Origin of the sequence: Snodgrassella alvi, assembly GCF_002777855.1 — a bacterium.
GTDB classification, from domain to species: domain Bacteria; phylum Pseudomonadota; class Gammaproteobacteria; order Burkholderiales; family Neisseriaceae; genus Snodgrassella; species Snodgrassella alvi_E.
Genome location: NZ_MEIK01000015.1, coordinates 115,343 through 300,195 on the forward strand (window position 1 = coordinate 115,343; position 184,853 = coordinate 300,195).

Annotated in this window: 163 protein-coding genes, 3 tRNA genes and 1 riboswitch; of the genes, 91 read left to right on the forward strand and 75 right to left on the reverse strand. The window is 43.1% G+C overall.

Features of this window, described 5'->3' with window-relative positions; translation table 11 throughout:
• The first annotated feature begins 1,155 nt into the window (after positions 1–1,155).
• The 16 genes from BHC43_RS01265 (at position 1,156) to BHC43_RS01350 (ending at position 23,361) form a co-directional block, all read left to right on the forward strand.
• Positions 1,156–3,885, forward strand: coding sequence for an SdrD B-like domain-containing protein (locus BHC43_RS01265; RefSeq protein ID WP_180297401.1), 2,730 nt, complete (start codon positions 1,156–1,158; stop codon positions 3,883–3,885).
• Positions 3,886–4,510: 625 nt separating this feature from the next.
• Positions 4,511–5,293 carry a L,D-transpeptidase family protein gene (locus BHC43_RS01270; RefSeq protein WP_218966443.1) on the forward strand — a complete coding sequence of 261 codons (783 nt, stop codon included), beginning with the start codon at positions 4,511–4,513 and terminating at the stop codon, positions 5,291–5,293.
• A 1,140-nt stretch (positions 5,294–6,433) separates the two neighbouring features.
• Complete coding sequence (locus tag BHC43_RS01275; RefSeq protein ID WP_100156266.1) at positions 6,434–7,294, forward strand: rhodanese-like domain-containing protein; 861 nt, start codon at positions 6,434–6,436, stop codon at positions 7,292–7,294.
• Between the two features lie 38 nt (positions 7,295–7,332).
• A complete protein-coding gene (locus BHC43_RS01280) occupies positions 7,333–11,127 on the forward strand; it encodes an Ig-like domain-containing protein (protein WP_100156267.1) in 3,795 nt (1,264 codons plus the stop codon).
• Positions 11,128–11,175: 48 nt separating this feature from the next.
• Positions 11,176–15,435, forward strand: a complete 4,260-nt coding sequence (locus tag BHC43_RS01285; RefSeq protein WP_100156268.1) for an RHS repeat-associated core domain-containing protein — start codon at positions 11,176–11,178, stop codon at positions 15,433–15,435.
• A gap of 12 nt (positions 15,436–15,447) precedes the next feature.
• The gene (locus BHC43_RS01290) at positions 15,448–15,963 is read left to right on the forward strand and encodes a hypothetical protein (RefSeq protein WP_100156269.1); all 516 of its coding nucleotides are present in this window, start codon (positions 15,448–15,450) and stop codon (positions 15,961–15,963) included.
• A gap of 100 nt (positions 15,964–16,063) precedes the next feature.
• Complete coding sequence (locus BHC43_RS01295; RefSeq protein ID WP_100156270.1) at positions 16,064–16,597, forward strand: hypothetical protein; 534 nt, start codon at positions 16,064–16,066, stop codon at positions 16,595–16,597.
• An 83-nt stretch (positions 16,598–16,680) separates the two neighbouring features.
• Positions 16,681–18,036, forward strand: a complete 1,356-nt coding sequence (locus BHC43_RS01300) for an RHS repeat domain-containing protein (protein WP_100156271.1) — start codon at positions 16,681–16,683, stop codon at positions 18,034–18,036.
• 5 nt (positions 18,037–18,041) lie between these two features.
• A complete protein-coding gene (locus tag BHC43_RS01305) occupies positions 18,042–18,317 on the forward strand; it encodes a hypothetical protein (protein ID WP_100156272.1) in 276 nt (91 codons plus the stop codon).
• Between the two features lie 124 nt (positions 18,318–18,441).
• Positions 18,442–19,293, forward strand: coding sequence for an RHS repeat domain-containing protein (locus BHC43_RS10800; protein ID WP_257377953.1), 852 nt, complete (start codon positions 18,442–18,444; stop codon positions 19,291–19,293).
• Positions 19,294–19,538: 245 nt separating this feature from the next.
• The gene (locus BHC43_RS01315) at positions 19,539–20,192 is read left to right on the forward strand and encodes a hypothetical protein (RefSeq protein ID WP_100156273.1); all 654 of its coding nucleotides are present in this window, start codon (positions 19,539–19,541) and stop codon (positions 20,190–20,192) included.
• On the forward strand, positions 20,189–20,386 hold the full coding sequence (locus BHC43_RS01320; protein ID WP_100156274.1) for a hypothetical protein: 198 nt from the start codon (positions 20,189–20,191) through the stop codon (positions 20,384–20,386). Before BHC43_RS01315 ends, BHC43_RS01320 begins: the two co-directional genes overlap by 4 nt.
• Positions 20,377–20,658 carry a hypothetical protein gene (locus BHC43_RS01325; protein WP_100156275.1) on the forward strand — a complete coding sequence of 94 codons (282 nt, stop codon included), beginning with the start codon at positions 20,377–20,379 and terminating at the stop codon, positions 20,656–20,658. The genes BHC43_RS01320 and BHC43_RS01325 overlap by 10 nt, the downstream gene beginning before the upstream one ends.
• Before the next feature lie 297 nt (positions 20,659–20,955).
• Positions 20,956–21,663 (forward strand): RHS repeat domain-containing protein, encoded by a 708-nt coding sequence (locus tag BHC43_RS01335; protein ID WP_100156277.1) that lies wholly within the window; start codon positions 20,956–20,958, stop codon positions 21,661–21,663.
• 196 nt (positions 21,664–21,859) lie between these two features.
• Positions 21,860–22,348 (forward strand): hypothetical protein, encoded by a 489-nt coding sequence (locus tag BHC43_RS01345; protein ID WP_100156278.1) that lies wholly within the window; start codon positions 21,860–21,862, stop codon positions 22,346–22,348.
• A 284-nt stretch (positions 22,349–22,632) separates the two neighbouring features.
• Complete coding sequence (locus tag BHC43_RS01350; RefSeq protein ID WP_100156279.1) at positions 22,633–23,361, forward strand: reverse transcriptase domain-containing protein; 729 nt, start codon at positions 22,633–22,635, stop codon at positions 23,359–23,361.
• A gap of 80 nt (positions 23,362–23,441) precedes the next feature.
• Here the strand turns inward: BHC43_RS01350 and BHC43_RS01355 are convergent, their stop codons facing one another.
• Positions 23,442–24,191 carry an amino acid ABC transporter permease gene (locus BHC43_RS01355; RefSeq protein ID WP_100156280.1) on the reverse strand — a complete coding sequence of 250 codons (750 nt, stop codon included), beginning with the start codon at positions 24,189–24,191 and terminating at the stop codon, positions 23,442–23,444.
• Positions 24,192–24,429: 238 nt separating this feature from the next.
• Here BHC43_RS01355 and ribF point away from each other — a divergent pair, with 238 nt between their 5' ends.
• The 6 genes from ribF to BHC43_RS01385 all read left to right on the forward strand — a co-directional run bounded on the left by ribF (position 24,430) and on the right by BHC43_RS01385 (position 31,309).
• A complete protein-coding gene (gene ribF / locus BHC43_RS01360; protein ID WP_100156281.1) occupies positions 24,430–25,359 on the forward strand; it encodes a bifunctional riboflavin kinase/FAD synthetase in 930 nt (309 codons plus the stop codon).
• An 84-nt stretch (positions 25,360–25,443) separates the two neighbouring features.
• The gene (gene ileS / locus BHC43_RS01365) at positions 25,444–28,224 is read left to right on the forward strand and encodes an isoleucine--tRNA ligase (RefSeq protein WP_100156282.1); all 2,781 of its coding nucleotides are present in this window, start codon (positions 25,444–25,446) and stop codon (positions 28,222–28,224) included.
• 98 nt (positions 28,225–28,322) lie between these two features.
• Positions 28,323–28,814: a signal peptidase II gene (gene lspA / locus BHC43_RS01370; RefSeq protein ID WP_100152236.1), complete on the forward strand. Its 492-nt coding sequence runs from the start codon at positions 28,323–28,325 to the stop codon at positions 28,812–28,814.
• Between the two features lie 43 nt (positions 28,815–28,857).
• Positions 28,858–29,799 carry a 4-hydroxy-3-methylbut-2-enyl diphosphate reductase gene (gene ispH / locus BHC43_RS01375; RefSeq protein ID WP_100139731.1) on the forward strand — a complete coding sequence of 314 codons (942 nt, stop codon included), beginning with the start codon at positions 28,858–28,860 and terminating at the stop codon, positions 29,797–29,799.
• A complete protein-coding gene (locus tag BHC43_RS01380) occupies positions 29,796–30,500 on the forward strand; it encodes an ABC transporter ATP-binding protein (protein WP_100139732.1) in 705 nt (234 codons plus the stop codon). The genes ispH and BHC43_RS01380 overlap by 4 nt, the downstream gene beginning before the upstream one ends.
• A complete protein-coding gene (locus BHC43_RS01385; protein WP_100139733.1) occupies positions 30,500–31,309 on the forward strand; it encodes an ABC transporter permease in 810 nt (269 codons plus the stop codon). Before BHC43_RS01380 ends, BHC43_RS01385 begins: the two co-directional genes overlap by 1 nt.
• Positions 31,310–31,442: 133 nt before the next feature.
• On the opposite strand, the gene iscX is transcribed toward BHC43_RS01385, so the two are convergent.
• From iscX to BHC43_RS01440, 11 genes are all read right to left on the reverse strand, one after another.
• Positions 31,443–31,637 carry a Fe-S cluster assembly protein IscX gene (gene iscX / locus BHC43_RS01390; RefSeq protein WP_100152239.1) on the reverse strand — a complete coding sequence of 65 codons (195 nt, stop codon included), beginning with the start codon at positions 31,635–31,637 and terminating at the stop codon, positions 31,443–31,445.
• An 80-nt stretch (positions 31,638–31,717) separates the two neighbouring features.
• Complete coding sequence (fdx, locus tag BHC43_RS01395) at positions 31,718–32,059, reverse strand: ISC system 2Fe-2S type ferredoxin (RefSeq protein ID WP_100139735.1); 342 nt, start codon at positions 32,057–32,059, stop codon at positions 31,718–31,720.
• 75 nt (positions 32,060–32,134) lie between these two features.
• Positions 32,135–32,761, reverse strand: a complete 627-nt coding sequence (locus BHC43_RS01400; RefSeq protein ID WP_100152240.1) for a glutathione S-transferase family protein — start codon at positions 32,759–32,761, stop codon at positions 32,135–32,137.
• A gap of 52 nt (positions 32,762–32,813) precedes the next feature.
• The gene (gene hscA / locus BHC43_RS01405) at positions 32,814–34,682 is read right to left on the reverse strand and encodes a Fe-S protein assembly chaperone HscA (protein WP_100156283.1); all 1,869 of its coding nucleotides are present in this window, start codon (positions 34,680–34,682) and stop codon (positions 32,814–32,816) included.
• Between the two features lie 86 nt (positions 34,683–34,768).
• Complete coding sequence (gene hscB / locus BHC43_RS01410; RefSeq protein ID WP_100156284.1) at positions 34,769–35,272, reverse strand: Fe-S protein assembly co-chaperone HscB; 504 nt, start codon at positions 35,270–35,272, stop codon at positions 34,769–34,771.
• A 159-nt stretch (positions 35,273–35,431) separates the two neighbouring features.
• Positions 35,432–35,752: an iron-sulfur cluster assembly protein IscA gene (iscA, locus tag BHC43_RS01415; RefSeq protein WP_100139739.1), complete on the reverse strand. Its 321-nt coding sequence runs from the start codon at positions 35,750–35,752 to the stop codon at positions 35,432–35,434.
• A 43-nt stretch (positions 35,753–35,795) separates the two neighbouring features.
• Entirely contained in the window at positions 35,796–36,062 is a 267-nt protein-coding gene (locus tag BHC43_RS01420) for a TraR/DksA C4-type zinc finger protein (RefSeq protein ID WP_100139740.1), read from the reverse strand.
• Position 36,063: 1 nt separating this feature from the next.
• Positions 36,064–36,447, reverse strand: a complete 384-nt coding sequence (iscU, locus tag BHC43_RS01425) for a Fe-S cluster assembly scaffold IscU (RefSeq protein WP_025330175.1) — start codon at positions 36,445–36,447, stop codon at positions 36,064–36,066.
• A 135-nt stretch (positions 36,448–36,582) separates the two neighbouring features.
• On the reverse strand, positions 36,583–37,797 hold the full coding sequence (locus BHC43_RS01430) for an IscS subfamily cysteine desulfurase (protein WP_100156285.1): 1,215 nt from the start codon (positions 37,795–37,797) through the stop codon (positions 36,583–36,585).
• Between the two features lie 37 nt (positions 37,798–37,834).
• Positions 37,835–38,305, reverse strand: a complete 471-nt coding sequence (locus BHC43_RS01435) for an Rrf2 family transcriptional regulator (RefSeq protein ID WP_100139742.1) — start codon at positions 38,303–38,305, stop codon at positions 37,835–37,837.
• A 197-nt stretch (positions 38,306–38,502) separates the two neighbouring features.
• A complete protein-coding gene (locus BHC43_RS01440; protein WP_218966444.1) occupies positions 38,503–38,865 on the reverse strand; it encodes a winged helix-turn-helix transcriptional regulator in 363 nt (120 codons plus the stop codon).
• Between the two features lie 104 nt (positions 38,866–38,969).
• On the opposite strand from BHC43_RS01440, the gene BHC43_RS01445 reads away from it, so the two are divergent.
• The gene (locus tag BHC43_RS01445; RefSeq protein WP_100152243.1) at positions 38,970–39,509 is read left to right on the forward strand and encodes an NAD(P)H-dependent oxidoreductase; all 540 of its coding nucleotides are present in this window, start codon (positions 38,970–38,972) and stop codon (positions 39,507–39,509) included.
• An 85-nt stretch (positions 39,510–39,594) separates the two neighbouring features.
• Here the strand turns inward: BHC43_RS01445 and pip are convergent, their stop codons facing one another.
• A complete protein-coding gene (pip, locus tag BHC43_RS01450) occupies positions 39,595–40,536 on the reverse strand; it encodes a prolyl aminopeptidase (RefSeq protein WP_100152244.1) in 942 nt (313 codons plus the stop codon).
• A gap of 98 nt (positions 40,537–40,634) precedes the next feature.
• Positions 40,635–41,477, reverse strand: a complete 843-nt coding sequence (serB, locus tag BHC43_RS01455) for a phosphoserine phosphatase SerB (protein WP_100156286.1) — start codon at positions 41,475–41,477, stop codon at positions 40,635–40,637.
• Positions 41,478–41,785: 308 nt separating this feature from the next.
• On the opposite strand from serB, the gene BHC43_RS01460 reads away from it, so the two are divergent.
• Positions 41,786–43,831 (forward strand): OPT family oligopeptide transporter, encoded by a 2,046-nt coding sequence (locus tag BHC43_RS01460; RefSeq protein ID WP_100156287.1) that lies wholly within the window; start codon positions 41,786–41,788, stop codon positions 43,829–43,831.
• Between the two features lie 235 nt (positions 43,832–44,066).
• Here BHC43_RS01460 and BHC43_RS01465 read toward each other — a convergent pair.
• Positions 44,067–44,142: transfer RNA gene (locus BHC43_RS01465), tRNA-Glu, on the reverse strand.
• 559 nt (positions 44,143–44,701) lie between these two features.
• Between BHC43_RS01465 and BHC43_RS01470 the strand changes: the two genes are divergently transcribed.
• Positions 44,702–44,932: a hypothetical protein gene (locus BHC43_RS01470; RefSeq protein ID WP_100156288.1), complete on the forward strand. Its 231-nt coding sequence runs from the start codon at positions 44,702–44,704 to the stop codon at positions 44,930–44,932.
• A gap of 505 nt (positions 44,933–45,437) precedes the next feature.
• Here BHC43_RS01470 and BHC43_RS01475 read toward each other — a convergent pair.
• The 4 genes from BHC43_RS01475 to BHC43_RS01490 form a co-directional block, all read right to left on the reverse strand.
• Positions 45,438–46,718 carry a hypothetical protein gene (locus BHC43_RS01475; protein ID WP_100156289.1) on the reverse strand — a complete coding sequence of 427 codons (1,281 nt, stop codon included), beginning with the start codon at positions 46,716–46,718 and terminating at the stop codon, positions 45,438–45,440.
• Between the two features lie 227 nt (positions 46,719–46,945).
• Positions 46,946–48,304 (reverse strand): histidine kinase dimerization/phospho-acceptor domain-containing protein, encoded by a 1,359-nt coding sequence (locus tag BHC43_RS01480; RefSeq protein ID WP_100156290.1) that lies wholly within the window; start codon positions 48,302–48,304, stop codon positions 46,946–46,948.
• The gene (locus BHC43_RS01485) at positions 48,301–48,963 is read right to left on the reverse strand and encodes a response regulator (protein ID WP_100156291.1); all 663 of its coding nucleotides are present in this window, start codon (positions 48,961–48,963) and stop codon (positions 48,301–48,303) included. Before BHC43_RS01485 ends, BHC43_RS01480 begins: the two co-directional genes overlap by 4 nt.
• A gap of 5 nt (positions 48,964–48,968) precedes the next feature.
• A complete protein-coding gene (locus tag BHC43_RS01490) occupies positions 48,969–49,667 on the reverse strand; it encodes a VIT1/CCC1 transporter family protein (RefSeq protein WP_100139752.1) in 699 nt (232 codons plus the stop codon).
• Between the two features lie 150 nt (positions 49,668–49,817).
• Between BHC43_RS01490 and BHC43_RS01495 the strand changes: the two genes are divergently transcribed.
• From BHC43_RS01495 to dcd, 3 genes are all read left to right on the forward strand, one after another.
• A complete protein-coding gene (locus BHC43_RS01495) occupies positions 49,818–51,434 on the forward strand; it encodes a phosphoethanolamine transferase (RefSeq protein WP_100156292.1) in 1,617 nt (538 codons plus the stop codon).
• Positions 51,435–51,997: 563 nt separating this feature from the next.
• Complete coding sequence (locus BHC43_RS01500) at positions 51,998–52,900, forward strand: recombination-associated protein RdgC (RefSeq protein ID WP_100156293.1); 903 nt, start codon at positions 51,998–52,000, stop codon at positions 52,898–52,900.
• An 89-nt stretch (positions 52,901–52,989) separates the two neighbouring features.
• Entirely contained in the window at positions 52,990–53,556 is a 567-nt protein-coding gene (gene dcd, locus BHC43_RS01505; RefSeq protein ID WP_100139758.1) for a dCTP deaminase, read from the forward strand.
• A gap of 46 nt (positions 53,557–53,602) precedes the next feature.
• On the opposite strand, the gene BHC43_RS01510 is transcribed toward dcd, so the two are convergent.
• The 6 genes from BHC43_RS01510 to BHC43_RS01535 form a co-directional block, all read right to left on the reverse strand.
• The gene (locus BHC43_RS01510) at positions 53,603–53,947 is read right to left on the reverse strand and encodes a DMT family protein (protein WP_100156294.1); all 345 of its coding nucleotides are present in this window, start codon (positions 53,945–53,947) and stop codon (positions 53,603–53,605) included.
• A 334-nt stretch (positions 53,948–54,281) separates the two neighbouring features.
• The gene (locus tag BHC43_RS01515) at positions 54,282–55,388 is read right to left on the reverse strand and encodes a methyltransferase (protein WP_100156295.1); all 1,107 of its coding nucleotides are present in this window, start codon (positions 55,386–55,388) and stop codon (positions 54,282–54,284) included.
• A gap of 148 nt (positions 55,389–55,536) precedes the next feature.
• The gene (locus BHC43_RS01520; protein ID WP_100139761.1) at positions 55,537–56,229 is read right to left on the reverse strand and encodes a Bax inhibitor-1 family protein; all 693 of its coding nucleotides are present in this window, start codon (positions 56,227–56,229) and stop codon (positions 55,537–55,539) included.
• A 210-nt stretch (positions 56,230–56,439) separates the two neighbouring features.
• The gene (locus BHC43_RS01525; RefSeq protein ID WP_100156296.1) at positions 56,440–57,054 is read right to left on the reverse strand and encodes a 7-carboxy-7-deazaguanine synthase QueE; all 615 of its coding nucleotides are present in this window, start codon (positions 57,052–57,054) and stop codon (positions 56,440–56,442) included.
• 2 nt (positions 57,055–57,056) lie between these two features.
• Positions 57,057–57,479, reverse strand: coding sequence for a 6-carboxytetrahydropterin synthase QueD (queD, locus tag BHC43_RS01530; protein ID WP_100156297.1), 423 nt, complete (start codon positions 57,477–57,479; stop codon positions 57,057–57,059).
• A gap of 86 nt (positions 57,480–57,565) precedes the next feature.
• Positions 57,566–57,611: riboswitch (PreQ1 riboswitch) on the reverse strand.
• 112 nt (positions 57,612–57,723) lie between these two features.
• Entirely contained in the window at positions 57,724–59,388 is a 1,665-nt protein-coding gene (locus BHC43_RS01535; protein ID WP_100156298.1) for an ABC1 kinase family protein, read from the reverse strand.
• A 49-nt stretch (positions 59,389–59,437) separates the two neighbouring features.
• Between BHC43_RS01535 and BHC43_RS01540 the strand changes: the two genes are divergently transcribed.
• Together BHC43_RS01540 and BHC43_RS01545 are read left to right on the forward strand one after the other, a co-directional pair.
• Positions 59,438–60,001, forward strand: a complete 564-nt coding sequence (locus BHC43_RS01540; RefSeq protein WP_257377955.1) for a C40 family peptidase — start codon at positions 59,438–59,440, stop codon at positions 59,999–60,001.
• A complete protein-coding gene (locus BHC43_RS01545) occupies positions 60,001–60,219 on the forward strand; it encodes a hypothetical protein (RefSeq protein WP_100139765.1) in 219 nt (72 codons plus the stop codon). The genes BHC43_RS01540 and BHC43_RS01545 overlap by 1 nt, the downstream gene beginning before the upstream one ends.
• Positions 60,220–60,479: 260 nt before the next feature.
• Here BHC43_RS01545 and BHC43_RS01550 read toward each other — a convergent pair whose 3' ends face one another.
• From BHC43_RS01550 to BHC43_RS01560, 3 genes are all read right to left on the reverse strand, one after another.
• Positions 60,480–61,004 carry a hypothetical protein gene (locus BHC43_RS01550; protein ID WP_100156299.1) on the reverse strand — a complete coding sequence of 175 codons (525 nt, stop codon included), beginning with the start codon at positions 61,002–61,004 and terminating at the stop codon, positions 60,480–60,482.
• Between the two features lie 141 nt (positions 61,005–61,145).
• Positions 61,146–61,772, reverse strand: coding sequence for a BON domain-containing protein (locus tag BHC43_RS01555; protein ID WP_100139767.1), 627 nt, complete (start codon positions 61,770–61,772; stop codon positions 61,146–61,148).
• 31 nt (positions 61,773–61,803) lie between these two features.
• A complete protein-coding gene (locus BHC43_RS01560; protein ID WP_100156300.1) occupies positions 61,804–62,391 on the reverse strand; it encodes a D-sedoheptulose-7-phosphate isomerase in 588 nt (195 codons plus the stop codon).
• Positions 62,392–62,630: 239 nt separating this feature from the next.
• On the opposite strand from BHC43_RS01560, the gene rsmI reads away from it, so the two are divergent.
• Positions 62,631–63,515, forward strand: coding sequence for a 16S rRNA (cytidine(1402)-2'-O)-methyltransferase (gene rsmI, locus BHC43_RS01565; RefSeq protein WP_100156301.1), 885 nt, complete (start codon positions 62,631–62,633; stop codon positions 63,513–63,515).
• A gap of 144 nt (positions 63,516–63,659) precedes the next feature.
• Complete coding sequence (locus BHC43_RS01570; protein ID WP_100156302.1) at positions 63,660–64,589, forward strand: peptidoglycan DD-metalloendopeptidase family protein; 930 nt, start codon at positions 63,660–63,662, stop codon at positions 64,587–64,589.
• Positions 64,590–64,918: 329 nt separating this feature from the next.
• Here the strand turns inward: BHC43_RS01570 and BHC43_RS01575 are convergent, their stop codons facing one another.
• A complete protein-coding gene (locus BHC43_RS01575) occupies positions 64,919–65,476 on the reverse strand; it encodes a cysteine hydrolase family protein (protein WP_100156303.1) in 558 nt (185 codons plus the stop codon).
• Between the two features lie 105 nt (positions 65,477–65,581).
• On the opposite strand from BHC43_RS01575, the gene BHC43_RS01580 reads away from it, so the two are divergent.
• The gene (locus BHC43_RS01580; protein WP_180295864.1) at positions 65,582–65,974 is read left to right on the forward strand and encodes an Lrp/AsnC family transcriptional regulator; all 393 of its coding nucleotides are present in this window, start codon (positions 65,582–65,584) and stop codon (positions 65,972–65,974) included.
• A 9-nt stretch (positions 65,975–65,983) separates the two neighbouring features.
• Here BHC43_RS01580 and BHC43_RS01585 read toward each other — a convergent pair whose 3' ends face one another.
• On the reverse strand, positions 65,984–66,559 hold the full coding sequence (locus BHC43_RS01585; protein ID WP_257377956.1) for a hypothetical protein: 576 nt from the start codon (positions 66,557–66,559) through the stop codon (positions 65,984–65,986).
• A 199-nt stretch (positions 66,560–66,758) separates the two neighbouring features.
• Entirely contained in the window at positions 66,759–67,394 is a 636-nt protein-coding gene (locus BHC43_RS01590) for a flavin prenyltransferase UbiX (RefSeq protein ID WP_100139773.1), read from the reverse strand.
• A 238-nt stretch (positions 67,395–67,632) separates the two neighbouring features.
• On the opposite strand from BHC43_RS01590, the gene BHC43_RS01595 reads away from it, so the two are divergent.
• The gene (locus BHC43_RS01595; RefSeq protein ID WP_100139774.1) at positions 67,633–68,130 is read left to right on the forward strand and encodes a hypothetical protein; all 498 of its coding nucleotides are present in this window, start codon (positions 67,633–67,635) and stop codon (positions 68,128–68,130) included.
• Between the two features lie 87 nt (positions 68,131–68,217).
• Here the strand turns inward: BHC43_RS01595 and BHC43_RS01600 are convergent, their stop codons facing one another.
• Positions 68,218–69,381, reverse strand: coding sequence for a polyamine ABC transporter substrate-binding protein (locus BHC43_RS01600; protein ID WP_100156304.1), 1,164 nt, complete (start codon positions 69,379–69,381; stop codon positions 68,218–68,220).
• A gap of 55 nt (positions 69,382–69,436) precedes the next feature.
• On the reverse strand, positions 69,437–69,706 hold the full coding sequence (locus BHC43_RS01605) for a hypothetical protein (RefSeq protein ID WP_100156305.1): 270 nt from the start codon (positions 69,704–69,706) through the stop codon (positions 69,437–69,439).
• Here BHC43_RS01605 and alaS point away from each other — a divergent pair.
• Both alaS and BHC43_RS01615 read left to right on the forward strand, forming a co-directional pair.
• Positions 69,705–72,332: an alanine--tRNA ligase gene (gene alaS, locus BHC43_RS01610; RefSeq protein ID WP_100156306.1), complete on the forward strand. Its 2,628-nt coding sequence runs from the start codon at positions 69,705–69,707 to the stop codon at positions 72,330–72,332. The two genes, BHC43_RS01605 and alaS, sit on opposite strands and share 2 nt — an antisense overlap.
• Before the next feature lie 87 nt (positions 72,333–72,419).
• Positions 72,420–73,037: an MlaC/ttg2D family ABC transporter substrate-binding protein gene (locus BHC43_RS01615; RefSeq protein WP_100156307.1), complete on the forward strand. Its 618-nt coding sequence runs from the start codon at positions 72,420–72,422 to the stop codon at positions 73,035–73,037.
• Positions 73,038–73,095: 58 nt separating this feature from the next.
• Here the strand turns inward: BHC43_RS01615 and BHC43_RS01620 are convergent, their stop codons facing one another.
• The 5 genes from BHC43_RS01620 to miaA form a co-directional block, all read right to left on the reverse strand.
• Complete coding sequence (locus tag BHC43_RS01620) at positions 73,096–73,347, reverse strand: GlsB/YeaQ/YmgE family stress response membrane protein (RefSeq protein WP_100139779.1); 252 nt, start codon at positions 73,345–73,347, stop codon at positions 73,096–73,098.
• A 292-nt stretch (positions 73,348–73,639) separates the two neighbouring features.
• The gene (locus BHC43_RS01625) at positions 73,640–73,846 is read right to left on the reverse strand and encodes a hypothetical protein (protein WP_100139780.1); all 207 of its coding nucleotides are present in this window, start codon (positions 73,844–73,846) and stop codon (positions 73,640–73,642) included.
• Positions 73,847–74,125: 279 nt separating this feature from the next.
• Positions 74,126–75,376 (reverse strand): serine hydroxymethyltransferase, encoded by a 1,251-nt coding sequence (gene glyA, locus BHC43_RS01630; protein WP_100156308.1) that lies wholly within the window; start codon positions 75,374–75,376, stop codon positions 74,126–74,128.
• A 333-nt stretch (positions 75,377–75,709) separates the two neighbouring features.
• On the reverse strand, positions 75,710–77,227 hold the full coding sequence (locus BHC43_RS01635) for an acetyl-CoA hydrolase/transferase family protein (RefSeq protein ID WP_100156309.1): 1,518 nt from the start codon (positions 77,225–77,227) through the stop codon (positions 75,710–75,712).
• 354 nt (positions 77,228–77,581) lie between these two features.
• Entirely contained in the window at positions 77,582–78,526 is a 945-nt protein-coding gene (gene miaA / locus BHC43_RS01640) for a tRNA (adenosine(37)-N6)-dimethylallyltransferase MiaA (RefSeq protein ID WP_100156310.1), read from the reverse strand.
• A 495-nt stretch (positions 78,527–79,021) separates the two neighbouring features.
• Here miaA and BHC43_RS01645 point away from each other — a divergent pair, with 495 nt between their 5' ends.
• From BHC43_RS01645 to BHC43_RS01665, 5 genes are all read left to right on the forward strand, one after another.
• Positions 79,022–79,912, forward strand: a complete 891-nt coding sequence (locus BHC43_RS01645) for an NAD(+) kinase (protein ID WP_100139784.1) — start codon at positions 79,022–79,024, stop codon at positions 79,910–79,912.
• Positions 79,913–80,147: 235 nt separating this feature from the next.
• The gene (gene recN, locus BHC43_RS01650) at positions 80,148–81,809 is read left to right on the forward strand and encodes a DNA repair protein RecN (RefSeq protein WP_100156311.1); all 1,662 of its coding nucleotides are present in this window, start codon (positions 80,148–80,150) and stop codon (positions 81,807–81,809) included.
• A gap of 754 nt (positions 81,810–82,563) precedes the next feature.
• A complete protein-coding gene (locus BHC43_RS01655; RefSeq protein ID WP_370387156.1) occupies positions 82,564–82,803 on the forward strand; it encodes a sulfurtransferase TusA family protein in 240 nt (79 codons plus the stop codon).
• 138 nt (positions 82,804–82,941) lie between these two features.
• Positions 82,942–83,976 carry a dihydroorotase gene (gene pyrC / locus BHC43_RS01660; RefSeq protein ID WP_100156312.1) on the forward strand — a complete coding sequence of 345 codons (1,035 nt, stop codon included), beginning with the start codon at positions 82,942–82,944 and terminating at the stop codon, positions 83,974–83,976.
• A 6-nt stretch (positions 83,977–83,982) separates the two neighbouring features.
• Complete coding sequence (locus BHC43_RS01665; protein ID WP_100156313.1) at positions 83,983–84,444, forward strand: acyl-CoA thioesterase; 462 nt, start codon at positions 83,983–83,985, stop codon at positions 84,442–84,444.
• 27 nt (positions 84,445–84,471) lie between these two features.
• On the opposite strand, the gene BHC43_RS01670 is transcribed toward BHC43_RS01665, so the two are convergent.
• The gene (locus BHC43_RS01670) at positions 84,472–84,693 is read right to left on the reverse strand and encodes a YdcH family protein (RefSeq protein ID WP_100139789.1); all 222 of its coding nucleotides are present in this window, start codon (positions 84,691–84,693) and stop codon (positions 84,472–84,474) included.
• Positions 84,694–84,837: 144 nt separating this feature from the next.
• Here BHC43_RS01670 and BHC43_RS01675 point away from each other — a divergent pair, with 144 nt between their 5' ends.
• Entirely contained in the window at positions 84,838–85,428 is a 591-nt protein-coding gene (locus BHC43_RS01675) for a LemA family protein (protein WP_180295865.1), read from the forward strand.
• Between the two features lie 216 nt (positions 85,429–85,644).
• On the opposite strand, the gene BHC43_RS01680 is transcribed toward BHC43_RS01675, so the two are convergent.
• Together BHC43_RS01680 and BHC43_RS01685 are read right to left on the reverse strand one after the other, a co-directional pair.
• Positions 85,645–85,851, reverse strand: coding sequence for a hypothetical protein (locus BHC43_RS01680; RefSeq protein ID WP_100156314.1), 207 nt, complete (start codon positions 85,849–85,851; stop codon positions 85,645–85,647).
• Between the two features lie 422 nt (positions 85,852–86,273).
• Positions 86,274–86,867: a glutathione S-transferase family protein gene (locus BHC43_RS01685; protein ID WP_100156315.1), complete on the reverse strand. Its 594-nt coding sequence runs from the start codon at positions 86,865–86,867 to the stop codon at positions 86,274–86,276.
• Between the two features lie 599 nt (positions 86,868–87,466).
• Here BHC43_RS01685 and BHC43_RS01690 point away from each other — a divergent pair.
• The 3 genes from BHC43_RS01690 to BHC43_RS01700 all read left to right on the forward strand — a co-directional run bounded on the left by BHC43_RS01690 (position 87,467) and on the right by BHC43_RS01700 (position 90,350).
• Positions 87,467–88,336: a TPM domain-containing protein gene (locus tag BHC43_RS01690; RefSeq protein WP_100156316.1), complete on the forward strand. Its 870-nt coding sequence runs from the start codon at positions 87,467–87,469 to the stop codon at positions 88,334–88,336.
• Positions 88,337–88,459: 123 nt separating this feature from the next.
• Positions 88,460–89,389, forward strand: coding sequence for a DnaJ domain-containing protein (locus BHC43_RS10945; RefSeq protein ID WP_100156317.1), 930 nt, complete (start codon positions 88,460–88,462; stop codon positions 89,387–89,389).
• Between the two features lie 439 nt (positions 89,390–89,828).
• Positions 89,829–90,350, forward strand: coding sequence for a TPM domain-containing protein (locus tag BHC43_RS01700; RefSeq protein WP_257377957.1), 522 nt, complete (start codon positions 89,829–89,831; stop codon positions 90,348–90,350).
• A 436-nt stretch (positions 90,351–90,786) separates the two neighbouring features.
• Here the strand turns inward: BHC43_RS01700 and BHC43_RS01705 are convergent, their stop codons facing one another.
• The 4 genes from BHC43_RS01705 to modA are packed head-to-tail and all read right to left on the reverse strand — an operon-like array spanning position 90,787 to position 93,819.
• The gene (locus BHC43_RS01705) at positions 90,787–91,617 is read right to left on the reverse strand and encodes a TOBE domain-containing protein (protein ID WP_180297402.1); all 831 of its coding nucleotides are present in this window, start codon (positions 91,615–91,617) and stop codon (positions 90,787–90,789) included.
• Positions 91,574–92,284 carry a sulfate/molybdate ABC transporter ATP-binding protein gene (locus BHC43_RS01710; protein ID WP_257377958.1) on the reverse strand — a complete coding sequence of 237 codons (711 nt, stop codon included), beginning with the start codon at positions 92,282–92,284 and terminating at the stop codon, positions 91,574–91,576. The genes BHC43_RS01705 and BHC43_RS01710 overlap by 44 nt, the downstream gene beginning before the upstream one ends.
• A gap of 35 nt (positions 92,285–92,319) precedes the next feature.
• Positions 92,320–93,000 (reverse strand): molybdate ABC transporter permease subunit, encoded by a 681-nt coding sequence (gene modB / locus BHC43_RS01715; protein WP_100139795.1) that lies wholly within the window; start codon positions 92,998–93,000, stop codon positions 92,320–92,322.
• A 51-nt stretch (positions 93,001–93,051) separates the two neighbouring features.
• Positions 93,052–93,819 carry a molybdate ABC transporter substrate-binding protein gene (modA, locus tag BHC43_RS01720; RefSeq protein ID WP_100156319.1) on the reverse strand — a complete coding sequence of 256 codons (768 nt, stop codon included), beginning with the start codon at positions 93,817–93,819 and terminating at the stop codon, positions 93,052–93,054.
• Positions 93,820–94,291: 472 nt separating this feature from the next.
• On the opposite strand from modA, the gene fdnG reads away from it, so the two are divergent.
• From fdnG to BHC43_RS01755, 7 genes are all read left to right on the forward strand, one after another.
• Positions 94,292–97,399: a formate dehydrogenase-N subunit alpha gene (gene fdnG, locus BHC43_RS01725; RefSeq protein WP_100156320.1), complete on the forward strand. Its 3,108-nt coding sequence runs from the start codon at positions 94,292–94,294 to the stop codon at positions 97,397–97,399.
• Between the two features lie 12 nt (positions 97,400–97,411).
• Positions 97,412–98,326 (forward strand): formate dehydrogenase subunit beta, encoded by a 915-nt coding sequence (fdxH, locus tag BHC43_RS01730; RefSeq protein WP_100139798.1) that lies wholly within the window; start codon positions 97,412–97,414, stop codon positions 98,324–98,326.
• Positions 98,326–98,988, forward strand: coding sequence for a formate dehydrogenase subunit gamma (locus BHC43_RS01735; protein ID WP_100139799.1), 663 nt, complete (start codon positions 98,326–98,328; stop codon positions 98,986–98,988). Before fdxH ends, BHC43_RS01735 begins: the two co-directional genes overlap by 1 nt.
• A 134-nt stretch (positions 98,989–99,122) precedes the next feature.
• Positions 99,123–99,935: a formate dehydrogenase accessory sulfurtransferase FdhD gene (fdhD, locus tag BHC43_RS01740; protein WP_100156321.1), complete on the forward strand. Its 813-nt coding sequence runs from the start codon at positions 99,123–99,125 to the stop codon at positions 99,933–99,935.
• Positions 99,936–100,024: 89 nt separating this feature from the next.
• On the forward strand, positions 100,025–101,350 hold the full coding sequence (locus BHC43_RS01745) for a cation:dicarboxylate symporter family transporter (protein ID WP_100139801.1): 1,326 nt from the start codon (positions 100,025–100,027) through the stop codon (positions 101,348–101,350).
• Between the two features lie 253 nt (positions 101,351–101,603).
• Positions 101,604–102,533: a formate dehydrogenase accessory protein FdhE gene (locus tag BHC43_RS01750; protein ID WP_100156322.1), complete on the forward strand. Its 930-nt coding sequence runs from the start codon at positions 101,604–101,606 to the stop codon at positions 102,531–102,533.
• A 141-nt stretch (positions 102,534–102,674) separates the two neighbouring features.
• Entirely contained in the window at positions 102,675–103,235 is a 561-nt protein-coding gene (locus BHC43_RS01755) for a hypothetical protein (protein ID WP_100156323.1), read from the forward strand.
• Positions 103,236–103,728: 493 nt separating this feature from the next.
• Here the strand turns inward: BHC43_RS01755 and BHC43_RS01760 are convergent, their stop codons facing one another.
• The 4 genes from BHC43_RS01760 to BHC43_RS01775 are packed head-to-tail and all read right to left on the reverse strand — an operon-like array spanning position 103,729 to position 106,229.
• A complete protein-coding gene (locus tag BHC43_RS01760; RefSeq protein WP_100156324.1) occupies positions 103,729–104,919 on the reverse strand; it encodes a molybdopterin molybdotransferase MoeA in 1,191 nt (396 codons plus the stop codon).
• Between the two features lie 23 nt (positions 104,920–104,942).
• Positions 104,943–105,527 (reverse strand): molybdenum cofactor guanylyltransferase, encoded by a 585-nt coding sequence (mobA, locus tag BHC43_RS01765; protein WP_100156325.1) that lies wholly within the window; start codon positions 105,525–105,527, stop codon positions 104,943–104,945.
• Positions 105,518–105,979 (reverse strand): molybdenum cofactor biosynthesis protein MoaE, encoded by a 462-nt coding sequence (locus BHC43_RS01770; RefSeq protein WP_100156326.1) that lies wholly within the window; start codon positions 105,977–105,979, stop codon positions 105,518–105,520. The genes mobA and BHC43_RS01770 overlap by 10 nt, the downstream gene beginning before the upstream one ends.
• A 1-nt stretch (position 105,980) precedes the next feature.
• A complete protein-coding gene (locus tag BHC43_RS01775; protein ID WP_100152289.1) occupies positions 105,981–106,229 on the reverse strand; it encodes a MoaD/ThiS family protein in 249 nt (82 codons plus the stop codon).
• A 185-nt stretch (positions 106,230–106,414) separates the two neighbouring features.
• On the opposite strand from BHC43_RS01775, the gene moaA reads away from it, so the two are divergent.
• A complete protein-coding gene (gene moaA / locus BHC43_RS01780; RefSeq protein ID WP_100156327.1) occupies positions 106,415–107,389 on the forward strand; it encodes a GTP 3',8-cyclase MoaA in 975 nt (324 codons plus the stop codon).
• Positions 107,390–107,444: 55 nt separating this feature from the next.
• Here moaA and BHC43_RS01785 read toward each other — a convergent pair whose 3' ends face one another.
• Entirely contained in the window at positions 107,445–109,088 is a 1,644-nt protein-coding gene (locus tag BHC43_RS01785; RefSeq protein ID WP_100156328.1) for a lactate permease LctP family transporter, read from the reverse strand.
• Positions 109,089–109,737: 649 nt separating this feature from the next.
• Here BHC43_RS01785 and BHC43_RS01790 point away from each other — a divergent pair.
• From BHC43_RS01790 to BHC43_RS01810, 5 genes are all read left to right on the forward strand, one after another.
• Positions 109,738–111,315, forward strand: a complete 1,578-nt coding sequence (locus BHC43_RS01790; protein WP_100156329.1) for an inorganic phosphate transporter — start codon at positions 109,738–109,740, stop codon at positions 111,313–111,315.
• A gap of 176 nt (positions 111,316–111,491) precedes the next feature.
• Positions 111,492–112,628, forward strand: coding sequence for a polyamine ABC transporter substrate-binding protein (locus tag BHC43_RS01795; RefSeq protein WP_100139811.1), 1,137 nt, complete (start codon positions 111,492–111,494; stop codon positions 112,626–112,628).
• Positions 112,629–113,046: 418 nt separating this feature from the next.
• Positions 113,047–113,799, forward strand: coding sequence for a 5'/3'-nucleotidase SurE (gene surE, locus BHC43_RS01800; RefSeq protein ID WP_100156330.1), 753 nt, complete (start codon positions 113,047–113,049; stop codon positions 113,797–113,799).
• Positions 113,793–114,470: a protein-L-isoaspartate(D-aspartate) O-methyltransferase gene (locus BHC43_RS01805; protein ID WP_306807650.1), complete on the forward strand. Its 678-nt coding sequence runs from the start codon at positions 113,793–113,795 to the stop codon at positions 114,468–114,470. The genes surE and BHC43_RS01805 overlap by 7 nt, the downstream gene beginning before the upstream one ends.
• Positions 114,471–115,154: 684 nt before the next feature.
• Positions 115,155–116,195: a zinc-dependent alcohol dehydrogenase family protein gene (locus BHC43_RS01810; RefSeq protein ID WP_100156331.1), complete on the forward strand. Its 1,041-nt coding sequence runs from the start codon at positions 115,155–115,157 to the stop codon at positions 116,193–116,195.
• Positions 116,196–116,282: 87 nt separating this feature from the next.
• Here BHC43_RS01810 and BHC43_RS01815 read toward each other — a convergent pair whose 3' ends face one another.
• The 10 genes from BHC43_RS01815 to tsaB form a co-directional block, all read right to left on the reverse strand.
• Positions 116,283–117,290 carry an aldo/keto reductase gene (locus BHC43_RS01815; protein ID WP_100152294.1) on the reverse strand — a complete coding sequence of 336 codons (1,008 nt, stop codon included), beginning with the start codon at positions 117,288–117,290 and terminating at the stop codon, positions 116,283–116,285.
• Between the two features lie 194 nt (positions 117,291–117,484).
• Positions 117,485–118,456 (reverse strand): LysR family transcriptional regulator, encoded by a 972-nt coding sequence (locus BHC43_RS01820; RefSeq protein WP_100152295.1) that lies wholly within the window; start codon positions 118,454–118,456, stop codon positions 117,485–117,487.
• A 396-nt stretch (positions 118,457–118,852) separates the two neighbouring features.
• Complete coding sequence (locus BHC43_RS01825) at positions 118,853–119,659, reverse strand: ABC transporter permease subunit (protein WP_100156332.1); 807 nt, start codon at positions 119,657–119,659, stop codon at positions 118,853–118,855.
• Positions 119,659–120,609: an ABC transporter ATP-binding protein gene (locus BHC43_RS01830; protein WP_100156333.1), complete on the reverse strand. Its 951-nt coding sequence runs from the start codon at positions 120,607–120,609 to the stop codon at positions 119,659–119,661. Before BHC43_RS01830 ends, BHC43_RS01825 begins: the two co-directional genes overlap by 1 nt.
• Positions 120,610–121,463: 854 nt before the next feature.
• A tRNA-Asp gene (locus tag BHC43_RS01835) sits at positions 121,464–121,540 on the reverse strand.
• A 34-nt stretch (positions 121,541–121,574) separates the two neighbouring features.
• Positions 121,575–121,650: transfer RNA gene (locus BHC43_RS01840), tRNA-Val, on the reverse strand.
• 65 nt (positions 121,651–121,715) lie between these two features.
• Positions 121,716–123,689 (reverse strand): cation:proton antiporter domain-containing protein, encoded by a 1,974-nt coding sequence (locus BHC43_RS01845; protein ID WP_180296726.1) that lies wholly within the window; start codon positions 123,687–123,689, stop codon positions 121,716–121,718.
• 90 nt (positions 123,690–123,779) lie between these two features.
• Positions 123,780–124,631, reverse strand: a complete 852-nt coding sequence (locus BHC43_RS01850; RefSeq protein WP_100156334.1) for a uracil-DNA glycosylase — start codon at positions 124,629–124,631, stop codon at positions 123,780–123,782.
• Positions 124,625–125,056, reverse strand: a complete 432-nt coding sequence (rimI, locus tag BHC43_RS01855; RefSeq protein ID WP_100156335.1) for a ribosomal protein S18-alanine N-acetyltransferase — start codon at positions 125,054–125,056, stop codon at positions 124,625–124,627. Before rimI ends, BHC43_RS01850 begins: the two co-directional genes overlap by 7 nt.
• Entirely contained in the window at positions 125,053–125,736 is a 684-nt protein-coding gene (tsaB, locus tag BHC43_RS01860) for a tRNA (adenosine(37)-N6)-threonylcarbamoyltransferase complex dimerization subunit type 1 TsaB (RefSeq protein ID WP_100156336.1), read from the reverse strand. Before tsaB ends, rimI begins: the two co-directional genes overlap by 4 nt.
• Before the next feature lie 247 nt (positions 125,737–125,983).
• Here tsaB and gluQRS point away from each other — a divergent pair, with 247 nt between their 5' ends.
• From gluQRS to BHC43_RS01905, 9 genes are all read left to right on the forward strand, one after another.
• A complete protein-coding gene (gene gluQRS / locus BHC43_RS01865; RefSeq protein ID WP_100156337.1) occupies positions 125,984–126,877 on the forward strand; it encodes a tRNA glutamyl-Q(34) synthetase GluQRS in 894 nt (297 codons plus the stop codon).
• A gap of 38 nt (positions 126,878–126,915) precedes the next feature.
• Positions 126,916–128,619: a thiol reductant ABC exporter subunit CydD gene (gene cydD, locus BHC43_RS01870; protein ID WP_100156338.1), complete on the forward strand. Its 1,704-nt coding sequence runs from the start codon at positions 126,916–126,918 to the stop codon at positions 128,617–128,619.
• Positions 128,616–130,274, forward strand: a complete 1,659-nt coding sequence (locus tag BHC43_RS01875) for an amino acid ABC transporter ATP-binding/permease protein (protein ID WP_100156339.1) — start codon at positions 128,616–128,618, stop codon at positions 130,272–130,274. Before cydD ends, BHC43_RS01875 begins: the two co-directional genes overlap by 4 nt.
• A gap of 399 nt (positions 130,275–130,673) precedes the next feature.
• Positions 130,674–132,218, forward strand: a complete 1,545-nt coding sequence (locus BHC43_RS01880; RefSeq protein ID WP_100152305.1) for a cytochrome ubiquinol oxidase subunit I — start codon at positions 130,674–130,676, stop codon at positions 132,216–132,218.
• 9 nt (positions 132,219–132,227) lie between these two features.
• Complete coding sequence (cydB, locus tag BHC43_RS01885; protein WP_100152306.1) at positions 132,228–133,376, forward strand: cytochrome d ubiquinol oxidase subunit II; 1,149 nt, start codon at positions 132,228–132,230, stop codon at positions 133,374–133,376.
• A gap of 58 nt (positions 133,377–133,434) precedes the next feature.
• Positions 133,435–133,557 carry a cytochrome bd-I oxidase subunit CydX gene (cydX, locus tag BHC43_RS01890; RefSeq protein WP_100139827.1) on the forward strand — a complete coding sequence of 41 codons (123 nt, stop codon included), beginning with the start codon at positions 133,435–133,437 and terminating at the stop codon, positions 133,555–133,557.
• Between the two features lie 250 nt (positions 133,558–133,807).
• A complete protein-coding gene (locus tag BHC43_RS01895) occupies positions 133,808–134,089 on the forward strand; it encodes a hypothetical protein (protein WP_100139828.1) in 282 nt (93 codons plus the stop codon).
• Between the two features lie 265 nt (positions 134,090–134,354).
• The gene (locus tag BHC43_RS01900) at positions 134,355–134,717 is read left to right on the forward strand and encodes a DUF423 domain-containing protein (protein ID WP_100156340.1); all 363 of its coding nucleotides are present in this window, start codon (positions 134,355–134,357) and stop codon (positions 134,715–134,717) included.
• Between the two features lie 29 nt (positions 134,718–134,746).
• Entirely contained in the window at positions 134,747–135,229 is a 483-nt protein-coding gene (locus tag BHC43_RS01905) for a hypothetical protein (protein ID WP_100156341.1), read from the forward strand.
• 100 nt (positions 135,230–135,329) lie between these two features.
• Here BHC43_RS01905 and BHC43_RS01910 read toward each other — a convergent pair whose 3' ends face one another.
• From BHC43_RS01910 to BHC43_RS01920, 3 genes are all read right to left on the reverse strand, one after another.
• Positions 135,330–136,700, reverse strand: a complete 1,371-nt coding sequence (locus BHC43_RS01910; RefSeq protein ID WP_100156342.1) for an NAD-dependent succinate-semialdehyde dehydrogenase — start codon at positions 136,698–136,700, stop codon at positions 135,330–135,332.
• Positions 136,701–136,878: 178 nt separating this feature from the next.
• Positions 136,879–137,568, reverse strand: coding sequence for an LrgB family protein (locus tag BHC43_RS01915; protein WP_100139832.1), 690 nt, complete (start codon positions 137,566–137,568; stop codon positions 136,879–136,881).
• 37 nt (positions 137,569–137,605) lie between these two features.
• Positions 137,606–138,010, reverse strand: a complete 405-nt coding sequence (locus BHC43_RS01920) for a CidA/LrgA family protein (protein WP_100156343.1) — start codon at positions 138,008–138,010, stop codon at positions 137,606–137,608.
• 102 nt (positions 138,011–138,112) lie between these two features.
• Between BHC43_RS01920 and BHC43_RS01925 the strand changes: the two genes are divergently transcribed.
• Positions 138,113–139,006 (forward strand): LysR substrate-binding domain-containing protein, encoded by an 894-nt coding sequence (locus BHC43_RS01925; protein ID WP_257377959.1) that lies wholly within the window; start codon positions 138,113–138,115, stop codon positions 139,004–139,006.
• A gap of 603 nt (positions 139,007–139,609) precedes the next feature.
• On the forward strand, positions 139,610–139,855 hold the full coding sequence (locus BHC43_RS01930; protein WP_100139834.1) for a hypothetical protein: 246 nt from the start codon (positions 139,610–139,612) through the stop codon (positions 139,853–139,855).
• Between the two features lie 101 nt (positions 139,856–139,956).
• Here the strand turns inward: BHC43_RS01930 and coaD are convergent, their stop codons facing one another.
• Positions 139,957–140,472, reverse strand: a complete 516-nt coding sequence (coaD, locus tag BHC43_RS01935; protein WP_100139835.1) for a pantetheine-phosphate adenylyltransferase — start codon at positions 140,470–140,472, stop codon at positions 139,957–139,959.
• Positions 140,473–140,837: 365 nt separating this feature from the next.
• Here coaD and BHC43_RS01940 point away from each other — a divergent pair, with 365 nt between their 5' ends.
• The 11 genes from BHC43_RS01940 to nagZ all read left to right on the forward strand — a co-directional run bounded on the left by BHC43_RS01940 (position 140,838) and on the right by nagZ (position 153,023).
• Positions 140,838–142,034, forward strand: coding sequence for an efflux RND transporter periplasmic adaptor subunit (locus BHC43_RS01940; RefSeq protein ID WP_373885627.1), 1,197 nt, complete (start codon positions 140,838–140,840; stop codon positions 142,032–142,034).
• 3 nt (positions 142,035–142,037) lie between these two features.
• Positions 142,038–143,975, forward strand: coding sequence for a MacB family efflux pump subunit (locus tag BHC43_RS01945; protein ID WP_100139836.1), 1,938 nt, complete (start codon positions 142,038–142,040; stop codon positions 143,973–143,975).
• A 96-nt stretch (positions 143,976–144,071) separates the two neighbouring features.
• Positions 144,072–145,463 (forward strand): TolC family protein, encoded by a 1,392-nt coding sequence (locus BHC43_RS01950; protein WP_306807690.1) that lies wholly within the window; start codon positions 144,072–144,074, stop codon positions 145,461–145,463.
• A 591-nt stretch (positions 145,464–146,054) separates the two neighbouring features.
• Positions 146,055–146,792, forward strand: coding sequence for a DNA polymerase III subunit epsilon (gene dnaQ / locus BHC43_RS01955; RefSeq protein WP_180297403.1), 738 nt, complete (start codon positions 146,055–146,057; stop codon positions 146,790–146,792).
• On the forward strand, positions 146,789–147,496 hold the full coding sequence (gene ispD, locus BHC43_RS01960) for a 2-C-methyl-D-erythritol 4-phosphate cytidylyltransferase (RefSeq protein ID WP_100156346.1): 708 nt from the start codon (positions 146,789–146,791) through the stop codon (positions 147,494–147,496). Before dnaQ ends, ispD begins: the two co-directional genes overlap by 4 nt.
• On the forward strand, positions 147,493–147,975 hold the full coding sequence (gene ispF / locus BHC43_RS01965) for a 2-C-methyl-D-erythritol 2,4-cyclodiphosphate synthase (protein ID WP_100152311.1): 483 nt from the start codon (positions 147,493–147,495) through the stop codon (positions 147,973–147,975). Before ispD ends, ispF begins: the two co-directional genes overlap by 4 nt.
• Before the next feature lie 81 nt (positions 147,976–148,056).
• Complete coding sequence (gene rpiA / locus BHC43_RS01970; protein ID WP_100152312.1) at positions 148,057–148,725, forward strand: ribose-5-phosphate isomerase RpiA; 669 nt, start codon at positions 148,057–148,059, stop codon at positions 148,723–148,725.
• Positions 148,726–148,887: 162 nt separating this feature from the next.
• A complete protein-coding gene (locus BHC43_RS01975) occupies positions 148,888–149,556 on the forward strand; it encodes a thermonuclease family protein (protein WP_100156347.1) in 669 nt (222 codons plus the stop codon).
• Positions 149,553–150,194, forward strand: coding sequence for an endonuclease III (nth, locus tag BHC43_RS01980; protein WP_100156348.1), 642 nt, complete (start codon positions 149,553–149,555; stop codon positions 150,192–150,194). The genes BHC43_RS01975 and nth overlap by 4 nt, the downstream gene beginning before the upstream one ends.
• An 80-nt stretch (positions 150,195–150,274) precedes the next feature.
• Positions 150,275–151,750, forward strand: a complete 1,476-nt coding sequence (locus BHC43_RS01985) for a DegQ family serine endoprotease (protein ID WP_100156349.1) — start codon at positions 150,275–150,277, stop codon at positions 151,748–151,750.
• 175 nt (positions 151,751–151,925) lie between these two features.
• Complete coding sequence (nagZ, locus tag BHC43_RS01990) at positions 151,926–153,023, forward strand: beta-N-acetylhexosaminidase (RefSeq protein WP_257377960.1); 1,098 nt, start codon at positions 151,926–151,928, stop codon at positions 153,021–153,023.
• A gap of 65 nt (positions 153,024–153,088) precedes the next feature.
• Here the strand turns inward: nagZ and adhP are convergent, their stop codons facing one another.
• Positions 153,089–154,102 (reverse strand): alcohol dehydrogenase AdhP, encoded by a 1,014-nt coding sequence (gene adhP, locus BHC43_RS01995; protein ID WP_100139844.1) that lies wholly within the window; start codon positions 154,100–154,102, stop codon positions 153,089–153,091.
• A gap of 593 nt (positions 154,103–154,695) precedes the next feature.
• Between adhP and truB the strand changes: the two genes are divergently transcribed.
• Positions 154,696–155,619, forward strand: coding sequence for a tRNA pseudouridine(55) synthase TruB (truB, locus tag BHC43_RS02000; protein WP_180297404.1), 924 nt, complete (start codon positions 154,696–154,698; stop codon positions 155,617–155,619).
• An 88-nt stretch (positions 155,620–155,707) separates the two neighbouring features.
• Complete coding sequence (gene rpsO, locus BHC43_RS02005; protein WP_100156350.1) at positions 155,708–155,974, forward strand: 30S ribosomal protein S15; 267 nt, start codon at positions 155,708–155,710, stop codon at positions 155,972–155,974.
• Between the two features lie 228 nt (positions 155,975–156,202).
• On the opposite strand, the gene BHC43_RS02010 is transcribed toward rpsO, so the two are convergent.
• Positions 156,203–156,778, reverse strand: coding sequence for an acyl-CoA thioesterase (locus BHC43_RS02010; RefSeq protein WP_180295869.1), 576 nt, complete (start codon positions 156,776–156,778; stop codon positions 156,203–156,205).
• Between the two features lie 417 nt (positions 156,779–157,195).
• On the opposite strand from BHC43_RS02010, the gene pnp reads away from it, so the two are divergent.
• The 3 genes from pnp to mpl all read left to right on the forward strand — a co-directional run bounded on the left by pnp (position 157,196) and on the right by mpl (position 162,018).
• The gene (gene pnp / locus BHC43_RS02015; protein WP_100156351.1) at positions 157,196–159,319 is read left to right on the forward strand and encodes a polyribonucleotide nucleotidyltransferase; all 2,124 of its coding nucleotides are present in this window, start codon (positions 157,196–157,198) and stop codon (positions 159,317–159,319) included.
• 658 nt (positions 159,320–159,977) lie between these two features.
• Positions 159,978–160,394, forward strand: a complete 417-nt coding sequence (locus tag BHC43_RS02020) for a hypothetical protein (RefSeq protein ID WP_100156352.1) — start codon at positions 159,978–159,980, stop codon at positions 160,392–160,394.
• Positions 160,395–160,623: 229 nt separating this feature from the next.
• A complete protein-coding gene (gene mpl / locus BHC43_RS02025) occupies positions 160,624–162,018 on the forward strand; it encodes a UDP-N-acetylmuramate:L-alanyl-gamma-D-glutamyl-meso-diaminopimelate ligase (RefSeq protein WP_100156353.1) in 1,395 nt (464 codons plus the stop codon).
• Between the two features lie 197 nt (positions 162,019–162,215).
• On the opposite strand, the gene BHC43_RS02030 is transcribed toward mpl, so the two are convergent.
• The gene (locus BHC43_RS02030) at positions 162,216–162,491 is read right to left on the reverse strand and encodes a hypothetical protein (protein ID WP_100139850.1); all 276 of its coding nucleotides are present in this window, start codon (positions 162,489–162,491) and stop codon (positions 162,216–162,218) included.
• A 183-nt stretch (positions 162,492–162,674) separates the two neighbouring features.
• Between BHC43_RS02030 and BHC43_RS02035 the strand changes: the two genes are divergently transcribed.
• Positions 162,675–163,352 (forward strand): S24 family peptidase, encoded by a 678-nt coding sequence (locus BHC43_RS02035; protein ID WP_100152319.1) that lies wholly within the window; start codon positions 162,675–162,677, stop codon positions 163,350–163,352.
• Positions 163,353–163,602: 250 nt separating this feature from the next.
• Here BHC43_RS02035 and BHC43_RS02040 read toward each other — a convergent pair whose 3' ends face one another.
• Both BHC43_RS02040 and clpX read right to left on the reverse strand, forming a co-directional pair.
• A complete protein-coding gene (locus BHC43_RS02040) occupies positions 163,603–164,406 on the reverse strand; it encodes an XRE family transcriptional regulator (RefSeq protein ID WP_180297405.1) in 804 nt (267 codons plus the stop codon).
• 175 nt (positions 164,407–164,581) lie between these two features.
• Positions 164,582–165,856, reverse strand: coding sequence for an ATP-dependent Clp protease ATP-binding subunit ClpX (gene clpX, locus BHC43_RS02045; protein WP_100156355.1), 1,275 nt, complete (start codon positions 165,854–165,856; stop codon positions 164,582–164,584).
• A 410-nt stretch (positions 165,857–166,266) separates the two neighbouring features.
• On the opposite strand from clpX, the gene BHC43_RS02050 reads away from it, so the two are divergent.
• The 3 genes from BHC43_RS02050 to BHC43_RS02060 all read left to right on the forward strand — a co-directional run bounded on the left by BHC43_RS02050 (position 166,267) and on the right by BHC43_RS02060 (position 168,644).
• Positions 166,267–167,217, forward strand: coding sequence for a D-alanyl-D-alanine carboxypeptidase family protein (locus BHC43_RS02050; protein ID WP_100139853.1), 951 nt, complete (start codon positions 166,267–166,269; stop codon positions 167,215–167,217).
• Positions 167,218–167,379: 162 nt separating this feature from the next.
• Positions 167,380–168,132: an SDR family oxidoreductase gene (locus BHC43_RS02055; protein ID WP_100152321.1), complete on the forward strand. Its 753-nt coding sequence runs from the start codon at positions 167,380–167,382 to the stop codon at positions 168,130–168,132.
• Positions 168,133–168,143: 11 nt separating this feature from the next.
• Positions 168,144–168,644, forward strand: a complete 501-nt coding sequence (locus BHC43_RS02060; RefSeq protein WP_100156356.1) for a Fur family transcriptional regulator — start codon at positions 168,144–168,146, stop codon at positions 168,642–168,644.
• A 161-nt stretch (positions 168,645–168,805) separates the two neighbouring features.
• Here the strand turns inward: BHC43_RS02060 and BHC43_RS02065 are convergent, their stop codons facing one another.
• Together BHC43_RS02065 and BHC43_RS02070 are read right to left on the reverse strand one after the other, a co-directional pair.
• Positions 168,806–171,055: a UvrD-helicase domain-containing protein gene (locus tag BHC43_RS02065; RefSeq protein ID WP_100156357.1), complete on the reverse strand. Its 2,250-nt coding sequence runs from the start codon at positions 171,053–171,055 to the stop codon at positions 168,806–168,808.
• A 9-nt stretch (positions 171,056–171,064) separates the two neighbouring features.
• Positions 171,065–173,266, reverse strand: coding sequence for an ATP-dependent nuclease (locus tag BHC43_RS02070; RefSeq protein WP_100156358.1), 2,202 nt, complete (start codon positions 173,264–173,266; stop codon positions 171,065–171,067).
• Positions 173,267–173,700: 434 nt separating this feature from the next.
• Here BHC43_RS02070 and BHC43_RS02075 point away from each other — a divergent pair, with 434 nt between their 5' ends.
• Both BHC43_RS02075 and BHC43_RS02080 read left to right on the forward strand, forming a co-directional pair.
• Positions 173,701–174,504: a carbon-nitrogen hydrolase family protein gene (locus BHC43_RS02075; RefSeq protein ID WP_100156359.1), complete on the forward strand. Its 804-nt coding sequence runs from the start codon at positions 173,701–173,703 to the stop codon at positions 174,502–174,504.
• A 227-nt stretch (positions 174,505–174,731) separates the two neighbouring features.
• Complete coding sequence (locus tag BHC43_RS02080) at positions 174,732–176,093, forward strand: sodium-dependent transporter (RefSeq protein ID WP_100156360.1); 1,362 nt, start codon at positions 174,732–174,734, stop codon at positions 176,091–176,093.
• Between the two features lie 711 nt (positions 176,094–176,804).
• Here BHC43_RS02080 and BHC43_RS02085 read toward each other — a convergent pair.
• The 4 genes from BHC43_RS02085 to BHC43_RS02100 all read right to left on the reverse strand — a co-directional run bounded on the left by BHC43_RS02085 (position 176,805) and on the right by BHC43_RS02100 (position 184,760).
• Positions 176,805–177,647, reverse strand: a complete 843-nt coding sequence (locus BHC43_RS02085; protein WP_100152327.1) for a class II glutamine amidotransferase — start codon at positions 177,645–177,647, stop codon at positions 176,805–176,807.
• 169 nt (positions 177,648–177,816) lie between these two features.
• Positions 177,817–182,658, reverse strand: a complete 4,842-nt coding sequence (locus BHC43_RS10950) for a calcium-binding protein (protein WP_100156361.1) — start codon at positions 182,656–182,658, stop codon at positions 177,817–177,819.
• 59 nt (positions 182,659–182,717) lie between these two features.
• Positions 182,718–183,596: a hypothetical protein gene (locus BHC43_RS02095; protein WP_100156362.1), complete on the reverse strand. Its 879-nt coding sequence runs from the start codon at positions 183,594–183,596 to the stop codon at positions 182,718–182,720.
• Between the two features lie 288 nt (positions 183,597–183,884).
• Complete coding sequence (locus BHC43_RS02100) at positions 183,885–184,760, reverse strand: hypothetical protein (protein WP_100156183.1); 876 nt, start codon at positions 184,758–184,760, stop codon at positions 183,885–183,887.
• Between the last annotated feature and the right edge of the window lie 93 nt (positions 184,761–184,853).

The following is a 184,853-nucleotide window of genomic DNA, read 5'->3' on the forward strand; positions in this document are numbered from 1 at the left end:
TTTATAAATAAAATAGCCTCAGTAGTGTTCTAAACTAATTCATGATATTTAGTTTGTTTATATATTTATGCTTTTGGGATTTATTTGTACTAAATTTGGCTTGCAAATGATAATTGAAAAAGGGTATAGTTAAAAAAATTTTATAAATAGGATTTTGCTGCACTGATTCATGTATAAAAACGGTGTAAAGATATTCGCTGTAATATTTATTATATTTGGCAGGATAGTTTATAAAAAGAGTAATAATGGGAATTAGAGGTTTAACATTTTGCAATAAATTATAGTGGGTCTGAATTCTATGATGATTAAATATTTAATTTATAGAAAGAATTTTGATATCTTTTGCCGATAAAAAATTCAACTTCGTTTGTTTAATCTTAATATAGGTTAGGTTAAATATTGATTTTGCTTGTGTAGCTATTATATTTCTCTAGAATACTGTGTGTACTATTTATAGATTTTTCTCTGTGAACTTTGCTTCCAATTTAATGCAAATTTAAATTTTATTCATTGCATACTTATGCTTTACAATAAAAAATCGTGCATTCTAGAACAAATATTAGGAAATTATTTCACTTGAAGAAATATAAGCCGGATGCTTGGATACTTTATTTTTGTGTCAGCATTAATTTTGAGTGCTGTACTTTTAATTCTTTCAACTAACGCGCCACATACAAAGCTTTAGTTGTAGTTTTTTGAAAAAATATAATTGATTTTTGTGCCGGCGGCATTTTGCTTTGCTGGCTTTTATGGTCAGATAATATTCCACTTATATAGCTCAAAATATAAGTATTGTCTTGATTATATTTATGTCCATAGGTTTGGGTTTGAAATCTCTTCAGCTGATTTTGATATTTTATTTACGCTGTTTAAATTATAACTAGATGGGACATAATTTATCTGATAATTTAAAAAAAAATCATTATATTTTAATTAAAATAATTTCATATGCATATTAAAATGGAGAATATAAGAATCTGAATAAAAATTAGAACTATCTATAAATAATATTTTTAAGGAGAGTAAACAGATAGATATTGAGTAGATGAGTAAGTGTGACTAGATTTATCTGTAAATTCAATAAAATGAATAATAATATATAAAGGTTAAATGATGAAGGGTACCCTGTTGAAATATGGTAAGGGGTTTTGCCATATGCTGACTCTTCTGGCATTTTTGTTCTGTAGCATTTTGCCGGTCAGATCGGCATTTGCGCAGGATGTGGAGTGTGCGGAAGTTAAAATTGTGATTGAGCAAAAGCTGTCTTTTGAGCGGCAAGCTTTTGATGCTCGGATGTTAATTAAAAATGGTCTGGATGCAAATCTGAAAAATATTCGTGTGGAGCTGGTTTTTACGGATAAGGATAATCAGCCAGTAGAAGTTACGCAAAAAACTGAGGATAGCCAGGCCAAATTCTTTTATCGTACTGATTCTTTGTCCGGTGTTGATGATATTAATGGGACGGGGCAGATTGCGGCCAAATCCAATGCTGATATCCATTGGATGATTATTCCTGCATTTGGCGCAGCTCAGGATAAGGACACGCTTTACAATATAGGCGCAAAACTCACCTATGAGCTAAATGGTCAGGAAACGACAGTAGATGTGGTGCCAGATTATGTGGTAGTGAAACCTCAGCCATTGCTGACGCTCGATTATTTTTTACCGGGAGAAGTTTATGGTGACGATCCGTTTACGGCTGAGGAAGAAACACCTGAGCCTTTTACTCTTGGTGTTCGTATTCGTAATGATGGTAAGGGCATTTCTTATCACACGGTGATTGATTCAGCTCAGCCAAAGATTGTGGAAAATAAGAAAAATCTTTTGGTGGATTTTTCTATTCTGGGCAGCTATATCAATAATCAGCCTGCAGATAAAAGTCTATTGCTGAATTTTGGAGATATTGCTGGCGGTGCTTCTACAGTTGGCCGCTGGAATATGATTGCCAGTCTGTCGGGGACATTTACGGATTTTAAGGCCACGTTTACACATGCGGATACACTGGGTGGGGCAGTGACCAGTCTGTTGAAAGCCACGAATACCCACTCCTTAATTCATGATGTAAAAGCTGATTTACCGGATAGCGATGATGTCACAGATTTTCTGGCTCGTGATGGTGATGTAGTACGTCTGTATGAATCTAGTGGCCTGAACTCAGATGTGTCTGAGCAGAGCAGTCAAGCTTTATTGCAAGCAGGTGATAAAGGCTATCAGCTTTCTTTTCCTGCTACAAAAGGATTTGTTTATGCCAAGGTGGCGGATCCTTTTCAGGGCAGCAGACAGCCAGACGATGTGGTACGTTCGGATGGTAAACACTTGCTAAGTGATAATGTCTGGTTATCCAAATCGCGTAATAAGGATATGTCTTGGTCTTATTATGTGAATGTGTTCGATTCTGATTCTACCGGTCAGTATAGTTTATTTAAGCATAATGCTACGTATGCTCAGGGGCTGATAGCCGGTACAGTCTACAATGATGTGAATGCTGATGGCCTGCTAAATCATGATGAAAAGGGTTTAAGCCATATCAAGGTTGTTTTATCAGGGCAGAATGTGGCCGGTAAGCGCATTGAACAAGTTGCCTACACTGACGAATCAGGCAGGTTTAGTTTTGATAAGTTAGCGGCCGGTGATTATTCTATCTGGGTTGACGATGTTGCAGATATGATTGACGGACCAGCTGTGGCAGGTAGTGCCGGTGGTCAGGCTCTGGCAGGTAAAATCGAGCATATTGTTCTGCAAGACAATATGCATGCTGAGAATTATCTGTTTGCTAAGCAAGCTGCAGTTCAGCCGCCTGTGGCTGGTGATGCAGATATTGCTGTGAATATTGAGACAGTAGAGTGGAATGATAAACTGCCTGCGGATACGGCACAATTTTTACTGACTGTGTCGAACCAAGGGCCGGAAACTGCACGAAATATTCATGTGCAGCCTGAATTGTCATCTGATTTGGAAATTACTGAGCAAAAAGTTTTGTCTGGCAATTTCAATTCTGTGAAGCAGCGTATCGATGCGCTTGGCGCAAATGAAACAGTTACGATGCTATATACTGTGCGAATGAAAAATGCTGATGGTAAGGGTGAATTTACTGCACATATCAACAGTGATTCAGCTGACCCTGATATGAGTAATAATGTTGCATCTGCTGCTGTGGCTCCAGGTAAGACAGATGTTGCAATCAGTGCTGAAGCCGTTGAATGGAATAATTCTTTAGATCAAGATACCGCTCAGTTACTCGTCACAATCAGTAATAATGGACCATTAAGTGCACGTAATGTTTATCTCCAACCTGAGTTACCAGATAATCTTGAAATTACAGCTCAGCAAGTATTGGCAGGAAATTACAATACTCAGGAAGAGCGTATCGATGATCTAGCCGCTGGAGAAAGCACCAAGTTGTTATTAACGGTTAAGGTGAACGGAACCGATAAGGTAAGCCAGTTTGCAGCTCGGATTAAAAGCCAGACGGAGGATGCTAATTTAAATAATAATGAGGTTAGTATTCCTGTTATGCCTGGAGCAGCTGATATTGCTTTGGAGGTTGAAAAAGTAGAGCTTACACCGGCATTACCGGCTGACTGTGTTCAATTGTTGTTGACTATCACCAACAACGGTCCTGCGGATGCGCGCAATATTTCTCTGCAATCGCTATCCGATGATGTACAAATCACGAAACAGAAAGTAGTGATGGGCAATTATAATGAGTCTGCAAACCGGATTGATAAACTGCCTATAGGCGAAGAGACGATTATTCTGCTGACAGTCAAAATTACCAGCGCAAGCGGTAAGGCTGATTTTAAAGCACGTGTTCAGGGGTTGTTAGCTGATCCGAATAACACTAATAATTTAGTTACCTTTCCGGTTTCTTTAGAAAAAAAGTAAGAGACAAACGATAACATCCTTATTAGTAGGTTTCTGGACAGCGCATCACGTTATGTGTCAGCTGAACAGGAAGTAACAAACAAAAGCATTACCAATGGCTTATAGGCTGCGGGTAATGCTTTTTTATTTCTTAATGCTAATAATTTTTATGTGTGAAATTATCAAGAAACAACAGATGTTTGTTCAGTAGTTTTTAAATAGCAAATTGAAGCTGAAGTTGCATAAAATATTAGCTAATCTGTTTTAAAAAACAAATTAGTTGTCGAATGTTAAGTTTTTCTGTTTGATTAAATACAAGTTAAGCATCAAGTTATTATGGATTGCCAAAAATCAGCAAGCAAGTAAATTATTGATTAGTCAATTTAAATTCTGAATATAATGCTAAATAAATTGATTTATTTTTACATACTATAGTAATATCAGTTGAATAAGATACTTTTAATCTTAAAGCGCTGACGAAATCATATAAATCAGTTGTTTAATAACCAGCCATCAGTTTAAACAGCCAGATTTCTGTTGAGAAAATCAAAGATAATATATGTCAAAATTAATCGGAAACCTGCTTTGCCTCTCCAGCCTGATATTTTTGGTTGCTGTAGGGTTTGTTTTATTGGTTTCGGCTGTAGTGAGAAAACGCAAAAACAATTTTAAATTCATGAATAATAAAATCTTTGGTTTTTTTGTGGGTGGCTGTTTAATTGCTTTTATTACTGGGGTTGTGCTGGTGTTGAAGAATAATCCGCTATACATTGATTCTTTATCAGCAATTAATCAGGCATTAAATCGATACCAACATGCACAAGCGGTAGAATATCCACTTCAAACGAATCCGGCCAATTATCCAGTACGCGGGGATAATATTTATTTGCGTCTTTTTAAGCAGGAAGGGATTCTAGAAGTTTGGACACAGAGTGAGAACCAGCCATACAAGCTATATAAAACATGGAAAATTTGTACTTTTTCTGGTGGACTGGGACCCAAAAAAGCAGAAGGTGATGGCAAAAGTCCAGAAGGCTTTTATGCAACCCAGAAAAATCTGCTCAATCCGCATAGCCGTTATCATCTGTCTTTTAATATTGGTTTTCCAAATACTTACGATCAAGCAAATGGTTTTAGCGGTAGTTATATAATGATACATGGTAAATGTGTTTCTGCAGGTTGTTATGCCATGACAGACGCAAGTATAGAAGAAATATATACTCTCGTCAGCTTGGCATTAGACGGGGGGCAGAAGCAGATTCCGATACATATTTTTCCATTTATGATGAGTCCATCTAATATGAAAAAAAATCAGGATTCAGAATATTTTCCTTTCTGGCAACAATTGAAACCTGCATATGATATTTTTGAGACTCAGCGACGAGTACCAGATATCAGCGTTGAAAGAAGGCATTACGTTGTCCAATAATTTTATTTTGTTGGTACTTAAATTCGCCTGTTTAGGAAAACCTTTTCATTAGATAACTTAATTATTATCCAGATATATTTTGGAAATTAATAACATGATTAAATTTAGCTAGTTGAAGAAGATAAAGATATAAACATCTCTAGATGTGCAAATAATGGCACTTGAAGCAGAAATATTTACAGATAGCTTCCTAAATTGTTGGATGGAAAAGTAAGTATCATCTAATTATTTGTAGTAAAATAAGGCTGTCTTAGCATGATTAATCAACTTATACAAATTATTTGCCTAAAAATATTAGGGTATGCTAATATTAAATGTATGCAAAAGAAAGTTATTATCTAATTTGCAAAATTATTAACTGTTTATAAAATCTTTTGGCTATATACAGCCGTATGAAATCCGGGGTTCAGATTTTAAAACAAGATAGAGCGCAATCACAAAGCTCTGAAACCTTTTAATCTGAAATCCGAAAACCTTAGTTTGGTTATACATAGAGTATCTATACAATTGCTTTATCTTGATTCGCCTTTGAGGCTCATTAATGCGAGCAGGAGAATTGATTGTTGCGAATAATGGAGTTACGCAATTAAATTAATATTTCATTGCTCTATATAGCTAATATAGAGGAACTACTAAAAATAGAAAAATTTTGAATTTAATAATTAGATTAAAAATACCTGTATTTTAACGGCAACCATAAAATAGAGGTTGAAAGTTTTTAATGACAATTAATCTTATCTGGATTGTGTTAATAGTTAATTAATGCTTTTAGAATAAATATTATTTGTTTATTTTATGAAATATAGCTAATTAATAATGCTATTCAAAAATATTTAAAATTTTTCTAGGTGGTTGCTAACGTGCAATCGTTCTAATACTGGCCACCAGTGTAGAAATTTTACGCGATTCAGAAATAAAAGCGCTTGTATATTGAATTCAAATGATAATTATTAGTTGAATAATGATTACATATTAGCAATAAACCATTTTAACCATTGTCAAATCAAGCTAATTGGTAAGTATTAATATTTCAATTAGATGAGAAATACTATCTAGCTTGATTATTCAGCTACAACACCACGATATATCGTTGTGGCTATAAATTTTGAATGATAAATAAATAAAAATACAGATATTGCGATGCTGAAGTTATCACAGATTATTTATATTGCTGGAATTTTATTTTTTTTCAGTGTACGGATATTGGCACAGGAGCTATCTGCCTGTCTCAATGATAAACCAGATTTGGCGCGACAGCCTGTAGCCGTAAACTGGCCGCAAAACCAAATTAAACAACCACTTGATCATAAATACTGGCTTAGCATAAAAGCGTTAAGTCAGCCGCAATGGCATGATGCGGTGTGGGTGGATATCAGAACTGGGGCAGTGCGACAAGAAACAGGGCTGAAAATGCTGGCTGTACCGCTTAGTCGATTGTCTAGTGCTGATTTTTTAGCTGATAAAACCGTGATTTTGGTTGGAACTGGATTTGATGAATTACAGATAAACCAAACTATTAAAAATTTAAGAAAAAAAGGTTTTAACCACGTATATGCTTTAAGAGGAGGATTTTTTGTCTGGGAAAAAGTACAAAATCATAATAAGCCCAATCTGCAGGAAATCTCTGCACTGGAGTTTTTATCCGGTGGTCAATCCATACAATGGCAGGTGATTAGTATAGGTTTGAATTCATCACAACTGAATACTTTACCAGAACAACCTGCTAAACAATTTAGTCTTGCCCAGATATCTAGTCCAGAACTAAAGCAATACATCAGCCAAGGAGATAATCGTAATGATGCCTTTATACGCTATGTACTGGTTAGCCCAGATGAACACACGCTTAGGCTATTGCAACGGCAAATGAGTTTTGCAGAAAACGACCATATTGTCTGGTTGCAAGGCGGATTAGCGGCTTATCAGCAATATATACAACAACAAAATAATTTAATGAATCATGCTGGACAAAGTTTATCCAGACCATGCCGCATAACTATTTAATTTATTTAAGGAGTATTCGAACTCATGAGGGGTACACAATGAATATTTATCAATACTGGAAAAACCGGTTTCTCGGTTTCAACAGAAAAAAAAGACCAATAATTAAAGGTAAACAGAAAAAAGCGTATGCAATGATTTTCTGTGCATTATGCTCCATTGCCAGTGCAACAAGCTATGCTGGTACAGACACAAAACTAAAAGGTGATGATAAAGTCAGTGGCGCTTTACCGATTGGTTTTGAGTTTAATTATTATGGCAAAAAATATAATAAATTTTATGTGAGTACAAATGGATTGCTGCAATTTTCGAATCCAAGCAGCAGTTACAATAACTCTTGCCTACCTGCAATCAATAATACACTGTTTGTTTTCTGGGATGATTTAAGAACTGATGTATATGGCCAGCCTGCGGGTACCATCAAGTACGAAACACAGGGGGAAGCGCCAAATAGAAAGCTCATTGTGCAATGGACGAATCAGTATTTTTATAGTTCAAATCTGCCTATGGGTACCTTTGAAGCGATTCTTTATGAAGGCACAAATCAGATTAAATATCAGTATCGTACTTTAAATATTGGTCTGAGCAAAGGCGAGAGTGCAACAATCGGTATTCAGGGAATCACGCCAAAGAACGTTCAAGTAGGTTGTAATAAAGCCAATATCATTAAACCAGAACAGGCTATTTTATTTACGCCTAATAATGATTTAAGTGAATATACCAAGAATGAGAATGCTGAGTACAATTTTATCGATATTTCTGATCTAACGCCGGCTGCACCACAACCTGCTGCCCGTTATACAAATCAGGCACCAAGCTGGACATGGCAGAATATCAATACACTTGATACATGGGAAGTTGAAATTCAGGATGCTTCCGGAAATACCGTCTATAAAAAAATACTGAATAAAGTAAATCAAATTACTTATGATGCAGGATTACAAAATGGACAGTCTTATCGCGCCCGTGTACGCGGAAGTATTAATCGAGGTGCTACCTGGGAAATGTGGTCTTCACCCTCTGAGCTCATTACCGTAGATACGACCAAACCGGTTGTGGAACTGAACCAATTCAGTCGATTTAATGACAAAGCGGTGAGAATTGGGTACAGCAGCAGTGATAATCTGAGTGGTATAGCCTCTATACATCTGCAAATTGCCAATAATCCAGATTTCAATAAACCCATTATCGATCAGGATATTAATCTGCAAAGCAATAATGTGCAGATAGATAATGTGCCTGCTGGTGGCATCTTATATGCTCGTCTGAATGCTTTGGATAAAGCAGGCAACAGCTCAGGCTATACTCAAGCATCTGCTATTACGGTTACACCTCCAGTACTTATTAGCCCCGTCACTCAGACAAAGGTTAAGAACGCAGCATTAAAAGTTCAGGGTACTGCTGAGTCTGGTGCAAAAGTACAGTTGTATCTGAATGATAAACCAGTGGGTGAAAAGGTTACCGCTGATGCACAAGGCTATTTCACTCAGGATGTTCTCTTGCCGAAAGAAGGTAGTTACCGCTTATATGCTGTAGCTCAGAATGATGCTGGCAGCAGTGAGCCCAGTTCGCCGGTGCAGTTTGATTTTGCTTTACCGACACCCACAGCAATCATTACTACACCCAGTGATAATCAAACACTTGCTGCTCCGGTTGATATTCAGGTAGATGCTGCAGATGAACTTGGTATCGAAAAAGTAGATTTATTGATAGATAACAAACAGTTTGCTACTCTGACAGAACGCCCCTATCAGGCACACTGGCCTCTGACTATGGAGAATAACGGCAGCCACAAAATCAGTGCAAAAGTGACCAATACCAGCGGCAAAACAGTGACCAGCACCCGTACGGTCAATGTCAAAATTGAACCACCGGCTCCGCCTCCCACACCTTATACCGGTAAAATTACCGCAATCAGCCCTGCGGTTAGTTATGGCCCGCAGCCAGTAACCATTAGCGGGCAGGCTGTTTATCGTGCTGAAAATACGATAGCTGCAAACGTACCGCTAAAACTGGTTTTGAATGTAAAAGGGTTTGAGCGCAGAATAGCTGTTGCCACTGATGAAAACGGCCATTTCACCTATACCTTTACCCCGCAGGAATCTGACTCGGGTACATATCAGGTTGGCATTATTCATCCGGATGAAAAAACTGTTACCAGTCAGGGTAGTTTTGATATCAACCGCATCGCATTTAATATACAAGGCTATCAGCTCAAAGCGCCGCGAACCATCACCACACCCATACAGGTTAATGCTACAGCCAGTACCGGTGCTAAAAACCTGCGCTGGGTATTGGCTGCTGAAAATCAGCCAGATGGCGTATTGCCTCAGGGCGTGAATATTGAATCTGAAGCTGTTGATATTGCCCCCGGACAGAGTCGCACGACAACAATTAAATTCACCGCAGACGATCATGCAGCCGAAAAGGGCAGCCTGTATCTGCTTGCCTATGCCGATGATTCAGGAGATCTGGTACGCGGTAAATTACAGATTAAATATGAGCTTGGTCAGCCAATGCCTGAATTGTATGCATCGCCTACCTATATACAGACTGGCTTACAGCAAAATACCAGCTCCACAACCAAAGTCAGCGTTGGCAATAAGGGATTGGCAGCGGCAAAAAATGTTCAGGTAGAGCTGGTAGATGAGCAGGGTAATCCCGCTCCGAGCTGGGTATTTATTGCCAGCGATAAAAATATTAATGAAATTGCGGTTGATGAAAAAGTACCGGTACAAATCATGGCTCAGCCGGACAACAGCATCCCCGACGGCATTTACAACTTCATTATCAGAGTATCCAGCAGCGGCAAAGTAGCAGGCACCATTCCGGTAAGAATTTCCGTTACCCAGAGCGGACAGGGCGTAGCTCACTTTGATGTGGCTGATATCTATACCGCCACCCTAGATGCAAACGGACAGCCCATCAAAGGCGTAAAAGGAGCAACCATCAAGTTGCAGAATGATAGTGTATTAACGGAACAATATACTTTCAATACAGACAAAGATGGTATCGCAACCTTAAACAAGCTGCCGGCAGGCATCTATCGCTATCGCGTCAGCGCACCTAATCATATGGATGCCAGCGGCCGTATAGTGATTCAGCCTGATAGCACAACTAATCAGCATGTATTTCTGGAGTATCAGACAATCAATGTAGAGTTTGGCGTGACTGAAACCTCCATTAAAGATGTGTATGACATTAATGTTAATGCCACCTTTAATACGCAAGTACCGGCACCTGTCATTATGCTGGAACCATTATCTATTAATCTTGGTGCAATGCAGGTTGGAGAAGAAAAAACGGGCCAGATTACAGTCAGCAATTATGGTCTGGTACAGGCTGACCATGTGGTACTGAATTTGCCGAAAACTGATGCCCACTTCAAGTATGAATTTTTTGGTGAAGTGCCCAGTGTGCTCAAACCAAAAGAAAAAGTAGTGATTTCCTATAAAGTGACTGCTCTTGATCCGAAACAGCAGGCGCCGGCAGAAACCAGAATTGCTTCGCTATCAGACTTGCTACGTGCTGCACCAGATGAAGACGACTGCACATCCTACGAAGCTAGCTATGAGGAATCACATCAGAGTGAGTGTCCCAGTGGTGACATTTCCAAAGGCAGCAGCAGTGGGCGTTTCTATCAATACACCGGTAAAAAATGCTCAACCAAGGGCAATGGTATTGGCTGGGGAGGCGGCGGTTCACTTGGAGGAGTGGGCGGTGGCACTTTCGGAAATGGGGCTGGAGCGGGTTCGCCGGAGGCGATGCCGATAACGCCTGGCTGTACCCCGGATGCGCCCTGTGCTTCAGGTGGTTCGAAAGATGGTTCGCGCTAATGCCAACAAATAAAACAAAATAAATAAATTAAACACAAGGGTCAAAAAATGAAAACAAACAACCGACCCGGGAACAGCCTGAAGGAGCGGCTGTTCCGGGTAATCAGCTACATACTTATGCTGGTAATGGCAGTGCCGCAGATGGCTTATGCCCGCATCAGCGGCAATGACGAAAAAATATCTGGCATCAGTCATGCCAGCGTCAGACTACCGAATACCGAATATACCGAAAACACCGTAGATATGCGGGTAAAAGTATTAGGTGGAGAAGTTAAACTCAACCGTACCTGGGAGAACGGGCGCTGGTATCTGAATCCGGCCTGGGCCGAACTACGCTTCGTACTGGATCCGCTCGACAGCACTGTCAAAACCATTGACCGAGCCGGTACCCTGTATCAGCGCAGCGGCGAAGCCGACTTATATACCTACAAACAAGTATCCATCAGCAAAACCGAAACCGGCTGGCGCTGGACGGATCCAGAGGGTAACTGGATAAACTATGACAGCAAAGGCCGGCCACTGGCCTATGGCAATGCCAACAACGTACAAGTTAGCTTTGAGCTAAATAAAGACGGACAGCGCAAAGCCATAAAAGATAACAACGGCGAACTCGTATACAGCCTAGACTATGACAATCAGGATCACCTAATCAAAGCCACCGACCGCAGTGGCCGCAGCGTCAGCTACAACTGGTCCGGAGACCGCCTGACCCAAGTAACCGACGTCATGGGCAACGTCTGGAAATATGGTTACGACAACAACGGACAGATAAACCGCCGCACCGATCCCGATGGTGGCGTCATCAAAATTGATTACATCGTGTCCGTACCCTCATCACAGTTTGCCATGGGCAGCGGCCGCAATGGTGGCGTAATATCACAAAGTGCCGTAGTGAGCACCGGTGCAGCCGATCATGAAAACAAACTGGCACGCGTAGGCAAAATCACCAGCAAAACCGGCGCCGTAACCGTTTATAATACCGAATACAATCGCGTCAACAAACAGTACACCATCACCGTCAACGATCCGGCCGGCCAAAAAACCGTGACCGTATTTGACAGCAACGGGCACGTACTGACCGAAAGCATAAACGGCCATCTTACCGCCCGCTATGATCGAGACAGTGCCAACAACATCGTCAAATACACCGACGAACGCGGGCAGATTACCACTACCCAGTACAACCAAGCTGACTATCCAGTTAAAATCACCTATCCGAATGGCGCAGTAGAAGAATATCAATACAATCAGGCCAACAAACCGGTCAAACAAATCAACGCCAAAGGCGACAGCATCACCTTTGAATACAATGCAGCTAACCAGCCGACCAAAATCACCTATGCTGCCGGCAAACCCGAGCAACGCATCGTCAACTTCGAGTATGACAACCTAGGTCAGCAAACCAAAGCCACCATAAGCAATAATCAAAAGAGCATCAGCCTGCAGCAAAGCTTTGACCGCTACGGCAACATAGCCAGCTATACCGATGGCAAAGGGCAACAGTATCAGTACAGCTATAACATACAAGGTCAGCCAACCGAATTACAGAACCCTTTACAGCAGAAATGGCTATTGGGTTACAACGCTGCCGGTTACACAACACAAGTAACCGACCCACTCAAGCACACCTTTACCATGAAAACCGATGCACTCGGCCGAATAGTAGAGATGACCGATGCGCAAGGCAACAGCACCCTTTACAGCTATCAAAATACAGCAACAGGGCGCGAAGTAAAAACCACCGACGCATTGAATCAAGTCACCACCGAGCAGTATGACCAGCTCAACCGCCTGATTAAAACCATCACCCCATCCGGACTGGTTAGTGAACAGAGCTACGACAGCAACAGCAGAATCAGCCAGTATAAAGACTACAACGGCAATCAGCTTAGCTACGAATATGGCGCACCCGGCACCAGTCAGGCTGGACTCCTGACCAAAATAAACTACCCGACCTACAGCGAAAGCTACGATTATGACAACATGGGTAACACCATCAGCGTCAACCAGCAGCTGGATAGCAATACCCAGATAAGCAGCCACAGCAGCTATGACCAACTAGGCCAACAAATCAGCCGTACCGATGCTGCCAACCGCACCAGCCAAAGCCAATACAACGCACTGGGACAAATCACAGCCGACATAGATGCACTGTCAGGTAAAACCCAGTACCAGTACGACCTGTCTGACAACCTCAGCACACTGACTGATGCCAAAGGCAACCAGTACCACTTTGAATATGATCAAAATAATAACCTGCTCAAAGAAACCAAAACACTGGGCAACGACGTCGAATACAGCTACAACGCTGCCAACCAGCTGACCGAACAGAAGCAGGTCAACGGCAACCGCATACAGTATCAGTATGATGCAGCGGGAAACATCAGCCAGCAACACTACATCGCAGCCGGTACCGACACCGCCGAACAGACAGTCAACTACCAGTACGATGCCAACAACCAACTGACAGATGTACAGCAAAGCGGCAGCACCAACAGCCATTACACCTATCAGCGCGATGCCCTGGGACGAATCGTTGAAGAAAACATCAGCTATGGCCGCATCAGCAAAACCTTAAAATACAGCTATGATACAGATGGCAACCTAGCCAGCATCACCTATCCCGATAACAGCACAGTAAACTATCGTTATGCCAACGGCCAGTTACAGCAAGCCATACTGCCAAACGGAGAAGAAATCAACTGGCGTGATTACCAATGGAATCAGCCTAAACGTATCACCTATCCGCAAGCAGAACAAACCAACAGCTATGATGCCTTACAGCGACCAACACAAATCAAACTGGTTAGCAAAGGACAAACCCTACTCGAACGCCACTACAGCTATGACAAAGTCAGCAACATCAGCAGTATCCAGACAGAAAAAGGCAGCAGCAACTACCAGTATGACCAACTGGATCGCTTAACCCAAGTCAAACCGGAACAAGAAAACCAAGCGCAACGAGCAGAATCCTACAGTTACGATGCCATCGGCAACCGCACCGGTAGCGCCCAACAACCAGGTGAGTGGCAGTACAACGACCTCAACCAACTCATCAAATGGGGAGAAGGCAAACAACAGACCAGCCTCAGTTACACCATCAACGGGCAGCTAGCGACAGAAGAAAACGCCAATAAAAAACTCAGCTATAGCTACAACGCTGCAGATAGACTAAGTAAAGTCAGCAACGACAGCAGAGAAATAGCCAGCTACCAATACGACCCATTTGGCCGGCGTATCAGCAAAACCGTAAATGGCAAAACCACCTACTACATCTACAGCAGCGAAGGGCTGATAGCAGAACTGGATCAGACAGGACGGATGCAAGTAGCGTACGGCTGGATACCGGACAGCGATTGGGGCACCAGCCCCTTATGGCAGGCCAATCTAAATGAAGGCCAAACCCTAAAAAATGCCAGCTATCACTACCTGATAACAGACCATCTGGGCACCCCACAACTAGCAATAAACAGTGCAGGAGAACAGAGCTGGAAGATTACCAGTGATGCATTTGGCAACAGCGAACTGGATGCAAATAACCAAATCACCATGAACCTGAGGTTTCCGGGACAGTATTACGACGAAGAAACCGGACTAACGTATAACTACTTCAGGGATTACGACGCGAAGACGGGGAGATATATCCAGAGTGACCCGATAGGGTTAGCAGGAGGAGTAAACACGTATGGATATGTAGGTGGGAATCCGCTGGTATACAGTGACCCGACTGGGGAGTATGCTCAAGTAATAATGCCTGTATTAATAGGAGCCGCTATTTTAAGTGCATGTGTAGTGTTACCAGTATGTAAAAAAATTGTCACTGATTCTTGGTCTGGTTTATATCAAAATATACGTGAAAGAATTAAAGGCACAGATGTTTTGCCTACATTAACGGAGCACAGAGAAGATGATAAAAATAATACAAAATCATGCGATAGTAATACAGTTAATATAAACGACCTTAATAATATAAGTACTAATGGAGCAGCTCCTCCTCCAGATCCTGATAATGAGAATGAACAAGATAAAGTTCTAGAGGATATTATCAATGATTCTACTCCTGGGCCAAAAACAAAAGGATCCAGTAAACAGTATATACGTAATAAATCAGGATGGGAGCAAACACAAAAAGATTTTAATAATTTAAATCCGAGTAATGTTAAGAATGTAGGAAGAGAAAATGTTGTTTTACATGGTCAGCTTAAGGATGGCAGAATAGTAGTAATACGTCCTAATAGCTCTAGTGGCAGACCCACAATGGAAATAAGACCTATTAAAGGTAAACGAGTAACAAAAATTAGATATTAACAAGGATATGTAATGAACATTTGTGATCAAAATACATCTTTGTATAGAGATAAAATTGAATTTATACAAAGTATTTTAAATACTCACTGCGTCATTTCAAAAGATTTTATTTATAAAAATAATTGGGTAGCAATGATTATTCCTGAAAATCTTGAAATTATTGAGTCTGAATGGTTGTCTGATGCCATTCATAGATTTGGATTTACTACATATGAACAATATATTATCGAAAATAATGATAAAATAGAATATTTAGAAATTATTAATAATCAAGAAAATATTTATGATAGCGAATACGGTTTTTTGGATAAACGAGTTATTCTAACTAATAAAAATATTGATTTTATGTATTATAAAAATTTAGATAATTTATATCATATATTTGCTGGAACTTATGATTTTGTTTATAGCTGCATTCAATGTAGTGAGCAAAATTGTAAAGAAATTTATAACGAGTACTATCATCAATTTATGAAAGATTCCAAAGAATTTCGAGAATGCAAATATATATGGGATTTATATCAATAAATTAATTTAGCTTTATTTAGTATTTAATCCTTGCCTTTTGGCAAGGATTTATATATATAATTTTTAATTAAGCGTAAGTAAATAAATAATGGGGCTAATAATGAGTAATTTAATTTCAAGAAAAGCATTATTTGAGAATAAAGCTAATTTTTCTGAATACTTACTAAATTCAGATAAAGGAATTTCTAAGCAATTTATAAATGATAAAGGATGGGTAGCTATGCCTTGTGCAGGCTATCTATATTCAATAGAGGCTGAGTGGCTTTCTGATGCAATTCATAGGTTAGGGTCTAATAGTTATTATCAATACTTATTCTATGACGATGGATTGGAAGAAATATTACAATTTAATAATAATAGTAGTAATATTAATTCTAGTGATTTAAATTATTCATATTGTCATACAATTATAACTAATGAAAATGTTGATTTTGTATATTACAGGCATGAATGGGGTTTATATCATATGTTTGCTGGTACACCTGATTTTGTTTATAGTTGTATTCGTTGTAGTAGAAGAATTAGTAAAAAAATGTTTTTAGAATATTGTTTTAATGATGCGGAAAGTCCAGCTGATTATGAAAAATGTAAACGAGCTTGGTTTTTATATCAAGGTGATGATTTGGAAAATTAATTTATATTGATCTGATATAATTAATTTATTTTAAATGTTTAATCCAATTATTAATTCTCAATCTTAAATAATTAATAATTGATTTGTTAATCCAAGTCAAACCGAAACAAGAAAGCCAAGCGCAACGAGCAGAATCGTACAGCTACGATGCCATCGGCAACCGCACCGGTAGCGCCCAACAACCAGGTGAGTGGCAGTACAACGACCTCAACCAACTCATCAAATGGGGAGAAGGCAAACAACAGACCAGCCTCAGCTATACCATCAACGGGCAGCTAGCGACAGAAGAAAACGCCAATAAAAAACTCAGCTATAGCTACAACGCTGCAGATAGACTAAGTAAAGTCAGCAACGACAGCGGAGAAATAGCCAGCTACCAATACGACCCATTTGGCCGGCGTATCAGCAAAACCGTAAATGGTGAGACCACCTACTACATCTACAGCAGCGAAGGGTTGATAGCCGAACTGGATCAGACAGGACGGATGCAAGTAGCGTACGGTTGGGTACCAGACAGTGATTGGGGCACCAGCCCACTGTGGCAGGCGAATCTAAACGAAGGCCAAACCCTAAAAAATGCCAGCTATCACTACCTGATAACAGACCATCTGGGCACCCCACAACTAGCAATAAACAATGCAGGAGAACAGAGCTGGAAAATTAACAGCGATGCATTTGGCAACAGCGAACTGGATGCCAATAACCAAATCACCATGAACCTGAGGTTTCCGGGACAGTATTACGACGAAGAGACCGGACTAACGTATAACTACTTCAGGGATTACGACGCCAAGACGGGGAGATATATTCAGAATGACCCGATAGGGTTAGCTGGGGGGATAAACACGTATGGATATGTAGGTGGAAATCCACTGGTCTACAGTGACCCGACTGGGGAGTTTATTCCAGCACTTCTGGTTGCAGGTGAAATTGCAGTAACGGGAATAAGACTCTGTGCCATTACTCCTTCTTGCAGATATTATGCAGGGGCACTGATAAGTTTGGGTATTCGAGCATTACTTTATCCAACACCCACATTACCAATGCTTAATGATAATAAAAGTCAGGATAAAAAGGACTGTGAGACTAAAAATGTTGAAATAAGTGATACAAACAGTCAAAATACAGTAGGAGGTTCACCTGATCCTGATGATGGTAAAAACAAATCTAAAGAATCAAAAAAATACACAAAACATGGTGAAATGAGAAGAAAACAGGCACGTACAGATAAGCATCGACAAGTTGGCGATGTAAATAGAGTTAAAAGAGACGGAAAACCCTATTATGACACTGAAACAGGAAATAATGTTTATATCTTAGGAGATAGAGTGGTAATAGAAACATCTGAAGGGGCACATGTGACACAAATGATTAATACACGTGCTAATACACGTGCTAGAATAGATCGAGGAAAATGGATAAGAAAAGAATCGGAATAATAAATATGTTTAAACAATATACTATTTTAGTAAATTACAATAAAAAATTGTGCCGTCTAAATTGTTTAGAGAAAATGAATAATAATTCATTTGCTGTAGTCTCTTTAGATTCATTACATAAATACTCTTTAGAAAAAGTAATTAATCCACAAAAAAATATTCAACATCAACAAATAAATATTTTTTTAGAACTAGTTGAAGAGGAAATTGAAAATTCTTTTTTAGAATGGTTTCCTTCTTTAGAAGAGGCTATAGATAATTTTTTAAGTAATGAATGGTGAAATATCATATTTTAATTAAATTGATTATATTAAATCCCAGTGTAATAACTGGGATTAATGTCTATATATTTATAACTGAAGTGGTTTTAACTATTTACAAAACAGCAATTGGGGTACGATCCCATTGTGGCAGGCTAACCTGAGTGAAGGCCAAACCCTAAAAAATGCCAGCTATCACTACCTGATAACAGACCATCTAGGCACCCCACAACTAGCAATAAACAGTGCAGGGGAACAAAGCTGGAAAATTAACAGCGATGCGTTTGGCAACAGCGAACTGGATGCCAATAACCAAATCACCATGAACCTGAGGTTTCCGGGACAGTATTACGACGAAGAGACCGGACTAACGTATAACTACTTCAGGGATTACGACGCGAAGACGGGGAGATATATCCAGAGTGACCCGATAGGGTTAGCTGGGGGGATAAACACGTATGGATATGTAGGTGCGAATCCACTTCTATATATAGATATATTCGGATTATCTTATTGGGATTGCATTCTGAATAAATCTAAAAAAGCTTACGATAGAGGCCATGAATTTGGTACTAAGACAGGAACTGCGTTAGGTGCTGCTGCCGGTGGTGCAATAGGCATGGTAGTAGGAGGTGGATTAAGCGGAACTGGTTGTACCATGGTACTACCGGTAGTAGGAACAGTTGGTTGTGGAGCTTCAGGTGCTGCAATGGGAGGAGCAGCAGGAGCCACGGCAGGAGCCATTGTAGGTGGAACTATGGGACCGGCAGCAATTGGAGGGTTTAATGGTATCGCTGGTGGATTAGCAGGAATTGTTTCATGTTCTAGTTCAGATGATGGCGCTGAAAAAGATTGCGAAGAAACTGAAGAACAACGATGTCGCAAATTGAAAAATGAATGTATAGAGGATTGTTCAGATGAAGCTATGCCAACTGGAGATCATGGATTTAAATTTTGGAATTGTGTTAATTCTTGTATGGAAAGAAGAGGGTGTTAAAATATCTGTATCTGATAAAAATTATCTTGTTGTTTAAGTAATTTTATAGAAAATTCCGTATCTTTAAATATAAATCTCATAAAATGAAAATGTATCATTTTATGAGATTTTGTACTTTAAAAGCAGATAATCAATTATCACCGATTAATCAATTTGAAAATAGAATCATCTAAATATACAAACATGTGCTATAAAACTTAAAACTATGTAAAATAATTACATAGTTTTTCATATAGGAGATGTTTATGATTAATAACTTAATAAACCAAGATTACTTTAAATTACTTGGAGTATGTCCTGCAAAAAATAATTATTTTAAATCATTTATAGTTAATGTTGAAGAGAGTAATAAAAAAAACTTCAAGAATATAACTATTGTATTTTACAGATTGGATACTTTTGAAGTTTATTCGTATCTAAAAATATATGATATAGATCATGAATATAAAGAAGAATCGTTCATTAAAATTCGGCAATATCTTATGCAGTTAGAAAAACCTATTGACTGGAAAAAACCGCATCGCTATTGCATTGCTCAACATGTTTTTAGAATTTTAAGAAATGAAAAATTTAGGATATGTTTAGAAAAAAACAAACTAAGTAACGAAAATATTTATCAATATACTTTAAAGTCTCAGTTGAAAGAGGCCGCAATAATTAAAAAATTGAATAAATTGTCTGATGAAGAAAAGATTCAATTATTCACTCTAAAAAATTGGGAAATAAAGCTAAAGGACTATGAACAAAATAATTACACTACAAAAGAGATTTTATTTAAGGTATATAAAAGAACGTATCTTTTTAAACGATTACTTGATAAAGAAAAATTTGAACATTTTTATAATGAGTATACAAAAAAAATTGATCAAATTTATGGGTTAAATGTAAACAATAAATGAATATTAGCTTTATAAATAATTATAAAAAAGGTAAAAAATATAAAGATAGTGAGACAGGTTATGCTGTTCATGTTTCAGGAGATAGAGTTGTAATAACAAAATCAAATGCAGAAATACATACTAGTTTCAAAAATTCCAGAGCTAATACCAATATGAGAGTAAAGAAGGGAAAAAGGGTTCAAAAATGGAACTAAATTTATATAAAGAAAGCAGTATATTAATAAATCAATGTAATAATGATTGTAATAATATATGTAAAGCTAACTTGTTAGAAAGATTGAAAGATAATAAGTTTGCTGTAATATCAATAGATTATTTATACGATGATACTGATTTCGAGAAGGATTGTGTAAGCCAAAAAAAAAATTATTACGAATTAGTTAGAGAAGAATTTAGCTTTTCATATTTAAAATGGTTTAATACTGAACAAGAAGCATTAGACAATTTTTTTTATGATATGGTTTAATAAAAATGTACTTTATTTTATTTGCAATTAACTATAAAGCTATGGATAAGTATAATAGCGGTAAAATATATTTGGGCTTTAACTAAGATTAAATAGTTAAAGCTTTTTTTAATATATTATTATTTGCAGATGTATAAATTCTGAACTATATAAATTAAAACGAATATTTAAGGAGAAATAGCCAGCTACCAATACGACCCATTTGGCCGGCGTATCAGCAAAACCGTAAATGGCAAAACCACCTACTACATCTACAGCAGCGAAGGGCTGATAGCAGAACTGGATCAGACAGGACGGATGCAAGTAGCGTACGGCTGGATACCGGACAGCGATTGGGGCACCAGCCCCTTATGGCAGGCCAATCTAAATGAAGGCCAAACCCTAAAAAATGCCAGCTATCACTACCTGATAACAGACCATCTGGGCACCCCACAACTAGCAATAAACAGTGCAGGAGAACAGAGCTGGAAGATTACCAGTGATGCATTTGGCAACAGCGAACTGGATGCAAATAACCAAATCACCATGAACCTGAGGTTTCCGGGACAGTATTACGACGAAGAAACCGGACTAACGTATAACTACTTCAGGGATTACGACGCGAAGACGGGGAGATATATCCAGAGTGACCCGATAGGGTTGGCTGGGGGGATAAACACGTATGGATATGTAGGTGGAAATCCGCTGGTATACAGTGATCCGAGTGGGGAGATTGCTCCTGTAGCTGTTCCATTAATTGTTGCTGGAATAAGGGTTGCAATAAATGGGATACGATTTTGTGTGTTAAATCCCACTTGCAACAGATTGGCAAGCGAAGCGTTGAAATGGGGGATGGTAGGTTGGCTTACAGGATTACCCACAATACCAATGCTTAATGATAATAAAAGTAAGGATAAAAAGGACTGTGAAACTAAAGATATTGAAATAATTGATGAAAATAGTAAGAATACGGTAGGAGTTTACCTGATTCTGATGATCAAAATAATAATTACAAAAAGAAATTAAAAAAGGGAGATCAAGTTGACTTAAGCCGATTTAATAAAAGACTTAAGAATGGAGATTATCAAGATCCTAAAACTGGCTGGAAAATTTCTAAAGACAGAGCAGGAGTAAGATGACATGGAGGTAGTTACTGGAAGTTATTTAACAAAAAAGGTGATAGAATAGGTACATTAAGTAAAGAAGGAAAATATATAAGAGAATGAGAAATTTAATATACAAATTGATTAAATTAGATTTAAGTAATTTAAATTTATTAGAAAAAGAATATTATATTTTTTGTATTTCTATTTTTGATCATTTTTTAACAGAAAATGAATACATTAATGCTGATCTAGTTTCTTATAATGATGCAAAAAAAAGTGTAAGAAAAAAAATGTTATTTAATAAAATTGAAAATAAATTTATATTTATATATACATATTTGTTTAAAATTTCAAAAGCAAATGTTATTGCTATTATTGATAATAAACCAATAAGAATTAAATCGTTTAATAATTATATGTATTTATTGGATAATGTTCTTAAAGAAAAAAGATTGTATATATTTATCTATCCATTATTAGGTTGTTTTACAATCACTAGATATGATTTAACACATCAATTTTTTGTTAAAAAAAACAAATTTATTCTTAAAAAAAAAATTGAAATTTTAGCAAATAAAACTAAATTAAACATAATAAAAATATAAAATGAAATCTTACTTCAAAAAAACAGCGTCAGAAAACGCTGTTTTTTATATCTAATAAAGTTCCAAAAAATTTTGTTTATGCCTTGATATAAAAAATTTTTTGATAATCTTAATCATGAAATTTTAAAGAAAGCATGGCTAGATATATTAAAAACGAATGATGGTAATTTTTCTAAAGATTGGTATAAAGTTTATAAAAGTCTTACACGTTATACATATGTAAAATATGATGAAGCCTTACAAGCGTTGGGTATCTCTAAGACCATGGCGCGGTCGAAAAAAAGGTGGGCATTAGAACTAAAAAGAGGGGAAATTCTAATAATAGATTGTTTTCATTGTGCAGAGATGGAGCAGAATTCAAAAATCGGATAGGTCGTGCGAATCTGATTCGAGTTAATTATCATAAGGGTATTCCTCAAGATTCTCCTTTGAGTGGCTTACTTGCTAACATTTATATGCTGGATTTTGATATAAATCTAAAAAAATATTTGGAGCTTTCTCATTCAAGATACTTTAGATATTGTGATGATATTCTTATTATTATCCCAGGTCATGATATTCAATTACTGAAAAACATACAAACAAATGTTTCTGAACTTGTTGAAAAACAAAAATTGCAAATTCAAGAAACGAAAACTGAAATTGTTTTTTTTGAAAAAGTTGATAACTGTATGAAAGCGATCTTACCTGACTTGAAGCAAAATCAATTGTTTGGTAATTGCATTAGTAAAAAAGGTTATCTTCAATATCTCGGTATGATATTTGATGGTGAACGCGCACTTATTCGTCCTGGTTCTATATCACGTTATTATAAAAAGCTGCATAAAGCCAAAAAATTAGCTATTAAATCGCGTGATAAAAATCATTGTGAAATTTTATTTAAACGTAAACTTTATAGGAAATATTCTCATCTGGGGCGTAAAACTTTTGTGGCTTATGCTAGACGTGCTGCTCAATGTTTTGATGATTGCAGAATCAAACGACAAGTTAGGAAGCATTTTAAAAAAATTTGATTTTTTTGTGCTAATAAAAAACAGAGCTATTTTTTTAAGTAACTCTGTTTTTGTAGACAATTGGCTATAAATTAGAAAACCTAATGCTGATAACCTTTATTGTATCTTTTTTCAAGCCATGAAAAGAACCAACTCAAGGCTATGGTCATGATCAAATAGATTATGGCGATGGTGTAGAGTGGGGTTTCATAGTTAAGGTAACGTCCGGCTGCGGCGCGGGCGGCAAAGGCTAGTTCGGCCACAGCAATGGCTGAAAGCAGTGAGCTGTCTTTAAGAAGAGTAATGAATTCGTTCCCAATGGGTGGCAGCATACGCCGGATGGCCTGTGGCAGGATAACGTAGCGCATGGCTTGTGTATAGCTGAGTCCTAGTGAGCGGGAGGCTTCAAATTGGCCGCGATCGATAGACTGAATGCCAGCGCGGAAAATTTCGGTGATGTAGGCGCCGGAGTTGACTGACAAGGCCAGTGTGCCGGCAATCAGTGCGCCATAACTGCGCCGGAGTTCTACGGCAAGATCTCCGCTGATAATCAGGCCATCAGTTGGGTTGATGAGCAGTGGAAACCAGACGAAATACCAGATGAAAATTTGAACAAATAGCGGTGTACCGCGAAAGATGGTGACATACAGCAGCGAAATTTGCCGCAGTGTCCATACCAGTGCGCGTATGGGCAGGCCGCCCTTTTCGAGGCGGATGATACGCGTGAGGGCGAATATCAGGCCGAGTAAGGTGCCCATAAATGTAGAAATCAGGGTGACGCCTAATGTGGTGAGCGCACCGTAATAAAACATTTCACGGTATTCGTAGATGATGTCGAAACGAAAGGCCATTGTGTTACCTAATGGTGGTTTTTGGGGTATTGCTGCCGGCTGGGCTAAGCCTTGGCGTTATGTGGGCGCTATTTTAGCAAGAAATGCTGTTGTAACTGTATCAAATTTTGTTTGCCGTTGAGTATAAAGCGGATTTGTTGGTTGCAGAGGGTGGAAAATGCTGTTTAATTACGCTGGCTAAGGTGAGCTGAAGTGTTTACAATGATGTGTTTTATTATTTGATTCGTTCAAGAATTGTATGCAAGTTTGGTTGGGGAGCGGGCTGCGGCCGGATTGGTCTGGTGGTACGGCAGTAACAATCGGTAATTTTGATGGTGTGCACTGTGGACATCGCCATATTTTGCTGCGCTTGCGTCAGGAAGCTGATAAACGCGGGCTTGCTTCGGTGGTGATGATATTTGAACCGCAACCTCAGGAGTTTTTTGCGCAGCAGACAGGTAAGTCTTTGCCTTACCGGTTGTCGCCGCTGCGGGATAAGCTGAATTTGCTTGCTGAAAGTGGTTGTGTGGATGCGGTGTATGTGCTGAGGTTTAATCAGCAGTTTGCATTGATGCAGCCGATGGATTTTATCCGGCAGATGCTGATTGAAAAGTTATCAGCACGCTATTTGCTGGTGGGCGATGATTTTCGTTTTGGAGCCCATCGCAGCGGTGATTTTGCTTTATTGCAGGCTCAGGAGGCTTTTGTCACAGAGAGAACGCCTTCTGTTGTAGTTGAGGATGTGCGTGCCTCAAGTACGGCAGTTCGTATGGCGCTGGCTGCTGGTAACCTGGCTTATGCGCAGTTGCTGCTGGGACATGAGTATGTGCTCAGTGGTCGAGTGAAGCATGGCGCCAAGCTGGGTCGCGAATTGGGCTGCCCAACGGCAAATGTGCATCTGCCGGCTTTGCATTATGCGCTTAATGGGGTTTTTGTGGTGGATGTGTCAGGCGCATTCGGGCGCAAGCGTGGTGTGGCCAGTTTTGGTAAAAATCCGACGGTTTCTGCAGGTAGCCAGCAGAAACTTGAAGTACATATTTTTGATTGTGCTGCCAATTTGTATGGTCAGCGCTTAGGAATACATTTTCTGCATAAGTTGCGTGATGAGCTGAAGTTTGATTCTTTGGCAGCGTTGCAGGCTCAGATTTTTGCTGATATGGATGCGGCACGAATATGGCAGGCTGCCTGAATTGCTAAGTAGCGTTCGGGTGGCCGTAAAATAATACTGATTTTTAGATTATTGAATTAACGGATATATTTTAAAGAGAAAGTCATGACTGACTATAGTAAAACTGTAAATTTGTTGGACACGCCGTTTCCAATGCGCGGTAATCTAGCCAAGCGTGAAGGTGGCTGGCTGAAATCATGGTATGAACAGAAACGTTATCAGAAGCTGCGTAAGCTGGCTGCTGGACGACCGAAATTTATTCTGCATGATGGCCCACCGTATGCGAACGGTGATATTCATATCGGCCATGCAGTGAATAAGGTATTGAAGGATATTATTATCCGCAGTAAGACGCTGGCTGGTTTTGATGCGCCATATGTGCCGGGCTGGGATTGTCATGGTTTGCCGATTGAGCTGATGGTAGAAAAGAAGCACGGTAAGAATATTCCGGCTGCTAAATTCCGTGAGCTGTGCCGTGAATATGCGCGGGAGCAGATTGCACGCCAGAAACAGGATTTTATGCGTCTGGGGGTGCTGGGCGATTGGGAGCATCCGTATCTGACGATGGATTATCAGACTGAGGCGGATATTGTCCGTACACTGGGAAAGATTCAGCAAGGCGGCTATTTGTATCGGGGTGAGAAACCGGTGCAGTTCTGTTTGGATTGTGGTTCTTCGCTGGCAGAAGCTGAAGTTGAATATAAAGATAAGGTTTCTTTTGCGATTGACGTGGCGTATCAGTTTAAGGATAACGCGGCGCTGGCTACTGTGTTTGGTCTGAATGAGATTTTAGGCGAAGCCTATGCAGTGATCTGGACAACTACGCCGTGGACTTTGCCGGCCAGTCAGGCAATTTGTGTGGGGCCGGACGTTGTTTATCAGTTGTTTGATACGCCAAAAGGTAAGCTGGTGTTGGCTAAAGAGCTAGCTGGAGCAGCTTTGGAACGTTTTGGTTTCGATGTGGATGATACTGCGGTACTGGCTGAAGTTGTAGGACGACAACTGGAGAATCTGCATTTGAATCATCCATTTCTGGATCGAGATATTCCGGTTTTACTGGGTGAGCATGTGACTACTGAGGCCGGTACAGGTCTGGTACATACGGCACCGGCTCATGGTCTGGACGATTATTTTGCCTGCTTGCGGTATGGGATTCAGTTATATAACCCAGTGAATGCTGAGGGACGATATATCAGTGATGTGCCTAGATTGGCAGGGATGACAGTCTGGGAAGGTAATCCGGTGGTGATTGATTGGGTAGCCGAAGAGGGCAGATTACTGTCGAATGGAAAAATTACTCATAGTTACGCGCATTGCTGGCGCCATAAAACGCCTTTGATTTACCGTGCTACTGGCCAGTGGTTTATTGGTATGGATAAAGAAGGTACGGATGGCAAGACTTTGCGTAATAAGGCGATGGACGCGGTAGAGGTGACTGAGTTTTTTCCGGCATGGGGACGCGCGCGTCTGGAGGCAATGATTGAAGGTCGTCCAGACTGGGTGGTATCTCGCCAGCGTTACTGGGGCACGCCAATGGCCTTTTTTGCCCATAAGGAAACTGGTCAGCTCCATCCACGTTCGGCTGAATTGCTGGAAGAGGTGGCCAAGCGGATTGAGCAGCATGGTATTGAGGCGTGGTTTGCGCTGGATAAGCATGAGCTTTTGGGCGCAGATGCGGATGAGTATGATAAATTGCCAGATACGCTGGATGTTTGGTTTGATTCGGGCAGTACGCATTACGCAGTACTACGTCAGCGCCCTGAGCTGGCATGGCCTGCAGATTTGTATCTCGAGGGCTCTGATCAGCATCGCGGCTGGTTTCAGTCTTCGCTGCTAACTGCCTGTGCTACGGTTGGCAGTGCGCCGTATAAACAGTTGCTGACACATGGTTTTGTGGTGGATGGCAACGGGCAGAAAATGTCTAAATCTGTGGGTAATGTGGTAGCACCACAGAAGGTAAATGATAGTCTGGGTGCAGATATTCTGCGCTTGTGGGTGGCTTCTACTGATTATTCCGGTGAGCTGGCAATTTCAGATGAAATTTTAAAACGAGTGTCAGAAAGCTACCGGCGTCTGCGGAATACGCTACGTTTCCTTTTAGCGAATTTGAGTGATTTCAATCCGGCTAAAGATGCGGTGCCAGTGGATGAGATGCTGGAGCTAGACCGTTATGCACTGGTTTTGGCACAGCAATTGCAGCAGCGTGTGGCTGATGATTATTTTGCCCGTTATGCGTTCCATTTTGCGGTACAGGATATTGTCCATTTCTGTTCAGAAGATATGGGTGCGTTTTATCTGGATATTCTGAAAGACCGTTTATATACAATGCAGTCTGGCAGCCATGGCCGACGTAGTGCGCAAACTGCTCTGTATCATATTACGCGTAATCTGGTGCTTTTATTGAGCCCAATTCTTTGCTTTACTGCTGAGGAGGCTTGGGCAGTACTGAGTGGTGATGAAGAAGATAGTATACTGTACCATACGGGGCATGAATTCCCGCCTGTGGCTGATGTAGATAGCTTAACACTGAAATGGCAGGCGATCCGAGCAGTGCGTGATACGGTAAATGTGGCTATTGAATCGTTGCGTGCGGATAAGAGTGTAGGGTCTTCTTTACAGGCTGATGTGGCGATTAAGGTGCCAACAGATATGCTGCCTTATGTGGCAGCGCTGGGTGATGAATTACGTTTTGTATTGATGGTAGCGAAAGTTACCGTAGAAGCTGGAGAAGAGTTATCTGCCACTGTATCGGTGGATCAGGGTACAAAATGTGAGCGTTGCTGGCATTATACTGATGATGTGGGCTCCGACCCTCAGCACCCGACTATTTGTGGTCGCTGTGTGCAAAATGTAGATGGTGCCGGTGAAAAGCGTTTGTATGCCTGAAACTAGGTAACGGCTGTAATGTTGTCGTTTTTTTAGGCTTGATTTGAATGATTCAGGTGTGGCAGATTCAGTCGGTCACGCCTGTTCTGGTTTTAAGGATGGTTATGCAACGTAAAAAACTGTTTTTATATGGTGCCATTATCGTACTGGGTCTTTTGGCAGACCAGTTAACGAAATATCTGATATTGCAGAATGTTCATTATCTGGAACGAATTGCGGTAATTCCGGGTTTTTTTGATTTGACGCTGGCTTATAATCCAGGCGCGGCATTTAGTTTCCTTGCCGATGCGGGTGGATGGCAGAAGTTTTTCTTTATGGGACTGGCGCTGGTAATTTGTATTTACCTCCTGCGTGGGATTATCCGCGATGAATTCGGAACAATAGGTAAAGTGGCTGCCGCGTTGATTATTGGTGGTGCGGCTGGTAATGTTGCTGATCGATTGGTTCATGGTCATGTGGTTGATTTTCTGTTGTTTTACTACCATAATTGGTTTTATCCGGCGTTTAATGTTGCGGATAGCCTGATTTGTGTCGGTGCGGTTTTGCTGGTGCTGGAAAGTATTTTTCATCAGAAGAAAAAGACAGCTTGATTGGTTTAATTTTGGTGAAATCAGCCAGCTAACGGGAAGTTGAATGAGCGACAAAAAGATTTTACTGGCTAATCCGCGTGGATTTTGTGCTGGTGTTGACCGAGCCATCAGTATTGTAGAACGGGCTTTGGAAGAATATGGTGCACCGATTTATGTGCGCCATGAAGTGGTACATAATAAGTTTGTTGTTGATAATCTGCGCAACAAGGGCGCAGTGTTTATTGAGAGTCTGGATGATGTGCCACCTGATGCCACATTGATTTATTCGGCACATGGGGTATCTCAGGCGGTGCAGCAAGAAGCGGTGGCGCGTGGTTTCCGTATTTTTGATGCTACTTGCCCTTTGGTAACGAAAGTCCACAGACAGGTATCTCGTCTTGATGAGCAGGGATATCAGATTGTGATGATCGGGCATAAGGGTCATCCGGAAGTAGAAGGTACGATGGGGCAACTGCCGCCGGGGGCAATGCTGCTGGTGGAAACAGTTGCTGATGTGGCAGGTTTACAGGTCCGCAATGAAGAAAAGCTGGCGCATGTGAGCCAGACAACGCTATCGGTAGATGAAACCAGCGGTATTATTGCTGCGTTGAAACAGCGTTTTCCTCACATTAAAAGTCCGCATAAAGAGGATATTTGTTATGCAACCACCAATCGTCAGGAGGCGGTAAAGAAGTTAGCCGCTACTTGTGATGTGGTAATTGTGGTAGGGTCTCCTAACAGTTCGAATAGTAATCGTTTACGCGAAGTGGCAGCTTTGCTGGGTGTTGATGCTTATATGGTAGATAATGCCAGCTGTCTGCAGACTGAGTGGTTTTCCGGCAAGAGCCGTGTTGGCGTTACTGCCGGTGCGTCAGCACCGGAGGTACTGGTTAATGATGTTGTACAGACGATTGTTTCCTGGGGATATCCAACAGTTACCGAAGGTGAGGGTGTGGAGGAAAATATTATGTTTGTGCTGCCGAAAGAACTGCGTGGTTCGTCATGAATACGCCAATTTTATCTGGTGAGGGTGTGTGTCAGCGCGCTCATGATGATGGCAGAATGTTATTACAGGATATCGATTTTCAGCTCAGAGCTGGTGCACGTGTGGCAATCAGCGGTGCATCTGGAGCAGGAAAATCGGTTTTTTTACGTACAATTTCTTTGCTAGATTTACCTGCTGCTGGTACGTTGTATTGTCAGAATCAGCCTGTGAATTTGAATGCACATAGTATTGCACGGCACCGTAGCCAGATTGCTTATGTGCGTCAGCAGGCGGTATTGATTCCGGGTACGGTGCGTGATAATTTGCAGTTACCTTATACTTTGCATCATTATCAGCATTTGATGTTTCAGCCGGAACATGTGCTTCAGGTTTTGCAGAATTTGGGTAAGGATGAGCATTTTCTGGAGCGTGACGGTACCGATTTATCGGGTGGTGAAGCGCAATTGGTTTGTCTGTTGCGTATTTTACAGTTGAATCCTCCGGTATTGTTGCTGGATGAACCCACAGCTTCTCTGGATGAGGATTCTGCACGCACGGTACAGAAACTGGTTAATCAGTGGCAACAGGCAAATCCGCAGGCTGCCTATATGTGGGTTTCGCATAGTGAGCAACAAGTTAGCGAAGTGGGTGATGAAATCTGGTATTTTGATGCCGGACGAATAACGCACATCAAGCATTCGGTAAAGAATGGGAGGCAATAATGCAAGGAACTAATTATATTAGTGTTGCTGAGCTGGCTCTGGCTTCTTTGCTGATTTTGGTGAGTGCCGGTGTATCATTATGGCTAAAGCTAGGGTTAACGAAACGGATTTTGATATCTGCTGTGCGTGCTGTGGTGCAGTTATCCATTGTAGGCTTGTTGCTGAAATGGATTTTTGCGGCTAATCAATGGTATTGGGTACTGTTGATTATTGCTGTGATGACCTTAATAGCCGGATTTTCGGCGCGCTCTCGTGGTAGCTATGTTTATCGTGGTCTGACTCGTGATGCACTGTCTTCGGTGTGGTTGGCTTCTTGGTTAAGTGCTGCAGTAGGACTGTATGCGGTTCTTCATATCCATCCATGGTATTCGCCGCAGTATGTCATTCCGATTTTGGGTATGGTGCTTGGTAATTGTTTAACTGCTGTGGCTTTATGTCTGGACCGGTTAACACAGGACTTACGCCAGCAGCAGGCTAGGGTAGAAGTTTTATTGTCCATGGGCGCCAGTGGCTGGGAAGCTTATCGGGATACGGCACGATCTGCCGTTGTCGCTGGGATGTTGCCGACGATTAATCAGTTGAGTGTGGTAGGGCTGGTGAGTCTGCCGGGAATGATTACCGGACAAATTCTGGCCGGTGCTTCACCTGATCAGGCCATTCGTTTTCAGTTGCTGACCATGTTTCTGATTTGTGCTGGTTCTGCCGGTGGCTGCCTGCTGTGTGCGATTTTTGTGTATCGCCATGTGTTCAACCGCTGCTGGCAGTTTTGTAGCTGGCGTTTGCAACGGCGTAATACAGAAAAAGCTTAGATATTTGGATAATTTATTTTTAGCCAGAACATTTGCCCTTAAGGGTGGCTATAGTGTTCTGGCTGTTATCAGCTGAGTTTGTTGCTTAAAATGTCATGATAGATATGGTTTGATTGCTGGTATGCTTTTCTGCTCAGTCAGTTTCATCTATCCATGCTTGCTGAATGGCTTCAAGTACGCGCTCACCGCAATGCTCTGGCTGGTCATCAAAGTCTGGTAAGGCCAATACTAGTTCACGCAATCGGGTAAAGCGGATGGTGGTAGGATCGATGTCTTCGTGACGGTCTGCCAGTTCTTCGGCAATCTGATGTATATCAGTCCATTTCATGATGTGATTCTGTATTAATTGTTAAGAATTAGTGAAAAAAATAGTGATAGCAAGCGTTAATTTTGAGCTGTGTTCTGATATCAGTGTTCTTCACGTGCATGGTTAATAGTGTATTTGGGGATTTCAATGGTTACATCGCTATCTGCCAAACGTGCCTGACAGCTCAGACGTGAATCAGCTTCGAGCCCCCATGCTTGATCGAGTAAATCTTCTTCCTGTTCGCTTGGCTCAGGTAGGCTGTCGTAGCCTTGACGCACGAGCACGTGGCAGGTGGTACAGGCGCAGGATTGCTCGCAGGCGTGTTCAATTTCAATATCATGCTCAAGTAATGCATCACAAATTGAGGTGCCGGACGGAATATTGTCTAATATTTTTCCTTCAGGACAAAGTTGTGGGTGAGGCAGTACAGTGATTTTGGGCATGGTAGTTCCGTCATTCTAAATAATGCAAGGCGTGGCTGGTGTCTATTCTTGCTACCAGCCACGCCGGAGTGAGTATTATATCAAGCCTTGTGCTTTCAGCACTGTGTTGACACCATTGTCAGCGCTTACCCGCTGAGCAAAAGAAGTCAAATACTGATATTTGCTTAGATCAATTTTACATCTCTGAGCCCATTGCATTTCAATGAAAATGTAAACATCGGCAATACTGATGCTATTACCTGTTAAATAATCTTGCTGAGCCAGCATTTTATCTAACGATGCAAATGTGTTTTCAACATCACTACTAGCATAAGCAATAAGATTGTTCTGAGCAGCTTCACCATCTACCATTCTGGCTGCCCCGAATAGAGGTTTGAATTTTGTATGCAGGTCACTATTGGCAAAAGCCAGCCATTGCCGAGCCTTGGCACGTATTTTAGGGTCAGTAGCTGATGCAGCGCCATAGATACCTTTATCGGGTGCTAAATCATTAATATAATCAATAATAGCTATATTCTGACTTAGTGCCCAGTTTCCATCTACAAGTAAAGGTACCTGACCTTGCGGATTCAGAGCCCGATATTCTGCAGATTTTATTTTATCGCGACTTACTTCTTCTGCTACATAATCCAGTCCACTCCATTGTAGAGCTACGTGGGGGACAAATGAACATGCACCTGGTAGGTAATATAGTTTTAACATTGTTTTATCTCCTGTGTAAGTACAGATAGTTTTAGCTGTCTGTGGTTGAATTCTATATATCGCTAACGTTTTTACCTTGTAAGGCACGCTGTATATTACGGTTCATGCGTCTGGCAGCAAACTCATCTGTGGCATGGCTAAGCCTTTGTATGGCATCGCGGATGTCCTGTGCATTGCCAATTTCCATCTGGTGTTTGATTTGTGCCAAGGCTGTGTCGATGATTTGCTGTTCGGCAGTACTGAGTAAATCAGCATCAAGATTTAGTGCGCTGCTGACTGCGCCAATAATGCTTTCAGCTTCTACCATTGCTTCCGCACGGGCGCGTTGCTGCGCATCAGTCTGTGCATGGGTAAAGCTGTCTTTTAGCATCTGAGTAATAACGGTATCATCCAATCCGTATGAGGGCTTAACTTCAATATGTGCCTGTACGCCGGTAGTTTGTTCTCTTGCGGAAACAGATAACAGGCCATCGGCATCTACCTGAAAGGTCACCCGAATGCGTGCAGCACCGGCAGCCATTGGCGGGATACCGCGCAGAGTAAATTGGGCGAGACTGCGGCAATCCGAAACCAATTCACGTTCTCCCTGTACTACATGAATCATCATTGCGGTCTGGCCGTCTTTAAATGTAGTGAAATCTTGGGCGCGAGCGGTGGGCAAGGTGCTGTTGCGCGGAATGATTTTTTCAACCAAACCGCCATATGTTTCCAGCCCCAATGAGAGGGGAGTAACGTCCAGAAGCAGCCATTCATCATCGTTTTTATTTCCGGCCAGTACATTGGCCTGCATGGCAGCACCGAGTGCAACTACTTCATCGGGATTGAGATTATTCAGTGGAGTTTGGCCAAAAAAGGTAGCCACAGCCTGCTGTACATGCAGCATTCGAGTGGCACCGCCAACCATAATAACGCCTTTTATATCGTTTTTGCTGATATTCGCATCACGCATAGCCTGTTTAACCGGCTCCAGTGTTTTGGCTACCAGTGGTTGTGTAAGCTGATGGAACGTATCTCGGCTAATATCAGTGACTATTTGTTGACCATTGGAAAGCGTAGCAGCTATAGTGGTGGATTGTTCAGTGGTTAAAGATTCTTTAGCTGCGCGCGAAAGTGATTGCAGTAGGGCGCTGTCCTGTGCATTAAGCTGAGACAATTTGTTTTGTTCTAATAACCAACAAAAAAGGCGCTGGTCAAAGTCATCCCCACCTAAAGCACTGTTGCCATTGGTGGCTTTTACTTCAAATAAGCCACGGCTTAATGTTAGAACGGAAACATCAAATGTACCTCCGCCAAGGTCGTAAACAATAAACGTTCCTTCGGCGGCATTATCCAGCCCATAGGCAATGGCAGCGGCAGTAGGTTCATTAAGTAAACGTAGGACGTGCAAGCCGGCTAGGCGCGCTGCGTCCTTGGTAGCCTGCCGCTGGGCATCATCGAAATATGCTGGTACGGTAATTACAGCGCCAGCCAGTTCGCCACCCAAACTATTTTCTGCCCGTGTTTTCAGCACGCGCAAAATGTCCGCAGAAACTTCTATCGGTGTTTTATTACCGGCGCGAGTCTGAATACTGATAATGCGTTCTTCATCGGTGAAACGATAGGGCAGGTATTGAGTTTCAGGCTGATTTTTAATGTCGTCCAGACTTCGGCCAATAAGGCGTTTGGCCGAACTAATGGTATTGGAAGGATCAATGCGCTGGGCTTTTAATGCGTCTGTACCTACTTCTGGAGCACAATTCTGCTGGTAACGGACTACTGAAGGCAGGGTAATTCGCCCTTGTTCGTCGGCTAAACATTCTGCATGGCCGCTGCGTACAGTGGCCACCAGACTGTTGGTGGTGCCTAAATCGATTCCCACGGCACGTCGGTGTTCATGCGGGGCGGCAGAAAGGCCGGGTTCGGCAATTTGCAATAAAGCCATAATTTGAACTAAGTCCTGATTTTAGATATTACTTTTATGATTTAAATTTATTTAAAATCATATTTCTGACGCTGAAGTTAACGGTGTCAGAGCAATGCTGCCTGTATTTCGGCATTTAATTTGTATAAAAAACGCCCTTGACGCACCAGTTCAGCTGCCTTATCAACCTGATTCTGCGCAAAAGCGGCATCAAGATTTTGATATAAATGGTTTTGTTCCTGCTGAATGGTTGTCGCCAATTCATGTAGAGTAGCTGTATCCGCCTCAGCACGTACATCTTCCAATGTTTCGCGCCACTGCATTTGCTGTATCAGAAATTCGGCTGGAAAATGAGTATGCTCCGGTGCATCTGCATCTATGCCTTTCTTTTGTAACAGATAGGCCGCACGGTCTAAGGGATTGCATAGAATACGATAAGCTTCATTTACCGTGGCTGCCATCATCATAGCCTGCTTCTGCTCAAAGCTGCTGCTGGCTGCAAATTTGTCAGGATGACACTGTGCAGCCAGTAAATGATAATTCTGTTCGAGCTGTTTAATATCAATGTTAAATTGTTCGGGTAGCTGAAACAAAGCAAAGTATTGGTTCATGTATTTCACCTTGTGGTGATAACAGGATAGAAGCAGAAGTCACATCAGGGTAATAAAACAAATTTTGTGATTGTTAATCTGCTTTTTCTGCAGTCAATGTCTCGTTGTGATGCGATACAAGGTAGTAGGTGTATTGCTATTGGTAGCAATATTTCGTGCTTATACGTGAAAACTTTCGCCACAACCACACTCATCTTTTGCATTGGGATTGGCAAACTTAAATCCTTCCTGCAAACCTTCTTTAACAAAATCAAGCTCGGTACCATCCAGATAGACATGGCTTTTGGGGTCAACAAAGACTTTGACACCATGTTGCTCAAAAATTAAATCTTCCGGCTGGATTTGGTCGACAAATTCCAGTGTATAGGCCATGCCTGAACAACCGCTATTCTTGACTCCTAGGCGAATACCTTCGCCTTTACCACGTTTAGTCAAATAATTACTGATGTGCTGAGCGGCTTTTTCAGTCAGAGAAATCATATTCTCTCCTGTCAGAACTGAGGCCTGAATGAGTGTTAGTCATTCAGGTTTGATTACGGTTACGGTTAAAACGGCGTTTATAGGAAGAGAGAAAAGAGCGTTTAACGGCGATTTTTTCCTCACAATTAATACAAAAACGCGTGCCAGGATATTGAAACTGGCGTTCGGGTGAAATGGGTTCGTTACATTCAAGACAAAACTGATTGGAACACATTCTGATATTGTTTAGGCGTACTGCATTAACCTGCTGATTATCATTTTTTTCCGTAGTGGATTCATCATTGTTTGCGGTACTGCTTAACATTGTCATATCACTCGTTATGTTTTTTTCGATAATCTGCTACAGCAGCCTTGATGGCATCTTCGGCCAAAATTGAGCAGTGGATTTTCACCGGTGGCAATGCCAGTTCTTCTGCGATGGCACTGTTTTTAATGGCCAGCGCCTCATCCAAACTTTTGCCCTTTACCCATTCAGTAATTAGGCTGGAAGAGGCGATAGCCGAGCCACAACCATAAGTTTTAAATTTAGCGTCTTCGATGATACCGTTATCGCTTACCTTGATTTGCAACTTCATTACATCGCCACAGGCCGGTGCACCCACCATGCCAGTGCCCACGCTCTGGTCACCCTTTTCAAACGAACCAACATTGCGTGGATTTTCATAATGATCAATGACTTTATCGCTGTAGGCCATGATATGTTCCTTTAACAATTATTATGCTGAGAGGCAAAATACTATTCTGCACATCAAATAGCCCTCGGTTTAGAGGGAATGTTGCCTTGTACGGGATTACTAAAGCAGAAACCGAAGGTTACTATTGCACGCAGATTAATGAGCTGCCCACTCTACACTACTTAAATCAATACCTTCTTGATGCATTTCCCACAACGGTGATAACTCGCGTAATTTACCGATTTTGGATTTTATCAGTTCGGCAGCGTAATCCACTTCTTCTTCAGTAGTAAAGCGCCCAAAAGTAATACGCAGCGAACTATGCGCCAATTCATCATTACGGCCAAGAGCGCGCAGCACGTAGCTCGGTTCCAGACTTGCTGAAGTACAAGCTGAGCCGCTGGATACCGCGATATCCTTCACCGCCATAATCAGGCTTTCACCTTCCACAAAGTTAAAGCTGATATTCAGATTCTGGTAAACGCGATGTTCAAGGTCGCCATTAATATATACTTCCTCAACATCTTTGATGGCATTGAGAAAACGGTCACGCAGAGCTTTAGCATGCGCATTATCTTTATCCATTTCCAAACGTGCCAGACGGAATGCTTCACCCATACCAACAATCTGATGAGTAGCCAGCGTGCCAGAGCGGAAACCACGCTCATGACCACCACCATGCATCTGTGCATTCAGACGTACACGCGGTTTGCGCCGTACATATAAAGCACCAATCCCTTTAGGACCATAGGTTTTGTGAGCCGACATACTGAGCAAGCCAATTTGATTGGCCTTTACATCAATATGTACTTTGCCGGTAGCCTGCGCGGCGTCAACATGAAAAATTATGCCTTTTTCGTTGCAGATTGCTCCGATAGCGGCAATATCCTGAATCACGCCGATTTCATTGTTCACCCACATTACACTTACAACAGTTGTATCTGGACGGATTGCTGCTTTCAGTTCATCCAAATCAATTAGACCGTTTTCTTTTACGCCAAGATAAGTGACCTCAAAACCTTCGCGTTCCAGCTCACGCATCGTATCCAGTACAGCTTTATGTTCAGTTCTGACCGTAATCAGATGTTTGCCTTTACTGGCATTGAACTGAGCGGCTCCTTTCAGCGCCAGATTATCCGATTCAGTGGCACCAGACGTAAAAATAATTTCTTTAGAATCAGCACCAATTAATGCAGCAATTTCATTCCGGGCATTTTCTACTGCTTCTTCTGCCTGCCAGCCGAAACTGTGGCTGTTTGAAGCGGGGTTGCCGAAGAATTCAGTCAGATAGGGAATCATTTTCTCTGCTACACGCGGGTCTACTGGCGTGGTTGCTGAATAATCCAGATAAATAGGAAGTTTTACGGTCATTGTCGTGTTCTCTTTAATATCTATCACAGCGCTGGTTTTAGTGCAGATTAATCAAAGTAATCGGCTGCTCAAGGCTGCTTTTTTGTTCATTACTGATATTTCGGTAAGATTGTTGATTCAGGATACATTGCAAAGTAATTCCGCGCAGATAATCGTCTATGGTTTTATTTAGGTTGACCCATAAATCGTGAGTCAGACAAGGCGTACCATCCTGACAGTCTGCATGGCCGCCGCACAATGTTGCATCCATCGTGTCTTCTGCAGCTGCGATGATATCGGCAATATTGATATGGTCGGCTGCATGGCTTAAAACATAGCCGCCACCCGGTCCGCGGATACTTTCTACTAGCCCTGCACGGCGTAATTTGCCAAAAAGCTGTTCCAGATAAGATAAGGAAATACGCTGGCGCTCACTAATCGCAGTCAGGTTTACCGCACCAGATTGCGCATGCATGGCTAAATCCAGCATGGCAATAACAGCAAAACGCCCCTTGGTGGTTAAACGCATGACAAAACCCGAAATAGATTGACAATGGATGAATTATCTAATACCCGACAATTTTAGTCAACTTTATTCATGGCTAAATCAAGTAATTATGCTAGAGCCGAAACCAGCCAAAATAAAAGAATCAAATTGAAACCAACCCATTCAGATCGTATAAATTGGCCAGAAATCATAATTGAAAATTATTTATCTGATTAAACCTAAAGCATTTTTTGATTTTCATCATTAATCACTTCGGCCCAGTTACATAGAGACATTAAAATCGGGCTAAGTAAATGACCTTTGTTGGTAAGTGCATAGCTCACTTGTACGGGAGGTTTATCACCTTTCACCGTTCGAGTAATTAACTCATCCTTCTCTAGCTGTTTAAGCTGAAGGCTTAGCGTCATTTCAGTAATATCTGGCATATTTTTTCTGAGTTCACTGAATCTTTTTGGTTGATTACGTAAATAATAAAGAATCACACCTTTCCATTTACCGCCAATTAGATTCATAGCTAAACTAATATTGCAATGATAGCGTTTACCACGATGGGTAATCGCACAGGAATCATCTGTATGCATGATTTTTTTCCTAACTCTCATATTTGATAGCTATAGTATTTTTTCTAAATTCTACTAAAATTATTTGAGTACATAAAATTTTTATAGTTTATTGAGGAAAAATCATGACCCTAATGATACTGGCGCACCCAGATTTTAAAAACTCTATTGCAAACAAAACAATCTCAGAATCTTTAGCTGCAAGACTACCGGATATAGAGATTAGAAATATTTACAACTTATATCCTGATTATCAGATTGATGTTGATGCCGAGCAACAAGCTTTGCTTCGTCATAAGCTTATTATTCTTCAATACCCAATGTATTGGTTTAATATGCCCGCTATATTAAAAATTTGGTTTGATCAAGTGTTCACTTATCAATTTGCCTATGGTTCACTAGGAAACAAATTGAAAGATAAAAAATTACTCGTCTCTATGACGGTTGGCCAACCAGAGATTAATTTTCAAAAAGAAAATCATTTCCTCATCGATGATTTTTTACAATCAGTAAAACAATCTGCGGAATATACGCAAATGAATTACCTTGGGTATACTGCCTTATATGGCATTTCTCCAGTATCGGGGATAGCAAAAAATGCCATAGCAGCAAAAGCTGAACAACACAGTGGCAGTTTATACAGTCTGATTCAGAAATTTTGCTAAGCAAGATAAAGGTAATTTTGATCAACATAAAAGGCCTGATTCGAATCAGGCCTTTTTAATTAAAACTTAATCTTGTATAGGTTAACTATTGATTAGCAAAAGCGTCTGTAGCAGCCACCAATGCCGCTTGATTGGCTGGTTCAAATCCAGAATGTCCCGCTATGGTGACCACCAGCTTGGCATGAGGCAAAGCCTGTTTTAACTCCCAAGCACTTTCAAACGGTGTGCACATATCATAGCGCCCTTGAACAATCACCATCGGTATATCAGCCAACACTTGAATATTTTCTAATAAAGCAAATTCACTTGCTAGCCAGCAGCGATGAACAAAATAATGATTTTCAATGCGAGCGATTGCTAATGCTTTATAAGAATCGTCATATTCATCCACACCGGCTTGATCTGGTTCCAAATGAACAATATTGCTTTCCCACTGTGCCCATGCTCGAGCTGCATTAAGCTGGGAGGCTTCGTCGGTATAGGGATGGCAAAGCAACTCATGATAGGCATCAATCAGATTGTGTTGTTTATCCACAGCAATCGGAGCAAGGTAATTTTTCCATGCTTCAGGAAAAAAACGATTGGCACCCTGCTGATTGATCCAATCCATTTCATGTGGACGGCATAAAAATATTCCTCGAAGTACTAGCTCGGTTACTCGATGCGGATAAGTTTTAGCATAGGCTAATGCCAACGAACTGCCCCATGAACCGCCAAAGACTTGCCATCGCTCAATCTGAAGCATTCGGCGTACTTTTTCTATATCTTCTACCAGATCCCAAGTGGTATTGTCATCAATACAAGCATAAGGTAGGGAGCGGCCGCAGCCACGCTGGTCTATTATAATGATGCGGTATTTTTCTGGATTAAAAAAACCTCGGCAAGCTGGTGAAGCTCCTGCACCCGGTCCGCCATGCAAAAAAATTACCGGCTTACCGGCCGGATTACCGCTTTCTTCCCAGTAAATCTGATGAATTGCAGAAACTTGCAATAGGCCAGACTGATATGGCTCAGCTATCGGGTACATAAGTGTATTCCTAAAAATATTTATGTAACTATGTGATTATTAATTCTAAATTGATTGCAAACAGTTTTTAGTATAAGCCTGTAAGATAAAACTAAATATCAGCGGAACCATTTGCGCACCGCATCCAAACCACCAAAGCGTACACTGATGGTAGTAGCAGCCTGAGTTTTTGGTTTGGCATGATAAGCTACACCAAAACCGGCAGCCTGTAACATCGGAATATCATTGGCACCGTCCCCCATAGCGACAATCTGAGATTTAGCCAATCCTAACTTTGCTGAATACTCTACCAGTAAATCAGCTTTAGCCTGTGCATCGATAATACGGCCGGTTAGCTCGCCAGTTAACCTATCGTTTTGCACTACTAATTGGTTGGCATATGTGTAATCAAGCCCGTATTGCTGTTTGAGACGATCAGTAAAGTAAGTAAAGCCACCTGAAACCAGCATAAACTTTACCCCATATTCTCGACATTGCTGTAACAGCCATTCGGCTCCCGGTGATAATTTTAAAACTTCGTCATATACTCGGTTAAGTTCAGTAACCGGTAACCCTTTTAACAATGCTACCCGAGCACGTAATGATTGCTCAAAGTCAATTTCTCCGCGCATTGAGCGTTCAGTAATCGTTGTAACTTCTGCCTGTAGACCCACGCCGGCCGCAATTTCATCTACACATTCAATCGTAATCAGGGTTGAATCCATATCGCTGACAATCAGTCCCAAGTCAGCAAAACACTTATCCGGTAGAATAGCAAAATCAATATGCTGTGCCAGTAGCTTAGCTTGTACTGCCTCTTCAAGCTTGAATTCTTTCGGTACTGGTAAGCGTAATACTGATTTATTAAAACTGAATTTTGGTGAAGAAGGCATAATCGCATCTAATGCAGATAAATCACAGGAAAGCAAATCAGCATGCTGTAAAACCAGTACGAAACTCATGACAAATACACAGCTTGATAAAAATGCCCAGTATAGACATCAGTATCAGGCTTGACAACAAACAGCTGGAAAAGAAACGAATTCAGTAAATAGTGAAATATCACCAGCTGATTTAAACCCAATTAACCTAATAAAAAATAAAATAAATATTATTTACATTAGATTCTTAAAATCTAATGAAAAAACACAGACCAGTTTGTACAATGCAGCTTTTTGTCCAAAATGTCGGCGGTAAAAGAATAAATTAATATCCAGAAATTTCAGAATTATTGCTATTATTCCAGTCCGCATCTTTATGGAGTTATTACATGCAACACCCCTCAACCACCTCATCGGCGGTCGATCAATACCGGGAATTAACCATTCGCGGCATGATCTTAGGTGCACTCATCACTGTTATCTTTACAGCATCTAATGTATATCTGGGGCTAAAAGTCGGCCTGACATTTGCATCATCCATACCAGCAGCCGTGATATCCATGGCTGTACTCAAATGCTTTCAAGGCTCAAATATTCTTGAAAACAATATGGTACAAACACAGGCTTCAGCCGCCGGAACATTGTCTTCAATAATTTTCGTCTTACCCGGCCTGCTGATGATTGGCTACTGGCAAGGCTTTCCCTTCTGGCAGACCACTTTAATATGTGTGGCTGGTGGTATTTTGGGTGTTATTTTTACCGTACCCCTGCGCCATGTACTGGTTGTTAAAAGTGATTTACCTTATCCTGAAGGCTTGGCTGCTGCCGAAATACTCAAAGCCGGAGATCACAATCAGCCGCAGAACGATGCTGATGCTCAGGAACCACAAAGTGGAGTAAAACAAATTGTTACCGGCGGTATACTCTCAGGTATATTCAGCTTTTTGGTCAGTGGATTGCGCATCATTAGCGAAAGCGCTAGCGCTTGGTTTAAAGTAGGGGGCGCAGTTTTTCAGGTACCCATGGGATTCTCACTTGCTCTACTGGGTGCCGGCTGGCTGGTAGGAATTACGGGTGGTATAGCCGTCTTATTGGGTATGTTTTTCTCATGGGGCATAGCAGTACCGTATTTTACCAGCACCACACCCATGCCTGAACATGCAAGCATGATTGATTTTGCCATCAATTTGTGGGTTACCAAAGTTCGTTATATTGGCGCTGGGGCAATCGCCGTGGCAGCAATCTGGACTTTAATCACCCTGTTCAAACCAATGCTTGAGGGCATGAAGCTATCTTTTCAGGCTTTTAGTTCCAGCTCAGATAGCGCACAGACACAGGAACGGGTGAATCAGGATTTATCTCCCAAAACCATGCTACTTATTGTGCTTGCTACATTGATTATTCTGGCAGCCACCTTTTATAGTTTTATTTCCTCTGTGCATATATCCGTTGGACTTGCCTGTGCGCTGGTAGCTTGTGCCACTATTATGGCATTTATTATTGGTTTTCTTGTGGCTGCGGCCAGTGGCTACATGGCCGGCCTGATTGGTTCTTCTTCAAGCCCAATATCCAGTATCGGAATCGTTTCAATTGTTATTATATCTTTAGTATTCATGGTAATTGGCCAGTCAAGTGGCATCTTTGCTATGGCAGGTGGCAACCAGTTTATGACCGCACTGGCGCTGTTTACGGCATCTGTAGTCATGGCTATTTCTACTATTTCTAATGACAATTTGCAGGATTTAAAAACCGGCCATCTCGTGCATGCCACTCCATGGCGTCAACAGGTTGCATTGATTATCGGCTGTATTGTTGGTGCCATTGTTATTTCGCCAGTACTGGAATTGCTATATAACGCTTATGGCTTTACTGGCGCGTTGCCAAGAGCAAATATGGATGCAGCACAGGCATTGTCTGCGCCGCAGGCTACGCTGATGACTACTATAGCCAAAGGTATTTTCTCCCATAATCTGGAATGGACCTATATTAAAATAGGTGTCTTCCTAGGTATATTTCTTATCCTTCTGGATTTAGTAGTCAAAAAACTGCGCCCGGGCTGGAGTGTGCCTCCATTGGCAGTAGGTATGGGCATTTACCTGCCTGCTTCTGTAAATATGCCCATTTTTATTGGCACCGTACTTTCATACTTCTGTATGCGTCACATTAGAAATCGATACAGCGACCCTAAAACACAGCAGCGTGAGCTAAAAGCCACTGACCGCCGTGGAACTTTACTGGCAGCTGGCTTGATTGTTGGTGAAAGTATTGTTGGCGTGGTCATGGCCATGGTAATTGTGGTTTCCATTGCGTTAGGTGAAGGAGAAGCGCCGCTGGCTCTGAATTTGCATAACTGGGATAAAATGAGTGAGCTCTTGGGACTAATATTCTTTGCTTGCGCTATCATTTTCTTGATAAGACGCATTATTAGAAAATAGAAATTAGAGAAGTAACAAAAAAAAACAGCGTGTTAAAACGCTGTTTTTTTTGTTACGGTAGCTTAATTAGACTGCCTCTGACCAAGATATAATCCTAGTCAACAACATAGAGAAAATAGTTAAGGAATGCAGTAATTAAAAATAAATAGATTTGGACTGATAAAAATTTGACCAATACTTAAAAAAATTGAATAATCAGATTTATAATCTGAGCAATTAATTTAGCTTCGCAATTTGGCACGCCTACAGGGATTCGAACCCCGGTTGCCGCCGTGAAAGGGCAGTGTCCTCGGCCACTAGACGATAGGCGCGTGCATAATAAGCGTGCGAATTATCCCTAAGTAGGCATAGATGTGTCAAATTGTGTGAGTAAGTTGATTTTTGCTAAAATATCAACATACCAGTATATTTATTAAATAAAAATGTATTAAACTTTATTCAATTTACTTTAAATTTATCTCTGCTTTTATTCAAAATTGGATATGAATAAAAATAGTATTTTATAAGCAATGTCAAAATTAATTTGAATAAAAATATTCTTTATTTCTAAATCTAATCAATACAGACTTAATTTACCGGTATTAAATTATATTTATAAATTAAATAATTTAAAAGGGCAAAATAAAAATTTCACTTTGAAACAAGAAAATTAATTTATATCCAATTTATCTGTTGGTAATGGAAATTACTTAATTATTGATGGTAATATCATATTAAGGTAATGGATTCAGGTTTCATTTATATCGTTATATAAGGGACTTAAACAAATTAAAAAGCAAAGGTAATGATTTTGTCTGTTATTTGAATCACAGCAAAACACAAATTCAATTAACAGGTTAAATATTATCTGGTGACAAAGGATTAATGTTAATGAAAAACGGTTTTGCCTCTATTGTTCTGGCTATATTGTTATCTTGCTCTTTAAGCAATGTTTTTGCTTATAAACCTTCGCAGTTTGATAAAATAAGGCTTAAAGAGAATTGCAAAAATGAGCAGGAGTCACCTTTTAAAGATTTTGCCGGTACGCCCAGTTGTGACAAGCTGAAAAAAATTGAAATAGAGGAAAATCAGCCTACCTATCGGGTAAAGCAAGAACTGTAGGATTTGTTTATCTGCAAAACTGTATGTTTTGGTTGGTCTGAGGGAGAAATATAAATACTATTGACTCTGATTTTCATGAGGGTAGTGTTTTTTGCTGCAAATTACTGCGGCTGTGACCATTATTTGCAGTAATTCATTTAGCTCTGAACAGAAAAAAATATCAGCCATGAGGTAATTAATTTTCCGCTCGGTTGTTGTAGTGAAGAAGCACATGTTCTGAATGAAATAGCGTATACGCAGAGTAAGCTGTTGGCCGAATGCAATACTTTAGGTTGTATGGCGTTGGTGGATGCTAAGAAAATGCTTTAGTTCAGTGGCTATCTCAGTGCGCTGGTTGGTGGTTTGGGGCAGTGTATTGCCGAGATTAAGGGCAATGTGCTGGCATTGAAGCAGAATTAAAGTTTAGTTGAATAAAAACGCACCTTGGGGTGCGTTTTTAATACCTGTATTTGAATTATTAGCTACAAGCAAAAAATAAATTTACATTTTATTTTAGGATATATTTTCATTCCTTCGTTTCCTTTGATTTATTTTTGTTTTTTAAATTTTTAATTATTGGGATAATTTCGTTACAACTTTTTATAAAATGTTCAACAGGTGTATTTGCTGTAGCTTCATGTTTTACTAATCGTAAAGGTTCATCGTTAATTATTTTTAATAATGATTTTATTAAATCTTGCTGAAGCTGTGGAGAAATATCTGAAATTTCTTTTTTATAACCTTCATAGCTTTGGCTAACAGAAGATTTAAAACCATAATCTTCTGCAAGTTTGAATAATTTATTAATTTGGGTGGTAGATAGCCAAGCAAACCATAATGGTGCTGATATACTTAGTATTGCGGTTAAAGTTTGAAGTAATATTGCTATTGATGAAATATTTGATTTGACAAATAAATCTTTAAGTTCGTGTACTTGTTTACCCCCTATCCACCATAAAGAAAATAGAGAAAGTATTAAACCTAAAATCCAACCATAGCTTGTATAATTTAAAAACTTAGCACGTTCTTGGAAAGAACCGGCAAGGCCATTGGCTGTGATTATTCTGTAATATTCAATTGATTTATTTTTGGAATCCTCACATTCTTTAAGAAGTTTGTTGGCCTCATTTTCTTTTTGCTGTAGTGTATCTAAATATTTTTGAGCTTCATCATTAATATTTTCTAATTCATTTTGAAGAGCACCTATTGAACGAATTATATTAGTTTTTGAATCTTCTTCAACATTAGTAAGTTTAGTTTTTAAATCTTCAATTTTTTTCTCATATGATGAAATCGAATTTTTAAATTCTTTATAATCCTTAGTATTAATAATTGATTTAAATGATTCTGTTGATCTTTCTATTTTTGAATTTACATAAGATAATCTAGTTTCAAAATTAGATGTAATTGAAAAAGATAAGGCATTTTCAATCCAAAAAATGGTCATAAGAAAAGTGTTAAACTTTTGACTATTTGGTTTATTATTTAAACCAGATAATAAATATTTATGTAAAAAATATAATTTTTTTTGAATATTTTTAACTTGATACTCGTTTATATTTAATTCGAATATATTATGTTTTTTTATGGATTTAATTTTACTTATTAATCTATCAATTAAATCAACTAGGTCATTAATATTCAGCGCAGGAAGTGATTCTAAATCTGGATAATCGCAAAGATTTCGATTTTTATCGTCAATCCCGAGTATATTAGGAAGTTTATTATTAAGGTAATTTCTAATATAATTGAATTCGAGTTCAATTTCTTTCAATAAATCATGACCTTCCGATGAATAAACAGCCATTTTTTCCCTTTATTAAGTTTTTAATTTAAAATTTGTATCCAAAAATATTTTAAGTAGTTGACTTCGAATAATATAAAATCAAAATTGTGCTATTGTAAACGAAATTACTAAAATTGATTAATATATGTTCAATAAAGTTTTTTCTTGTTGTTTATTTGAAACTACCTATTCATTATAATAAATAATTATATTTAATAATTATATTTAATAATATAATTCTATGATTTTTATAGATATATAAGAACTACTTGAAATTTAGCTGGAAAAGTTTGATTTTTTTTCAGATGCTTCAGTTCTAACGCCAGCCCATGCAGTTGCGCTACACCATCTACAATCGATAACCCTAGCCCGCTGCCGCTGCTTTCCTGTCCGGCCGGCCGGAAAAACCGTTCGCGCAGGCGTTGCATGTTTTCGGGGGCGATGGCGTTGCAGGGGTTTGTGATGGTGATACTGTCGGCTGCTAGAGTGAGGTTGATGGTGCTGTGTTCTGGGCTGTAGCGGATGGCATTATCCAGTAGGTTGCGGATAAGTATGGTCAGGAGGGTCGGGTCGCCGGTCAGGGGGAGTATGTCTGCTGTTTCGGCCTGATACTGGCGCTGGATGCGACAATGGCGTTCGCGTGCTTGAAGGCTGACGCTTTCAATGGCTTCGTTGGTGATTTCTGTCCAGTTTACTGCGGTGGTATAAAGCGGGGCTGTGAGTGGGTCGAGGCGGGAAAGAGTGAGGAGCTGGTCGACGAGATGAGTGGTGCGGTCGATGCTGTGTTCGATGGTACGTACGCGCTGCTGTTGAGTATCGCTAAGTGGGGTTAAGGCCAATACTTCTGTTTGTACTTTGAGAGCGGCCAGCGGGCTGCGCAGTTCGTGTGCGGCATCGGCAGTAAAACGCAGCTCACGGGCTCGGGTTTGTTCAATACGCTGGAGTAAGTCGTTCAGCGCGTTAATCATGGGTTGTATTTCGCTGGGAACGGCGCTGGTAATGGGCGTGACGCTATGCGGATCTCGCTGGTACAGGGTCTGGGTTAATTTTTGCAGAGGTTTGGTGCCTCGACGGACGCCCCATACAATGAGCCATAGCAGCAAGGGGATGGCAAGAATAGACACGGCTAATTGTGACCATACGGCGCGTAAGACGGTTTGCAGGCGTTCATGCATGCTGAAGGATACGGCTACTTGAAGTTGCTGCTGAGGGTTATTCAGGTAAAAGAGGCGCCATGCGTGGCTTTGCCACCAGTGCCCTTGATTGATGAAGCCTTGGTAGTTGTTGCGGTATGGGATGCTGTGGCCAGTCTGGTCTGCGTTGATAAGCTGTCCTTTGTACCAAATGGCATAGCCGGATTCTTTGCTGTCGATGAGCCCACGTTGTTTGTGTGGTATTTCCGGCAGAGTTGGGTAATGAGTGGTATCAAGGTTGATGGGGGTATGCATCAGCCGCTGTGCGAGCTGGCTCATTTGAGTATCGCCGGCTTCGTCTATTTCGTGCATGACTGCTGCTGCGCTAATAAAGGCAGTGACTAGCCACAAAATGGGCAGGGTGAGACCAAGATAGATAATCAATCGCCGGCTGATGGCGGTGGAGGGCTTCATGGTGCCTCTCCGAGCTGATAGCCAAGACCGCGGCGGGTGCGGATGATGCTGGCACCGATTTTTTTGCGTAAATGATGTACGTGGACTTCTACTGCGTTGCTCTCTACTTCTTGCTCCCAGCTATAAAGTTTGTCTTCGATCTGAGCACGTGTAAATACGCGCTGGGGGTGAGTAACGAGTAATTGCAGAAGCAACCATTCGCGTTGGGTGAGATTTAGTGGCTGTCCATATAGGCTGGCGCTACAGCTGTTGAGGCTAAGGATAAGCTGGCCAAAGCTGATTTGGGTCTGGCTGATGCCCTGACTGCGACGTATTAAGGCGTGTAGGCGGGCAATGACCTCATCTAAGGCAAAGGGTTTGCATAGGTAATCATCTGCTCCGGCATTGAGGCCAGCTAGCCGGTCTGGCAAGGCATCCCGTGCAGTAAGAATGAGTACGGGGGTATTTATTTCCTGTTTGCGCCAGTGTCTGAGTACGTCCATACCGTCTGTTTCGGCTAGATTTAAATCGAGAATAACGGCGTCGTAGGGAGCAGCGCTCAGCGCTTGTTCTCCCAGACGTCCGGAAGCAAAGATGTCACAGGCCATGCCATGCTGGTGCAGGCCTGCATGCAGGCCATCTGCAATATCGCTGTCGTCTTCGAGTATCAGTATGCGCATGCTTTTTATATTGTTATGCCGATTATTCTACCGATCAAGCTGGTAAAAGCGAGTGCCAGAGCACCGAGGATGATGATGCGGATGACGGCCGGTCGTTTGGGTGCCCCACCTAGATGGGCTGAGATGCAACCGAGGATGCCGAGACCGAGTACGGTGGTGACAGCCAGTGTGCTCATTAGCCAAACGGTTGAGCTTAGTAGTGATAGTAATACGGGGAGTAAGGCGCCGCAAGCAAAAGAAAAGGCAGAAGCCATCGCTGCTTGCAAAGGGTTGGCTTTACTAACTTCGGTGATGCCGATTTCTTCGCGGGCGTGGGCTTCGAGGGCGTTGTGTTTGGTTAATGCTTCTGCTACTTGCTGTGCCAGTGTCTGATTTAAGCCGCGCTGCCTGTATATATCAGTAAGTTCTGCCAGCTCTATTTCGGGATAGCGGGTGAGGGAGTCGAGTTCTTTGCGTAAATCGGCAGCTTCAGTATCGCGCTGGCTGGATACGGAAACATATTCCCCGGCGGCCATGGATACAGCACCGGATACAAGGGCAGCAATACCGGTAATAAGCAGGGTTTGGTGGTTTGGTTCAGCAGCGGCCAGACCCATCAACAGGCTGGCTGTAGAAATGAGGCCATCATTGGCACCGAGTACGCTGGCTCGCAGCCAGTTATTACGGTTGGAAAAATGTTTTTCTTCATGCCAGGATTGATTCATTTGTGGCTCCTGATATGTACTGGTTGATTTTTTTTGTTTATATGCTGTTACCGTATCACATTGCTATGGGGTGTGGGTGAGGTTTACCTTAAGCTTCACTTAAGGCTGTTTTTTTACACTTGCCTCTGTTTTGTTAACAGGGGCTAGCAAATGCAGTCTAAATGGGTTTTGAGCAGTAATCGGACGGTGTTATTGCTGAGTGTTTATATTTCTGTAGTTTTGAATTTCGGCTTCTGGAAATATCTGGTGCAGCATGTTAGTTTTAATCACAACATCATATTATGGTTAACTATACCCTTTTTTCTGCTGGCGGCGATGAATTTCTGTATGCAGTTGCTATTCTGGCCTTATTTGCATCGGGTGATGGTGCCTTTGTTGCTGCTACTAGGTTCGGCGGTAAGCTATGCGGTAATGATGCAGAATATTTATTTTGATGCGAATATGCTGCAAAATATTATTCAGACTAATGTGGGGGAGGCTGGGGCTTGGTTGACCCCACAGTTTTGGATGTGGCTGGGGATAACAGGTTTGTTACCGGCACAATGGTATTGCTGGGGGATAAAGATTGGCTTTGCTCGTCCTTGGTATCGTGAGCTAGGTGGGCGTTTGTTGGTGATCGGTGGTTCTCTGGCTATGGTGGCGGCGATTATTTTTCTGGCATATGGTAGCTATATTTCTTTTTTTCGTAATAATAAGGCTGTAAATCATCTGATTGTGCCAACAAATATTGTGGGTGCCGCACTGAAAACTGCTTATAACGCTTATGATGCGCACCAGCCGTTACAAAAAATTGGGCTGGATGCACGTCATCAGCAGCAGGTGCCGAAGCGGTTGCTTGTGGTGGTGATGGGAGAAACCACGCGTGCACAAAGCTGGGGGCTGAATGGTTATCTGCGCCAGACTACGCCGGAGCTGGCGGCGATGGGAGAGCAAGTAATTAATTTTCCGCAAGTCACTTCTTGTGGTACGGCAACGGCGATATCTTTACCATGCCTGTTTTCCAATATGCCACGTCAGCACTATAAAGCCAATTTGGCTAAACATCAGGAAGGTTTATTGGATGTTTTGCAGCGTGCGGGTGTGGATGTGCTGTGGCGTGATAATGATGGCGGTTGTAAAGGGGTGTGTGAGCGCGTACGCCATGTAGATGTACGAGATTGGGCACCGAATCTGGAATGCAACAGTGATGGGTGTTTGGATGAGAGCCTGTTGCTTAATTTACAGGCTGCGATTGCTGATTTACCGGATGATGCCGTGCTCGTACTGCATACCATGGGTAGCCACGGACCAGCTTATTATCAGCGTTATCCAGATACGTTTCGGCGGTTTACGCCTACCTGCGATACCAATCAGATTCAGCAGTGCAGTAATGAGGAATTACGCAATACTTATGATAATACTGTGCTGTATACGGATCATGTGCTGGCTGAATTGATTAAGCTGTTGCAGCAGGAAAAGGGACTGGCCAGTGCCATGTGGTATTTTTCTGACCACGGTGAATCTTTGGGCGAAAATGGAATGTATCTGCATGCCACACCATACGCAATCGCGCCGGCAGAACAGACCCACGTGCCGATGGTGTTTTGGGCTAATCAGGATTTTGCCCGCGCCAGCCATTTGAATATGGACTGTCTGCGCCGGCATGCTCAGCAGCAGGCCTACTCACACGATAATATTTTTCACTCGGTACTAGGGTTGATGGATGTCCACACCAATGAATATCAGGCACAGCTTGATTTATTTGCAGAGTGCCGGTCGAAAGAGTAAATGATTCGGTTGAGTTGGTAATAAATGTTTAGGTTTGGTCGGTTTCGGGCTGGGTGGGGATAAGTTGCTGTAGCCATTGGTGCGTTGCAGTGGTATCAACGGCCTGATTGGCATAGGTCATTAATAAGAGATTATCCGGCAGGTACGCATCATATTTTTCCAGTTTTCTTTCCGGTACCTGCTCGGCCAGTATCCACGCTTCATCCTGCTGGGCTGGTGCAAGTTGTTTCAGGACGGTTTTTGCTTGCTGAATGAATGTAATGAGTGAAAGGAAATAGTGGTGGATGATTGTTTCGTCGTTAATGTCTAAAATCTAGTTATTTAAGGGGTTTAGGGCGTAAGTGTTGCATCTACACAAAACTTTAATTAAACATGAAAAATGTAAATTTATAAATGAAGCGCTTCAGAATAATATTCGAACATTATTGACTGATATTTGCATCGCTTTGCTCTGGTTCTCACCTTAAAAATTAATTACCTTATCAGCGTCCAGCTTCAGGACGCTGTGGTGCAAGCTGCCGTATAATCTCCTCTTTCTCAGTTGAATGTGAAAGACATAACGCATGTGGTTTAAGCAATTAACTATTTATCCGCTTAATAAAGAGAATCTACCGGCTCTGGAAACTTTGGCCGACAAACTCGCTGAAGCTGAATTCAAGCCGTGTATGGGGCTGGACTGGGATAGCATCGGATTTGCCTGCCCAGTATCATTTAGCCCGGAAATGGTGTTTCCGGCACAGAACACTTTGCGTATAGCTTTAAAAAAAGAAGAAAAAGTATTACCGGCTGCAGTGGTACGCGATATTTTGGAAGAAAAAATCAGCGAAATCCGGGAAGCAGAAGGGCGAAATGTTGGCCGCAAGGAAAAGATGGAACTAAAAGATACCATCACGGATGATTTACTGCCGCGTGCCTTTACCAAAAGCAGCAAAACAGAAGCGTTAATTGATACGCAGCGTGGTCTGCTGCTGATTAATCAGGCCAACACCAATCGCGCAGAAATGCTGCTTACCAAATTGCGTGATGCATTGGGCGGTTTGGAAGCTAGGCTACCGCGAACCCAGCAATCGCCGGGCAGCCTGATGACAGAGTGGCTGCTAAATGGTGCTGCAGCCGGCCATTTTGAGCTCGACAGTGATTGTGAACTGAAAGGTCTGGGTGATGCTGCACCGGTGGTGCGCATCAGCCATCAGGATTTGACTGCAGAAGAAGTGGTTAATCTGGTGAAAAACGGTAAAGTCGTTACTCAGCTGGGGCTAAGCTGGCAGGATAGAGTGCGCTTTGTGCTCACACAGGATTTTACTCTGAAGCGCATCCAGTTTCTGGACGTGATTCAAGAAGAAGCAGCCGGTCAGGGTGATGATATACAGAGCATAACTTTTGCTTCACAAATTCTGATGGCTGAAGCTTTGGGCGATCTGCTGGCTGAGCTGGTTCATCATCTTGGTGGCTGGATGGCCGATTAAATGTATATGCAGGCGTAAATTGCCGCAATAGGCCTGCAACAGCAGCAAAGGCTTCGGTATAATGCGCTAAATTTATCAAGGGTATCGTCATGAGTATTAAATCAGACAAGTGGATCTGCCGCATGAGCGAAGAGCATGGCATGATTGAACCATTTGAACCGAACCAGATTAAACAGGTAAACGGTGAAAAAATCATATCCTATGGCACTTCAAGCTATGGCTACGATATCCGCTGTGCCCGTGAATTCAAGATTTTTACCAACATTAATAGCACCATTGTTGACCCGAAAAATTTTGATACGCGCAATTTTGTTACCGTTGAGGATGATTTCTGCATTATTCCGCCCAATTCATTTGCGCTGGCTCGTACAGTGGAATACTTCCGTATTCCGCGCAATGTGCTCACTGTGTGTCTGGGTAAATCCACTTATGCGCGTTGTGGCATCATCGTCAACGTTACGCCGTTTGAACCAGAGTGGGAAGGCTATGTCACTCTGGAGTTTTCCAATACCACGCCGCTGCCAGCTAAAATTTATGCCAACGAAGGTGTAGCGCAGGTGTTGTTTTTTGAAAGTGACGAAGAGTGCGCTACTTCTTATAAAGACCGTGCCGGCAAATATATGGGACAAACCGGCGTGACTTTGCCGAAGGCCTGATAGGCGAATTTAAAAAAAGGACGCTGGTGCGTCCTTTTTTATTGAATTAGCGTTTAAAAGCAAAATAAACTGCGCCAAGAATGAATGCAAAGCTGATCAGGTAATTTAGGCGGAATTCATCTTTTAGATACAGTATTGCAAACAGTGTAAATACTACTAGTGTAACAACCTCTTGGATAATCTTTAGCTGAAAAGGTTTAATACCCCATTGTGCGCCAAGATGATTTGCGGGCACTGCTAGACAATATTCAAACAGTGCAATACCCCAACTGATTAGAATAATTTGCCACAGCGGAAAAAAGTTATTGCTTGGCTTAATGTGCCAGTACCATGCGGTAGTCATCACTAGATTGGAAGCAGTCAGCAGACCGATAACGATTAAATAATGCATAGTAGTGTAGGTGGATCATCCAAAACGATTTAAGACATTAGCTGTAATATAATATGAATCTAGCTGATTTGCAGAGAAGAATTGCAATTTCACTCAGAGTAATCTCGATTGGAATAATGGATTAGTAACTTTTTTGTTGTTGACTAAAAAAGTAGCAGCTACCCAATTGCTGAGTTATCGGAATAGGTTTTATTCTGATTTAATGTGCAATTGGGTTTTTGCTAAGGGATTGGTATAAATAAAGCGGGTTATAAAAATAGATTAAAAACGAGAAATTAAAAACACTAATCTTTATGCTATTTGGTTAAATTTGTTTCTCGTTTTTGTTACGGAGTTATTGTGCTGATAGCTGCCATAGGGAAGTAATTTCGCGGTTGCGTGCATTGGCTAGTGGGTGATGGTGCTGGTGAGCTTTTGGATGTGTTGGTTGAATATCGGTTTTGTGTATCACTTTTAAGCCGGCTGATTGTATCCACTGCGGTAAAGCTTCCGACGATCGTAAACCCAGATGTTCGGCAATATCGGACATGATCAGCCATACCTGTCCATTCGAATTCAAGTGGTTGAGTGCCTGACTGAGAAAGGATTGCAGCATTTGGTGTGCTGGGTCGTAGAGGGAGGTTTCGATATCGCTGCTAGGTTTGGCCGGTAGCCATGGCGGGTTGCAAATAATGAGGTCGACGCGGCCATCTGGAAATAGGCTGGTGTGTTGGATTTGAATCTGTCCAGTTAATCCGAGGCGTTGAATGTTGGCTTGTGCGCATGCAATGGCGCGTGGGTTGTTATCGGTGGCAGTTATATGAGCTATACCGCGCTGTGCCAGTATGGCAGCCAGTACGCCACTGCCAGTGCCAATATCCCATGCGCTGTGGCAGGGTTCGGGCAGTTGGGCTTCGGCTACTAGTTGCAGATATTCACCACGTACAGGTGAAAATACGCCATAGGGAACATGGATTTTCTGCCCGTTAAGTGCGGGTATGCGGACACCTGTTTTATGCCATTCATGTGCGCCAATGTAGCCGAGTAGCAAATGAAGGGGGAGAAGCAAGTTGGTGTGGTTGGGGCTGCCATATACATCGGTGATCGCGCCTGCAACGTTGGGTGCACGATTATTGGATATTTGTCCGTCTGGTTGAATTTCTATAAGTAGCTGCTGAAACAGGCGGCTGTGTTGTGCCTGTTGCAGGCGGTGTTTGTGAAAATCGTTGTGCGTGCGTGCTTTGCTATGTACACGTTTTTTGATTGCTGCCAGTAGCTGTTTGCCTTGGTGGTAATCACCCCGCCAAAGCAGAGCGATATTCTGGCGCATCTGCTGCAAAGCTTGTTCTGCACTGATTTGGCTGATTGTCTGAATTTGGGTGGGTGCCGGATGGCGGCTGTCACCGCCCCACATGGCTTGCATGCTCTGACCGTGTTCTGTCCAATGTATGGTTTGGTTCATGGTGGTTCTGTGCTTAAAAGTCTATTATAAGAAAATGCTAGGTTAAATGGTGTGTTCTGAGAGGTTTAAACTTTGCTTTGCTGGGTAAAACAAAACTGCCTGAATCGATATGGGATTCAGGCAGTTTTTTCATGCTATGTAGGGGATATCAGCGATTGTCCATTACGGCCAACAAAATTTGGATTAGGCTGGTAAAAATGTTGTAAATGGAAATAAACAATGTTAGGGCTGCACTGGTGGGGCTATCTTCACCGCCGGCAATGACGGCACGGATTTGCCACATAATAACTAGTGAGCTGAAGATAACAAAACCAGCTGCTATGGTTAATCCAAGTGCAGGTATGTTCATAAACATATTGACAATCATGCCGATGATAAGGACAACTGCACCTACAGTCAGAAACTGGGCAATGCCATTCATGCTTGATTTAGAACGGTGTGCGATGGCGGCCATAGTGAAAAATACCCCTGCGGTCATCAGTGCAGCCATGCCAACAATTTGTCCGCCGATTCTGGAGGCTAGAGCAAATTGTAAGATGGGGCTAAGGAAAAATCCGAAGCCGAAGGTGAATACCATCAGTAAACCAATACCTAAGTTGTTGTAACGGTTTTTTTCTATGGCGAACATGAGGCCGTAGGCAAAGATGAAAAAGGCGACGACAGATAGCCAAGAATTGCTAAACAATGCATAGAAATTGACATATGTTCCAGCGTAAGCACCAGCTGCGCAAGGCAGGAATGAGAGGCCAAGTAGAGCATAGGCTTTGCGCAGCACTACGGTTTGTGGGTTTTCACTAGCTTGTCCAAGCTGAGTGAAATCATAGCTGTTGCGTGGTTGCATGTGTGTAATTCTCCGTGATTTTGTGGGTAAATAATTTCTCAGGTTGATTATATTGTAACAATTGTTGGCATATATGCACAATGTGGTTGCATTGTAAGTAGTAAAGTTGAATTTTTTAATTTTGAAGTAAATTATCTTGCTTATGATATTGTGTTGATTTGCTGAATTTCAATGGTTTTTGGGATATTTGATAAAAAATGCGTTGAAGATTTAGGCTATATCGGCCAGTTTGTGTGTTTGCAAGCTGAGCAGCCATTTATTGTCGTGACGATGTTGGTTGAGCTGGCCTAATGCTTGCAAAGTGGTGAGCATGTTGAAGCGACCGTTCTGTTCGCAGGGTGAGAGGAAGTAATGTCTGGCCTGTATGTGTTGTTCGATTTTCAGGCAGAATGCTAGAAATTCGGGATGGTCTTCTACGACGATGCGAACTTCATCAGCCTGATTTTGAGCTGGAAACGGATAGTGCTGGCGGTAGTGAAATTTAGGACTTAGTGAAATGTAGTCTATTTGAGAATCTATCTTTCCCAGTCCGTTGCTTTCTATGGCAAGGTAATAGCCTAATTGTTTGAGCTGCTGTAAGAGCAGGGGTAGTTTTTTGTTGATAGTGGGTTCTCCGCCGGTGATGATAATGTTTTTGCTCTGATACTGTTGGACGGTGTTGAGGATTTGTTGTAGAGACATGCTTTGATAATGCATGTAGTCTGTATCGCACCATGGGCATCTGAGGTTGCATGCGGCCAGACGGATGAAAATGGCGGGCATGCCAGTGTTGTAGCCTTCGCCTTGTAGTGATTCGAAAATTTCTACAATGTTGAATTGTGTCATGTCTAGCTTTGCTGATATTCGCAATAGGATGTGGGCGTTTCCCACAGGGTGATTTTAGATACGGGTAGTTTGTCGCAGAGCTGATTAAAGATGAAGCGGCTCATGCCTTCGGCAGTGGTTCGGCAGGGAAAGGCGAATACTTTGCGCTGCATCTGTTGTAGCAGGGCGGCAATTTTGCATTCGTTGCTATTGCTGGCGTCATACAGGTAGGCGTGATCTAGCTGGCTGATGATGCTTTGGTTGATGATGGTTTTAATGTCGGCAAAGTCCATCACCATTTCTTTGCTGGAGCCGTGTGGCCGGAGCTCGTCACTGATTTCGACTATCAGCCGGTAGGTGTGTCCATGGAGGTTGTGACATTTGCCTTTATGTCCATCTAGCATATGACAGGCATCGAATCGGAATTCTTTGGCGATTTTGTACATATTGCTTCTGCTTCAGCGGCTGTTTGAAAGATTAATACCGTAATGAGCAGAAAATATGGCTGGATTCAGCTGAGACATGTGAATTGAAGCTCCTAGTTTTTTTGCGTGGGATGGATTGCGAACCACGTGGTTATTCTGTTGTTAATAACACTATATGCAGATTGATGATGCTTTGCTTCTAGAAATATATATTTTAATGGAAGTGGGTGGGGTTTAACAAGGGTAGCTTTGGGTGAGATGGGTGTCAGTGCCGGCCTGAGCGCCAGATAGACCAGATGACCCACAGGCTGTTACTGAATGCGAGCAGATAGCCAATTAGGCCGAAAAAAGACAAACCGAAGATTTTTGGACCGGCATTGATGTTCATGACGATGGAAGAACCGATAATCAGCGCCGCGGTAACGATACCCATGGTTAGCCGGTTGGCTACTTTGTCTAGCTGGTTGTTGAATTTGTCGATATGCTGAATGTTGATACTGACGGGAAGTTGGCCATGCTGAATGCGCTTATTTAGTTGCAACAGGTTTTGAGGCAGGCTGTTTATGAGTTGTGAGAGTAGATGCAGCTGCATTTTGCTGTGACGCCAGAATGTGCGGGTGTTGAAACGCTGGCGTAATACGTTGTGAATGGAGTTCTGGGCATGGCTGAGAAGTTCGAACTCGCCGTCTATCTGTTTGATGACGCCATCAAGCGTAATTAAGCATTTAAATAAAATGACCAGGTCGGCCGGCAATGTGAGGCCGTGTTCGCGGATGATGTAGGTGATATCATTGATAATCTGGCTAATGCTGATTTCGCCGCTGCTGAGCTGTTCATAGTTGAGCAGCATTTCGAATACGTCGCTGCCGAGCTGATTTTCGTTAAGAGGTTCGCCCTGTGCCCAGTTGGAGAGAATATATTGTAAAGCAAACTGGTCGCGTTCCAGCAGGGCTTGAATAAGGGAGATGATTTCCTGATGGCGCTGCTGGCTTAGGCGGCCGATAAGGCCAAAGTCTATTAGGGTGATACGGCCATCGTTTCGTACTAAGATGTTACCGGGGTGGGGGTCTGCATGAAACAGGCCGTGCTGTAATATCATGTCGAGTAGAATATCAACCAGTGCGGCAGCAAGCTTGCGTCGCTGTTCTCCACTCCAGCTACTGAGAGCAAGATTTTTAAGTAAAGTATCGTCAATATATTCTTGTACCAGTATTTGACGGTTAGAATACGCCGCATAAGTTTGCGGTATATGGATTTGCTGTTGGTGGTTGTAAAGACGGGCAAAATGTTGCATATTGCGACGTTCAGCAGTGAGATCTGTTTCTTTTTCAAGTGAGCGGGTAAAGTATTGCACCATTTGTACCGGATAGTAGCGTCTGGACTCGGGTATTTCTGATTCCAGTAGCTGAGCTATGTGGTTAAGTATACGCAGATCGGCTGCTACGGTGGATTCTATTCCCGGTCGTTTCACTTTAATGGCGACCTGCTCGCCGCTGCTGAGTGTGGCACGGTGAACCTGTGCGATGGATGCGCTGCCGATGGGCTGAGCTGCTATGTGGCTGAAGATGTTTTCTAGTGGCTGATTGAGCTGAGCCTGAATGATGTTTTTGATTTCTGTGATGGGAAGAGGATGGGTATTGTTTTGGAGTTGAGCAAATTCCTCCGTCCATTCTTCTCCGAAAACATCTGTACGGGTGGCGAGTATTTGTCCGAGTTTGATAAATGTGGGCCCCAGCTCTTCAAAGGCAAGGCGCACGCGCCGCGGTGTACTGAGATAGCCCTGCTGAGCCGATGGGTCGGTATGTTTGTACCGGCGTATCGGCAGTTTGATACGAACAAGAAATTCACCCAGACCGTGTTTGGCCAAAATGGTAAGAATTTCACGCATACGAGTCCAGTCGCTAATGCGGGATGAGCTGGGTGAAAACATATGATTATGTCCCGAACAAAGTCTGCTTACAGGATAGCAGAATTGTTTGATGAACAGATGGAATAATGTTGGCATGAAGTGGATAAAAAAATTAATGAAAATGGCAACGGTATGCCTATGCGCCGGTTTCATTCTGGTGCCGCCGGTGATGGCGGCGCCTGACGAGGGACTGGATAATGCTGCACTGGAGCGTCTTATTCGTGACAGAACAGCAGCACCAGCCGTACGTACGGGTGATGATGCCAGTGACCTGATTATGAATGCGATGGGGTTGCTTGGGGTGGCCTATCACTTTGGTGGTAATTCACCCACCAGTGGGCTGGATTGCAGTGGATTTATGCAATATATTTTCCGCCGCAGTATGGGGGTGACGCTGCCGCGTAGCTCGCGCCAGATGGCTACGGTGGGTGAGGTGGTAAGCCGTTCCGCACTGCAACCGGGTGATCTGGTTTTTTTCAGCCCTGGCGGTGGTGGGATTTCGCACGTGGGTATGTATATTGGTAACGGTAGAATGATTCACGCGCCTCGTACGGGTAAGAATATCGAAATTACCAGTATTGAGCAGGGGTACTGGTCTAAAGCTTTTGTAACGGCGCGCAGGGTGAAACATTGATGAAACCTTTACCTCCTATGCCCAGATGGGTGGATGATGCTGGTAATGTGGTCTCTTGCACGGAAAAAATTAAGGTGATGCAGCAGAATATGCAAGAAATTTATGAGCTGGCACAGGAAGCCTTTGAAGATGGATTGCTGATGGGTTGTCAGGAAAAACAGCTGCGTGCTTATCTGGCTGAATTGATGGCTACATTGGATAATCCCTATCAGAAATAAGTTTAGCTGTATTTAAACTTTGCTGGCAGCTAAATAAGGGATTACGATTTATACCGTTATAGCAGCGTGTTGTGTGCGGTTTCAGTGTGCGGAAATAACATGGTAATGGACAATGTAATGTGCCATTACATGTGTATGCTCTTGCCGATATTTTGCGTTAGTTGCTTAGGCAGGTGGCTGGATTGCATGTTTTGAATGTAAGCTGACAAAAAAACAATGCCCGTCTTAAGGACGGGCATTGTTTTTATACCGGAGTATTTTCAGAACAGGTTGTCTAATGGTTTGCCATTGGCGCTATTGTTGGATGATTTGGGTTTGGGTGCAGGAGCTGGTGCGGCTGGGGTTTCCGGATTGTTGTCTCTGTTGGTAGCAGCAGGTGTATTGGTTGGTACAAGTGGCTGTAATTCTTCGTTGTCCGCATTGGCTTTTGGCTTAGTGCTATTTTTTATAGGTGTGGCCGGAGTCTGCGGAGCTGAGGCACTGTCATTGTTGTCACTGTCAGAAGCAGTGGTGACGGTAGCATTGGGAATGAATACCGGTGATTGCGTGGTATTGTTGTTTCCGGGAGCACCATTGGGTGTAAGAATTTCAAAACTAGCCTGTGAGGCATAGCCGGCAGTATCCGGTGCGTTATTCAGCACCTGCCAAGCGTGAAATACAAACCAGACAACAAAAATGGCTAGAATCAGAAACAGGCTGAGAAGGACTTTAGTAAAGGTGCTTAGACCAGCTTTAACCGCGTTTTTTTTGTTTTTGTTTTCGGGTGCGGTGGGTTTTGTGCTCATGATGTGGTAATCCTTTAAGGGATATCGTCGGGTGTAAGGCAGTTATTATACGCAAATTTGTGTTTACGCTAATCAGATACTTTACCCTGGTTGCTGCAACCGGCCGTTTGTGAGCATTTGATTGCAGCAGCTGGGCGCTTATCAGGAACTGGCTGCTGTGGTAGTGGGGGTGTTTTCAAAGGTCTGATATAGAGTAACTACTTTTTGCACGCCGGAGGTGGTGCTGATGGCTGTGGTGACAGCCTGCTGTTCTGCTGGTGTCAGAATACCCATGACGTAGGTAACACCGTTAAAGGTAACAACCTTGACATGATTTGGTGAGACGCCTTTGGTGTTGAGCAGGTTGGAACGGACTTTTGATGTAATCCATGTGTCGTCCGTCACATGGCTCAATTTACGGTTCTGACTGGCGATGTCTATGTAGTTGTAAACTTTCTGTGCAGCAGGCTGAGCACGGGCTACGCGTTCCACGAGATTTTTGTCATTTTCGTTGGCTACTAGTCCGAGTAGCAGGATTTGCCGATTGTAGCTGATAACGGATAAGGTTGGCTGGAATTTGCTTTCCTGTGCTTGGCTGTTGAGATAGGAAATGGCGCCATCGTGAATGCGTACTTCCATTATTTTGTCATCGGTCTGAGCGCCGGTAGTGCGCCGATCGGTGACAGACAGGGTGCCAACGGCAGCTCCGCCTACCAGAACAGCCGGACAACCGGTAAGGGTGGTAGTCAGACACAGCCCCAATGCCAGGGCAGACAAGTATTTTTTCATGAGATACACCTGTAATTTGTATTGATGCTGTTTATAAACCACCAAGCAATAATTGGTCAATCTGTGCACACAGGGCATGAATGGTAACCTGATGTGCTTCAAGTACGCGCAGGGGATGGTCTCCAGGGACGTTTAGCCACAGGTCATCATCGCGTAGCAAGGCGGCTACTTCGCCACCACTGCCGCCGGTAATGGCCAGTATACGCATATCGCGTTCATGGGCAGTTTTGATTGCACTGACGAGATTTAGGCTCTGGCCATCGGCTGAGAGTATGCATAGCATATCGTGCTGTTTGCCGAGTGCATGAATCTGTTTAGCAAAGACATCTTTGGGTTCGCTATCTGTTAGCGTGCTGATTACAGAAGGATTGGTACAGAGAGATAAGGCAGCCAATGCCATGCGATCCTGTTGCAGGCGGGTAACCATATAAGCGGCCAGTGTGTTGGCCAGAGAAGCATAGGCGCCATTGCCGGCTATCAGCAGTTTGCCATCGCTCATCAGAGCCATGAGGATGCCCTGAGCCACTTCGGCAATGGGTTCTGCCAATAAATCAGCGCATTCGTTTAGTAGCTGGGCGCTATCGACAAAGTGTTGATGGGCGGAAATGGGTTCTGTCATATAAGTTTATGTGTCAATTAATATGAATTTGCGCTTTGTGCTTTGGGCAGATAAGGCAGCCGGATAAAGTGCCCGTTGTTGGGCTAAATAGTATTTCTAGTGGTGGTCAGGTATTTCTGGTTGGTGCTTGAATACGAATGCAATGTGACATCGTGGTATAGTATTCACTTGAGGCTGAGTGCTGCCGGTATTTTGCCTTGACACTTAAATGATCACTTAACCAGATTACGGATTGATAAATGCAAGTCCATTACCAGAAAGCTGTTGCTAGCATTGTACCGCAAACCCTTTATGTAGTGGCTACTCCAATTGGTAATCTGGCTGATCTAAGCTTTCATGCTCTGGCTGTGTTGTCGCGAGCTGATTTGATTTGTGCCGAAGATACGCGGGTAACTCAGCAGTTGCTGCGGGCTTATGGTATTTCGGGCAGGCTGATTAGTGTGCGTGAGCAGAATGAGCAAAGTATGGCGCAGCGGGTGATTGATGCACTGGCAGCAGGGAAAGTTGTGGCACAGGTTTCGGATGCCGGTACACCAGCGATTTGTGACCCCGGTGCCCGTTTAGTTACGCGGGTGCGAGAAGCTGGATTTACGGTATCACCTGTAGCTGGTCCTAGCGCGGTGATGGCTGCTTTAAGCGTGGCTGGAGTGACGGAATCTGATTTTTATTTTGCAGGATTTGTGCCGGCCAAAAGTGGCGAACGTCAGCAGCGTTTAAAGGAGTGGCAAAAAGCAGTTTGTCCGGTGGTGATGTTTGAAACTCCGCACCGGATTATGGAAACGCTGGCACAGATGGCTGTGTTGTATCCTCTGCGTAGTATGCTTTTGGCGCGTGAAATTAGTAAAACGCATGAAACTTATATAACGGGTACGGTAGCGCATATCCAGACGGTTTTACAGACGGATGCTAATCAGAAACGTGGCGAGATGGTATTGGTGCTGCATCCGGCCGAAGTTGAAAAGCAGGCGGATTTGTCTGCTGAGGCAATCCGTGTGATGCAGATTTTGGTGCAGGAACTGCCTACCAAGCAAGCCGCCGCTTTGGCTGCGGAAATCAGTGGTGAGAGTAAAAAAGCACTGTATGACTGGGCAATTGCTGAGAAAAACAGCCTGAATAATACATAATTATTAGGACATGTTAAAATAGTTTAACCTTGATGCTATTTTACACAATGCTGGGCATTGTTTATGATAATGTCTGAATTGGCTGTTGCCGCCGCTATCGCGCTGGCACCCCCTGAACATTGCAATGATTTAAGGTAAACCGTTATGTTGAAAAAAAACGTAATTCGTTCCAGCTGGTGTTTGCTGGTGCTGGCATTAGGTGCCTGTACTATTTTCAAACAACCGGCAGCACCGACAGAAACGGGCAGCAGTAACGCCGGTACTGCTGCTACCACTGCCGACAATCCTTATGGTGCCCCGCCTTATACACCACCGACAGACACGCCTCCGGCTTATACGCCCAGTGCTGGCGCCACAGCCACTGGTTATGTAGGCAATTATTCACCGGTTGATATCAATGCTGCTACGCATACGGTACAGCGTGGTGACACGGTATACAATATTTCAAAACGTTATCAGATTACGCAGGATAATTTGCGTGCCTGGAATAATCTGGCTGATAACAATATTCGTCTGGGGCAGGTGCTGCGGGTGAAACCGGCTGGGTATGTTGCACCGGCCGGAAGCAAAAATACCACCACTACAGTAACGACGCCGGTAAGCACAGCGAATGTGACAACGACCACCAGTACGACCACGACGACTACGCCATCTAGCTCTACTACTGTCTCAACAAGTAAAACCGTAAGCACTGGTGGTGTGCGCAGTGTAAGCGGTATTGAATGGCAGCGTCCGACTGCCGGTAATATCCTGCAAAGCTTCGGCGGCAGCAGTAAGGGAATCGATTATGGTGGCAATGCTGGCCAGCCAATTATGGCTGCCGCTTCAGGTAAGGTGGTGTATGCCGGTAATGGTTTACGCGGCTATGGTAATCTGATTATTGTGCAGCATAATCAAACCTATCTGACTGCCTATGGCAATAACCAGAGTATTATGGTGAAAGAAGGCCAGCAGGTGAAACGTGGTCAGCAGATTGCCACAATGGGTAGCACTGATGCTAAGCGGACCCAACTGCATTTTGAATTACGTGAGAATGGTCAGCCGCAGGACCCGAGCCGCTATATCCCAATGTAAGCAATTAAATCCAATCAGCAGATTGGCACTGAAAAGCATCTGTTTTCTGAATTTGAAAAACAGATGCTTTTTTATCTTTGTTAATTTGAAATTTTACATCTACTTTTTTGCGAATAACTAATGGTATCCGCGGCTATTTGTGTATATTACAGTACCGGTATCTTTGTTTTTAAAATTTCAGAATAATCACAATATATATTGAAATTTTTAATATAAAAACAATAGGTTGAAGGCTGATAACTGCCTTGTTGTCTGAAAATTATGTGCCAAACAGACGGACAGTTCTTTCTTTTTATTTGTGATGGCTGATAAAAAGCAAAAGAAATGATTTAGGCATTGGATGGATTTAAGAACTGGCTGGCGAACTGGATGTCAGCAAAAGAACTCAAAGCCGCGATAAAGCTATGCTGTACATTTTTTGCCGGTATAGTCTCGCCATTCAGTTCGAGATCACGTGTGGCACAGGCGTCGGCAATTAGAATAGGTTGAAAATTAAGTTCTGCTGCTTGGCGGGTAGTGGAATCTATGCACATATGGGTCATCATTCCGCAGATAACCAATTGTTCTACTGCCTGCTTTTGTAGCTGCGTTAGTAGATCGGTTTGTACAAAGCTGTTGGGGAAATTTTTGCGGATAATCCATTCTGTCTGGGTGGCGATGGGCAGTAGCTGTGGATGAAGCTTTACTCCATGGCTATCCGGCAGGAAAAAAGTTGCATTCTTACGAATATTGATATGTTGAATATAGAATATTGGTAGCTGCCGCCGGCGAAACTGTTGGCGCAATCTGAGTATATTTTCCAATGCCATTTGTGGCTGATGCAATGCCATTTTTCCTTGGGGGAAATAATCATTTTGCACATCGATGATAAGGAGTGCTTGTTTCATATATGCTTTCGTGTTTGTTGTGAGGCTTCTATTATCTGTAATTAGCATGCAATACTGAACGGGTATATGAAAGCAGTAGGCAGGATTTATTTTCAGGATGAAAATATGGATAAAAAAGACCGGGCAATTGTGGATTTGTTGAAAATCAATAGCCGAATGTCATGGAAAGAAGTTGGGGAAAAAGTATTTCTGAGTGGTCAGGCAGTGGGGCTAAGGGTACAGAGCCTGCTTGATAGAGGAGTGATTGAGCGGTTCACGGTGTCAGAATATTATGAGTCAGAACAGTTTATTACAATTTATATGAACGGCAGCCGGTTTGAGGAATTTGAAAATATGGTCAGTCGCTTTGCTGCGGTAGAGGCTCTGCACAAAATTACAGGGGACGGCTGTTATTTTATCCATACTCGTTTTGCTGCTGCAGAACTGGAGCAGTTTTTGCAGCAGGTGGCGTTGTATGCCCGATATAAAGTTAGTCACAATCTACGCAGAATTAAATGAGTGCTGGTTTTAAATCTGGTGGCAGGCAACCAGTATGCTGCTTTCGCTCAGACAATGCATACGGGCAAAATCGATGCTGTTTTGTAGCAGTCCTTTATCTTCTTCACATTGTGCTTCTGTTTCGATAATCAACATCTGTTGCGGCCGGCCGGCATGCAAACTCATGCGCATTTGTGCCTGAGTAAAGGGAAGGTTGTGCTTTTGTGCAAACATACGGGCGCGGCTATTAGCCGTTTTCAGCATGGGGATTAAGGTAATATCCAGGTGAAAAATGCGCACGCCCATTACCAGGATACGGGCAGCAAACCAGTCTGCTTCTTCACTGATAATGTCTGGTGTAGGTTGATCAGAACTGAGCCGCTGTGCGGCTATTAACATGGCTACCATCCGCAGCTGTGGAATCAGTGCTTCACTAAGCATGTACGGGCTTTGAAATTGTGGCTGAAGCTGTAACAGGTCGCTTCGGTGCTGATTGCCATCTACAATCATATACCAGCGCTGAAGTTGTGGTACAGGTGCTTCAGTGTGCTGCATTCGTTTCTGCGGTAATACCGGCATTTTATTCTCCAATAGTTGTTGATTCATTGTTATTGCCTTAGTGTACGAGGCGTTTATGGTATAAAAAAACCGCCTCGGATTGGCCGGGCGGTTCACTTTGTTTTTGCTTATGTTTTTTTAAATAAACGCAAAAAGGCACCGCACCGAGGTGTGGTACCAATAATAAGCAAAAGAGAAAGTGTGTTTGGTTTTCATTTTTATACAGTAAAACATTCAATGAGTGGTGTCAATAATTATTTTCTTCGCCCCAACGCGCTATCAGCCGGTGCGGAATCTGCAACTGATCCAAAATTCGTGCTACCACAAAATCTACCATATCTGCTACGCTTTGCGGATGCTGATAGAAAGCCGATACCGGTGGTAGGATACAGACGCCTAGGCGTGCGAGTTTAAGCATATTTTCCAGATGAATGGCTGAAAGCGGAGTTTCTCGCGGTACGATAATCAGTGGTCGCTGTTCTTTGATGCAAACATCGGCTGCGCGTTCGAGCAAATGATCTGAGGTACCGGCAGCAATGGCGGCAACACAGCCCATGCTTGCCGGACAGATGATCATGGCATCTGCGGGATTAGAACCAGAGGCGGGTGGAGCAAACCATTCATCACGGCCAAATGCGGTGAGTTGAGATGGGTCGACCCCGAATTCACTACATAAAGCTGCGGTACATTGCTTGGCGTTGGTAGGTAGATGCCAATTGATTTCCTGCTGTGCCACTATCTGTGCAGCTTGTGAGTACAATAACCAGACTTTGATATTTGCTTGCAAAAGGCAGGCCAGTAGTCTTTTGGCATAAGGCATGCCTGAAGCGCCGGTTAAGGCGAGGGTGACGGTTTTTATGGGTCGGGCTGCTGAAAAAATCATGATAAGACTGGTGTGTGGCAAGATATGGCTGTTATTATAGCCACTTTGCTTTCGATATTACATTTGTTATGCGGGTGTTTTATGCATTGGCAAAGATTAATCAATTAATCATTATGTTATGCCCATGAAGTTAATAAAACTGGGCAGATTCAGTAAACCTGCTGCCTGTTGGCGGGGAAAAATTATGTCTGGGTTCAGTTTGGCATAGAACCTCTAGGCATCCAGTGGAAAATCAAACATGTTGTGGAAGAATTTATTATGGTGGCCTTGTCTATGTGCCAGCATGTTGGTGGGGTGTGCTCAGGTCACACCTTATGCGCAAGAAGAGCGCGAATGTGATTCAGAGGCTATGGCCAAAGCTTTATTGCAGGCTGACCAGCCCATAGGCAGTAAAGGTTTTCGTTGTGCGGTAGTTACAAAAGATGTCACGGTGCTGAAACCGGAACGTAGTACTCCGCCGGAAGTAAGCCTGAATATCGACCGGCCTGCTATTGAAGTCAGCAAGTGTTTGCATGATAAGTTGCAGTCTCGTTTTAATTTGCCTCGTGAATTTTACAGAATAAGCAGTTATCCGAATGGTAGTCAGACGCTGGCGCTCGTTAATCCATTTACCGGAAAAGAAGGGTTGCAGATAGATGTGGTTAAAGCGGGTATGTCGCAGAGTACAGTTAATTTGTATGCAAATGGTATGACGCTGTCGCAGGCATGGCGGAAATTTCCTGAGCTGTGTCGCTAGCCGTGTAAAATTTCTGTCTCGGCGGCCGGCAAAACAAAACCCCTCATTACTGAGGGGTTTTGTTTTAAGCAAATATAGGCTAATGTTTTATTTGCCTGCTTTGAGATTTTGCCATAAGCGCAATTCGTATTTCAGAGTATCGGATTTGGCCGGTAAAACGAGATAGCTGTTGGCCAGCACTTCATCTGATGGGAAGATGCTGCTGTCTTCGCGATATTCTTTTTTCATCAGTTGTTTTGCTGGCAGGCTGGCGGGTGCATAGGTAACATGGTTGCCATTGCGGGCAGCAATCTGGGGTTCGAGAACCCAGTTTAGATAGCGGTAAGCATTTTTCAAGTTGGCGGCATCTTTGGGAATGGCCAGAGTATCCACCCATAGAGATACGCCTTGTTCAGGAACTAAAACTTGAATATCTTTTTTACCGGTGGCTTCTAGCCGACGACGTTTGGCGATATTTAAATCGCCACCAAAGCCGATAGCCACGCAGACATCTCCTCGAGCCAGATCGTCGATGTAGCCTGAAGAAGAGTAGCGCAGCACGTTGCTGCGGTTGGCTTTGATGAGATTGGCAGCCATGTCTATATCGTCTTTGCTTTGGCTGTTGGGATCTTTACCTGCATAGTGCAGTGCCAGCGGAATCATTTCTACAGGGCTGTCCATGTAGCTGATGCCGCAGCTTTTTAGTTTGTCTGTATATTTCGGATTGAAAACCAGATCCCAGCTATTTTCTGGCATTGGGGTGTCACCCAGTGCGGCATTGACTTTCTCAATGTTGATGGCGATGGTATTCATACCCCAGTAATTGGGGACAGCATATTGGTTGCCCGGATCGACATCTTTTAATAAATCAAGTAATTTCGGGTTAATGTTTTTCCAGTTGGGTATCTGGCTCTTGTCTAGGGGCTGATAAGCCCCAGCTTTAATCTGTCGGCTCACAAAAGAGTTGGATGGCCCAACGATGTCATAGCCAGACTGTCCGGTTAGGATTTTGCTTTCTAGTGTTTCGTCGCTGTCATAATAGTTGTAGGTAACTTTTATGCCGTATTTCTTTTCAAATTCACTGATGGTTTTTGGGTCCACATAATCAGACCAATTGTAGATTTTCAGTGTTTTAGTTTCGTTCAATGTGCCGGTGCTGCTGGCCGCTACGGCAGAAGCCGGTTTGGTGCTGCTATTTTCATGCGAACCGCTGCATGCGGCCAGTATGCATAAAATCAAACTGGATAAACTCAGGCAGGCTGTGTTTTTCATGTTTGTCCTTTTCAAATATGCGCCTGTTTTAGGCTGGCATGGTGATGGGTTATGATCACCTTGTAACTTTATATTCTGTGTGCTTAGGGCTAACTATACCGTAATCGGGTAGGGATGTTGTCGGATTTGTCATTTTGGCATGGTTTTTAGCCAGTTCTGGTATGCTTATGCGTAAAACTGCGGTAAGATAAGCATATGATTTTAACAAGGGCGGTAGTTGGGATAGTTTATCCAGTGTCCTGTTTTTAATATCCATATTCAGGCAGTCTGTGTGTTTACAGACTGCCTGAATACGATTAATCGTCCGTTCAACTGAAACTACCATGAAAACAGCAGATTTACGTTCTAATTTTCTTAAATTTTTTGCCAGTAAGGGGCATCAGGTGGTGCCGTCTTCTTCGCTGGTTCCACCTCAGGATGATAAAACCCTGTTGTTTACCAACGCAGGCATGAATCAGTTTAAAGATGTGTTTCTGGGTTTTGACAAGCGTCCGTACAGCCGCGCAACCACGGCACAGAAATGTGTACGCGCCGGTGGTAAGCACAACGATTTGGAAAATGTAGGCTACACTGCGCGTCACCATACGTTTTTTGAAATGCTAGGCAATTTCAGCTTTGGTGATTATTTCAAACATGATGCGCTACATTTTGCTTGGGAATTCCTGACGAGTAAGGACTGGCTCAATCTGCCAAAGGAAAAGCTGCTGGCTACCGTTTATGCAGATGATGATGAAGCCTATGATATTTGGTTGAATGAAATCGGCCTACCGGCAGAAAAAATTATTCGCATTGGTGACAATAAAGGTGCGCGCTATGCTTCGGATAATTTCTGGCAGATGGGTGATACTGGCCCTTGTGGTCCATGCTCAGAAATTTTTTACGACCATGGTGAACATATTTGGGGAGGCCCTCCGGGTAGCCCTGAGGAAGATGGTGACCGTTTTATCGAAATCTGGAACTGTGTGTTTATGCAGTACAACCGCGATGAAAACGGCAATATGAATCCGCTGCCAAAACCTTCGGTCGATACCGGTATGGGGCTAGAGCGCGTGTCTGCGGTATTGCAGCAAGTGCACAGTAATTATGAAATCGATTTGTTTGTGCATTTACTGCATGCTGTGGCTCGTGTGGTTGGCGTGCCTTACAGTCAGGAAGTACCCAGCCTGAAGGTGATTGCTGACCATATCCGCTCTTGTGCCTTTTTGATTGCTGATGGTGTACTGCCGAGCAATGAAGGACGTGGCTATGTATTGCGGCGCATTATTCGCCGCGCGGTACGCCATGGCTACAAACTGGGCTGTAAACAGGCGTTTTTCCATTTGCTGGTAGCTGATCTGGTGCAGGAAATGGGCGCGTCCTATCCAGAACTAGTAGAAAAACAGGCACAAATCAGCGAGGTGCTGAAACAAGAAGAAAGCCGTTTTGCGCAGACGCTAGAAACGGGTATGGCCTTATTGGAAAATGCCTTGCAGGATGGCGGTAATACGCTCGCCGGTGAAGTGATTTTCAAGCTGTATGATACTTATGGATTCCCTTATGATTTAACTGCAGATATTGCCCGTGAACGCAATATTAGTCTGGACGAAGCAGGGTTTGAGCGCGAAATGGCTGCTCAGCGTGCACGTGCGCGTGCGGCGCAAAATTTCAAAGCCAATACCCAGTTGGCTTATGATGGAGCAGATACGGAATTCACTGGTTATCATGAGCGTCAGAATGAAAGCACGATTTTGGCTTTGTATAAGGACGGTGAGGCAGTTGAACAGTTGCGCGCGGGCGAAACTGGTGCCGTGGTGATTGATTTCACGCCATTTTATGCCGAATCTGGTGGTCAGACAGGTGATATGGGCTATATTTTTGCTGGTGAAAACCGTTTTCAAGTAGATGACACACAGAAAATTAAGGCAAAAGTGTTTTGTCAGTTTGGAGAAATGGTGTCTGGCAGCCTGAAAGTTGGCGATGCGGTTACTGCTCAGGTAGATAGTACTTTGCGTGAAGCGAGTATGCGTAACCACAGTGCGACTCATCTGATGCATCGTGCCCTGCGTGAAGTGTTGGGTACGCATGTTGAGCAGAAAGGCTCGCTAGTGAATGCAGAGCGTACACGCTTTGATTTTTCACATACGCAGCCAGTAACCAGCGCCCAATTGGCAGAAGTGGAACGCCGTGTAAATCAGGCTATTGTGGCCAATGTGCCGGTGTGTGCTCAGAATATGAGTTTTGATGATGCCATTGCCGCTGGTGCCATGGCGCTATTTGGTGAGAAATACGGCGATGAAGTGCGTGTATTGAGCATGGGTGAATTTTCCACCGAGCTGTGTGGTGGTACTCATGTGGCACGTACCGGTGATATCGGCCTGTTTAAGATAGTATCTGAGAGTGGTATTGCCGCTGGTGTACGTCGGATTGAGGCGGTAACCGGCTTGAATGCGCTACAGTATGTACAACAGCAGGAAGATTTGCTGAAAGCCGCAGTAGTGGAGGTGAAGGCTCAGACTGCTGAAGACCTATTGCCTAAACTGCAAAGCATGCACAGCCAAATGAAACAGCTGGAAAAAGCACTGAGTGAAGCCAGAACAGAGCTAGCCAAACACGCGGGCAGTGCGCTGCTGGCACAGGCTCAGGATGTGGGCACTGCGCGGCTAATACTGAACCAGATTGATGCAGACAGTAGTGCGTTGCGCGATATCGCTGCTGATTTGGTTTCACAGGGTGAGAATATTGTGGTGGTATTGGCTGCTGTAAATGATGGTAAAATTGCCGTTACTGCAGGTGTATCGAAAGCCCTGAGTAAAACAGTTAAAGCAGGAGAGCTGGTTAATTATGTGGCTGCGCAGGTTGGTGGAAAGGGCGGTGGCCGTTCTGATTTGGCACAGGCAGGCGGCCATGATGTGGCAGCGTTGCCGAAGGCACTGGCCAGTGTAACTGACTGGTTAGCTGCTAAAGCAGTGTAGAGATATTTCGCAGATGAAAACAGCAAACGGTTTATGGAAGATAATTACATAAGCCGTTTTTTTTGCTTACCAATAGGAGAATGAAAAATGCAGAGGTATGTTAAAGCTTGTCTGGCTGCGTGGATGTTGATGGTATCGGTGTGTACGTTTGCCGCTACGCAAGAACAGCTAGCGCAACAGCAATTGCAGCAGAATGTGGATGCGGTGTTGTCGGTTGCACGTGACAAAAGTCTGAACGAGCAGCAGCGAATCAGTCAGATTGAGCGCTATGCGGATCAGTATTTGGATTACGAGCGTATATCAGCTTTGGCAGTAGGATTGCCGTGGCGGCAATTTACTGCGCAGCAGCGGCAGGATTTCAGCGCGGCTTTCAAGAATATGATTGTACGAATTTACGCACATTCTGCTTTAATGGGTGCCAGCAATGCAACGGTAAAAGTCCTGCCCAAAGTGGTGAATCAGGGTAATAACAAACTGGAAACCTTCACTGAGATTGTCAGTGCCAGTGATAAACATTATACCGTGGGTTATCAGATGTATTATTCTAATGGGGTATTTAAGATTTATAATTTCCGTGTGAACGGCACTAGTTTAGTGACGGTCTACCGTAATCAGTTTGATCAGTTAATTCAGCAGCAGGGTATTGATACAACGATTGCTCAACTTCGGGAAAAGGGGCTGGGTAAGGTGCAGATGAAGAAGTAAAGATATATTTGTTGAAAAAACGGTGGCGAATAATGTATTCGTCACCGTTTTTTTTATTCTATAATGGCCGGTTTTTAATTTTGCCGTAAATAAACAAAATAATACAGGCGAAGATAATCGAAGCGATTAAACCGGCTTTTTCTCCTGCATGATACCAGCCAAAAGCCTGACCAACATATCCAGCGAGTAAGGAACCACCTATACCCAGTAGGGTGGTAACAATCCAGCCAATTTGTTGTTTGCCTGGATAAATCAATTTGGCAATTACGCCAATAATGAAACCTACTACAATTGTCCAGATTAAGCCCATGTTGTACTCCCTGAAAATAAGGAAACTTTATCTTAATCCTTGAAACTTATGAGATGTTCGTTACTGATGTAAAATCACTAATTGAAATGCTTATTTTAAATAAATATGTGTTATCAGTATGTTATGTTTTGGGTGGTAAGGCGGTTTTTTGGTATGAGAATGATATTTTAATTTATGTTTGATAATGTATCGAAATAAGAAACGTGAGTGAATATCAAATAGCAAATATTGATGAGATGGACGAAAAAAAAGCATAACTAAAAAGTTATGCTTTTTGATTATTACTCACTATTTAGTGATTACCAGCATAGGTATTAACAGTGCGGTATGGAGTGTTTTCGGGAGTTGAATCAGAAACATGAGTATTCTGGCCATTTTGAGCAGTGGATTCTGCAAAATTGCGCACATCGGTAGTGTCATTCTGAGAATTAGCCAAAGCAAAACCAGCAGTCATTGTTAAAGATGCAGCCAATAAAGCAGTAGAAACTAATTTTTTCATTTTGTTTCCTTTCAAATTTTATTATCAAGATACCTTAAATCTTAAAAGCAAAGTGTAAACTTTGCTTTTTCAATGAGGCTATATTAATACTTTATTGGTATTTTGATAATATCTGATTAGTTAAAGCTGGTTTTCCTGTAAGGAAATCCATGTTGATGTTTATATCATTAGAAAACAGATTAAAACATCATTTTATCGATATTAAAGTAGCCTTATTTGAGTATAAATATTCTATAGTATCTAAGCAATAACTAGATATTAAGAATTTAATAATGTTGTTTATTTTCCATAAACGGGTAATCTATTGCAAATTTTCTGTACTTTTTCAGTAACCTCTGAAATTACCTTCTGATTATCTGCGTTGTCCAGTACGTCGGCAATCAAATGTCCTAGCTCGCGGGTATCGGCTTCGGTGAAGCCGCGGGTGGTAATAGCGGCGGTGCCTAGACGAATACCTGAGGTGACAAATGGTTTTTCGGGGTCATTGGGAATGGCATTTTTGTTCACAGTGATGTGAGCCTGTCCTAACACCGCTTCCGCAGTTTTTCCGGTCAGTTTTTTCGGCTGTAAGTCCACCAGAAATACATGGCTTTCGGTGCGGCCGGATACGATGCGCAAACCGCGTTCAATCAGCGTTTCTGCCAGTACCTTGGCATTGGCTTTAATCTGACGGGCATACTGTTTGAATTCTGGCTGCAAAGCTTCTTTGAATGCCACGGCTTTAGCGGCAATTACATGCATTAATGGGCCGCCTTGCAGGCATGGGAAAATAGCAGAATTAAGCGCTTTGGCATGTTCTTCGCTGCGGCACATAATCACACCACCGCGTGGGCCGCGCAGGGTTTTATGGGTAGTGGTAGTGACAAAATCGGCAAACGGTACTGGATTTGGGTATTCTCCGCCGGCTACCAGACCAGCGTAGTGTGCCATATCTACAAACAGATAGGCGCCAACTTTATCGGCAATGGCACGGAAACGTGCCCAGTCGATTTCCAGTGCATAGGCAGAAGCACCAGCGACAATCATTTTTGGTTTGTGCTCAAGAGCCAGTTGTTCTACTTGTGCGTAATCGAGGATTTCGTTTTCATCTAGGCCATAGGTAATGGCATTATATAAGCGTCCGGAAATGTTGACGCTGGCGCCATGGGTGAGGTGGCCGCCATGAGCCAGCGACATGCCCAAAATAGTGTCACCAGGTTGTAGCACACTGGCGTACACTGCCTGATTGGCTTGTGAACCGGAGTGTGGTTGCACATTAACATAAGTAGCGCCAAATAGTTGTTTGAGGCGGTCTATGGCCAGCTGTTCCACTTCGTCTACGTATTCACAACCGCCATAGTAGCGTTTGCCTGGATAGCCTTCGGCATATTTGTTGGTTAGCTGGCTGCCCTGAGCTTCCATTACAGCGCAGCTAACATAGTTTTCTGAGGCAATTAATTCCACATGATCTTGTTGGCGCTGGTCTTCACGGGCAATGGCTGCGGCTAGCTGTGGGTCGAATTTTTCGATGGTTAACGCTTTGGAAAACATGGCGGTCTTTCCTTTTATGAAAGTAGAGAAATAAAGAGAGTGCTGTTTGCAGCGAATGAGATTGAGTCGCGCTTATTTTAACTGATAGTGATGGCTGTGTGGCTGAATTTGATACCTTGCCATGATGAAGGGAATTCATACAATGCGAATGTATTTGAATTCAGGGTCAGACTGTGGGGATAATTATTGTACAACTGCTTGTGCTAATGTAGTACTTAATACTGCCGGGTATGGGATACGAAATTATTAGTTGGCTGATGGTGGGGTGTGTTGATTAAATAAACAAAAAGCCCTGAATGATTTCAGGGCTGTTTGGATACGGTATACGATGAATTACATTTTCATGGAACCGGTTTTTAGGAAGTGTTCGTGCCAGCTTAAGGCTTCCGTCAGGATGTGTGGCGTATGAATACCTTTTGCGGTCTGCAATGCACGATCATAATAATCTTGCAACTGGTCGCGATAATCAGGATGTGCACATTTTTCGATAACCACTTTTGCACGCTGCCGTGGAGCCAGTCCGCGTAGATCGGCCAGACCTTGTTCGGTAACAATAATCTGTGTATCGTGCTCAGTGTGGTCAACATGCGATACCATCGGCACGATGCATGAGATTTTGTCATCCTTAGCAGTAGATGGGGTAACGAAGAAGTTTAGGAAGCTGTTGCGAGCAAAGTCGCCGGAGCCGCCAATACCATTCATCATGCTGGTACCCATTACGTGCGTAGAGTTGATATTGCCGTAAATGTCCGCTTCAATCATGGAATTCATGGCAATAATGCCTAAGCGGCGCACCAGTTCAGGATGGTTAGAAATTTCCTGCGGACGCAGAATAATGCGTTCACGGTAAAAATCAATATTGTCGGCAAAGTCTTTGAATGCTTTGGCAGACAGAGAGATGGCTGTAGCAGAGGCGGTGGCCATTTTACCTGCGCGCAGCAGGTCGAGCATGCCATCCTGTAATACTTCAGTATAGCCGAAGAGATTTTCAAACGGACCGGTTAACAGACCAGCCAATACAGCATTGGCCACATTACCTACGCCGGACTGAATCGGCAGCATTTCTTTCGGTAAGCGTCCCATTTTGATTTCCTGAGACAGGAAGTCTACGATGTAGGCGGCAATCTGTTTGGATTTGTCATCGGGTTCGCTGAATACATTGTCGCGGTCTGGAGCATTGGATTCTACAATGGCTACCACTTTGTTTAAATCGACTTTCATGTATTTTTCACCGATGCGGTCGTCTGCACGGGTCATGTTGATTGGAGTGCGATGCGGCGGAATGGTATTGCTCAGCGGGATGTCATGCATACCTTCCATCTGTACCGGCAGACCAGTATTCACTTCCAGAATCACTTTATCGGCCATATCCAGCCAAGTCTGGTTGTTACCAATGGCAGTAGATGGAATCAACAAACCATCTTCGGTGATGCCCAGCACTTCGATAATAGCCACGTGCATGTGACCCAGAAAGCCAAACCAAGCTTGCTGCGCAACATGTGATAAATGCATGTCGATGAAGTTGACATCGCCATTATTGATTTCCTGCCGCATGTGGCGGTCGGTATTGAAGGGCAGGCGCTGATTAATAGCATGTGCATCAGCCAGAACGCCATCACACTCAGGTGCTGTAGACGCACCAGTCCAGACATTGATTTTGTACGGCCGGCCGGCAGCGTGTTCTGCACGGGCAAAATCGGCAATTGCCTGCGGTAATACTTTAGGGTAGCTGGCTCCGGTAAATCCGCTCATGCCAACATTGGCATCATTTTGAATCAGGGTTGCAGCCTGAGCAGCAGACATCAGACGGGAATGAAGTGAGGTATAACGGATGCGATCCTGTACGGACATCGTGTTTTCTCCTTATTAAATCAAAAATGCCTGACCCTTGCCTGGCTAGAGTGAGGCGTGAAGGATAAATGTTGTCTTTGCCGTTTGTCTCATTCGGAATGAATGAGAAGACGTAATGACGCTATCAACGGTGTGCATTTTACTGTAAATAATTGTCTTATGCTGTTTTGTCTGTGTATGGGTAAGGAGCAGTGCTGTACCCATAGATAAATAATTATAGATTAATAATCGGTAAGATTAATTAATTCAGCATGTTGTGAATATGTCTATTGAGGAAGCATGCAGATGTTTACATAAATTTTTACTATTATTGCTTAAATATTCATAGCTAGAATTTTTCTGAAATGGATGATTTCAGGAAAAGAATTGCTGCATCAGATGAGCTGTCTGCTCAAAGAGTCCGGCTGGATTAAATGGGTCAAGCATATGCTGCGGATTAAGCTTGCGTAGCCAGGTGAGCTGGCGTTTGGCTAGCTGGCGAGTAGCCACGATACTGCGTTCTACGAAGGTGTCGTAATCACTGATACCATTCAGATAATCAAATGCTTGCCGGTAGCCAACACAACGCATGGAGGGTAGGTCTGAGTGCAGGTCTGGGTATTGCAAACGCAATGCTTGCACTTCTTCTACAAAACCCTGTGCCAGCATGGTATGGAAACGGGTGGCAATCTGAATGCGAAGGTGAGCACGGTCGGCTGGCAGCAGTGCCAGTGTGCATACGTCTACAGATGGCTGCTGGTTTTGCTGATTTGCCAGATGGGTACTCATCGGGATACCGGTAATATGATAGATTTCCAGTGCCCGTTCTATGCGCTGGCTATCGCCGGCAGGCAGGCGTGCAGCCGTGATTGGGTCTACTTTCTGCAATAAAGTATATAAATAATCCATGCCATGCTGTTGTTTTAGTTTTTCCAGCTCAGCACGAATATGTGGATTGGCTTCAGGCAGGCTGCTGAGCCCCTGCGTAAGGGCGTGGTAATACATCATAGTGCCACCCACCAGTAAGGGAAGGTGGCCGCGGCTGTGTATCTCTTCAGCTAGGCGTACACAGTCGCTCACAAATTGGGCAGCGCTATAGCTTTCCAATGGTGAAATGATATCAATCAAATGATGTGGTACTGCATGCTGTTCTGCGTCTGTGGGTTTGGCGGTGCCGATGTTCATGTCCCGATAAATCAAAGCCGAATCCAGACTGATGATTTCTACCGGAAATTGAGCAGCCAGATTCAGAGCTAAACTGGTTTTACCGGAAGCTGTGGGCCCCAGAAGCGCAAATACTTTAGGCAAAGATGTAACCATCGCAGTAACTCTGTTTTTAAACGATTATTGTAGCTTGAACTAGCTAAATCAGCGAATGATAGTTAAATGGCAGTAGATAACTGCTATTTATGTAGCAATATCTGAAGTTGGTGGATATTCGAAGAAAATTGTATGTTTTTAGTCCAAAGCTATGCTGTAAATTAAGCTATATTTACAAAATCAATTCTTTTTTTTCAACAGTTTGCAAATAAAAATAAGCATTTTATAGTTTGTAACTGAAAACAAATGGTAGTCAGCACTCAGATCAGATTTGTGTACACGCAGTTGCTAAGGTAATAATCATTTATTTTAAAATTATCAGGATTTACAGCTGATTAGCCCTTGAGTGTGATGTTGCGCCTAGTTCATAAAAATTTTGCTGAAATTGAAGGATTACAATAAGGAAGTATATTAATGTATTACCCTTTATAATAAGCCATAAAAACCAAGGCAGTTGAATTCTGGGTGAGCTACTTTGTTAGGAATATGCGATTCATGAATAGCCAGTTTAACCATATCGGGATTGTGACCCGGCCGCAAACACCGATGATGAGTGAAGTACTGAATGAACTTATTGCTTTTTTATGTGAAGCAGGGTTATCGGTGTATCTGGACGGTGAGGCGCAAGCAGATAATCATATCAGTGCGGCTAATTTGCAGTGCTGCCAGATCATTACCAAATGTGAAATGGGAAGACGCTGTGATTTAGTAATGGTGCTGGGCGGTGATGGCACACTGCTCTCAGTGGCTCGCAAACTGGCTCCCTATCGTGTGCCGCTGATTGGTATTCATCAGGGGCACTTAGGATTTCTAACACAAGTACCGCGTGCCCAAATGGTAAGCGAACTAACCGGCATGCTGACGGGTAAATATCTGCCAGAAGAGCGTATTCTTCTGGAAACGACGGTAGTTCGAGAAGGCAGAGACGTTTACCATTCACTGGCACTAAACGATGTGGTACTTAGCCGCGGTGCGCTGGGGCAGATGATTGAATTTGAAGTATTCATTAATAAAGAATTTGTTTACACCCAGCGTTCGGATGGTTTGATTGTGTCCACACCAACGGGTTCTACAGCGTATGCACTTGCGGCCGGCGGGCCAATTCTACAGCCCACGTTGCGTGCATTCAGTTTGGTGCCTATCTGCCCGCAATCGATGTCAAACCGCCCGATTGCTGTAAGTGATACCAGTGAAATCGAAGTGTTGATTACCAAAGGCGGGGATGCGCGGGCGCATTTTGATGGGCAGGCATTTTTTGATTTGCAGACAATGGATAAAATCCGTATTAGTCGCTACCGCAATTCACTACGTATCTTACATCCAGTGAATTATCAGTATTACCGTACTCTACGCCAGAAACTGCACTGGGGTGATCAGCTGGTATGAAATGTGGCTGATAGTTTCTAATACATCCTTATTTAATTATGTTAATTTTTGGCTTAAGCTAATGTGGCATGACAGATGGTAATGCTGTAAAAGTGTAAGGCATGTAGTAAAAATTAATAAAATCGAAATTTTTATAATTAATTTTTAGTTTTTTCTAAAAAATACCTTGCACTTTTTTTAAAAAATACTAAAATCAGCCTTGAATCATGGATGCTTTCTTGAAGAAAGGCTGTTTATGCTGCTGGCGTTGTCTTTACGTGACTTTGTGATTGTGGATGAACTAAACCTGAGTTTTCAGAGTGGATTTACCGTTCTGACAGGGGAAACTGGTGCCGGCAAATCAATCACACTGGATGCGCTGGGGTTGTTACTGGGTGATAAAGCAGATTACGGCCAAATACGGCATGGTGCTAAAGAAGCGCAGTTATCAGCCCTGTTTGATGTAAGTGATGTCCCGCAGGCGCAGTCCTTACTACAGGAACAAGGCTTATTGGATGCACAGGAAACGCAGCTGAGTATCCGCCGTACCATTGATGTGAAAGGCAAAAGCCGCAGTTTTATCAATAATCAGGCTGTGACACTGGGACAATTGCGCCAAATTGGTGAATTACTTATTGATATCCATGGCCAGAATGCTCATCATTCGTTAAACAGTGAAGCTGCGCAGCGTGTTTTACTGGATGCCTTTGCTGGGGCGGATAAGGAAGTTGCACGTGTGCGCGAAGCCTACCAGCGCTGGCAGGAAGCCGAACGCGAGCTGGAAAAAGCACAGACTCAAGCTGACAGCCTGAATATTGAACGCGAACGCCTACAATGGCGCTTGGATGAGCTCAGTGCTTTAAATGTGCAGGAAAATGAATGGGAAACGCTGAGTCAGAGCCATGATGCGCTGGTACATGCAGCCGATATTCTGCACACAGCTGCCAGCGTAGAAGAGATTCTCAATGGTGATGATGGCTTGCAAAGCCGTTTGTTTCACTGCCGCCAGCAACTGGCTGCATTGATTAAGGCTGCACCTGCTTTTGCCGATAGTGTGACTCTGCTGGAATCGGTAGAAGCCGAGCTGGGTGAAGTCAGTGCTTATCTGCGCGAAGCCAGTGCCAGTGTAGAAACTGACGAAAATCTGCTGGTACAGCAGGGACAGCGGATGCAGGAATTAATGAGCATGGCACGCAAATATCGGCTGGAGCCCCCTCAATTGCCGGAAGAATTAGCCAGAGTGGAATCTGCATTAAATGATCTGGAAGCAGCGGCTGATATTGAGGCTTTGCGAGCGCGAGTAGCAGAGCGTGAGAACGAATATATGCAGGTAGCCCAGCAATTATCTGCCCGCAGGCATCAGGCAGCAGCGAAATTGGCTAAACAAACTACAGCTCATATGCAGAATCTGGCCATGCAGGGTGCACGTTTTCATATTGAACTACTCAGTGCTTCTCCCTCTCTGCATGGTTTAGAACAGGTGCAATATCAGGTAGCCGCCAATCAGGGCACACCTTTACGTGCCATGAGTAAAGTGGCATCCGGTGGTGAGCTGGCGCGCATCAGTTTGGCACTGCAAATGGTAACCAGCCAGTACAATGAAGTTCCTACACTGATTTTCGATGAAGTGGACACTGGTATCGGTGGAGCAGTGGCAGACGTTGTTGGCCATGCTTTGCGCAGTCTCGGGCAAAACCGTCAGATTCTGGCAGTTACCCATTTACCTCAGGTAGCTGCTTGCGGCCAGCAGCACTGGCAGGTGCGCAAGCACAGCAGTAAAGGGCAGACTGTAAGTGAAATAAAGGTTCTGACTGCAGATAGCCGGATAGATGAGATTGCCAGAATGCTAGGCGGTGAAACCATTACTGATACCACGCGCAATCATGCTCGCGAGATGTTGGCGCTGGCACAAAAGTAATTTGGTTTGACTATATACAGAATCTGGCACCAAGAAAGTGGTGGCTATCGTACTTTGGTTTGGGAAGTTTTTTTGCTGATTTTGCCGCCTGTATAAATAATTTTATCTATTCAGAAGTATTTGCAACTGAATATGACGTACTGAATCAACAATTAACGATGTGAATCAGCTAACACGCAAAAGAATTAGGAATCGATGTGTCCCCAACCCCAATCAGTCAGCTGGATTGTACAGATACAATGCTAGAAGAGAGTTTGTATTATCTACGGTGGTAGGAGCTGCAGCACCGTAAAATACCTATAGGCAGGGTTGGTTTAGGCAGAAGTATTGTATAAGAAAGTATGTTTGCTAACGGCACAATATAAAATTATACAATTATCCAGTAGGTTGATTTTTTATCTCTAGTAATTTTCAGCTTAATCCAGCAATCTGATACTGTAAAAAACTGACAGATATCATTTATCAAATAACAGCCAAAATATGATAGTGAGCTTCAGATATGATTCAACGAAATAGTGCTGTATTTAAGTATTAGATCTGATTTAATAAATAAAAAAGAATATTTTTGAAAGTAAGTAGTTATTTGTTTTCAGCCTGTACATGTCAGGCCGAGGGGGCCATAAAAAATAATATCCAGATGATAAATAGCTGTACTTTGTCCTAATTAATATGTTGGGCTTCTGCCCAGAGACTATTGGGCAAATGCATGCACGTTGTATAATCATATTTTTCAATTATCTGTGATGAGCTGATGATGAGCGAACCACATAGTGATGAGACATTGGATGTTATCGGCCTGAATTGCCCGATGCCGATTCTGCGTGCCAAAAAAGCCTTGGCCGCGATGGAGGCTGGAAAGATATTAAAAGTGCTAGCAACCGATAAAAATGCGCCAGACGATTTTGCCGCTTTTTGCCGCCAGACAGGCCATCAGCTTCTGCAAGTGCATAATGGCGAAGATGGTGTGATGCAGATGTGGGTGAAACACCGTTAGTTTTCGCGCTGCTGCGGATAAATGGCGGCATGAATACGATGTTTAGCCGTTCCATGCTGGCTACGGTGGTTCTACAATCTAAATAAGCCTAGCTGTATTATTGAGCTGTAAAACAGTTTGTTAACGAAACGGATGCAGATGCAGACTCTTACTCTAACCAGACCAGACGATTGGCACCTTCATGTGCGTGATGGTGCAGCTTTAAAAGCAGTGGTGCCTTTTAGTGCACGTCAAATGGGGCGAGCGGTGATTATGCCTAATCTGAAGCCGCCGGTAACTACTGTTGCTGCTGCGCTGGCTTACCGTGAACGGATACTAGCCGCAGTACCGGCCGGCAACGGTTTTCAGCCACTGATGACTTTATATCTGACCGACCAGAGCACGCCAGCGCTGATTCGTGAGGCCAAAGCCGCCGGTATCATAGCGTGTAAATTATATCCAGCTGGTGCTACGACCAATTCCGCTGCCGGTGTCAGTGATTTATGGGCTCTGCTGCCTGTACTGGAAACCATGGCCGAAGTAGGTATGCCTTTACTGGTGCATGGCGAGGTAACCCATAGTGAAGTTGATATTTTTGACCGTGAAGCGGTGTTTATTGATGAGTTGTTGCAGCCATTACTACAATGTCTGCCTGAGCTGAAACTAGTATTTGAGCATATCACAACCGCCCAAGCTGCTCAGCTGGTGGCGGCAGCAGGTAAGAATGTGGCTGCTACGGTAACGCCACAGCATCTGTTGTATAACCGTAATGCTTTGCTGGTAGGAGGCATGCAACCGCATCATTATTGTTTACCGGTACTTAAGCGTGAAAATCATCGACAGGCATTGATACAGGCAGTATGTGGCCCACAATCTCATAAATTTTTTCTTGGCACAGACAGTGCGCCGCATGCGCAGACGCATAAAGAATGTGCCTGTGGCTGTGCCGGAATATTTAGTGCTTTTGCCGCTATTGAGTTGTATGCTGAAGCATTTGAGCAGGCCGGCGCACTGGATAAATTACAAGCTTTTGCATCGGAAAACGGACCAGCATTTTATGGTCTGCCACGCAATACGGATACCATTACACTGGTAAAAACCAATCGCTCGGTACCGGCATATTACCCATATGGCCATGAGCGTTTGGTGCCACTACGTGCAAATAGCACAATTAGCTGGACACTGGTGGAATAGGCGCTTATGCAGAAATTAGAGCAGACACTGTCCGCTACAGTGCATCAGACTCAAATACGAGTACGCGGTTTTCATGTGGATGTATACCGGCATGTTAATAATGCACGATATCTGGAGTTTTTAGAGGAAGCGCGCTGGGAATATTTTGATACGGCTGGGCTGACGCCATTATTGGCTGAAGCGGGCTGCGGGATGGCAGTGATTAATATCAATATCAGCTATCGACATAGTGCTGTGTTTGGCGATGATTTGCTGATTGATACTGCTTTCAGTAGGGTGCATTCGCGCAAGGTCGAAATAAGCCAGACTATCTTTTTGAAAGATACTGGCCAGACTGTTGTTCAGGCATTGGTAACGTTTGTTGCATTCGATCAGCAAAATAATAAGGCAGTTTCTTTTCCTGCTGCTATTTTGCAACGTTTCAAAACGCTAATGCTACATGATTGCATCCAAAAAAACCCTGCTTAAAGCAGGGTTTTTTTCTGGACTGAATTATCAGGCTTTGCCGTCTGCTTCGCGCAGCATGGCATAAATTTCATCTTTAAGACGTAATTTTTCCCGTTTTAGTTCATCCAGATTTTCCAGCCCGCTGGTTACCGGATTGTTGGTCAGGCCGGTGATTTTATCATCAAGACGGTTGTGTTCTTCAAATACATTAGCAAAATGAGTGTTTTCCGCCTTTAATTTGCTAATTAGGTCACGATATTCAGGAAACATATAACATCCTTTACAGTTTGGTAAAAATGATTTTTATTATTTTGCATTCATTATAGCTTAAGGTATATAAGATTTCGCTAGTAATGGCAAAAAAAGTAACGATGGCATGTTAAACTGACACAATAACACATACGGGAGTTTACAATGTATAAACGCTTAATGGGATGTTTAAGCGCATTTATTCTGGCTCTGAGCCTGAGTGGCTGTGGTTATAACACCATGCAGTCTCAGGATGAGGCCGCCAATGCTGCATGGTCTGAAGTGCTGAACCAATATCAGCGGCGTGCCGATCTGGTGCCTAATTTGGTGAATACAGTTAAAGGCTATGCTAAGCATGAGCAGCAGGTGTTAACTGAGGTAACCAATGCGCGGTCGCGGGTGGGCAGTTTGAATATGACGAGCAGCGATGCCGATGATCCTGCAAAAATGCAGCAGTTTTCGCAAGCACAGGGTAATCTGAGTAATGCGCTTAGCCGCTTACTGGTTGTGACTGAAAACTATCCAAACCTGAAAGCAGATCAGAGCTTCCGTGATTTGCAGGCACAGCTGGAAGGTACTGAAAACCGCATCGCTCTGGCTCGAAACCGTTATATCCAAACGGTGCAGGTGTATAACACGACCTTGCGTTCTTTCCCGAATAATGTGACGGCGAAAATTTTCGGAATGCATGTGCGGCCAAATTTTGTGCCGGAAAACGAAGCTGCTGTAAAACAGGCGCCTCAGGTGGAGTTTTAAAGCCCGAATAGTGGGGCAAATTGTTTTACAAAGTGACAGCCGGTTCATGAGAACTGGCTGTTTGCTTTTGCTAGGAAGATGTAGATTAGGAATTTTATGTGTAGCATTATTAAATATTAATTTTTTTTATTCTTGTACCAATGGTTACTTCTCGCCGTATAACCATTATCTGCCCTTCACTATAAGTTTTGGGACTATCAAGCGGAACACTATAAATCAAATCATTTTAACCACTAAGTTTGGATTTTTATTATTGTCCTCTTCCTTATTGATGCCTAGTTTAAAAATATAACTTTCTTTTTTAATTAATTCATTAATGTTTTCATCATTAGAATTGTTAGTTTTAACAATAAGTACTTTTAAATGTAGATGATGACTTTCATGTATCCCTTTATATATCTTTTGACCATCACTCTGAATCATGAAATAGTCGGGCGTATCAAACGGCGAATTATCTCTGGCATAATTACTAATAATGGAAGTATTGAAACATATAGACCCAATATTCCGTTCAAAACTTGAGGATTCTATTAAAGGACTTAATGGTAAAATGCGATTTTAGAAATATTTAAATGGCATAAATAATGGTTTTCTGAAGTGGATTATAATGGTTGCTTATTCATAAGAGCAGTGGAGGAAATGCGTGAAAACTTGCCTTGCATATCAGACATACTTAGGGCGCATAAAGAATTTGTTAGAAGCCTAATTTATTTAAAACTTGAAGAGGATTCCTATAAAGCTTCTTTTAACTTGATCACGGCTTAACCAATCCAATTCAGTAAAGAGGTTTCAGTCAAAAAAAACCGCCATGAAGCGGTTAATCAAAAACGTAAAATAAATGAGAATTAATTATCATTTATTTTTTGAGCTTTCAAAAATGCCGGTCTACTCGTCGCTTTTTGAAGATAGTTTTCAAGTTTTTTGTCCAGCGTAATACCAAATGCTTTTGCAAACATTAATCGATGAGATAAAAAGATATCTGCTAACGTAAAGGTATCACCAATGAGCCATGCATTTGTTTCTTTTAGTTCTATCCTAGACAAAACATCAATGGTTTGTTTTTTAAAGTAATTGATAAATTCTGGCCATTGCTGATCTTCAGGAGTAAAAAGTATCTGTTTAGCAAGGCAAGAAAGTGGCGTTTCTAAGTCAGTAATCGAAAAACTGATTAAAGAATTGATGATAGCTTTTTCTTGTAAATTCGCAGGGTATAACGTATTTTGTTTTTTTTCACAAATATAAAGGCAAATGGCCAACGTTTCACTTAATGAAAAACTCCCTTCCGTTAAAAATGGCACTTTACCAAAAGGATGAGGTGATTTGACGACCGCATTATCTGTGTGTATTTCAACCCGGATTGCTTCATAAGGAAGACCTAATTCTTCCAAAGCCCAGATTACAGCCAAAGATCGTGCTCCAGGTGCAGTGTATATTTTCAAGCTTAGTCTCCTTTTAAGAAATCAAATAATCGGTATTGCGTAAAAGTAAGCATTCATTTTTGGTTTAAGTGATCATTTTCTATTGCAGCTCTAGATGATCACCTTAATTGATGACAGATTGTAAAGTAGTTGCTGGATAAAACAAAATCTTTATCTTCTAAGATTTCTTGCAATTTGAATTTACTAATTTAATGCTAATAAATAAAAGGTAGTATTCGGGTAGCAAGATATTAATATAATTCATTAAGGTTTTATCCTTCCCCAAGACGATGCCTCGCAGTAGTGCTAAAAGAACGATTTTGGTGGTTTAGCGATTTGGCGAAATGTAGTTGTATAGATGCGGCATCAGCCGGCTATTTCATCTGCTCTCGGTTTGTGCTTGCTGCTAAGTGTTAAATCCCTACAGATTTTAATTAAATCGTGCTAGCAGAGCCGAATTGATCCTTTGTCTGAAGCCTCTTAGCAAGTGCTGCATTGATGGCGGAAACGGCTTGCTATCGGTTATGATTCAGATACATGGTCTAGATACAATTAGATTCTGATTCCGGTTTTACAGTCAGCGGAGACACTCTGCAGTACTGCTTCTAGGTAATGATGATATGAACACTATCCGCTTATCCATCCATAAACTGTTAGTATTTTTTCTAAGCTGCGTGCTTTGTATTATGGCTGCGCAAGCGGAAAATTTGGCGCCGATACCTGCTTTAACTGCGCCGGTGATGGACACTGCAAATATGTTGCAGCAGGATACGCGAGAGGATTTAAATGGACAGTTGCTGGATTTCAGTCGCCAGCATGGCAGTCAAATTGTGATTTTAACTGTCCCTACCATTGCACCGGAAACGCCGTTTGATTACGCCACCAGAGTGATGAATAACTGGCGGCCGGGGCGCATGGGTGTTGATGATGGTGTATTACTGTTGCTGGTGCGTGATGAACATAAAACCTTTTTGGCCACTGGCCGTGGACTGGAAGGTGCTATTCCAGATGTGTATGCCAAGCGTATTCTGGATGATGTGCTGCGTCCGCAACTGCGTGCAGATAATACCGATGGTGGGGTACGACAAACGGTAGACATTCTGGAAAAACTGATTGATGGTGAGAAACTGCCGGCGGTATCACAGCAGCCTCCGCAAAAGCAAAGTTTCTCTGCCATGTTTATAGAAGCAATGATGTTGGTCTTTTTTGGGGGAGCATTTTTAAAGAATATTTTCGGCACTCGGCTAGGCAGTTTCATTTTAGCTTTACTGGTGTTGGCTCTGGGCTGGTATATTGGCTGGAACCTGATTCTGGCCGTTATTATTGCGCTTTTTTCCTATATCGTAACTTATGTTTTTGCCGGAAATGTATTTGTCAGTGACTATTACAATCCACATGATGATAATTTTTGGGGCGGTGGCGGGTCAGGCGGAGGCTTCAGCGGTGGAGGCGGTGGATATGGTGGAGGCGGTGCTTCTGGTAGCTGGTGAAAGCGGCACAGGGTGATGCTGAACAGATCAAAATTCTGAAAAATTATCAGACTCCGCGTAAATTCATGTATAGTTATTTGTCTTACCTTACTATTTACTGATTTTATCAATCGGCTGGTCTACATGTCTAATCTCGGTGCAGGTATCTGTTTATTGCTGTTGTGGTTTTTACCTTTGCTCTTCGGTGCTGGTGGTGTGTTGCTGGATATTATACTGATTATCCTGATTTTGTTTTATTTATTTGCTGCCCACATTGTAGATGATGGTACTGAAGATTCCATTGCAACCGATAAAAATCTCTATGTAGCGGTAATGTTTGAAGTCGCAGGCCAGATATGTGCGGCTAAGGGACATGTCACAGATGAAGACCGTTCATCTGTTTATGCCTTGATTAAAAAGTTGCAGCTTAATGATGAATTGGCCGTTCTGGCGCGCTATGGCTTTAACATGGGGCAACTGAAAAACTATCCGCTTAGAGCTCGGCTGGGGCAGTTGTACCGTATCTACCGAAATGAAAAACGCGCGTTGATGTTGTTTTGTAAACACATGCTTGAGCTGGCGCTGATTGATGGCAGACTGCACAATAATGAACGGCGTATTTTAAATATCATTGCTGATGAGTTTCATATCCCTTACTCGCAGATGCTGATTTTTGCCAGCCAAACTGTGCATGGGCAAGAAAGTGAATATAAGCATTACTGGCAAACTAATGAGCAATGGAAGCAGCAGCGTCAGAGTAAGCGCCAAAAGGAACGACAGCAGCAATCGCGGCAGCAGCAAGAGCAGTACCGGCAACAGCAGCAGAGCAGTCGTCAACAGTATCAGACTGTTGAAGAACCGCTGGGTGGCGATCCGTATCAGGTGCTGGGTATCAATCCCCAAGCCAGTGTGCATGAAATCAAACAGGCTTACCGCCGCCTGATGAATAAATATCATCCGGATAAATTAGTAAAACAAAAATTGTCTGCAAGAGAAATGCAGCGGGCTACCGAGCATACTCAACGTATACAAGCTGCTTATGCTTACGTGAAACAGTTGCGTGGTTTTGTTTAGCTCAAATGATATTCTGCTTTTGTGTATTGATGTTGAATAGCTAATCTATAATTTGGAAATCCGAGATACAGTGTAAATAGGTTATTGGAAGCAAGAAATTTCTGATTCTGAAGTGGTTTTTTTCTAAGGTGGCAACACATATGAAAATCCATTTCTCAGCAGTGTAGTCCTGCCTGATCTTTACTTTGAAGATACTGTGGATATTTTTTAAAAATATTTTGTATGCGCTGGTACCTGATTTTTAACGTGCTGAAAGAGGTAATAAGCTTGATTATATATAAGCATTCAGCCGGTGCAGGGTAGACAGTTGAGCGTATTTATCTGTCTACGGTGTAGAAATAAATATTTCTCAGAATTTGATTTTCCCTGTCTCTGCGTCCACGAAATCAGTTTGAAGTGCTACCATACTGATTCTGAAACTGCGAAAAGAGCGGACAGAATGCGCACGGATAAACTGAGTATGCGAATGTTGCCCCGATTATGGCGTCACTGGACACATCCGCGTCAGCGGGTGAGTAAGTATTTTCCTGAAGCAGTGCTGCACCAATTGACCACACACATTGCCAATTCTGAACAGCGCCATACCGGACAATTACGCTTTGTGATTGAATCGCGTATCAATACGGCCAGTTTGTGTCACCATACAACGCCTCGACAGCGTGCTCAGTATTGGTTCAACAATTTGGGTATTTGGGATACTTCTGCACGTTGTGGCGTTCTGGTGTACGTGCTGTTTGCTGACCGCGCTGTAGAAATTATCGCCGATCGTGGAATAGATGCCTGTGTTAGTGCTGCGCAATGGCAGGAAATATGCACGCACATACTTACGGCTTTTCATCAGCAGAATTATGTGGATGGTTTAAGCCGCGGACTGGAAGAACTAACAGATTTGCTGGTACAGTATTTCCCGCGCACTCAGGCTGGAAGAAACGAACTGGCCGATGATGTGATTTTGCGTTGATATTTTTGGAATAACATGGGGTTAAGTATCTGTGAGTATCCGCAGAATGTATGCTTTCCAGCTAGCTAGTTCTGTACGAAAAGTAATTTCATCTCCGAAGTGATCAGCGACATTCGAAACGATATTTTTACCCAGTGCTGCCACAATAGAAAGAACGCAATAATGGTAATTATTGATATTTATTATCAATAAACTTCTCTGAATTGATATAAATAATTTTTTTTGAATAAAACTTCAATGAAAATATAATTTACAGATTGGTTGGGTTTACAATAAGTTGCGGCTTTAAATGACAGATTGAAACAAAGAGCGCATGTGTGGCCGCTGATAGCCTGTCTATCAGGCGTCACAACAGCCAGAATAAACTCATTGCTAAAATGGTTATTCTGGCTTCATTTTATTTATGATTACTTTGTGGTTTGTACCTAAAAAATTTTTAGCGTAAGCGTCCGAGAATAATGCTTGGCGCTTTAATTAGCAGCATGATTTCATCGCCGTTTTCCAATTGCATCGTTTCAGCGCTGTGCCGAGTAATACTGGCAGACAAGCTCAGCTCAGCACCTAAATCTACTGTCACAACACTATTCACAGCACCGGTGTCTATCCGGCGTATGCGACCGCGAATTTGATTGCGAGCAGAAAGATTAAAATTGGGAGTAGGGCGAGCCAGTATGATGGCAGAGGCTTGAATCAGTGCCAGCGCATCTACACCCTCTGTGAGCTCCATTTGTTCACAGCTGTGGCGTGTGAGTATGGCCACTAGTTCCTGTCCGCTGCTCAAGCGTAAATGAACTTCATGATTCACTTTGCCTTCTATAACTCGGCTTACTGTTCCAGCTAGCTGATTGTCGGCACTTAAGTCCAAATTCATTCTTTGCCACAGGCCATAATGGCTATGGTCAGACTCGTTGTGCAGTTGCTGCATCAACTGTTGATGGCGTTGCTGCATGGTGTGGTAATACTGAAGGAAAGCTGCACCATAGGTAGTTAAAGCGCTTTTACCACCGCCCTGTCCACCAGTTTGGCGTACTACCAACGGCTGCGGTGCCAGATTATTTAGCGCGTCAATCGCGTCCCAAGCAGCCTTATAACTCATTGGTACTGCTTTGGCTGCCTGAGTAATGGAACCGAAACGCTGAATGTTTTCGAGCAAGATTATACGTTTGCTGTTTCCCATTCGTTGGCCGTTTATAGTGGGAATCAGCTCGGTATCCAGATTGAATTCATGCATGTCTATGGTTATTGGGAGCAGAATGTAGGCTACCATTATCCATGTGCCAAATAGCAGCGTCAAAAGCAGCGGCATCTGCCGGATCATGGGTAATCAGGAGCATGGGTAAATTTAGCTTCTGCTGCCATGCCGCCAGTTCAGTGCGCATTTGTGCGCGCAATTGGGTATCTAAGGCGGAAAATGGTTCATCCAGCAAAATAGCATGCGGCCGCGCAATCAGTGCACGTGCCAGCGCAACACGCTGACGCTGGCCGCCTGATAAATGTGCCGGATACTGTTCTGCAACCATATCAAGCTGCATGGCGTTGAGCCAGTGTTCAACATCTGCCTGCCGGCTGCGTTTGCGCGGATTGAACAAACCATGCCGGATGCCGCAGGCGATGTTTTGGCGCACATTCAGATGAGGAAAAAGTGCATAATCCTGAAAAACATAAGCTAATCTGCGTTCTTGCGGACTCAGATTGAGTTGCTGCTCACTTTGATAAAGCGTTTTTCCGTTAACAATAATGCACCCCTGTTCAGGCGTCAGCAAGCCGGCAATGGCTTTGAGCATCAGGCTTTTGCCACTACCAGAAGCCCCCATTATTATGGTACGTGGTGCCTGAGTATGTAAGTTGATATTTAGAGTAAACTGGCTGCCATCGGCACGGTGAATGCTTTTCTGGAAATTGATATCTAACATAGTGTCATTGGAGTGAATCATAAATGACCAAGGCGACTTCCGATATGAACATAGCTTTATCTGAGATTTGCTACTGGCACTTTGCCAGACAGCAGTCTGCTGGTTAACAACAATATCAGAATACATACCACCGAAATGATCAGCACCAGCGTATTAGCGAGTTGGTCATCACCGGCCTGTACTGCTTCATAAACCGCAATCGACAAGGTTTGTGTCTGTCCAGGAATGCTGCCTGCTACCATCAGCGTAGCGCCAAATTCTCCCATACTGCGTGCAAAAGCAAGTAATACGCCGGCCAGAATACCGCGCCAAGCCAGTGGGAGAGTAATGCGCAGAAAAACGCCGACATTACTGATGCCTAATACACGACCCGCTTGCTCCAGCTGCGGGTCCAGACTATCGAATGCAGCACGTGCCGGTTTAAAAACCAGTGGAAACGAAACCACCGTTGCAGCCACTACTGCGCCTTGCCACGTAAAAATCAGATTGATGTCCAAATATTGCTGTAAGAATTGGCCGATAAAACCATTTTTACCCAGTACGACCAATAAATAATAGCCGAGCACCGTTGGCGGCATCACCATTGGCAAAGTGAGAAGGGTATCCAGCAATTCCCGTCCCCACACCGCTTTGCGCGCAAACAGATAGCCGATACCTACACCAAGAATCAGATTGAAAACTGTAGCCCACAGAGCAATTTTAAGCGACAGGGCAAGAGCAATCCACGCCGCAGCCATTCTCTCTCCTTGCAGGAAGATTTATCGAACTATGATAAAATCATTATTTATTTAGCGCACACTCTGGAAACCATAGCGTTTAAGAATCTGTTGCCCTTTGGCAGAGCGAACAAATCCAATAAAACGGTTGGCTGCAGCCGGCTCTTTAGTATTTATTGTGCGGGCAATCGGATAGCTGATTGCTTTAGTGGTGGGAATAGTAGCTGCTACTTGTACTTTATCCGGCATGATAGCTGCATCTGTGCCGAAAACAAAACCGGCCTCCGTTGACTGATTGGCTACATAGTCCAGTGCCTGCCGCACATTATTCACATTAACAATTTTCGGCTGTACCTTACTCCAGACTTTTGCCTGTTCCATCGCAGCCTGTGCATAACGGCCAGCTGGCGTATAAGCCGGATTGCCCAGTGCAATATGGTGGATACTAGCCTGTTGCAAATCTTTTATATTGCGTATGTTTAAAGTACTGTTTTTAGGGGTAATCAGTACCAGAGTATTATTTACAAAATTAACTCGGTCTGCTGCTCGTACCAGATTTTTGGCCTGTGCCTGATCCATAGTCTGCTGGTCTGCCGATGCAAATACATCTACCGGTGCACCATTCTGAATTTGTTGCAGCAATGAACCTGACGCGCCAAAATTCAGTCGCACCTTATCTTGTGGATATTGTTGTTGGTACGCTTTGGCAATGTCATTAAATGCATTGGTCAGACTGGCGGCAGCGGAAACGGTGAGGTCGGCAGCCAAAGCAGTGGTGCTCAGTACGCACATACCAGCAGTAGTTATCAAAGTGCTAAGACGGGCAGAAAGAGAGCGCATAAATTATCCTTAATCTAAAGAGAACTAATATTCCAGCAGGGTTAAAAATTATCTGATTATAAAGTAAAACTGTTTCGAAATATACCTGACTATATAACGAATACTAAATTGCAGGCTGGCTATGCTTCACAGCTTGAATACGAAAAAATTAGATGATTAATGAGTTCAAAGACAAAATATTAATAATTAAGAGAAATAATTAATTAGCGTAATAATCTTGCAATATTTTTTCAATTAATATTTGTATTGTTTAAATTAAAACAATCTTAGCAATACGTAAATAAATAATTTAAATGAAAATTATAATTATTTATTCAAATTAAAAAAAACAGATAAAACCACATAATAGTTTAAATAAGGTATTATAATGGCGTTAAATGTTAGAAATTATAAATTTCTCTCTTATCACAAGCAGGACAGCATTCAGTTTCACTGCAAGATATAAAAAAAATTTAATTAGGAACCAACACACATGAACCTGACAAGACGCCAGTTTTTCAAGGTTACCGCAGCTGGTGCCGGCGCGACAGGATTAGCGGTAATGGGTATGGCACCGGCCACAGCCTTTGCCGAAGTCCGTCAATATAAACTTTTACGCGCAACCGAAACACGCAATAACTGTACTTATTGCTCCGTAGGCTGTGGTACGCTGTTGTACAGTCTGGGGGACGGAGCAAAAAACGCTAAAAAGAAAATATTTCATATAGAGGGCGATCCGGATCATCCAGTCAGCCGCGGTAGTCTTTGTCCTAAAGGCGCTTCCCTGATAGATTTTGTTAACAGTCCCAATCGGGTTTTGCATCCGCAAGTGCGTGAAGCAGGAACCAACGAATGGAGAGACATTAGCTGGGATGAAGCACTGGACCGCATCGCCCGCCTGATTAAAGACGAGCGTGATGCCAACCTGATTGCAAAAAATGCTGACGGCGTCACTGTAAACCGGCTAGAAACAATTGGCATGCTGTGTGCTTCAGCCAGCTCTAATGAAACCGGTATTCTGACACAGAAATTCATGCGCTCGCTCGGGCTAGTAGGCACAGATTCTCAGGCACGTGTTTGTCATGGTCCTACTGTATCCGCACTGGCTGCTACATTTGGCCGTGGTGCGATGACCAATACTTGGACCGATATCCAGAATGCAGATTTTATTCTGGTAATGGGTGGCAATGCTGCCGAAGCGCATCCTGTTGGTTTTAAATGGGTAATCGAAGCTAAAAAACAAAAAGGTACCAAGCTTATCGTTTGTGACCCGCGCTTCAACCGTACCGCATCCGTAGCCGACCATTATCTGCCGATACGCTCCGGTACGGATATTGCTTTCTTGGGCGCAGTAATCAACTGGCTGATTAAGAATGATAAAGTGCAATGGGAATACGTTAAAAACTATACCAATGCTGCTTTTATTCTTGCTGATGATTATGGTTTTAACGAAGGACTATTTTCCGGCCATGCTGATTACACCAGTGCAGATGGACGTCCGACACCCGAAGCAGCGCCGAAAGGAGCCAAGGGCGGCGCTGTCTACAATAATGCTAGCTGGACTTATGAGCTGGACGAAAACGGCTTTGCCAAAACCGACCCAACCTTAGAAAACCCGCGTTGTGTGTGGCAGGTCATGAAGCGCCATTATGCCCAATACACACCGGAAATGATGCACAAAATTACTGGCACACCAATAGAAGACTTTTTGCTGGTTTGTCAGGCTCTGGGTGCCACTTCAGCTAAAAATAAAGCTGGTACGATTTTATATGCATTAGGCTGGACGCAGCATACCTATGGTTCGCAGAATATCCGTACCATGGCCATGATTCAGCTCATTCTTGGCAATATCGGTATGCCCGGCGGTGGAGTGAATGCTCTGCGCGGCCACTCCAATATTCAAGGATTGTCAGACCTTGGCTTGCTTTCCACCAGCTTGCCGGGCTATCTTAGTCTGCCAAATGAAAAGAAAAATCCTACTTTTGAAGACTACCTGAGCGTACAGACACCGAAAGCAATGCGCCCGGGGCAGCTCAATTACTGGAGCAATACGCCCAAATTCATGGTTAGCCTGCTCAAATGGTTTTTCGGTGACAAAGCCACCAAAGAAAACAATTGGGGCTACGATTGGCTACCAAAGTGGGACAAAATGTACGATGTCCTCCAAATGGCGGAAATGATGTATCAGGGGCAGATGCATGGTTTGCTGGTGCAAGGGTTCAACGCCATGGGTTCTTTCCCAGATTCCAATCGTATCGTCGAAGCCTTCTCCCGCCTCAAATGGATGGTGGTGATGGATCCACTGAACACGGAAACAGCCACATTCTGGGAAAATCACGGCGATGCGCATAATGTAGATTCCTCTTCCATTCTCACCACAGTATTCCGTCTGCCGGTACCGTGTTTTGCCGAAGAAAACGGCTCTATTGTTAATTCTTCACGCTGGTTGCAATGGCACTACGCCGGCGCAGAAGCACCGGAAGATGCTAGAGCTGATTTGGAGATTTTGGCCGAGTTACATCTGCGTATCAAAGCCTTGTATGAAAAAGAAGGCGGAAAAGTTCCCGAACCGATTATCAATCTGAGCTGGCCGTACAAAGTAGCGCATTCGCCCACACCGGAAGAAATGGCACAGGAATCCAATGGCTGGGCATTGGCCGATATCAAAGACGAACAAGGCAATATTATTGTGCCCAAAGGTGGGCAGCTAGATAGTTTTGCTCAATTACGCGATGATGGCAGCACCGCCTGTGCATGCTGGATTTTTGCCGGTTCATGGACCAAAAACGGAAACCAGATGGCTCGGCGAGACAATAGTAATGCCGGTTTGGGCAATACCCCCGGCTGGGCATGGGCGTGGCCGGCCAACCGCCGCATCCTGTATAACCGTGCTTCCTGCGATCCATCTGGCCAAGCGTGGGATCCCGAACGTAAACTGATTCACTGGGATGGCAGCAAATGGGTTGGTGCTGATGTAGCCGACTACAAAGCTGATCAGGCGCCGGATACGGATATGAATCCGTTTATCATGAATGAAGAAGGTGTAGGCCGTCTGTTTTGTACTAAAAAATTGGTGGATGGTCCATTCCCGACATTCTACGAACCCACGGAATCGCCAGTAGGTAAAAATTTACTGTATCCCAAAGTTCTCAATACTCCCGCTGTACGCCTGTTTGACAGCGTAAAAGAACGCATCGGAAACAAAGACGAATTCCCTTGTGTTGGTACCACCTATCGCCTTACTGAGCATTTCCAGTTTTGGACCAAGTCTGTGAAATTGCTGATGATTGCTCAGCCAGAACAGTTTGTGGAAATCAGCGAAGAACTGGCAGCACAAAAGAAAATTGCCAAAGGTGATACCGTTAAAATCAGTACCAAACGCGGCTGGGTAGAAGCCAAAGCCGTGGTAACCAAACGTTTGCGCCCTCTGGACATCAACGGCCAGACCGTGCATCAGATTGGTATTCCCCTGCATGGTGGCTGGGTGAATGTTGGTGAGAAAAAACAATTTCTCATCAATACACTCACACCATTTGTCGGTGACTGCAACACTCAGACACCGGAATACAAAACCTTTTTGTGCAATATCGAAAAAGCGTGAGGGGAATAAATCATGGCTTTACAATCATTAGATATTAAACGGCGTTCGGCCACTAATCAGCTCACGCCGCTACCGCAGGCTCGTAAGCCCATAGAAATTGCCAAACTTATAGATGTTTCTACTTGCATCGGCTGCAAGGCTTGTCAGGCAGCTTGTTCCGAATGGAATGACATTCGCGACGAAATTGGTACTAATCATGGCGTTTACGATAATCCAATCGACCTAAGCGCTGATAGTTGGACCGTTATGCGCTTTTCAGAAACCGAAGAAAACGGCAAGCTGGAATGGTTAATTCGTAAAGATGGTTGCATGCACTGTGCCGATCCTGGCTGTCTGAAAGCCTGTCCTTCTCCAGGTGCCATCATTCAATATGAAAATGGTATTGTAGATTTTCATCAGGAAAACTGTATTGGCTGTGGCTACTGTATTTCCGGCTGTCCTTTCAATATCCCGCGTATCTCCAAAAAAGACAACCGTGCCTACAAATGTACATTGTGCTCCGACCGTGTGGCTGTGGGACAGGAACCGGCTTGCGTGAAAACTTGTCCTACTGGTGCCATACATTTTGGTAGCAAGGAAGACATGAAGTTTTTGGCTAGTGAACGCATCAAGGATTTAAAACAGCGTGGCTTTGAAAAGGCCGGACTTTACGACCCGCAGGGAGTAGGCGGTACCCATGTAATGTATGTTTTGCATCATGCCGATAAACCCAGCCTGTATCACGGTTTGCCTGATAATCCGCATATCAGTACCACAGTTAAGCTATGGAAAAGTATGCTTAAACCAATAGCCGCCTTTGGTATTGCCGCCGCCGCTTTTGCTGGCTGGCTACATTACATTACCATTGGTCCTAATCGTCCTGATGATGATGAACAGGAAGTTCTGAATCGTGATGGTGAAATCCTCGAAGACAAAGGCGACGCATAATGACAAAAAAATTATTAATTCAGCGCTATAAAAAATCCGAGCGTTTTAACCACTGGGTTGTGGCCGGCTGTTTCGTACTGCTGGCCGTATCCGGTCTTGGCTTTTTCTATCCCTCTTTTTTCTGGCTCACTGAAGTATTTGGCTCTCCGCAGCTGGCGCGCATCTTGCATCCGTTTATCGGCGTCATTATGTTTTTAGGATTTTTTATCCAGTTTTTCCGCTATGTAAAACATAATTTTTTCGAGCGTGACGATATCAAATGGATGCTGGGTATTAAGCACATCCTGCTGGGTAAGGAAATCGGCGATACCGGCAAATACAACGCCGGACAGAAATGCATGTTTTGGCTGATGACGATCAGCATGGCGCTGCTGTTTATCAGTGGCCTGATTGCGTGGCGGCAGTTTTTCTCCGGCTATTTTCCTATTTGGGTAGTGCGGATTGCCTTGCTGGTGCATTCGGCTTCTGCCATTTTGTTGATAGTTGGTATCATCATCCATGTGTATGCGGCTCTGTGGATAAAAGGCACCATTCCCGCTATGGTTGAAGGTGTAGTGACGCAGGAATGGGCGAAAAAACATCATCCGCGCTGGTATCGTGAAATGATGGCCAAAAAAGCCGCCAAAGCGCAGCAAACATCTACCACGCAAAGTAGCGAATAAAACGCGTGCCTTTATGCAGCTAGCCTGTCTGGTGACATTATTAAGACAGGTAAATATTGATTCTCTAATCTGTCCTGAAGAATATTCAGGACAGCTTCTTAGCACTACTTCCTGCATGTAGGGACCTAAATCCCATGATTCACACTCCAGCCGAAAGCCGTACTGTCTGGGTAGCTCAGGACGGAAAATGCAGCAGCATCTGTGACGATATCAGTGCCGAAATCCCAGTAGCACTGGTTTATAACGGTATATCCCACGTGGTACTGATGGCTACGCCGGCTAACATTGCCGAGCTAGCTCTCGGATTCAGCTTTAGTGAAGGTATCATTGAAAGCAAGGAACAGATCTACGCCATTGAAATTAGCGAACAACAGCATGGTTTGGTAGCAGACATTGAGCTGGCCAGTGCAGCTTTTGCCCGCCTGAAAAACCGGCGCCGGCAGATGAGTGGACGCAGCGGCTGTGGCTTATGTGGTCTCGACAGCCTCGCTGCCGTACAGCCGGCAATTACCCCTATAATACGTTCAGTGAATCTCGAATTTAGCAAAATAGGCGCTGCTTTGACCGATTTTAACCATCACCAACGCCTGCGCGCGCAAACTGGTTCCGTTCATGGTGTGGCGTGGGCTGATGGTGATGGCACAATTGTAACCGCGCGTGAAGACATTGGCCGACACAATGCTTTGGACAAACTAATTGGCTGGGGTTTGCAAGCAAAAGTGGATTGGAAGCAGGGTTTTGTGGTATTGTCCAGTCGCGCTAGTTTTGAAATGGTAATGAAATCAGCAATTACCGGTATCGGGTGTATCGTGGCTGTATCTGCGCCCACCACCTATGCCATTGATTTAGCTCACAAGGCTAATATCACGCTGGTGGGTTTTGCGCGTCATCATCGCCAAGTAATTTATACCCACCCTCAATTTTTTTCATCCTTAACGCATACATAAAACTAAAAATAATAGGGTATACTCTATTGTTTTTGTTTCGCTTGTAAGACTGAATAAGAACTATATTACCAATTACTGTAAGGACGACTATGTTATCGATTATTAAACGATATAGCCGTAATTTGGCCTGGCAAATTCTCTTTGCCCTGATTATGGGGGTAGCAGTGGGATTGTATCTGCATACCTTTTCAGATCCGTCTCACCCATACTACAAAACCTATCAATCTTGGGTAGTCAACGTATTACAGCCTATGGGCGATATTTTTATCCGCCTAATTAAAATGATTGTTTTGCCGATTATTCTTAGTACCCTCACACTTGGTATTGCCGGACTGGGTAATTCCAAAAGTCTGGGTAGACTAGGTGGCAAAACCATTCTCTATTTCGAAATCATTACCACCATTGCCATTGGCGTGGGTCTGCTGTTTGGTAATTTGTTTCATCCAGGCAGTGGTATCGATATATCTAATCTGCAGCACAGCAACGTTACCCAGTATGTGCAGAAAAGTGAAGCGCTGGCCGAAAAGCCGCATGGCCTTGTTGTCATGATTCTGGATATGATTCCGCATAATATCTTTGATTCACTTAGCACCGGCGAAATCTTACCTGTAATCTTTTTCTGTGTATTCTTTGGTTTGGGATTGACCAAACTGCCGGATAATCAGCGTTTGTTTTTCTCTGATTTTCTGAAAGTCATTTCAGACGTGATGTTTAAAATCACGAATATGATTATGCGCTATGCGCCAATTGGTGTGTTTGGCCTCATGACAGTAACCATCAGCAAATTCGGTTTCGGCTCCCTGATACCGCTGATGAAGCTGATTCTGATTGTATATTTGGCTATGATTGTGTTTACGCTGGTGATACTGGGTGGTGTAGCCTATTTCTGCCGCTTTAACATTTTCACCATCATCAAAATTCTTAAAGATGAATTGATTGTGGCGTTCTCAACCTCCAGCTCTGAAACAGCGCTGCCCAAAATGATTGAGAAAATGGAAGCCTATGGTGCGCCTAAATCCATTACCAGCTTCGTTATCCCGACCGGCTATTCGTTTAATCTGGATGGCTCTACCCTGTATCAGAGTATTGCGGTAATTTTTCTGGCTCAGCTATACGGCATTTCCCTGTCTGTGACCGACCAGATTATGATTGTCATTACCCTGATGGTGGCCTCTAAAGGTATTGCTGGTGTACCGGGCGTATCCTTTCTGGTATTGTCTGCCACGCTGGCCACTACTTCCATACCATTGGAAGGTTTAGGCTTTATCCTTGGTATAGACCGTATTCTGGACATGGGTCGCACCGTTGTAAACGTAATCGGTAATGCACTGGCTTCACTGGTTATTTCGCGCTGGGAGCATGATTTCGATGATGAAAAAGCGCGTGCCTATGAAAAAACATTGGGCATCAAATAATTCATTTTGAGGCACTAAAAAGGTTCAGAGACATCTGAACCTTTTTTTATATACGACAGAGATTCAGACGAAACAGGTATATGCTGTACTGCAATATTTCTACTGGCGTTGTTTGGCCGATTAGATTCTAGACACAGCGGTAAAACCAGACAAAAAGCATGTTTTTAGTTAAACTTGGTTATTTTGATTCTTAATACTAGCTGTTTAACGTTAGCAATGGTTACGCAGCTATCATTCACATAAACAAAGATACATGAAAACACAAGCAACACCGGAAGCCATACAGGCTCAGCCATTCTTCCATATCCCGTTTTGGCAGCAGCCCGCTGCTGATATTTTCAGCCAGCGTGCCTTGCGCCTAAACGAACTGGCCGCTGAAGACAGTAGCGATTGGCAGCCATATTTGCTGTTGCTGGCAGAGATATGTACAGCTCAGCAAAGTTTACTAGAGCGTTATACAGGGGCAGACTGGGTATTGCCTGCCACTGTTGAGGAAGATTTACCACTCACACCGGCTTTGCTGAGTGAGAATCGTGGCTTAGCCGACCAGCTGTTTACTGATTTATATGCTTTGCTCCACGAGCAGTTGTCACCTACGGCGGTACAAGTATGGCAGGAAATATTGCATCTTAGCAGCGAGGAGCGTATCCGGTTGTGCCAGCTGGCAATCAATCAGCAGCTAGGTCTAGCACAGCAGGATTATCAAATATGGTTGAACGCTGTTGTACAGATTCTCTACACATTGGTGGCAAGAAGACTAGCAGCAGACACAGTAAAACCATGCCCAGAACCTGGATTTTGTCCTTGCTGTGGTACCGATGCCGTTGGTGCTGTGATAATCGGCCATGGTGAACTTGAAGGTTTGCGCTATCTATGTTGTGGCCTGTGCAATAGCCGCTGGCACAGTGTGCGCGCTCGCTGTAGCTTCTGTGATAATAGTCGTGATTTAGGTATACAGCGTATAGAGCAGGCTACAGAAGGTGTTCTGGCTGCAACTGAAGCAGAATGTTGCCCCAGCTGTAATGCTTACCGTAAACGTTATCGTCTGGCTAAACAGCAGTATGCTGATCCAATAGCAGATGATCTGGCTTCTTTGATATTGGATATGCTTCTGAGTGATGAAGGCTGGCAACGTGGTGGAGCCAATCCATTTTTACTGATGGGAAAGATACCTAAACATTAAAATTAATGATAAGCTCTTTAATTATTTACCTTTATTGAAAATAATAGATTTAAACAGTCAATTTGGACGATCAATTTCAATAAGACATTTATTAGCCGGAACCGTACGTGAACATTTATCTGTATATAGAAATTAGATTAAATGACCAAATTTGAGAAATTTTTTTTTATGGCCATTGGGCCATTTATAATCATGCTGGGGATGTCTTGTTTAGTACATTCCATAGTTGATAAGCAAAAATTTTATATTTCACTACAAAATAAAGCTAAATATCTATTGAGTCTGAATTGTAAGCTTAAGAAATGTGTCACTGAAGGACAAATAATATATAGTTATTCAGAATATTCAACAAATAATAATAGTAAATCTCTTAGGGCACCTATTTATCATTATCGTTATTACTTTGAAGTAAATGGTAAAACTTATATTAATGATAATCTACGGGTATTTAGCGAGGGCTATGCGCTCACTAGAGGCAGAATGCGATATATCCCTTCAAGTGAATGGGATTCGAATCAATATTCTGCAGAAAAAATCATTTATGATCCTTATAATCCGAACATAAATTTACCTTTGGAGTATGCGAAAGTATTGCCGGATATACCTAATCCTTATGTTATATATGAAGATTTATTGTGTATTTTGCTTGGAATATATTTTACCGTAATTTGTTATAAGGATAAAGGAATATTAAAACGATAGTGAAATTTAATCAGTTTTTTAAATTGATTAAGTAACCATATTTTATTATTTTTTAAAGTATTTCAATAATATGTAATCTGATATATTAGATCTTTATTTTATTGGATACATTAATACAAATATATATAGATGTGCTATGTTTTCAGCAAACGATAAGAAGCATTTTTAATACTCTGCTATAAATGTAAAAATTGGACTAAAAGACTTTTAATTTTAGTAGTGCCAAATTCTAATTGTTTAGAAAGCTTTAATGCTTTTCATAACTTATGTATTGTTTGCTTTTAAAAAAGGGTCTAATCAACCTAAAGATAGAGAATTTATTTTTTTATCATTCATAGGTCAGGCAAGAATAAAATTTCAAGCTATAGAAATAAATGTTTGAATTTTGGTAGGCTAAATTCAATTTCAATCTGAATATAATTCAATTGCTCGAAATTAAATTAAAAGCCTGTATTTTCCACAGGCTTTTGAAGTTTTCAGTAGAGTAAATAATTTATATGGGATGTACTGTCAGCCATTGCCCTTGATGAATATCAGTTTGCGGTGGAATATCGATTAAAACTTGAGCATTTACGCAACTAGATAGCATATGTGAGCCTTGTTTATCCAGAAGCTGAACTTCAGGACCATTTTTGGTAAAGCATAGGGTACCACGTAGAAACTCTCGTCTTTTCTGATGATTTGGAGCGATGCTGAAGGCTGCTTTAGCCTGATAGCATGCGGGTAGGGATTGCTGAATAGGGCGGCCGGCGGCGGTTTGTAGTGCTGGTAGTCCCATTAGTTTGAAGGTAACGAAGCTGGCCACTGGATTGCCGGGCAGGAGCATGACACGGCATAGGTCGATTGTGCCCCATCCAAAAGGTTTACCGGGTTTTATTGCGAGTTTCCAGTGCTCGATGGTGCCCAGCTGCTGTAAAGCTGGTTTAACCAGATCGCGGTCGCCAACTGAGGCGCCTCCGGAAATGATAATACTGTCGCTGTCGGCTGCTGCGCGGGCGAGGGTATCGGTAATGATGTCGAGCTTATCCGGCAAAATGCCGCCATCAATAACCTCGATAAATGCATACTGGCGCAAACAGGCTAGCAGCATTGGCCGGTTGCTGTCGTATATCTGATGCTGCTCGAGCTTGTAATTGCCGCTTACCAGTTCATCGCCGGTGGTGAATACGCTGACGCGCAGTTTGCGGTACACTGGCAGTTCACTGGCACCTTGTGAAGCTGCTAGCCCGATGGCCTGAGGGGTAAGCAAAGCACCTTCCGGTAGTAAAACAGTGCCCTGTTTTAGTTCTTCGCCTTTACGGCGTATGTTTTCACCAGTATTAACTGTATGGGTGCTGGTAAGAATGTTGCCATTGACGCTGGTTTTTTCTTGCATGATAACGGCGTCAGTTTGAAGCGGAATGCCGGCGCCGGTGTAGATGCGCATAGCCTGTCCGTGTTGCAAGGTCTGTTGCCGGCTGTCTCCAGCCGCAGCTGTGCCAATAAGCTGCCATTCTGTGCAGTCCAGTCCGCACACGGCGTAGCCGTCCATGGCACTGTTGTCGAAAGCTGGCGCATCGGCCGTGGCAATAAGCGTCTGTGCCAAAATGCGACCGGCAGCCTGATTCAGTGTTACAGTCTCGCTATCTACTACGCGGACGGTCTGTTGTAGCAGGGTTTCCTGTCCCTGATAAAAATCCATCATGATGTTGTTACTCCGCAGCGTAGTCAGATAAACATGGCGCTGCTGTTGTAGTTGGTAAAAGGGTGGCTGTTGGCAAAGGTAACGATAGCATGGCGGTAGGGTTGAATAATAGAGCGCATGCTGTGTGAGCCGTTGCTGTGCAGTTGTTGTTGAATAGCTGTTAAATGATGCCGGCGCATCTGGCAGACAATGGGATGCAGATTGCTATTGTCTGCGGCACAAACGATATCCAGCTCTGGCTGTTGATACAGTGTCTGAGACAGGCCGTTAATAATCTCAGCGCTTAGAAAGGGCAGGTCGCAAGGTACTATCTGCACATATTCGATGTGTGATGGTAAGGTTTGCGCAGCGCTGACTATACCGGCCAGTGGTCCCATTTGCTGATAGTCAGGTAGATCGGTACAGACGGGATATCCGTAGCGGCTCAACTTGTCGATATCGCGATTGGCACTAATAATGATGTGCTCGCTACAATGGTGCATCTGTTGTAGAACAAGCGTGAGCAGAGGTTGTCCGTTAAGTGGCAGTAGTGCTTTGTTGGCTCCGCCAACACGAGTACCGAGTCCGCCGGCCAGTATAATCAGGCCAAGCTGAGCATTTATTGCCATGATTGCTTACGCTGTTGGTCGCTGTGTTTCATTTCTACCCAATGCTGTTTACCATTGGCAAAACATTCTTTTTTCCAAAATGGTGCTTCGGTTTTAAGATAATCCATGATGAAGTGATTGGCCTGATAAGCATGTTCGCGATGGCCACTGGCGGTAAGGACAAGTACGATTTGAGCGCCTACGGGCAAGTCGCCGATGCGATGAATCACGCAAACATAAGGCAATGTCCAGCGTTGTGCCGCCTGTGTGATGATATTGCTGATTTCATTCTCTGTAACTTCGGGCATGTGGGTGAGAAAAAGGTGGCTGAGAGGCTGCTGCGGATTGTCATTACCTCGCACTTTGCCAATGAAGCTGACGACAGCTCCGCAATCTGGTGCACTGGCTTCTGCCAGTGCCAGTTCGTGGCTGAGATTGAAATCTTCTGTCTGTATTAGAATCCTTGTCTGCATATCAGCCTCCGGTTACTGGTGGCAGCAGTGCGATGCTGTCTCCGTCCTGTAGGCTGGTATTGCCATGCCGGATAACGTTATTGACGGCAATTTTGTAAACATTCCCCTCAGCCAGTACCTGTTGCCAAGGTTTGCCGCGCTGACGTAGGTGGGAGAGAAGGGTATTAGTGTCGGTAAAGTTTAGAGGAAGCTGTTCCTGTGCCAGACCAAGCTCTTCGGCAAAGCGTGCCAGATAAATCACGGTAATCATGAAGCAAACATATAACAATCAATAATGGTTTATTATGCCGTTTTTTTTCCTGCTGTGGCAGATGGCTGCTGTTGATGCAATTGTATTTATGCAGAAAAATAATATAAAATAGCTGTTTTTTCTTAAGTTTTCTAGAAATTTGCCATTGCGGGAATAATATTCTGTATCAGGCACTTACTTTACTCATGCTGATTGACCGCTTCAACAGACGTATTGATTATCTGCGCATTTCGGTAACGGATAAATGCGATTTACGCTGTACTTATTGTATACCGCAAGGATTTACAGAATTTGAAAAGCCAGCAAACTGGTTGTCGTTTGCGGAGATTGAGCGGGTGGCCGGAGCTTTTGCGCGCATGGGGGTGTCGCGGTTTCGGTTAACCGGAGGTGAGCCGTTGCTGCGAAAAAATTTGCCTGAACTGGTGGCGCGGCTGGCAGCATTGCCAGGGGTAGAGGATTTGTCTTTAACCACCAATGGCACGCAGCTAAAGAAATATGCTTCTGATTTGCGCCAGGCAGGGCTCAATCGGCTGAATGTTAGTCTTGATTCCTTGCGACGAGAATGTGTGCAGGAGATATCCGGCAAAGATAGTTTTGATAAAGTAATAGACAGTTTGCAGGCGGCACGCGATGCTGGTTTTGAACGGATTAAAATCAATATGGTGCCGCTGCCCGGCGTTAATATTGCTGATATTGACGATATGGTGGCGTTCTGTATTGAAAACGGCTTTATTTTGCGCCTGATTGAGGTTATGCCAATGGGTATGAGCGGACGTAAACTGGAGTATTTCAATCTGCTCGAACTAATTGAAAATCTGCGGCCAAAATATCAATTGCATGAGAGCCAGCGTGTTTATGGTGGCGGACCAGCTAAATATTGGGAAAGTGTTGATGGTCGTTTTACGCTAGGGTTAATTACACCGCGCTCGCAGCATTTCTGTGCTACCTGCAATCGGGTGCGGATGTCGGTTGATGGTACGTTGTATCTGTGTCTGGGTCAGGATCAAAGTATGGCTCTGAAGCCTTTGCTGGCTGCAAGCTGTAGCGATGAGCAATTAGAAGCAGCCATCCGGCATGCAGTGGATTTAAAACCGGAAAAGCATGAATTTAATGAGCAGCCGGATAAGATTGTGCGCATTATGGCCAAAACAGGTGGCTGATACTGAAGTTACGCCCTAAAAAAACCCGCTGGTTTAGCGGGATTTTTTGTGTCAATCAAAACAGAGTCAGTGTCCATGGAAGTAGATAGGTTTGCACCAATGTAAATATACCGGCAATCAGACAGAAAAACAGACTGTGACGCACAGTAAAGCGGAATAAGTCAGATTCCTTGCCCGCCAGCCCCACTGCAGCACAGGCAATGGCAATAGACTGCGGGGATATCATTTTGCCAGTTACCCCACCAACAGAATTGGCTGCCACAGCCAATATAGGATCCATGCCTACCTGCAAGGCTGTATTGGCCTGTAGTGCACCAAACAGGGCATTTGCAGAAGTGTCGGAGCCGGTTAGGAATACGCCTACCCAGCCGAGAAATGGTGAGAAAAATGGAAATGCTTTGCCGGTGTCAGCCAGTGCCAGAGCCAGTGTTGAGGATAGGCCTGAGTAGTTAACCACATAGGCAAAGGCCAATACCAGCCCGATTGAAAGCACTGGAAAACGCAGGTCGTACAGAGTGCTTTTGAATGTATCAATGGCAAGATGTGGTTTGATTTTCAGGATAAGCACGGAAATAATGGCGGCCAGCAGAATGGAGGTGCCAACAGCGCCAAGAATATTCAGCTTGAATTCAGCCGCTATCGGAGCGTTTTCAGCAACGATAGGAGCTGTTTTGATAACCAAATTATCCAGCATTGGCCAATGAATCTTAATCTGACTGAATGAATTCAACCATGATTGCAACGGTTTGATCGTCCATACGGCCACACACACAGTCAGGATAACAAACGGTGACCATGCCAGAATAATTTGTTTTTTACTATATTCTGTGGTTTTGCGCTCAGTACTGGACTGCTGCATGCCGTTAAAAGTGAATATTTGTTTGGGCTGCCATTTCTGTAAAAACAGAGTCAGGCACACCATACTAACAAGGGCTGAAGTTACATCAGGTAATTCGGGGCCAATGAAATTGGCGGTAATAAACTGTGTGCCGGCAAAAGATACGCCAGACACCAGCAGTGCCGGCCAAGTTTGGCGGATACCCCGCATGCCATCCATGATAAATATCAGATAAAACGGTATAACAACAGACATCATGGGCAGTTGGCGGCCGGCCAGCTGGCCAATATGAAAGGGATCGATACCAGAAACCTGTCCACCGACCAGAATCGGAATACCCAGTGCCCCAAATGCTACCGGAGCAGTATCGGCAATCAGGCATAAGCCAGCTGCAAATAAGGGTCTGAAACCCAAACCTACCAGCAGTGCCGCACTAATAGCAACCGGTGCGCCGAATCCAGCCGCACCTTCTAGAAAAGAGCCGAAGCAAAAGCCGATGAGCAGCAGTTGTAGACGCTGATCTTCGGTAATAGAGAGAATCGAAGCGCGGATGATGTCAAAATGGCCGGTTTTAACGGTCAGGTTATACAGAAATACGGCTGTAATGATAATCCACGCTATTGGCCACAGGCCATAGAAGAAACCATATAATGCGGAAGATAATGCAAGTACCGGCGGCATTTTATAGGCTGCTACGGCCACGATAATTGCCAGAACCAAGGTAATGGCTCCGGCGATATGGCCTTTCATGCGCAAGACAGTAAGTGCCACGAAGAAAAATATTATGGGTAACAGGGCAGCCAGTAGAGTCAGGTAGACACTGTTGCCTAATGCTGAGTAGTTTTGTACCCATGTTTGCATGTGGTTTCTCCTCAATGTGTGAGTATGTTGGCTTAAAATTGATTGGTATATTCGGAATATTTGTGATTGGTGGTGATTTTTATGAATTAAATTAATGGTATTGCGGCCGTAATGCTGCTGTGACTGTTACTTTAAGAAATAAAAATGTTATCGTCAATGTTTGTGGTTTTATTTCAATAAATGTAATGATAAACGACTGACTAAATATGGCTATTGCAGCTAACAAATGTTTATCTGCATGAGCTAAGTGTGTGATTGAGAGAGCCGGCTAGATTAGCTTGTGGCAGTAGCACAAGTATGTACGTACCTGAGTATTGGCTGACCCTGTATCTGGTAGTAAACAGATAGACTCCGGTAAATCGTGGCAGATTGTACAGACTGTCTGTATACTCAATGTAACAAAATAGCGCATGAAGCCATATGGTTGAGGCTAAGCAAAGCTGTGTCTTGCTGAGATAAGTATGTGATTAGTCGCAGCTTGAACAGCGAAAAAAAATAGGCTTTTAAGGAGAAAAACCAACAGCCGGCAAAATTATTGTGTCTGTCACAAAGTTGTCATGTTGGTCTTTTACAATAAGTCAGGATAGCACCTGCTAATAGGGAGAAAACTGTGTCTGCTTCGTCTACGACTTCGTCGTCTGGGGCAATTATGTCTGTATCTGGGAAAACGGGTAAAGTAAGTATTGTTTTGTTTCTGCTGATATTGCTTAGCGGATTAGCTTATGCTGCGGTGTGTATTTATCATGATCTGCAGGGTATTCCCCGGTCTTCATTGCTGGTCTATGCCTTATTAACTGTTGCTTTGCTGATTGCACTGGCATTTGAGTTTGTGAATGGGTTTCATGATACGGCCAATGCCGTAGCCAGCGTGATTTACACGCGCTCGCTCAGTCCTAATACTGCTGTAATCTGGTCTGGTGTGTTTAATTTTCTTGGGGTAATGCTATCGACCGGTGCTGTTGCTTATGGTGTGATTTCACTGCTGCCGGTTGAACTGATTCTACATATGGGCAGTGGCGTGGGCTATGCGATGATATTTGCATTACTGTCCGCAGCTATTATCTGGAATTTAAGTACCTGGTGGCTGGGTTTGCCTGCATCCAGTTCGCATACGTTGATTGGTTCGATTATCGGTGTCGGAGTAGCCAATCAACTAATGTCTGCACATCTGGGTACCAGTGGCGTGAGCTGGAAACAGGTGATCAATGTGGGCGAATCCCTGCTTTTTTCTCCGTTGATTGGTTTTGTGCTGGCTGGTCTGCTGCTGATTTTATCGAAAAAATTGCTGCGAATACCAGCTTTGTACCGTGCACCGGAAAATGACGCGCCGCCACCATGGCCGATTCGCCTATTGCTGATTTTTACCTGTACCACGGTAAGTTTTGCACATGGTTCGAACGATGGTCAGAAAGGCATGGGACTAATTATGCTGATTCTGATTGGTACTGTCCCGATGGCCTATGCATTGAATCATGCTGTGCCCAGAGAAGAATGGGTAAAGTTTTCGGTTAATTCACTGGCTGCCCAGCAAACTATACAAGGATTGCTGCCAGCGGGCTTGGTACTGCCGCAAAATGCAGATGCACGTGCTGAGGTCACTGCTTTGGTAGAAGACAAGCAGGGTACGCCGCAGCAGCTGGCAGCGCTCGCGCAGCTGGTGCATATTGTGGCGCATGATGTTAGTAAAAGCGACAGCCTGCGCAATCTGCCACCGGAGCAGGTAGGCAATATCCGCAATGATATGTATCTGGTGTCAGAATCGCTAACCTTGCTGCAAAAAAATAGCTTGCATCGCCAATATAATCTTAATTCGGCACAAATAGCGAGTTTGAAGGCTTATCATACGTCTATAGACCATGCTACCAAGTATATACCGGTGTGGGTGAAGGTACTGGTGGCACTGGCGCTGGGACTAGGTACACTGGTGGGTTGGAAGAGAATTGTGGTAACAGTGGGCGAAAAAATCGGTAAAACCCATCTATCGTATGCACAGGGTGCTTCTGCCGAGCTGGTGACTGCTTCGCTGATTTTTGCTGCCGACCGTTTTGGCTTACCGGTCAGCACCACACATGTACTGACTTCGGGTATTGCCGGTACCATGGCTGCCAATAAAAGTGGATTGCAAAAGTCTACCATCCGCAATCTTGTTATGGCGTGGGTATTGACACTACCCGTTTCCATACTGCTGGCAGGTGTATTATTTTGGTTTTTCCGTACGATTTTTTAGCATATCGGGCAAGTTTGTGTCCTTGCTGGCTGCATACACTGTAATAATTTGCCAAATACTCTTGCGTGGTGCTGTATTTCACAGTTTAATGTCGGTTTAGAGGTGGCTGTGCTGGTGCACGTCATATAGATACTTGCTTCCCCCATTACTGTGGGCATACAAATTGGAAATCGTGTATGAAAAAATCACTGGTATTGTCAGCCATCGTCAGTGTGCTGATTGCTGCCTGCTCGGATGCCGGTACAGCAAACAAAAATGCGGCCTCCACTAACGGAGTCATGAATCCAACAGATCAGCTCAATATCTACAACTGGTCGGATTATGTAGACCCTGATACCGTAAAAACTTTTGAAAAAGAAAATAAAATTAAAGTTCGTTACGACTATTATGACAGTAACGAAACACTAGAAGCAAAAATCCTGATTGGCCGTTCCGGCTATGATTTGGTGGTACCGTCTATAGCCAATGTCGGCCGCGAAATCAAGGCGGGCGCCTATCAGCCGGTTAACAAAAGCCAGCTGTCTTACTACAATAATATCGACCCTAATCTGCTGAAAATGATGGATAAGGTGGATCCAGGTAATAAATACGCAGTACCTTATTTCTGGGGTATGAATACCATTGGCATTAATAAGGTTTTAGTTGATAAAGCTCTGGACGGCAAGCTGCCAGATAATCTGTGGGACTTGGTATTCAATCCTGCCTATACGCATAAACTCAAAAGCTGTGGCATTTCGCTGTTTGACAGCCCTACCGAGCTGTATCCTCTGGCTCTGCATTATCTGGGTAAAGACCCGAACAGTAGTGCGCCGGAGGATATCCGTGCGGCAACCAATTTGATTAAATCTGTGCGTAATGATATCAAGCGCTTTAGTTCTTCAGGCTATATAGATGATATGGCGCGCGGCGACCTGTGTGTAGCCACAGGCTATGGCGGCGACCTGAATATAGCCAAAAAACGTGCTGAGGATGCCAAAAGCGGCGTTCATTTAGAGGTACTGGCACCGAAAGAGGGAGTGGGTATTTGGATTGATTCATTTATGATTCCCAAAGATGCTCAGAATGTTGCCAATGCGCTTAAATACATCAATTACACTCTGGATCCTAAAGTGGCTGCCAAAAATGGTAATTATGTAACGTTTGCTCCGGCCAGCAAACCGGCACGGGCTCTGATGAATAGCGAAATCAGTAGTGATCCAAGTATATTCCCGACACAGGCAGTGCTGGATAAAAGTTTTGTGGTATCACCCAAATCTCAGGATGCAGTGCGTCTGGCGGTACGCCTGTTTCAGCAGGTAAAAGCAGGTCAATAGCGGTTGATTGCTGAAATGCAAATGCTCAATTCTTTCAGTACCTACATCTAACTTAGTAGTCTAAAAAAACGAACCGTTTCGGTTCGTTTTTATTATGTTATTACTTTTACACAGTTTCCATTGATAACAGTTAATCAATACATCCTGTCTGTTCATTTTTACAATGAATATCTGCATTGCATGCTTGTTTGTTGGCACAAAATCAGCATATATAGCTGTCAGAACAGGTGTAAACCCTTATAATTAGTGGCTGAGCTTAAAGCAGATAGGTTTCAGCAGAGATTCTGGCAGTTGCCTGCAGACGGCTTTCATGTGTCTCCAGCCTTTTATTTCAATAATTGAAACAGGCTACCAGCAATTTCTATGGGCTTAAAGTAGCCCAGTTGTAGCAAGACAAAGATTTTTAACTGGGATAGGTATGAGAATTTTAATTTGTAATGATGATGGATATTTATCCGCAGGATTAGCTCTACTAGCGAAGGTGGCGGCAGAGTTTGCCGAAGTCAGAGTCGTGGCACCGGAAAGCGACCAAAGTGGTGTAAGTAACTCATTTACCCTCAATCGTCCTCTTTCGATAAAAAAAGCTGCTAATGGCTTTTTTTATGTTAACGGCACGCCAACTGACTGTATCCACGTTGCGCTGCATACCATGTCCGATTTCAAACCAGATTTAGTGCTTTCTGGCATCAATCATGGCGCCAATATGGGCGATGATGTCTTGTATTCCGGTACCGTAGCCGCTGCTACTGAGGCTTTTCTGATGGGTATACCGGCACTGGCCTTTTCGATTAATGACCGCAGTGGCCGCTACTGGGAGACAGCTGAAAAAGCGGTAGCTACTGTTTTATCCAAAATATGCGCACAGCAGCCAGCCGAACCGTTGTTATGGAATATCAATATTCCGGCTGTTACTCCAGAGAGTGTTCAGGGCTATCGTGTGGCCAGACTCGGCCGCCGGCATCACGAACAGTGTATTGTGCCGTTAGATAGTCCACGCGGCGAAACCATGTACTGGATTGGTGGTGTAGGGCCTGCCGATACCAGCTGGAAGGATACGGATTTCAGCGACAATGAAGCCGGTTTCGTAACCATTACACCGCTTACCCTTGATTTAACTGATTATCAGCAAATGGGTGCAGTCAGCACTTTTTTGCAAGATGTTCAGTGGTGACAGAAGTGGGACAGGGCGTGAGCTGGACAGGCTATGAATTCCGGCGGGCACGGATGGTAGAAAGACTGCGCCAAATGGGAATTACCCGCACGGAAGTGTTATCCGCTATGTCTGCTGTGCCGCGTCACGTTTTTGTTGAAGAAGCACTGCGTTCGCATGCATATGATGATATGTCGCTGCCATTAGGGTTGGGACAGACTATTTCCCAGCCGTATACCGTGGCAGTGATGACGCAGTTGTTGTTCGCCAGACGTGCAATCAACCCGAATCTGCGTATTCTGGAAATCGGGACCGGCTGTGGATATCAGACGGCTGTTCTACAAGCACTGGGTTTACGCGAAATTTATTCTATTGAGCGGCTGCGTCCGCTACATGAGCGCGCCAAACAGAACCTGCGTGCAGTTCGTTTACTTGCCCATGCAAGGCTGGTATGTGGCGATGGCTATCTGGGCTTGCCTCAGGAAGCACCTTTTGATTGCATTATTCTAACCGCTGCACCGAAGGAAGTCCCCTTGCCGCTGTTGCAGCAACTTTCTATTGGCGGGCGCATGGTGTTGCCACTGGATGAGGGAGGCGTGCAGTTTTTGTGGGTAATTGATAAAACAGCCGAAGGCTATCAGGAAACCTGTGTCCAACAGACTTTATTTGTGCCATTGGTGAATGATAAATAAATCTACCCTTGGAAAAATTAAGCTTGATGTTAACAACTCTTCCGTGAGCCAAAGGCTGCTTACTGATATCAGGATTACATTTTTCGCAGATAGCAAAATGTCATCTTTGTAAATTAACAGAAAATCAGCAAAACTACTGCCATCAAGATCAAAATTTGCGGTGCTATCTCCATTTGGTTTTCAGCTTTTTGGCAAATAATGTCCTCATGTCCATAGGCATAGCAGCCGAAAACAATCATATTTCTTATGCAGGCTGTATTGTCTAACCACGATGAAATGGCCGCAAATATCTATTGTATCAACTGTGCCATCAGTAAACGAAGCGCCGAAATAATTTTTCTTTCTTCGTAGCTGATATACAGCTTAGGCTTGAAATACTTGTAATGATAGCTTTTGCTAAATTTAACGTACTTATATTTTTGGTCATATTTTCATCACTGATTAAACTACTATGCTGACGCAAACATTCACACTGTTGCTGTGCTCATCTTTCAGGTACTACTTATAAATGGAAGGTACAACAGCCTGACCGCGGCAAATTGGTTTGTTGGTTAGGGCAGAGTTTGTATCAACTTTACCAGTGCCGAAGGGAGAAGTAAGATAATCAAAGCAGATGAATTATCCGCTATAAGCAATATACTGAATCAGGAATCAATCGATTCAATAAGATAGGGATAGATAAAGATGAAAGTTGCCGTTTTTGTGGAACCCGGTAAAGTAGCCATACGAGAAATGGACAAACCAGTTATTCAGCAACCCACTGATGCCATTATTCGTATTGTTCGTGCCTGTGTTTGTGGTTCAGACTTATGGTGGTTTCGCGGTATCAGTCAGCGCGAGTCTGGTAGTACAGTTGGTCACGAAGCCATTGGTGTGGTAGATGAGGTTGGCGATGCCGTAACTCATATTCGAAAAGGTGATTTTGTTATCGTCCCTTTCACCCATGGCTGTGGCCATTGCGCTGCATGTGAGGCCGGTTTTGATGGTAACTGCCTGAACAAACAAGATGGTGGTAATGGCGGCTATCAAGGAGAATATCTGCGTTTCAGTAACGCTGACTGGGCTCTGGTAAAAATTCCTGGTCAGCCACAGGATTATTCAGACGCAGTGCTCAATTCGTTGCTAACACTGGCTGATGTGATGGCTACCGGCTATCATGCGGCTTCTAGTGCTGAAGTTAAAGCGGGGGATACTGTGGTGGTGATGGGAGATGGTGCCGTCGGCTTATGTGGTGTAATAGCAGCCAAACTACGTGGAGCAAAACGCATTATTGCCATGAGCCGCCACCCAGACAGGGCAGCGCTGGCACAGGAATTTGGTGCCACAGATATTGTGCCCGAACGCGGCGAAGCAGCTGTTGCAAAAGTTTTGTCCATGACGGCTGGAGCAGGCGTGGACGCAGTGCTGGAATGTGTAGGCAGTGAACAATCTTTACAAACTGCTATCGCCGTTGCTCGGCCGGGAGCTATTGTGGGTTGTGTTGGTGTCCCGCATCAAAACGAAATCAAAACTGGTGATATTTTCTGGCGCAATATTGGGCTGCGTGGCGGTATCGCCAGCGTAACCACTTACGATAAGAATTTATTGCTTCAAGCGGTATTGGATGAAAAAATTCAGCCGGGAAAAGTATTTACCCAGCGTTTTTCTTTAAATGATATTCAGACTGCATATGAAGCCATGGATCAGCGTAAGGCGATTAAGTCTTTGTTAGTTATTGATAATTAAGTGATTATAAAAAATCCCTGCCAGTAATTAACTATCTGGCAGGGAATATATTTTTTCAATAATGTTTTACATTACTATGCTTTAAAATTAAAAGATACCTTTCATGCCTTCAGGGGTATAACGTTCGCCCTGAATGTTGATAGTATTTTTTAAATCATTTAAAGTCTGAACATCAGCTGCGTCCAGTTTTAACAGACTTGCCTGATTGTTTTCGTGCAGGTATTTAGGGTTTTTGGTACCTGGAATCGGTACGATATGTTCCCATTGAGCCAGCAACCACGCCAGTGCAATTTGTCCCATAGTACAATTGTATTTAACTGTCATTGGTTCGAGTGCCTGTAGAAGCCGTTTATTATGTTCCAGATTCTCATCCTGAAAGCGTGGGTTAGTGCGGCGGAAATCATTTTCAGACAATTCGTCTTTGTTTTGAATTTTACCAGTCAGGAAACCACGACCCAGTGGAGAGTAGGGCACCAAACCAATATTTGATTTTTTCAAAACTGGAAGGATGTCATCTTCAATTTCGCGTGTCCATAAAGAATATTCGGTTTGTACTACATCCACCGGATAAACAGCACAGGCACGCTGCAATACAGGCACAGATACTTCGCATAAACCAACATTGGCAATTTTGCCTTCTTTTACCAGATCAGCCAAAGTTTGCATGGTTTCTTCTATTACCGCATTCGGGTCAATACGGTGGATATAATAGAGGTCTATCTGTTCAATACCTAGTCGTGCCAAAGATTCATCACAGCATTTTCTAATATAGTCTGGATGGTTATTAATATTGCGGTTATATCCGGAAGTACTGTTTCTGTCTATACCGCACTTAGAAGCGATTGTCAGCCCAGCGCGGGTTGAAGCCGGCAGGGTTTTTAATACTGAACCAATCAGCTTTTCATTAGCACCGCGGCCATACATATCGGCTGTGTCAATTAGCGTAACGCCGCTGTCGATTACCTCATGCAACATTGAGCTTGCTTTAGCTGTATCAATGTCGCCATAAAATTCACTCAGCCCCATGGCACCATAGCCAATAGCTGAAACGGTTAAATGCTGGCCAAGTTTTCTTTGTGGTAGAGATTGAGTCATTATTGATTTTCCCTTCAGTGAAATAATGCCAGAACTGTGTCTTTCAGGAATTTATCTCTTCGGCGCAGCTCTGAACAATGCTTAATTGCTGACACTGATAGTAATTAATCAAATCTGTTTAGAGAAATACAAAATTATTGATATAAAAAACATATCAATATGGTTGTAAATTTTTCCTTATTACAAACATAAGTTTATGCTGATTCTTTAGGTAAATCTTGTTGTGTAAAGTATTCCGTGATGGCCTGAATAGTAGGATTATCCATAGCTGAAGTATGCCACAGAAGATACATATCCATCGAAAGCATTTGTTCATATTTTGCAGTCAGTTTTTTATATACCACACCTGCTACTTGAGCCTGTGCCATTGAATCAGGTAGTAGCAACATGGCTCTGCCCATAGCTATTTCCATAAGCATAGTCAAAAAATTTGGTAACTTTTCTTTTAGCAACAGTGGCTTGCTAAGTAGGCTATTTACCTTTTGTAATTTATCGTACAAATTGGGATGCTGGTAACGCTTACACCAATACAGCGGTAAATCCTGCACCATATTTAAATCAATTTCTTTTTCTACACTGGCCGGATGCTGCTCGGGCAAAGCCAACACCAGTTTTTCCTGATGAACTAATAAACTTTTGGCTTGAAGGCTGGTGTTTTCATATTCAGAAATAATCACCATATCTATATTGCTTTTATTAAATTCAGCCATAAGTTCTTTGCAAGTATAATCTTGCTGTAATAAGTCGATATGTTGATTAAAGCGGCGGATAAATTCACTAAACAGTGGAATAAAATTAAAACCAAGAATCTTGGTAATACCCATTGTTACCTTACCAGCAGGCAAATTATGCACATAGTTGACTGCCTGTGATAAACCTTCCAGCCAGCTTTTCGCTTTTTCCCTGAATTCTCTGCCTTGTTCAGTCAGCAACACATAACGGGTATTGCGCAGCAGCAAAGTAGTTTGCAGTTTTTGTTCCAATTCCTTGATTTGCATAGATAGCGGCGGCTGACTAATGCCCAGACGGCTGGCAGCTTTCCGGAAATTACCTTCTTCACACACTGCCAGAAAATATTGCAGCTGCTTTATAGTCGGCAGATGCCGGCTGTAAAGAACTGAATTGTCTGGATGTAATTGTTCCTGAGGCGGTGGTGAATAAAGCATATTTTCCCCTGTTTAAAGTAATGAAAAAACAGCAATAGAGATAGTATAAATCAATTTAATTTCAAAAAAATATATGTATTCTGGTTACGATATGTTAATTTATTTATTTCCTTCATTTTGCCGGTGTTTGCACTCTGTTGGGAAAAAATTCATTATGAGCAACTGGTGATACAGTATCTAAAAAAATGAAGCCAGTTACAAAGACCTAGACAGTGAAATTTTTACACTGAAGAATGGGTGTAATAAAACAGGTATAAGAGAAGTGGATACTGGCTTAATCTAATGGCCTATACCAACAGCACAGATGATTATCAAGAGCAGGGTGTGAGTAAGTTTAGCTGAATTGGCAGGTTTGCAATGCCAATTCAGCTCGTGAACTTCTTTATTAGATTAAGTTTAATTGGCTAAAGATATATCCCGCCGTCTAAATATCATTACTGCTATAAGAAATAAGATGCAGGTATAGACAATATTGGCCGTAAAGGTAATATATAAATCTTTATCTACATCTAAAGATTGAAAGTATGTGTTTTTGATTAATTCAATCAAATAATTATTTGCGTTTAGAGGGGATAATTTATAGATTAAACTATCTGGTGATAAATCGAAATAGCGTAAGTTTATAATTTTCCACAGACTATCTGCAAAGAAATAATAAATAAAACAGAAGGCAGTTATAAAGGCGGTACTGCTGGTGAGGGTTGAAAGTAGTAGAGCTAGTGAGGAGTAAAATATCGTTACCACTAAAGAAAGTGCAATAAATAGCACGACCGTTTTCAATATCGCGTTGAACTCGGGCAGATGAGCTGTGGCCAATAGCTGTAATAATAAAACACCGATTGCACTTAATATCTGTAATACCGGCATAAACAGAATAATGGAGCCTATTTTTGCTAGTAGTATTTTATAACGTTGGTAGGGGCGGGTAAGAATAAATTTGATTGTACCACTGGATATTTCTGTGCTCAGTGTATTGGACGCCATTAATATGGCAATATAATTAGAATAATAATAGCATATCGTCATCCCCCAGATAAATATCTTATCTGATTCTTCAGGTGTAATGCTTGTATCTGATTTGCTGACGGCCAGATATATTCCTCCATAATAAAAGATATATACAAACAATAATATCAATGGCATAACAATTGTGTAGGTGGATTTACTCAGGTATTTACGCCATTCATTGAAAATTAACTTCATTATTTGATTCCTTTTTGATACTTTTGATTATCGTTATGAATGATGCTGAGGAAGGATTCTTCCAGTGAGCTTTGGGTTAGTTTTATGCTCAGCAGGGGTATATTGTGTTCAATGAGTAGTTTGGCTATTTGTGCTCTTGGGTCTTCTTCTGATTGGTTAATCAAGATTTCGAGACTGTTAAGCTGATTGTTTACCTGATAACCATGTTGCTGAAGTATTTCTTCAGCCTGTAATATGTTTCCTCCGACTTCTAGGTGAATGATATTATTGGATTTCCATAGAAAATCATGTATGGAGCCTGCATATATTTGTTTTCCTCGATTGATAATGAAAATATCGTTAACAATTTCCTGTAATTCGGAAAGGAGATGGCTGGAAATAATAATGCTGTTGCCGTCGCGGACAAAGTCTTTCATTAGGCTACGAAAATCTTTTATTCCCTCTGGATCAAGCCCATTCATGGGTTCGTCCAGAATAAGAACTTTAGGCTGATGAATGGTGGCATTGGCAACACCTAATCTTTGCCGCATGCCTAGGGAAAAGCCTTTTACTTTTTTCTTTTCTGCACCTTTAAGTCCAGTATGTGCCAATGTTTGCATGATCTCTTCATTGGTGATGGCCCGGCGGCTCATATTGGCAAAAATTTGCAGATTTCTGAAACCAGACATGTAATTATAGAATTCCGGGTTTTCGATTATTGTGCCTAAATTAAATGCCGCTTTTTCAAAATCTTTCTGGATATCATAACCACAGATTTTGATTTCTCCGCTATTGGGAAACATTAGGCCGGTAAGCATTTTCAGCATGGTGGTTTTACCAGCGCCATTTGGGCCTATAAATCCCATGATGCGTCCGGGGGCAATTTTAAAGCTGATGTTTTCCAAAATCTGCCGGCCTGAAATTTTTTTGGAAACTTGGTTTACTTCTATCAGATAATCAGTATTGCTCACGATAAGCCTTTCTTATTGTTTGTTTTGTTGTGAATCGATTTGATGCAAGAGTTTCAAATTTTGCATATTTGTCTCCGATGAAAGATGTATGAATAATGATTTCAAAATATTTATAAATAATAATGTATTATACAAAAATTAACAATTATACCTAATAAATATGCAGAGTCACTTTTATGTTTGTGCGCATTAGTTGATATGTATGAGTTTTTAGATTTTTTGTAGTTTTTTTGGGTATGATATTGCGGCCGCATTTTTTAGAAATGAAGGCATGTCTACTAATATGTCAATGTTTTTTTTAGTTCGTTGAAATCTTTTTTAAACCAATTGATTGGTTACATTAGTATAAAAGTTGTTTTTAAATATTTTTGAATATTTTAATATTAATAAATACATATGATATATATTTTATTGATTTTATACTAAGTATTTTAGGTAGCTATTTAAATTTTTGATATCGTTTATTTCTCAATAATGATTTAAAAACATTTTTTTAGGGCAACAAGGTTTATTTAAGGCTTATTAATAGATTAGCAATTTTGTCTTTGTTGATTATAAAGTTCTTGGTTTATTCGGATTCTGAAAAATTTGGATTATATTGTTTTTTTACTAATTAGAATGAATACTGGAATGTAGTTCCAATTTGTGTTGAAGCTTGGCAAGCAGGAAAGTGCTTGAGTGCTGGCTTGTTTGGATGATGCTGAAGTAGAAATTTTAGCTCTAGAGAAGAATGCAAGTTGATCTCTACTGGGAGTATATTTGCTGAATTCTTAATAAGATCGGCTAGTGTGAAAATTCTTGGGTAAGGCTGATAATAAAAAAGCACAGCAAAAGCTGTGCTTTTTTATATTATTTGGCGCGGCGGACGGGGCTCGAACCCGCGACCCCCGGCGTGACAGGCCGGTACTCTAACCAACTGAGCTACCACCGCGCAAGTTTTACGCTATTGCATAAAACAAAAAAACTGGTGGGTGATGACGGAGTCGAACCGCCGACATTCTGCTTGTAAGGCAGACGCTCTACCAACTGAGCTAATCACCCGTACTTGGGAAAGACGCTATTAAACCAGATATGCTGTCGGCTGGCAAGTGTTGGATGTGAAAAAATTAGCTCGTACCTTGTAATGACCAGTTTTCAAAGAGTATTACTTTGTCTCTGGGACCAAGTACGACAAGTGTATCTTCGGCCTTAAACTGAAAATCAGGACTGAATGTGCGTAGCTGATGTGCATTGCGGCGTACAGAAAGTAGTTTGATTTTTAGTTTCTCAAGTGGGAGTTCATTGATGCTTTTGCCGACGAGAAAAGCATCAGGTGGTAGGGTGAAGGCTTGACGATAATAATGTATGTTTTCTTCGGACAGTTCATCATCGCTGCCAGCAAACAGGCCTTCGAGCGCTTGGTAGCGGTTTTGGCGGATGCGTTGCATGATTTGATACACTTCATCAAATGGTTTGCCGGAACTGAGCAATGCTTGGCTGGCCAATGTCAGGCTTGATTCTTTTTCGTCGGAGACGATGTCATCTGCACCCATATTGGTAAACACAGGAATGTTGTCGTCGTTGGTTACGCGCACGATTACAGGCATGGTGGGTGCAATAAGCATGATGTTGTTGAGGATGTGTTTGGCCTCGGTCATGTTGTTGATGGTAATGAGTACGGTATTGGCTCGTTTCAAGCCTGCTGCCTGCAGAACTTCCTGTCGTTTGGCATCACCAAAGGTGACTGGTTCACCAGCCGCTTTGGCTGTGGCAACTCGCTCGGCATCCAAATCAATGGCGTAGTAGGGTGTGTCTTCTTGTTGCAATATGCGGGCGATGCTCTGGCCGCAACGTCCAAAGCCGATGATAAGGATGTGGTCGGACTTACTCATGGTTTCAACGAGTATGGTTTGCAAGTCTGCAGCCTGTTCGTCCCAGCTGCGTTTTACCAATAATCCTGAGAGTTTATCTGCACTTTTCATGATAAAGGGTGCCAGTATCATGGAGAGTAGGATGGCGGCGATGGCAGCCTGTTGCAAATTGAGTGAGATAAGTCCAAGCGCACCGCTGATGGCAAGCATAACAAAACCAAATTCGCCTCCTTGTGCCAGATACAAGGCTGTTTTTGTGCTGTCGCTGCTGTTTTCTTTCATGTAGCGGCCAATGCCGTAGAGAACGCCTGCTTTGAGGACAATGAGAAGAGCGCATAGAACCAGTATCATGAGCCAGCTGGATTGTAATACTTGTATGTTTAGCTTCATGCCAATGGTGATAAAGAAGAAGCCGAGAAGGATGTCGCGAAAGGGGCGAATGTCGTCTTCTACTTGATAACGGTATTCGGTTTCGGAAATCAGCATGCCTGCAACGAATGCACCAAGTGCCAGTGACAGGCCGGCCAATTGGGTGAGATAGGCCACGCCAAGGGTCACCAGCAATACGTTTATCATGAAAAGTTCACTGGACTTGGTACGTGCAATTAAGCGAAACCATACGGGCATGATTCTGCTGCCGACTATCAGCAACAAACCAAGTGCCAGTGCCATAGTTAGAAGTGCTTTGCCCATTTGCAGTATTAGGCCGTCACTACTGTGTGCTAGTGCTGGAAACAGAATCATTAAGGGTACGACGGCTATGTCCTGCATCAGCAGTACGCCCATAATCATGTGGCCGTAATGTTGGCTGAGTTCGTTTTTTTCAACCATAATGCGGCTGACGATGGCGGTAGACGACATCGTCATGGCGGCAGCAAGGGTAAAAGCCCATGTAAGCTGAATCCCCATCAGCCCAAAAATGATAAACAGGGCTAGGAGCGTAAGGATAACTTGTAGCCCTCCTAGTCCAAGTACCAGCCGGCGCATGGCTTTGAGTTTGCCAATGGAAAATTCAAGTCCGATGCTGAACATGAGGAAGGTGATGCCGATTTCACCGATGAATTCAGTGGCATGGCTTTGGTTAATCAGATGCAGCCAGCCCGGACCGGCCATAAAACCGACGACGAGATAGCCAAGCATAGCGGGAATGTGCAGACGTCGGCAGATGATGGCGGCCAAAACGGCTACCAAAAGAATCATCACGACAGGGCCAAGAGAAATATGCATAATTCTTTGATTTTATTTAATTAAAATTTTATTATCATATTTTAACATAGATGTTTTGGCTTGTGCGGATAATCCTAAGTATTGCTGATTTTTTCAGGTGAGTTTATGTAAATATTTGCGCAATTGTTTTAATGCGGTCCATGCTGTGGCTTTTAAATGGCTTTGACGCAATAATCTTGCCGGATGAGGAGAGATGACATAGGGAATGTTGTGCAGATTCTGAGCCAGCACTGATTGATCAAGGCGGCTGAATGTTTGTCCTAAAAGTAATATTGCCTGAGGCTGAATGTGTTTGATTTGTGCACTCAGATAAGGCAAACATGCTTGTAGCTGTTCGCTGGTTACTTTAAGACTAACATTAGGCGCACATTTTACTTGACTGGTATAGAAAACTTCCTCGGAGCTAATGTTGATGGCGGCGAGCATATTGCTGAGCAGTTGGCCGACTTCGCCGCTGAATAGTTGCTGGTTGCTGTCGTCAGGTGGTGCCGGATTGGTGCTGATAACCAGTAGACGAGCATTTGCCGAACCATAGCCAGATAGGGGCGTGCAGCGCTCCTGATGCAGGTTGCAGCGGGTGCAGGCAGCTAATGCTGCGGGTATGGCTTCGTAGCTGAGTTTTAAATTATCTGTTGTGCTCTGGCTGCAGAAGTTTTGCCGTTCTTCAGTTTGAGTGGTGGTCGTGGTTTCACTAGCTGCTTGAGGTGGCTGCCTGATGATGTGTTGAAGGGCAGCGCGGTGTGAATGATGGATAGTTTCTTTTGTTGTTGGATTCTGTATGGCACTGGTACTGGAATGTACGGATTCTCTAGGTGGTGCAGGTTGCTTAGCTGTGACAGTTTGTGCCGGAGCTGGCTGTACGGGGAGCAGAGAGGCAGTCTGTGCCAACCACATCGGTCCCAGCCCGAGTGCCTCGTGTAAATACAGATAACGGCTGTCTAACATCGTTTTTCCATGATTATGGCATCTTCACCATTTTGGTAATAACTTTTGCGCAAGCCACAGTTTTCGAAACCATTGCGCTTGTACAGCTTGATGGCGCCCATGTTGCTGGAGCGTACTTCGAGCAATATACGGTCGATAGTCTCTGCTTGTACACTTTGAAAGAGATGATTTAGTAATTGCTGGGCATAGCCTTGGCGTCTGTGTGCCGGATGGGTGTCAAGCAGGTGAATTTCTGCTTCATTCGGTATTTTTTGCCATACTAGCATGGCTACGATGCCATGTTCGGGTAGGTCGACAACCCAGATGGGCTGAGCTGCAGAGATGCTGTTGGTTAGCTGGGTGGTAGACCAAGGTGCGGGATTGCAAAGCTGTTCCAATTTCACTAAAACAGGAATGTCGGTTAGCTGAGCGGTACGAATGGTCATGCTGGCTGTCCTGTTGAGCGTCTGGCCGCTTGTTCGGTGGCGGTTAAGGCAATTTTGTTACGCACATAATGTAGGCTTGCTTCTGCTGCGGTGGTTGCGGGATAGTGCCCGGTTAAAGCCAGTTGAGCATATACGTCTGCTTGCGGCATTTGGTTTTGCCCTGTGACGGGTAACTCAATATCCAATGCATACGCGTTGCCGACACCGGTCCCATGGAGATGGCCGTCTGGCAGGTGGATGTTGCTGGCACTGTCTACGCGATATTCAGTGAGGCGGCTCAGATTACGGGTGTCATACCAGGCATAAAAAAGTTCATTCATGCGGGCATCGGTAGCCGCCAGTACGCATGGTTGATCTGGTATCTGTGCAGCCACAGCGTCCAGACAAGGTATACCAATCAGAGGTAGGTTGTTCGGCAAAGCTAAACCGGTTGCTACTCCCAGTCCGATGCGAAGACCGGTAAATGCCCCCGGCCCTTGTGCATAGACTATGCCATTCAGGTCGGCTAGCATTAGGTTTGCTGTTTCCAGCAGTTGCCGGATACGCGGTAATATCAGTTCAGACTGTTTTGTGCCCACTGCTTCGTAAATGCTGTGGGTATGTCCGTTGTGATGAAGGCCTAATGATAGGTAGCCGGTGCTGGTATCGATTACCAGCAGACGAGAATTGATACTGATCATGGTGTGTCAGAATGTTTAGATGGGTGGATTATACCTTTTTATAGCTTTTTAAATGACCCTGATGTCTGAGTTTGCTGTATCCATTATGACCGGGGCAGGGCTAATAAATGCTATTATGGGGTAAATTTTAATAATTAATTGTTTATCTTGCAGAGCTTGCTGCTATGTGAATTGGGTGGTTTGTTCTTTTGCAAATGGAATGTCAAGTTGCAGGTGATGTTCAGGATGGAAGCGGTTTGTGGCTGAGATGTATGTGGGGCGGTTTGCGCCCAGTCCGACTGGTTTATTGCATATTGGTTCACTGCTGACGGCTGTGGCTTCGTATCTGGATGCACGCAGCCGGCAGGGGCGTTGGCTGGTGCGTATGGAAGATTTGGATCCGCCGCGGGAAATGCCCGGTGCGGCTGCTTCTATTTTATCGACACTGGAGGCATTTTCGCTGCACTGGGATGGTGAGGTGGTGTATCAGAGCCGCCGCCATCATTTGTATGCGGCGGCATTGGATGCATTGCGTGCACAGAATAAAGTCTATCCTTGTTTTTGTAGTCGTAAGACGGTGCAGGCTGAAGCACGGGGTATGGGTGTGGATGGCGTAATTTATGGTGGTAAATGTGCATTAAATTATGCAGCGATATCTGCAGTTGCGCATAAGCCTCCGGCATGGCGTTTACGCACAGATACAGCCATTATCGGTTTTCAGGATGCGGTACAGGGGTGGCAGCAGCAATGTCTGGCTAGTGATACGGGCGATTTTATTTTGCTGCGTGCGGATGGCTGCTGGGCTTATCAGCTGGCGGTGGTGGTCGATGATGCAGCACAGGGTGTAAATCATGTGGTGCGTGGTCAGGATTTGCTGGTGTCGACGCCACGGCAGATTTATGTACAGCAGTTGTTAGGTCTTGCTCAGCCTGAGTATGCTCATTTGCCGTTGTTAACAAATGCGCAGGGGCAGAAGTGGTCGAAGCAGACGCGGGCACCGGCACTGGATTTGCATCGACGTGAGGATTTGTTACGGCAGGTTTTGCTTTATCTGGGGCTGCCGCTGGCGCCGCAAGTGGATAGTTTGGCGGATTTGCTGGAATGGGCGGTATTGCATTGGCGGCTAGAGCGTGTTCGGCCACACGCTATTATGACTGAATAGTTTTAGGTAAGGGATTTTAGATTAAAGGGAGAAGCAGGTTGGCTACACCAAATGTTCAAGCATTTTCTGCGCGTTTTTATCTGCGTATGTGGCAAAAGCGCCAGCGTCGGTCTTTCCGGCTGGCATGGGTGCTGATGCTGACGGCAGCGGTATTAATTATTGTGCAAAGTGCTTTATTGGCCAATCTGTTTGCATTGTGGCTGGGTGGTGAGAATGTGATGGCGGCTCTCCGCCAGTTTCTGCCTTATTTGCTAGTGTGTTGGTTGCTGCGACCGTTGCTGAATTATTTTAAAGATCGGTTGGTGGCGCAAGCCAGTGCGTCTATCCGCATGCAGCTACGCAGCCAGTTGTTAAGCGCTTTGGCTTTTCTGGGGCCGGAACGCAGCCAATATGGCAGTGATGGCGCGCTGTCTTCCTTGGTGTTGGAGCAGGTGGATGCGCTAGATGGTTATTTTAGCCATTATGTGCTGCAACAGCAGTTGGCAGCACTAATGCCATTGCTGATTGCAGCGGCAACCTGTTTTTACAGTCCGTTTGCAGCGGCTTTGTTATTGCTGACAGCACCATTGGTGCCGGTGTTTATGATTCTGCTAGGGCAGGCTGCTGCGCGAAAAAATCGGGCGCAATTATCAGCGCTTGCAGCATTGAGCGGTCGGTTTCTGGATTTATTGCGTGGTTTGCCGACGTTACGTCGGCTGGGGGCACAGCAGATTGCGCAGCAGGCAATTGATTCGGCTGCTTATTCTTACCGTAAGCGTACTATGGCGGTGCTGCGTCTAGCATTTCTGTCTACGGCGGTGTTGGAGTTGTTTGCTTCCTTGGCGATTGCACTGGTGGCGGTGTATCTGGGATTGGGGCTACTGGGTGTGTTGCCGTGGGCAAATGGTCAGGTGCCGGTACCTTATCAGGGGGCGTTGTTTATTTTGCTGCTGGCTCCTGAATTTTATGCGCCGCTGCGCCAGTTAGGTGCGAATTATCATGATAAGGCCAAAGCGGAAGCGGCAACAGAAGCATTAATCCCTTTGTTTGAAGTTACTGAAACGGTGACAGCGTCCACTGCAGAGGTGGATTTTGTATTGCAGAGTCCGCCTGAGCTGCGAGGTGAATATTTGGTGGTTTACGGGCGAGATAAGCGAGTGAGGTTGCCTCAATTTAGTTTCAGTGTACAGGCTGGCGAGCGGGTGCTGCTGCGGGGCGCCAGTGGTAGTGGTAAGTCGAGTCTGTTGCAGGCTTTGCTTGGATTTGCACCTTACTCCGGTATTTTACGGATTAATCAATATGATTATGTCGATTTGAATCTGCCACTACTCAGACAATCGGTGGCTTATCTGGCGCAGACGCCGCCGATTTTGGCGTTGTCGATTGCTGATAATTTGCGGCTGGCTAATGCCAGTGCTTCAGATGAGCAGTTGCGTGAAGTGTTGCAGCAGGTGGGTTTGTGGGTGCTGGTACAGAGGTTGCCGGCTCAGTTAAATACGCTATTGGGTGAGCGAGGCAAGGGATTGTCAGGTGGACAGTTGCAACGTCTCGCGCTGGCACAGATGCTGCTGCGCAATTCCCCTTTGTGGCTGTTGGATGAGCCGACTGCACATTTGGATGCGCAAACAGCAGAAGAAATTATGCGCTTACTGGACAGACTCAGCTACGGCAAGACGGTGTTGCTAGTGAGCCATGATGTGAGTTATGCAGGTTGGACAGACCGAGAAATAATGCTGTCTTCTGAGCAGGAGCGGGTGCGATGAAACGTTATGATTTGTTGTGGTCGGGGCAGGAGCTAAAGTTATCGGGTCTTTTACGCAGCCGGCAGGGTGCGTGGATTCTGGCGTGGGTTTTGGGGCAGGCTACGGCAATTGCTGGTATTGCGCTGCTGGCTTTATCTGGCTGGTTTATTACGGCGGCAGGGCTAGCAGGAATGGTGAGTCTGGCTACGGCTTATATCTTTAATTATTTTACGCCAGCAGGAGTTATCCGTTTGCTGGCTATTTTACGTACGGCTGGACGCTATGGCGAGCGTCTGGGTTCGCACGATGCGGTATTGGGACTGCTGGCTGATTTGCGTAGTGGTCTGTTTGCGCGGTTGGCCGTTGCCAGACAGCAGCAAGTGAGCTCGCTTCAGCAGATGCATCGGTTATTAAGTGATATTGAACTCTTGAATAATTGGCCGCTGAATGTGGTGTTGCCATGGTTGTGGGCGTTTATGTTGTTGCTGGGTATTCTTGGCTTAACTCTGATTGTAGCCGGTGGCGGGCTAACGCTAGCTCTGAGTATTCCTTTGCTGCTGGCAACACTGGTAATTCCGGCATTGGCTGCTTGCTACGGGCAGAACTGGGGTCGTCGGCAAGCGATGCAGGCAGAAATTCGACGAACTGCTTTACTGCAACCACTGGAGGCGCTAACCGCATTATTGCAATGGCAGCAATGGCCACGTTTTGCGACTGCATTTTTTGCTAAGGATGGGAATTATGTTGGCGCGCAGCTAAGTCAGCAGCGGCTGGCGGGTAGAGTGGTGCTGTTACAGCAGTTGTGTCTCGCAGCAGCGGCTGCGTTGCTGCTGTGGCATGGGAGCGCTTTATTGAGTGTAGGGAAGCTGTCTGTGGCGATGTTGCTTGCTTTGCTGCTGGCAATATTCGGCTTTTCTGAGCTGGTATTGGTGTTGGGAATGAATGTGATGACTTTTGGTTTGTGCCGCGCCGCCTGTACCCGTCTCAATGCGATTGTGCCCAACGGTGTGCCGGTGTCTGAACCAAAAAATGCTTTACCTCTGCAACTGCATTTACAGGCAAGAAATTTGTGTGCGTGCTGGCCGCAGGCACTAAATGGTGCTGAACATATTAATTTCGATGTGAAAAACGGGGATATTTTATTGTTGCAAGGTGCCTCCGGTGCCGGTAAGTCCACTTTACTGGCGGTGCTGGCCGGAGAATTGGAGGCAAATGATGGTGAGCTAAGCTGTAATGGTAGGCCGTTTGCGTATTGGCAATGGACAAGGCAGGTGGGATATCTGGCACAGCAGTTAGATATTTTCGATTTAACGCTGGCAGAGAATCTGCGGCTGGGCAAGGCGGATGCGACTGATGAAGAGCTATGGGCGGTGCTGGCCAATGTGGGGCTGATGGTCTGGGCTGAGCATCAGCCTAAGCAACTTGATACTCCTTTGGGAGAATACGGTGCTGCGGTTTCGGGCGGGCAGGCGCGACGGATTGCACTGGCTCGATTGTTGCTGCGCCCTTATGAGCTGCTGATTCTGGATGAGCCTTTTGCAGGTATGGATGAAGAAACACAGACCGCGCTAGCAGTAATGCTTCAGCAACATCAGCAGCGTGGAATTTTGGTTGTGGCCAGCCATCAAGCTAATCCATGGCCACAAGCACAGGTTTTGCAAGTGGGCACGAGTTGAGCGGTATGTCTTTGTTGCAGTATGCGTATTGATACAGCCACGTTGTGGCTGTTTTTATTTTGAAAAGAAACACGGTATTTGATTTAAATCAAGTTAATGCTGTGCAGATAATAAATATTGATAAATCCATTGTTTTATAATTTATACTTATATGTGTATGAATTTTTTAAGTCGTAGAGTAAGTATTTTTTAATTATATGTGATATACCTTCGGTAATTTATAATCAAACTTTACAATTTTAAATTTATTCTAATTATAAGTATTTGAAAAATTTTATGTTCAGTTTCATATTCTCAATTTGAATAGTATTATTTTATATATGTAATCTGGATATTTGTACTATTCGGGCTGTGTTTTTGCTGAATAAAATTTAATTAATTAAAACAAGGAACAAGGCTATGGATTTGGTGGAGCTGTCTCGGCTGCAGTTTGCTCTAGTCGCGCTTTATCATTTTTTGTTTGTGCCGCTCACACTTGGGATGACATGGATTCTGGTCATTATGGAATCAGTATATGTCCTGACCGGCAAGCAAATTTATAAGGATATGACGCGTTTCTGGGGTAAATTATTTGGTATCAATTTCGCACTTGGGGTGACTACCGGTATTACCATGGAATTCCAGTTTGGTACCAACTGGTCTTATTACTCACATTATGTGGGTGATATTTTTGGTGCCCCTTTGGCGATTGAAGGTCTTATGGCTTTCTTTCTTGAGTCTACGTTTGTAGGTTTGTTCTTTTTTGCTTGGGATCGCTTGAGTCGTCCCGGCCATCTGTTAGTTACAGTGCTGATGGCGCTGGGTACTAATCTGTCTGCTTTATGGATTTTGGTGGCCAATGGTTGGATGCAAGATCCGGTGGGTGCGCATTTCAATTTTGAATCTATGCGCATGGAAATGACTAGCTTTTCGGAAATCTTTCTGAACGAGGTGGCGCAAAATAAATTCGTGCATACCGTTTCTGCCGGTTATGTGACTGGTGCAATTTTCGTGATGGCGATTTCTGCCTGGTATATGTTGAAGCGTCAGGATGTGGAATTTGCTAAGAAAAGTTTCCGTATCGCGGTGGGTTTTGGTGTGGCTTCAATTTTGTCGGTGATTGTGCTTGGTGATGAATCCGGTTATACGGTTGGTAAATCACAGCAAACCAAAATGGCTGCGCTAGAAGCCATGTGGGAAACAGAACCGGCACCAGCTTCTTTTAATTTGATTGCTCTGCCCAATGAAGATGCGATGAAAAATGATTTTACAGTCCGGATTCCATGGGCAATGGGCTTGATTGGTACGCGCTCGTTGGATAAGCAAATTCCGGGAATTAAGGAAATCATTGTTGACAACATTGAGCGTATCCGTAACGGACGTGAAGCAGTAATCGCACTGGAAGCATTGCGTAAAAATCGTTCTGATGAGCTGGCTAAAGAAAACCTGAAAAAATATGGTAATGATTTAGGCTTTGGTTTATTGCTGAAATCATATGTACCAGATGTGCGGCAGGCTACTGAAGCTGATATTGCACATGCGGCGCGGGAAACCATTCCGCGTGTGGCTCCGATGTTCTGGAGTTTCCGAATTATGGTGCTGTGCGGATTTCTAATGCTATTGTTAATGGCAGTGGCATTTTACGCTTCGGTTAAAAATAATTTTGCAGAAAAGCGCTGGTTGCTGAAATGGACGTTCTGGAGTCTGCCTCTGCCATGGCTGGCTTGTGAAGCCGGATGGTTTGTGGCCGAATATGGCCGCCAGCCGTGGACGGTATACGGTGTGCTGCCCACTAATCTGTCTGTATCTTCATTAACTGCCGCCAACATCTGGGGTTCTATTTTCGGCTTTGTGACTTTGTACACGATATTGCTGATTGTGGAAGTTTATCTGATGGTACGGTTTTCGCGTCAGGGACCGGGCTCGCTGGGCACGGGTCGCTATGCCAATGAAGCAGAGCATTAGGAGTTGAGCATGGAATTCTTGGATTATCCGGTATTGAAATTCATCTGGTGGTTATTGCTGGGCGTGCTGCTGATCGGCTTTGCCATAATGGATGGACAAGACATGGGGGTTGGCGCTTTGCTGCCGTTTGTGGGCAGAAACGATAATGAGCGCCGTGTGATTATTAATACGGTAGGCCCGCATTGGGATGGCAATCAAGTATGGTTTATTACTGGAGGTGGCGCGATTTTTGCTGCTTGGCCATATGCATATGCTACTGCTTTTTCCGGTTTTTACTGGGCGATGATGGCCGTATTGTGGGCGCTGTTTTTCCGGCCGGTGGGGTTTGATTACCGCAGTAAAATTAATAATCCGCTATGGCGCTCCAGCTGGGACTGGTTATTGTTTGTTGGCAGTTTTGTGCCGCCGCTGATTTTTGGTGTTGCATTCGGCAATCTGCTTTTAGGGGTGCCATTTCATTTTGATGATGATTTGCGTTCTTTCTACACCGGTAGTTTTTGGGGATTGCTAAATCCATTTAGTCTGTTGTGCGGTGTGGTATCAGCAGCAATGATTATTTTCCACGGTGCCATTTATCTGGCTTTACGTACGGAAGATGTGGTGAAAAAACGTGCGCTGCAAGCAAGTACCATCGCGCTAATAGTGGTAGTGGTGACCTTTTCGTTGGCTGGTCTGTGGATTAATTTGGGTATCAAGGGCTACAGCATGGTAGCCGGTAGCTATCTACCAGCCGCCGCACCCGACCCACTCCATAAACAGGTGGTTACCGCCACTGGTGCGTGGATGCAAAACTATCAGCAATATCCGCTGTTGCTGGTGATTCCGGTGCTGGCTTATCTGGGCTTTATTCTGGCTTGGCTGCTGGCCAAAAATGGTAAAGCATTTGCAGCGTTTTGGTCGTCTGCACTGGGTCTAGCTGGAGTGATTGCTACTGCTGGTGTGGCTATGTTTCCATTTATCATGCCATCCAATACCGATTTGCGTTCGAGTTTAACAGTATGGGATGCTAGCTCCAGTGAATTTACTTTGAAAGTAATGCTGGTGGCTGCAGTTATCTTTGTGCCGATTGTGCTGTTTTATACCAGCTGGTGCTACCGTGTGATGCGCGGTAAGGTAACCAGTGAGCATATCCGCCGCAACGATCACAGCGCATATTGATAACGTAGTACCTGCCGGTGCGCACCGGCAGGTATGGCTAAACAGACGGGAGTATATTATGTGGTATTTTGCTTGGTGTTTGGGCATTGGTTTTGCCATATTGCTGGGTGTAGTAAATGCATTATGGGGCGAATATCAGCAGGATAGAGATTCTTTAGAGCAGAACTCATCAGAGTCATAAGAAAATTTATGCAGAATCAGGCTGAGCGGAATAAGCTCAGGTAATCTGAACAGTTCCTTTGGTTTGCTGTATACCTATGTAACGGGTATACAGCTTTTTTTGCTTACGGCGTATATTCATTGAGTGGTGAAAGTGTCTAGATGGTTGCTCCTTTTGCGGTAAATGTGGGTTGAAGAGATTAATTTTTCTGGAAATTTTTGCATTTTTATATTATTATGTTTGATGGATATTCTCTTCGGAAAGGACTCCGATGAATAAATTGATACGTAATGGCTTGATGTTTTCTGTTTCTATGCTGCTGGCTATGAGCGCTGGCGCTAAGGATATTAAAATTGACGGCAACAATACTTCCTATGCACCGGAAGAAGTGCAAAAGCTGGCCAGCACTGCTGTAAAAATGGGTGTGAAAGAGCCTCTGAATATGAATTTGGCCGCTGGAAATCTGACAGTATCTGGCGCCAGCAGTACTAAATGTGTAATTAAAGTAGGCACAGGACAGACACCGCAGATTGCTGGTATCAGTTGCAAATAAGCTGCTGATTCAAGCTTTTCCTGTAAAGAATGAAAAACAGGCCAATCGTTGGGATTGGCCTGTTTTTTACTGGCAATTTGGCTCAGGGCGAGATGGTATAAGCGATTGATGCTCGATCGGTGGTGGGTCACCTAGTAGTAATGTGGTTTGTTATCCACACGGGTGGAAGATATACTGTGATTATCTGGCAGAAACAGAGTATATAGGTGTCTGATATATGATCAGTCAAACAGATTTTATGATTGAATAAATTAAGGGGAATGATATGTGGTTAGGTACGGCAGCAATAAATCTAGCTCTAGCGGTAATGCTCGGTGCATTTGGTGCACATGGTTTAAAGCAGATGGCCAGTGTACAGCAGCTTGAATGGTGGCATACAGCCACACAGTATTTTTTTTGGCATGCACTGGGATTGCTGATGCTCGGTGTGCTGGCCAGAACTGTACCGGCTTTTGCCGTTAAAACTCCATTCTGGCTGTTGCAGCTGGGGCTGATTATTTTTTGTGGTTCATTGTATCTGATGGCTTTAGGTTTACCACGCTGGTTGGGTGCTATAACACCAATAGGTGGGGTAACAATGATTATTGGCTGGTTAACGCTAGCTTGGATGGCGTTTAAGCAGTCTTAGCGGCAATTTTGCCAGACAGGAGGTGTGGTATGCGCAGTACGGTTTGCGTCATCATGTTGGCTTGGTTTGTGGCTGCTTTTCTGAGTGCCTGTCATCGAGTTACAGCAAAAGGGGCAAAAGGTTTGGTGCCCCAAGTACAGGCTGTTACTACCGTCCCTTATCAAGAGGCAAGACACTATTTTATTAAAAATACGGTCAACCGGCCGGTACCAAGGCATATCAATACTGCATCCGAGTTTTCACGTTATTTTGCTATGGCTGCAACCATGGGACGTAATGGGCAGCCAACACCGATTGATTTTAACACTCACGATATTCTGGTTTATGATGCTGGAATTGTACAGCGGCAGCTTGATATCACCCCTATGGCACTCAGTCGCACGCAGGATAAACTGATATTAGATATACGTATCCACAACGGTACCGCGCTTGATTATCAGATGCATCCGTTTGTATTATTGATTGTGCCAAAAAATTTGCCTCGGCAGGTAGATTTTAATATCCGAAAATAAATATTTGTTTGAGTTGGGTGTTGATGTGTTCTAGAGATGGCATAGGTGAAGTGCAAAAAAGCAGTCTGAATAACAGACTGCTTTTTTTAATGAAGAAAATTTATTCTTGACCAACTACTACCAGTTTGTGGTTTACGAATTCTTTAATGCCCAGATCGCTCAGTTCGCGGCCGAAACCGGAGCGTTTTACTCCGCCAAATGGCAGCTCAGCCACTGAATCCCCAAAGCGGTTGATAAATACCATACCGGTTTCGATACGGGAAGCCAGTTTTTTAGCGCGTTCGATGTCTTTCGAAAACACAGTTCCGCCCAGCCCAAAATTAGAATCATTGGCCAGAGCGATGGCTTCATCATCATTTTTCACTATATACAGATGTGCTACCGGACCAAAAAATTCCTCAAAATAAGCTGGATTATCGCGGCTGATATCAGTAATCAGGGTAGGGGTAAAGAAGTTACCTTCAGCTGGCTGATTGCCGCATAATACTTTGGCGCCATGGCTGATAGCTGCATCAAGTTGTTTCTGCAAATCCTCTTTGCCCTTGCGAGATGATAGTGGTGCGAGCGTGGTATGTTCATCTAGTGGATCTCCCATTACCACATTGGCAAAATCTTCTTTGACAATTCGGATAAACTCTTCGGCCACTTGTTCATGCACGATAAATCGTTTTGCGGCGATACATACTTGTCCGGCATTGAACAGGCGGCCACCAACGGCCGTATGTGCTGCTGCCGCCACGTCTGCATCTTCAGTCACGACAAAGACATCATTGCCACCCAGCTCCATGGTGGCTTTTTTCAATTTGCTGCCAGCCTGTCCGGCTACTATGCTGCCGGCACCTTCAGAACCGGTGAGCGCCACGCCTTGTACGCGCTTGTCGCTAATAATAGTGGCAATCTGCTGTGTGTTAACAAACAAATTGGTATAGGCACCTGCTGGTGCATTGGCTTCATGCAGCAAATCTTCCATCAATTGTGCACATTGCGGCACATTGCTTGCATGTTTGGCGACCACTGGATTGCCAACAGCCATTGCTGGCGCAATCACACGAATCAATTGATATATTGGAAAATTCCATGGTTCAATCGCCAGAATAATTCCGATGGGATGATGTTCTACCCAGCCTGTACCTAGCTTACTTGGATAAGCGACTGGTTTGAGTAATTCGGCCGCCTGTTCGGCATAATACTGCACGATTTCAATGCAGTTAACCACTTCGTTTCGACTTTCGGCCAGACGTTTACCCATATCCTGAGTAATGATTCGAGCAATTTTTTCTTGATGCAGCGTCATCACATCTGCTAGACGGCGTAAAAGAGCCTGTCTGTCACTTATGTTTTGTGGCTGCGACCACGCAGACTGATACAGCGCATAGGCCTGAGTGAGGATGTTTTCTACTTCAGCGTCTGTGTGATTGTTGAAAGTTTTAGTCAGTTCGTTGGTGAACGGATTGAGAGATTGATATGCCATGTGTAGCTACTCCCTATAGATATACTATTAAGAATGTTTTGTCTGTAAATACGTAAGACAAGAGAAACGTGCCGTATGGTAATTACCAGTGCGGCTTTAATGTGATAAGGAATAGAAATAAGATGCCGAGAATCATTGTACGGCAGCGGTAAATATTTTGTAAAGTGAGGTTTAGTCTTTACAGCCACACAATAAACCGCACCAGCATCGGGCCGACCAGTACCATAAATAAACCAGCTAATATCATGGTGAGACTGGCAACCACCCCTTCATCGGCATTGCGCTGAATGGCGCGTGAGGTACCGAAGCCATGAGCGGCGTTACCAAAAGCGGCACCATTAGCAAGATGCAGACGGCTGCGGCTGAAAGCCAGTGTGATGTCACCAAACAGCATGCCGGCTAACCCAGTAATAATGGTAAATACCGATACCAGTGCGGCAGAGCCATGGATTTTATCTGCCAGCTCAATCGCAAATGGCGTGGAAACAGACCGTGCCATCAGGCTATAAGTAACTTCATGATTAAAATGAAACAAACGAGCCATAAGATAGGCACTGCCGACACCAACAGACATGCCGACAATAATGGCCGCCAAGAGTATTGGTAGCTGTCGCTTCATGACCTCGCGATATTGGTAGATGGGGATGGCAAAAGCCACTGTGGCCGGGCCGAGCAGGCCAGATATATAACGTGTGTATTGATTGTAATCGGCGTAGCTAATGTTTAGCCACTGCATCACCGCAATGGTGATGACACTAAATGTAATAGCAGGGGATAACAGCATAATGGGTTTGGCGCGATAACATTTTTTGGCCAATGCATACAGCACGATGGTCCAGATAAAGCAGCCGGCAGCAATGATATTCATATAGGTTTTCTAAGCAGGAAAAATGATTATTGGTCTTTTAGATATGGCGGCGCTTAATCCAGGCACGTCGCAAGCGGTAACAGTATTTCAGCGTCAGAGCTGTACTGCTCATCACCAGAAAGGTGCCGCTGACGATACTTACAATCAATTGCCAGCCTTCAGCCATAAAAAGTGCTTTATATTGCACCACCGCAATCAGAATAGGCATGAAGTACAGCATCAGCTCTCCGAGTAGCGCCTGTGCTCCACTGGATACCCACGACAGCTTGATTATTTTTAGTTGTAAAAGCACTAACAGCAGAAATAAACCGATTACACCAGCGGATAGAGGAATATGCGTGACTTTTTCAATACCGAGTCCAGCTACCCAGAACAATATAATCACGCCGATCTGACTGCAGATACGCAAGCAGTTAGCCGGACAAAGGTGTAAGATATTCATATTGGCTTTCCTGATGCCATTAATTCAGGCGCTAAATTATAGTAAGCCTTATTAGGCGTAATATGAATTATAAGTTTTTTATTATTCTTTTTCTGAATAATTATGATTGATATAAAAGCACTTCAGTGCTGGGTGGCTTTGGTTCAGAATCATAGCTTTTCCGCCACCGCAGAAAAACTGGCTTTATCGCAGCCCAGCGTAAGCAAAATAATACATACATTAGAAAATGAACTAAATGTAGCATTACTTTATAAAGGTGAAAACGGCCGCAAACGACTGGTACAGCCTACCGAAATTGGTCAGCGTGTCTATGATCGTTCGCAGCAGATACTGAATCAGGTCAATCTCTTGCAACAGGAAGTTGCGGATTATCGCAAATTAAAATCCGGTACCTTGCGCATTGGTATGTCCCTGCTTGGGAGCCGTCTGCTTACGCCGGTTTTCTTCCGTTTTCATCAGCAATGTCCAGATATTGAGCTGGCGTTTATCGAATCCGGTACCCGCGATATCGAAGCTGCTTTGCTGGATAACCGGCTGGATGCCGGTCAGTTGCTGCTACCGGTAAGCGATGATTTTAACCACATTCCCTTGTGCGATTACCCGCTGATGGTATTGTTTCCACGAAAAAGGCTGGCTAATATTCCCGAATCGATATCGCTGCGCAGCTTGCGTGATGAATCTTTTATTCTGTTTAGCCGAGGTTTTGCTCTATATGAGCGCATTGTCAACGCCTGCCGCGATCAGGGCTTTGAACCGAATGTTGTTTGCTGTACCAGCCAGTGGGAGCTATTGCGAGATATGGTAGAGAAAGAAATAGGTATTGCTTTACTGCCACGCTATTACACTGATGATTTTGATAGCAAGGTGTTTGCAGCCGTCCCACTCACAGACCCTACAATCAACTGGCGTTTATCTATGGCCTGGCCGCGCCATAAAAAGCTGACGCCGGCACTTAAAGCGTGGCTAAATGTGGTGCGACAAGAATTCGCACAATAACAATTTCTACAATTAATGTTTATTAATATTAGTCTGATAAGAAAACGTTACAGAAAGACTGCATCCTCTCGTCTTGAGCATAAATAGCGTATTAGTAAAAAGCCAGTAAAAGAAATATATACTGTACGCAGCCATACCGATAAGTGAAAACCTGAGTTATATATAAGGCTAAAAGTTTTGCACTGAGCTGAATATTTACTACCAGAAGCAGTAGCGGTAAGAGTAGTGTGCGTATCATGCTATGATTTAAAAGATGAAGCCGAAATAATAGTAGCTATTCTAAATGCAATCAGTGTAAGAAATGCTGGAAGAGTAGGAATGGCCACTTTTATATGGCCATGCACAGAGCAGGCTGTCAATATCAAATCTTTAACACCTTCATCTACTGAATACATGTATCCTATTAGGGTATGTATCGTATTGTGTACGTTTCTGCTTCGAAAAAACAGATAGATTGATTTTTAAGTTTTTAATTAAAACTTAAGTGCAAATTTAATATAAATATATTTCAGAATATAAATATTAAGTTTAAAATAAATTTGAGGTATAAATTATTAAAACCTCAGAAAATAATATTTAAATTACTTATGGAGATAAAATTATATGTCTGCAAATAAAAAAACGTCTTCAGCAATAGCATCCAATGCAGCTAAGACTTTAAAAAAACCTGATGCTTCCAAAATTCAAAAGGAGCTTGCCGCTTCTGCTTTGGCTCAATCCAATACCAATAAACAAACCGGAAAGAAAATAGAAACCATTGCATCGAAGGCTTTAAAAAGTTCAAAATATAGTGAAGAAACCAAATCTTTAGCCGGCTCGGTATTAAGCCAATCGAATAGCAAAAATTAAAGAAATCCGAGTGGATAGACTAAACCGACAATTACATTAAAACCAGTAAACCTTGGCTGGTTTACTGGTTGCACTGCCGGAATCTAAATGTGCTGTACTGTTTAGTGTTCCTGATACAAATGATCCTGCATAATTTTTTCATACACCGCATCTGGTACATAGCGACGTATCATCGCCTGCCAGTTCTGCGGACCAACCATACCTTTTACCATGGTTGACGAGACTTCGGCATACTCTCGCGGTGGCATCAGAAAAACTGTAGAAATATCCGGCTGTAAATCATGATTGATATGGCGCATCGAACGTTCATATTCATAATCTGAAGCAGTACGGATACCCCGTACGATAAAATCGGCGCCGATACTACGGGCATAATTAACCAAATACTGATTCTGAAAACTGGAAATTTTCACATTAGGAAAATTGGCGGTAATGGCACGCAACATATCCTTACGCTCTTCTATGGTGTAAGTAGTTGCTTTTTCAGGATTCACGCCAATCGCAACCACTAGCTCATCAAACAACGGCTGGGCTTCGCGAATCATCCATAAATGGCCATTTGTCGGCGGATCAAAACTGCCGGCATATACAGCACGGCGGACATTCGAATTAGTCATTAGTGTGTGTTCCAAGCAGCTTTCTGGGTTATTTCATTGAATTAAATGCGACAGATTGCTGGATATTCATGAATTAATTGTAAACTGATGGTGTTTTTTTTCAATGCCGGAAAAAGCAAAGCTGCGCAGCATAATCAGTTAAGTGTGTCTTGTCAAAGCCTGCACCTTGCCAAGGTAACTGCAGCACCGCCACGCTGAAAAGCGTAAATAATGGTTAATGAGTGCATGCAGGTTCAGGTTTGGGAGCAGACTTATATATTTAATCATCAGATATATTGATGAGAATGGTTTTCATCCTTTACAATCTTAATCTTTTGCCGCTGGTATATTAAAAAGGGCAAAAACACTTAAGTGTGATACGGATAATGAAGCAAATGAAAAAAAAATGGGTGAAAAGGGTAGTATGGCTATTGGTTTTGTTGCTGCTAGCGGCAATCCTGTGGAACCTATTTTTCAAACCCAAAAATCAGATGAATTTTGTGACTGATGAAGTACGCCGCAGTGATATTACCCAGACAGTGAATGCGACCGGTGAAATTGCCGCGGCTCAACTGGTGGATGTGGGTGCACAAGCTTCAGGACAGATTAAAAAGTTGTATGTCAAACTGGGACAGCAGGTGAAAAAAGGCGACCTGATTGCCGATATTGATTCCACCACCCAGATGAATACTCTGAATACCAATAAAGCCAAGCTGGATACTTATCGTGCCCAGCTGGTATCGGCGGAAATCGCATTAAAAATGAAGCAGCGTGCATTTGCCCGTGAGCAAGCCTTAATCGGACAAGATGCAACCTCCAAAGCGGATTTTGATAATGCACAGGATAATCTGGCTGCTGCCCGAGCCAATGTGGCAGAGTTGAAATCTCAGATTCGCCAAACTCAGATTGCTATCAATACCTCAGAAGCAGATTTGGGCTATACCCGCATTACCGCGCCGATGGCCGGCACCGTGGTTTCCATTCCGGTGGAAGAAGGACAGACCGTCAACTCTAGCCAGAACACACCAACTATCGTCCAGTTAGCTGACTTAAGCAAAATGCTGAATAAAATGCAGATTGCCGAAGGTGACATGAGCAAGGTGAAGGCAGGAATGAATCTGACATTCACCACGCTGGCCGATAACAGCAAAATGCGTCAGGCTAAATTGGATGCCGTAGACCCTGGTCTGACTACTATGTCACAAGGTAGCTACAACACCAGTACCGATACCACCGATACTGCCATCTATTACTATGCCCGAGCACTGGTACCGAATGATGATGGTGCTCTGCATATTGGCATGACTACACAGAACAATATTTTTGTAAAAGCCGTGAGAAATGTACTCACCGTTTCCAATCAGGCCATTAAGCATCGTCGCGGCAAAAAAATTGTTCAGGTACTCGATGATAACCAGCAAGTACAAGAAAGACAGATTTATACCGGCATCACTGATGGTATGCGAACCGAAGTGAAATCGGGGCTGAAAGAAGGTGAAAAGGTCGTATTATCCTCTTTGAGCAAAGCTGAAGCTAAAGATGGTGTCAGCATCGAACCGAAAAAGCGCGGCCCGAGAATGTAAGCCATGAGTCTATTGGAAATCAAAGGTATCAACCGCTGGTTTGGTCAAGGTGAAAACCGCGTGCAGGTACTTAAGGATATTAACCTGAGTATCGAAAAAGGTGATTTTGTTGCCATTATCGGCCAGTCTGGTTCTGGTAAATCCACACTGATGAACATCATCGGCTGTCTGGATGTGCCTTCCAGCGGTTCCTACAAAATTGACAGTGTGGAAACGGCCACTATGAGTGCAGACGAGCAGGCTGCACTGCGCCGCCGCAGTTTTGGCTTTATTTTTCAGCGTTATAACTTGCTAGGCACCTTAACTGCGCGTGAAAATGTGGCTCTACCGGCCGTATATGCGGGCATGGAACACGATGAACGGCTGCAACGGGCAGATGAATTACTGGCGCAGCTCGGCCTGTCAGGTAAAGAAGCCAACCGTCCTAGTGAGCTATCTGGTGGCCAGCAGCAGCGCGTCAGTATCGCACGCGCTTTGATGAACGGCGGGGAAATTATTCTGGCGGATGAGCCCACCGGTGCACTCGATACCGGCAGCGGACAGAATGTCATGGAAATCCTGCATAAACTCCACGACGCTGGCCATACCATTGTGATGGTGACCCACGATCCAAGCATAGCAGCCAATGCCAACCGCGTAATAGAAATCCGCGATGGACGCATTATTGCCGACCACAGCAAAAATCCGAATATTCCCCCAAGCCGCATCGAAAGTATCGAAGAGCGCAACTCGTGGCTTTTTTACCGTGACCAACTATTTGAATCGTTTCGCATGTCGATTCAGGCGATTATGGCGCATAAGATGCGCTCATTTCTTACAATGCTCGGTATCATTATCGGTATTGCGTCAGTAGTATCGGTTGTGGCACTGGGACGTGGTTCGCAAGAAAAAATTCTTGAAAACATTAATGCCATGGGCACCAATACGGTGTCTGTTTATCCAGGTTATGGCTATGGCGATCGCCGTTCTTCGCGGATTAAAACGTTGACCGTAGGCGATGCCGAAGCATTGAAACAGCAGGACTATGTTGACAGTGTTACCCCTGGTGCCAACACCAGTGGCACACTCACCTATGAAAATCAGTCTCTTTCCGCCCAGCTCTATGGGGTGGGAGATCAGTACTTTGATGTACGCGGTATCAAACTTGCTTTTGGCCGCCTGTTTAACGAAGATGATGTTAGCCAAAACAGTCAGGTAGTGGTGATTGATGACAACACCAAAAATAAACTTTTCGCAGATGGCAGTAATCCGTTGGGTCAGGTAATTTTGTTTAATAAGCGCCCTTTGCGCATCATTGGCGTAGCTGCACCTAATAATAATGGATTTGCTGATACCGACAGTTTACAGCTTTATACACCGTATACTACCTTGATGAACCGTATTTCTGGTTCTAAATACATTACATCTGTTACCGTAAAAATCAAAGACAATGTAAATTCCCAGACTGCGGAAAAGGGCATTATTGAATTACTTAAAACCCGCCACGGTACTGAAGATTTTTTTACCCGTAATAGCGACACCATCAAGCAGACTATTGAAAGTACTACCGGTACCATGACAATGCTGATATCCAGTATTGCTTTGATTTCACTGGTGGTGGGCGGTATCGGCGTGATGAATATCATGCTGGTATCGGTAACAGAACGGGTGAAGGAAATTGGTATCCGTATGGCCATCGGCGCACGTCAGCACAATATTCTGGAGCAGTTTCTGATAGAGGCTGTACTGATTTGTCTGATTGGTGGGCTGGTAGGTGTGTTGTTTTCTTTTGCCATCAGTATGTTGTTTAACATGCTGGCCACCGATTTTGCCATGTCATTCTCAACCATTTCGATTGTGATGGCGGTTTTGTGTTCCAGCGTCATCGGTGTGTTATTCGGGTTTATGCCGGCAAAACGTGCTTCACAGCTAAATCCGATAGATGCCCTGTCGCGAGATTAAATCTATTACCAGTCCAGTATTCTGCAGCGGAAAGATGTAGGCAGCAGCAATTTAATAAATGCATTGATGGCTGCTGCCAAGAAGATAAAATTAATCATGATGAAAAATATTTCTGTGAAAAAAAGCACCGCAGCTCTGATTGTGGGTTTAAGTGTGTTGCTGAATGCCTGCGCTACTCAGACACCTTATCCGAAGCAGAGCCTACATCGGGCCGGTATGCTCAGCAGTGCTGAAATTGCCGCACAGTATCAGGTAAACGGCAACTGGTGGGAAATTTATCAAGATGCTACATTGAATCAGCTGGTTACTACAGCACTGGCAAATAATATTGATTTACGGCAGGCTGCTATAACCGCTGAAAAAGCGCGCTACACTGCAGGGCTGACGGGCACGAATTTATTTCCTAAAGCCAATGGTTCCCTTGGTGCCAATAGCAGTAAAGACCTGAAAGAGGGCGGAGCATCCAGCCGTAGCTTTAGCGGCCAGCTGGGACTGAGCTATGAGCTGGATGTGTGGCAAAAAATCCGTGCTAATACCAATGCCGCTATCTGGCGCTATCAGGCCAGCGAGCAGGATATGGCCGCCAGCCGTTTAGCACTAATAAACAGTGTAGTGGATAATTATTTTCATTTGGCCTATATCGATGGCGCCATCAGCCTGACTAAGGACAGCATCGAGCAATACCGTCAGATTGCTCGCATCTCGCAGGCACAGTATGCGGTGGGTAAAGTGAGCAGTATTAATGCTACTAATGCCAAACAATCTCTACTGAATGCAAAAAACAGCCTGACTTCTCTGCAACAAAATCGTGCCGACGTAGTGCAGACGCTGCACAATTTACTTAATCAACGACCAAATGAAACAACGGATATCCAGCCAACACCTTTGAATCAGATTAAATTCAGTGAAGTGAATCTGGATGTACCTTTATCCGTTCTCGCCAATCGTCCAGATCTACGCGCGGCGGAATATCGCCTACAGTCTGCCTATGCTACCCAGCAAGGCACTCGCCGTAGCTGGTATCCAAGCATCAGCCTCAGTACGGCAGTAAATTCTCGTTCAGATTCGGCAAACTCTGCCTTGCGTTTTCCTGTTGGTACGGCCAGTGTTAACGTCAACCTGCCATTTCTCGACTGGCAGACCTTATATTGGCAAAATAAGCAAGCCAAAGCTGATTTTGACAGCGCTAGACTGACATTTGAGCAGTCACTGACAACGGCGCTAAATGAGGTGGAACGTTATTATCAGCAATACACCCTTAGTCGTCATACCTTAGCCAATTCCGAGCAAAAATATCAGTATGATATAAAAAACAGCCGGTACTACCATGCACGCTATCAGTATGGTACCAATCCGCTCAGTGACTGGTTGGATGCGCTGAATACGCAATATTCTTCTGCACAGAATGTCCTGAACAGCCGCTACAGCGTTTTACAAAATGAAAATCTGATTTATCAAGCCATGGCCGGGCGTTATCAGCCACGATAATGTGAAAAATCTGACGCTGTTGCGGCAGATTTTACATTAGCTAATCTGGGCTAATTTGTTCAGAAGAGCCTGATACTGGCAAAAAAATCGCCCCTAAAAAAGGGGCGCAAAAAGGAACACAAACCACTACCAATAGTTAACTTCCAATATAAATCGTTGCGCAAGCAGCAATTTATATGTAAATCTGTTTGGATATTCAAATAAATCAGTACTTTATTTGGAAAAATTTGTTTTGTTGCGTGAACATAGGGGCATCATAAACAAATTGTTTTACAATTGCAAATGATAATTATTTTTATTTCTAAAAATAATTAGTATATTTTATTAAATATTTGTTTTTATTTAAAATAAAAATAGTCATTTCTTTGTGGTCTATTGTCTAAAAGGGCAAAAAGCTGGTTGAAATCTGATTTTAAGGTCTTGGCAACAGGTTAGAGACCTTTCTGTCTAGGAATCGCTCAGAAATTAAAATCAATCGCTGTACTCAATAGAAAACATACCTTGGCTGCCAATTGCATTGTGCGTGTAATGGGATTTTTTAGTATTATTGTTATTTTAAATCTGCGGTATTCTGCCGCTTAAAGCATTAGCATGCGTCAAATTATTCTCGATACTGAAACTACCGGCCTGTCTGCCAGTAATGGCGATAGATTGATTGAATTTGCCGGAGTAGAAATGATAGACCGGCGGCTTACCGGCAATAATCTGCATCTTTATATTAATCCTGAGCGTGATATACCCGAAGAAGCAGTGGCAGTTCATGGCATCACATTGGAAAAACTGCATGATATGAAAGCTCCAGTCTTTGCCGAAGTTGCCCAGCAAATAGCTGATTATATCAGCGGAGCAGAACTCATTATCCATAATGCGGGCTTTGACGAAAGCTTTCTGGATATGGAATTTAAAAAACTTAATATGCCAGCTACCAGAACCATTACTGAAAAAATCACCGATACTCTGCAAATGGCGCGCGAAAGATACCCGGGACAGAAAAATTCACTCGATGCTCTTTGTACCCGTCTGGAAGTGGATCGCAGCAAGCGCGTACTGCACGGTGCGCTGATAGACTGCGAGCTTCTTGGTGAAGTTTATTTGGCCATGACCCGCAGCCAGTTTAGCTTGGTGGATGAGCTGATGGCAGGTAACACCGATACTAGTATTGCGGGTGGTGGCCAATATCAGATACAACATACAGCTCTTCCTGTCGTCAAACCCAATGCAGAAGATATGGCGGAACACGAAGCATATTTACAAACGCTGGATAAAATTGTCGGTGCCCCATGTGCGTGGCGGCAGTGGCAGCAGCAACAAGAGGATAAATCTGCATGAGCCGGCGTATTGCGCTGATTCCGGCTGCAGGTGTCGGCGCACGCTTTGGTGCAGAGTGCCCAAAGCAATATGTCCGTCTAGTAGGGCGAACGGTGCTCGAACATACTGTCACACGATTAGCCGGAATATCAGCAATTGATTTAGTGTTCATTGTCGTGTCGGCACAAGATGAGTACATCGATACCATATATCCATCCGCTGCTTTACCTCCCAATATCGCTATTCTGCGCTGTGGTGGAGACACGCGAGCGCAAACAGTGCGCAATGGCATCAGACTGGCCCAGCAGCACTATGCCGTTCTGGATACAGACTGGCTGCTGGTACATGATGCCGCCCGCTGCTGTGTTAGTACAGAATCAGTTGAACGCCTAATAAAGGCAGTACAGCATCATCCGGTGGGCGGATTATTAGCACTGCCGGTGGCTGATACATTGAAGCAGGCAGACCCGGCACAGCAGGTCAGCAGGACGGTCAACAGAGCAGGTTTATGGCAGGCTCAGACGCCACAGATGTTTCGTGCAGGTATGCTGGCTGCAGCACTAAATCAGGCAGATTTAGACGTAATAACTGATGAATCTTCCGCTGTAGAGGCCATGGGGCTTGCACCGCTTCTGGTGGCAGGAGATATCCGGAACCTAAAATTAACCAGTGCACAAGATGCTTTACTGGCTACTTATTTTTTACAGCAGGATAACATTGAATGAAATCTATCAGAATTGGGCAGGGCTACGACGTGCATCAGTTGGTAGCCGGCCGGCCGCTGATATTAGGCGGAGTTTGCATCCCTTTTGATAAAGGATTGCTTGGACATTCAGATGCCGATGCTCTGCTACATGCGATTACCGATGCTTTGTTAGGTGCTGCTGCGTTGGGTGATATTGGCAAACTTTATCCAGATACTGCTGCTGTGAATAAAGATGCAGACAGCCGCGAGTTGTTACGCGGGGCTTATGCACAAGTGCAGGCGGCCGGCTGGAAGGTGATCAATGTAGACAGTACTGTGATTGCCCAGCAGCCTAAACTGCGCCCTTACATTGACCAAATGCGGCAAAATATAGCCGCTGCACTGAATTTGCCGGTTGATGCCGTTAATATCAAAGGCAAAACCAATGAAAAACTTGGTTATTTAGGGCGGCAAGAAGCAATTGAGGCGCAGGCAGTTGTTCTGCTTACAGCGGTTTAATCTGATGCAGGCTTGAGCTATAATTTTTTGATACAGACAAACTAATTTGTCATCTATTTAGGATAAACAAGGAGCAGTAGTATGGCAGCACAAGATGAACTCAAGCGTCAGGCCGCAGAAAAAGCGGTTGAATATGTGCAGGAAAACGAATATTTGGGCATCGGCACCGGATCAACTGTACGTTTTTTTATTGAGGCATTGGCGCAAAGCAGAAAAAGAATCAAAGGTGCGGTGTCCACATCTGCCCAGACTAGTGCGGCTCTGAAGAGCTTTGGCATTCCTGAAGTCACATTAAATGAAGTGAACGGCCTACCGTTATACATTGATGGAGCCGATGAAATCAATCATTTATTACAAATGATTAAAGGCGGCGGTGGCGCTTTGTTGAATGAGAAGATTGTCGCCAGTGCAGCAGAAAAATTTATCTGTATTGCCGACGAGAGTAAATATACTAGTCGCCTTGGCCATGTGCCTGTACCAGTGGAAGTGATGCCAAATGCCCGTTCACTGGTGGCACGCCGGCTACTGAAATTCGGCGGTGAACCGGAATTGCGTCTAGGCTTTACAACTGATAACGGCAACCAGATTCTTGATGTTGCCAATTTGAATATCAGCGAACCAATAAAACTGGAAGATGCTATTAACGGCATACCAGGTGTGGTTGAAAACGGTTTGTTTACCCACCATCCTGCTGATTTGCTGCTGCTGGGTTGCCAGAGTGGCGTTCAAGTGTTAACAGCCAGAGTCTGAATCAGCTGCGGCAGAGGTGAACAAACATATTTGCACTTGTTTCTGTGCAGCCAGCTATTATCAATACCAGCAGCTGGCTGCCATTGTTTTAATGGCGATTTTTATGTCTGTCAGTCTGAGATACTTACAGTTGGGTTTTTTGAGGGGTAATTTTAGAGGTAAATGCAGAACAGACAAAAAGCACTAAGCAAATGGCGTAGAATTTTAATCTGGCTGGTGATGGTACTGACGCTGGCTAAAGTTTGGTTGCCAGACAGTATAATTGCGCCATTGCAAAACCAGATACAGAAAGCAGATAGTATTCTGCGTTCCGTACAAGATATTTTCAATGGTCGGCCGCACGTTGCCAAAGGCAGAAAGTATGCACCGGCGAGCAAAGGACGTTACACAGGACAGGTTGACAGCGTACATGATGGGGACACCATCCATGTTAAAGATAATAACGGCTATATGCACAAAATTCGACTGGCCAGTATTGATGCGCCTGAAATCAAACAGGCCTATGGCATTGCCAGTAGAGATGCTTTAAAAACGCGTATTGAAGGTAAATCAGTCGCTGTGAATGTTGTGGCTATCGACCAATATCAGCGCGAAGTAGGGCAGATAATTCTGGGCAATGAAGACATAAATTTATGGATGGTACAGCAAGGCTATGCATGGCATTACGATTCTATTGCAAAAAAACAGCAGGATCGGCTGAGTTTTAGCCGCTATCAGCAAGCCCAGCTTCAGGCACGCCAAAAACGGCTCGGTCTGTGGCACAATGCACGTGCTATTGCACCTTGGCAGTTTCGCCAGCAACAGAAAACCGCTAATAGAACAACTTCATGAATGCACATAAACGCGAAGAAATATTCAGTCGTTTGCAGGCCGCCTGTCCGCATCCGACCACAGAGCTGCAATATCATACCCCATTTGAATTATTAATCGCCGTCATGCTGTCTGCACAGGCCACCGATGTATCTGTTAACAAATGTACCGTGCAGCTTTTTAAGCTGGCACCCACCGCTCAGAGTATGCTGGCGCTGGGGCAAAGTAAACTAATGGACTGCATTCGCACCATAGGCTTATATAAAACCAAAGCCAAACATGTGATGGAAACCTGCGCAATTCTGGTTGAGCAATATGGCGGCGAAGTACCGCAGACACGAGAACAGCTGGAAGCTTTACCTGGTGTAGGTCGTAAAACAGCCAATGTGGTGCTGAATACCGCATTTGGCCAGCCGACCATTGCTGTAGACACGCATATTTTCCGTGTGTGTAACCGGACCGGTTTGGCTTCAGGCAAAACCGTACGCGAAGTAGAAGATAAATTAATGAAAGTGGTGCCGAAACAGTATCGTTTGAATGCCCACCACTGGCTTATTTTACATGGCCGTTACATATGTAAAGCACGTAAACCTGACTGCGAACGCTGTTTGATAAATGATTTATGCGAATATCCGGCGAAGGCAACTTTAACTGTCTGATTAAGTAACTTTACGCCTCTTTTCGTTACAATATTATTGATCACCGCTTGTATAAGAAAACAAACAAGATAGGGAAGTTGATGCGGATAAATCGCAAATATATGTTGACGGCAATTTTGTCAGCGTTGTTGGCGGCAGCTGGGTGTGACCGGCTGGAACACTGGTTTGGCAAAACAGCCAATCAGGGTTTTGTAAAAGAAATACCTGCCGGCACTGATGGTAACAGCAATCAGGTAGCCATGCTGTTGCCTGATTTTACTCGGCTGGTAGACCAGCAGGGTCCCGCCGTGGTAAACATACAGGCCACCCGAGATAACCGCAGCCTTGACGGTGACATTGAAAGCAGCTCCGATACGCTGCCCGATAACGACCCGTTTTACGAATATTTCAAACATCTGTTACCTAATGTGCCTCAGACGCCGCAGACAAATGATGATGAATACAATTTCGGCTCCGGCTTTTTCATAAGCAAGGATGGCTATATTCTCACCAATACACATGTTGTCAATGGCATGAACAACATCAAAGTCCTGCTAAACGACAAACGGGAATTTCAGGCAAAATTAATTGGTGCCGATCCTCAGTCTGACGTGGCGCTATTGAAAATCAACGCGGATAATTTGCCAGTCGTGCAGCCTGGCAATCCGAAAGAATTGAAAGTTGGCGAGTGGGTAGCAGCTATTGGTGCACCATTCGGTTTTGACAACAGTGTCACTGCCGGTATCGTTTCTGCCAAAGGGCGTAGCCTGCCGGAAGAGAACTACACCCCATTTATTCAAACAGATGTAGCCATTAATCCGGGCAATTCAGGTGGTCCCCTATTTAACCTAAAAGGTCAGGTAGTTGGCATCAATTCCCAGATATACAGTCGCAGCGGCGGCTTTATGGGTATCTCTTTTGCCATTCCGATAGATGTGGCCATGAATGTGGCTGAACAGCTAAAAACCACCGGTAAAGTACAGCGCGGACGTCTGGGTGTGGTCATTCAGGAAGTGAACTATAATCTGGCCAAATCTTTTGGGCTTAACAAGGCTAATGGCGCGCTGATTACACAGGTAGTAGCTGGCGGACCAGCAGCCAGATCAGGTTTGCAACCCGGTGACATTGTTGAAAGTGTTAATGGAGAAGAACTGGAAACCTCCAGTGATTTACCGGTCAGAGTCGGACTGCTGCCGCCTGGAAAACAAATTATTCTCGGGATATGGCGTAAAGGCCGAAAACAGGATATTAAGGTAACACTGGATAATATGTCTCCAGCCATCAGTGCCCCAGCTAGTGCAGCCAGCGACATTATGCCTACTGACGGTGATAATTTTTTAGAACAACACCTTGGTCTGGAGCTGCGTGCAAGCAGTAAAGGGCTGGTGATTGTAGATGTTAGCAAATTAGCCGCACAGGTTGATTTACGTCGCGGGGATGTCATTATCGCTGTTGGTCCAAAATTGGTACACAATGAAAAGGATTTCGAGCAGGCAGTACAGGAAAGCGGAAAAAGTGTCCCTTTACTCATCCGGCGAGCCAATAATACTTTGTATATCGCTTTGATATTGCCCTAAAAGTAAACTAAAAATATTTGGCGGGGTAAACCGTCTTGTCCATTCAGTGTGTATACAGGCGTAAAATAATCTATCTACTGACTTTTGTGTTCAGACCGGATTCATTATGTTGCCCCATCATTTTAAATTTTGTCAAAGCCACTAATTCAATTATTAAAGGTTCTGGAATCATTCTATGTTGTCAGCAAAACCTCCGGTAACAGCACGCGGCCCGATTATGGCCGATGTGGAAGCTTTTCATCTGAGCGAAGTAGAACGCAGACGTTTAAGCCATCCCGCCATTGGTGGCGTGATTCTATTCCGACGTAATTATCAGTCTCGTGCACAGCTCACCGCACTTGTAGCTGAAATTAAAGCCCTGCGCACACCCGAGCTCATCGTTGCAGTTGACCACGAAGGGGGGCGGGTACAGCGTTTTATTCCGGAATTTACTCGTTTGCCGGCGATGCGGACACTGGGGCAGTGCTGGGAACAGCATGGCGCGGCCATGGCTGATAAAATGGCTGAAACAGTAGGATGGGTACTGGCCACAGAATTACGCGCTTGTGGTATCGATTTATCATTTACACCGGTATTGGATCTAGACTGGGGCGAATGTGCAGTGATTGGTAACCGCAGCTTTCATCAGCAGCCAGCTGTTGTCAGTTTTCTGGCACTTGCTTTACAGCGTGGCTTAGCCCGTGGCGGCATGGCTACTTGCGGCAAACATTTTCCTGGACACGGTGCCGCCAGCGGAGATAGCCATTTGACTCTTCCTCAGGACAACCGTAACTGGGATGAATTATGGGCTGATGATATTCAGCCGTTTAACGATTTGATTCATCATGGCATGCCAGCACTGATGCCGGCACACGTGGTTTATCCCAAAGTTGACCCTACCGAACCGGCTGGTTTTTCCACACTCTGGCTGCAAGGTGTGCTAAGAGACAAAATGCACTTTAATGGTGTGATTTTTTCAGATGATTTAACCATGGAGGGTGCCAGCATTGCAGGAGATATTCGCCAGCGTGCAGCTCATGCTTTTGCTGCCGGCTGTGATATCGCACTGGTCTGCAACAAACCAGATTGGGTAGATACTTTGTTAAACGATTTTCAGTGGACAGAAAATAGCCGGCTGGCACAGCGCTGGCAAATGATTGCCGGTAAAGGGAAGGTGGCAGATTACAAAGCCATCATGCAGACGCCAGAATTTCAGGCAGCACAACAGCTGGTTGCTAGTCTCGCTTCCGCGCAAGATATCCTAAACGGCGTGCAAGTTGGCGAAGCCTGTTAATTTTGCTCATTCGACAACAAAAAAAGCCATAGTCAAACTATGGCTTTTTTATCACTTTGTCTCAATCAGGCATTTTTGAAATCAATTACCATTCGGCCGGTAAACTTACCTGCAGCCATTTCATCAAAAATATCATTAATGTCTTCCAGCGGACGCATGGTTACTTTTGGTACTACTTTGCCTTCAGCACCAAACTGGAATGCTTCACGCAAGTCTTCACGAGTACCCACCAGTGAGCCCACTACCTCAATACCATCAAGAACAAGACGCGGAATATTCAAGTCCATTGTGTCTACAGGCAGAGCTACTGCCACAATGCGTCCGCCAGCGCGTACAGCAGCCACGGCTGAATTAAACGCAGATTTAGCCACAGCAGTCACCACCGCAGCATATGCACCGCCTACTTTTTCCTGAATGATATCTTCAACTTTTTCCTTAGCCGGATTCAGGGTCATATCCGCACCCATTTCGCGTGCCAATTCAAGTTGTTTTTCATTCACATCAATAGCAATCACTTTGGCATTAAATACATTCTTAGCATATTGCAAAGCCAGATTGCCCAGACCGCCCAAACCATAAATCGCAATCCACTGGCCGGGTTGAATATGAGATACTTTAATAGCCTTGTAAGTGGTCACACCGGCACAGGTAATACTGCTTGCCGCTTCAGAACTCAGACCATCCGGTACCTTAACTGCATAGTCGGCTACCACGATACATTCTTCTGCCATACCACCGTCTACAGTATAGCCGGCGTTCTTAACTTCACGACAGAATGTTTCACGGCCACTATTGCAGTATTCGCAATGTCCACAGCCCTCAAAAAACCAGGCCACACTGGCACGATCGCCTACTTTCAGCGAAGTGACATCTTCACCGACAGCAGTAACCACACCAATGCCTTCATGTCCTAACGTCACACCGGTCACATCACCAAAATCCGCATTTTTTACATGCAAATCAGTGTGACAAACCCCGCAACATTCCATTTTCAGCAATGCTTCATTGGCTTTCAGCGGACGGACAGCTTTGTCCTGAATGGCCACTTTTTTGTCTTTTGTTACTACGGCTGCTTTCATAATGAACCCTTTTCATTCAGTAAAGAAGAAGTGTTTGGCCTGTTAGTTTCTGTTGTCAGAAGTTAGACCGGTAGAACCTAAAAAATCAATCACCAAATAGAATCAATACCAGCGTCAGCATCATCCTGAATGAAAATGACAATCAAATTAATTAACAGTATGAATTTCCCTTTCACACCGACTAATTGCCGCCTGAATCAGGACTAACGTATAAATTCTCTGGCAGAGATTCTGACAGATGCTCCCTTGCAATACCAGCAGTAAAACTTAAATAATTGTAACTCTAAACAAAGCCTTTGCGTAAGAATAAATTAATGCCAGATACAATATATGTTTAAGAATTCATAGCAGATTTCAAATAATTGATTAATACTAATTCTTATCCTGCTACAGCATCAGCCGAAACATCTTAAAACCAGCCTAACAGCAACAAACCACGAATTAAGACAACACATCAATTTGCAAACTTAGCCCTTTCAAGCGTAAGCGCTGCTTATCCCTGTTGGCAACAGATACCCATACCAGACAGTCGCAGAAACCGTGTTATGATGCAGGCGCCTGAATAAAGTAAACCAAATTCCCCCCGAATCATCATGAATACACATATCAGCCGACGCAAACGCGCTCTCAGTGGTGTACTGCTGCTGGACAAAGACAGAGGCATGAGTAGTAACAGCGCTTTACAGCGGGCGCGCTTTTTATATGGTGCCGCCAAAGCCGGACACACTGGTGTACTCGACCCGCTGGCCACCGGTCTACTGCCGGTATGTTTTGGAGAGGCCACTAAATTTGCCCAGTATCTGCTTGATGCAGACAAAGCTTATACAGCGACATTACAGCTTGGCGTCGCCACCAGTACCGGAGATGCCGAAGGCGAAGTTGTGGCTACAGCCGATACCCACATCACACTGGCACAGGTGCAGTCTGCCATCGCTGCTTTAAGTGGTGAAATAACCCAGACACCGCCCATGTATTCGGCCATCAAACATCAAGGTAAACCATTATATGAATACGCACGCGCCGGCATCACCATCGAACGCAAAAGCCGGCAGGTAACCATTTATCAGATTGATATTGTAGAGTTTGCTTATCCTACACTGATTATCAACGTGCGCTGCAGCAAAGGTACCTACATCCGTACACTAGCCGAAGATATAGCCCAGGATATGGGGACAGTGGCTCATCTGACAGCACTACGTCGTACCGCTACCGCTGGGTTTAGCATCGACCAGACCCATACCCTTGCCGCTATCAGCAGTCTGGATGAATCAGCACGTGATAATTGGCTGCTTCCCAGCGATGTGCTGGTACAACATTTACCGGTAGCCACACTTACCGATAAAGAAATTTTGCAATTGCAGCACGGGATAGCCGTGCATTCCGAACAAAATTATGGCACAATGTGCCCCTTGCGTATTTATGCCACCAGTGGACGCTTCATCGGGTTGGTTCAGTATCAGGCTGCCAGCAGCCGTCTCAAAGTACTGCGTCTGATGAGCACCAATGTAGAGAGCTAAATACCTATCTGGAGTTGGCCGTTGTCAGACATCATTGTTAGCTTGGCCAACTTGTCTGCCGAAAGGCTTTTTTAATAGAGTGAATTACATGTTATCTGTTGAACAAAAAGCACAAATCGTAAAAGATTATCAGCGTACCGAAGGCGATACTGGTTCTTCTGAAGTACAAATCGCATTGCTGACCTTCCGTATTAACGACCTTACCGGCCACTTCAAAGCTAATCCTAAAGATCATCACAGCCGTCGTGGTCTATTGAAAATGGTAAGTTCCCGTCGTCGTCTGCTGTCGTATATCCGTCGTACCAAACCGGATACCTACCGTGAGCTGATTGGCCGTCTGGGTCTGCGTAAATAAGCATGCTATGCTGCTAAAAAAGCCGTCTTGATTACAAGACGGCTTTTTTAAATTCTATAGTAACTTGTAAAAAATTATCCCCAACCAAAGTCCACCCTATATTTATTTTGCCATCAATGCAGGCAGTAGGCAGAAAACCACATATACGGCACATCCTGTCTTATCGTTGAAACAGACAAGGCCTGTGCTTAGCCTCGGCTGAAACGAAAAAGCACAGGCCAGTAAAAATCAGCCTATTTCATTATATAAATCAGGATTTAAACGCGCATTCTGCGTTTGGCACCAGTCCAGATGGTCTTTACTTAAATGAAAAGCTTTGGCCTGAAACTCTTTCAAACTTTCCTGCTGTTCTATTTTACGCGTATACGAACGCACAAAACGGCGTACCTCATTTGGTGTTTCCAAAATCAGCCCGGGTACAGTTTGCGGCTTGCCGGTAGCAGAATCAATCGCCACCATAGTGAAATAACTAGAATTACTGTGGCGAATATCTCCGTTAATCAGATTTTCCGCTTCCACACGGATACCAATCATCATCGATGATTTTCCCACATAATTTACCCGGGCCTTAATGGATACCAGATCTCCCACATAAATCGGCGTACGAAAATTGACTGTATTAATCGCTGCCGTTACTGTTACGCAGCGCGCATGCTTACAGGCACAGGCATAGGCCGCCTGATCCATCAGCGCCAGAATACGGCCGCCGAAAATCGTATTATTAGCATTGGTATCTTCCGGATGCATGACCACCGAAAGCAATACATCACTGTCAGTCGGTTTTTTATACAAAAGTTCAGACATAATTATCATTCCCCATTAAAACAGGTACAGCCAATCCGGTTGAACCAATAAAATTAACATCAATCACATTAATTCTAACATATAACCCAATCCAATTAATATGCGCACAGATTGGTAAAAAGTACGATCAGCATAAATATCCGCTCTTTTCCGCCAAAAAAGACCAAAAATACCTGCAAAAACCGGTTCTACTAACTAGTAGACATCAGGTTAGAGATAAGCTAAAAAATATATGTTAGAATTTACCCATAATACAAAGCGTATTGAGGGTTACCACAACCCCATTAATCCCAATCAACCATCATTTGCAAACCTCGCCCGGCCAGAAACCCTACCCATGTGTATGTACAAAGCGTATACATTGTTAGGTTTTTTAGCAGGTGCGACTTTTGCAGAAACTGAAACAGAAAGTTCAGCATGTTCAATAAACACATAAAAACCTTTCAGTATGGAAATCAGACCGTCACACTTGAAACTGGTGAAATTGCCCGTCAAGCAGCCGGTGCGGTCAAAATTTCCATGGGCGATACCGTGGTACTGGTAGCCGTTACCGCTGCAAAAGAAGTAAAACCCGGACAAGATTTTTTTCCGCTCACCGTGGATTATTTAGAACGCACTTATGCAGCCGGTAAAATTCCCGGTGGCTTTTTTAAACGGGAAGGTAAACAAAGCGAAAAAGAAATTCTTACCAGCCGCCTGATAGATCGTCCAATACGTCCATTATTTCCTGAAGGTTTTTTCAACGATATTCAGATTGTGGCTATGGTGGTATCCATTGACCCTGAAATCGACTCTGATATACCAGCCATGCTAGGTGCATCCGCAGCTCTACTGCTGACTGGCGTACCATTTGCAGGCCCGATTGGTGCAGCCCGCGTTGGTTACGTAAATGGAGAATACGTACTCAATCCTACTAAAGCACAGTTGGCACAATCTCAGCTAGATCTAGTCGTGGCGGGTACCGAAAAAGCTGTATTGATGGTGGAATCTGAAGCCGATGTACTGTCTGAAGAAACCATGCTTGGTGCCGTAGTTTACGGTCACGACCAAATGCAGGCGGCTATCCGCGCCATTAACGAATTTGCCGACGAAGTTAATCCAGAAATATGGGACTGGCAGCCACCGGCCACCGACGATACACTGATTGCTCGTGTACGCGAACTTGCCGGAGCCACCATTGATGCTGCTTTTAAAATCAAACAGAAGCAGGCACGCACTGCCAAGCTCGACGAAGCTTGGGCCGCAGTAGAAAGCGCATTAATTACCGAAGAAACCGATACACTTCTAGCCAACCAGATTCGGGGAATTTTCAAAGATTTAGAAAAAGAAGTTGTACGTGGGCAGATTCTTGAAGGCCAGCCGCGTATTGACGGTCGTGATACCCGTACCGTGCGCCCGATCAACATTCAGACCGGTGTTTTACCCCGTACCCACGGTTCAGCTTTATTTACCCGCGGCGAAACTCAGTCTCTGGCAACAGCCACTCTCGGTACCCAGCGTGACGAACAGATTATTGATGCACTGAGTGGCGAATATACTGACCGCTTCATGCTTCATTACAACTTCCCACCATACTCTACCGGTGAAGTAGGGCGTATGGGTGCACCAAAACGCCGTGAAATCGGCCATGGCCGTCTGGCTAAACGTGCTTTACTTGCTGTGCTGCCAGATGTGGAAGACTTCAGCTACACCATGCGCGTGGTATCTGAAATCACAGAATCTAACGGTTCATCTTCCATGGCCAGCGTTTGCGCTGGTTGCCTGAGCTTGCTCAATGCCGGTGTCCCACTGAAAAGTCATGTGGCCGGCATTGCCATGGGGTTAATATTGGATGGTAACAAATTTGCCGTTTTGACCGACATTCTTGGCGACGAAGACCACCTCGGCGATATGGATTTCAAAGTGGCCGGTACCACCAGCGGCGTTACTGCATTGCAGATGGATATCAAAATCCAAGGTATTACCAAAGAAATCATGCAGATTGCACTGGCACAGGCCAAAGAAGCACGTCTAAAAATTCTGAGCCAGATGCAGGAAGCTGTAGAAGGTCCGCAGGAATTATCTGCCCATGCACCGCGATTATTCACGATGAAAATCCATCAAGACAAAATCCGCGATGTGATTGGTAAAGGCGGCGAAACCATCCGTAACCTTACTGCCGAGACCGGTACCGAAATCAATATTGCAGAAGATGGCACCATTACCATTGCAGCTACTACCAGCGAAGCAGGTGAAGCCGCTAAACGTCGTATTGAAGAAATTACGGCTGAAGTGGAAGTGGGCAAAGTGTACGATGGCACAGTAATCAAGATTTTGGATAACAATGTGGGCGCAATTGTATCTGTTATGCCAGGCAAAGATGGTCTGGTACACATCAGCCAGATTTCCCACGAGCGTGTAAAAAATGTTAGTGACTACCTACAAATTGGTCAGCAGGTAAAAGTAAAAGCTTTAGAAATCGACGACCGCGGCCGTGTGCGGTTGTCCATCAAAGCGCTGCTGGAAAAAGCACCACAGGAAGCCAAACCTGAAGAACACTAAATTCAGTTTTCACCATTCAAACTGCCTTGCATCGCAAGGCAGTTTTTATATGTGGAAAGCTTGTGGATTAGCCAGATTCATCCACTTCATATACAAACCTGTTGACAACTATAGGCCAGAATAAATCTGCTAGATAGCGTTTTTCATTACTGCAGAGCACTCATCCTTGACAGATTGAGAGCCAAACAAGCTGGAATCAAAACACATGGTAGGGAATTGCTTAAATTTTAAGCAGCGAAATAAAATTTCATTATAACAACTGCCTAAATTAGTTATCCACAGTTTATGTGCAGTAACATCCCAATATTTACAGGAATAATGTGTATTTATTCCCGCCATGACAGCTTTTGATAAACCTATTTTTAAAAAATAAAGATAATCAGAGTAGCTATTTCTATCGTGTGGATATTTCTAATCAGACTTTCCAATGCGCTAATTCAGAAATTTATTTTCCTGCTAACATCTTCTTAGACTATAGCAATGCAAGCATAGCTAGATTAATCAGTTCCAATAAGTTGATGGCAGACATGATTGTTTAGGCTAAAAATATCCACTGCTGCCAAAAAATAAAAGCACAACATTCATCCTCTTTAGTTTAAATAAAAAGCATATAGGAATATAATATTACAAAAGAATATCAATTTAACAAGGAAACATCATGGGAAATGGTTTAAAACTAGAAAACATTAAGACTTATTTTATACAGCACCAATTACCACCTTTAGATCAGTCTTCAATCATCTATGGCATGATTAATGCCAAAGCTTGGCAATATGCTTTACTATCTGGATTGGCAACTTTATTTATTCGGCATATTCTGATTTATTTTAATGCAGAAAAAATCATTCTCATTGGTCTAACGGCTAACGCCAATTTATCTGAATCTATAACCGTTATTCCGATGACCAAAATTACCAATCTAAGCTTCAAAACAGGCTTTTTCAGAGGTGAATTAACGTTTATTTATGAGCAGCAAAAATACACTTTTAAAATTCCAAACTTTATATTAGCCGCCAAATGGCAAAAAAATAATTTGAAAAATATACTGCAACGTTACATCATCAGCGCCTCCTGAGCTGATAGCATTCCGTTAGCAGATATGCAGCTCACTATTAATAATTTCATGTTGTGAATGAAAGTGCGGATACAAAGCCATCAGTACATACTTACTTAGCACACATAAAAAACATCTCAGTGCGCCAAAAATCTTTTTTATGCCTATCCGCTGCAAAAACACAAAACAGACGCGTCACAGATATTAACAACGGTCTATAATGCTGGTTTTCAGCGCGCAGAGATAAAAAATGCAGCATATCCACATTATCGGAATTGGCGGCACATTTATGGGAGGCCTTGCTGCCATTGCCAAACAGGCTGGCTACCGCGTTACCGGTTGTGATGCCAAAATGTATCCGCCTATGAGTACCCAGCTGGCTGATTTAGGTATAGATGTGGTAGAAGGGTTTGAAGCAGCACAGCTGGATAATTATCCGGCAGATATCTACGTCATCGGCAATGTTGCCCGTCGCGGCATGCCGGTGGTCGAAGCCATTCTCAATCGTAATCTGCCTTATACCTCAGGGCCGCAATGGCTGGCTGAAAACATATTGCAACAGCACTGGGTATTAGCCGTAGCCGGCACCCATGGTAAAACCACCACTGCCAGCATGTTGGCCTGGGTACTGGAAGAAGCCGGTCTTGCGCCTGGTTTTCTGATAGGTGGCGTACCACAGAATTTTGCTGTGTCTGCAAGACTGCCACAAATTCCGCCGGCTACACAGGCTGATAGCCGCGCCGAAACAAGCCCGTTTTTTGTAATCGAGGCCGACGAATACGATACCGCATTTTTTGATAAACGCAGTAAATTCGTTCATTATCACCCGCGTACCGCCATTCTCAATAATCTGGAATATGATCACGCCGACATATTTCCTGATTTGTCTGCCATCCAGACCCAGTTTCACCATCTAGTACGTACCATCCCCAGCGAAGGACTAATTGTAGTCAACGACGAATCCCAAGCATTATCCGAAGTATTACAACAAGGCTGCTGGTCTCAAGTAGAAGGCTTTGGCTCTGGTAAAGACTGGCAGGTAGGCGAAGTTTCTAAAACAGGTGGTTTCGATGTGCTTTTTCAGCAGCAGAAAGTCGGCCATATCGAATGGCAGCTGCTTGGACAACATAACCGCATGAATGCGCTGGCTGTCATTGCTGCCGCTCGGCATGTAGGTGTGACCGTAGAGCAATCATGCGCCGCACTGTCACGTTTTCAGAATGTCAAACGACGCATGGAAATCAAGGGCGTCGTCAACAATATTACCGTATATGATGATTTTGCTCATCATCCCACCGCTATTGCGACCACCATTGCTGGCTTACGCCAGAAAGTCACTGATGCCCGTATTTTGGCTGTATTGGAGCCGCGTTCTAATACTATGAAACTGGGTACCATGAAAGCAGCATTGCCCACCAGTTTGGCCGAGGCCGATAAAGTATACTGCTATGCCGGTGGTGTGGATTGGGATGTAGCAACAGCATTAAGTCCGTTGCAAAACAAAGTGGAAGTATTTCAGGATATGCCGTCACTAATCGCTGCCATTGTAGAAGAAGCTAAGCAGGGCGATCATATTCTGGTGATGAGCAACGGCAGCTTTGGTGGTATCCATCAACAGCTACTAACAAAACTATCAAATAAATAGCTGATAAATCATCATTGGTAAAACAAACCAAAACCAAAAAGATATAGCTATTCTCAGTATGTCAAGCCGGTTGCTCCCATGTGGGTAGCCGGCTTTAATTATTTTTTATTTAAGCAGAATATTCAAACAGCTTATACCAATTCACAATTGTTAGCGTACAGCAGTCACTCAATTGCTGCCGATTAAAAGTTTATCATTCAGGATGCTTCATCTACCATGGCTTTAGCTAACTCAGTATGGTTCATCTTGCCATATGTACTTAGCCAGTCACGGGCAGCTTCGCGCTGATCGCAGCTTTTGGCTGCTTCTGTCTGAACTGTATTCATCTCGGTATAGGTCAGTTGTGCCAGATACTGACAGTTCAGCACTTGTGTAAATGAAGCTGGTGCAGCCATGGCACCGGCCGGAGTAGGGCGAAAATTGCCCAGTAATAACAATACAGCCACCAACCCGACAGTCTTCAACACATTCATGATTGACTCCATAAATTAGATAAATCTAATAATTTATTTATTTTTTGCTATATTACTTAGAAAAAAATAAATAAACAACCTAAAAATTTCTTGAAAATTAAATTAGTATTTATTTTTTTAAAATTGTTGTATAATAAAAACAAATTTCATAACGTTATTTCTAATAATTGCTGGAGTTTGTGCATGCAAACATTTAAGGATCGTCTGGCTTCACTCTGGCCAGGCGAGCGCCAATCCAAAATTGCCACAGACATAGACATGACCATGGCCGGATTCAGCCGAATCTGGCATGAAGGCGGTCTACCTAAAGCAGAAACCCTGAAACGCATCAAAGAATTGAAGGGATGCAGTATCGACTGGCTGCTCACCGGAGAAGGAGAGCCCTTTCCCGAGCAGCCTACACAGGCGGCACACGATACACTAGGTAATCCAGTGAATGCTGATGACTTTGTCTATGTGCCGCGTTATGCCATTGAAGCTGCTGCCGGACACGGGAGTCTAGTGGATAACGAAAAACCGATGTTTACCATGGCGTTTCGCAAGGACTGGATAAACGCAATGATTAGCCCCGAAGTGAGCGGCTTATCAGTTATATCGGTTAAAGGCGACTCCATGGAAGGCGTATTAAATGATGGCGATACCATATTGGTGCAGCAAATGAATCATATCCGCCGTGATGGCTTGTATGTATTGCGTATCAACGAAAATTTATTGGTAAAACGTCTTCAGCTGATGCCGGGAAATGTTGTAAATGTGATTTCTGCCAACGAAGCCTATCCAAGTTTCGAAATAAGGCTGGATAGCGAAAGTGACGATGTGCAGATTATTGGCAAAGTTTTATGGTTTGGCCGCTATCTATAAAATTGTGCAGAGCAGATATTAAATTAATGTTTTTATAATTCAACCTCGCTAAGGTATGTGGGTTAGTGCTTTCTTTTAGACTAAGGAAGATACTCAAAAAAAGGCTAAAATATCCGAAATACGGGCATTTTAGCCGTTCAATAACAAAAAATATAAGATTTTCTTTTAGACCAAAATATGCAAAAATTGCACATTCTTTAGCACTTTTAAAACAGTATTTATAGCTTTTTAAATCAAATACAGTACTGTTTTAAATTTGACGACAAAACCACTCAATTCGTCCAATAATTTCAATTTTATTTTCTAAGTCACTCTTTAAATCGATTATAAAAGGATCATAAGCCTGATTTTGTGATTTTACCGATAATTTGTTATCTGGAAGTAATTGAGTACGCTTTACTATTAATTCATCACCAATTTTTAAAACATATAGACCTGTAGCAGGTTTATTTTTAGCATGATTAATTAACAATTTGTCACCATCAAGCAAAATATCTGCCATTGAATCCCCCCTAACCGTCATTACTGATAAGGCTAGTGGATTTGCGTGCAAATAGTCTGTTACCCATTCTCGGCGAAAAGCAAGAGTTAAAACGGGGTCATCATCATTGGTCATATAACCGTAGTTTTCACCAATTTTCATATCATATTCAGGAATAAAAACAAAATCTTTTATATTTACCAGTTTTCCTGCTTCGTTAACTGCTAGGTGTCTATCTGTTGTATCTTTGGTATCAAGTTGTTCTTTATCCTTGAATTTTTGACCCTCTCCGGTAGCAAGCCAGGCAATATTGACATTAGCAGCATCTGCTAACCTAATTAAATTTGTTCTGGATGGGTCGGATTCACCTCGCAGCCATCTAAATACTGATGATGCTGTTACACCTGCTTTTTTTGCAACAATATTAGGGTTGCCAAGAAGTTCTACTATTTCATAAATGCGTTGCGCAAATATCATATTATCATCGTAAAAGTTTTTCATTTTATCTTTTTCGCAAAATAAAAGTTTAAATCTACCGTAAACATAATAAAACATTTTTAAAGTCAATAACATAAATGCAAACATTCCCTTTTTTATTAAAAATTAACTTTTTCGCTTGCATATAGGTATTGAATCTCTGCGTATAAGCCAGACTAATTTAGCCCACTACCAATGTGCTATCTGAATCCATAAAAAAACCGTCTGAATGGCAGAATTCAGACGGTTTTTTATATTTGGATAAATCAGATTATTTTGGACTTTTATAAACACTACCATCCGCGAGTAACCATTCAGGCTCTGCACCTTTATCAATCACATCTTGATTTACCACTACCTTTTTCACATCGGTTAAATCCGGCAGAGCATACATTGTATTCAGCAATGCTTTTTCCACAATGGAGCGCAAGCCACGTGCACCAGTTTTACGCGCCATAGCCAGTTTGGCAATTGCTTGCAGAGCAGAAGGCTGTATTTGTAATTCCACACCTTCCATAGCAAATAATGCCTGAAACTGCTTGATTAAAGCATTTTTCGGTTCGGTCAGAATATTAATCAAAGCATCTTCATCCAGTTCTGCCAACGTAGCAATCACCGGTAAACGGCCGATCAGCTCAGGAATCAAACCGAATTTAATCAGATCTTCTGGCTCCACAGTCTGAAATAGCTCACTAACATTAGTGTTTTCATCTTTACTGTGTACCGCTGCACCAAAACCAATACCACCTTTTTCTGTGCGCTGACGAATTACCTTTTCCAGACCGGCAAATGCACCACCACAAATAAACAGAATATTCGTGGTATCAACATTAATGAATTCCTGATTAGGATGCTTGCGGCCACCCTGCGGCGGCACTGAAGCTACCGTACCTTCCACCAATTTCAGCAACGCCTGTTGTACGCCTTCTCCGGACACATCCCGAGTAATAGAAGGATTATCACTCTTGCGCGAAATCTTATCGATTTCATCAATATATACAATGCCTCTTTGCGCTTTCTGTACATCAAAATCGCATTTGCTTAGCAATTTAGTAATAATCTGTTCTACATCCTCACCCACATAGCCGGCCTCAGTAAGAGTGGTGGCATCAGCCATCACAAACGGCACGTCAAGCTTACGAGCCAACGTTTGTGCTAGCAGCGTTTTACCGGATCCGGTTGGTCCAATCAGTAGAATATTGGATTTGGACAGCTCTACCTGTCCTTCTTCTTTGCCAATACGCAGGCGTTTATAATGATTGTATACAGCCACGGCCAGTGATTTTTTGGCCGTTTCCTGTCCAATTACATATTGATCCAGATTCGCCACAATTTCCGCTGGTGTTGGCAGTTTGTCTGAACTGGTATCGGCATCTGTATCTGCCGGTTTAAATTTTTCTGCAGAAGAAGCACCTGCATTATGTAGCATGTCGTTGCATGTATCTACGCATTCATTACAGATTAATGCGTTGTCACCTTCAATCAGATTTTTAACTTCGTTTTCAGGTTTCCCGCAAAACGAACAATAACGAATTTCTTTACTCATAAACAGGTTTTCATCAGAAAAAAGAGCTTATAGCGAAAGCCGATCTAGATGTCTAAAACGCAAATTGCCCAGATCCGGCCAAAAAACGAGTATATAATGTTATTAGCTTGATATCAAACCGAATGCTAATGTTGTTTTATTCACTTGCGAAATCGGTTTAGCAATGCAAAACTAATTAAAATATCGTTTATAAACAGCTTTTAAACGATTAAACTGGCGCAGAAAATACCGGCCGTGATTAAAATTGTCTTATAATCAACTCAGAGAAACAAAATTTCGTATTGATAATTTGTACGTTTAAACACGCCTCTCAACTATGGGTGTAGCCTAGCCGCACCTTTCCTACGTTCAGAATGAGCAACTAATAGAGAATTATATAACCCTCACACAGGGCCAAAAAGGAAGTTATCATGTCACGTTTATCTTGTCTGCGTCGCTGGCAGTGGGTAAGCTTGTTAAGCAGTAGCCTGTTTTTTGCCGTACCTACGGTAGCCGGTGATTTAGATGTCCTCGGTAGATTTATCGAACAAAAACAGGCCGGTGGCCAGTCTGACACCCTCAGCTCATTTATCAGTAATCACCCAGATGCTAATCTGGAAGCTCGTGCACAAATTGCCGGTCCTTTATTAAGTTCACAATCGGCTTTGATTATGAATAATCAGACCGGTGAAATCCTATATCAAAAAAATATTAATCAAGTTCGTTCCATTGCTTCCATTTCCAAGCTCCTCTCCGCCATGGTGGTGCTGGATGCCAATCAGAATATGAACGAGCCGATTACCATTACCGATGCCGAAATAGACCGGCTGAAAAACTCCACCAGCCGTCTATCTGTTGGCACAGTGATGACGCGGCGTGAATTGCTTCACATCGGACTGATGAGCAGTGAAAATCGTGCCATCCATGCGCTGGCACGCACTTATCCCGGAGGAATGCCGGCATTTGTAGAAGCCATGAATCGCAAGGCAGCCGAGCTGGGTATGAATAATGCACGTTTCTACGAACCAACCGGCCTTGACCCGCGTAATCAGGCTACTGCGCGCGATCTGGCATTGTTGGTACGTGGCGCCAGCCAATATCCGCTTATCAGACAATATTCCACTGATAATTCCGGCTCGGTTTATACCAGTAATGGCCGCGTAGAGCAGTATCACAATTCCAATGCACTGGTACGTGAAGGTGTATGGCCGATTGCTCTACAGAAAACTGGCTATATCCGTGAAGCTGGCCGCTCCATGGTGCTGCTCACCAGTGTACAAAATCAACCCGTGACCATCGTGCTGCTTAATTCTCCAAGCTCCACCACCCGTGTTAGTGACGCTCGTGCGTTACGTTCATGGGCGATGCAGCAGTCTCTCTGATTATTGTACTAACATTGATTACCCCGTTAGCAATAACGGGGTTTTTGTTATCTTGCCGATAAACCTGACTGCTGAGTAGCTTAGACAACACAGCGGAACGTGCTAACATTAGAGTAAACACCGGAATCAATTCTGAAACAGACAACAGGAAAAGGTACAGATATGGCTATATTAATTACAGGTGCTTCTGCCGGTTTTGGTGCCGAAATGTGTCGGGTAATGGTTCGTGCCGGATATCAAGTTATCGGTGCGGCGCGGCGGCTGGAAAAACTACACCAATTACAAGCCGAGCTGGGTACCACCTTTTTACCCCTGCACATGGATGTTGCCGACAAACAAAGTGTAGATAACGCGCTGGCCTCCCTGCAAGGCACATGGGCAGATATCGATTTATTGGTGAATAATGCGGGTCTGGCATTGGGTATGGAGCCCGCTCAGGAAGCAAACTATGCCGACTGGGAAACTATGATTCATACCAATATTCTTGGTTTAACTTATGTTACCCGTCAGATACTGCCGCGCATGGTAGCCAAAAATGCCGGTTATATCATCAACCTTGGTTCAACTGCTGGTTCTTGGCCGTATAAAGGCGGCAATGTTTATGGTGCCACCAAAGCTTTTGTGCGCCAGTTCAGTCTCAATCTACGTACCGATCTGGCCGGTACCCGCATACGTGTCACCAATATCGCTCCAGGCCTGTGTGGCGATACTGAATTTTCTAATGTCCGTTTTCGCGGCGATGAGCAGCAAGCTGCGGCTGTATACGAACACATCAGCTATCTGCAACCAGCAGACATCGCCAATACCGTGTTATGGCTCTATCAGACACCAGCTCATATGAATGTAAATCACATTGAAATTATGCCTGTAGCACAAACATTTGCCGGCCTAAGTGTAACCCGTGATTTGGATTGAGGCTGATTAGAATGAGTAGTAAGACCGTGTGGCAGTCCAAAGCTGAAGAAAAAGCCCGCATTATCGCTCAATGTGTCCAGCACAGCGTCACCATCACCCAATTGCGCGAACAGGTTCTGGATATTGTATTAAACATGAGCGGTGTCATTAAAGCTTATCAAGTACTGACACACATGCAGCAACACAGCAGCAGCACCATCGCTCCGCCAACTGCCTATCGCGCATTAGACTTTTGGGCAGAGCAGGGTGTATTGCATAAAATACCAGCGGTAAACGGTTATATTCTCTGTCGCCATGTGCAGCATGAATGTGATAGTGATTGTCATGAAGATGACATCCACCACAACGATTTTGTACTGGTTTGCAACCAGTGCGGTACTGTGGATGAACAAAGCCTGAGCTCTGAATGGGCAGCTCTACGCCGGCGTGCAGCCGACAATGGTTTCATATTGAATGATGAACACATCGTACTTACCGGAATCTGCCGGCATTGCCAGCTAAAGCCAGACTAAAATAGCTCCCTGAATTCAATCAGTATTCCGCCTGCCTGCTATTCCAAACTTCAGGCTGTGCGGATTTTCGCCATATTTCAACAAGCATTATTCAGTCTTGCCAAAGTGTCTTCACTCTTTAGAAACCATAATGAACGATTAGATTGCCATTACCCCAGCAGCTATCCCTGATACTTAAAAGGCTTAATAGATGTAAACAGCTTCTTCAAGTTATCTTCGATATCTTTAATATCATCCAAATAAAGAATCCATAGTTTTTTCCGTGCGCGAGAGCAGGCGGTATAAAACAGATTACGGCTATTCTCCAATTTTCTGGTTTCCTCTTCCGTATACGTTTGTTCCGGTTCTAGAGACAGACTGGCAAAATAATTTTTAAATTTATGTTTATTGTTTTTCCCGAAGTTATGCTCCATAATTATAGCTACATTGTCATATTCTTCGCCTTTTGTACCGTGATAGGTATGGTATGTCACCGTTTGCTCCTTATTATGCTCATTATTGATAAAAGCTACCCATTGCTGCCATATATTTAAATCAATATTGAGAATCTCTTCTAGATCTTGGTGTCTTCTGTTAATTTCTTCATCAGCTTGTTCATCTGTAAGTTCCACATCGGGATTGAATTTTTCAATCTTTCCGTACATTTCTTCATACACTAGGCCATACATATAGTCCTTAAATCCAATGTTTTGAGTTTTGTTTTTGTTTCGGTTAAATAAATTTTGAAAATTGAATCCAAAGTTTTTTTTCAACCAAAACCGTACTGCTTCCTGTTCACTTAAAACTACATTATTTTGGTCTACACATAAGTCATTTAGAAAGTTATCAATATGCTGAATAAATTCATGCAGATTGTTCGGTTGCTTACAGCGGAAGAGTTGTGCCAGTTTTAAGGCCACAGCAAAAGTAACTTCAGACTGGGTATCACCAAATAAATCATAAAGCGTCTTATGCGGGTTTATACAATTGTTATACGCTGTAACCAGTTGATACAAGCGCAGGACTGCGGGATGAAGTTTATCCAGTTCGCGCGCAAACAGCTTGGTATTTATTTCATCCCATAAGATAAAATTTGCTTTTTGAATAGCACTATAAATTTGCTCAAATCCTCTCATGGAGGCCACATACCGGTTTAGCAACAACAGACAATCTATTTTTTCATTATCCCCTAAACATTGAGCAAATTTCTCAATAAACTGCTTAATGATTAGATTATCCGTGCTTGTATCTCCTGAATATCCTTCCGTGTCAAGATAGTAAAAATTAACTTCACCATTTGTTTTATCTGGGTCTAAGCTTTTTTGGTGCAATTTATCGTTTCTAATTTTATTAATCAGCTCAATAATCTGTTGTTCTGAACGCCGGTTAAAAGGTTTCACTATCTCCTGTAGTTTTACTTGACCCAAACCATTATCCGAAATGTTTTGATAGATATTGAGTATTTGATTGCCTATTCCAGAATCATATATGTTTTGCTGACTATCGCCAAAATAACCCACTAGCCAGCGTTGCCCTTTGCTATATTGTTGTAGCCCGGCCATCAGCTTAATCACTGATTCATGCGTATCTTGATACTCATCTATAAAAATATACGGATACTGGTCAATCAGTTTTTTTTGAAACAGCTTATATTTTTCTGCTAATGCCAGACTATATTCGAGTAATGTATCGTGGCTAAATTTCATGGCCGGCAACCGATCAGAATTAGACAGGCTGTCATAGTCTATCTGTATTTTTTTGTCATTATTTTTCGATTCGAGTTTATCGATAGCCTTCTTGAAGCTAATCTGCCGTGATACAAGCTTGAAAAACTTTTTAAAAGTATCAACGCTTTTTATGATTTTTTCTTCAAATTCCGGTATTCGCTCTACCAAATCCGACTGCATCATTTGGTTTCTGAATTTATCTGCTTTGATCTTATTACGATCCAATGTAAAAAATTCTTCTTTCTTTTCCTCTATGAATGTACTGAATAATTCTAGGTTTTCCTTAGTTTTAAGGGTAGACAGATTAACACAATCAGTCTGAGTCTTTATCTCTGACTCAATATTTTCCAGTTCTTGTTTAAGTTTTTTTAGATGCAATACTGTTAACTCACTCCGCCGATACATTTTAATTTGCTGCCACAGCATTTCATGAATGGTGGACACCTGCACATATTGAGTTTCGCCCAACCGCTGGCGGATTTCATTTGCCGCCACATTGGTATAAGTAATGCACATAATTTTTTGATTGTGTTTGTCTAATTCATCGATTTTATAATGCAAAATATACTTTATGGATTCGATTAGCGTGTAGGTTTTACCAGCACCTGCCCCAGCTTGGATAATAAAACTGTCAAAATTATCAATGGCTGTAAATATTCGTTGCTGCAGCTGTTGCTCTTCAGACAAATTCTCTTTCAGACTCATTTTTCCCCCTTATTTGTTATTTAGTTGATTTTTCAGCCAATTCAATCCATCTTGAATATATTCAGGTAATGTTAACGTATTTTCTAATGGATCGGTGCCTGAAGTCAGGATAGTGAAAAGTAACGAACTGGCAAATTCGGTCTTGCTTACGTTATTATTAAGTTTGTGATGTATTTCGAAAGATCTATCTTTTTTGATTTCATCGAGTTTATTGATTTTATTGTTTTGAATAAAGTCTGTAGATAATTTAGGTAAAGCTGTATTTAGTATTTCAACCATGCTTTGATGGTTGTAGTTGGTTAGAATAATTGCTTCCTCTAGACTAGTGGCATATTGTTGTTGAATAGGTTTTTTTTGAAATACAACCAAAATATTTTCGCTTTCAATATATTCAACATTATCAAGTTCTTCAGTTCCTAGGAGTTCTTTCAAAGTTTTATTAGTAGTTTTTCTACCTTTTAAACTGGTAACTTGTTTAAAACTCTTTGGATGGTGTCCGTCTTTGTTGTTAGGACATTTCTTATTACATGTTTTATTTTTCTCGCAATCAGTACGCTTGATATCTATATCTGTAATTATTAAACAAGGTATCTGTAACTGTTTAATCAAAGGATAATATACTTTAGCATGAGCACCATCAATTCTAAATATTGATATATAATATTTTTTTAGAACTTCATCATGTTCAAGATAATAATTGAGTAAGAGCTCCTCAGTCCCACCTTCCACAAAGATCACGGCGTCTGAAAAAAAAAGTTCAGAAACTTTATATTTGATGTGTTTTTTTAGAAATATTAATTCTTTTTGTTCTTGTTCGTTCGAAGCTCCATCCTTACTAAGTAAAGCATCATATAATGGTATGACAGTGCTGCATCGGTCTTTAACAGTTAAATAGTTGATATTATTAAATGAATTGCTGCTATGAATTTTACTATTTACAATGTGTGAAGAATGCGTGGTGATGATAATTTGGCATTTAAGTAAAGCTGCAGTTGAGTCTGGCTTTTGAATTTGCTCTAATACTTTATTTACAGCTGAATCAATGCGTTTAATAAAAAACTCCTGCATTTGCGGATGCATAAATGCTTCCGGTTCCTCTATCAGTAGTAAATTAATGTGGCTGTGGTGGCTTGCTTCTGGATAAGTGTGAATATAGTGCACAATCTCTCCAATAATATTCACTAGATTAATATAACCCAGCCCAAACTGATTTTCAGGAATATAATCTTCACCTTCCCTGAAGCTGTATTTAATCAGCTTGTTTAAAATATCATCTTTAGAAACATTACCTCTCAATTGCATATCAAAATGATTGGGTTGCTCAATCTCTCTTAAAATCTCACTCACTGATTTATTTTTCTTTTCTACTCCAGAAGTAATGATTCCGTTTATATTATTTAGTCCCTCATTTAATACATCTTTGTTTTCTTCATTCATAAATAATGTGACAACGATTTTTTGGAAAATGCCGGATAAAACATCTTCTTTCAAATTGCGGTTTGCATCAATACATTTTATTTTTATTAAATTACTTAGAGAAAAATTGGTTACCTCTTCATCATAATTATTACGGTAGCTCAGTTTGTATTTTGTTTTATCTTTATCATCCAGCAGATTACATATTTTTTCTAGTGGCGCTAATTCAGGATTATTCTTATCTTCTTTGGCTTGAATTAAGGCTCTAACTTCTTGTAAAAAGCTTTCTTCTTCTTTTATGGAGTAATTTGCTTTGATTACAATGCTTTCTTTTTTATCTAGATTATCTAATGTTACAAACGGGCTCAGATTACTGATTAAATCTTCTTCAAAATTTTCTAATTTAACTTTTAATTCAAATTCTATTTTTGGTGTTTCCAGTTTAATATCCGTATTATCTTCTTCATGATTCTGAAATGCCGCGACATACGTCCCAACCAAATTTTTCAGATAATCCAAATTAAAATCGCTGGACGTAACCATTTTATTATCATGCAGCTTTTTTAAAGCGTTAGTAATAGTGGTTTTACCGGTATTATTTTTGCCGATTATCAGGGTACTTGAGGGTGAAATCAGAGGTACAGGAGAACTATTTTCTTTAGAATGGTCCGAAGTTTTATTTTGTGCTTGCTCTAAAGATTTATTTTTTATTTCATTAGAATTAACAAAAAATACTTCGTTGTCTTTTTCCCCAAACTTGCGAAAATTTTTAAGCGTGAAACTTTGTAGATACATTATGGTTATTCCTATGTAAATCAGTATAGCAAATGGGTTTTGCTTTTTTTCATTTTAGCCGGATGTTTGAGACTCATTAGCAGCCGGACAGACACTACATTAGCAAGATGATATTCTGGTATGATTTCAGCAGAAGTTCCTCCTTTTAAATAATTGTATTGAATAAAGATTTATTATTTTGTATTAATGACAAATTCTAGTAACAGATGTAACGGAAAGTCAAAAAAAATTGATCAAATTTTTAAATTAATTAATAATATTAATATGTTAATTAAAATTGGTATGACAAACATTTGTTCATGTCTTCAATCTAATTTAAAAAGTATATTTGCCAGTCAAATTTCTTAAAAAAATTTGCATGTAAAATAAGTTGAGGCTATAAATAATTTTCATTCAACAGTTCTGGCAGCAGCATTCAGTTTAAGGAGATACATATGAACAACATCTCAGTGGGCATTGTGCAGATGGTTTCTGGCACGAACGTGGCGGAAAATATTCAGTCTATGCGGCGTCTGGTGCGGCAAGCTGCGGCTGCTGGGGCTGAGTGGGTAGTGTTACCAGAGTACTGGCCCATTATGGGGCATGATGATACTGATAAGGTGAAGGTGGCTGAAGCATTTGGCGATGGACCGTTGCAAACCGCTTTAAAATCGCTGGCCGCTGAATTGGGTATCGTGCTCTTTGGCGGTACCATACCATTACAAAGCACAGATAAAGCCAAAGTGCTTAACACTATGATGGTATACGGCCACTCCGGTGAGCTGCTTGGCTTTTATCATAAAATGCACCTGTTTGGATTTGTGGGTGCCAATGAAAGTTATGCAGAAGCCGATACGATTTTGCGTGGCATGGATGTGCCGCAGTTAAAAGTAGATGATGTTTCCGTAGCTCAAGGTATTTGTTACGATTTACGTTTTCCTGAATTCTTCCGTGCCCAATTGCCCTTTGATGTACTTGTACTGCCTGCTGCTTTTACCTATACCACCGGTAAAGCGCATTGGCATACACTATTAACCGCACGTGCAATTGAAAATCAGTGCTATCTTCTCGCATCAGCACAAGGTGGTACACATCAAAACGGCCGCCGCACCTTTGGTCACAGCATGATCATTAATCCGTGGGGTGAAGTGCTGGCCTGTTTGCCGGAAGGTGAGGGCGTGATTACCGCGGAGCTGAATAATGATTTTCTGCAATCAGTACGCAGTAAATTACCGGCACTCCAGCATCGCATATTGTAATCAGGAATGATTTGGTTCAATAAAATAGCAACCTTCGCACTGGAACTGACGAGTTTGATAGACGTTTTGTCTAAATAATCAAATCTGTAATCATTTAAACAGGACAATAGCAATCATTACTTGTCCAAAAAAGAGAATCATGGCATGATTATCGATTAAATTTTGACTATATAAAGTTAAATGTTGAATTTTCTATCAAATTTTGATTTAGGAAGCAGTGGGCAGTTATGAGTGGTGGAACTAAGAAAAAATCGCATTCGCAATGGAGCTCGCGGATGGGCTTTATGCTTGCCGCAGCAGGTTCGGCAGTGGGTCTGGGCAATATCTGGAAATTTCCTTACATGGCTGGGCAGATGGGTGGTTCTGCCTTTGTGCTGACCTATCTGATTTGTATGTTTATCATTGGCCTGCCGATTCTGGTTGCGGAATGGTTGATTGGTCGCCGCGGTCAGAAAAATCCGATTCATACCATGGAAGATGTAGCTGCTGCTGAAGGGCGTTCTAAATCATGGCGCTGGGTAGGGATTATCGGCGTTTTAGGCTCATTCTTGATTCTTTCTTTCTATAGCGTGATTGGCGGCTGGGCTACCGATTATATCTTTCTGGCCGGTAGTGGTACCTTTAAAGGACTGCATGGCGATGGTACCAGTCTGGTATTTCAGCAATTTCTCGGTAGCGTAAGTCATTTGCTTACATGGCATACAGTGTTTATGTTTGCAACTGCATTGATTGTTGCCATGGGTGTGGGAGCTGGTCTGGAGCGTTCTTGTAAAATCATGATGCCGGGGTTGGGCGTTTTGTTGATTGGTCTGGTGATTTATGCGGCGGTTGTCAGTGGCCCTTCCTTTGGTAGAGCATTCACTTTCCTGTTTACCCCAAATTGGTCCGCAATTACCGGAAAAGCAGTGTTAGCGGCTCTTGGCCATGCCTTTTTCAGTTTATCGCTTGGTATGGGGATTATGATGGCCTACGGCTCCTATCTGGGCAAAGATGTTAATCTGATTTCTACTGCTCGTACTGTGGTGATTCTGGATGTTATCGTCGCCATGTTATCCGGCATGGCCATTTTTCCTCTTGTATTTGCCAACGGTTTGCAACCGGGCGAAGGTCCTGGCCTTATCTTCGTTACTTTACCAATTGCTTTCGGTAATATGGCTGGCGGTACTATTATCGGTATTCTGTTCTTTATTTTTCTCACTTTTGCAGCACTGACATCTTCAATTTCTTTACTGGAACCAACAGTCGAGCTCTTGGAAGAAAAAACCCACCTAGGCCGTAAATCCGCCACTCTGGTAAGTAGCGTGGTTATTTGGGCATTGGGTATTGCCTGTCTGTTGTCTTTTAATGAATGGCAGGATGTAACAATTTTCGGTAAAAATATTTTTGACAGCTTGGATTACCTTACCAGTAAACTGATGTTGCCATTAACTGGTCTGGGTACCATTATTTTTGCTGGCTGGATGATGAAACAGGAAACCATCCGTCAAGAACTGAATTTAAGTCCAGTAATATTTGCTGGCTGGAAATTTTTATGCCGAATCGTTATTCCAGTGGCAGTGATTGCTATTCTGATTTACGGATTTATGTAATGTTGGTATAATTATTATTAGAATATAGGTTTATCACCAAATAAAAGCACAGGCCGGCAAAGAAAATTGCCGGCCTGTGCTTTTATTGGTATGTTTTGTAACTATTTGATTTTTATAAAAATAAATAAAATAGTTTATATTTTATCCAGATATAGTTCAATCTTAAACTAGCTTTTATAAAAGCTTCTAAATCATTCTTTTGTATAGTGAATTAGTGTTGCATAAGTCATGCTGCTCGCTTTTAAATGATCTATTTTTCTACCATTTAATACCATGGATTCTTTTTCCATCTGGTTTAAGCAGCAAAATGAAGAAAATGTGATATCGTTTTATGCTTAAGTAATGAAAAGCTATTATGCAGAAATTATTTTTTAACTAAGTTGATAATACTTATGCTCTCCATCTTTGTGCCGATATTTTGAACTGGATGCAATTAAAATATTAGCATCTGATGATAAAAAACAAAATTTTGGATGATAAATATTTAAATTTTTTTCCGTTTCATCAAAGCGCTGCAGATATGTCGAATACCGAAATCTTTAGAAGTAAGCGGATAAATCATTTTTGTGGCAATAGCTCGCTACAGCATTCTGGCTAATCATTTTTCAAGCCCGAATAAAATCAATTTTCTGCTTCTGCCTCACGTCCAGAACCATGTTTAGCAATTAGCTCTATACGCATTAGCAAATAAAATACCTAATATCAGCTCCTTCACATCGTTACGCCTGCCTTGCGCGCAATTGCTAAGCCTTCTTCCACACTCATATATTGCGGAGGCTGAACACAATCTCGCAATACAATCGCACCCTGACTAAACATAACTAATTCATTCACAGCCAGTTGTTGCCATTGTTCGTTACAGGTAAGGGGTAGGGTGGCGATTACAGCTACTCGGTCGTGTGGTGTAGTCACCGCAGAAAAATCAATCGCTACATCTTCATCTGATAGCACGGCCTTACCAAACGGCGCCTGTCGAATAATATAAAAGAGCAGGGTACTGGCATGGGCGATTAACCAGTCGCCATTGGAAAGCATATAATTAAATAGCCCATACTGGCGTAGCTCAGCTGTGATTTCAGCTATTGTTTTGAATAATACTTCACGCTCAGGTTTATGGCGAAAACGCTGGCGAAGCTGTTCCAGTAGATAGCAAAATGCCTCTTCTGAATCAGTGGTGCCAACCGGAGTAAAATATTCTCCTTCGGCTGGTTTGAAACCGCGTAGATTACCATTATGTGCAAATACCCAGTATTCTCCCCATAGTTCGCGTACAAAAGGATGAGTATTTACCAAATGCACTTGTCCCTGAGTAGCTTTGCGGATATGTGCGATCACATTTTCAGATTTGATTTTATATTGCTGCACTAAATCGGCTACAGGTGAGCTGGCACAAGGTTTATCATCTTGCAGGAGGCGTACCCCATGGCCTTCGAAAAAAGCAATTCCGAAACCATCCGCATGATTATCAGTTAACCCACCGCGTAAACGAAATCCTTCAAAAGAAAACACGATATCCGTAGGGGTATTGCAATCCATGCCTAACAACTGGCACATACTAATATTTCTCCTTCAATCATTAAATACTGTAATAATAATGTTGCACTATTTTAAGATTATACAACCTGATTAAAGTAATACATAATTCAAGCGCATAAATTATGATAAAAAGCCTGTAACTGTGGTTACAGGCTTACTTGTAGTCTACTAGAGTAGACACTGTCTTTTATAGTACTGATGAGGCAGATAAAATCTCAGCAGAAGAAGTAAAAGCTTTATATTGAGCTGAAGAACACGCCATACCAACAACAGCAAATCCTCTATCCATGCTGGCGATAGCCTGATTGAGTAAAGCCGCCGTCGCATGATTAAAAACCTCATAGTCAGCGTTTGCCGCTACTGCAACATTCTTTACTGGTTTGCTGATCGCTGCTGCAAACGTGTTTTCTGCTACCATATCCTGTCCATCATTGTCTCTTAAGATACCAGTATCTGGAAGCATCGTGCTTATATCCGGCCAGTTGAAATATTGTTGTTCCAACCCTGAAGCATTACTGTAAGAATCATCTGAATCTCGCAGCAAACTATCGTCTATAGCATTTATCTGGCGGCTCTGAATAGCACTACTGATTGCTTCGTTCTGTGGGACAGGACTAAGCGTTTTTTTCTTGGTGATCAGATTTAATAAGGTCTTCCCTTGCTTACCATCTTCTGTAAAAATGATATTCGCTAAATCTGAATCTTTTTTCTTGTTTTTAATATCATAGCCAACCAGATAAATAGCATCGCCATTCACCTTGTTTTTAACCATTATCCCATCTTTATAAGCGGTAAAAGAAAGCGATTTTAAGTTGTCCACTTTAATATAAGACAAGCCGTTATGATCATCAATGGTTGTGATTCCGTCGCCATTTTCCACAATGTAATAATCATCTCCTAAACCGCCATTCAGATAATCATTACCTTTACCACCTTTCAGAATATCGTTACCGGCGCCGCCATATAAGTTATCGTTGCCTTCACCGCCGTATAGCTGATCGTTTCCATCATCACCCTGGAGGTTATCATCACCTTTGCCACCACTGATGAAATCATTACCATTCCCGCCATAAAGCATATCATTACCGGTGGTACGGCTTGTATTATCATCTACAGGTTTTTCACTGTCGCCATAAATAATATCATTGCCATCACCACCATAAATCACATCGTTACCATCACTGCCTATTAGTTTGTCATCACCAGTGCCGCCGTCCAGATAGTCATTCCCGTATCCACCATTGATATAATCATTTCCACCTTCGCCATATAAAATATCATTTCCTACCGAAAGCTCTGATTCAGTGTGAAGGTCGCCATATATTTTGTCATCACCATCGCCACCGTAAATGACATCATCGCCTGTATATTTCATATTCTTGGTCATTAAATAAAGCGGTTCTAATTTATTATTAGATATTATCCAGCCAGTAATATTCAGGAAATCTCCGACTATCACATCGTTACCATTACCACCATAAATATAATCATTTCCACCTCCACCGTAGAGCCTGTCATTTCCCTCTCCGCCATCAACTACATCATCACCATATCCACCATCAATTAAATCATCACCATCTTCACCGTAGAGATGATCGGAGCCATTTATAGAGCTGTCTTCATTTGCAAAGGGTACATGTTCATCACCATATATTTCGTCATCACCTTTACCACCATAAATCCAGTCATCTCCGCCGCCACCGACCAAAGTGTCTGAGCCAGCTCCGCCATCAATATAGTCGTTACCTTTTATTTCGTTGTTTTGAGCATCATCTCCATAAATAAGATCATGACCATCATCCCCATAAAGCGTATCATTTCCCTGGCCGCCATAAATGAAATCATTATCATCGCCACCATAAATCACATCTTCACCATAGCCACCATAGAGCCTATCCATACCAGCATCTCCCCAGATATGATCATTACCTTGAAAATACACATCTAAATTAGTGCCAGAATAATAATCGCCGTAGATAGTATCGTCATCATCGCCGCCAAAGAGAAAATCGTCTCCACCCCCACCCAAAATATAGTCACTGCCGCTACCACCGTAAATAGTATCGTTGCCATGATATCTAGCAGGCGCCATTTGATATATTGATTCTGGAATGAAATCGCCATACAGTTTGTCGTTGCCATCGCCACCAATAATTACGTCATTTCCACCGCCGCCAATAATTTCATCAGCGCCTTCGCCGCCATCGATACGGTCATCTCCATGCTCATAAAGGGAAACATAATTCAGATAGCCAGGTAAGATAATACCATCGCCATATAAAATATCATTTCCTTTACCGCCGATAATATAATCATTACCCGCCATTCCATATACCGTATCATTACCGCACTCAGTACTGTCCGGTGCTGCGGAATCACCCTCAATATAATCATTCAGATTACCGCCAAGAATATAATCATTGCCATCACCGCCATATAAAAAATCACCATTGTAGCTAGCATCGGCTGAGATTGATGAAGTTTCATTTATACTTGAAGTGACACCACTCAGAATCTGAGTATCATTTTTATCAAGATAAACACCCCAGTTGGGGCCAGCATAAATAAGTTTCTTACCCGAAGCCGGCATTTTCCAACGCTCTTTCGGTGATTTTCGTGTAGATATAGATAAATGATTGTTGGCTAAAATAAAATCATCTCCAGCTCCACCTTTTATCGTGTCCGAGCCACCACCGCCAGTGAGCAAATCTGTACCATCACCACCATAAATCACATCGTCACCGGCATTGCCGTCTATAGCATCGCCTCCAGCCATGCCCCAGATTTCATCATTCTTGGCGCTACCGAAAATCACATCTTCAAATCCTTTTTCATCTAGACCATTGATAATACGGCCATCTGAGGCGCGATTATCCCAATCGTTATGATAAGTACCTTTGTAAGGTAGCAAATCTTCATCAAAGTAACCTTCTACATTAATTATTTTCGGCCGAGAATCACCCATAAATTTTTTTCTGTCTTTATCTGGTGGTGTGGCCATGGCAGGTAAATGAATGCCAAGCTGGTTTCCACTTTGCTTGCTCCATCCGCTGATGGTAAGTATATCTTTATCATTAATTAGCGATTGAATACATAAATCGCCTTCTTCATTCAGCCATACCTGCCATTTATTATCTTTAGTCTGCCACAGATTCAGCTCTTTTTTTATCCACTGATAGGAAGAAAAATGCTTATTATTCAAATAAACATCACCATTTCCGTCACTATCAATAATACGATCCTGCCCGTCACCACTATTAAAGTAATAAGCATCAGACCCAGCACCACCAATCAAGATATCATTACCACCGCCACCTATCATTTGGTCATTACCATTACCCCCAACCAACACATCCGAAGCCGCTCCGCCTTGGGCAACGCCATTTTCATTGTCTGACAGCATCACCACCTGATGCACAGAAGTATTGGCTTTAGGATTCGTGCTCCAGCTCTGGCCGGATACCCCATCTTTAAACATAATGGCATCATTATCAGAAAAACCGTAACCCTTGCGTATAGATTGCACAAAGGTTTTTAGCTGTTGATAGCGCGGCCGCTCCGAGAAGAAATCGTGAAATCCATCATAATCAAATTGCTTATCCACATACTGATTGAATTCAGAAGCCTGAGCATAGCGAAATTCCTGCAGCAGCCAGCAGCGTATTTTTACCCAATCTTCACCCATTTGTGCCAGCGTACGTTGCTCAGGTACAAAGTCAGGATTCAGTACTACCACCGGATTCAGCTTTTCCAACGCATTCAGATAGAGAGACACTTTTTCTGTCTCACCCTGTTTGGTCAACCTTTGCAGTAAATCAAGTACTGATTCAGGTGCACCTTCTATCCAGTCCAGCTGATATTTGAATTCATATTCATCTTTAATGCCGTTTACCGGCTGCCGGTGCCCTGATTGAGAATCAAATACAAACTCCAGCCCTTTTTCCAGAAAATTCTGGTCATTAATCGAAGATATCAGTGCATCATGGCTATTGAGGATGCTTTTATTCAGTACGGCGGCCATAATCCATTTGGTAACAGCGGCGCCGCCTGCCAGCAGCCAGTTATTTTTTAATTGTTGTTTGGTCGTTGTAGAAGTGTGGCTATTGCTGAAAAATTCGCCAGTAAGCTTATTTTCCGGCGAGGTATATTTATCATACCAGCTATGGCTGGATAAACTGAACACATTATGTTCCAGCGCTTCTGCGCTTATCCCCATTCCTGCGGCCACGATATCCGTATCGCGACACCATTTCAGTGCCTGCTGTTGTTCCTCACCAGAAATGGCAATCTTTTTAAAGCCCAGCTTATCTGCCAGCAGGTCTGGTAGCTCGGGTTTATTTAGTATCTCGCCCAGTACACCTGCAGAAAGGCTGAGTGAAAAAGTAAATGAACGAATGATTGATTTTCTGGAAACTACATTCCCTGTGGATTTATCTACATAAATATAGCCATTCTTGGCATCCAGCATAATATTATACAGCTCTAAACTTACTATCGACCCGCCACTGACAACTTCTCCTTTGGTTTTACGAATGTTTTCCCACATATTTTCAACTACCTGAGCACCTTGAATAATACTGCCATCAGTTCGAGTGATTGACGCATTATTCTGGATAATTGACATCGGTGCATAGAGTGTCCAATAGTTGATATCTAGATTATTCTTTTCAAACACTACATTATGGAAATTGAACATTTCTTCATAGCCAATATCTGCACCTTCTTTTCCATCGTCAAGCTTTTTAAGTAAGATATCTAAATAGCCTAAGGCCATATCACGACGCACGCTGTCTATTCTGGCTTGCGTAATTACTTGTTTCTTATCCCGTGCGACCGCCTGCATAAACTCTAGCGCCCCGTTGCCTGTGATACTATCGCCGGTCGCTACTCCTATAGCCCAACCTGCATAATCATAGCCTTTTTCTCGCAACATCTGATATATTTCGCCGATTGTCGACAAATTACCTGTTTTGATTTTTTGGTTCCAAGTTTTCAATTGTTCTTTTGTTAATATTTCTGGTTTAGACATTGTATTACCCCTTTCATATAGTAGAGACTTAGATTAAAAACCAAAATATTAGAATATGTTTAATTAAATTTTCCTGCTTGTTTTTTTATTAATCTGCCATCATTACTAACAACCCAACTATTCAAAATGTAGTCTATATTTTTTTCTGTCTGTTCCCAGAATGATAGATAGTTTCGGTTATAACTAATATAAATTAAAATAGGAAGAGATTTTAAATAGAAGCGATGTTTACAAAATTGAACTTGGCCAATACAATCACATTGGATATAAGTTTTGATTTTCCCTTTTAGGTTTTTGTAAATAAAAATATCAGGACTAGAAATATCATCTTGCCAAGGTTGATTGGTAAAGGGATCAATTCCATTATTAGCTTTAAAGTAAGTTAAGCCATATTTTTTTTCTGATTGTTCAAAATATTCAAATTTGTCAATTTTTCTAGTTAATTGCAAATTTTCTTCAAATGCTTTGTTAAAATCCGTAGGCATAGAGGTTTTATACAAATTATAAACAATTGTATGTCCCCACGGAAAAGGCTCACCTCTAGGAATTAGAGTTTTATTATCATGCATAAAATCGATATCAGTTTTTTCTTTTTTGCTCAAAACCGCACCATCAGTAAGACGATACATAAATCCAAAGCTTTCAATGGGTAGTTGATAGGTAATAGGTGGCCGTTTGTATTTTTGTGCTTTTCTACTGGCATCAAAATCACCAGGGTCACCAATATAACGCACCCAGTGAAGCACTACCCCCCCGGGAATACTGACTGGTTTACCACCCAGATTACCAATGGAATCATAGCGGCCAAATCGGTCTTGATTAATGAAAGGTACCGGCTGCTGTTTGGCTTTGTCTTTATCCTTATCAGAACAGCCAGCCAGCAAAAGCAGGCCAGTTAAACAGACAGCTTTAGCATACGAAATCAATAAATTTCTCATACTGATGTCTCCTATCAGACTAACATATAAATTAGCATAATTTTAGGATAATGCAAACAAAAACATACACAAAAATTAACTAACGTAACGAAATATTAACTCTAAATGGATTATTATGTTTTAATATATATGCTATCTACCAAATATAATTAGCGTAAAATAGCTAGCAAACCGGAATTTCTCTAAAAAAATGACAAATTGGCTGAATGAGGTTGTATCAATATTACATGCATTGTTCCAAAAATAATTACTACAATTAGTGGTGTAACAGGTATGCATCTTTTAGATTTATACTTTGCCAGCCTGCTTTTTAATTAATTTGCCATCATTAGTGACTACCCAGCTATCCAGTATGACAGTGATATTTTTTTCGGTTTGCTGCCATAGTTTCAGATAGAGCCGGTCATAATTTATACTAACTTTTACTGGAAAATTACTAACAAAAAAATCATGATGACAAGATCGTACTTGACCAACAATATCACAAAGGATAAGGGTTTTAATGTTATTATTTGCATCCCGATAGATATACAGATCCCTTCCTGCAATATTATCTGTCCATGGCTGATTGGTACTGGGGTCTATACCGTTATTGGCTTGGTAATAGGTTAAGCCAAATACTTTATTAGGCTGCTTAGAATATTCAAAATCCCAGCTTTCTTTTGACGATTTTAAAATATTTTTAAACCTATGATTATAATTTTTGAATTGCTTAGGACTTACTAAATTATAAACAATCATGTGTCCCCATGGAAAGGGCTTACCTTCAGGAATTAAAGTTTTATTATCATGCAAATAATCTATTTCGGTTTGTTCTTTATAGCTCATTAGCGCACCATCAGTAAGGCGATAAAACAAACCAAAGCTTTTAATGGGTAGCTGATAAGTAATAGGTGGACGTTTGTATTTTTGTGCTTTTTTGCTGGCATCAAAATCACCAGGGTCTCCAACATAACGCACCCAGTGAAGTACTACGCCGTCAGGAATACTGACTGGTTTACCGCCCAGATTACCAATGGAATCATAGCGGCCAAATCGGTCCTGATTAATGAAAGGTACCGGCTGCTGTTTGGCTTTGTCTTTATCCTTATCAGAACAGCCAGCCAGCAAAAGCAGGCCAGTTAAACAGACAGCTTTAGCATACGAAATCAATAAATTTCTCATACTGATGTCTCCTGTAGGACTAACATATAAATTAGCATAATTTTAAGATAATGCAAACAAAAATATACACAAAAATTAACTAATGTAATGAAA

Excerpts from the sequence above, each read along its gene's own strand:
- BHC43_RS01265 (WP_180297401.1), top strand. The coding sequence starts at position 1,156 with ATGCTGACTCTTCTGGCATTTTTGTTCTGTAGCATTTTGCCGGTCAGA.
- BHC43_RS01275 (WP_100156266.1), top strand. The coding sequence starts at position 6,434 with ATGCTGAAGTTATCACAGATTATTTATATTGCTGGAATTTTATTTTTT.
- BHC43_RS01280 (WP_100156267.1), top strand. The coding sequence starts at position 7,333 with ATGAATATTTATCAATACTGGAAAAACCGGTTTCTCGGTTTCAACAGA.
- BHC43_RS01285 (WP_100156268.1), top strand. The coding sequence starts at position 11,176 with ATGAAAACAAACAACCGACCCGGGAACAGCCTGAAGGAGCGGCTGTTC.
- BHC43_RS01290 (WP_100156269.1), top strand. The coding sequence starts at position 15,448 with ATGAACATTTGTGATCAAAATACATCTTTGTATAGAGATAAAATTGAA.
- BHC43_RS01295 (WP_100156270.1), top strand. The coding sequence starts at position 16,064 with ATGAGTAATTTAATTTCAAGAAAAGCATTATTTGAGAATAAAGCTAAT.
- BHC43_RS01305 (WP_100156272.1), top strand. The coding sequence starts at position 18,042 with ATGTTTAAACAATATACTATTTTAGTAAATTACAATAAAAAATTGTGC.
- BHC43_RS01315 (WP_100156273.1), top strand. The coding sequence starts at position 19,539 with ATGATTAATAACTTAATAAACCAAGATTACTTTAAATTACTTGGAGTA.
- BHC43_RS01320 (WP_100156274.1), top strand. The coding sequence starts at position 20,189 with ATGAATATTAGCTTTATAAATAATTATAAAAAAGGTAAAAAATATAAA.
- BHC43_RS01325 (WP_100156275.1), top strand. The coding sequence starts at position 20,377 with ATGGAACTAAATTTATATAAAGAAAGCAGTATATTAATAAATCAATGT.
- BHC43_RS01335 (WP_100156277.1), top strand. The coding sequence starts at position 20,956 with ATGCAAGTAGCGTACGGCTGGATACCGGACAGCGATTGGGGCACCAGC.
- BHC43_RS01345 (WP_100156278.1), top strand. The coding sequence starts at position 21,860 with ATGAGAAATTTAATATACAAATTGATTAAATTAGATTTAAGTAATTTA.
- BHC43_RS01355 (WP_100156280.1), bottom strand. The coding sequence starts at position 24,191 with ATGGCCTTTCGTTTCGACATCATCTACGAATACCGTGAAATGTTTTAT.
- ribF (WP_100156281.1), top strand. The coding sequence starts at position 24,430 with ATGCAAGTTTGGTTGGGGAGCGGGCTGCGGCCGGATTGGTCTGGTGGT.
- ileS (WP_100156282.1), top strand. The coding sequence starts at position 25,444 with ATGACTGACTATAGTAAAACTGTAAATTTGTTGGACACGCCGTTTCCA.
- lspA (WP_100152236.1), top strand. The coding sequence starts at position 28,323 with ATGGTTATGCAACGTAAAAAACTGTTTTTATATGGTGCCATTATCGTA.
- ispH (WP_100139731.1), top strand. The coding sequence starts at position 28,858 with ATGAGCGACAAAAAGATTTTACTGGCTAATCCGCGTGGATTTTGTGCT.
- BHC43_RS01380 (WP_100139732.1), top strand. The coding sequence starts at position 29,796 with ATGAATACGCCAATTTTATCTGGTGAGGGTGTGTGTCAGCGCGCTCAT.
- BHC43_RS01385 (WP_100139733.1), top strand. The coding sequence starts at position 30,500 with ATGCAAGGAACTAATTATATTAGTGTTGCTGAGCTGGCTCTGGCTTCT.
- iscX (WP_100152239.1), bottom strand. The coding sequence starts at position 31,637 with ATGAAATGGACTGATATACATCAGATTGCCGAAGAACTGGCAGACCGT.
- fdx (WP_100139735.1), bottom strand. The coding sequence starts at position 32,059 with ATGCCCAAAATCACTGTACTGCCTCACCCACAACTTTGTCCTGAAGGA.
- BHC43_RS01400 (WP_100152240.1), bottom strand. The coding sequence starts at position 32,761 with ATGTTAAAACTATATTACCTACCAGGTGCATGTTCATTTGTCCCCCAC.
- hscA (WP_100156283.1), bottom strand. The coding sequence starts at position 34,682 with ATGGCTTTATTGCAAATTGCCGAACCCGGCCTTTCTGCCGCCCCGCAT.
- hscB (WP_100156284.1), bottom strand. The coding sequence starts at position 35,272 with ATGAACCAATACTTTGCTTTGTTTCAGCTACCCGAACAATTTAACATT.
- iscA (WP_100139739.1), bottom strand. The coding sequence starts at position 35,752 with ATGATTTCTCTGACTGAAAAAGCCGCTCAGCACATCAGTAATTATTTG.
- BHC43_RS01420 (WP_100139740.1), bottom strand. The coding sequence starts at position 36,062 with ATGACAATGTTAAGCAGTACCGCAAACAATGATGAATCCACTACGGAA.
- iscU (WP_025330175.1), bottom strand. The coding sequence starts at position 36,447 with ATGGCCTACAGCGATAAAGTCATTGATCATTATGAAAATCCACGCAAT.
- BHC43_RS01430 (WP_100156285.1), bottom strand. The coding sequence starts at position 37,797 with ATGACCGTAAAACTTCCTATTTATCTGGATTATTCAGCAACCACGCCA.
- BHC43_RS01435 (WP_100139742.1), bottom strand. The coding sequence starts at position 38,305 with ATGCGTTTAACCACCAAGGGGCGTTTTGCTGTTATTGCCATGCTGGAT.
- BHC43_RS01440 (WP_218966444.1), bottom strand. The coding sequence starts at position 38,865 with ATGCATACAGATGATTCCTGTGCGATTACCCATCGTGGTAAACGCTAT.
- BHC43_RS01445 (WP_100152243.1), top strand. The coding sequence starts at position 38,970 with ATGACCCTAATGATACTGGCGCACCCAGATTTTAAAAACTCTATTGCA.
- pip (WP_100152244.1), bottom strand. The coding sequence starts at position 40,536 with ATGTACCCGATAGCTGAGCCATATCAGTCTGGCCTATTGCAAGTTTCT.
- serB (WP_100156286.1), bottom strand. The coding sequence starts at position 41,477 with ATGAGTTTCGTACTGGTTTTACAGCATGCTGATTTGCTTTCCTGTGAT.
- BHC43_RS01460 (WP_100156287.1), top strand. The coding sequence starts at position 41,786 with ATGCAACACCCCTCAACCACCTCATCGGCGGTCGATCAATACCGGGAA.
- BHC43_RS01470 (WP_100156288.1), top strand. The coding sequence starts at position 44,702 with ATGAAAAACGGTTTTGCCTCTATTGTTCTGGCTATATTGTTATCTTGC.
- BHC43_RS01475 (WP_100156289.1), bottom strand. The coding sequence starts at position 46,718 with ATGGCTGTTTATTCATCGGAAGGTCATGATTTATTGAAAGAAATTGAA.
- BHC43_RS01480 (WP_100156290.1), bottom strand. The coding sequence starts at position 48,304 with ATGAAGCCCTCCACCGCCATCAGCCGGCGATTGATTATCTATCTTGGT.
- BHC43_RS01485 (WP_100156291.1), bottom strand. The coding sequence starts at position 48,963 with ATGCGCATACTGATACTCGAAGACGACAGCGATATTGCAGATGGCCTG.
- BHC43_RS01490 (WP_100139752.1), bottom strand. The coding sequence starts at position 49,667 with ATGAATCAATCCTGGCATGAAGAAAAACATTTTTCCAACCGTAATAAC.
- BHC43_RS01495 (WP_100156292.1), top strand. The coding sequence starts at position 49,818 with ATGCAGTCTAAATGGGTTTTGAGCAGTAATCGGACGGTGTTATTGCTG.
- BHC43_RS01500 (WP_100156293.1), top strand. The coding sequence starts at position 51,998 with ATGTGGTTTAAGCAATTAACTATTTATCCGCTTAATAAAGAGAATCTA.
- dcd (WP_100139758.1), top strand. The coding sequence starts at position 52,990 with ATGAGTATTAAATCAGACAAGTGGATCTGCCGCATGAGCGAAGAGCAT.
- BHC43_RS01510 (WP_100156294.1), bottom strand. The coding sequence starts at position 53,947 with ATGCATTATTTAATCGTTATCGGTCTGCTGACTGCTTCCAATCTAGTG.
- BHC43_RS01515 (WP_100156295.1), bottom strand. The coding sequence starts at position 55,388 with ATGAACCAAACCATACATTGGACAGAACACGGTCAGAGCATGCAAGCC.
- BHC43_RS01520 (WP_100139761.1), bottom strand. The coding sequence starts at position 56,229 with ATGCAACCACGCAACAGCTATGATTTCACTCAGCTTGGACAAGCTAGT.
- BHC43_RS01525 (WP_100156296.1), bottom strand. The coding sequence starts at position 57,054 with ATGACACAATTCAACATTGTAGAAATTTTCGAATCACTACAAGGCGAA.
- queD (WP_100156297.1), bottom strand. The coding sequence starts at position 57,479 with ATGTACAAAATCGCCAAAGAATTCCGATTCGATGCCTGTCATATGCTA.
- BHC43_RS01535 (WP_100156298.1), bottom strand. The coding sequence starts at position 59,388 with ATGTTTTCACCCAGCTCATCCCGCATTAGCGACTGGACTCGTATGCGT.
- BHC43_RS01540 (WP_257377955.1), top strand. The coding sequence starts at position 59,438 with ATGAACAGATGGAATAATGTTGGCATGAAGTGGATAAAAAAATTAATG.
- BHC43_RS01545 (WP_100139765.1), top strand. The coding sequence starts at position 60,001 with ATGAAACCTTTACCTCCTATGCCCAGATGGGTGGATGATGCTGGTAAT.
- BHC43_RS01550 (WP_100156299.1), bottom strand. The coding sequence starts at position 61,004 with ATGAGCACAAAACCCACCGCACCCGAAAACAAAAACAAAAAAAACGCG.
- BHC43_RS01555 (WP_100139767.1), bottom strand. The coding sequence starts at position 61,772 with ATGAAAAAATACTTGTCTGCCCTGGCATTGGGGCTGTGTCTGACTACC.
- BHC43_RS01560 (WP_100156300.1), bottom strand. The coding sequence starts at position 62,391 with ATGACAGAACCCATTTCCGCCCATCAACACTTTGTCGATAGCGCCCAG.
- rsmI (WP_100156301.1), top strand. The coding sequence starts at position 62,631 with ATGCAAGTCCATTACCAGAAAGCTGTTGCTAGCATTGTACCGCAAACC.
- BHC43_RS01570 (WP_100156302.1), top strand. The coding sequence starts at position 63,660 with ATGTTGAAAAAAAACGTAATTCGTTCCAGCTGGTGTTTGCTGGTGCTG.
- BHC43_RS01575 (WP_100156303.1), bottom strand. The coding sequence starts at position 65,476 with ATGAAACAAGCACTCCTTATCATCGATGTGCAAAATGATTATTTCCCC.
- BHC43_RS01580 (WP_180295864.1), top strand. The coding sequence starts at position 65,582 with ATGGATAAAAAAGACCGGGCAATTGTGGATTTGTTGAAAATCAATAGC.
- BHC43_RS01585 (WP_257377956.1), bottom strand. The coding sequence starts at position 66,559 with ATGAATCAACAACTATTGGAGAATAAAATGCCGGTATTACCGCAGAAA.
- BHC43_RS01590 (WP_100139773.1), bottom strand. The coding sequence starts at position 67,394 with ATGATTTTTTCAGCAGCCCGACCCATAAAAACCGTCACCCTCGCCTTA.
- BHC43_RS01595 (WP_100139774.1), top strand. The coding sequence starts at position 67,633 with ATGTTGTGGAAGAATTTATTATGGTGGCCTTGTCTATGTGCCAGCATG.
- BHC43_RS01600 (WP_100156304.1), bottom strand. The coding sequence starts at position 69,381 with ATGAAAAACACAGCCTGCCTGAGTTTATCCAGTTTGATTTTATGCATA.
- alaS (WP_100156306.1), top strand. The coding sequence starts at position 69,705 with ATGAAAACAGCAGATTTACGTTCTAATTTTCTTAAATTTTTTGCCAGT.
- BHC43_RS01605 (WP_100156305.1), bottom strand. The coding sequence starts at position 69,706 with ATGGTAGTTTCAGTTGAACGGACGATTAATCGTATTCAGGCAGTCTGT.
- BHC43_RS01615 (WP_100156307.1), top strand. The coding sequence starts at position 72,420 with ATGCAGAGGTATGTTAAAGCTTGTCTGGCTGCGTGGATGTTGATGGTA.
- BHC43_RS01620 (WP_100139779.1), bottom strand. The coding sequence starts at position 73,347 with ATGGGCTTAATCTGGACAATTGTAGTAGGTTTCATTATTGGCGTAATT.
- BHC43_RS01625 (WP_100139780.1), bottom strand. The coding sequence starts at position 73,846 with ATGAAAAAATTAGTTTCTACTGCTTTATTGGCTGCATCTTTAACAATG.
- glyA (WP_100156308.1), bottom strand. The coding sequence starts at position 75,376 with ATGTTTTCCAAAGCGTTAACCATCGAAAAATTCGACCCACAGCTAGCC.
- BHC43_RS01635 (WP_100156309.1), bottom strand. The coding sequence starts at position 77,227 with ATGTCCGTACAGGATCGCATCCGTTATACCTCACTTCATTCCCGTCTG.
- miaA (WP_100156310.1), bottom strand. The coding sequence starts at position 78,526 with ATGGTTACATCTTTGCCTAAAGTATTTGCGCTTCTGGGGCCCACAGCT.
- BHC43_RS01645 (WP_100139784.1), top strand. The coding sequence starts at position 79,022 with ATGAATAGCCAGTTTAACCATATCGGGATTGTGACCCGGCCGCAAACA.
- recN (WP_100156311.1), top strand. The coding sequence starts at position 80,148 with ATGCTGCTGGCGTTGTCTTTACGTGACTTTGTGATTGTGGATGAACTA.
- BHC43_RS01655 (WP_370387156.1), top strand. The coding sequence starts at position 82,564 with ATGAGCGAACCACATAGTGATGAGACATTGGATGTTATCGGCCTGAAT.
- pyrC (WP_100156312.1), top strand. The coding sequence starts at position 82,942 with ATGCAGACTCTTACTCTAACCAGACCAGACGATTGGCACCTTCATGTG.
- BHC43_RS01665 (WP_100156313.1), top strand. The coding sequence starts at position 83,983 with ATGCAGAAATTAGAGCAGACACTGTCCGCTACAGTGCATCAGACTCAA.
- BHC43_RS01670 (WP_100139789.1), bottom strand. The coding sequence starts at position 84,693 with ATGTTTCCTGAATATCGTGACCTAATTAGCAAATTAAAGGCGGAAAAC.
- BHC43_RS01675 (WP_180295865.1), top strand. The coding sequence starts at position 84,838 with ATGTATAAACGCTTAATGGGATGTTTAAGCGCATTTATTCTGGCTCTG.
- BHC43_RS01680 (WP_100156314.1), bottom strand. The coding sequence starts at position 85,851 with ATGATTCAGAGTGATGGTCAAAAGATATATAAAGGGATACATGAAAGT.
- BHC43_RS01690 (WP_100156316.1), top strand. The coding sequence starts at position 87,467 with ATGAACACTATCCGCTTATCCATCCATAAACTGTTAGTATTTTTTCTA.
- BHC43_RS10945 (WP_100156317.1), top strand. The coding sequence starts at position 88,460 with ATGTCTAATCTCGGTGCAGGTATCTGTTTATTGCTGTTGTGGTTTTTA.
- BHC43_RS01700 (WP_257377957.1), top strand. The coding sequence starts at position 89,829 with ATGCGCACGGATAAACTGAGTATGCGAATGTTGCCCCGATTATGGCGT.
- BHC43_RS01705 (WP_180297402.1), bottom strand. The coding sequence starts at position 91,617 with ATGGTAGCCTACATTCTGCTCCCAATAACCATAGACATGCATGAATTC.
- BHC43_RS01710 (WP_257377958.1), bottom strand. The coding sequence starts at position 92,284 with ATGATTCACTCCAATGACACTATGTTAGATATCAATTTCCAGAAAAGC.
- modB (WP_100139795.1), bottom strand. The coding sequence starts at position 93,000 with ATGGCTGCGGCGTGGATTGCTCTTGCCCTGTCGCTTAAAATTGCTCTG.
- modA (WP_100156319.1), bottom strand. The coding sequence starts at position 93,819 with ATGCGCTCTCTTTCTGCCCGTCTTAGCACTTTGATAACTACTGCTGGT.
- fdnG (WP_100156320.1), top strand. The coding sequence starts at position 94,292 with ATGAACCTGACAAGACGCCAGTTTTTCAAGGTTACCGCAGCTGGTGCC.
- fdxH (WP_100139798.1), top strand. The coding sequence starts at position 97,412 with ATGGCTTTACAATCATTAGATATTAAACGGCGTTCGGCCACTAATCAG.
- BHC43_RS01735 (WP_100139799.1), top strand. The coding sequence starts at position 98,326 with ATGACAAAAAAATTATTAATTCAGCGCTATAAAAAATCCGAGCGTTTT.
- fdhD (WP_100156321.1), top strand. The coding sequence starts at position 99,123 with ATGATTCACACTCCAGCCGAAAGCCGTACTGTCTGGGTAGCTCAGGAC.
- BHC43_RS01745 (WP_100139801.1), top strand. The coding sequence starts at position 100,025 with ATGTTATCGATTATTAAACGATATAGCCGTAATTTGGCCTGGCAAATT.
- BHC43_RS01750 (WP_100156322.1), top strand. The coding sequence starts at position 101,604 with ATGAAAACACAAGCAACACCGGAAGCCATACAGGCTCAGCCATTCTTC.
- BHC43_RS01755 (WP_100156323.1), top strand. The coding sequence starts at position 102,675 with ATGACCAAATTTGAGAAATTTTTTTTTATGGCCATTGGGCCATTTATA.
- BHC43_RS01760 (WP_100156324.1), bottom strand. The coding sequence starts at position 104,919 with ATGATGGATTTTTATCAGGGACAGGAAACCCTGCTACAACAGACCGTC.
- mobA (WP_100156325.1), bottom strand. The coding sequence starts at position 105,527 with ATGGCAATAAATGCTCAGCTTGGCCTGATTATACTGGCCGGCGGACTC.
- BHC43_RS01770 (WP_100156326.1), bottom strand. The coding sequence starts at position 105,979 with ATGCAGACAAGGATTCTAATACAGACAGAAGATTTCAATCTCAGCCAC.
- BHC43_RS01775 (WP_100152289.1), bottom strand. The coding sequence starts at position 106,229 with ATGATTACCGTGATTTATCTGGCACGCTTTGCCGAAGAGCTTGGTCTG.
- moaA (WP_100156327.1), top strand. The coding sequence starts at position 106,415 with ATGCTGATTGACCGCTTCAACAGACGTATTGATTATCTGCGCATTTCG.
- BHC43_RS01785 (WP_100156328.1), bottom strand. The coding sequence starts at position 109,088 with ATGCAAACATGGGTACAAAACTACTCAGCATTAGGCAACAGTGTCTAC.
- BHC43_RS01790 (WP_100156329.1), top strand. The coding sequence starts at position 109,738 with ATGTCTGTATCTGGGAAAACGGGTAAAGTAAGTATTGTTTTGTTTCTG.
- BHC43_RS01795 (WP_100139811.1), top strand. The coding sequence starts at position 111,492 with ATGAAAAAATCACTGGTATTGTCAGCCATCGTCAGTGTGCTGATTGCT.
- surE (WP_100156330.1), top strand. The coding sequence starts at position 113,047 with ATGAGAATTTTAATTTGTAATGATGATGGATATTTATCCGCAGGATTA.
- BHC43_RS01810 (WP_100156331.1), top strand. The coding sequence starts at position 115,155 with ATGAAAGTTGCCGTTTTTGTGGAACCCGGTAAAGTAGCCATACGAGAA.
- BHC43_RS01815 (WP_100152294.1), bottom strand. The coding sequence starts at position 117,290 with ATGACTCAATCTCTACCACAAAGAAAACTTGGCCAGCATTTAACCGTT.
- BHC43_RS01820 (WP_100152295.1), bottom strand. The coding sequence starts at position 118,456 with ATGCTTTATTCACCACCGCCTCAGGAACAATTACATCCAGACAATTCA.
- BHC43_RS01825 (WP_100156332.1), bottom strand. The coding sequence starts at position 119,659 with ATGAAGTTAATTTTCAATGAATGGCGTAAATACCTGAGTAAATCCACC.
- BHC43_RS01850 (WP_100156334.1), bottom strand. The coding sequence starts at position 124,631 with ATGTTAGACAGCCGTTATCTGTATTTACACGAGGCACTCGGGCTGGGA.
- rimI (WP_100156335.1), bottom strand. The coding sequence starts at position 125,056 with ATGACCATTCGTACCGCTCAGCTAACCGACATTCCTGTTTTAGTGAAA.
- tsaB (WP_100156336.1), bottom strand. The coding sequence starts at position 125,736 with ATGATCAGTATCAATTCTCGTCTGCTGGTAATCGATACCAGCACCGGC.
- gluQRS (WP_100156337.1), top strand. The coding sequence starts at position 125,984 with ATGTATGTGGGGCGGTTTGCGCCCAGTCCGACTGGTTTATTGCATATT.
- BHC43_RS01875 (WP_100156339.1), top strand. The coding sequence starts at position 128,616 with ATGAAACGTTATGATTTGTTGTGGTCGGGGCAGGAGCTAAAGTTATCG.
- BHC43_RS01880 (WP_100152305.1), top strand. The coding sequence starts at position 130,674 with ATGGATTTGGTGGAGCTGTCTCGGCTGCAGTTTGCTCTAGTCGCGCTT.
- cydB (WP_100152306.1), top strand. The coding sequence starts at position 132,228 with ATGGAATTCTTGGATTATCCGGTATTGAAATTCATCTGGTGGTTATTG.
- cydX (WP_100139827.1), top strand. The coding sequence starts at position 133,435 with ATGTGGTATTTTGCTTGGTGTTTGGGCATTGGTTTTGCCATATTGCTG.
- BHC43_RS01895 (WP_100139828.1), top strand. The coding sequence starts at position 133,808 with ATGAATAAATTGATACGTAATGGCTTGATGTTTTCTGTTTCTATGCTG.
- BHC43_RS01900 (WP_100156340.1), top strand. The coding sequence starts at position 134,355 with ATGTGGTTAGGTACGGCAGCAATAAATCTAGCTCTAGCGGTAATGCTC.
- BHC43_RS01905 (WP_100156341.1), top strand. The coding sequence starts at position 134,747 with ATGCGCAGTACGGTTTGCGTCATCATGTTGGCTTGGTTTGTGGCTGCT.
- BHC43_RS01910 (WP_100156342.1), bottom strand. The coding sequence starts at position 136,700 with ATGGCATATCAATCTCTCAATCCGTTCACCAACGAACTGACTAAAACT.
- BHC43_RS01915 (WP_100139832.1), bottom strand. The coding sequence starts at position 137,568 with ATGAATATCATTGCTGCCGGCTGCTTTATCTGGACCATCGTGCTGTAT.
- BHC43_RS01920 (WP_100156343.1), bottom strand. The coding sequence starts at position 138,010 with ATGAATATCTTACACCTTTGTCCGGCTAACTGCTTGCGTATCTGCAGT.
- BHC43_RS01925 (WP_257377959.1), top strand. The coding sequence starts at position 138,113 with ATGATTGATATAAAAGCACTTCAGTGCTGGGTGGCTTTGGTTCAGAAT.
- BHC43_RS01930 (WP_100139834.1), top strand. The coding sequence starts at position 139,610 with ATGTCTGCAAATAAAAAAACGTCTTCAGCAATAGCATCCAATGCAGCT.
- coaD (WP_100139835.1), bottom strand. The coding sequence starts at position 140,472 with ATGACTAATTCGAATGTCCGCCGTGCTGTATATGCCGGCAGTTTTGAT.
- BHC43_RS01940 (WP_373885627.1), top strand. The coding sequence starts at position 140,838 with ATGAAGCAAATGAAAAAAAAATGGGTGAAAAGGGTAGTATGGCTATTG.
- BHC43_RS01945 (WP_100139836.1), top strand. The coding sequence starts at position 142,038 with ATGAGTCTATTGGAAATCAAAGGTATCAACCGCTGGTTTGGTCAAGGT.
- BHC43_RS01950 (WP_306807690.1), top strand. The coding sequence starts at position 144,072 with ATGATGAAAAATATTTCTGTGAAAAAAAGCACCGCAGCTCTGATTGTG.
- dnaQ (WP_180297403.1), top strand. The coding sequence starts at position 146,055 with ATGCGTCAAATTATTCTCGATACTGAAACTACCGGCCTGTCTGCCAGT.
- ispD (WP_100156346.1), top strand. The coding sequence starts at position 146,789 with ATGAGCCGGCGTATTGCGCTGATTCCGGCTGCAGGTGTCGGCGCACGC.
- ispF (WP_100152311.1), top strand. The coding sequence starts at position 147,493 with ATGAAATCTATCAGAATTGGGCAGGGCTACGACGTGCATCAGTTGGTA.
- rpiA (WP_100152312.1), top strand. The coding sequence starts at position 148,057 with ATGGCAGCACAAGATGAACTCAAGCGTCAGGCCGCAGAAAAAGCGGTT.
- BHC43_RS01975 (WP_100156347.1), top strand. The coding sequence starts at position 148,888 with ATGCAGAACAGACAAAAAGCACTAAGCAAATGGCGTAGAATTTTAATC.
- nth (WP_100156348.1), top strand. The coding sequence starts at position 149,553 with ATGAATGCACATAAACGCGAAGAAATATTCAGTCGTTTGCAGGCCGCC.
- BHC43_RS01985 (WP_100156349.1), top strand. The coding sequence starts at position 150,275 with ATGCGGATAAATCGCAAATATATGTTGACGGCAATTTTGTCAGCGTTG.
- nagZ (WP_257377960.1), top strand. The coding sequence starts at position 151,926 with ATGTTGTCAGCAAAACCTCCGGTAACAGCACGCGGCCCGATTATGGCC.
- adhP (WP_100139844.1), bottom strand. The coding sequence starts at position 154,102 with ATGAAAGCAGCCGTAGTAACAAAAGACAAAAAAGTGGCCATTCAGGAC.
- truB (WP_180297404.1), top strand. The coding sequence starts at position 154,696 with ATGAATACACATATCAGCCGACGCAAACGCGCTCTCAGTGGTGTACTG.
- rpsO (WP_100156350.1), top strand. The coding sequence starts at position 155,708 with ATGTTATCTGTTGAACAAAAAGCACAAATCGTAAAAGATTATCAGCGT.
- BHC43_RS02010 (WP_180295869.1), bottom strand. The coding sequence starts at position 156,778 with ATGTCTGAACTTTTGTATAAAAAACCGACTGACAGTGATGTATTGCTT.
- pnp (WP_100156351.1), top strand. The coding sequence starts at position 157,196 with ATGTTCAATAAACACATAAAAACCTTTCAGTATGGAAATCAGACCGTC.
- BHC43_RS02020 (WP_100156352.1), top strand. The coding sequence starts at position 159,978 with ATGGGAAATGGTTTAAAACTAGAAAACATTAAGACTTATTTTATACAG.
- mpl (WP_100156353.1), top strand. The coding sequence starts at position 160,624 with ATGCAGCATATCCACATTATCGGAATTGGCGGCACATTTATGGGAGGC.
- BHC43_RS02030 (WP_100139850.1), bottom strand. The coding sequence starts at position 162,491 with ATGAATGTGTTGAAGACTGTCGGGTTGGTGGCTGTATTGTTATTACTG.
- BHC43_RS02035 (WP_100152319.1), top strand. The coding sequence starts at position 162,675 with ATGCAAACATTTAAGGATCGTCTGGCTTCACTCTGGCCAGGCGAGCGC.
- BHC43_RS02040 (WP_180297405.1), bottom strand. The coding sequence starts at position 164,406 with ATGTTATTGACTTTAAAAATGTTTTATTATGTTTACGGTAGATTTAAA.
- clpX (WP_100156355.1), bottom strand. The coding sequence starts at position 165,856 with ATGAGTAAAGAAATTCGTTATTGTTCGTTTTGCGGGAAACCTGAAAAC.
- BHC43_RS02050 (WP_100139853.1), top strand. The coding sequence starts at position 166,267 with ATGTCACGTTTATCTTGTCTGCGTCGCTGGCAGTGGGTAAGCTTGTTA.
- BHC43_RS02055 (WP_100152321.1), top strand. The coding sequence starts at position 167,380 with ATGGCTATATTAATTACAGGTGCTTCTGCCGGTTTTGGTGCCGAAATG.
- BHC43_RS02060 (WP_100156356.1), top strand. The coding sequence starts at position 168,144 with ATGAGTAGTAAGACCGTGTGGCAGTCCAAAGCTGAAGAAAAAGCCCGC.
- BHC43_RS02065 (WP_100156357.1), bottom strand. The coding sequence starts at position 171,055 with ATGAGTCTGAAAGAGAATTTGTCTGAAGAGCAACAGCTGCAGCAACGA.
- BHC43_RS02070 (WP_100156358.1), bottom strand. The coding sequence starts at position 173,266 with ATGTATCTACAAAGTTTCACGCTTAAAAATTTTCGCAAGTTTGGGGAA.
- BHC43_RS02075 (WP_100156359.1), top strand. The coding sequence starts at position 173,701 with ATGAACAACATCTCAGTGGGCATTGTGCAGATGGTTTCTGGCACGAAC.
- BHC43_RS02080 (WP_100156360.1), top strand. The coding sequence starts at position 174,732 with ATGAGTGGTGGAACTAAGAAAAAATCGCATTCGCAATGGAGCTCGCGG.
- BHC43_RS02085 (WP_100152327.1), bottom strand. The coding sequence starts at position 177,647 with ATGTGCCAGTTGTTAGGCATGGATTGCAATACCCCTACGGATATCGTG.
- BHC43_RS10950 (WP_100156361.1), bottom strand. The coding sequence starts at position 182,658 with ATGTCTAAACCAGAAATATTAACAAAAGAACAATTGAAAACTTGGAAC.
- BHC43_RS02095 (WP_100156362.1), bottom strand. The coding sequence starts at position 183,596 with ATGAGAAATTTATTGATTTCGTATGCTAAAGCTGTCTGTTTAACTGGC.
- BHC43_RS02100 (WP_100156183.1), bottom strand. The coding sequence starts at position 184,760 with ATGAGAAATTTATTGATTTCGTATGCTAAAGCTGTCTGTTTAACTGGC.